The organism is Corynebacterium sp. KPL1818 (genome assembly GCF_000478135.1).
GTDB classification, from domain to species: Bacteria; Actinomycetota; Actinomycetes; order Mycobacteriales; family Mycobacteriaceae; genus Corynebacterium; species Corynebacterium accolens.
Genome location: NZ_KI515759.1, coordinates 55,974 through 240,984, shown reverse-complemented (window position 1 = coordinate 240,984; position 185,011 = coordinate 55,974). Strand labels below are relative to the sequence as shown.

Genomic DNA, 185,011 nt, shown 5'->3' with positions numbered 1-185,011 from the left:
CAAACCACGTCTATGTAGGCGACATTACGTACCTGCCGTGTAAGGGCGGCAAGAACATGTACCTGGCCACGGTCATCGACGTCTACTCGCGCAAACTTGTCGGACATGCACTCGCCGATCACATGCGGGTATCACTGGTTATCGAAGCTTTGTCCCATGCCAGGAAAGTCCGCGGAAGCCTTAAAGGGGCAATTTTCCATTCTGATCACGGCAGCGTGTACACCTCACAAGCCTTTAGGAACTATTGCTCGTCGTTGGGTGTGCGCCAGTCTATGGGAGCGGTAGGAACGAGTGCTGATAACGCCCTAGCAGAATCGTTTAACGCCACGCTCAAGCGGGAAATCTTGCGTGACAGGAAAGTCTTTGACAATCCGATCTCCTGCCGCCAAGAAGTCTTCCGGTGGTGCATGCGCTACAACACACGCCGACGGCACTCCTGGTGCAATCTTTCAGCTCCTGACGTCTTTGAAGCCGAGAATTCAGCTACACTGACTAGAGCAGCATAGCTAACCCCCGACGTGTCCACTTTCCGGGGGTCAGGCCCGGTGGCTTAAGGTAAGTAAACAACCAATTGTTGCGCGATAGGTGCAGCAGTGAGTTGTAGGCTTTGCGTATTCGCAGATGAGTCCATTCCCACTGGTTATTGAGTGTTCGGCGTTCTTTTGGCACGGGTGTTTTCTCGTTGAGGAATGTTTTGAATACCTGACCGAAGTCGTGCAGACGTAGCGTCCACTCCCGTGCCTGTTCGAGTGTGGTGACACGGGTTAGTTTCAGCGCCAGTGCGTAGATGGTTTTGCCGGCGTCGGTGCGCGGCCGTGAGGTGGTGTAGCGGCGGATGACGCGTTGTGCATGGACGAGACAACGCTGAATCATCGCGTTTGGCCAGCAGGCTTTAATCGCGGTGAGTGCGCCCTGTCCGCCGTCGAGGACGACGCAGAGTGGTTCGGCGATTTTGCGAAGAAGCTGCGTGTATGCGTGGACAGTTTCGTGTTTGGTCCAGTGCCAAGCAATGACGTGGTCGCGGCTGGCTGCCACAAGTAGGCAGCCAGCCGCGGTGTAGGTGCCGTCGATGAAGATCTGCTCGTAGACGCGCTGCGGGGCACCGTCGTTGGGGACGTCGATGAGCCAAAACGGTTCAATCGGCGATCAAGTGTCCAACGACTCACCCTTTGTTGCCCGGCGAGTTCAGACAACGTCGCTGTGGAGGTGACATAGGAGATGAAGGCTTTAAAGTCGCAGGCCTGCGTGAGATCGGTGCGAGTTCGTGTCGTGGAGCTGCCGCAGTTCGGGTCTTTGCACCGCCACCTGGTTGTGCCTTTGGATGTGGTTCCGTTTTTCTTCATTTGCCCAGCACATACCGGGCATCGTGGCCTGTTTTTACTCACCCGGAAAGCACACCAGAGAGTGTCTGATGGTTTGTGTGTGGGTACCTAACCCGCATAAGGAGATGGACCAGAATGACTACTGTGGCGAGACGAGATCCGGCTAATAAGGCCAAGATTGATGCGATTGAAAAGAAGCTGCTTGCTAACCCTGACATCGCGAAACTGATTGATGACCTAGGCACGTCCACAACGGATGCCAACGACCTAGTTCGCGGCATGTTACAAGCCTCGATTACCAGGGGACTCAACGCTGAAATGGATGCCCACCTGGGCTACGAGTCTGGCGACAGGAGCGCTAAAGCTGCAGCTAGAACAGACAATTACCGCAACGGGTCGTATCCAAAGACCGTGGATTCTAACTACGGGCCAGTCACCGTTGATGTCCCTCGGGATCGGGCTGGAACATTCTTGCCGACTATGGTCCCTAAAGGTTCTAGGCGCTTGACTGATGTCGATGACATGATCGTCAGCTTGTACGCCGGTGGGATGACAATTAGGGACATCCAGCACCATATGGCAACGTCGATGCGTGTCGATATTTCCCATGAGACGATTTCTGCGGTTACTGACGCCGTGCTCGATGAGGTCATGGTCTGGCAAAACCGCCAGCTAGACGAGTTCTACCCCGTGGTTTTCCTGGACGCGTTGCGCATTAAAGTCCGCGACGACGGCCGAGTAGTCAACAAATCTGCGTACATGGCAATCGGCGTGGATCTCGACGGTATTAAGCACATTTTAGGATTGTGGATTGCCAAGGAAGAAGGCGCTTCATTCTGGGCGCAGGTATGCGCCAACCTTTCTAACCGTGGGGTCAAGGACGTCTTTATCGTCTGCTGTGACGGGCTGAAAGGCCTGCCAGAGGCTTCTAGAGGCAACCTGGGCGAATTCAATGGTGCACACCTGTATCGTGCACTTAATTCGTGCCGCGAATCGGTGGGTAGCCTACGGGGATCGCCGGGGCGTATCAGCCGCGTTGAAAAAGATTTACACTGCCACGGACGAGCCCACAGCACAGGTTGCTTTAGACGAATTTGAAGCCTCCGAGCTGGGTGAGAAATATCCCCGCTCAGTCAAGGTCTGGCGTGATGCGTGGGCGCGTTTCGTACCGTTTCTGCAGTTCCCACCAGCAGCCAGAAAGGTAATCTATACGACGAACTCCATTGAGTCGTTTAACAACCAGCTGCGTAAAGCTACCCGCAACAGGGTGCAGTTCACCAACGATGAATCAGCGATAAAGACGCTGTGGTTGATGATCTGCAACATCGAAGACAAACGAGCCGCAAAGAGGGCAAAGCAAGGCAAACGAGTCTCAGCGACAGCCGGCAGACTCATGGAAGGAGCCCGAGTTTCCGGCTGGAAACAAGCCATTAACCAAATGGCCGTTGCCTACCCCGACCGCTTCGACAAATACCTATAAACCTAGCCCCACACACAAACAACTTGACACCCTCCGAACAAGCAAGCATTGATAGATGCAGGTCTGCACTACATTTTGTCGGTGAAACCCCACCGTGCCTGAGGTGATTGAAACCTGGCGGCGGGAAATCCCTGGTGAAGCCTACGCCCACGGCCAGATCTGGACACAAGCCTCGGCAAGCGATGCGCGCAAACACACAACCCCGAATACGGTGACCCACTTCCAGTACTCCTATGATCGGGCCAGACGCGGCCTGCGCGGAATCAAAGAGCAAGTCGCAAAAGCCAAACGCGCTGTTGACGGCGAAATCGCCATTAAGCGCAACCGCTATTTCGATCTTTCCACCCCGAACAAGAAGGTCAACTACGCTCTCGCTGCCAAACACCGAGCCCTAGCCGGAATTAAAGGCTATGAAACCGACCTGACCGCTCTTCCCGCCCAGGAGGTTATCGGGCATTACCGCAGGCTATTCCACATTGAAAATGTCGTATCGGATGTCGAAATCAGACCTGAAAGCACGCCTAATCTATGCGAGGAAACAAAACTCGATCACAGCACATCTCAATATTGTGATGGCAGCACTAGCCGTGACCCACCTGATGGAGACCCGCAGTGGTCACTTCATCAAACGCCTCGTGAGAACACTCAAGAAATACCGCAGCTTTCAACTCGTCGTTGGCGGCGAAACCATTCACGCCGCCGTACCATTCCCGCCCGACCTCACTGCCACCATCCAAGTAATCACCGGCCGCGAACTTCCGCACAAAATTGGCCTAAGTCAGGTTAGAAGGGAATCAGCACACCGTCTCGTGGGATTCGTGCTCTGGGTGCTCAATCTGGATGGTGGAGTGCTCGATACCGTGTTCGCGCAGGGCCTGCTGGGCGGCATCCAACAGCGGGCCGGTGCCGACGGTGCCGTCGCGCACGATATGCACGGTCGTGAGCACGTTCACGCCGTCCAGGCTCCACAGGTGCAGGTCGTGGATGTCAGCAACGCCCTCGACCTGCCGCAGCGCGGGCTCGATCGCACTGGCGTCGAAGTCCGCCGGGACTTGCTCGAGCAGCACGCTCGTCGAAAGCCGTATGAGCTGCCAGGCGCGCGGCAGCACCATCGCCGCGATCGCTAGGGAGGCGATCACGTCCGCCGCCACAAACCCCGTGGTCAGTACCACGATGCCGGCCACGATTACTGCGACAGAGCCGAGCATATCCACTAACACGTGCAAGAACGCGCCCTCCACGTTGATCGAGGATTTGCGGTGCCGGTGCAGAACCCACGCCGATAGCGCATTCGCCACCAGGCCGATCACCGCGATGATCAGCATCGTTTTTCCCTGCACTTCGGCCGGGCTCTGCAGGCGGCGCACCGCCTCGACGACAATCCACACCGAGATCGCCAGCACCATCACTGCGTTCGCCAGTGCAGCAAGCACCTCCACTCGTCGGTAGCCGTACGTGGCCTGAGCCGATGCTTGTCGGCGCCCAACCAACACCGCTAACACCGCGATGATCAACCCCGCAGCGTCGGAAAGCATGTGCATCGCATCCGCCATCAGCGCCATCGAACCCGCCAACCAGCCGCCGATCAGCTCCGCGAAGAAGACGGTGCCGGTAATGCCTAGCGCAATCAAGAGTGCGCGCAGCGGCGTGCTGGAGTGATCGTGGTCGTGGTGCTCGTGTGCCATGCACTCAGCCTATCCCCGTCGACGCTTATTGACAATTAAGTGAAAATGGATGGCGGTAAGCGCAGCCACTGAGGCCAAGTCGGCCTGCTTTAGGTCATTGTGCAGTTGTCCTTTGAATGTGTAGAGAAGCTGAAACATGAACAACCAAAAAGTAGGGTTAAGTAGCAGAATGTGTGTCCGTTCGGCGTGTTGCGGGGCGGGTACACGGTTAGTTACTTCATGGGGTCTTTTCTGATTCCTATCGAGTGTTCGTACTCGGTTGGGATAGCGTTGTCGTAGAAGGCTGGTCGGCCTGTTTGGACCTGACCCCCATTTGGTGGACACCTGATATCCAGCCCAGTCGAGCTGGGAAGAAAGGTAATCTACCACCATGTCCAGGTACTCCGAACAGTTCAAACGCGATGCCGTGGCCCTCTATGAGAACAACGAGGACCTCTCGCTAAACTCAGCATCAGCCGAGCTCGGCATCAACCGCGCCTCGCTACATTCTTGGGTCAAAAAGTACGGCACCGGCAAACGTGCCCGCATAAAAGCCGTGCACGATCAAGCCCAAGCGGCGAATGATTCTGCGCGAATCCGACAACTAGAAAAAGAAAACGCGAAGCTGCGCGAAGAACGCGACATCCTGCGTAAGGCCGCGAAATATTTTGCTTCAAGCAAACTCACGGGAGTTCTGCTTCCAGTTTGTCTATGACCACCGAACCGAGTACTCGGTCAAGCGGATGTGCCATGTGTTAAAGCTGAATCGTTCCTCGTTTTATAAATGGGCCAGCACCCGTAATAAGCGCAGTTTAAAGATGTATTCTGACGGTCTTATTGGTGCAAGAATCAAGACCATCTTCGATGATGAGCACGGGCTTTATGGTGCTAAACGCATCGCCGCAAGCCTCAAGGAAGACCCGGTGTATACCCCGGTCAATCACAAGAAAGTTGCACGCATCATGAAAACCATGGGACTAAAAGGCTTTAGCAAACGGCGTCGATGCATCACCACCCGGCGCAAGCCTGGTCACCGTGTCATGCCAGATTTAGTAGGCCGCAAGTTCACAGCTGACGAGCCAAATCGTGTGTATGTCGGCGACATTACCTACCTGCCGTGTAAGGGCGGCAAGAACATGTATTTGGCCACAGTCATTGACACTTACTCACGGAAACTTGCAGGTTATGCACTCGCAGACCACATGCGGGTCTCACTGGTCATCGATGCCCTAGCCCACGCACACGGTGTGCGTGGCAGTCTTGACGGGGCTATTTTCCATTCTGATCACGGCAGTGTGTACACCTCACAAACCTTTAGGAACTACTGCTCGTCGTTAGGTGTCCGCCAGTCCATGGGCGCGGTGGGAACGAGTGCCGATAATGCCCTGGCAGAGTCATTTAACGCCACCTTAAAACGTGAAGTGCTGCGTGATCGGAAAGTCTTTGACAACCCAATTACCTGTCGCCAAGAGGTCTTCCGGTGGTGCATGCGCTATAACACGCGCTGAAGTGTCCCAGGTTTTGTTCCGTTTGAGTAGATGGGAAAATCTGGAACATGCCAAGAAAATTTGACCAGGATGCAAAGGACCGTGTGGTCCGTCTCGTGGAAGATCGCATCTTGGCGGAAAATATGTCGATGCAAGCTGCGTGCCAGGCAGTAGCTCCAAAGCTGGGGGTTTCATGGCACACGGCTCGTCAATGGACTTAAGCCTGCCCGCCGTGCAGGAAACACCCCGGAACCTGTGCCTGAAGATTTGGCTGCCGAAAACGCGAGGCTACGTCGTGAAAATCAAGAGCTACGCGATACTAATGAGTTGTTGAAGGCCGCGTCGGCTTTTTTCGCGTCGGAACTCGACCCGAAACGTTAAGAAATGATCCGGTTCATCGATAAATACCGGAATTATTTCTCTGTCGAGTTCATCTGTAAGACGTTGAAAAATAACCGGGCTGGTGGGTTTATCACCTCGCGTGGTTATCGCCAGTCCAAAGCCCGTGGGTTAAGTGCTCGTCGACTTCGTGACGGCGTGCTGGTTGAACGCATTAGTGCTGTTCATAGAGATAATTATGGTGTCTACGGTGTGCGGAAAATGTGGCATGCGCTTCGCCGTGAAGGAATCGATATCGGTCGTGAACAAACCGCTCGGTTGATGCGCCTAGCTGGTGTTTCTGGCAAAGGCACAGGCGGATCACCAATTACAACCCGAAAAGCTCACGTGCCTGATTTGCGCCCGGATTTGGTCGAGCGTGAATTTAAAGCCCGGGGCCCGAATAAGCTGTGGGTGGCCGACATTACCTACGTGCGCACGAAGAAAGGCTTTGTGTATGCCGCGTTTGTCACCGACGTTTACTCCCGACGGATCGTTGGGTGGGCGTTATCAGACTCGATGCGCACCGAAGCACTGCCGCTGCAAGCTCTCAACCAGGCAATCGTGTGTGCTGAGGAAACAACAGGTCTCATTCATCATTCGGATCACGGGTCGCAGTATGTCAGCGTGGTCTACAACGAGCGACTTGCCCAGCACGGCATTGCCGCTTCCACCGGCACTGTTGGTGATTCCTATGACAATGCTCTGGCTGAAAACGTTAATGGTTCCTACAAGAACGAGCTAGTCCATACCCGCAGGTGGGATGACGTTGTCGAGGTAGAAATCGCGACGTTCGAGTGGGTGTCATGGTGGAACGAGGTAAGGCTCCACCAAAGCCTGGGATACCGAACCCCAGCCGAGGTGGAATCCGAATTTTGGAAGAAGACCCCGCAACAGGCAATAATGGAAAACAAGGCAAATGCCTAGGAACAAAACCCGGGGCACTTCATTTATAACTGTAACTTGTTCGACCCCAGTTGGAGGAGCAGACTACATCCCACCCAGCCCCGCGCTGAGCGGGATTTTTCGCATGCGTCACACAACTTGAGTTTAGGCCAGGTTCCGAAAGTCGCAGCGGTTTAACCGGCACTGCGGACAGGAAAAGGGGCCTAGCCAATCAAGGCTAGGCCCCTTCCTATTGCACTCTATGCGCTCGCTGCAGGCTCAGGGAGCGCTGAGCGAGCCTCAACGAGTAATTAGTCGTTGATGTAGAGGTACTGCTTGTTCACGAACTCGTCCAGCGCGAAGACGGAGAGCTCGCGGCCGAAGCCGGAGTTCTTGACGCCACCGAATGGCAGTACTGGGGAGAAGTACTGGCCCAGGTTGACGTGAATCATGCCGGTCTCGATCTGGTCAGCAACCTTGGTGGCACGCTCGGGGTCATCGGAGAAGACGGCACCGCCCAGGCCGTAGTTGGAGTTGTTGGCCAGCTCTACGGCTTCCTTCTCGGAGGAAACCTTGTAGATCTCTGCTACTGGGCCGAAGAACTCTTCGTAGTAGGAGTCGGAACCAACGGGGACATCGGTAAGCACGGTCGGCTCGTAGTACGCGGCGGTCTCATGCAGGTTGCCGCCGGTGCGGACCTTAGCGCCGTTGTCCACAGCGTTCTTGACCTGCTTGTCCAAGTTCTCTGCTGCTTCGCGGGAGGACATTGGGTAGTACTGGTTCTCACCAGGCTGGGTTGGGTCAGCCTGCTTCATGCCCTCTGCAATGCGGACCATTTCATCGACAAACTCATCGTAGATGTCTTCCATGACGATGATGCGCTTGTTGGAGGTGCAAGCCTGGCCAACGTTCTCGATGCGCTTGACCCAAGCTTCCTCGGCAGCCTTGGTGACATCGGCTGCATCCAGGATGATGTAGGGGTCGGTGCTGCCAAGCTCCAGCACAACCTTCTTCAGGTTGCGGCCGGCGATCTCAGCCACAGCGGCACCGGCGCGCTCGGAACCGGTCAGGGATACGCCCTGGACGCGCTTGTCCCCGATGATCTCTTCAATCTGCTTGTGGTCGGCGTATACGTTGATGTACACGCCCTCTGGCAGGCCAGCCTCGCGGAAGATCTCCTCGATGACTGCAGCGGACTTCGGGGTAATTTCGGCGTGCTTCAAGATGATGCAGTTGCCGTTCATCAGGTTCGGTCCGGCGAAGCGGGCGACCTGGTAGAAGGGGTAGTTCCACGGCATGATGCCCAGCAGGGTACCAATGGGCAGACGGCGGAGGGTGGCCTTGCCGCCTGGCACGTCAACCGGCTGGTCCTTGTTGTGCTCTGGGGCGTTGTCTGCGTAGAACTGCAGGATATCGCCGGAGAAGTTAATTTCCCACTCGCCTTCTGGGGTGGACTTACCCATCTCCTGTGCGGCAATCTTGGCCAGCTCGCCCTTGCGCTCCTTGAGCAGCTCCGCTGCGCGGGACACAATCTTGGCGCGCTCCTCAATTGGGGTCTCGCGCCAGGTCTGGAAAGCCTCGTTGGACTTAGCCAGAACCTCTTGAATCTGCTCATCGCTAAAGGTGTCGAATTTCTCTACTACTTCATTGGTAGCGGGGTTAGTTACCGCAAAATCCTTGGACATTATTGGTTCCCTTTCTAAGTGGATTCTTGGAACTAATGTGGCGGCGAACACAATCTGTGTGCGCCTGCCACAAGAGTACTTAAAGTTCTAGTGACGTGTCACCCATGAATGTGGGTAATTTGGTTTAGGAGGCCGCGACGACCGAGCCATCTTTCATCTTGATGCCCTCATCCTGCTTCATATAGGTGGCATCGCGAGTGAGCATCTGGCGCACCGCCTCCTCGTTCTTCTGGATTTCCGCCTCGAGCGCCTCCGAGTCTTGGCGGAGGAGGTCAAAGCGCTCCTGCACCAGCGGTGCCTCCATTTGCAGGATGGGGCGCATGACGGAGTCGGCCACGCCGCAGGCATCGGCGATCTCATCGCCGTGAATGATGCGCACGTGCGCGGCGGTCCAGTCCGCTAGGGTGTCATCGGGCATGCCCGTGAGCTCCTTGGCGTTGACGACGAAGCCGTCCATGAGGGCATCGACAAGCTTGCGGGCCGATTCGTTGATCTCACCGTCGACGGTGTGGATGGCGTCCATGGTCTCCTGGGAGGCCTCTACCCCATCTTCGCCTTCGAAAAGGTCCGCGGAAATGCCCAGCATGCGCCCGGCAATCTTCCACAGGTAGAACGCGTCTTTTTCTTCTTCCGCGGTGAGCTTCCAGCCCATATTGCGCAGGCCAGAGTACGGAATGTAGGTGAAATCGAACCAGGTGCGCAGCATGTCGAACTCGCTGATCGGCGCGCCGTAGTGGGAGTAGTCCAGCTCCTTGCGGGTGTGCACGCGCCGCACGTGGGCGTGGATGGCGCGCACCATGCCGGTGTGAATGAAGCCCTCGCCGCCGGGCTGCAGCGCATCCGGCAGGTAGAGCGAATAGGTCCAGTTGGTGGTGTAGGCAAGGCGCTTGACGGCGCCATCGGTAAGCTCACCGGTGTTGACCAGCAGGTCCGCGATCGCCGGGGTGGAATAGGTGTGGACCAGCGAACCTGGGCCCAGCGCTAGGCCGTGGCTGAGCGGCGGGATGGACAGGTAGACGCGGCGGCCGCGCTCCAGCTTTTCGGCGTCGATGCCGTCAAGTGCCTTGGTCATGTCCTCAATAAGGGCGGCAACCTCGGGGAAGGTGTCCTCGTTGGCGGTGCCGCGGGCAAGGGCATCGCGCAGGTTAGGCATGATTTCCTTGACCGTGTGGCCGCTGGTAAATAGCGCATCGGCCACCGGGTCCATCTTCCAGAAAGCCTCGTGGTAGCGGTCCGCGCGCTCTTGGCCAAAGGTGGCGATGAATTCATCCTTATCGCCGCGGCCTGCAGGCCACTCGCCGACGGTGCCTAGGGACATAGTGTTAGTCATGGTGTTCTCCTCTGAGAATGTTATGGGGGATGGGGGTTAGCTGCGAGCTTCTTTAGAGTCATCGTGCAGCGTGTAATCGGACTTGGTCTCGGGCTCGTTTTTCGCGATGTGTGCCTTGATCACCGCGGTGACATCGGACCATGGCGGCTTATTCTTATTGGCGCGCTTAATCTTTGCCTTTTGCGCACCCGGCAGCTTGTCCCGCAGGCGGGCAACCTTGGCTTCTGCGCGCGCGGCACCCCGATACAGGACGGCCCACGGCTTGTAGTTCACCTTTTCCCAGCGCGTGCCCTTAACCATGAATTTCGTATCTTCCACGCCGCAAATGGTGGTCAGCGCACCAAGCGCCATCTTGGGGACCAAAGGGTGGATGGTTTCTAGAATGCTCATCAAGGCGGTGGCCACGCGCTCGTGGTAGGTGGAGGAATACCCGCCATTGGCGTAGATGAAATCCGTCATCTTGCGCATTTCATCGCCAGTCTTGGGGATGAGGCGCTCTTCAGCACCCATCATATACAGGATATATCCCCAGTACTGGGCCACATCGTCCCAGTCCTGACCGGAGTGGGGGCGGCCAAAGCGCTCGTCGATGGCCAGTGGCATCATCCCGAACCAGCCCTCACCGGAGACCAGGAAGCTGGAGCCAATTGGCCGGCCGAATTCGTTGTAGTGCTCCTTGCCCCACATCTTCTCCAAGCCGCGATTAGCTTGGGAATGCAGCAGGCGCACGCGCACGGCGGCCTTGCGGCCTTCACCGAAGCGGTCGAAGACGTCCTTCTTGCCCAAATCCGTGAAGAATTGCGCCGTTTCAATGGAGCGCTGCATGGCCTTGAACTCGAACATGCCGGTCTCGCCCGTGGCCGCCGATGTGCGGTCCTCCATCGTGGTGGCCCAGTATGCAAAGGCGATGGCCAGAACCTCTGAGGTGCGCGTGACGTTGTAGTAGGCCACGCGGCCGCGCTCTGCGGCCTCAAGATCCAGCCACTCCGGAATGCGGTCTACCTCTTTAAAAAAGTCCACCAGCTCCGGCGCAGGGTCCTCTACCGTTTCGATGCCGTGGTTGAGCGCCTGCTCAAACTTGGCGCGCGATTCCTTGGCACCGTCGCGGCGGAAGGCCTCAGCCAGCTTTTCACCGGTCTCATCGGTCTGCCACATGTGGTCATCAAGAAGCTTGGTCTGCAGGCTATCGTAACCTGCCCACTCATCTTCGACGGTGTGCCAGGAATCGAAGATATTGTGTCGCAGCTCGGACCAGCCTGGGGCCGCAGTGCGGCGCTTCGGCGCCGGGCGCAGGTCCATGCCATCGCGGTAGAAGTAGCGGAAATCCTCATAGGGATTATCGGACATGGGCAGAACCTTTGGTTCCACCTGCGACGTGTTGGCAGCCTCAGACGTATCTGTGGGAGCAGTCATTATTTCATTCCCTTCCTTATTATTAGGCCTTGATAACTAGCTGTGGGCGCAGCGGCTAGTTCCGGCGGGCTTCCTTGGAGTCATCGTGCAGGGTCCACTCGGCCTTGACGTCTGGCTCATGGTTGTTGATGTGCTCTTGCACTTCCTCCAAGGCATTGATCCACAGCGGGCGACCTTGCGCGGCGTTGTGCTTTTTGTATTCCTCCGCGCCCGGCTTTTCATCGGCTTCGCGGGCTTCCTCTGCCTCTGCGCGCGCCTTGGCTTCAAAGTCTTTGGCTGCCTGAGAAAAGTCCATATCGGCCCAGCGGGTTCCTTCCACCATAAACTTGGTGTCTTCTTCTCCCACTAGCGTGGCCAGCGAACCCAACATTTCCAGCGGAAGGTCCGGGTTCATCTGTTCCACGATGGACATCAGGGCCGTAGCTACCCGCTGGTGGTACGAGGAAGAACGCCCGCCGTTTGCGTAAATGAAATCGGTCATCTTGCGCATTTCATCGCCGGTCTTGGGGATGATGCGTTCTTCGCCGCCCATCATGTACAGCACATATGCCCAGTATTGGGCGACATCGTCCCAGTCCTGGCCAGAGTGCGGGCGCCCGAAAAGCTCGTCGATGGCCAGTGGCATGAGCGCGAACCAACCCTCACCGGAGACCAAGAAGCTGGAGCCAATCGGCCGACCGAATTCGTTGTAGTGCTCCTTGCCCCAAAGCTTTTCCAGCCCGCGGTTGGCCTGGGCGTGCAGCAAGCGGACGTGGACTGCGGCCTTGCGGCCTTCGCCAAAGCGGTCAAAGACGTCTTGTTTGCCCAGGTCCACAAAGAACTTGGAGGTCTCCAGCGCGCGCTGCATGGCCTTGAACTCAAACATGCCCGTCTCACCGGTGGCCGCAGAGGTGCGGTCTTCCATGGTGGTGGCCCAGTAGCCAAAGTTGAAGGTGAGAAGATCCGCGCTCGGGGTGGCGTTGTAGTAGGCAACGCGCCCGCGCTCGGCGGCTTCAAGGTCGATCCAGTCTGGGATGTTATCGACCTGCTCGAAGAAGGCAACCAATTCAGGCGATGGATCCTCGACGGTCTCGATTCCTTCATTCAGCGCCTGCTCGAACTTTGCGCGCGATTCCTTCGCGCCATCGCGGCGGAAGGATTCTGCCAACGCGGCACCCAGTTCATCGGTTTGCCACATGTGATCATCGAGCAAACGAGTCTGCTGGGTGTCGTAGCCTTCCCACTCGTCATGAACGGTGTGCCAGTGGTCAAAAATATTGTGGCGCAGGGTGGACCAGCCGGGTTTGTCCACGCGGCGCTTCGGCGCCGGGCGCAGGTCCATGCCATCGCGGTAGAAATAGCGGAAATCCTCATAGGGATTATCGGACATGGGCAGAACCTTCGGTTCCGTCCGAGTATCAGTAGGAGCAGTCATGGGGAGTAAACAACCTTTCCAATCTTGGTGCCGCACCACACACATTTTCTGTTTATGTGGTGTAGTTCACCATTTAGCTGTGCCCGTAAGCCTATAGAGACCTTGCTCGCAACTGCAATGAATTTTGAATCCAATTTTCTGGAAAATTTCTGGTCCCCAACGTCGCCACTACGCCCACCTTCACAGCACCTATCCCCTCCTGCGCAAATAGCAAAAATGACCATCTTGGCAGATTTTGCAAGCCTTCCACCTACTCACCCCATATAGGTGTACTAGGCGCACACCTGTCCGCTATGCGAACGCATATGTAACGTGTATCTCGCTACAGGCTGTACCATGACGTGCATTACATACAGTGGATTGGCACTGAACTACAGTCACGAAAGTGAGGTCTATTCACCCCTATGCCAAGTTCTCCTTCTCAACCCGCGCCCCAGCTTGCCGATGCCCCCTCCACCACCGCCACGGTGCACAATATCACCGCTGTAGCGGAAGACCTTGCGGTCATCGAGTTTTCACTGGACGGTGATGCGCAGCTCACGGATTACTCCCCCGGCTGCCACGTCGATATCACCCTCCCGGGAGCTAACGGTGAGATGCTTACCCGCCAGTACTCGGTTTTTGAGATGGCCGGTGCCTCTTCCCCTGCTGCTGGCCAACAGGAACGGCCAACGTATGGAGTCGCGGTAAAGCGGGAGAAAAACTCCACGGGTGGCTCGATTGCGATGCTCAAACTGCGCCGCGGGGATAGCTTTAAGATTTCGCAGGCATTCAATAACTTCGAGCTCGTGGCAGACGCCGGCTACTACGTCCTAGTTGGGGCCGGAGTGGGCATTACCCCCATGCTCTCTATGGCCCAATCCCTCGAGCGCGAGAACAAGCCGTATCTCGTGCTCTTTTTCGCGCGCGATAGGCACCACGCGGTACTGCTCGAGCAATTGCGCGAGACCTGCGGCGATAAGCTCATTGAGGTCTTCGGCCGCCCGCGCGACAAACAGGCGGATATCTACCGGCACCTGCTGGGCCAGGCGCCAAAGGAGACGGCCTTTTATGTCTGCGGCCCGCAAGGATTTATGGATTCCGCCAAAGAAATCGCGCTCGACTACCTGCCCGAGCATGCCTTTCACTGGGAGAACTTCCACCCCGATCTCCAAGCGCTATCCGGTGAGAAAAACGCCGGGGCCGGCGACGGTCCGTTCGAGGTGGAATTTTGCGGCGAGACGGTAGAAATCCCAGAAAATAAGACGGTCCTAGAGGTCCTCGAGGATCTCGATCTGCCCGTAAAATCGCGCTGCCTGGAAGGCACGTGCAGCACCTGCCTGATGCGCGTGGTCGAGGGCGAACCAGATCACCGCGATTCCGTCTATGACGCGCAAATGTATGCCGAGGGCGCCTTCGCGCCATGCGTCTCCCGCGCACTAAGCCCCAAGCTCACCTTAGAGCGCTGGCGGCAATAACCCTTCGCTCCCCCACCCTGGCCGGGAGTGGGAGCGAAGAGGGAAAGAAGGGGGCATCGGCAAGCGCGGCACAGCCCTATAGGGCGCGCACCATAATCACACCGATGATGACCAAGACCAAGCCGATGATGCGGTGGACCGGCGGCAGGCCGCGCTTGGCATTGCCCCAGCCCAGCGATTCAATGACCTGGCCACAAATGATTGAGCCCACCAGCGAGCCGATGACCGTCGTGCCGGTGCCGATCATGGGCGACAGCGTCGCGCCGCCCACCACAAAGAGCGCGCCCAGCACACCGCCGAGCCACATCCACCAGGGACCTGGGGCGATGCCGCTCAAAAGGGCGCGGCGGGGCGCCTTCCAGCCTACGGTGAGCAGGGCCAACAGGATCACGCCGACGCCCAGGGAAATGACGCTGGCGGGCATAGGGCTGTGCAACGCGCCTCCCAGGTAGCCGTTGACGGCGGTTTGGGTAGCAGAGCCCATGCCAATGAGCACGCCGAAAACCCGCCACAGCCACAGCGAAAGCCCGGTGGCTTGCGCGCGCGTGGTGGCAGCGCCCCGGCCGATTTCTAGCACCAAGGCGATGCCGCCCACCACGATGAGGGCGCCGAGGATGCGCAGGGGGCCGACGGGGACCAAGGGGGATTCAAAGAGGCCGGTCAGATCATAAATAAGACCCATCGTCACCTGTCCCAGGATGGGCAGGATGACGGTTTCTACGCTGCCGATGCGCGGGAAGAGCAGGATATTTCCCACGATGAAGGCCACGCCCATAAAGCCGCCGAGCCACACCCACCACGGTTGGGCGGCCGCCAGCGCCAGGTCCGGTATCGCGTCACCGGTGACTATCAGCGCGAGGATGGCGGAGACGGCAAAGCCGATAATGAAGGAGAAGAACCCGGCGGCGATGGGCGAGCCCATGGACTCGCGCAGACGAGTATTAATGGCCGTTTGCGCCGGCACGATGGCGCCGACCAGCATGGCGGCAATAACCAACATTGTTTTTCCTTCCCCACACGTATGGGACTAAGCAAAGCCTGGAACCAGGCGTGACATAGAGATGTAATTGTAGAGGCTTAAAATGCAAAAGAGTGCAGGCCGGCACAAAGCGGAACCTGCACTCTCTCGTTAGAAGGAGCCGGGTTTAGTCATCCGTAGGGATGGAATCGGTGCCTTCCAGCAGCTTGGCAACATAACCAGTGTTGAACTCGCCGCTGCGGAACTTCTCGCTATCAAGCAGCATGGCTTGGAATGGCGCCGTGGTGACAACGCCTTCTACCTGCAGCTCGTCGATGGCGCGCAGCATGCGGGTAATGGCCTCATCGCGGTCTTCTGCCCATACGATGAGCTTGCCCACCATGGAGTCATAGAACGGCGGGATGGTATAGCCCGTTTCGATGTGGGTATCCATGCGCACACCGAAGCCACCTGGCACGCGGTAGTGCTCAATCTTGCCTGGCCGCGGCGCGAAGTTCTGGTTCGGATCCTCGGCGTTGATGCGGCACTCGATGGCGTGGCCACGAATCTCGACATCATCCTGGGTAATAGATAGCTTCTGCCCGGAGGCGATACGCAGCTGCTCCTTGATGAGGTCCACGCCGGTGATCATCTCCGTAACCGGGTGCTCCACCTGGATGCGGGTGTTCATCTCGATGAAGTAGAACTTATCTTCGGTGTTATCGAAGACGAACTCGATGGTTCCGGCGTTCTTGTACTTCACCTCTTTACACAGGTTAATCGCGGCTTCCTGCATTTCCTGGCGCAGCTCATCGGTCAGCACCGGCGAAGGGCCTTCCTCAATGAGCTTCTGGTTGCGGCGCTGCGAGGTGCAGTCGCGCTCTCCCAGGGCGACGGCGTTTTCGCCATCGGCCAGCACCTGGATCTCAATGTGGCGGATATCCGTCAAGAAGCGCTCGATGTAGACCGACGGGTCATTGAACGCGGACTCTGCCTCGTTCATGATCTCGTTGAGATCCTTTTCCAGCGTGTCCTCGGATTCCACGACGCGCATACCGCGACCACCACCACCGGCGGCAGCCTTAATCAGCAGCGGGAAGCCGGTGTTATGGGCAACCTCCAGGGCCTCGTCGAACTCGGTGACCACGCCGTCGGAGCCCGGCACGGTGGGAACACCGGCGGACTTAGCGATGCGCTTGGCCGCGATCTTGTCCCCCATCAAGCCAATGTGCTCGGCCGAAGGGCCAACAAAGCCGATCTCTTCTTCTTCCACCATGCGGACAAAGTCCGGCTTTTCGGACAAGAAGCCGTAGCCCGGGTGAATGGCATCCGCCTTGTACGCCATGGCTGCGGAGATGACCAGCTCGGGGCTGTTGTAGCTCTTGGAAACATTCGCCGGGCCGATGCATACTGCTTGATCGGCGAGCTTTACCGGCAAGGAGTCCTTATCGCCTTCGGAATAAGTAAGGATGGACTTGATGCCCAATTCCTTGCAGGCGCGAATGATGCGAAGCGCAATCTCACCGCGGTTAGCAATGAGCACGCTACCTAATAGATCTGACATATTTTCCTCCAGATCGATTACTTCGGCTGGATGACCATGATGGGTTGGCCGTGCTCCACGGCGTCCTCATTATCAACGAGGATTTCCTTCACGGTGCCGGCAACCTTGGACTCGATGTTGTTCATCAGCTTCATAACCTCAACGATGCACAGCACCTGGCCAACCTCAACCTCGTCACCAACCTTGACGAAGGGATCTGCGCCCGGCTTCGGAGCAGCGTAGAAGGTACCGACCATGGGAGCCTTAACGGTCTCGCCCTCTGCGGACGGCTCACCGGAACCGGAGGTCTTTGGTTCTTCCTTCGGTGCTTTCTCCTGCGCCGGAGCAGGCTTGGACTCAGGCTCAGCGGCCGGAGCGGAAGCCGGTGCAGCCTCCTGTGCTGGTGCGGTAGCTGGAGCTGCGGCCGGAGCGGCTTCCGGAGCCGGTGCCGGGCGGTTCAGGCCACCTGGGGTGCGGGACATCGCGAGCTCGACGTCACCGTACTTAATCTGCAGCTCTTGAATGTCATCAGAAAGGTTGGCCCACTTCAGCAGGGACTTCAGGTCGTGCAAGTTGGTGGAATCAGTCATGGTTACTTTTCTCCTTTGGTGAGGTTGATTTCCAAATCGGAAGTCTTGAGGTGGAAGTCGGTGGTATCGGAAGAGTCGTAGATTTGCTGTACCAGGGAGGTAAGGACGCCACCCTTGACGCCTTCGCCCTCGCCGCCGCGGCCTTCGGCCACAAAGCGCTTCATCTCATCGACCTGGCTGCCAGCGAACATCACGCGCAGCAACAGGGTGTCGATATCCTCGTCCGGGTGAGCCTTCTTCAGGTCCGGCAGAACCGGCTTGAGCTCTGGGATTTCCTCCGTGATTTCAGAGGAACCGTTGGCCATGATCTTCTCCAGCACGTCTGGGTCCAGCGGGGCGAGTGGCTCGCCGTAGTAGCCCAAGGCGTACTTCTTAATCTCGTTCGGGACCACGGAGTAACGGTCACCGGTCATCACGTTCATGACGGCCTGGGTGCCCACGAACTGGGCGAACGGCGTAATCATGATGGGGTATGCGAGCTCTTCGCGCACGCGTGCGACCTCGTACAGCAGCTCTTCGAAGCGGTCACCCAACCCAGCGGTTTCCAGCTGGGATTCGAAGTTGGTAAGCATGCCGCCGGGTAGTTGGTGCATGTAGTGCAGGCCATCGAATGCGCGCGGAACGCCTACTGGCTTATCTTCCGTATCGGCGATTTCCTGAATGCGCTCGCTGGCGGAATCGATGCGCTCATCGTCAACGTCCACCGTGTAGCCCAGTGCGCGAAGATCGCGCACCACGGCCTGGGTGGCTGGCTGTCCCGGGCCATTGGCCAGCGGAGCGATGGAGGTGTGGATAGAATCCACGCCCAATTCCGCTGCGTAGAGATAGGTCAGCGGGGACAGTCCGGTCAGCGAGTGGGTGTGTACCTCGAGCGGGACGTCACCGATGGAGCTGCGGATCGCCGGGATGAGGGTCTTCAAACGGTCCGGAGTAAGCAGTCCGCCGGCGTCTTTTAGCATGATGCGGTCCACATCGGTGCGCTCGAGCAGCTCCGTAGCCTTCCGCTTGTACAGGTCATCGGTGTGTACCGGACTCAAGCAGTAGGACAATGCGCCGAAGGTTTCGGCACCGAGTTCCTTAGCCAGCTTGAGGCCCTGGTCGATGTTGTCGATGTCATTCAAGCCATCGAAGGAGCCGATCACACGGAAGCCATTGGCGTAGAGGCGCTCGGTCCAGTTCAAGATGGCATCATCCGGCAGGAAGTCGAAGGAGGCCAGGTTCTTGGAACGAATCAGGGCGCGGAACTTGGTGCCCGGCGCGGCATTCTCGTGCACGAGACGAACGCGCTCCCACGGGTCTTCCTTGAGGTAGCGCACGGACACGTCGAACTGGATGGGCGCTACCAAGTCCACGTGCTCGAAGCCAGCGTTGGTGATGTCATCCAACAGCGAAAGAATGTGGCTCGTGGTCATGCGGGTGGCCCAGATGCTCTGGTGCGCATCACGCAGGGTGGTATCGATGATGTTGATCTTGCGCTCGCTATCGGCCGGGCGTCCGCCCGCGGCCATGATTTCGGCGAGGCCTTCTGTGCTTAGTTCCTCGGGACTAAGAGCAGTCATAAATCCCTCCTTAGGGTGTGGCTCCGGAAAGACTCGGTTGGTTCACAGTGATGGTTCACTTTGGTGGTTCAAGACTCTTCGAAAACCTTCCGTGTCGTGTCTCACACGCTACACCACACCAAAATTTTCAGCGCCGGAATTCCGGCCAGAAATGACCCTTTCCTGCGAATTCCAAGCTCGTTACGGCAAAGAATTTATACAAATACCCCTATACGGGGTCACAGTGCGCACCATCGTTCACCTAGCGAACGGCGAATTTTTATGGACATCTCCCCCGAAAAGTGGTGGACGACATGCAGTTTCTAGCCAGTAACCAAATCTGCCCCGGCAGCGCTGCGCTTTTCGTGGCCCACATCGCGGCCTAAGCGAAGTGTGATGTGCGTAATATCTTCCTCAATATTTCGGACCCACACCTAGGAGGAACAATGACTTCTACCGCCCCGCCGAGCCCCACGCCCACTAAGTCATCGGGCGCGACAAAAACCGACCGCAAATCCCTTGCAGCCAGCCTGACCGGCCAGGTCCTGGAATGGTACGAATGGAGCTCCTATGCAGTCTTCGCCCCGTTCATCGCCGCGGCGATGTTTGACAAGGGCGATACCGCCTCCGCACTGCTTGCCACCTTCGGTGTCTTCGCCGTCGGCTTCTTGGTCCGCCCGCTGGGCGGCATCATCTTTGGCCGCATCGCCGACCAGCGCGGCCGCAAGACCGTCTTGATGACCACCATCATCATGGTGGCTAGTGCCTCGGTCCTCATCGGCTTGCTGCCCACCTACGAATCCATTGGTATCTGGGCTTCTGTCGGCCTGCTCTTCATCCGCGTGCTGCAGGGCTTTGCACACGGTGGTGAATCCGCAGCCGCCAATAGCTACATCCCTGAGATCGCCCCGAATGCCCACCGCGGCCGCTGGGGTTCCATGGTCTATGTTTCCATCTTCGGCGGCTCGGTCATCGCCTACGTCTTAGGCGGCGGCATTTCGCTGGTCCTGACGGACGAGCAGATTGGCGCGTGGGGCTGGCGCATCCCGTTCCTCTTGGGTGCCGCCGCAGCGTTGGTCGCGCTGTACCTGCGCCGCCACATGAAGGAATCCGATCACTTCCAGGAGATCGATAGCGCCGAGCCCACCGTTGAGGCCCCGAAGCGCACCAAGAAGTCCGTAAATTCTCAAAAGCCGGCCTCGGTTGTTCGCCCGGCATGGCAGAATATCTTGCTCGTCGTGGGTATGGTCTCCGGCGTTACGGCCGCGCACTACACGTGGACCTCCTATGTTTCCACCTACGCCATTAGCCACGAGGGGATGTCCACTCAGGGTGCTTATTGGGTCACCGTGGCCGCACAGACTGCGGGTCTCATCGCCCTCCCGCTGTGGGGCAGCCTGTCCGATAAGATCGGCCGCAAACCCGTCATTTATATCTGCGCCATCGGCCTAGCCATCCTGCAGATCCCGCTGATGAACTTCATCGATGATCGCCCATGGACCCTGCTGGTGGCCTCCACCGTCGGCGTAGTCATCGTCGCCGCCGGAGGTGCGCTGCTGTCCTCCATCATGTCCGAGGTCTTCCCCACCGCTCAGCGCACCCGCAGCATCGGCTTGGCCTACTCGCTGTCTGTCGCCGTCTTCGGCGGTACCGCACCGTATATCTACCAGTGGTTCGTGGCCCACGGCCTTACTTGGGCTTCTGGCTTCTACGTCGTCGCACTGTGCATCCTCACGCTTGTCAGCATGTACATCCTGCCTGAAACCAAGGGCGTGGACCTGCGCGATGTCTAATCCACCCGCCAAACACTAAATCGCCGCTTCCCAGGCTTTCCCGGGAAGCGGCGATTTTTCACGTCCATAACTAATTAGTCGAGCGCTACCTTAAAGGGTGCGTCCGTGACCTCGCGGATGGACTCCTCGGTTTCACCCTCGGCGACCTCGATAAGCGTCAGGCCCTCCAGCTCGTCCACGGTAAATACGGCGCGATCAGTAATAATCAGATCCACACACCGCGCGCCGGTCAGCGGCAGCTGGCACTCCGCCAGAATCTTGGAATCGCCATGCTTGGACACGTGCTGCATCATCACCACGATGCGCTTGGCACCGTGCACCAGGTCCATCGCACCGCCCATGCCCTTGACCATCTTGCCGGGGATCATCCAGTTGGCTAGGTCGCCGAATTGGGATACCTCCATGGCACCGAGCACCGCGACGTCGATGGCGCGGGAGCGGATCATGGCAAAAGACTCGGACGAGGAGAAGAAGGATGCACCTGGGGCTTCAGTAATGGTTTCTTTACCGGCGTTGATGAGCTCCGGATCCACCTTGTCCTCTTCAGGGTAGGCACCGACGCCCAGGATTCCGTTCTCAGAGTGCAGGACCACCTCGCGGCCCTCTGGCAGGTAGCCCGGGATGAGCGTCGGCATGCCGATGCCCAGGTTGACGTAGTCACCATTGTCCAGTTCTTGTGCGGCGCGTGCCGCCATTTCTTCGCGTGACCAGGTCATTACTTGCTCACCGTCCTGAATTCGATTCCGGTTTCTTGTTTGCCCACTTCCACTACGCGGTCCACGTAGATTCCGGGCACATCCACCTCTGCTGGCGGAACGGCTTCTACCAACTGTTCTGCTTGCACGATGGTGATATCGGCGGATTTGGCTGCATCGGGGTTGAAGTTCTGGGCGGTTTTATTAAAGGCAAGGTTGCCAAAGCGATCCGCGCGGGCGGCATGGACGAAGGCGAAGTCCGGGGTAAGAGCTTCTTCCATGACGTAGAGCTCGCCGTTGAACTCGCGGGTTTCCTTCGGTGCGGAGGTCTCCGCGATGGTGCCGTCGGGGTTGTAGCGGGTGGGGATATCGCCATCGGCAAGCGGCGTGCCCACGCCAGCCTTGGTGTAGAAGGCTGGAATGCCCGCGCCACCGGCGCGCATGCGCTCTGCCAGGGTGCCCTGCGGGGTAAATTCGACGGTAAGCTCGCCCTCGAGGTACTGGCGCGCGTATTCCTTATTGGTTCCCAGGTAGGAACCAATGGAGCGGGCAATGCGGTGATCCTTGAGCAGCAGGCCAAGGCCGAAATCATCCGTACCGAGGTTATTGGAAATGATGGTGAGCTCGCTCGCACCCTGGGAGCGCAGCGCGGCAATGAGTTGCGCTGGAATACCCACAAGGCCGAATCCGCCCACCGCGATGGAGGAACCGTCCGGGATATCCGCGACGGCCTCCTCTACTGAGGCTATGACTTTATTCAACATGGGCCTTAGACTACGTGCGGTTCACAGACAGCACAAGGGTTCAGAATGCGAACACGATCGGGTACACTGAAGAGACCTGGGCCACTTAACCCTAAAAATAGCTTGGAGGACACACCGTGGCAGATACCCCCGTAGTGCAATCATTAGCCCGCGGACTCAACGTCATTCACTCGTTTAATGGCGAACGCCCACGGCAAACACTGGCCCAGGTTGCCGAGGTCACAGGCCTAGCCCGCGCCACCGCACGCCGTTTTCTACACACGCTTGTCGCGGAAGGTTACGCCCGCACCGATGGCTCGGATTTTTGGCTCACCCCGCGCGTTTTGGAACTGGGCTATTCATACCTATCTAGCTTGGGACTGCCGGATATTGCCCAGCCCCATTTGAGGGAGTTATCTACGAAACTCGATGAGTCCTGCTCCGTGAGCGTGCTCGACCGCGACACCGTGGTCTATATCGCTCGTGCCGCAGCACACCGCATCATGTCCACCAATATCACCATCGGCACGCGCTTCCCGGCGCACGCCACGTCCATGGGCCAAGTACTGCTCGCTGATTTAACGCCGGCAGAGCTGGATGAGTATTTCGCCACCACCGCTCCGCTCGAGCAGGTCACCCCGCACACCTTGGTATCCCAGGACGCGCTGCGAGCCCGCCTCGGCGAGGTCCGGCGGCGCGGCTGGGTCATCGTGGATCAAGAGCTAGAAATCGGCCTGCGCTCCATCGCCGTTCCCATCCGGGATCGCACCGGGCGCGCGGTGGCGGCCATCAATATTTCCACCCAGACCTCCGTGTATTCCACCCAAGATCTCACCGCGCAGATCCTCCCGGAGCTCCTCACCACGTGCGCGGCCATTTCCCACGATCTCACTACCACCGAAATTTCCTAAGGAGAATCCATGCATACTCAAGACGTCGTCCTGTGCTACCCCAAGCGCACCCCAGTCGGCCGCTACGGCGGCGCGCTCAAGTCCGTCCCCGTCCAGGATCTGGCCAGCCTGGTGGTGTCCACCATCGTGGAAGAATCCGGCATCGATCCAAACGTCATCGATGACATCATCCTCGGCCAGGCCTCCCCGAACGGCGCTGCGCCTGCCTTGGGTCGCGTGGCCGCACTCGATGCCGGCCTGCCCGTCTCCGTGACCGGTATGCAGCTCGACCGCCGCTGCGGCTCCGGCCTGCAAGCCATCGTCACCGCCGCCGCACACGTCGCCACCGGTGCGGCCGAGGTGGTCATCGCAGGCGGCGCCGAATCCATGTCGCGCACCGAGTACACCGTGGATAGCGATATTCGCTGGGGTGCGAAGGGCGGAAACATGGTCTTTCGCGATCGCCTCCAGGAGGCCCGCGAAACCGCCGGTGGTAAAAACCACCCTATCCCCAGCGGCATGATCGAAACCGCCGAGAACCTTCGCCGTGAGCGTTCCCTGTCGCGCGAGGACCAAGACGAGCTCGCGGTGCGCTCCCACCACAACGCTGCCCGCGCGCAGGAACAGGCGCTTTTCGATGCCGAAATCGTCCCCGTCTCCGTTCCCCAACGCAAGGGTGAGCCCATCATCGTGGACAAGGATGAACACGTACGCGCCGATTCCAGTGTGGAAAAGCTGTCCAAGCTACGCCCCGTGATGGGAAAGCAGGATGACGAGGCCACGGTGACCGCAGGTAATGCCTCCGGCCAGAACGACGGCGCCGCCGCCGTGCTCGTGACCACCCGTGAGAAGGCCGACGAACTCGGCCTCGAACCGATGGTGGTCTTGAAGGGCTGGGCGCTTGCCGGCGTGGAACCAGAGCGCATGGGCATCGCGCCGGTTGAGGCAACCCGCAAGGTCATGGACCGCCTAGATCTCACCTTCGACGATCTCGATCTCATCGAGCTCAATGAGGCCTTCGCCGCCCAAGCCCTCGCCGTACTAGATCAGTGGGGCATCTCCCCCGAGGATCCCCGCTTCAATCCCAACGGATCCGGCATCTCACTGGGCCACCCGGTGGGCGCGACCGGTGCCCGCATCGTGGTTACCGCCGCGCACCATCTGCGCCGCACCGGCGGCAAGCGCGCGCTGGTTACCATGTGCATCGGCGGCGGCCAAGGCCTTGCCGCCATCGTTGAGGCGGTCTAGCCTCCACAAGCGCTATTCGCTGCTGCCGTAATCCCCCACCGGGCGCTGCACCAAGGCGCCATCCGCGTTGGGCTCGCCCGCCGCGATGCTGGCAGTAACCAGCGCGGCTAGGGCCACGGCCGAAGCCGCAGCTGAGGCCATCGCCGAGTCCCTACCTGCCCGCATGGAATACTTCATTTCCTTAACGTAGCGCGAATGAAGGTTAGGGGAAAGGAAAAAGAGAATAAGGGGTAGATGAGGGGTGCGGTGGATAACCCGACAACGACACCGCACTTCGCTGTAAGCTGGAGTGGAACTTTGCTCGCATGATTTTAAGGGGACTTAGTCAATAATGATCCAATTCGTCTTTGGCGCCGCCGCAGGGTACGTATTTGGCACCAAGGCGGGCCGCAAGCGCTACCACCAGATGAAAAGCGCCTACCAAAAGACCGTCAACTCCCCCGCCACCAAGTCCGCGGTACGCTCCGCGCGCAAAATGGTAGCCAACCGCCTGGATCCAGAGCCACGCATGCGCGAAATCCACGACCTTTCTGAAAAGCGCCGTGGAAAAGGAAAAATTCGGGGCGACCAAACTCCGCAAGCAGATCGCATCTATGAGCCGGATGAGGATTAAAGCCCTTCCGCGCTAACTCCCCTCCCCGCGCAGCACCTGAACTAGCCTCCGAGTGCCTGCCCGGGGATTTTATATGCCCGGGGTGCCGCGAAAGGCGCGGTCATTGAGCTCGCGGCGGGCCTGTTCCAAGGCAATCAGGTCCGCGAACAGGGAGTTATAGCCGGCCTCATCATCGGTAGGCCGCATCCGGCCCAATTGGGCTTTCAGCTGCGCAATCTGATCGCCCACGACGGTTTCCTGCAGCCGCGAGAGCACGGAATCCGCATATTTTTCTGCGCCCACGTCCGTGGGCAGAATGGCCTCGACTGCCAGCTCGGAAACGAAATTCCTTCCCGTCAGGTCCTGCATTTCCCCGGCAACGGCGGCAATCCAGTCCACCCCGGACATGGTGGCACCTTTTTCTGCACCGCCCACGGCGGAAATCGCTTGGCGCACGATGCGATAGGCGTCGTTGGTATAGGCATCGGCAGTAATGCCATCAAAGTACGAGCCAACGACCTCCGGCATCTGCAAGGCCAATTTCAGCGCCTCCCGCTGCGGCCACAGATGGGTCTCCTTCGGGCTCGGCGGATGGATCATCGGCACGTCTTGCTGCGCCGGCTGTGGCTGGGCATTTTCAAAGCGGCGAATCGTCGGGGTGTCTGCCTTCTTCGGCTTCTTTGCCTCCGCGCGCACTTGGCGCAGCACTTCTTCCGGATCGTTCCAGCCCACCCAGCCGGCGAGCCGGCGGGCGTATTCGCGCTGCAGGGGCTGGTCACGGATTTGCGCGACGATGGGCACCGCCCGCCGCAAGGCCTGCAAGCGTCCCTCGGCAGTATCGATCCGGAAATCAGCAATGACTGACTGGATAACGAACTCAAACATGGGGATGCGGTCCGCCACCAGGTCGCGCACCGCGGCATCGCCTTTTTCAAGGCGTAGATCGCACGGGTCCATTCCGTCTGGCGCCACGGAGACGAAGGATTGGCCGGTAAATTTCTGCTCGCCGTCAAAGGCACGCATCGCGGCCTTCTGTCCCGCCTCATCACCATCGAAGGTGTAGATGAGCTCGCCGTGGAAATAGGAATCATCCAACATGAGCCGGCGCAGCACCTGCAGGTGCTCCCCGCCAAAGGCCGTACCGCACGAAGCCACGGCAGTCTTAATGCCTGCCGCATACATGGCCATCACATCCGTATAGCCTTCCACCACCACGGCTTGGTGGCCTTCTGCGATATTGCGCTTGGCCAAATCCAGCCCGAAGAGCACCTTAGACTTGTGATAAAGCATGGTCTCGGGCGTATTCATGTATTTGCCCAGCTTGTCATCATCAAAGAGCTTGCGCGCACCAAAGCCAATGACGTTGCCGGAAAGATCCTTAATCGGCCACAGCAAACGGCGGTGAAAACGGTCAATGGGTCCGCGCTTGCCCATCTTGGAAATGCCGGCTGCCTCTAGCTCTTCAAAGGAAAAGCCCATGCGCAACAGGTGCTTGGTGGCGGTGTCCCAACCTTCCGGAGCGTACCCGCACTCGAAATCATAAATAACCTCGCGGCTAAACCCGCGGTCCAGCAAAAAATTGCGCGCCGTTGCCGCCTCCGGGGTTTCCAGCTGCTTCCGGTAGAACTCGTGCACCGCTTTATTCGCAGCGATGAGCCGCTGCCTAGTACCCGGCTTCTCATTGCGGGCACCGGTCGAGCCGCCCTGATAGTTGATGTGGTAGCCGATCTTCTGCGCCACGGCTTCCACGGCCTCTGGAAAAGAGACCTGTTCCATTTCCATTAGGAAGCTGAATACATCGCCACCCTTACCTGTGGAAAAGCAGTGATAATAACCGCGCTGCGGGCGGACGTGGAAGGACGGCGTCTTTTCATCCTTGAAAGGGCTCAAGCCCTTCAAAGAATCGTGCCCAGCAGGTTTGAGCTGCACATATTCGCCCACGATTTCTTCTAAAGGCGCGCGTTCACGGATAGCTTGGATATCACTGTCCGGAATTCTGCCCTTTGCCATGGCTACAGATTACCCCGCCCATATATCGGATGCTTAACTGCCAAAGCCAGGATGGTCGCATTGGACCGCGCCGGTTAGCAAGTACACAGAATCACCGTGTTTTACCCACATGTGGGGCGGCCTCTCCCCGGGTATTCCCACCCCGGGACGGGGCAATTTTGGATATCGGTCTTGACGCGGTGGACGTTTATGTTTTCGAGATAGTTCCTGTAACAATAGGGAGCATGTCCAAGTCCAAAGCGTCTAAGAAATCGCTTCCAGTGGCCCTTGGTGGACTCGCCATCGTTGCAGGCGCTAGCTACTTCGGCTTCGACCTCGGCGGTGATGAGGATGCAACGTCGACGGATGAGACCTGCGCTATTTCTTCCCTTCCTAGCGAAGCCGAAGAAACCGCGGACGATATTCTCGCCGGCGGTCCCTATGACTACCCTGACAATGACAATTCCCATTTTGGCAATTATGAAGGCATCCTCCCCCAGCAGGCGCAGGACTACTACCGCGAGTACACGGTAGAAACCCCTGGCAGCAATCATCGCGGTTCGAGGCGCATCGTCACAGGCGGCGGCACCGAAACCGACCCCGATGTGTGGTATTACACCGACGACCATTACCAAACATTCTGTTCTATCCCGGACGCAGAGGATTAATAGTGCACCGCATTTTAATTACGGAACCCATCCGTACCCGTACGGATTTCTTCAATGCCTTAGGCCGCACCCACGGTTGCGTGGATTGTGGCCCGCGCAGCCTAGAGGATCTAGCTAAATTCCTGCGCGAGAATGAAGTATCCACCATCGTGGCTGCCAACATGGAAATGGAATTGGATGACTTCGCGGCCATCGCGGCCATCGCCCAATACGAAGGCGTTAGGCTCGCTCGCTAATAGCTAGTCCGCGGATGCTGTGGCTCAGCGAATACTGGCGCCCCGCAGATGCGGACATTCCGCAGTTGCTATAGGTCCACTGCAATAACTGAGCATTGCGCGCCCTCAGATATCACTTTTCCGCCTCAAAAATAGCAGCGGAGGCTGCACTTTTAGAGAAATACCGCGGCCAAGCCCCTCAAAAAGGGCAACCAAGCCTGCATAGCTACTAGTCCAAGAACCCCGAAAGGTCAGCGCTCCGGCGGGCAAGCCGCTCGAGGCGGGATTCGGTCATAGAGGCGATTTGATCGATGATGGCGCGGTCGCGAGCGGCATCGGTATCGGCCTGCTCCCACCACAGGCGGAAGGTGGCGTCGAGCGAACCGGGCGCACCGGCAACGAGGTAGTCGTAGACGCGGTAGATACGCTCGCGCTGGCGGTCCTGGCGCGCTAGGTGCGCTGGTTCATCCATTACGTAAAGCACAGCGATCGTCTTTAAGAGCTTGACCTCTGCCTGCGCCAAGGGCGGAACGCTCAGGTCACCGTGCATGCGGCCGAGCCGATTGGCAGTGATGAGCTCAGCATTCGCCTCCGAGGTTGCGCCAATAGTGGCACCCACATAGCGCCCCACCAGCTCAGAGGTCATCTTTTTCAGCTTGGCATAATCGCGCAGGGTGTAGTCGAAATTGCCAAGGGCGTTGATGACATCGAGGTTGCGCAGGCTATCGGCGGCTTCCAAGAGTTCATCGGCAGTTCCGCCAAAGGCCTCGGCGCCCTTTTCTGCAAGATGGGCTAGTTCCACCAAATCCCACAACACGTTCAAGGAAATGCGCTGGGAGATGATGCCGTCTTCCACGTCGTGCACGGAATAGGCAATATCATCGGACCAGTCCATGACCTGGGCTTCGATGCACTTTCGCTTATCGCTATGGCCTTCGCGCAGCCACGCTAGAAGGTCAGCGTCCTCATCATAAGCGCCGTATTTGCGGTTGATGGTGCCATCCGGATTGGTCTTGGTCCAAGGGTATTTGCAGGCCCCATCGAGCGCGGCGCGGGTGAGGTTGAGACCGAAGCTGCGAGCGGTGCCATCGGGATCCTCGACGAGGACCTTGGGCTCGAGGCGGGTCAGGATGCGCAGCGTTTGCGCATTTCCCTCGAAACCGCCTTGCGCAACCTCATTAAGCGCATTTTCGCCGTTGTGGCCATAGGGCGGGTGGCCAATATCGTGGGTAAGCCCAGCCATGTCACAGAGATCCGGATCGAGGCCGAGGCCGGCGCCGATGCCGCGGGCAATCTGGCCAACTTCGAGCGAGTGGGTAAGCCGGGTGCGCGGGGTATCGCCATCACGTGGGCCTACGACCTGGGTTTTATCCGCCAATCGCCGCAGCGCAGCCGAGTGCAAGACGCGGGCACGGTCGCGGGAGAAAACCCCGCGGTGTTCTTCGATATCGCTAATCGTGGATCCCTTGGGCCGTTCTTCGGCCAGCCGGGCAAAATCAGCTGCAGCATAAGAGTAAGACACGGCGTTTTAGTCTATTCCCCCTGCGTGCGGTCTGCGTCTTTATTTTGCATCATTTCGTGCCGCAGCTTCTGATTCGGCCGCAGCATCAGCTCAATGCGGTACAGGCGCCTTTTCCAGGCACGCGCGCACCGGGAAGAGACGATGCTGGCGAGCCCAATATAAAACAGTCCGCCGCATTCGTGTGCGAGATAGCGCCACCAAGGCTTGGAAAAGCGCCGGGCGGGATAATAGGGCGTGCCCGAAACCGAGGCATTGAGCCCTTCCTGCTTGGCGATGACCCACGTGCGCAACCTGTGCAAGGGATCGGTGACGATGATGGCATCGGCAATGCCGTGGGCATCGATAACCGCAGCTAAGGACTCACGCGTATCGAGGCCTTCCTCCACGGCGGATACCTGCAGCCCAGGGAAGTGCTCGCGCAGGTAATCGCGCGCGACCCCGGCCTCGGTAAACCGGTCTCCGGGCAGCTGGCCGCCCACGGTTATGACGGGCAGGCCGTGGGAGGTGGCAAGCTCCCCGGCATGGCGCAGGCGCCCGGCCAGGATGCGGGAGGGGCGGCCATCGTATTGCGCGGTGCCTAAAACAACGACGTATTTCACAATGCTTCCCACCCTACTGCCTGCAGAGGAGGTTCTCCGGATTGAGCGTTCGGGCAGGTATGGTTGTGGGCATGAATCTTAGTGCACGAATCGGCCGCGCTACCATCGCGGCATTTTTGCTCGGCTGCACCTCCATTGGCGCAGGCCAGGCCCTAGCTGCGGAGACCACTACCATCGCCCAAGCCCCGGATACGGCGGCGGTGACAGACAGGGTAAATGATGAGGCAGGGGTCTTAAGCACCGAGGAAATTAGGGAGATCAATGAGAAGATCACCCAGCTACAAAAAGACCAGTCGCTCATCATCTTCGTTGTCTTCGCAAACGATCTTGGCACTGATCCAGAAAGCTATGCGCGCAACATCGTCAACGAGAAGGGCCCGAATTCCGCGGCCTATGTCGTTGGTGTGAACGAGCGCCAGGTGGGCGTGCAGACCGGCGATCAATGGCCGGAAGGCCGCCTGGATCAGATGCACGATGCCGCCTATAGCAAGCTCTCCGCCGAGGAATACGGCGCTTCTGCGATCGCGCTTGCCGATGCCGCCCTTGGCTCCTCCAGCTCCTCCGATTCTTCCGGCATGGCCTGGCTGGGCGGTGGCGCCGCCGCCATCGTCGCTGCCGGCGGTGGCATTTGGTACTACTCGCGCCGCAGCACAAAGAAGAGTCAGGCGAAGACCTTAGAGTCCGCCCGCGGGATTGCGCCAGAAGATACCGATCAATTAAACCGGCTGCCGCTAGATACCCTGGATAAGTTGGCCCAGGAGGAACTGGTCTCCACGGATGAATCCATCCGCCGCGGCAAGGAAGAGCTCAATATCGCCCTATCTGAATTCGGGCCGGAGCGCACCCGCCCGTTTACCAAGGCGATGAATCACTCCACCTCTACCCTGCAAAAGGCGTTCAAGATTCGCCAGCGCCTCGATGATGCGGTACCGGAGTCCCAGGCCGAGCGCCGGCAGATGCTGGTAGAAATCGTCTCTACCTGCGGCCAGGCCGATGACGCACTGGATAGCCAGGCAGAAGAGTTTGCCCGGATGCGCGACCTGCTGCTGCAAAGCGACTCCAAGTTGGACGAGCTCACCCAGCGCATCGTCGGGCTGCGGACCCGCCTGCCGGGCGCCGAAGGTACCCTCACAAAGCTCCAAGAGGACTACTCCGCAGAGGTCTTATCCTCCATTGCGGATAACCCAGAATTGGCCAGCGCTTCCCTCGATGAGGCGGAAAAGCTCCTGGACCAAGCCCGCGAGGTGCAGGGCCAACCCGCCGGCAAACAGGGCTCGCTCGTGGGGCTTATCCGCGATATCGAGCACGCCACGGAGGTTACCGATAGGCTCCTGACCGGTGTGGAGCACGCCGAGGAGAATATTTCCTCCGCGCGCCGCAATCTGGGTGCGCTTATCACCGAGGTCGAGGGCGAAATCGAGGAAGCCCGCGAACTGGAGCGCCAAGGCAAATCTCAGGGAACCCAGGCGGATTGGGAGGCCCTCGAGGAGCTGCTTGAGCGCGCTTCTGCCGCGGTCACTGACGCCAAGCAACAGGGCGATACGGATCCCTTGGGCCAGCACACCGCCCTTATGAGCATCGATACCGAGCTTGATGAGCGCCTCGACCGCGTGCGGGAAAAGACCTCCACCCATGCGCGCCAGCTCGAGCTTTTCCACCAGCAAATGTCGGTGGCAGAATCCAATATTCAGGCCGCCGAGGATCTCATTTCCTCGCGCGGGCGCATCGTTGGTTCCGGCGCCCGCACCGCGCTTGCCGATGCCAAGCGTCTCCACGCCCAAGCCCTGCATACCCAGCGCAGCGATATCCGCGGCGCGCTGCAATCCTCCCGCGAAGCCGTTGCCGCAGCACAGACCGCCCTGCAGCGGGCCAAGGATGATTCCGATGAGTACCGCCGCCAGCAACAACGCCAGCAGACGAGTTCCACGGCCGGCAATATCATCACCGGTATGGTCCTAGGCCAAATCTTGGGCGGCGGTGGCCGCGGCTTCGGCGGTGGTTTCAGCGGAGGCGGCGGCAGCTTCGGTGGCGGCGGCGGAGGATTCTCCGGCGGCGGTGGCGGAGGCGGTTTCCGCGGCGGCTCCTTCTAAGCCCGGCTCAGAAGGCCTGCTTTGTTGGCGCTTAGCCGCGTACGATGCGCGGTGTGGCATCAACAAGCAGGCAGCTATAGCTCAGCACTACCGCGTCTAAGTCCGGAAGGCCATTGTTATCAGCGGCCGCTACTTCTAGGCCATTGCCCCGCGGGGTAAGGCGCGCAACTTCGGTGCCCTCCGCGCTACCATCTTCGGCAAGGGCCACGATGCGGCGCTGCTTGCCAAAAATGGCGGAGCGCTCCAAAAGGTAGTGGGCATCTCCGCAGGTCGCGCGCAGGCGTGTGACGGTCAATCCCTCCTGCGAGACTTCACAATGCTTCGCGGCGCCGGAGTCCGCGCTGCGGCTGGCACGCGGCCGGGCCCGCAGGAAAAAGCGCGGGGAGACGGTTGCACCGTCTAGCGAGGTCTCCACGTCAAAAAGCACATCCGGCTGTGCGGGATCCCCAGAGAGCGCGCTGGCAATGGTCAGTACCCCGTCTCGCACCCAGGCGATGTCGGTTCCACGCGCATCGCGCAGCGTAGTACCGTTCCACTGCCACGGCATCGTTCCTGCCATTAGAAGATGAACACCGCCAGCAGGGCGACGATGGAGGCCAATACCAGCGTGATGATCCATACCCACGCGGAGTTTTTGGTGTTCTTTTCCAAAATCGCGCGGGTAAACCAGCTGAGACCGGCGATTTCTGCGGTGCTCAAGCCTTCCGCATCGTCCTCGAATTCCAAGATGGCCTTGCGCACACCGGAGTTCTTAGCGGAAAACTGCGCCACCTTATTGTCATCGACGTCATCGATGATCCAATCGCCGCTATTTTCATTGACGTAATGAAAGGTGCGGCCATTGAGCGATGCCTCCAGGCGCTTGTCGCGGCCGAGGCGGCCGGCAAGGCGGTAGACGGAGCCATCGTCAAGCGTGGCCGAAGCACCCAGATCGCTGACCTCGACGCGCCAAAAGTTGCCGTCTACCTCGGCGGAATGCTCCGCAAAGACGCCTAGGCGCTCCGGCCCTTCCTCAACGAGGAGGACGGGCTTTTCGCGGTCGGAGCGATCCCAGCTGGTGTAGTGCATCTGCTTAGCATCCGATCAGGCGCGCGGCGAGGTAGGACTCAAGATCCTCAATCTTTACGCGCTCTTGCTCCATGGTGTCGCGCTCACGCACGGTCACGGCGTTATCCTCGAGCGAATCGAAGTCGAAGGTGACGCAGAATGGCGTACCGACCTCGTCCTGGCGGCGGTAGCGGCGGCCGATGGCACCGGAGACGTCAAAGTCCACGTTCCAGTAAGCGCGCAGCTTATCCGCGAGTTCGCGGGCCGGGGTGGAGAGCTCCTCTTTCTTGGACAATGGGAGGACGGCGACCTTGATGGGGGCCAAGCGGCGGTCCAAGCGCAGAACCACGCGCTTGTCGGTGCCGCCCTTAGCGTTCGGGGCCTCTTCCTCGTCGTAGGCATCTACAAGGAAGGCCATCATGGAACGGCCAAGGCCGGCGGCCGGCTCGATGACGTACGGGATCCAGCGCTCATCATTGGCCTGGTCATAGTAGGACAGGTCCTCGCCAGAGCCCTTATCGTGGACGGACAGGTCATAATCGGTGCGGTTGGCCACACCTTCCAGCTCGCCCCACTTGGAGCCCTTGAAGCCGAAGGCGTACTCCACGTCTACGGTGCGCTTGGAGTAGTGCGAGAGCTTTTCCTTGGGGTGCTCGTACAGGCGCAGGTTTTCTTCCTTGATGCCCAGGTCGGTGTACCACTTGTAGCGGTCATCGATCCAGTACTGGTGCCACTCTTCGTCCTCGCCCGGTTTGACGAAGAACTCCATCTCCATCTGCTCGAACTCGCGGGTGCGGAAGATGAAGTTACCCGGGGTGATCTCGTTGCGGAAGGACTTACCAATATTGGCAATGCCGAAGGGCGGCTTCATACGCGAGGAGGTCATCACGTTCTTGAAGTTGATGAAGATGCCCTGTGCGGTCTCCGGGCGCAGGTAGTGCAGACCTTGCTCGTCATCGACTGGCCCCAGGAAGGTCTTCAGCAGGCCAGAAAAGGCCTTCGGCTCGGTCCAGTCACCTGGCTGGCCGGTTTCCGGATCGTTGATTTCTGCCAGGCCGTTTTCTGGCTCGTGGCCGTGCTTTTCTTCGTAGGCTTCGATCAGGTGGTCGGCGCGGTAGCGCTTACCGGTGTGGCGCGATTCCACAAGTGGATCAGTAAAGACCTCCACGTGGCCGGAGGAGACCCACACCTGGCGCGGCTGGATGACGGAGGTATCCACGCCCACGACGTCGGGGCGGGATTGGACCATGTGGCGCCACCACTGACGCTTGATGTTTTCCTTCAACTCCACACCAAGAGGACCATAGTCCCATGCGGAGCGGGAACCGCCGTAAATCTCACCCGCCTGGTAGACCAAGCCGCGGCGTTTACACAGATTAACAACGGTATCGATAAGGGATGCCATGGTTGTAAAGGACTCCTCTGGTAGGGGACAGTCGTGACAATCTCATTCAGTTTAACCCTTATCCCCCATCAGTAGTGGGATCAGGGGGTGGATTTAATTCGGTTAATGTACAGGTAATGACCAACTTGAGGTAATATAGTAGTGGTCGACAGATAATAGATACCGTATTGAAGGTGCCCACTCCCTATGACGACCGTTCAATTAGCATTTAATAACTCTGCGGCCGCAAGCGTTATCGCGGCCCTCGATTCCCCGCTGCGCATTTCCATTATTACCCGGCTGGCGGAACGCGACCATTACGTGCACGAGCTAGTAAAAGCCACCGGCAAGTCCCAGCCGCTGATTAGCCAGCACCTGCGGGTGCTTAAGCAGGCAGGGATTGCCAGCTCCGAGCGCAATGGGCGCGAGGTGACCTACTCTCTGGTAGCACCGGAGGTTTTAACCCTTTTGGAAGACGCCGCGAAAATCGCCTCTTAATCACGAGTCTGCATATAAAGACGATTTATTATAGCGCTTGTTGAAAAAGAGTTGATAATATGGATGGCATGTCCATTCATGAGAGTATCCCCAAGCTCGGCTCGCGCAATACTAAACAGCGCACCGCGGTGGTCGAGGTCCTGCGGGACATCGACAAGTTCGCCTCCGCCAAGGAGATTTATCACCAGCTCCAAGAGCGGCAAGAAAAGGTCGGTCTCACCACCGTCTACCGCACCCTACAGTCTCTTTCCGATATTGATGCCGTAGATGCGCTACACATGCCCAATGGCGAGACCCTGTACCGCCATTGCGAAACCGACGCGCACCACCACCACCTGGTATGCACCAAATGCGGCCGCACCGAAGAAATCGATGGCGGCCCCATTGAAAAGTGGGCTTCGGCCGTAGCCGCCGAATACAACTTCGAACTTACCGGCCACGACGCGGAGATCTTCGGCGTGTGCTCGCAGTGCGCCGCCGCGCAGTAATCACGCGCGCTGTTTTAATCCCCCTATTTCCCTACTTCACAGCACCGAAGCGGCGATCGCGGCGGGCATATTCCTCAATGGCAGCGAAGAGATCCTCCGGGGTGAAATCAGGAAATAACTTGTCCTGATAAATCATCTCGGCGTAGGCAGATTGCCACAGCAGAAAGTTCGAGGTGCGCTTCTCGCCGGAAGGCCGCAAGAATAGGTCCACGTCCGGCATGCCGGGATCATAGAGATTCTCTGCGATGGTGCTTTCTCTAATATCGCGCGGACGGATTTCACCAGCGGCGACCTTTTCCGCGATCTGGCGCACGCCATCGACCATTTCTGCCCGGCCACCGTAATTGACGCACATAGCCAGCGTCATTTTTGTATTATTTTTGGTCAATTCCTCGGCGGCCTCGAGCTCCTTAATCACTGAGCGCCACAGGCGCGGGCGACGCCCCACCCACACCACGCGCACACCGCGTTCGTGGAGCCACTCGCGCTGCCGGCGCAGCACATCACGGTTAAAGCCCATCAAAAAGCGCACCTCTTCTGGGCTGCGCCGCCAATTTTCAGTAGAAAACGCATAGGCCGAAAGGTACGGGACACCGGCGGCGAGGCAGGCATCGACGACATCGAGAAGCACCGCCTCTCCCCTGCGGTGGCCTTCCGTGCGTTTCATGCCCTTTTCCTGAGCCCAGCGGCCATTGCCATCCATCACCAACGCAATATGGCGCGGCAGCAGCTCATCCGGGATATTCGGCGGGGTCAGGCGACGAGAAGGATCTGGGGTAATCACGGACTACAGTTTACTGTTCCATCACCTGTAATGCGGACACATTTCGCTCCATGTGCCACTGCAGGTGCGCCCGCGCTAGCCGATGCCCCTCCTGCCGCTGCGCATTCGTCGGGTCCGTCGGGTAGCCATGTGCCAAAAGCCACAAGTGGTGCAGGGTTTCCGGATCCACCTCTGCAGCACCTGGTGGCCGGCATTCGTGGCAGGCGGCGCCGCCGACGGCCGGGTGAAAGGCGTGGTGCGGGCCGGGGCGCTGGCACTGGGCGCAATCAAAAAGGCTCGGTGCCCACCCGGCATGCGCCATGGCCTGCAATAAGAACGCATCGAGCGTTTGCGTCGGCTCCTCGGTTTGCAGATGCTCTAGCGTCGCCACCACCGCGTTGTAGAGATACGGGTCGCCGTCGCCATCCGCGTAGATGAGCCGCTCGGCCGACTCCAAGACCGCGCACGCGGCCGTATAGCGTTCGTAGTCTTCGATGAGGCGCGCGCCAAAATAATTCACCGTATCCGCCTGGGAAATCGTGGCCAAATTCTTTCCCACATACAGTTGGACGTCAAGGTTGACGAAGAGCTGCAGCCGCGATCCAAAGCGCGATTTTGCCCGGCGCACGCCCTTGGCCACCGCACGCACCAACCCATGGTTTTGGGTGAGAAGTACGATTACGCGGTCGGCTTCCCCAAAATCATAGGAGCGAATGACCACGGCGCGGTCGCGGTAATTTTCGCGCATGGCCTTTTAGAACCCGAGCCTGCCCAACGACTTGGCATCCGATTGCCAGTTCTTCAGCACCTTGATGCGCAGGTCCAGGTACACGTTCTGGCCCAGTAGCTCCATGATTTCCTTGCGGGCATTGCCCACAATCCGGCGGAAACGCAGGCCATCTTTACCCTCGATGATGCGCTTTTGCCCTTGACGCTCCAAGTACATGATGGCGTGAATATCCAGCACTCCCTCACGCGTGCGCGAGGGCAGCATTTCATCGATTTGCACCGCAACTGAGTGCGGCAGCTCCGCCTTCAAGCCAGATAGCGCGGCCTCACGGATGAGTTCTTCAATGCGCTTTTCTTGCCCTTCATCAGTGATGTGATCATCCGGATAGAACTTCGGGCCCTCCGGCAAGTGATCCACGATGACCTGCACCAAGTCATCCAGCTGCACGCCCTTTTTACTAGAAACCGGAATCACCACTGCCTCTGGATCTTCTTGCGCCAAGAGCTCGTGCAAGGCCAAAAGCTGCGCGCCCACTTGGTCCTTGGAGGCTTTATCCAGCTTAGTCACGATGCCGATGATGGGGGTCTTCGGTGCAATCGAGCGCACATTGTCCAAGATCCACCGGTCACCCGGGCCGATCTTTTCATCCGCTGGAATGGTCAAGCCGATGACATCCACATCCGCATACGTTTCTTTGACCACTTCATTCAGCCGCTCGCCCAACAAGGTGCGGGGGCGGTGCAGACCCGGCGTATCCACCACGACCACCTGTGCATCCTCGCGGTGAACCAAACCGCGGATGGTGTGGCGAGTCGTTTCAGGCTGGTCCGCGGTAATGGCAATCTTTTGACCTACCAGCGCATTAGTCAGCGTGGATTTACCCGTATTCGGGCGGCCCACAAAGGAAACGAATCCAGAGCGGAATCCTTCTGGGGTATCCGTGTATTGCGAATAATCTAGCGGAGCGGCCTTCTCCCCGGCGACTTCCGGAGCAGCATCATCGGGGCCATCTGGCAGGCCCTCGAATGCCGCATCAAACTGTGCATCAATATCAGAACTCATTACCTGCAATGATAGCCCACCGCACCAAAATCTCCGATTGTTTCACGCCACAACAAATCTGCAGGCTAAGCTAAGACAGTTCTCTCCTCCAAGGTATATCTCTCACCGCTTTCTGAAAGGCACTCCGCCATGCCAACCAAGTCTCCCCTACTGCTCCTGGGCGCTCTTCTCACCTTTTCCATTAGTGCCTGTTCATCCCCTGATGCTGACCCTTCGCCTTCCGAAGAGGAATCCACCAGTACTTCTACTAGTTCATCATCCAGCTCACCCAGTGCCTCCTCTTCGAGCAGCGTTGCACAAGCCACCACGCAAGAGCCCACCTCCGAAACCCCAGCAGAACCAGAAACTCAAGTAACAACTGAAGAGTTAGGCACACAACCGCAGGCAGCCACCCCTGAGCCAGAGCTGCTGTACTGCGAAATGGGCCTTGGCGCAGTCGGGAGATTTTCTGATGGCTCTTCGCACCAAACCGAACTGTGCAATACCCCTGCACTCCAGCGTTCCGTGCGCGCGGAAGCGGTATGCGGTGGTATTAATGGGCACTTGCTTTATCCAGACGAGTGGTCCGAACTCTGCAATGGCGGCGCTCCATATTCGGGACCACCGCAGGGTGGAGCCTCACCAGAATTCTATGACGAAGGTTCTTTTGCAGAGACACCCTCGCAGGCACAAGGAGAAGGACTCTAGAGCGGTGCCTCGAAGCTGTATCCCGCCTACCTTTTCGCAGATGTTATAGGTCCACTGCAACAACTGAGCAAATTCGCGCCTGAGATATTGCAAATCGCGTTCAGATATACCCGAAGACGTTGACCTTTTGCGCTTTCGATCGGTTCAACAACAGCCCGAAGGCCCCGCTCCCTCAAAATGTACGAGGGGCGGGGCCTTCAATAGCTAAGAGATTTAGCCAGGCGCCTATTTCTTGAATTCATCCGGAAGCGGGCCTAGCTGCGGTCCGTCCGGGTAGTACTTCCAGCCGTCCTTGATGCGGACATCATCGGACCACGGTAGTTTGTACTCGCCCTTGGCCAGATCTTCTACCCAGGTGAGGTAGTTTTCGGTCTTTCCGCCTGGGTAGCCAACGTAGCCGCGATTGCCCAGGTTGAAGATGTTGTTTTCGAGGCCCCAGTTGATGCGCGCCTTATCAGCCAGCGCTGGGAATACCTCTGCAGTGACGATTTCGCCCGGGTTGCGGTGACCCTCAGAAATCATGTGGCCGTCGTAGTTGCAAACATTGCCTTCACCGAAGTAGTAGAAGACTTGGTCATAGCCCGCCAAGTTCACCGATGCCGTGTACATGAGGTTCTGGAAGGCGTTGGTCTTGTTGGTCATCACCCACTGGTCTTGGGTCTGGGTGGAATAGCCCGAGATACGGATATAAACATTGGCTCCCTTATACGCTGCTTCGCGGGCGAGCTCGGGGAACATGCCATCGTGGCAGATATTGACTGCAAGCTTGGAGCCCTTGGGGCCATCGCATACCGGCATGCCCAAGTCACCTGGGTACCACGGCTCGATGGGGGTCCATGGCTGCAGCTTGCGGTAGTGCAGCGCAATCTCGCCGTCGGAGTTGATGATAATCGCCGTGTTGAACGGGGGCTTTCCTTCCTCATGGTTGGGTTCCATGATGGAGAATACGCCCCAGAGGTCGTTATCCTTACAAGCCTGCTTGTACTGGTCCACCTTGGGATCATCGAGCCCGATGAGGAATTCATCGTAGGACCAGATCTTGGTATTCAACCCCGAAGAGGAGTATTCCGGAAAGACGATGAGATCCAGGTCTGGGTAGCCAGCCTTGGTCGAGGCAACCATGCGGCAGATTTCATCGACGTTTGCCTGAACGTCTTCTGGGGTATTGACTACGGGAACTGGGTATTGGATAAGGGCCATCAACAGGCCGTCGGGGGATGCGCTGATGCTTCCGGTGCTGGACAAGACGGGACTCCAATCACGTCGTCGATTAAGTTACACCTATCACTTTATATGGCGAACATCACGTATCCACTAGAAAAACGACGCTCTTGTCTCAGATTGCAGACGCATCCCCTCTGGGAGACAGCTTTAGAGCTCCTCGGCCTGGAATTGCATGCTCGGGTGGGCGAAAGCGTCTTGGGCCTGAATGAGCTGTAGCTCGGTGGATTCGGCTTCATACGTGGTGCGCAGAAGCTTGTAGACGGAAGATGCGGTGCGGCGCAGCGCTTCTTTAACGTCATGGGTTTCAACGTAGTGGCCGGTAAACAGCGCGGCGGTCACGTCGCCGGAGCCGTTGCGCTTAAACGGCAACAGCGGGGTCGAGAGCAAGAAAGCGCGCTCACCGTCGACGGCGAGCATCTCAATCTGATCCGCAGGGGTTTCCGGGCGCTTTACGGAGGTAACCAGTACCGTCTTCGGCCCCATTTCCTGCGCCTTCTTCACCGCCGCCAAGGTCTGGTCCAAGGTGCTGACCTCGGTATCGGTCAGATAGCCCAGCTCAAATTGGTTAGGAGTGATGATATCGGCAACCGGCACCACGCGGTCGCGCAGCAGCGGCGGAATGTCATCGGAAACGAAGCAGCCCGACTTCGCATTACCCATCACGGGGTCGCAGGCGTAGAGAGCCTCGGGGTTGACGGCCTTTATGCGGCGGACGGTGTCCACGATGGCATCGGCAATGTCGGCACCACCCTGGTATCCGGAAAGGATGGCGTCGATGCCTTCAAAAGCACCGCGCTTTTCGATGCCATCGATGATCGACGTGACATCACTGGCCGGAATCATCGGCCCGCCCCAGTCACCGTATCCGGTGTGGTTGGAAAAATTCACCGTGTGCACGGGCCACACCTCGTGGCCGGCGCGCTGGAGGGGAAAGACGGCCGCGGAATTTCCCACATGGCCGTAGGTGACATGAGACTGGATGGAAAGGATAGTCATAACTATCCATTGTGCTACTGACTGTGCACAGAGACAAAGAAATGGGCGAAATTATTCTTGGGGTTCCTCGTCGCGTGGTTCCCCGATGGCAGGAATTCCGCCACCAGGCACCTGCTCATCAAGGCGTGCGCGCTCGGCAGCATCCGGAAAGGCCTTCGGGCCCGAGGGCTTTGGCTGGTAGCTCTTCCCGCGTGCGGCGAGGTCATCGTACCAATCCGCCAGCAGCTCATTCTGCCGGGCAAACATTTCCTTTTCTTCCGCTGCGGTGGCGTGATCGTAGCCCAGCAAGTGCAGGCAGCCGTGCACCGTCAATAGCGCGAGCTCGTGCCCGAGCGAATGCCCGGCGGCATCGGCCTGGCGCAGGGCAAACTCGGGGCACAATACGATATCGCCAAGCATGGCAGGGCCCGGATCGGCGGCATCGGGGCGCCCACCACCAGAAGTGGCGCCGGGGGTAAGTTCATCCATGGGAAAACTCATCACATCGGTAGGGCCCTCTAGATCCATCCAGCGGATGTGCAGATCCTCGATGGATTTCAGGTCCACGCAGGTAATGGTGCATTCCGCAGCGGGATTGATGTCCATGGCGCCGAAGGTATAAGAGGCGACATCGATAAGCATCTCCTCGTTGACGCCATCAAAACCCGACTCATTGAGAAATTCGATACTCACTTATTCCCCCTCGTTTTCCGCGGCGTTTTTATTATCAAAGGAATCATAAGCATCCACGATGCGGCCCACCAGCTGGTGGCGCACCACGTCTTTGGCGCTGAGATCCGCAAAGTGGATATCGTCCACGTTATTGAGAATCCGCCGCACAATACGCAGGCCGGATACCTGCCCGCGTGGCAGATCCACCTGGGAAATATCGCCGGTGACCACAATGGTGGAGCCAAAGCCCAGGCGGGTCAAAAACATCTTCATCTGCGCCGGCGTGGTGTTTTGCGCCTCATCGAGGATGACGAAAGCATCATTGAGCGTGCGCCCGCGCATATACGCCAGCGGGGCGACCTCGATGATGCCGGCATCCATGAGCTTGGGGATCATCTCTGGATCGAGCATGTCCCGCAGCGCGTCATAGAGCGGGCGCAGGTACGGGTCGATCTTGTCATTGAGCGTGCCCGGCAAAAAGCCCAGGTTTTCGCCCGCCTCGACCGCCGGACGGGTAAGGATGATGCGGGAGACCTGCTTATTTTGCAGGGCCTGCACGGCCTTCGCCACCGCCAGATAGGTCTTGCCGGAACCAGCCGGGCCAATGCCAAAGACCACCGTATTATTATCGATGGCCTGCACATATTCGGATTGCCCCACGGTTTTGGGGCGGATGGACTTGCCGCGGCGCTTGACGATGTCCGCCGCCATCGCCGCTGCCACCGACTGCGGCGCCTCTACGGCGACCATGTCCATGGTGTGCTTGACCGTATCGGTAGATACGGCATGGCCGCGCCTAGCGATGGCCTCGAGCTCATCGAGGATCTTCGCCGCGCGGGCTACCTCGTAATCGGGGCCGGTAACGGTGACAATATTGCCGCGGGCAAAAAGGTCCGCATCGAGGCGGTCATTGAGCACGCGGAGGTTATCGTCCGCGCTGCCCAATACGCTGCTGACATACGCGGAATCGATCTCACATTTCTTGGTGATGATAGGCACGTCTAATAGGCTACCAGCGCTCAGTCCGCATGCCGATAGCCGCCAAGGCCACCATCGCCGCGCTGGCGGTGCGCAAAACCTCCGGGCCCAATTTGATGGGAACGGCCCCGGCCTCGCGCAGCGTTGCCAGCTCTTCTTCCCCGATTCCGCCTTCGGGGCCAACCAAGAGGAAAACCTCGCCGCGCAAATCCACATCGCGGATGGATTCGGTGGCCTCTTCATGCAAGACCAGCACGCTCGCGGACTCTGCGCGCTCTGTTAGCTCCACAACCAATTGGCGGGTAGTCAGCGGGCCACGGATCTGCGGGATGCGCTCTCGCCGGGATTGCTTTGCGGCCGCTTCGGCCGCGGCCTGCCATTTGGCGACGGCCTTCGGTGCCTTCTTCCCGTCCCACTTGGCCACGCAGCGATCCGCCTGCCAGGCGATGATCTCATCCGCCCCGGCCTGTGTAGCCAGGTCAACGGCTAGCTCGGCGCGCTCGGATTTGGGGATCGCCTGCACCACGGTTACCCGCGGATTCGGTTCCGGAAGCTGGGTAACGGACTCGACGGTGCCGGTCAAGTGGTCCTTGCCCGAGGTCTCGGTGACGGTGAGGGTAAGGCGGATTCCGGTGCCATCGATAAGCGCCAGCTTCTCCCCCTGCTGCATCCGCTTGACCGTCACGGCGTGGCGCGCCTCAGGCCCAGACAGCGTGATGGCGTCTCCGGCCTGGGCGGCGGAGAGATCCGGGTGGATGAAGACGGGCAGCGACATTAGCGGCGGAACTTATCGCGCAGGCGGGTAAAGAAGGAGTCTTCCTGCCCGTCGCTGGCGGTGCGCACGCGGGCGCCCTCATCGCGGGTATTGCGGATCTTTTCCAGCGCCTCGCGGCTCTTGCGGTCCAGATCCTTGGGAACAACCACGTCCACGTGGGCAAACAGGCTGCCGTAACCATCGGTGCGCAAGCGTGGCATGCCCGCGCCTTCGACCTTGATGGACTCGCCCGGCTGGGTGCCCGGCTCGATATCGATGGTGAGCTCTTCGCCGTTGAGCTGGTCGATGGTGAAATTGGTGCCCAGGGCAGCATCGATCATCGGCACGTGCACGGTAACGTTCAGGTCATCCGCATTGCGCTGGAAGACCTCGTGTTCCTGGGTGTGCACCTCCACGTAGAGGTCACCTGCAGGGCCACCGCCGTGGCCGACCTCACCCTGGGAGGCCATGCGGATGCGCATGCCATCGTTGATGCCGGCGGGGATGGACACCGTAAGATCGCGGCGCTTTTTCACGCGTCCGTCGCCGGCGCACTGGTTGCAGGGATCCTCAATGATCTCGCCAAAGCCCTGGCACTTCGGGCACGGGCGGGTGGTCATCACATTGCCCAAGAAGCTGCGCTGCATCTCCTGGATCTCACCCATGCCGTTGCAGTTATCGCAGGTGACGGGCTTAGACTTGGAGTTCGAGCCGGTGCCGCCGCAGGAGTCACACAGCACCGCGGTATCAACGGTAACCTTCTTCTTCAGGCCGGTATAAGCCTCTTCCAGGGTAATCCGGGTACGCAGGAGGGCATCGTTGCCGGGCTGCACGCGCGACTTAGGTCCGCGGGATCCGCCGCCGGCGCCACCGCCGAAGAACTCGGCGAAGATATCGCCCAAGCCACCGCCGCCGAAGCCGCTAAATCCGCCGGCACCGGCACCAGCGCCACCGCCGCCTTGCTCCATGGGATCGCCGCCCATATCGACGATCTGGCGCTTTTGCGGATCCAGCAAAACTTCTTGGGCAACCGAGGCCTCGCGAAATTTCTCCGCCGCTGCCTCATCATCCGGGTTCACATCCGGGTGATACTTGCGGGCCAGTTTGCGGTACGCCTTCTTAATTTCCTGGTCCGTTGCGTCCTTATCAACACCGAGGATGCCGTAATAGTCACGAGCCACTGTTAGAGATATTCCTTACTCGATCGTCTTGTTGGTATTACCTTGCAAAAATTTATGTAGCGACCGGCTAGTCTACTCGCACTACTCGCCGGCCAAAATTTCACTCACGTATTGTGCAACAGCAGAGACCTTAGAGATTGTTCCCGAATAGTCCATAAAGGTCGGCCCCACCACGCCAAGGCCGCCAAGCGTAGCCGCCTGTCCCCCAGTTCCAAAACCATACCCGGCGGCAACGACGGAGGCATCGCGCAGTTGATCCTCTTCGTTTTCGTCCCCAATCACCACGGATACATTGCCCAGGTCCGGCACGCGTGCCAGCAGTTTCAACACGACGACCTGTTCTTCCAAGGCCTCGATAATTTTAGGCAGGCCTTCCGGGAATTCGCGCGCGACGCGGGTGAGGTTAGAGGTGCCCGCCATAATCAGGCGATCAGATGGCTGTTCCACCAAGGTTTCAATGAGCGTGGTCGCCACCTTGAGCACGTGGTGGCGAATATCCAGCGGGGCGTCATCGACGAGGTGGGCGAGCTCCACGGAGGCATCAGTAAGCGTCTTGCCCACCAGTGCATTATTGACGATGTCCCGCAGGCGATACGTCTGGTCTTGGTCAATGACCTCATCCAGTTCCACGTTGCGCTGATCCACGCGGCCATTATCCGTAATCAACACCAGCAGCACCCGCACCGGAGATAGCGTGACCACCTCACAGTGCTTAACGCGCGAGACCTTCAAATTGGGCAACTGCACCACGGCCGCCTGCTCAGTGACCTGAGCCAAAAGCTGCACGGAGCGGCGCAGCACATCTTCGAGGTCTACCCCGCCTTCCAGGAAGTTCAGCATCGCCTTGCGCTCAGGGGTAGAAAGCGGCTTAACCTCGTGGAGAGAATCAACGAACTGCCGGTAGCCCTGCTGCGTGGGAACGCGCCCAGAACTAGCATGCTGCTGCGAAATCAGCCCCTGCGATTCCAGCACGGCCATGTCATTGCGGATGGTCGCGGAAGAAACGCCCAGCCGGTAGCGCTCTACCAGCGTTTTGGAACCGACAGGCTCCTGGGAGGCAATGTAATCCGCAACGATGGCCCGCAGGACCTCCTTGCGGCGGGCATCAGTTGAGGTGGACACTTCGAGTGCTCCTATTCTCTACGGGTTAGTTTCCGTCGATGTGCCGGCGTCTCTCTATAAATACAGCGTAAATCCAGTGCCGATCTTAAAAGTCTAACAAGAATAAGCCCGAATAAGGGGTTTTGGTGGTTCAGAGGGGAATATAAGAACTTTCTGACGGCGGCTAGGACTCTTCGGCGATGAGGAGGTCGGAGACGATGCCATCGGCAAGCAGGCGCCCAGGCTTGGTCACTCGCACGCGCTGGCCGGCGCGCTCGAGCAGGCCGCGGTCGATGAAGCCCTCCAATGCCGGGGCAGCGTGGGCATCGAGCCAGGATTCTGGGATGCCCTCGCGCAGGCGCAGGCCGAGCATCACCTTCTCCATGTGACGATCGGCACCCGTTAGGGTTTCACTGTCTTTGATGGGCAGCTCGCCGTTTCCTAGCGTTTGGATATAGCGATTGGGGTGCTTGACGTTATAAAAGCGCTCGTCACCTAGGTGGGAGTGCGCACCAGGTCCTGCGCCCCACCAGTTGCCGTCCACCCAGTAGATGCGGTTGTGCTCGCATTCGCCGCCGGGCAGCGACCAATTGGAGACCTCGTACCACTCAAAGCCGGCGTCTTCGAGGGTGGAAGAAATCATTTCGTAGCGCCGGGCCAGCACGTCTTCATCCGGGGCGGGCAGCAATCCCTTATTCACCTTGCGGGCCATGCGCGTGCCGTCTTCCACGATGAGCGAGTACGCGCTGACGTGGTCGACGCCGGTCTTTAGCACGCGGTCCAAGGTCTCGCGGACGTTATCGTCGGTTTCGGTGGGCGTGCCATAGATCATGTCGAGGTTGACGTGCTGGAAGCCTGCCTCCCGGGCCTCGCGCGCGGCGGCGAAGGCGCGTCCGGGGGTGTGGGCCCGCTCGAGCACCTGGAGCACGCTGTGCGAGGCGGACTGCATGCCGAGGCTGATGCGGTTAAAGCCGGCATCGGCAAGCGCGGCAAAGTACTCCGGCGAGGTGGACTCCGGGTTGGACTCGGTGGTGACCTCGGCACCTGGGCTAAGCCCAAAGGTAGAGCGCACCGTATCCAGGATGCGGCTCAGGCCCTGCCCGCCCAGGAGCGAGGGCGTGCCGCCACCGATGAAGACCGTATCCGCGGTGCGCCCCACGCGGCCAGCCGCCATCTCCAGCTCCTTGTCCAAGGCATCGAGGTAAGGGCCGGTGAGATCGCGCGGGCTGCCCAACTCGCCGGGGGTATAGGTATTGAAATCGCAATAGCCGCAACGGGTGGCGCAAAAGGGAACGTGGATATACAGCCCGAATGGTTCAGTCATGAATCAAACCCTAATAGGAGGGGAACAAAATGGCCGAAATGGGTGTTAAACATGTAGTATATTGCCAACTTCCCGCGTATAGAAAGGTACCTTCAGTGGAGCCTCCCAGTCGATGTCCCCGCCACCTTATAGGCGGTGGGGAGTAACTCATGTTATCGGCTATTGTGATGATCCTGGCAGGCTTTGTCGTCATCGGCATCATCATCGTCGCGAACGCTTATTTCGTGGCGCAAGAGTTTTCATTCATGTCTGTGGACCGCACCCAATTGCGGTCCATGGCCGCTGAAGGTGATAAATCCGCCCAGCGCGCGCTCGATATCACCAAGCAGACCTCTTTCATGCTTTCCGGTGCGCAGCTCGGCATTACCATTACCGGCCTGCTCATTGGTTATGTGGCAGAGCCCCTGGTGGGTCAGGGCTTGGGCGTGCTGCTTGGCGGCGTGGGCATTCCCACCGGCGTATCCGTGGCTATCGGCACCATCGCCGCGCTGTTTATTTCCACCATCGCCACGATGCTTTTCGCGGAGCTTTTCCCCAAGAACTACACCATCGCCGCGCCCATGAAAACGGCGTTGCGCCTGGCCGCGTCCACGCAATGGTACCTGCGCATTTTCGGCTGGCTCATCCGCTTTTTTGAGTACTCCTCCAACGCAATTTTGAAGCTATTTCGCATCGAGCCGGTAGAAGACGTCGATTCTTCCGCAACTGCCGATGACCTCGAATCCATCGTCGATTCCTCGCACGAAACAGGCGTCTTGGATGAGGACACGTACATGGTCTTGGACCGTTTGCTCGACTTTCCCGAGCACGATGTCGAGCACGCCATGATTCCTCGCTCCCGCGTGGACGTCATTGACCCCGGCACCACCCTGGGCGAGGTGCGCGAATTGATGTCTGAGAACCACACGCGCTACCCCGTCATCGATGATGAGCACAATCCCATCGGCGTGGTGCATCTTTTCGATGTCCTGGGCTCCGATCTCCCCGCCGCCACCAGCGCCACCGCCATCATGCGCGAGCCCCTGGTGGTTCCGGAGCTCATGCCGCTTCCCGATGTCGTCGATGAGCTGCGCGGCGAAGAACAAAAGCTGGCTTGCGTCATCGACGAGTACGGCGGATTCGTCGGCATCGTCACCATGGAAGACCTGGCCGAGGAGATCTTGGGCGATGTCACCGATGAGCACGATTTCGAGGAAACCGAAGAAATCACCGAGCAGGACGAATCCCACTGGCTGGTCGATGGCGATACGCCGCTGGATGAAATCGAGCGCGCCATTGGCCACGATCTTCCAGAGGGCGATTTTGAAACCATCGCCGGCCTGCTCATCGCGCACGCCGGTGCCCTGCCGGAGGTAGGCGAGGTCCACACCATCGCCTTGGAGGCAGAGCCGGATGACTGGGTGGATCAGGATGAAGCACCCACCCGCTCCATCCGCATGCGCGTGGATGACGTGGACCGCCACGTGCCATCCTCCCTGGCCATCGAACTTATTGAGGACTACGTTCATGATAGCGACGACGAAGAGGAGGAGGCATAATGACCGATACGTGGTGGTTCAACCTCATCGTCACGCTACTCATCATCGCCGCATCCGGCTTCTTCGTGGTCATCGAGTTTTCCCTCATGGGTTCGCGCCGCAACCGGCTGGAAGAAAACGCGGAATCCTCGCGCACCGCCCGCGCCGGCCTGCGCTCGCTTAATGAGCTGACCATTATGTTGGCGGGTGCGCAATTGGGCATTACCGCCGCCACCTTCGTGCTCGGTGCCGTGACAAAACCGTGGGTCCATCACCTCCTGATGACCCCGCTAGAGGCCGTTGGCCTGCCGCTGGGCATTGCCGATGTCGCCAGCTTCATCCTCGCCCTATTTATCGTCACCTTCCTGCACCTGGTACTGGGTGAAATGGCGCCCAAGTCCTGGGCCATCGCGCACCCAGAATCCGCCCTGCAGGTCATTGCCATCCCCGCCCGCGGGTTCGTGTGGGTCTTCCGTCCGCTGCTGAAGTGGATTAACACGATGGCCAATAAATTGGTGGCCATGACGGGTGAGGAACCGGTCGACCGCGCCGGCGCCGCCGGCTACGACGCCGAGACGCTGCGCACCCTGGTCGAGCACTCCCGCGAGACCGGCGCGCTCGACGATAATTCCGCCAACCAAATTTCCGATGTCATCGAGCTCGAGAACTCCACGGTGGGCGCCATGGCGCGCGCCCACGGCTCCGAGGTAGTGCCGCTTCCTTCCGATGCCACGGTGGAACAACTCCAAGAGCTCGTCCTGCGCAAAAACATCATGCGCGTGCTCGTCTTCCCCAAGGATTCCCGCGTCCCCCGCGTGGTGCACGTACGCGATACCCTCATGGCGGATCCCGATACCCCAGTCCTCGAATTCTCCCGCGCCCCGATCTCCGTCTCTTCTGCCACCACCGTGCAAAAGACGCTGGACCACATGCGCTCGCGCAATGAGCAGCTCGTCGTCGTGGGCAAGGCGGATAAGGACAAGGCCGTGTGGATCCTTACCTGGGATGACATCATGGGCCAGCTGTGGCCGCAGATTACCGAGCAGCTGGACAAGGTCACCCCTCCCCCAGCGGTTTAACTGCCTCGCCGAACCAACCAACCCGTTGGTTTCGATGCCTAATAGTTTTATAAACAAAATTCAAAAGATAAACAAGCATACACAAGCGCGGTGTTTACACTTGGACTATGACCAACCGGAAGAACCCGTTTACCGCCACGCTTGGGGCCACGCCTCCCTACCTGGCTGGCCGTAAAGACTCCATCGAGGAGTTTGCTTATGCCTTGGACGATGGACCCGGATCCCATGAACGCATTTCCCTCGTCGTGGGTCCGCGCGGTATCGGCAAGACGGTATTGCTCAATGCCTTCAAAAACACCGCGTCAGATCGCGGGTGGCGCATCCTTAATGACACGGCATCTGCCGGTTTTGCGGAACGGCTCCGTGCTGAAATTATTAATACCCTTCACCTCAACGGGACAGCGCTAAAAGGTTTCAACCTGCACCTTTTCCAATTGGGCATCGGCATGGAATGGGATCCAAGGACATTATCCGCGGAAACCTACCCCTTAAGAAGGGCCTTGAAAGACCTCCTCCATGCGCAGCGGGAACTAGACCGGATTTCCCACAGCGAGCCCACTGGGGTGCTCATTACTTTGGATGAAATGCACCACCAGCGCAGTGATGAAGTCATCGACTTTGGAGCTACCATCCAGCACCTCGTGCGAGAAGGGGAAAATATTGCTGTAGTCATGGCAGGAATCCCATCCTCGATTAAACCGCTTTTGGCTAGCCAAGATGACTCTAATCCTGTTACTTTTCTTCGCCGTGCGAACCGCATTGAATTGGACCGAGTGCCGGATACGGACGTGCGGAAAGCACTCAAGGCTCCTGTAGAAGAAACAGAGGTTAATTGGGACTCTGACGCGCTGAATTCTGCCGTAACCGCTTGCCAGGGATATCCCTTTATGATTCAGCTCGTCGGGCTATGGGCTTTCCGCCACCGAACAAACAATACGATTTCGGTGGAAGCTGCGCAGGAAGGCATTTCCAAAGCGCGACGAAAGCTAGGGCAGCTCGTCCATGAGCCCGCCCTAGCGGAGCTTTCCCCCATCGATCGGACATTCCTGCTCCACATGGCTCAAGACAATGGCCCCTCATCCATGAGTGATATCACGGCCCGCCTAGGAAAAAGTTCGCAATATGCATCCAATTACCGGCGCCGCTTGCTTGACTCGGAACTAATCGAAATACCAGCCAGTGGCCAAGTAGACTTTGCCCTGCCCTACCTTCGGGACTACTTGCGCGAGCATGCCGCTAGCTTGGTCATCGATTCGTACTAATCGAGTTCAGTCACGCAACCCATCCTCAGCGCAGGTGTGGATAACTCAAGCTCGTGGCGCCACTGGGGCATCACGATTCACACTTAGTGAAGATTCAACGAGAACTTCACAGCCTCGCGCGCATTCGGGTAGCGGGCATCGTGCTCCTCGTATGTGCTCGAGGGCATGAACCAAGCACTAACTAATATTCCGTCCATCCGGCACAATCATCCCACCTTCTGGCACGACCTCGATAACGGCACTTACCTCAAACTCGCACCCCGCATCGCGGTGCACCGCGATCATTACCACAGTCTGAACCTGTCTTCTCAGCTGCGCCTGCGCGCCATTGCCGCCGCCCGCAGCGCCTATACCGCGGTGCTCATTTCCAAATCCGCCGCCCGCCTCCACGGGCTATGGGTGCTTGCCTCCGCCGAAGAAAAGGTGGAAATGGCCCTTCCCCATAACTCTTTGCCTCATAAGGACCGGCGCCATCCAGAACGCATGTACCGCAAAACGAAATTACCCGAGCCATTGCTGGTACACGGCGCCCGCACCGTTTCTCCGGCCCGGGCGGTGATCGATATTGCCCGGTTCCACGGTTTTCGCGAAGGTCTCATTGCTGCTGACTCCGCCCTGCGCGCAGGAATTACAAAGAAAGCTCTTAGGCAGGAATTCGCCCAGATGGGCAGGGTGCGCAATAGCGCCATCGTGCGAGAAGTTATCCACCACAGCTGCGCCGCCTCCCCTTCCCCCTATGCTTCCTTTGCCCGTGCCCTCCTCATCCAGGCGGATTTTCCCTGGCCGATGTTTTTCGAGGTCCACTACACCGCCCTGCCCGGCATCACCGCGCAGCTGTGCATCAATAAGACCTACGTCATCGACATCACCGAACCGGGCAATGACACTACCACCTCCATACAGCCGCTTGCCGATGCCCCATCCACCGCGGCACCAACGAAGCCGCGGGACCACGCTGAGCGGTCCCGCGACAAGCGCCTGCGCGATGCCGGCTTTACCGTCATACGGTGCTGCCCGCCGCAGTTAGTTCAGCACCCGGAGCGCTTTATTTCTGAGGTCACGGCCACTATCTCCGCGCGCCAGAACGCTATACGCTCCCAGCAGTCCCACAACTGAGCCATCCAACGCTAAAGATGAACCCACGCAAGGTTCTAGTCCACGCAGGGTGGCCATCTAAAAATGCGACGGCCACCGAGAGAGGGAATCTCGGTGGCCGCTAAAATTCCCTTGCTTTAAGCAAGGAAGTCTAAAGGATCTATGCAGTTGTGGCCCGGCGGGCTGCCTCGCGCTTGGCGCGGACTTTTTCTACGACCGCGGCAATGCGGGCGCGTTCTTCTAGGAATTGCGGCGGATTATGGCCGCGCATGGAGCGCACGTACGCCGGGTGCGTATCGAGCACGGTGTGCTTCCACGCCTGCACGGCGATGAGCGCGGATTCCCCTGTGCACTTATACAGGTGCGGCAGGGAGACCATGTCGAGGTTGCGGGCGACGGCATCGGTTTGCGCCAGCACGTAGTCCACGACTTCACGCAGGTAATCTGCTACCGCCTGCGTGCGTTGGCGCAGTGCTTCTGCCAATTCATGCACGACGATGGGCTTGGCAATGGGATAGCGCTCATCTAACAGGCGCGGGGTGAGCTGCTCCGGCTCCTCCGCATCATTTGCTCCAGAAGGAGCGGCAGAAATGGTTCCCGAACGCACGCCGGATACTAGCGCTTGGCGAAGCCCAATTAGCTCACCCACGCAGCGCCCCGAGTCCACGCGGGCATCGTCGACGATATCGCCGAGTTCTGCCAGGCAATCCATGGACAGTTCCTCATCCCAATCCTCGATTGCTTCGATGAGGTGCTCGAGGTATTCCGCGACTTCGTCGCCGATATTGTAAATCTCCTGGGTGAGCTCGCGGTGACGCAGCTCGGCGGCGATCTTCTGCATAGGCTTCGAGCCACTCCTTCCGCGGTTTTCATTTTCTAACCTCTAGTAGAGGTTGAGGTTTTCGGCGACGACTCATGACTCTATGCCAGATCGTCTACCGCGAGAGTGCGACACTCCGAAGCGTTTCACAGGTTTATGGCAGGTTCGCGCTTGCGCCATTGTGACCTGCAAGAAACTAAACACCCGAGGAATAAAATCCCCGGGTGTACCCGTTTCGCCGTTTTCTAGCGCTTGTAGATGTGCTCGATGGCGCTGGCATAGCGCTGCGCCACCACGTTGCGCTTGACCTTCATCGTTGGCGTGAGCTCATTTTCATCCTCGGTGAGGTCGCTTTCTAGGATGTAGAACTTCTTAATGCCCTCCGCGTGGGACACCGTGGAGTTGACCTTGTTGACGGCGTCTTGCACCTCGGCGCGCAAGGTGGCATCGGTAGCGATATCGTCCATGGAGCGGTTTTCTGGGATATTGTGGTCCAGCTTCCACCGCTTGAGGATGTCCGGGTCCAGGGTGATAAGCGCTCCCACGAACGGCTTGCCATCGCCTACGACCATGGCCTGCGAAATCAGCGGGTGGCCGCGCAGGATGTCCTCCATCGGGCCTGGCGAGACATTCTTGCCACCCGCGGTAACAATCAGGTCCTTCTTGCGGCCGGTGATCGTGAGCTTGCCATCATCGTCGATTTCGCCCAAGTCACCGGTGTTGTACCAGCCGTCTTCAAAGGCTTCCTCCGTGGCCTCGGGGTCATTCCAGTACCCTTCGAAGACCATGCCTCCCTTGATGCAGACTTCGCCGTCATCGTTGATGCGCAGGGTAACCCCGCCAAGAGGCGGGCCGACGGTACCAATAGATTGGTCCACGTAGTCCACGGCAGCGGCCGCGGCGGTCTCAGTCAGGCCGTAGCCTTCATAGATGGGCACGCCGATGCCGCGGAACCAGTGCAACAGATCGTGGCCCATCGCGGAGCCGCCGGTAATGCAGTACCGAACATTGCCGCCCACGCCCTGGCGAATGGTGGAATACACCAGCTTGTCAAAGAGCTTGTGCTTAATTTTCAGCAGGCGGTCTGGGCCTTCCGGCGTATCGAGTGCCTTGGAGTATTCGATGGCGATCTTTTCGGATTGCTCAAAAAGGAAGCTCTTAATGCCAGAATCCGCAGCCTTCGAGGCCGCAGAGTTGCGGACCTTTTCAAATACGCGCGGCACGCCCAAAATCACGTTGGGGCGAGAGCGGGCGAACTCGATGGAGATGGTGGAAAAATCGGACCAGTGGTTCTGCGAGGCACCGCGAATGGCCACGGCAATCGATACGGCGCGGGAAAAGACGTGGGCCAAGGGCAAAAATGTCAGCGTATGGCTGCCCGGCACGGCGAAGACGCCGATGGGGTTGGTGGTCAGAGCCCTAGCTTCCGAGAGCCAGTTCCGGTGCGTCAGGATGCAGCCCTTCGGGCGGCCGGTGGTGCCGGAGGTATAAACCAAGGAGGCCAGGTCATCGGTATTGGTGGCGGCGATGCGGGCAGACACCTCGTCGGTGCCAACGCTGCGGCCTTCGAATTTCAAGGTATCGATGGCGGAGGAATTAATCTCTAATACGCGCCGCAGCTGCGATGGCGAGCCCTTCAAATTCGGTTCCCCATCGTCTTGTAGGACCAGGTTTTCAACTAATTCGGAGTGCTCGCGGGTTTCGGTAATCGCCAGCACCGCTCCGGAATCCTCGATAATCCAGCGCACCTGGGAGGCGGACGAGGAAGGATATACCGGAACCGATGCCGCACCGGCGGCCCAGATGGCGTAGTCCAGCAGAGACCATTCGTAGCGGGTAGCAGAAATCAGGGCGATGCGATCGCCCTGCTCGACGCCTAGCGCGATTAAGCCTTGGGCTACTTCAAAGACCTCATCGATAAATTCTTTACCGGTGACATTGACCCACTCGTAATTAGCTGGGCGGGTAAACATGACGCCGTGCGGACGCTTCTTCGCGGTATCCATCAGGGCGGTGAGGCAGGTCTCCCCCGGCTCAATGGTAAATTCCGCCGGGGTGTGCACTTGTTGCAGGGTCACGCGATATCCTTTCGCACAGCTAATAATAATCTCTGCCTACTGTACCAACCGGATGGCGTATCAACGCGTTTTACCCACGATCGAAGTTGTAATTATTCAGGGTTTATAGCACCAGAATGACCCATTTATTGGTGTAGCCCACCGCCTAAGACTAGGGCCACAGGCTGCCGATGAGCGCAACGATGAGAACTAGCGCAATCATGGACCACAGCGTGAGCGAGACCCGAGATTTGGGCAGGGCGCGCTTGCGGCGAATGGGCTGAGAGGAGCCGGCAACCGGCGTAGTTGCAGCGCGCTCATCCTTTTTGCGCTCTGGATCCCACAGGCCTTCGCGGGGATCGACCGGCTGGATCCTATCCGAGCTGGCGCCAGGCACGTCGCCGCTCGCTGCGTTATCGCCCGCGCCCTCCGAATGTTGTTCAGCCATGGTCTTTTACTGTAGTGCCGCGATTGCGAAACTGGGAAATTAGGACGGCGCTGCGGTCCACGGCCCACATCAGGCACCAGGCCAGGCCAATCATGATGGGAACCACGATGATGACCACGATGATCATCTGTACCCACACGGGCGCCTGCACCAGGAACTGCGAAAATGCGCTGCTCACGTCAGTCAACCACTCCATGGGTCCTTATATTACTGCCCCACGGTAATCTGGCAGGTATGTCGAGCGCACAGATACCCGTTACCATTGCCACCCCATCTGGACGCATCACCGGCTTTAGCCGCGATGGCCTCTCCTACTTTCATTCGCTGCGCTTTTGCGAAATCCCTAGCCGCTTTTCCCCGGCGCGGCCGCTGGATGAGCCCCTCGACCAAGATGCGCGCACACCGCAGCCGGATGAGGTAGCGCTCAGCATCACTGCCCCGGAAAACGCGGCGGATTGCCCCGTGGTGGTCTATATCCATGGTGGAAGCTTTGAAGGCGGCTCGCATGAGGACGAGCGGGTGCCAGGCACGGTAACGGCCCGCAAGGGCATCATCCAGGTGCGGGTGGGCTACCGCGTGGGCCTGGCCGGGTTCGCCCGCTTTGCCGACGATGAAGCGGACCGCTACCGCGGCATCGATGACTGCGTGCTGGCTTTGGAGTGGTTGCAGGACAATATCGAGTCCTTTGGCGGGGATAAAACGAATATCACCCTGGTGGGCCAATCCGCCGGTGCGGCGATAAGCCTGTGGCTTGCCCGGCGCGATCACTACCGCGGCGCTTTCCGGCGCGTCCTCGCCCTCTCGCCCGCCTATCCGCGCGATACCTTTGAGCACCGCGTGGCGGGATTGCACAGGTACCTCTCGGTACCCATTGAGCGCAGCGCCCTGGAATCGCTCTCGCCCGAGGCATTGGAAAAGGGCTACAAAAAGTTCCGCAAGAAACACCGCTATGACTTGGCCCTAGGCCCGGCGCCGATGCAGGCATCAGAATTGGCGGATATCCCCATCGTGGTGAGCTCTACCCGGGATGAGTTTTACGATCTTCCGGCCGGCAAGCGCATCGATAATATGGCCCTGGGCAAGTTTATTTGTAACTACCTGTCCCAGCGCTTCGGTTTCCCACACGGGCGCTACACGCAATGGCGCCAGCTCGCGCAGTACGTGGACCCGGACCGCCTCATGGGCCGGATGATCGGCGATTCCCTCGTTCGCCGCTGGACGGCACAGGTAGCCTCCGGCGCACCGGGGCCGACCTGGATGATGGAATTTACGAGGAAGCTTAAGCCGGCGCTGCACTGCGATGAGCTCTACCCGCTCTTCGGCACCGACTGCGAGCTGAACGAGTGGCTCTGCCACTTCGCCACCACCGGCGAGCCGGGCTTCCCCAACTATGGCAGCGACCACCGCGTGCTCGAATTTGATTTGGATACCGGGGATCGGCGCATTGCATACGCCACCTTGGATTACGTGGCGGCGGCGTTTTATGAGGAGGACTAACTGCTACTGCGCCAAAGATTGAAGCGCCGCGCGCAATTCGGCTTCCGCCAGTTCCTCGCACATCCATGGGCTAAATACCGCCGGTACGGCATCGGCCGCGGCGATAAGCCGGGCGGGATCGACCCATTCCCAGGAGTCGACCTCGTCCGGGTTCGGCTGCCACTGCGCCTGGGAGTCGAGCTCTACGCAGTAGACGGGGCAGATTTCGTTTTCCACCAAGCCGGAAGAATCCACCGCACGGTAGGAAAAGTTCGGCAGCACCACGCGCAAGTTGGATAACGCATCCGCGGGAATGCCTAGCTCGAATTCGGCGCGGCGCATAACGGCATCGGCAGTCGCCTCCCCCGGACCAGGATGCCCGCAGAAGGAATTGGTCCACACGCCGGGCCAGGTTTGCTTGCCCAGCGCCCGGCGGGTGATGAGCACCTTTCCGTGGCAGGTGACCCACGCGGAAAAGGCGAAGTGCAAGGCGGTGTCGGTGGTATGCACCTCGGATTTGAGGGCAGTACCAATGGCCTTTCCATCGGCACCCGCCAGGACTACCCGCTCCGTCATAGGTTCAGATCCCCCACCCAGGTGACGTTTCCAATGTGCAGGCGGGCGTTCCAGAGGTTGCCCGGCGCGACATCGTAGCGGTATTGCAGGTTAACCGAGGCGCCCGCACCCAGCGGGTGATCCAGCCCCGGTGGTTCTACGCCGGGCGCGGAGTTTTCGTCATAGGGCAGGGCTTGCACCTTAGACCAGCCGCCATTGCCGTCGGCGCGCTCGAGGACGGGGTCGTCGAAGGCATCGGTAGGCAGGGCCATTTCGTTTTCATTCTTGAGCAAGATGGTCACCACGGAGCCGCCGGAATTATTATCCGTATACACTCCCTGCAGCTCCCAGCTAACACCGAGGCCGGCATCCTTGACAGGGCTCGCCAGGTTGGAAGTAACTTCCTTATCGTCGGTGTCTTCGGCCTGATAAGGCTTTTCTTCCGAGCTGGAGACGGTGATATTGTCCCCCAAACCGGTCTCTTCCGGCTGGAGAATGCTGCATCCGGCCAGGGTCACGGCGAGAAGGCTGACCACGCCTGCGCCTAAAGTGTGAGAAATTTTCACCGTGGATGGATCCTTTGCACGCGAAGATAACTTTATTTCTGCACAGATACCTTAGCCGAAAGCCCGCCCAAGGTATGCATCTGGGCTGCGCGCCGTGGCGTGTGGCATACTGGACTGTCTCTTTTAGGTACTCTCCCTCCACGCGTCTTTGAATTGAGCATCCCTCTATGAAATCCCTCGTACGCATTACCCGCAGCGCTTCTGCCCTGTGGCCCTATTATCTCGGCGTGTTGCTCGCAGCGACGGTCACCGCCGTCCTTGCGTTGATTTCACCCTTTTTCACCAGGGAAGCCACCGACATCATCGTTGAGGCCCTACAAACAAGCGAGCCGCTTGGCGATGCCCTGCGTGCCGTCCTTTTCCTAGCCCTCGCCCTCTTCCTTGCCGATGCCGCCAATGCCTTATTCCGCAATGTCGGCAGCTACATCGGCGATGTCATGGTCTCGCGCCTGCGCCAGATTTTATCCAACCGCTACTTTGCCAAGCTCTTGGCGCTGCCGCAGGGCTATTACGATAATCAGGTCACCGGCACGATCATTGCCCGGCTGGATCGCTCCATCGCGAATATCACGCAGTTTATCCAGTCCTTTGCCAATAACTTTTTCACGATGATCATCCAGACCATCGCGGTATTAGCCATTACCGCTTGGTATTACTGGCCGCTGACCATTTTATTGGCGCTGCTTTTCCCTATTTATATGTGGCTGACCGCGCTGACCTCGAAGCGCTGGCAAAAATTTGAGACCATTAAAAACGAAAACATCGACCAAGCCAATGGCCGCTTCGCCGAGGTCATAGGCCAGGTCAAGGTCACCAAGTCCTTCGTCGCCGAATCCCGCGAGCTGGACCATTTTGCCCAGCGCTATGGCACCGTGGTCGATACCACGCGTCCACAGTCGCGCTGGTGGCACATGATGGATACCTTCCGCGGCATCGCCATGGCCGTAATCTTTTTAGGGATCTATGCGGTCATCTTCTGGCGCACCCTCGAAGGCCACTTTTCCATCGGCGATATGGTCATGCTCTTGCAGATGGTCACCATGGCCAAGCAACCCGTCTTCATGATGAGCTGGATGATCGATACGGCCCAGCGCGCTATCGCCGGCTCACGCGACTACTTCAAGGTCATGGAAGAAGACTTGGAGCCCACCGCCCCACGCGAGCTGGTCGCCGCCATCACGGATTCCGGCACCCCCGAGCTCAACCTCACCCCTATTACCCCATTGGAGCCCACGCCCGGCGCGCCGGTCTTTGCCTTTGATGATGTCTCCTTTGCCTATGAAGAAGGAAAGCCCGTCGTTACAAACATCTCCTTTAGCGCGCACGAGGGCCAGAAGGTCGCGCTCGTGGGTGAATCGGGCGGCGGTAAATCCACCCTGGTCAACCTGCTGCTGGGCCTGTATCACCCCTCGGCTGGTCACCTCGATGTGTTAGGCCACCGCGTCGATGACCTCACCGCGTCTCGCTTGCGCGCGTCTGTGGGCGTGGTCTTCCAAGAGTCCTACCTCTTTTCGGGCACCATTCGCGACAATATTGCCTATGGCAAGCCTGGGGCCACGGAGGAAGAAATCGTGGATGTGGCCAAGCGCGCCAATGCCCATGACTTCATTGAGGCCTTCCCGGATGGCTATGACACGGTCATCGGCGAGCGCGGGCTGAAGCTTTCCGGCGGTCAGAAGCAGCGCGTATCCGTCGCGCGCGCCATGCTGAAGGACGCACCCATCTTGGTGCTCGATGAGGCCACCTCCGCGCTGGATACCAAGGCCGAGCGCGCCGTCCAAGCCGGCCTGGATGAGCTGATGAAGGACCGGACCACGCTGATTATCGCGCACCGCCTATCCACCATCGCGGATGTCGATACCATCATCACCCTCGAGGCAGGGCGGATCGATGAAATGGGCTCGCCTGCCGAACTCGCGCAATCCGGTGGTATCTATGCCGAGCTGCTCAAGCTCACCCAATCCAGCTCCGCCGCGGACCGCCGTCGGCTGAAAAAGTACGGCTTTGTCACCGGCACCAACTCCCACAGCCAGCACGGCGAAGAAAGTGAATAAATCCACTGGGACTGCTGCGCTTAAAGCGTTAAGCTTGTGTGCATGCAGTTTCCTAGCCTAGAAGAGTTGCAAGCCCGCGGTACCCGCAAGTGGACAGTCTTTGATGAGGACATCCTCCCGCTGTGGATCGCGGAGTCCGATTTCCCCACCGCCCCCGCCGTCAAAAAGGCGCTGCAGGAGATGGTGGATAATGAAACCTTCGGCTATACCCCCTCCCCCAAGGCCTCGGGGCTGCGCGAGGCAGTCGCCGATTTCTATGCGGAGCGCTACGACTGGCGCCCCAATGCCGATCACATCTTCTGGATAGGCGATGTCGTCCGCGGCCTCTTGCTCGGCGTGCAGTACTTTACCCGCGATGATTCCCCCGTCATCGTGCCCGTACCCTCCTACCCACCGCTGCTCGAACTCCCCCGCACGGCGGGGCGCGAGAAGATCGAAACCAGCCTCGAGCTAGATGAAATCGAGCAAGCCTTCAAAGACGGCGCCGGTTCGATTCTCTTGGCCAACCCCTATAATCCGCACGGCCACGTCTTGTCGGAGGACTACCTCCGCGGGTTGGTGGAGTTGGCGGAGAAATACGATGGCCGCATCTTGGCCGATGAGATCCATGCCCCGCTGGTTTATGAAGGAAAGCATATCCCGGTGGCATCGCTAAGCGAGGAAGCAGCGCAGCGCACCATCACCGTCACCGCCACCTCCAAGGCCTTTAATACCGCGGGCCTCAAATGCGCACAGATCATCTTTTCCAATGCCGCCGATGCCCAAAAGTGGAACGGGCTGACCGGTGTGGCCAAAGACGGTACCGGCACCTTGGGCGTGCTTGCCGCCGAGGCCGCCTACCGCCACGGCGGGGCCTTCTTGGACGAGGAAATCGAGTACCTGCGCGAGACCCGCGACTGGTTGGTGAAAGAACTCCCGCAGCGCATCCCTGGACTAAAGACCTCGCAGCCGCAGGCCACCTACCTGTTATGGCTAGACTTTTCCGATACCGCCATCGCCGGCAATCCCCAGCCCGCCAAGTGGCTGCGCGAAAACGCCCGCGTGGCTCTTAACGAGGGCGATACCTTCGGCACCGGCGGCCCCGGCCACGCGCGGTTGAACTTCGCTACCTCCCGCGAAATCTTGGGCGAGGCACTCGACCGCATGGAAAAGGCCTTCGCCGAGCTCGACTAGTTCTTACCTTTCTCCCCCGCCCCATCGCACCCGCGATGGGGCTTTTATTGCATTTTCACCATGCTTTGATTTCTCAACAGGTGGGCAGTAATATCTCATTACACGAATAGTCCCTATAGGGCTACAGAATTCGCTTTCTCGTTCGCGTCGCCTGCCACCATGGCTCTCGGCGCGGCTGATGGTTTTAGTACGCAATGTTAAGGAGCCAGGATGGCTACCACCACTGCCTCAGGCACACCCAAGAGCAAGGCCACCGTTGTCATTGCCTCGCTCATGCTCTTTTCGATGTTCTTCGGCGCCGGCAACCTCATTTTCCCACCGATGGTGGGCGTTTCCGCCGGTACCAACTTCTGGCCCGCCGTGCTGGGCTTCCTCGCCGCCGGCGTACTCTTGCCCGTCCTGGCCATCATCGCGGTCGCCATTTCCGGCCGCTCCGTGCGCGACTTGGGCGCGAATGGCGGCGCTATCTTCGGCGTGGTCTTTTCCGCCATGGCCTACCTGTCCATCGGTGCTTTCTACGCGCTCCCGCGCACCGGCGCGGTCTCCATGGAAACGGCGATCACTCCCCTTTTGGGTTGGGAAGGCACCCTGGCCAGCGGTTTATTCAATACCGTCTTCTTCCTCATCGCGTTAGGCCTGGCGTGGAAGCCCAATTCCATCATCGATACGCTGGGCAAATTCCTCACCCCGGCCCTGGTTGCGCTGCTGGTCATCCTCATTACCTTGGCCGCGCTGAATCACCCGCGCGATCCCCAGATGCCCACCGAGGATTACACCTCTTCCCCCATGGTCACCGGCCTTTTCGAGGGCTACAACACCATGGACGCGATTGCCGGCCTGGCCTTTTCCATCGTCATCGTGGGTTCCCTGCGCTCTAAGGGCTTTAAGACCCAAAAATCCTTGGTGAAGGGCACCATCACCGCGGCGCTTGTCGCCGGTGCCCTGCTTGCCGCCATCTACTTGGGGTTGGCCTGGGTGGGCCAGACCTTGCCCGATGGCCAGTCCTATGATTCAGGTGCGCCGCTGCTTGCCGAGGCCGCCAATCTCACCATGGGTACCTTCGGCCAGGCCCTCTTCTCCGCCATCGTCGTCCTCGCCTGCCTGACCACCGCGGTGGGCCTTATCACCGCGACCTCCGCGTTCTTCGAGATGCTGGTGCCTAAGACGACCTACCACCTGTGGGCCTGCATCTTTACCGCGATGTCCATCCTCTTCGCCTTCCAGGGCCTCGACACCGTGTTGTCCATTGCGGTGCCGTTTATTACCTTCCTGTACCCACCGGCCATCTCCCTTATCCTGCTCACGCTTATCCAGCCGGCGGTAAAGAAGTCCGTCGTGTTCTACTGGACCTACCGCCTGGCACTGTGGGTATCGGTCATCTGGTCCGCCCTGACTGTCATTTCCGCGCAGGGTTGGGGCACTGCCGCCTTGGATCCCATCTTGTCGCTGGCGCCGGGCCAAGCGGTGGATCTTGGCTGGATCGTGCCGACTGTCATCGCGGCAGTTATTGGCCTGATTGTCGATATCTCCACCAGGGCCGGCGAGAAGCACTCTAACTCTGTGACCGCGGCGGCCGATGCCGATGCCGTCGTTGACTCGCCGCTCGATGCAGCGGCATCGCCAAGGAGCTAAGTTCTCTCCTTCCACTCCCCGCCGTGGGCCCGCATTCCTCGGGTTCCGCGGCGGGTTTCTGTCTGCGGTTCAACTCAGCTTGGGTCGCCGGGATGCGCATGGTCGCGTGAAAAAGGACGGAATAGCCCCGCCCCGCGTACCGTTGCACTATAGGTACTATCCCCGCGAGAAAAAGGATTATTTTCCATGACTGATCACGCGCCACTTTCCGTATTGGACTTTTGCACCATCTATGACGGTGAAACCCCTGCCCAATCCATTAACCGGTCAGTGGAATTGGCCCAAGAAGCCGAAAAACTGGGGTATTCCCGCATGTGGTACACCGAGCACCACAACATGAAGTCCATTATGTCCTCCGCGCCCGCCGTCCTCATCGCACATATCGGCGCTAAGACGGAGCGCATCCGGTTGGGCTCTGGCGGCGTGATGCTGCCCAACCACTCGCCGTACGTCATCGCCGAGCAATTCGGCACCCTAGAGGAGATGTACCCGGAGCGCATCGACTTGGGCGTCGGCCGCGCCCCCGGCACGGACATGAATACCTTGGGCCGTGCGCTGCGCCGCGATGGTCAATCCGCCGAGCGTTTTCCAGAAGACGTCAAAGAGCTCAACGCTTATCTGGAGGGCAAGGCCTATATTCCTGGGGTCAGCGCGGTTCCCGGTGCCAATACGAACGTTCCTATCTATATTCTGGGCTCGTCCATGTTCGGCGCTTCGCTCGCGGCAAAGCTCGGCCTGCCCTACGCCTTTGCCTCCCACTTCGCCCCGCAGCACCTCGAGGAAGCAACGACCTACTACCGGGAGAACTTCCAGCCTTCCGAGCGGTTTAGCAAGCCCTACGTCATCGCCGGTGTCAACGTCACCGCCGCCGATACTATGCAAGAGGCAGAAGCTGAGTACGAGCGCGTGTGCTTTAACCGCGTGAAGTCTTTCGCCGGCCGCGGCAAGTACTTGACCGACCAGCAGGTAGAGCAGATCATCGAGTCCTACCAAGGCCAGCAAATCCTGGACATGCTGCGCTACTCCGCGGTTGGCACCACCAAGGAAGTCACCGAATACCTGGAGAAGTTCCAAGAGCACGCCAAGGCCGATGAGCTCATGATTTCCCTGCAGTCCAGCTCGCACGAGAACGTCATCAAGAACATGCACGTATTGGCCGAGGGCTGGCAGCTCGATCCCGCCAACGTGGCGGGCACCCCGCGCTAAACCCCGCCTCGCTGCGCTACACAGCGTCGCGTTGGGCTGCCCTCGGTCTCAACGCTGGCCGCGCGGTGCCACCGAATCCGCCGCACAACAACCCGCTGGGATTGCCCTAATTAATGGCAATATATGCCTCCCCCCGAATGGTTTTAGGGAGTTTATGTGTTGCATAACGCACACGTTATTCTTCATCCATGAAAGTATTACGTGCGCGCTCAGCGCTTGGCTGTCTCGCGATGGTGACAGCGCTGGGTACAGTAACAGCTTGTTCAGCGGGCCATACGGCGGTGGTAGATACCTCCGGAAACGACGCCGCCCTAACGGTGGCATCTAGTTCGGGGGCCACCTCGCTCGATTTCACCACTACCAGTGGGGCCGCCGCTCCCTCGGTGCTTATGGATAACGTCTATGAGACCTTGGTACGCATCGATGAAGATGGCTCCATCACCCCAGGCTTAGCCAAGGACTGGGACATCAGTGAAGATTCGAAGACCTATACTTTCCACCTGCGCGATGACGTAACTTTTTCCAACGGCGATCCCTTCACCGCGCAGACCGCCGCCTTTTCCATTAATTACGTAAAAAATGACTGGGCCAACGGCATTTCCTCCGCGATGGACCCGGTCGATAGCGCCACCGCGGTAGATGACCACACCCTCAAGGTGCGCCTGGCTAAGCCCTCCAACGGCTGGCTGTGGTCCATGGGCACCACCATCGGTGCGATGATGTCACCTAAGGGTATGGACGACCTCGCAGCCCAACCTATCGGCACCGGCCCCTACGAGGTGGCCGGATTTTCCCCTTCAGAGTTCGTCTCCTTGCACAAGCGCGATGACTACTGGGGCACGCCGTCTGAACACGATGTCACGGTGCGCTACTTCCCCGATGCCATTTCCTCGGTCACCGCGCTGCGTTCTGGCGGTGTGGACGTCGTCTGGGGCGTGGGCAACCCGGAAATCCTCGATTCCCTGGATGATTCCATCGATACCAACGTAGGCACCACCAACGGTGAGGTCCTGCTATCGATGAATAATGACCGCGCCCCCTTCGACGATCCGCGGGTGCGCCAGGCCGTTTCTTACGCCGTCGACCGTCAAGCGGCCAATGACATCGTGTGGTCCGGCATGGCCACCGATACCGGCGGCGCGCCCATGGCGCCCACCGATCCTTGGTTCGAGGGCAAGAACTATTACGACTTCAACCCGGATAAGGCCCGCTCGCTGCTTGCCGATGCCGGCGCTGAGGGTACCCCACTCACCATCACCGTGCCCACGCTTTATTACGCGCAGGCCATCTCTGAGTTGCTGTACTCGCAGCTTTCCGATGTCGGCTTCGACGTCACCCTCGAAAGCGCCGAGTTCCCCGCCGTGTGGCTGGGCCAGGTCCACGGCGCTAAGGACTACCAGATGTCGATTATCTCCCACGTGGAGGCCCGCGATATCCCGGCGCTTTTTGGCAACCCGGATTATTACCTGAATTACGATTCCGCCCGCACGCGCGAGCTGCTCGAAAAGGCAGATACCGCGAAGCCTGAAGACTATCCCCGCCGCATGACGCAGGTCGTGGACCAAATCATGGCCGATGCCGGCGCGCTGACCGTGGTGAATATGCCGAATGTCGTTCTAACGCGCCACGGCATCGGCGGCTTGCACACCGATCAGGTCACCGACGCCATCGTGTTGCGCGATCTCACCGACGATAAGGAGGACCAATGAGTACCTCTCGGGCACAGGCCATAATCCGGCCGCTGCTACGCTTCGTTCTCACGCTTTTTATCGCCTCCCTCATCATCTTCGCGCTCATGCGCGCCGTGCCCGGCAACCCGGCGCGCGTCGCGTTGGGCGTTAATGCCACTGAGGACGCCATCGCCGAGCTCAGCGCGGAACTCGGCCTCGACCGGCCGCTCATCGCGCAATACGGCGAGTGGATGAAGGGCCTTGCCACCGGTGATTTTGGCAAGTCGCTGTCCTCGCAGCAGGACATCACCCCGCTCGTCCTTGACCGCCTGCAGGTCACGCTCATCCTCATCGGCCTGGCCATGGCCTTGGCGCTGGCCTGCGCGATTCCCATCGGCATGTGGCTGGCGCATAACCGCAATTCGCGGGTTGCCGGCCTGGTCTCCGCGGGAACGCAGTTGGGCATCGCCGTGCCAAGCTTCTTGGTCGGCATCATCTTGGTGGCCATCTTCGCGGTCCACCTGGGCTGGCTGCCGGCCAATGGTTGGGTGCCGCCCAACCGCGGCGTGGGCGATTTCCTGCGCCACCTCATCCTGCCGGTCATCGCGCTGGCCCTGGTCCAGGGCGCCATGCTTACGCGCTATATGCGCTCCTCGGTGCTCGACGTTATGGACCAGGACTATATCCGCACCGCCCGCGCCCTGGGCGATTCCCCGCGGGAGGCCCTGCACCGCCACGGGCTGCGCAATGCCGCCCTGCCGGTGCTGACGGTCTCTGGCCTGCAATTGACCTCGATGGTGGTAGGCGCCGTGGTCATTGAATCCGTCTTCGTCATCCCCGGCGTGGGCTCCATGCTGCTCGATGCGGTCTCCGTGCGCGATCTGACCACGGTGCAGACCCTCGTCATGCTGCTGGTCACCTTCGCGCTGGCAGTCAACATGCTTACCGATGTCGCCTACCGCCTCATCGACCCCCGAATCAAGGCAGGTGACGCGCGATGAAAATGCGTTTTTCTGGTTGGCTAGGCGCCGTACTCGTCGGCGCGGTCGTGGTAATCGCCCTCGTATCGCTGGTGTGGACGCCGTACGATCCCACCCTCGCCCAGCCGGGCAGCCGCTTGTCCGGCCCCACCGCGGATCACGTCCTGGGCACGGACCGTTTCGGGCGCGATACCGCCTCGCGCATCATGGCGGGCGCGAAAATCACGGTCTTCGTGGGGCTTATCGCCGTCGGCATCGCAGGGCTTATCGGCATCCCGCTGGGGATTCTCGCGGGCATGCGCCGCGGCACCTGGGTAGAAGCGGTGGTCATGCGCGGCGCGGACGTGGTGATCGCCTTCCCGGCGCTCTTGCTCGCCATCATCGCCGGCGCGGTCTGGGGCCCATCGACGTTGACTGCCATGATTGCCATCGGTATTTCCGGCATTCCGTCCTTTGCCCGCGTGGCGCGCTCTGGCACGCTGCAGGTGGTCACGCAGGACTATATCGCCTCCGCCCGCATCTCCGCCGTGTCGGGCTGGAAGGTTGCGGTGCGCCACGTGCTGCCGAATATCGCGGGCCTTATCATCGTCCAGGCTTCGGTGTATTTTGCCCTCGCCATCCTCGCGGAGGCGGGCCTGTCTTACCTCGGTTTGGGCACCCCTCCCCCGGCCGCCTCGTGGGGCCGCATGCTGCAGGATGCCCAGTCGCTGCTGAGCACCGATCCCCTCCAGGCCCTCTGGCCAGGCCTTGCCATCGCCGCCACGGTCTTGGGCTTTAACCTGCTTGGCGATGCCCTCCGTGACGCCCTCGACCCCCGCATGAAAGGAGCCACGCGATGAGCCTTTTAAGCGTGCGCGATCTCAGCCTCAGCGCCTCCGAATCCTCCCTCGTCGGCCCGCTTAGCTTCGATCTCGAGGCAGGCGAAAAGCTCGGCATCATCGGCGAATCCGGCTCCGGTAAATCACTGACCGCGCTGTCCATCATGGGCCTGCTGCCCACGGGCATTTCCGCCACCGGCGAGGTCACCGTAGCCGATCACCAGATCATCGGCGCGCGGGATTCCGCCATCCGCCCGCTGCGCGGCAAGACCATGGCCATGGTCTTTCAAGAGCCTATGAGCGCGCTGGATCCCTTGATGCGCATTAGCGCCCAGCTCACCCACGCCGGTGCGCGCGATATCGCCGCGGCCCTAGAAGAAGTCGACCTCGACGCCGATCTCGCCTCGCGTTTTCCCCACCAGCTCTCCGGCGGGCAGCGCCAGCGCGTGCTCTTAGCCATGGCCATGGCGGGCAGCCCCGACGTGCTCATCTGCGACGAACCCACCACCGCCCTCGATGCCACCACGCAAGACGGGGTCCTCCGCGTCATCGAGCGCGTGACCGAACAACGCGGCACCGCCCTGCTTTTTATCACCCACGATCTCAACGTCATCCAGCGCATGTGCCCGCGGGTGCTGGTCATGCGCGATGGCTACATCGTGGAGGAAGGCCGCACCGAGCGCGTGCTCACTCAGCCGCGCCACGCCTATACCCAAGAGCTGGTCTCGGCCTCGCAGCCGGCGGACTTCGCCCTCACCCCGGCGGGTGAGGGGAAGGATGTGGTGGTGCTGGAGGGCATCGGCAAGCAGCATGGCTCCCAAGCCGCACTGGCGGGGATCGATCTCCGCGTGCGCCGCGGCGAGCGGCTCGGTATCGTCGGCGGTTCCGGCTCCGGCAAAACCAGCCTGCTGAAGATTGTGGCGGAGCTGGATGCCCCGACCTCTGGAACCAGCACCGTGGACGGGCGCGTGCAGATGGTCTTCCAAGACCCGCAAGGTTCGCTGAACCCGCGGCTGAAGATATGGAAATCCATAGCGGAGGCCATGCCCGGGCACCTGTCTAAAACCGAGCAGCGCGAGCGCGCCGCCGCCGCGCTGGAAGAGGTGGGCATGTCCGGCAAGGCGCTCGACCGCTTCCCCCACGAATTTTCCGGCGGGCAGCGCCAACGCATCTCCATCGCCCGCGCGCTGTGCGGCGAGCCGGATATCCTGCTTGCCGATGAAGCCGTCTCCGCCCTCGACATGTCCGTGCAGGCCCAGGTGCTGGAATTGCTCGCCCACCTCATCGAGGACCGCGGGCTGACCCTGCTGTTTGTCACCCACGATCTCTCCGTGGTGCGCGGGCTCTGCGATAGGGTCGCCGTGCTCAACCGCGGCGAGCTCGTCGAACACGGGCCCACCGAGCGCGTGTGGTCGAAGCCCCAAAGCGACTACACCCGCCGGCTCATCGCCGCCGCTGGGCAATAAACTCGCGCGGCGTAGGGTGGTTGCGGTAAACGTCTCTAGCGAAAGGAGTCCCGCAGGCTCGTGAGCACCGACCACCCTATCCCGCAACGCCCCAGCACCACCCAGTTGCTGACCGCCTTTAATACCGCCTCCGTGCGTTGGCCCGGTGCCCTACGCGCGGCCTTGGCGCTGCTGCTTCCCGGCGCCTTCGCCCTGCTCACCGGCCACGACTACGCCATCCTGCTGCTGGCCACCGGCGCCTTCGCCGTGATTTTCGGCGAGGGCCACCCCTTTCGCACCCGCCCCCGCGTCATCCTTACCGCCGGCCTGGCCCTGACCACCGTCGCGACCGTGGGCGTGCTGGTCGGCCACCTGATTTTCGTCCCCGGGCACGGGCACTGGTGGCTGCTGCTCGCCGGTCTCTATTCCCTCCTGCTCGCCGCGCTGTGCGGCTTTACCCAGAACGCGCTGCGCCTGCCACCGCCGGGCGCTTTCTTTCTCGTCTTGGTCGGCGGCGGCTCGGTGATGCTGGCGCGGACGGATACGAGCGTCGGCCAGCTATTCTTCTGGTCCCTGACCGGCGTGCTGGCCAGCCTGATTCTGGGTATGGCGCCCGCGCTCATTGATGTGCACGGCCCCGAGCGCCGCGCCGTCGCCGCCCTGGAAAAAGCCACCGCTGCGTTTGTCTCCGGCGAGGATGATTCCCTCGCGCGCCACCACCAGGCCCAAACGGCGCTCTCAACGGCCTGGCAAGCGCTTGCCGATGCCGGCATTATCCGCGGCGGCCGCATCATCAACTCCGCCGCCGCAGGCCTGGTGGATCGCACCTTGCAGGCCCAAAGGCGCATCGTCGCGCATAACCGCGCGCTGGACTTGGGTTCTTCCTCCGATCTGCTGACTGATTACGCCACCGATGTGGATCCGCACCGCACCGCCATCCCGCACACCCGCCCCACCGGCCGCTACCGCATCTACCGCGCCGCGGTGCGGGATTCGCATGCCATGGTGACCACACAAAAGATCGTGGTCTCCGCCGCTATTACCACGGTGGTCAGCCTGTCATTAGGTTTTGACCGCCCGGACTGGGGCGTGGTCTCCGCCTTCCTCATGCTGCAGTGGGGGCCAGACCACGTCGCCGGCACCGTCCGCGGCATCCACCGCATGCTCGGTTCCATCGTCGGCGTCATGCTGTTTTCTATCTTCCACTACTTCGGCGTGTCCGGGTGGAGCCTGCTGCTAGCCCTCGCCGCCTGCCAATTCTGCGCAGAAATTTTCGTGGCCAAGAACTACGCCATCTGCGTCATCTTCTCCACCCCGCTCGCGCTCCTGATGGGCAATTCCGCGCAGCGCCCCCTCTGGCCCACCATCCAGGCGCGCATCAGCGAGGTCCTCATCTCCATCATCGTGGCCACCATCGTGCTGTGGTTCTGGCAGCGCTCCGCGCCCGTCCGCAACCAGCACCGCCTGCAAACCCGCGCCATGGAATCCATGTCCACCCTGCTCGGGCTGCTGTTTATCAATACCCCCGAAGAGGTCCTCGCCAGCCGCCGCGACCTGCAATACGAGTTGTTATCCGAGCGCCGCGCCATCCAATCCCTCGCCGCCGATAACCCCGCCACCGCCCGCGAATTGTGGCAGCGGCACATCGCCATCCAGCACGCGGGGTATTTCTTGCTCGACTATTGCTCCACGCACCCGTTTAGGATGGCAAGCAGGGAGGAGCTAGATGGCATCGTCAAGCAGATTCACGCCGCGCATTCCCAAACGCGCTAGCTTGTGGAATGCGTCGCGGTACTGAACAATTGAAGCCACTACCCCTCGCCGAGCTAAGGACACCGTGACTTCTTCCTCCCGCGCCTACAAGCGCTCCCTCGAACCGCACGATAAGGGCAGCGCCGTCGGGCTCTACCCGCACAATATGCACCCCGGGCTGGTGCCCGGCATCAGCGTTGAGGACCAACGCAACCGCTTCGGCCTGGATAAATCGCTATTTTCCATCACCGCCGTACTCATCGTGGCCTTCATTATGTGGGGCATTACCATGCCCGATAACCTGGCCGCCGCCTCCTCCACTGCCTTTAACTGGGCCATTACCAATACCGGATGGCTGCTGAATATCACCATGCTGCTAGCCACCGTGGCTATGGCCTATATCGGGTTCTCTCGCCTCGGCCGCATCAAGCTCGGCACGGATACGGAAACGCCCGAATTCAGCTACTTCAGCTGGGTAGCGATGGTGTTTGGCGCCGGCATCGGCGTCGGCATCTTCTTCTACGGGCCCTCCGAGCCGCTATCGCACTACCTCAGCCCTCCCCCGCACACCGTGGATAACGGCAGCTCCGTCGAGGCACTGCACCAAGCCATGGCCCAATCGCACTTCCACTGGGGCATTTCCCCGTGGGCAGCCTATGCTTTGGTTGGCGCCGCGATTGCCTATTCCTCCTACCGGCGCGGGCGCGTTCCCCTCATCTCTTCCATCTTCCAGCCGCTGTTCGGCTCCCGCGCCACGGACGGCCCGCTGGGCAAGCTTATCGATGTCATGGCGCTTATCGCCACCCTCTTCGGCACCGCCGCTACCTTGGGGCTTTCCGCTATTCAAATCGGCCAGGGCGTCAGCATCATTCGCGGCGCAGACCCCATGACCAATTCCGCGCTCATCATCGTCATCGCCGTGTTGGGCTGCGCATTTATTATCTCCGCGGTCTCCGGAGTCGCGCGTGGCGTGCGCTACCTGTCCAATATCAATATCACCTTGACCTTGGGGCTTATTGCCTTCGTTTTCTTGGTCGGGCCCACCCTATTGCTGCTGAACCTGATTCCTTCGGGCATCGTGACCTATATCGATCAATTCCTGCCCATGATGGCCAAGGGTTTGTCCTGGGGCGATGAGACCATTGAATTCCAGTCTTACTGGACGGCGTTCTACTGGGCCTGGTGGATTGCGTGGACGCCGTTTGTGGGCATGTTCGTCGCCCGCATCTCCCGCGGCCGCACGATTCGCGAATTCGCCGCGGTGACCATCTTCGCCCCCACCGCCATCTTGGCGCTGGCCTTTACCATCTTTGGCGGTACCGCCATCACCTTTAACCAGGACGGCGTCGAGAGCTTCGACGGTGAATCCTCCAATGAGCAGGTGCTCTTTTCGATGTTCCAAGACCTCCCCCTTGGCAGCATCACCCCATTTATACTTTTGGTCATCCTCTCGGTATTCTTTGTCACCTCGGCCGACTCCGCCTCCGTGGTCATGGGCACCATGTCCTCCAAGGGTGACCCAACCCCGAATAAGCTCATCGTCATCTTTTGGGGCCTGTGCATGATGGGCATCGCCATCGTCATGCTGCTGACCGGCGGCGAAGACGTGCTCACTGGCCTACAAAACCTCACCATCCTGGCCGCCCTGCCCTTCTGCCTCGTGCTGCTGACCATGATGGTGGCATTCATCAAGGATCTGCGCTCTGATCCGATGTTCATCCGCCGCACCTATGCCCGTTCGGCGATGGACAATGCGGTCATGCGCGGCATCGCAGAGCATGGCGATGAATTCGAGTTCACCGTCCAGCACGCCGAGGACGGACGCGGGGCCGGGCATGACTTCGATTCCGCCGCGGACCGCTATACCGAGTGGTACCAACGCACCGACGAAGAAGGCCGAAACGTCGACTATGACTTCGAAACCGGTAAATGGTCCGATGGATACGACCCAGAGGATAAGGAGAAATAATGGGCCTTCCCAGCGATGTCGTCCTCAATGGCTACACCCTCATCGAGCAACACGAGATTGACCACGAATTCTTATTGCGCGGCTCGCCACTTAGCACGAACACTCCCCTGCTCTTCGCTGCCACCATCGCCGGCATCGCGCTCGTGGCCGCCAGCTTATTTCTCCGCGGGCGCGGGCGGGTCATCGCCGGTGTGCTGGGCGCGGTGCTCGCAGTCAGCAAGCTGTGGTGGATGCCCTTCGCCTTGGCACGGCACTTCGATGACGGCCAGGTCTTTGGCTATACGCTCAAGTACTTCCCGCAGTACTGGCCGGTAGCCTCCATCATTGTCGGCGCCATCGCGCTCATCGGCCTCGGCTCTGCCGTTATCCGCCGGCATTAACATTATTTCTGCACGCCGGCGGCCTCGCGCATGGCCTTAGTCTGCGCGGAAGGGTGCTCGTTTTCGGTGGCCAGGCGCTCGAAAGCCACGGCGGCGAGCGCCGCCGCTTGCATGCCGAGCACGGAGTCATCAAAACGCATCATCGGCGAGTGATTCCACTCGCGCTGGTTCTCGGGCGTCGAAGGATTGGCCGTGCCCATCCACATAAACGTGCCCGGCACTTGGGAAAGAACATAGCCGAAGTCCTCAGAGGCCATCATCGGGGCCTCGAAAGGCTGCATGTTTTCCGCGCCAAACATCTGCCCCCACAGCGTGGCAGCGAATTGATTCTCCCGCGGGTTCGTCTTGGTCGTGGGATACAGCACCTCGAAATCCACCTGCGCGGTGCACCGGTGCGAGGCAGCCACCGAGCTAGAGACCTCGGTGATCATTTGGCGGACGGTGTCGATCTTTTCGTCGCGAAGCACGCGCACCGTCGCCCCCAGCGCCGCGCGATCCGGAATGGCGTTATACGCACCATTGCCCGCCCATAGGTTGGTCACGGTGATCACGATGGGCTCCAGCGCGTCGAAGCGGCGCGTCAGCGCGGTCTGCAGTGCCATCTGGATTTCCGCCAGCGCCGCGACGGGGTCGATGGCATCGTGCGGGCGGGACCCGTGCCCGCCCTTGCCCAGCACCGTAATGGTCAGGTTGGACGAGCTCGCCATCATCGGCCCGGGAACATAGTGGAACGTGCCCCGGTCCTGCGGGCCCACGTGCAGGCCGTAGGCGGCGATTGGGCGTCGGCCAGCGGCATCGAGCACGCCTTCCTCAATCATCGGCTGCGCACCGCCCGGGCCTTCCTCGCCGGGCTGGAACATAAAGGTGACATCGCCATGCAGCTCCTCGCGGTGCTCACACAGCATGCGCGCGGCCCCAATCAGCCCCGCCGTATGCAGGTCGTGGCCGCAGGCGTGCATGTATTCATTAATCGACGCAAAGGGGCTGCCGGTCTGCTCATGCACCTCCAGCGCGTCCATGTCCGCGCGCAACAGCACCGAAACCGGCCGCTCGCCGCGCTTGCCGCCGCGCAGCACCGCCACCACGGAGCTGAGATCCTGCCCCACATGAATCTCCAGAGGCAGGCCCTCGAGTGCTTCAAGGACCTTTTTCTGGGTGCGCGGCAGGTGCAGCCCAATTTCCGGGTGGCGGTGCAAATCGCGGCGAATTTCTTGCAGGTCCTCCACCATGTTTTCGCCCATGTCCTGGAAAATCTCCGTCGCCGGTTGTTTGCCGATGCGCGCCCTTGTCACCGGCAGCGGCGGCAACTCCTGCGCTTGGCGCGGGACGGACTTACGGCCGGGGTGGTTGGGGCGGACAATTTTCGTGGGATCAGTCATGTGGGCTCCTTTACTCGCTGTCGTATTCGACAATACCGCAGGTTATCCACAGGGTGAATGGACGGCGAGGCGTCAGGTGTGACGCGTGGGGCGAGTTATCCACAGGCGGGGCGTCGCGGGCTTTCGTGCGGGTGGACGGTGGCTTAACCTCGCAGGCATGACCCGCTTGCAGGACTACGCCCGCCAATTAACCTCGCCGATGGAGCTTCTCGGCGAGGTCTTCGGCCTTGCCGAGGCGGACCTGCGGCGGCTTGGCATTTCCCGGCAGGAATCGCGCGAATTGCTGCTGCTTGCCGATGCCTACTTCGGCCCCACCTCCTTTACCCGCCGCCAGCGCACGTGCCGGGCGACGAAGCACTGCTTAACCACGCTCAAGTTGATTGAAAAATACGTCTCCCGCACTAAGACGAAGCGGGATGCGTGGGCGCTGCGGGCAGAGTTGTGTGGGGCTTCGGGGGACATCGACAAGCTGGCGCGCACCCGGCTCAAGGAAATGTATCCTCCCCGCCAGCCCCAGCGCGGGGTGCGCATGACCCGGCGCAAGGGCGGGCCCTCCACGCTGTCTATTACCGGCGATTCCGATTTCATCGCCGACCTGCTCTCCACCATTGGGGAGGATTCCCCGCTCGAGGCCGTCGACCGCATCTTCTTCCGCGGTGGTGCCACGCGCCCGGTGGCTAGCACCAATATCGTCATCCACCTCGATGAGCTGGATGAGATATTAAATGGTGGCGGCGAAGAGGTCACGCTGCAGATGACCAATGGTGCCGAAATTTCCGGGGCCAAGTTGGTGGAGAAAAAGCTTGCCGAGGTTGGACTTGTCACCCTCATCCATCCCTTCGAGGGCCCGGTCAACCTCTATAGGACCTCGCGGTTCGCCTCTGAAAAGCAGCGGCTGATGGCCGCTGCCGAAAACCCCTCCTGCCCGTGGGCGGAGTGCAATTATCCGGCCGATAAATGCCAAGTCCACCATCTCCAGGCGTGGAAGCACGGCGGCGAGACGAATATGGACAACCTGACCATTGCTTGCCCCTATCACAACGGCGTCAACGACGATGACCCGCACGCCCCGCCGGTGCGCGGCCGCCTGCATCGACACCGCGGCCGCATCGAATGGCTTCCGCCCTGGGCCTCGCCACCCAGCTAGGTGCCGCCTTTACTTGATTCGATTGAGCCGGGCCCGAGCAGTTCTGCGGTTCCTAAGTAAGTGGCACCTTTTCCTACCGTTGCTCTTCTCATTGCCGCCGATAGCAACCGCTGGTTTAGCGGTTGCCGGTTTGGCATGCCATAAGCCTTCTACCCTGTGGCCCGTATGCTGTGAGACCCGTGCGCCGTAAGGCTTGTGCACCGTGGGAACCGAATGCCAAGAGACTCGGCCACCATGGGATCTAGGGGCCCTGGGATCTTTGTGCCGGGAGAACGGTGCACCGGGAGACCCTGTGCCGACGGTGCGTTGTGGTGTGCCTCCATCGCTGGGTGCTAAGTCAGGGCCTTGGCGTGGTGGTAGATGTTCGCGAGCGACCAGTGGTTAGCTGGGTAGGAGGTTTTAGGCTTCGAGGAGGCTGCGGCCGAAATAATCGGATTCATTGGTGATGCCGGGAAGCGCATAGAAGTAGCCGCCGCCGTAGGGGCGGATATAATCAGCCAGCGGTTCGCCTTCGAGGCGTTTTTGCACCGTAATGAATTGTCGTTCCAGGTCCTGCTGGAAGGAGATGAAGACCAGCCCCACGTCGAGCGTGCCGTTATCGCGCACGCCGTTGTCGTAATTATAAGCGCGGCGCAGCATCAACTGGTCAGCGGTTTCTGGGGTGCGGGGGTTGGCTAGGCGGATGTGGGCATCGGTGGGAATGACATCACCGGTGGCATCATCGAGGTAATCTGGTTCGGCGTGCTCATCGCCGCCCGACAACGGGCCGCCAGTAGTGCGGTCGCGACCGAAGATTTGCTCCTGCTCGGCAATGGAAATGCGATCCCAAAACTCGGTGTACATCGCGATAAGCCGCACCGCCATATAGCTGCCGCCCGCGGCCCAGTCGGGCTCATCCGAACCTGCCCACACGAGCGAATCATAATCATCGGGCCCAGGATTGACGATGCCATCCTTAAACCCCAAATGATTGCGCTGCGTACCCGATGGCCGCGGGGAATTCATATAACCATTCTGCCGCCAACGCACTGCCACATCGCCGCGAGTATGGCGCAACATATCGCGCAGCGCATGCAGAACGGTATCGCGCTCATCGGCGCAAATCTGTAAGGCGAGGTCGCCGTGGCATTCTTCTTCTTGCAGGGTGTCATCGGCAAATGCTTCCATCGCGCTCAAGTGAACGGGCTTGTGGGCGGCGAGGCCGAAGCGGTCATCAAAAAGCGAATCGCCCACCGCGAGGGTGATAGATAAGTGATCTGCCGGAAGCTCGGGCCCCAGCTCGCCCGAATCCATCGCCGGGAAAGCAATGCCATCGGGCGCGGGCGTGCCACCAGCGGTTAAGATGCGCGCCCTTTCACTTAGCGTGCGCAGGATCTTGTCCAAGCGGGCTTTTGTCTTGACCTGCACGTCCAGCGCCACTATTTCCGAGTACTTCTGCGGAGAATTGATGATGCCTTGCTGGTGTTCGCCGTGGAAATCCAGCGCGCCCGGCCGATCCAGAGAGTCGGTGGATTCCAGCGGAAGCGAGGTGGGCTCGGCTCCTGCTCTCGGGGCTGCGCCGACGGCCGCGGAGGCGGCGAGGCCAGACAAAAAGGAGCGGCGGGAAAAGTTAAACGGGCACGGCACTAGTTCATCCTCCGGATAACGGTCATGGTGGCAACCGGGGCGAGCAGCTCATTCGCCTTGGCGACGCCCGCCTGCAAGCGCAAGCGGTCCTCCTGCGGCCAGTCCGCAAAAGCGACGCTAGACGCACCACCGTATTTATCGTCGAATTCCTCAGCAAGGGCGTCCAAGTCCGCGAGCTGATCGTAGATGGGAGCGGTGTCTAAACCGCGATCCTCGACCAAGGAGCGCACGGGATCCAACGTCACCCGCGTCGATGTAATAACCCCGCGCAGGGCGGCAGGCAGGGCATGGGCGCCGAAATCGCGCTCGCCGCGCAAATCAAAACGTTCGAACTCCTCCATCACCTCATGCGCGCGCAGCCCATAATCCGGGGCGGGGATGGCGAAATGGGCGGTATCGAGGGCGTGGGCGGTTTTATCGGTGGCATCGGCAAGCGCGGTGGCGGGCAGGGCGGCATCGCTAGGCGGGCGATTGGACCACAGGATGCGCTCGATGTCTTCGTAACCCTCCAAATCCGGGCCCGGCCACTCCGCGCTGGAATCGTCGAAGGAACGGTAATACTCCAGGTAGTCGAGGTAGGCGGCTTTGGCGGCGGAGCGGGAGGAGGAGGTGGCATCGGCAAGCGCATGCGCGCGCTTTTGCAGCTCCGGCACGCGCTCTTTCTGGTTTTCTGCCTGCTTGATGGACACCGCGGCAACCTCGTGATCCGTAATGGGAACCATCTTGGGCGCGTTGCTCACCGTGGACCCCGTTACCGTGAAGGCGTCCGACTCCACGGCGGAGTCGTTGTGAAATACGCAGGTCAGGTGGTAGGTTCCGTCCTCCAGCTGCGGGTTCCACTCGCGGACAGCGGGGGTGCCGACGCGCTCGAGAACCTGGTAGGCATTGCCCTTTTCATCGGAAACGTAGACCGTGAGGGCAAGCCCGGTGGTGTTATTGATCTTCCATTTCGCCTCGCCCTGCACGTCCTCAGGCGCCGGGCAGGAATACACGTCGCGCACGGCGAGCTCGCGCGTGGGTTGCTCGTCGCTGTGCCCGGCGAGCCTCGCCTGGGCAGCCGTTTGCGGGATGGAAAGCCCAACGGCGAGCGCGAATGCGGTGGCGAAACGGGAAATCTTCATAAATTAGAATGGCAGGTTCTTCAAATCAAGGCCGGGGTGGCCGCTCATGAACCAGCCGATGATGCCGGCGGCGATGCCCAGTGCGGCGAGGATGCCGATGATGCCTGCCTTGGAGGAACCGGATGCGGCGTGGTTGGTGTCCGGCTGCTGGGCCTTATCCAGCGTGGTCACGGCAGGAACGCCCTGCTCGGTAACCTTGGTGTCATTCATGCCATCGACAACCGGCTTCAGGTTGGTGCCAGCGCGCGAGGTGTCATCCACGCGCTCGACGGAGTCATAATCCTCCGCCACCGTGCCATCGGTTTCGTTGAGGAAGAGCTTCGGGGCCTTCTCCGCGGCGGCGAAGTCGAACATGCCGGTGAGCTCACCCGCGCGATCATCGAAGGAATCGCCGCCCAAGCGGCCCAGGCCCCAGTTGTCCTGGATGAACTTGGTCACCGAGGTCTGCTCGGTATAGGTGGAATCGATGTGGTTGGTCTTGGCGTAGGGAGATACAACCAGCAGCGGCTGGCGGGTGCCGGGTCCGCACTGGCCGTTCTTATCGCCCTTGATGCCTACCTTTGCGGCAGCGGCGGTGCAGATTTCCTTATCCTGGTGCGGGTCGGCGGAACCATTAAGGATTTCCGGCGCCTTGTGGTCGTACCAGCCATCGGAATCGTCGTAAGCGATGACGACTGCGGTGGAATCCCACTCCGGGGAGTTCTGCAGCTCGTTGATGTAGTGGGTGATAAACGCCTGCTCATCCAGCGGGTTGGAGTAGCCGGCGTGGCCATCCTGATAGTTGGCGGCCTTGAGGAAGGACACGGAGGGCAGGTTGCCCTGCTCGATGGCGGTATCGAAGTCCGCGAGATCGTACTGGTGGTTTGCCTGGTCGGTCTTGCCAATCATGTCATCGCTGGACGGGGCCAGGTGGTGCGGGTTGGCGGTAGACGCGTAGTACTGGAACGGCTCGTGGTGAGGGTTGTAATCCGTCTGGTTCTGACCGGTCAGCGTGGTGTGCGAAGAACCGCAGCGGGCGCGGGAGTCCTTCGTCGCCTCATCGGTGGGGCGGAATCCGCCTTGGAACCAGCCCCAGGTGACGTCCTTATCGTTGAGCTGGTCACCGATGTTCTTGGAGTGCATCGCGGTGACTTGGTTGGTACCGGCGGAGGACTTATTGGAGCAGTCATCGAAAAGCGGGTCCGGGTCGCCCACCACGGTGGCGGTGCTGCCGTCCTCGGATACGCCGGCTAGGGCGTGGTTCTTGCCATCCTCGATTTTCTGCTGGTCGCCCGTGGCTGGGTCGTGCATGGTGGCATCCGCAACGGTGCCGGAAACCAGGTTCAGCGCTCCCGGGGTGGAGGGGCCGAAGATGGTGGAAAAGCTGTTGTCATTTAGCGCGAAGTTCTGCGCGTAGTTCCACATGCCGGTCACGGTATTGCCGTCGTAGTATCCCATGGTCATGCCGGGGGTGGCGTACGAGCCTTCGCCATACTTATCGATGTCCGTGGACACCGTCTCCGGGAACTTGTCCATCTTGCCGCCGTTGTAGGCTTCCTGCTCATCGGCGTAATGGTGGTTCTGGTCCGTGGTTACGGCGTGTTCGGGAGCGATGCGGAAGGGCTTGATGGAGTTGGGGTTCTTCTCCCCCAGCAGGTCAGTATTTTCGAGGTTTTCTGCCCGCGGGGTGTCGTCCTTGGCGGTGAATTTGGGGGCGGGCTTCTCGCTGCCCTGGAGTTTCTCGTCGTCGTTATTTGCGGCGTGTGGGTAGGTGCCAAAGTAGTGGTCGAAGGAAATGTTTTCGGAGTAAATGACCACGACGTGATCGATGGGGGTCTTGGTTTCGGCCTGCGCGATGCCGGGAACCAGAGAGGTTGTAGCAGCAGCTGCAGCGCACACTGCCACAGCGCGAGAGCGAAGCTTCATCTTATTTTCCGCCTTAAGTCGAGTGAAACAAAGAGGGAGAAAGTGGCTGTGGCTCGCCGAAGAGTCATCGGTCGCTTTCGAATCGAAATTAAACGCCGCCCACCTATAAACCGCAAATACTCAAAAAGGGCATTCCTAGTCTCAGGAATGCCCTATAGGTGCAGCTCAACGTCGCTTTTAGGCGGCGGCCACCGCGGAGATTGTTAACTGAAAGTTAAGGTACTATTACGCTGCGCTTTCCAGTGCTTAGTCGTCCCCGTCGGTCGACAGCGCCGCCACGAAGGCCTCCTGCGGCACCGACACGGAGCCCAAGGTCTTCATGCGCTTTTTACCCGCCTTCTGCTTTTCCAGCAGCTTGCGCTTACGCGAGATATCGCCGCCGTAGCACTTGGCCAGCACGTCCTTGCGCATGGCGCGGATGTTTTCGCGGGCGATAACCTTGGTACCAATGGCCGCCTGGACGGGGACCTCGAATTGCTGGCGTGGAATCAATTCCTTTAGCTTCTTGGTCATCTTATTGCCGTACCACTGGGCGGAATCGCGGTGGATAATGGCGGAGAAGGCATCGACCGGGTCACCGTTGAGGAGGATATCCACTTTGACTAGGTCCGATTGTTGCTCGCCGGCCTCCTCGTAGTTGAGCGAGGCGTAACCCTTGGTGCGGGATTTCAACATGTCGAAGAAGTCGAAGATGATCTCACCCAAGGGCATGGTGTAGCGCAGCTCCACGCGGTCTTCGGACAGGTAATCCATCCCACCCATCTGGCCGCGCTTGGATTGGCATAGCTCCATGGTCGGGCCGACGAACTGCTCGGGCACGATGACGGTCATGGAAACAATGGGCTCGTAGACCTCATTGAGCTTGCCTTCCGGCCAGTCCGAAGGGTTGTGAACCCAGCTTTCCTCGCCGTCTTCTGCCACCACGCGGTAGGTCACGGACGGGGCGGTAGAAATCAGGTCGAGGCCGAACTCGCGTTCCAGACGGTCGCGGGTGATCTCCATGTGCAGCAGGCCCAAGAAACCGCAGCGGAAGCCGAAGCCCAGGGCGACGGAGGTCTCGGGCTCGAACGTCAAGGAGGCATCGTTAAGCTGCAGCTTTTCCAGCGCATCGCGCAGGTCGGGAAAATCGGCCTGGGAGATGGGGAAAAGCCCGGAATAGACCATCGGCTCAGGGTCCTTATAGCCCTTGAGCGGGGTTTCGGCGCCGCCGTGGGACCAGGTGACGGTATCGCCCACCTTGGTCTCGCGCACGTCCTTCACGCCGGTAATGAGGTAGCCCACCTCGCCAGGGCCTAGGCCCTCGCACTTTTGCATCGTGGGCGAGACGATGCCGATTTCCAGCAGCTCGTGGTTGACGTTGGTGGACATCATCGTCACCTTCTGGCGCGGGGTGAGCTTGCCATCCACCATGCGGATATAGGTCACCACGCCGCGGTAAGTGTCATAGACGGAGTCAAAAATCATCGCGCGCGCGGGCGCATCGGGCTCGTACTCCGAGGACGGCGGCGGCACCAACTCGCAGACCTTATCGAGCAGCTCAACCACGCCTTCACCGGTCTTGCCCGATACCTTCAGCACTTCCTCGGGCTCGCAGCCGATGATATTGGCGATTTCCAGCGCGTACTTATCTGGGTCCGCCGCGGGAAGGTCGATCTTATTGAGCACCGGGATGATTTCCAGGTCATTTTCCATCGCCAAGTACAGGTTGGCGAGGGTTTGGGCTTCGATGCCTTGGGCGGCATCGACAAGCAGGATGGCGCCCTCACACGCCTCGAGCGCGCGGGAGACCTCATAGGTAAAGTCCACGTGGCCGGGGGTGTCGATCATCTGCATGACGATTTGCTCGCCTGCCGATGCCCCCGATTGCGGCACCCACGGCAGGCGCACGTTCTGCGCCTTAATAGTAATGCCGCGTTCACGCTCGATATCCATATTATCGAGGAACTGGTCACGCATATCGCGCTCCGCAACCACCTTAGATAGCTGCAGGATGCGGTCTGCCAGCGTCGACTTTCCGTGGTCGATGTGAGCAATAATGCAGAAGTTACGGATCCGGGAGGGATCCGTAAACGTCGTGGCCGCAAAGTTTTCAGACATACGTCTACAATAGTCGACATGAATTCCGGCATGCTCACCCGTCTGCGCGAGGCGCTCGGAATCAGCGAGCGCGAGCCCGTGGACTCCGGCCTCAACCGCATCAACTCCCAGTTAGGGCTGGACAGGTCCACCCAGAGCCACGAGCCGCGCAAGGCCGCCTCCATCCAGGTCGAGGCCACCGCGGCGCACCCCCGTTCCATCTTCTTCTCCCCCGATATGGATGGCCAGGCCGATTCCGGCGAGGTGGTGTGGGTGTGGACGCCTTCGGAAGGCAAGCAGTCCCCTCCCCGCGAGCGCGCCATCTTGGTGGTCGGGCGCACCCGCACCACCGTGACGGGCCTGCTCATTTCCGCCAATCCGGAGCATGCGCTTGACGATGCCTGGCTCGAAATCGGTTGCGGCGAATGGGACGCCTCTGGGCGCAATTGCTGGGTGCGCTTGGACCGTTTATTGGAGGTTTCCGAGGAGCAGGTGCGCCGCCAGGGCATCCTTTTTCCAGAACGCAGGTTCGAACGGATTGCCAACCGCTTGCGCTCGCGCTATCACTGGGCGTAGTTCAGCGGCGCGGCGCCCGCAGACTTGGCTGGTGCGCGGTTGCGCTGCTACTATGTGCAAGTTACTTACTTTCCGGGCGCGTTGGTCGGGGCGGGCAGGACCTTGGGTTCGCTCTTCGAATACCAGCGCCGAGCGCTCTCCTCGTTCTTAGCGAGGGGCTTCGCGGGACACGTCCGGCGGGTTTGTTTCTGAATCAATCATCTTCGATTATCAAGAGGTATTTTCATGGCTAATATCAAGTCCAAGCAGAAGCGCGTTCTGACCAACGAGAAGTCTCGTCAGCGCAACAAGAGCGTGCGTTCTGCGGTTCGCACCGAGATCCGCAAGTTCCGTGCGGCCGTAGAGGCTGGCGACAAGGCTGCAGCAGAAAAGCAGCTGCGCGTTGCTTCCCGTGCACTGGATAAGTCCGTTTCCAAGGGCGTCTTCCACCGCAACGCTGCTGCTAACAAGAAGTCCGGTTTGGCCACCGCCTTCAACAAGATGGACTAGTAACTAGCCTTCTTGTCTCCCCCCGAGCAAAGCGCTGCCTGTGTGCAGCGGCTTGTTCGGGGGATTTTTATTGCGCCGGTTTTGTTGCGTCGGATGGACCTAGGCTAGGTCATCGTCGAAGTAAGCCTCGAAGATCTTGCCCGCATCCGCGTAGGCCACCGACAAGGATGTACGGCCATGGGTTTCCACGAAAGTCTGGATGGCGGTTTGAAACTGCGTGTGGATGATATTGACCGTCGGAATGAGCCTAGGATCCGAGGCCTTCCACCCTTCGCGCGCTTGCAATGCCCGGCGGATGTGCATCATGACGCGTTCGTTTCGCCGCCAATACATGGACAATAACTTCCCGTCTTGGGAAAGCGCCTGGGCGGTCAATTGGGAAATCTCCGGAAAGTGATCGTTGCCCACGGCGTGATCAAATTCCGCATTCGCCATGATCGCAGAATCCTCCCGCAGGCTACCCGTGGGCAGGCCAGCGGCGAAGTTCTGCAATTGCTGGTCGAACTTTTCCGAAACCTCCGGGCCCAGAACCGCCGATTCCTTATCCTTGACGTAGTTAAAAAGGGTGCGCCGCGATATCCCTACGTCTTGTGCAAGCGTTTCCATGGTGAACCCGTCATACCCGTGGTCAATGACGAGCCGCAGTGCTGCGACGCGGATTTCTGAAATGCGCGGCATACTCTCTCCCCTCTTTCCCACGACCCCGTGGGAAACCCAACTATTCAATCCCCTTAAACATGAGATTTTTCTTCACCTTATAGTCTTTCTCCCCGCCAAGAAAAACCGACCCTTGCTAGGCTTCCCTAACCACCACAAAGCGCTGAGGTTCCCGCATGTCAACGCGGAATTCTCGGCCCGTAGACAGTCAACCGCAGGGATATTTTGCGCCGAAGCGCCGGCACATGTGAGCACGCAGGACGCGCGGCACAGGAAGGCAGGGGCGCTGGGCTTCTCCCGCGAGCGGGTGCTAGCGCCGGAAGCAGGGCCCAGGCAGCTCTCCCCATGCAGGCCGATACCCTTCAGCACGCCGAAGTACACCTTTATGGGCTAATATGTTCGAAAGGGTGATGGTGTTCGTGTCTGCGGGGGCGGCTAAGATAAGTCACCAATGAACAACGTCAAGCCTCTGGTGAAATGGGCCGGCGGGAAACGCCAGCTCTTGCCGCATATTCACGCCGCCCTGCCCGCTGGGACGCCGCGGCGTTATTATGAACCCTTCATCGGCGGCGGCGCGGTTTTATTTTCGCTCACCCCGGCCTCAGCGCGGGTCAATGACCTCAACTCGGAGCTGATTAATTTATATGAGGTAGTGCGCGAGGGCGTCGACGAGCTCATCAGCCTGGTTTCGACCTATCCGAATGACGCGGACTTTTTCTACCAGCTGCGCGCGGTGGACCGGGATACGGAACGGTTCGCGGCGCTTTCTGCCACCGAGCGCGCCGCGCGGACGCTGTATCTGAATAAGACCTGCTATAACGGCCTGTACCGGGTAAATTCCGCGGGGCAATTCAATGCGCCTTTTGGCCGTTATAAGAACCCTACAATTTGTGATGCGGATACGCTGCGCGGGGTCCATCAGTATTTTCGGGACAATGACATTACCTTCACGCAAGGCGATTTCGCCGCGGCGGTGGCAGGTGCTGGTGAGGGAGACTTTGTCTATTTCGATCCGCCTTATGACCCAGTCAACGTCACCAGCTCCTTTACCGGTTATCAAAAGGGCGGTTTTGACCGCGAAGAGCAAGAGCGCCTCAAGGCGGTATGCGATGATCTCGATGCCCGCGGCGTGAAATTCCTCCTGTCCAATTCCGCCACGGAGTTCATCCGCGACCTCTACGCGGATTTTTCCATCGATACCGTTTCGGCCACCCGCGCCATCAATTCCGTGGGATCGCGCCGCGGCAAGGTAGATGAAGTGCTCGTGCGCAACTACGAGGTGGGCCATGAGTAAAGCACCGAGCACCCAGGAGCAGCGGGAGCTTCGCGCACTGTTCGATGTCCCAGAGGGCGAAAAGCTTGGCCTCGATGATTGGGGATGGCTGCGCATCATGGCCGCAGGGTGTGGCGAGCAGCTGGAAGAAAAAGGATACTTCTACCTCACGGCCAAGGAGCTAAAAGAGCTTTCCGGCCGGGAACCGCGGCTGATGGCCAAGCACGATTTTTCTACCTCGCGCCCGTGGATTTTCAAGGAATTGGGGCTTGGGATCCTCCCGGTCAGCCGCAGCGAATACTTCGTTGGGCCGTTGGACCTGTACGAACGGTTCCCGGAGCCCACCCACGCCGGGGCGGGTTCTGTGCGCACATTAGACATGCCCGCGGGCCTTGACACCCTCGATATCGAAAGCGTGAACTCGGAATCGATGGCGTTAAATGTGGCATCGGCAAGCGGCATGCTCGAGCACTTCTTGGAATGCGAACCATTGCAGGCCACCGTCGCCGGGCGCATGTCGTCGCTGGACATGGCGATTCCGGTGCCAGAGCTGGGGCTGGAAGTTAAGGTCGACCGCGCGCAGATGGAAATCGACGGCGGCTTCGAATCGCTCGAGCATTTGGTGCTGGTGGAGGCGAAAAATCACATCTCCGAAGATTTCAATATCCGGCAATTGTATTTTCCGTACCGGCGCTTCCAGCAGTGGCTATCTAAAGCCGTGGTGCCCGTGTTTTTGGTCTACTCGAATGGGATTTTCCACCTGTATCGGTACGATTTCAGTGATCCCGCGGATTTTCGCAGCATCGCGCTGGTAGATCACGCCCGCTACGCGCTTAGCGCTTCGCACCTCAGCGTGGAGGATGCGCTGGGCATCATTGGCTCCGTCGATGCCGAGCCGGAGCCGGCGGGGATTCCCTTCCCGCAGGCCAATAGTTTTGAGCGCGTGGTCAACCTGGTGGAGCTCATCGCGCAGCAGCCGATGAGCAAGGAGGAAATTGCGGAGCAGTACGACTTCCATCTGCGCCAGGCAGACTATTACGCCAATGCGGCCTGCTACCTCGGGTTGCTGGCGCTTGCCGATGGTCACTATCAGCTCACCCCTCGCGGCGAAAAGGCCATCGCACAGCCGCGACGCGATGGGCGCAACGCTGCCCTGCTGCGCGCGTTGGCGGCGCGGCAAGTATTCCGGCAGGCGCTGGAAATGAGCCTGCAGCGCGGGACGGTGGCCGAGACGCACGAAATTGCGGCGGCGATAGAAGGGCTCGGCCTGGGCGCTGCCACGGCGAGGCGGCGGGCCTCGACGGTGGCGCGATGGATACAGTGGGCACTGGATGTGGTGGCAGAGGGCGATCCGGAAACCCTGCCGGGGCTTTAAGCCACGAGTTGCTGGACGCCGGCGACCACGAGCGCGAGGCCGGCAACGATGAAGAACAGGCCCGATCCGATATCGATCCACGGGCCCGCGGCGATGAGCTTGCGGCGCACCGCATTCGTGGAAATCACCGTGGCCACCACCAGGAAGAAGGCGAAAGCCGATAATGCCAACGCCAGGGTCAGCGCGATGGCCAGCCACAACGGTGGAGATGCCGGCAGCTGCGGGGCAATCATAGCGGCGAGGAAAAGCACGATCTTCGGGTTAGACAGGTTCGTTGCCAGCCCCATTTTGAACGAGTGGCGCAGCCGGCCTAGCTTGGCCTCGGCGTCCTCCAGATCAACGGGTGGGTTGGTGCGCTGTTCGAGGCCACTGCGCAGCGCCCGCCACCCCATGAAAACGAGGAAGCTGCCGCCGATGGCCTGGACCGCGCCTAAGATTCCGGGGAAGGCGGTCAGGAGGGCGGCTGCGCCAAAGACCGTAGCACCGCACCAAAACAACACGCCGATTTGAATGCCCGCGGCCGCAGCGATGGCATGGCGGCGCGACTTGGTGGCGTAGCGAGTGACCAGAATGATATCTGGGCCTGGGGAGGCTACGCCCACCAGGTTCATCAGAAGGATAGTGAAAAAAGAAGTCCAGCTCACTGCGCGGACTCGCCTTCCAAGCGCCCGAGGAGATCCTCGCGGCCAAACATGCGGGCTGAATCGATGGCGGTTGGTTGCCCGGCGGTAGCGGAGGCGCCGGCGTTTAGGAGGGCATCAATAATCGCGTCTTCTTTTTTGAAGATCGCACCTGCCAGGGGCGATTGGCCGCGATCATTGAGCAAGTTTACGTCGGCACCGGCCTCTGCTAGCGCGGCAACGAGATCTGCGTGGCCGTGGTAGGCGGCAAGCATGAGAAAAGACTGGCCGTCTTGGTTGACCAGATTGATATTGACGCCTTGATTAATATAGTCCAGCAGATCCGGGTTTCCCTCCCGCGCCATGTCAAAGAGCCGACCGGCGAATTCTTGCACTTGTTCCTCAGACATGGACTCTAGCTTAACGTGCCAATTCCGCGACTCGTTTTACGGCCGCCTCAACGGCGAATTCGGGCTCACCACCTTGGCCTTTAACGGCGGCGTCCAGTTCGGAGACGAGGATGACGGCGGCGGTGATGGCATCAGCTGTCCAGCGCCTAGCCACCGGCTGGGTCATTTTCACCACATACGGGGCAAGCCCTGTTTGGCTGGAAAGTGTGTACTGGTCCCCGCGGGCGGAATACAGGCGCGCGACGGCCCCGACCTTATTGGCCAAAGCCGCAGCGATGGCCACGGGGCTGGCTCCGAGCTGGAGGGCGCGTCGGCAGGTGGAAACGGCAGCCTCGACGCGGCCGGCGACGGCGGCATCGGCAATGTCCCAGTTGGCTACCTCGGCCACGCCGACATAATAATTGCGCACCGCTTCCTGCGTGACATTGCCACCCGTATCGGCCACGAGCTGGGAAATGGCGGAGGCAAGTTCGCGGAGGTCGGAGCCGACGCCGTCGAGAACAGCGTGCACGACGTCCGGAGTGGGGCGAACACCGTGGGAAGCAAACTCGCGGGTGGCCCATTGGCCCAACTCATTGGGGTAGAGCGAAAAGACCTCGTGCACCTCCGCAATCTTGCGGAGTTTCGCCACCAGCTCCGGCGCCTTCTTCTTTTTCTTCAGAGTCTTTGCGGCCACGGAATAGACCACCACCATGGTCATGCCCGGCGCGGGATTGGCGCAGGCGCGCAAGATGATATCGACCACCTCTTTCCCGGCGCGTTCACAGTCCGTGATGACGATGACGCGGTTATCGCCAAACAGCGACGGGCTGGTGGCCTCTAAGATTTCGCCCTCGGATACCTCGGAAGCCTTGAGAGTCATCAATTCGGGGCGATTGCCTTCGCCTTCGGTCGCGGCCTTGTGGATAGTGTGGCGGGCGCGTTCGGTGAGGAATTCATCGTCGCCGAGAATGAGGTGTACGGGAGGCATGCCCATCATTTTAGCGCTAGGCGGCAAACACACCCAGACAAGCGATAACCCCCGCCAAGGTCAGCCATGGCCGGTGATAGAGCAGCCCGGCGATGACCCATCCATATGCGAGAAGCGTAAATAGCGGGTGGGCGGTGATGGTGACCACGGGCAGGCTGGCCACGCCGTGGGCGATGGTATTGATCCACCACGCTGCGGGTTCGATGAGTTTTAATAATCCCGCGGCGATAATGCTCAAGGGGCCTAGCTGCGCGGCGATGGCCGCGAGCAGCCCTACCACGGTAATGGGTGCGGTGGCGGGCGCTACTAGGACATTGGCGAGGACCGAGACGACGGATACCTCGCCGGACATGAGGGCGATAAGCGGCAGAGTGAGGATATCGGCGGCAATCGCCACCGCGATAGCGCGCAGAAAGATGGCGGGCCAGCCGGTGACCGCTAGATGGGAATAAATAAGCGGGCTTAGCATGACGATGCCGAAGGTCGCCGCGCACGATAGCGCGAAGCCAAAATGCACCGCGAGGTCCGAATCCACGAAAAGGAGGGTGAGGATGCCGAGGCTGAGCGCGTGGATGGGTTCCATGGTGGAAGAGTGCAGCACCGCGAGCAGGCCTACTACCCCGGCGACGGCTGCGCGCTGCACCGACGGTTCAAGTCCCACCAAGATGACATAGGTGGCTAGCGCGGCCAAGGACACCGCCACCCTAGTGCGCGGTCCGGCGGCACACGCGGCGCAAACGATGGCGGCGAAGGAACAGACGATGGCCACATTGGCACCAGACACTGCGCTGAGGTGCGATAGCCCGGTATCGATGTAGAGTTCGCGCTCGGCGGGGCTTTGCAGGGAGGTATCGCCAAGCACCATGCCTGGGATGAGCCCCTGGCTACTCGGGCCTACCGCCTCTAGTACGACCGCGCGGAAGTTATCAGCCACCTGGGCGGCCCAGCCGGCCAAGCCCGAAGGGGGCGCGTCGATACGCAGATGGGAGGCGTTGGCTATCACGGTTCCCACTCCGGGTTGGTCGGACTCGGAAAGCTGTACCGCGGCCGTGACCTGCGTTCCTGCGGGTGCGCTAAGCGGCTCGGGGCTAAAGACCGGAAGCTGCGCGGGGTAGCCTGGGACATCGAGCCGGATGAACCAACCGCCGGTGCTCGTTTGGGTCGGCGCGGTGACCACGCGGCCGGTAATCTCGCGGCCGAAATCGAAGGCGGCCGCTCGCGCCTGCCGCACGGCGGCTACGAAGGCGGCGGCGCTGGCGAGCACGCCGCAAAAAATAGCTTGGCCCCAGTGCCGAGCGAGCAGGCATATTCCTACGACACTGCCGATGCACGCCACGGCCCACCCCTGCCCGAAAACCAGCACCGCGATGACCGCCACCCATGCGGTCAGGGCGCCGGGCAGCAGACGGAGTTCTTTCATCGCGGCGTGGCCTCTTCTGCCTACAGCTGCACGTCATCTTTGAGCTTGGCAAACTTGGCAGGCCCAATCCCGCTGACCTCGAGGAGTTCCTCGACGTCCTTAAATCCCCCGCGCTCTTCGCGGAAGGAGACGATGGCTTCCGCGGTGACCTCCCCTACCCCGCTGAGATCCGTGAGTTCGGCGGCCGTGGCGGAATTCAGGCTGACTTTATCGCCGCCGGAGGGTGCTGCGCTGGGGGCATCGGCAAGCGCGGGGTCGGGCGGGGCGCCTTGGGGCAGGACGTGGAGCTGCTGGCCATCGGCAAGCCGCTGCGCTTGGTTGAGCGTCATGGTCTCCGCCTCCGGCAGGGGTGTGGCTGCGGCGAGGGCATCGGCGACGCGGGCGCCGGGCTCGAGGGTCTTCAGGCCGGGCGCTGCGACCTCGCCGACGACGGATACGACGATTTCGCTAGCCTCCGCGCTGGGCTCGGCGGTGGTACTGCCCATCGCTGCGGGCTCGGGCATGCCGGACTCATCCGAATTACGGGAGCTCAGGCCCAGCCAAATAATGACGCCCACCACCACCATGATGGCTACCGCGCACGCCTGCCAGCGGCTGATGCGCACGCGCGGGCGCGGGTAATCGACGCGGAGGAGTTCTTCCTCGCCGGTGGGTTGGGTAAATTCGCGGAGTCGTTCGCTGATTTTGGGAGACGCCATAGCTCACAGGCTAGGAAGCCCCCGCGTGCGGTGCGGGGATGTGGGCGGAGGTGCTGTGGATAAGTCGTTGCGGGACGCAACCAAACGGGCTGAGGCGGGGCGGTTATCCACAATCAGGGGCCCACAGGCCGGCCAGCTTCGCGCGTGCGTGCGAGGGCCTAGGAGCTAAATACGGCAGATACCCCAATGGCGGAGGGGCCGGCGTGCACAGCGAGCACCTCAGTTAGGGGCGTGGTGATAAAGGACGTGCCTTCTGGCAGGGCATCGCGCAAGAGGCCCTGCAGCTTGTCCGCCGCCTCGCCAGCCTGGTTGTACTGAATGGCGATGAAGGCGGGCTCCCCGGTAGCGCGGGCGGCGATGATCTCTACCACCTTGGTGAAAGCCTTGGTTTGCGTGCGGGTTTTTCCCACCAGCTCCAGCTTGCCGTCCACGATGGACATAATCGGCTTGGTGGCTAAAAGCGCGGTGGACAGCATGGCGGTGGCCGCGGACATGCGGCCCGAGCGACGCATGTCCTCCGTGGAATGCAGGTACACCCAGGTAGCCGCGCGCTCGATGCTATCTAGCGCCGCCGCGTGGCATTCTTCCAGCGCTGCGCCGTGTGCCGCCTTGGTGGCAGCCGCCATCGCCGCCGCACCCATGACCATGCCGGCCGAGCCGGAATCGATAACGCGCACCGTATCAGGAAAAACCCCTGCCGCAGCCACCGCCGCCGACCACGTAGATGAAAGCTCCTTGGACAGGTGGATGGCGATCACGCCATCATCCTGTGCCTTTTCCATTTCCCGGCCGTAGGCCGCGGCCAATTCGAGGGAGGACAGACCCGAGGTGGTGCGCAGTTTTCCGCCCTTGTCCTCGCTATCCATCACGTGCAGGTCAATGACGGTGATATCGAGTTCTGCAGCAATCTCTGGGGGCAGGCTGGCCGCGGAGTCAGTAATGACGCGAACGGTCACTAGGTATCTGCCCCTCCATCACCGGTGACCTCGCCCCCCATATTCCACCCGTCGAAGTACCACTGCGCGCTCGCCACCGTCTCTGGCGTGAATTCCAGGGAGGTCACGGGGGTTTCCGGGTTGAAATCCGGGCGGGCGGTCAGCTGCGACCAGTGGGTATTTTTCAGGCCGGATAAAATGCCGTACTGGCCGTGATCCAAGCCCAACAGGTGGCACGTGAGCGCGGAGATTGCACCACCGTGGGCGACGATGAGCACGGCGCCGTCATCCCAGCCGGAAAATTCCTGCATGAGCTCGTCGATGACCGGACGAGCCCGCCGCGCCACATCTACGCGGGACTCGCCCTCCGGCGGGGCCCAAGTGGGATCGTGGCGCCAGATGGCGCGGGCGCCGGGAAATTCCGCATCCACTTCGGCCGAGCTCTTGCCCTGCCACTGCCCCAGATTGGTCTCGCGCAGGCGAGGGTCCGTAGAAAAGTCTAAGCCGAGCGATTCTGCCACCACCCGCGCGGTTTCTCGCGCGCGCTGCAAATCGGAGGCGACGATTTTTACCACGCCCTGATCCCGGAGCAGGCGCGCGGCGGCGCGGGCCTGTTCATAGCCGACATCGGAAAGCTCAGTATCCAAGTGGCCCTGCATGCGGCCGGAGGCATTGTAGGTGGTTTGTCCGTGGCGGATCAGAATCAGGCGGCGGCTCATGGTGGGGTTAAAGCTCCTCGTCCTCGCCAGGGGCCTTTTGCGCCAATGGCAGCTCATCAATGGAATCCACGGTGCGCGGATTGACGCCATTGGTCCAATCGCCGGGGCGCTCGGGAGGCTCAATGCCCTCGATCTCCACCAAGGGGCAATCGTGGTAGAGGCGGTCGAGCCCATAGTGCTCGCGCTGGTCCGTGCGCTGCACGTGGATGACGATATTGCCATAATCCAGAAGCACCCAGCGGTTTTCGCGGTTGCCCTCGCGGCGCTGCGGCTCGAAGCCCTGGGCCGTCATCTGGTCCTCCACCTCATCCACGATGGAGCCGACCTGGCGCTCATTATCGGCAGAAGCCAGCACGAAAACCTCGGTGATGGCAAGGACATCGGAGACATCAATTGCCGCGATATTGCTTGCTAGCTTGTCCTGTGCGGCGTGCGCCGCGGTTGCCGCCATGCGGCGGGCGAGATCAGAAATAGACAATGTATAAAAATTCCCTTTTCGCGTCTGGTGAGGAAGTGTCTTTTAGCTGTCTATTCTTGCACGTTCGGCGCGATTGTGCCCAAACTTGAACTATAAAGGTTTATCCGGCTGCGCAGAGTACAGGTTATTTTTGGTGATGTATTGCACCACCCCATCCGGAACCAGGTACCACACCGGGCGGTTTTGGGCGGCGCGCTCGCGGCAATCCGTAGAAGAAATGGCCATAGCAGGGATATCGATGAGGTTGATATCTTCCCGCGAGCCGGCCGGCAGCATATCCGTGCTCAGCTCGTAGCCCGGGCGTGTAACGCCCACGAAGTGCGCCATGTCCAGCATCTCTTCCCAGTTATGCCAGCTCATGATGGATTGTAGGGAATCCGCACCGGTGATGAAGTAGAACTCGGCGCCCGGGAAAAGCTCGCGCAGATCGCGCAGGGTATCGATGGTATAGGTAGGGCCCTTGCGGTCGATGTCCACGCGGGAGACGGTAAAGCGCGGGTTGGAGGCCGTTGCCACCATGGTCATCAAATACCGGTGCTCCGCGGCGGTGACCTCGCGGGAGGATTTCTGCCACGGCTGGCCGGTGGGAACGAAGACTACGGTATCGAGGGCAAAGCGGTGCGCCGCCTCGCTAGCGGCGACCAGGTGGCCATTGTGGATTGGATCAAAGGTGCCGCCCATGATCCCAATGCGCTGGGAATTGGTCATGGCTGGAGAGTATAGCCGCTACCCTGCTAGGGAGTTAAGCCAGCCAGCCACGGTATCGGCCACGCGGGCATTGTCCTGTTCCACTGCCGCATCGCCCTTGCTATCGCGGAAATACGAAGCGTGGTGGGCGGCCTTGGTGGCCAAGGCATCTTTGGCATTGCGCAGGCTGAGATCGCAGACGAAGTCGCCGGCAAGGCAATAATCGATGCGACGATCGGCCGGCAGTGCGGCACTATGAGGAATGAGATATCGCGGAATCGGCCCGGCCATGCCGCCGGGACGCCGCAAGGGATTGCCCAGGTAGATCGCCCCGGCGAGCTTGTCCTGGGAGGCGAGGTAACGCTCCGCGCTGGTGGCGATAATCGCTCCCTGCGAATACCCGGCGGTGATATAGCGCGGGCTGCAGCCCGTTTCCTGTTCGTACTGCTCCACCACGCGCGGCGCGTTACTCATGCCGCTGCGCAGGCTCTGCACAAAGCCGACGGTGACCTGATAGACCAGCTCATGCAAGGGGTGTTCCAGCAGCACCCCACCAAGGCGGCGCATCAGCTGCAGCGGGCGGAGGTTTTCACCCTCTTGGGCCAGCGGTGGCAGGTTCATCGAGGCGGGATAAGCATCCGCATCCAGCGCCAGCACGTAGGCATTATCCATGGTGCCGGGGTGGCGTTGTTCTACCAAGTGGAAGAGCGCGGCAAGGTTGGGGCCTTCATAGCCATTGGATTCCGCGCCCTGTTCCGAGTAGCGCTGCGGGCCGAAGTACTCGCCGTGCTCTTCGTTTTGGTCCGAGCCGCGCGCGGCAAGGAAGACGTAATCGGGGCAGGTTTCGGCCTGTGGGTGGGGCTGCCCCGCCGCCGCGACAGGGGCGAGCATAGACGCGCCAAGCGCCGCCGTGGCGGCGATAGTTACGAAACCAGCGGCGGCGCGAGAGCGAGAGAAAAGACGCATATTCTTATGGGCGCACGTGACCGGTGCCTTGGAGGACCCACTTGGAAGAGGTCAGCTCCGGCAGGGCCATTGGGCCGCGGGCATGCAGCTTCTGGGTGGAAATGCCGATCTCTGCACCCATGCCGTAAACCTCGCCATCGGTAAACGCGGTGGAGGCGTTCAGCATGACAGCCGCGGCATCGACCTCGTTGCCGAACTTGACCAAGACGTCGGCATCCTGGGCCGCAATGCCCTCGGTGTGGCCAGTGGTAAATTCCGCGATGTGCGCGATGGCACCGTCGACGCCGTCGACTACCTTGGCGCAGATATCCATGGACAGCGACTCTTCACGCCAGTCCTCCTCGGTGGCCTGGACGACGTCCTTGGCGCCGAAGCCCTCGAGCTCGTCCACGTCGCCGTGGACGGTGACGTCTGCGTCTTGGAGGGCGCGGACGATGCGCAGCTTGGTGGCATCATCAAGCGCGGCATCGATAAGCACGCACTCCGTAGAGTTGCAGACCGAGGTGCGGCGGGTCTTGCCGTTGATGACCATGTCGATGGCCTTATCCATGTCGGCCGAAGCGTCGATGTAGAAGTGGCAGTTGCCGGTACCGGTCTCAATAGCCGGAACGGTAGCACCGGTAACCACGGCCTCGATGAGCTTGGCGCCGCCGCGGGGGATAACCAGATCCACCAGGCCACGGGCGGTAATCAAGTCCTGGACGGAATCGTGGGTCTCGCACGGCAGGAGCTGGACTACCTCGCGCGGCAAGTCGAACTCCGCGAGGGTATCCTGCAGGAGCTCCACCAGCTTGGTATTGGAGTTGCGCGCGGACTTGGAACCGCGCAGCAGCGGCACATTGCCGGACTTCAGCGCCAGGCCAAAGGCATCGACGGTGACGTTCGGGCGGGCCTCGTAGACCATGCCCATCACGCCGAGCGGGACGCGCACCTGCTTCATCTGGATGCCGTTATCCATGGTGCGGCCCTGCAGGATCTCGCCTACCGGGTCCTGCAGGCCAGCGACCTGGCGCAGGCCATCGGCAATGCCCTCAACGCGGGCGGCGTCCAAGGTCAGGCGGTCAATCAGGGAATCGGACATGCCGCGCTCGCGGCCGGCCTCAATATCCTGCTGGTTAGCAGCAAGGATGTCATCGGTGTGGGCAATGAGATTTTCGGCTGCGCGCTGCAAGATTTCATTCTTGCGCGGCGTGGACAGCTGCGCCACGACGGGCGCAACGTCCTTTGCAGCACGGGCTTTGGACAGAACTTCTTCGCGTTCAGTGTTGCTCATGTCATACCAGAGTAACGTACCCGCCCGAGTTTTTCAGCCGCCCGCCGTATACCTCACGCTTTGCCTAAATTAGGCAGGCCACGCAGAGAAAACCACCCCCTCTACCCGCACCCGAGAGTGCGGTAAAGCTCACAACTGCAAATCCAATTGTTCAATTCCTTGAAATAGTTACTTGGGTATGTTTATTCTTTGCTTGATAGGTTTCACTGCACAAAAGGAGCACTCATGAAAAAGAACGTGGCCAAGCTGGGCCTGATGCTGACCCTGAGCGGGGTCGCCCTCGCCGCCTGCAGCACGAACGACGGCGGCAACGGTTCCGACGCGGGCTCCGGTTCGGGCGACGATCAGACCATCAAGGCCGTTGCCACCACCACGCAGATCTGCGATTACCTCACCCAGATTGCCCAGGGTGGCATGACGCTCCACAAGGTGGATTCCAGCGGCAAGGAAACCACCGAGGGCGATGGCGATACCACCCTCGATCTCACCTGCCTGTTGGCGCCGAATGCCAGCGCGCACGAGCACGAGATGACCCCGCAGCAGATGAGTGCCATGGCGGATGCGGACTTCCTCTTTAAAAACGGCGTCGATCTCGAGCACTTCCTCGATAACGCCGTGGAGTCTTCCGGCTTTGACGGCGAGACCATCGTCACCGCCGGCGATGACAGCTCCAAGCACAAGGTAGACCTGCGCGAGTGGCCGTTCCCCGGCGAGGACGGCGAGGAACCAGAATTCACCCACGACCCGCACGTATGGACCTCCCCCAAGAACGCCAAGATCCAGGTAGAAAACATCGTGGATGCCTTGGCCGATAAGGAGCCATCCGTGAAGGAGGTCGGCGAAAAGTACACCAAGCAGCTCGACGAGCTGGATAAGTGGGTCACCGAGTCCCTGGAGACCGTCCCTGAGCAGGATCGCGTGCTGTTTACCTCGCACGACGCCTTTGGCTACTTCTCCAACGACTATGACGTGAAGTTCATCGGCTCCGCACTCACGGACTTCAATAACCAGCAGGACGCCACCTCCTCGCACATCGAGGATGCCGCCAAGGAGGTCCGCGATTCCGGCGCCAAGGCCATCTTCGCGGAAAACTCCAATAACTCTAAGTCCATCGAGGCCATCGCCCGCGCCGCAGGCGTCAAGGCCATTATGGATGATGACGCCCTGTACGGCGACTCCTTGGGCGTGCCGAATAGCGACGGCGCCACCTACATCGGCTCCATCATCCACAACGTCACCACCCTGGTAGAAGCCTGGGACGGTGAAGCAGCCGATCTGCCAGAAGGCCTGGATAACGCACGATGAGTACACCGCTTTTAGAGCTTTCCCATGCCTCCTGCGGCTATGGCACCACCACCATCGTGGACGATGTCTCCTTGACCATCCACGAAGGTGAGGCCATCGCGCTGCTGGGGGCTAATGGTGCTGGTAAATCCACTCTCTTAAAGGCCATCGCCGGCCTTGCTACGCTGCGCGGCGAGCATCAGCGCACGGCGACGCTGGGCTATGTTCCCCAGCACCACACCTGCGATCCCACCTTTCCCGTCACCGCCGGCCGGGTCGTGGAAATGGGCCTGCTCAATAAGGCCTCGTGGTGGGAGCGCATGGGCAGCATGCGCCGCCTGCGCCCGCAGATTACACAGGCGCTCGAGCTCGTCGGCATGGCGGATAAGGCGAAGACCCGCTGGGATAAGCTCTCGGGCGGGCAGCGCCAACGCATTTTTATCGCCCGCGCGCTGGCCGCCCACCCGGACCTGGTGCTCATGGACGAGCCCTTCAATGGCCTGGACCAAGATAGCAGGCAGGTGCTTTTAGGGATCATCGCCAAGCTCAAGGAAAGCGGGGTTGCCCTGCTCATTTCCACCCACGATCCCATTTTGGCGCAGCGCGCCTGCGATGCCGGAATGCTCATCGTGGACGGCCACAGCGAAGTCCTTGATACCGAGGATGCAGTCGAGCGCTACCTGGAGGCCACGTCGGTATTGCAGGGGGACATGTGACGCTTCTGCTTACTGCTCCCTATATGCAGCGCGCCGCCCTGTTCTTGTTGTGCGTGGCCTTGACCGGCGCAGTGGTCAGCGTGATGGTTAACCTGCGCCGCATGGAATTTAGCGTCGAGGCGCTGGTCCACTCGGTATTCCCGGGCATCGTCATCGGCCTGGCCGTGGCGGGCTTTCCCGGCATCTTGCCCGGTGCCGCCGTCGCCGCGGGTGTCGCCGTGCTCATTTTGGCGCGCCTGAATTCCGGCAGCGATGGCCACGATCATGAATCCGGTACCGCGGTGGTACTGACCTTGATGTATGGCATCGGCGTGGTCATCAGCCTCGCCGTGGGGGATCGCTCCGGCCAGCTGGAGGCCCTTATGTTTGGCCGCTTGCTCGATATCACCACTGACCGCATGATCCCCTCGATCATCTTGTGCGTGGTTGCCGCCCTGCTCATTCTGGCCACCTGGCGCTCGCAAGTAGCCGTCGCCTTTGACCGCGAATCCGCGCGCGCCACCGGCATCCGCGTGGGGCTAATCGATGTCACTGCCAACGTAGCGGTGGGCCTTATCGTCGTCGCCGCGAGCTCCGCCATCGGCGTATTGCTCGTTTTGGGTTTCGTGGTGGTCCCGGGCCTGGTCGGGCGCGTCCTGGCTAGCACCCCACTGCAGATGCTCCTGTGGGCGCTGGTGGGCGCGGTAGTCGCCGTATGCGTGGGCCTGTGGCTCATGCTTTCGGTGACCTCCCACCAGATTTCCCCGCAAGCCATCGTCGCGCTGTCGCTGTCCCTGACCGTTCCGCTCGCACTTTTAGGCAGGCGCATATGGGTGTCTTAACTTTGCCATTCTTCGAAGCCATCGCGGTAGGCTGCCTCTCCGGGCTGGTAGGTACGCTCATGGTGTTGGGCAATCGCGTCTTTTTTGCTGAGAGCCTCTCCCACGGCACCTTTCCCGGCGCGGTCCTCGGCGTCGTCGTGGCCAATGCGCTGGGTGCCAACTTGAGCGATGGGCTCATGCTCGGCTCCGTGGCGGTCTGCATTCCGCTGGCGATTTTCATGCATTACCTGGGCAAGGTGCACGGCGTCTCCTCCACCGCTGCGGCGGGCACCACGCTCACTCTGGGGTTTGCGATGGGTATCTTGTTGCTGCGCTGGTTCCAGCCGCTGCCGCTGCACGTCGATAGCTTCCTGGTGGGCTCGCTTACCACGGTCAACCACCGCGATGTCGCCGTCGCAGCCGGCCTGGTCATTATCTGCCTACTGGCGGTACTAGCCTGCCGGCGCCGCCTCTTCCAGGCGTATTTCGACCCCACCACGTCCCCGCATAGCGGGCTTTACGATGCCCTGACGCTCGGCCTTATCTGCTTGACGATGGCCGCCGTCATCCCCGCCGTCGGCACCATCTTGTCCATCGCCTTGCTCGTGGCTCCAGCCGCGGGCCTGCGCCCGTGGGTATCGCGCCCGGAGGCGCTGCTTATCGGGGCGGGCATCATCGGCATCACCATCGCGGTGGCCGGGCTTTTTATCGCTGCGCACTTGAGCCTTTCGGCCGGCGGCACCATCGCCATTGTGGCCGGCGTGTTCTACCTCGCCAGCATGACGGCCTATAAGGCGATTTCCTAGCGCGCGGCGCGGGATGGCGCCGCGCGTTATTTAGTCGAGGCCAGGCGGACTGTGATCTCGCGGGCGGCCACCTCCGCCAGCGACATCTCGCCGCCTTCGGTCTGCACCGTCAATAACCCGGCCACGCTATCGCTTACGCGCAGCTCGTTGCCCAGCTCCACCCCAAAGCGGTCAAGGTAGCGCAGCAAGCCTGGATCCTCATCGCAGACGCGCTCTACGGTCACGGGCGCATCAAGCGGGGCGCTGGCGAGCGTGAGCGTGCCAAGATCCTCGATCCCGCCGCCAATATCGGGAATGGGATCGCCGTGCGGATCGCGGTCGGGGGATCCCAGCAGCGCATCGATGCGGCCGATAAAGCGATCGGAGCAGGCGTGCTCGAGGCGGTCAGCGTCCTCGTGCACCTCGTCCCAGGAATAGTCCAGGGTCTCTACCAAAAAGGTTTCTAATAGGCGGTGGCGGCGCACCATCTGCATCGCCAGTTCACGGCCTGCAGGGCTCAATGAGACGCCCTGATAGCGCTCGTGCTCCACCAGTCCTTGGGCGGCGAGCCTCTTAATCGCCTCGGAGGCGGTGGGCACCTTTTGTTCCAGGCGCGCCGCCACATCCTTCAGCGCTACCGGGGCGCCACCGGAGTGCTCCGATAAATCCCACAGAACCTTAAGATAATCCTGGCTGCGGGTAGGCAGTTCTTCTAGGTGCATATCCACCATCTTCATAATCGTGCTTGCGTCGTCCTTGGATAAGTGTTAGTTTAGCAGTAGTTCAACGAGTTGAACTTTTATTTTCACTTGCCACGGGCAGTGGGCGGTACGTCCTTTCTTCGGTACACACACGACGCACCCAGCCATCGCTGTCCGTGGCTTTTGATCTTTCTAGTATCCCGCCTCCGGGTCCACCTGGGTGGGCATGGGCTCGCCCTTCTCCCACGCGGCGGCATTGGCATTGAAAATATCGCCCATGTGATACTGCGCCACGTGCTTTGTCGCCCCGATGTGCGGGGTCATGGTGCAATTGGGCAGGGAGAGCAGCGGGTGGTCATCGGGAAGCGGCTCTGGGTCCACGACTTCCAAGCCCGCACCTGCAATCTCGCCCTCGCGCAGGGCATCCACCAAGTCATCCGTGACCACGGTGCTGCCGCGGCCGACGTTGATAAACAGCGCGGACGGCTTCATGGCGCGGAACTTTCCGGCATCGATTAGCCCCTCCGTTTCCGCCGTTGCGGGCAGGATGCAGAAAATGACATCGGCCTCGCCCCACACGTGCGCTGCATCAGCCATGGCCACCACCTCATCGGCGCCCTCCACTGGGCGGCCGGAGCGATTCACGGCGGTAATGTGCACCCCAAAGGGCTTAAGCAAGGCAATAAGCTGCTTGCCGATGCCCCCAGCGCCCAAAATCGCCACCTTCTTCGGCCCCTGCTGGTCATAAATCCACTCCTGCGCCTCATCCAGCTCCTTGGCCACCGACCACGTGCCGGCCTGTGTAAAGGCCTTGTGCTGGTGTGCCTGGGAGAGCAGCAGGCCCAGTGCGCATTCGGCCACAGGCTTGGCAAAGGCGCCGGCGGAATTGCACCACGGCAATCCCTCGGGGGTAATCAATCCGGCATCGATAAGTTGGTTGACGCCAGTAAAACAATGCTGCACCCAGCCGATATTGTCCGGCATCTCTGGGATGCGGCGCGGGCTGGGTGTGGTATTGACATAGACCTCTGCGTCTGCGAGGTTCTCTACGCGCTCGTGGCCGGCAGCGTTCAAGTCATCGACCGTCGGCTGCCAGGTTTCTGGTCCCATAAAATACTTCATGGGAACCAGCGTACGGCACGCGGCTAGATGCGCGAGGCGAAGTTAGACAGGTAATCCGCGTGCACGACCGAGCGGCGCTTATCTTCTGGCAGCTCGCTCATCTGCATGCCTTTGATCGCATTCAATTCCTCGGAATCGAAGCGGACCTCGCCGCGGCCAATAACCTCGCCCTTCGGGCCCAAGATATCGATGATTTCGCCCTTGTTAAATTCACCACGGACATCCGTAATACCCACGGCGAGCAAGGAGGTACCGCCCTTGGTCACGGCTTCCTTGGCGCCCTCATCCAGGCGGACGGCTCCGCCGGTATCGGCGCAGTAGAGCGCCCAGAACTTCCAGGCCGAAAGCTGGCGTTCCTCGCGGGTGTGGAAGACGGTGCCCACGGAGGCATCGGAAAGCGCGGGCCCAATATTATCGGTAGAGGTCAACAGCACTGGAATGCCGCCGCGGGTGGCCAGGCGGGCGGCGGAGACCTTCGTGGCCATGCCGCCGGTGCCGACCTTGCCGCCATCGCCGGCAACAACGCCCTTGAGATCCTTACCGGTGCGCACCTCATCGATGAACTTCGCATCCGGCTCGGCCGGGTTCTTGTCATAGAGGCCATCGACGTCAGAGAAGAGGAAGAGCGCGTCCGCGCCCACCAAGTTGGCGACCAAGGCCGACAGGCGGTCGTTATCGCCAAAGTGCATCTCCGAGGTAGCCACGGCGTCGTTTTCGTTCACGATGGGGATGGTGCGCAGCTGGCGCAGGCGATCAATGGTGCGCTGCGCGTTGCGGGCGCGGTCGCGATGACCGGCATCGGACGCCGTAAGCAGCACCTGACCGATGGTGCGCTGGTAGCGCGCGAAGGAACGGCCCCACTCATAGGCAAGGTGCACCTGGCCCACAGACGCCGAGGCCTGCTTCGTAGCCAAGTCGGTGGGGCGCTGGTGCAGGCCGAGCGGACCCATGCCGGCGGCAACCGCACCGGAGGAAACGATGATGACATCGGAGCGCCCCATGCGCGCGTGGACGGCATCCACGATGTGATCGATCTTTTCCTGCGAGACGCGGAAGTTATCATCCGTCAGCGACGAGGAACCAATCTTGACAACGACGCGCTTGGCCTCAGCGATGGAGTTGCGCAATTCGGATTCAAACCCGGAGGCTATCGGGTTTTCATCAAGGGCTTCAGGGAACGGGGTATCAGCGGTAGGGCCATCAAAAGGCTCTACGGGGAGCGGAAGAATGGGCTCTTTCTGTTGATCAGAAGACATAACTCAATAGTGTACAAAGCTTCCAGCACGAGTCCCCTTCATTGGGGCGTATTTCCCCCATGTGCGCAGCACATTATGCCCGGGGTGGGGGCACTCGCCCCAGCGGAGGAGGCCCCACTTCCCCACTCGCGCGGTGGCTAACCCTGCCAGCGGTCGCGGTTGGCGCCCTCGCGGGTGATCTCTTCCTCGTCGCCGTAGTCGAATTCATCGACCAAGCCACGCCGGGCCTGGGAGGCGCGCTTGCGCTCTGCCGCGGAGACGCGGTTGGTGCCCTTCAGGCGGGCATCCTCGCCGCGGCTGGCCATAGTGGGATCGCCACCGGTCATCGGCTCCCACTCGAAGGTAATCCCGCCGATGGTCACGGGGCAGCCTTCCACCGCGCCCTGCTTGTGCAGCTCGTCTTCCACGCCGGCCTTGGCCAGGCGGTCTGCCAAGTAGCCCACGGCTTCATCGTTTTCAAAGTCGGTCTGGGTAATCCAGCGCTCGATCTTTTCGCCTTCCACGATGAATCCGCCCTGCACCTCTGGATCCGGTCGCACGCTAAAGTCCGCGAAGCTGCCGGTGTTTTTCTTATGCGCCTGGGCCTTGGGGTGGATAACAGTATGGGAAGCATCCCGCTTCGGCTTGGGCTGTGCCTTGTGGTGCTCGGTGACCATCTCCATGAGCTTGAATTTCAGCGGGTCCAAGCCCTTGCGCGCCGCCGCAGAGATAATAAATACCGGCCAGCCAAACTTTTCCTTCAGGTCATCCTTGACGAACTCCGCCAGTTCTTCCGCCTCCGGGACATCCGCCTTATTCAGGATGATGACGCGCGGGCGCTCGCGCAGGTCGCCCAAGCCGGTATCGCTTTCTAGCGCCTCCTGGTACTTGGCCAGCTCATTTTCCAACGCCTCAATATCGGATTCCGGATCGCGGCCCGGCTCGATGGACGCGGTATCAACGACGTGGGCCAGCACGGCCGTGCGCTCGATGTGGCGCAGGAAGTCCAGCCCCAAGCCCTTGCCATCGGCGGCGCCAGGGATAAGGCCGGGAACATCAGCGATGGTAAAGGAGCTATCGCCCATATCCACCACGCCCAAGTTAGGCTGCAAGGTGGTAAACGGGTAGTCCCCGATCTTCGGCTTGGCTGCAGAGAGCACCGAAATCAACGAGGACTTGCCCGCCGAAGGAAAGCCCACGAGCCCCACATCCGCCATGGATTTAAGCTCGAGCACCAGATCGTGGGCCTGACCCGGCTCGCCCTGCAGCGCAAAGCCCGGCGCCTTGCGGTTCTTGGACGCCAGCGCCGCGTTGCCCAGGCCACCGAAACCGCCCTCAGCCGCGACGAAGCGCGTGCCCGGCACGGTAAGATCCGCTAGGGTCTCGCCCTTTTCCGTGCGCACGACCGTACCCGCGGGAACCTCCAAAATCAGGTCCTCACCGCGCGCGCCATTGCGCATATCGCCGGCGCCGTTGCCGCCACGCTCGGCCTTAATATGCGGCCGGTAGTGGAAATCCATCAAGGTATGGATCTGCTCCGAGACCTCCAAGATGATGTCGCCACCGTGGCCGCCATTGCCGCCATCCGGTCCACCCAGAGGCTTGAATTTCTCACGGTGGACAGACACGCAGCCATGCCCACCGTCGCCAGCCTGCAAGTGCAAGACGACGCGGTCAATAAAACGTGCCATGAACAGCCTCTCTTCGCTATCAATTAGATACTAAAGTCTATCAGCTCCACCCCACTATCCACGATGCGCGGAATTTTAGAGTTCGCCTTCGGCAGATGCTTGTTGAGCTTCCTGCTGCTTTTTCTTCTTGCGCCGCCGGTAGTTCTTCCACAGGATGATCAGCAAGGTGAGCAAGATGATCGCGATGACCAGAATCATCCACCACGACCAGCCGAATCCAGCGGTATCAGGTTCTGGGTTCCCTGGCTCCAGCGGTACGCGTTCCGCGTGAACAAGCAACCTATCGGTATTAAGGCCATAGGGAGTACACGTAATCAGGGTGAGCTTATCGTGGCCGGGCTCATACGTCACCGCGTCATAAGCTTCAGGCTTGACCACTTCCCTGCCGGTCATTTTGTACCGGAGGCGCTCCCCCATAACCTCGATGAAAATCTCATCGCCTTCTTGCAAACGCGGAAGCTCATCAAACATCGCCGCATTGACCATGCCCGTGTGGGCAGAGATCACCGCATTCGTTCCATCACCGCCAACCGGAAGCGTGGAGCCATACATGTGGCCGGCGCCATCGTAAAGCACCTTCGGCGCAGTGGTGTGGAAGACGGGCAAATCCACATTGATGCGCGGAATGCGAATGCGGGCAATCATGTCGGTAGGACCGTCCACATTCAATTGGGACATATAGTCTTCCATGCCTGGATCGCTATCCACCGGCGGACGAGCGTGCGGGCCTTCAGCCAGCAGACGCTCGTTATATTCGCGTGCGCGGGCAAGTTGGCGGTCTTTTTCCTCTTGACTTAGATCTTCGACCTTGCCGCTATAAGCTTCGGTCTGCCGCATCAGCTTATTGTGGTTGGCCAAAGTAGACACTACCGGATACAGCAGCAAGAGTGCGCCGAGAATGAGCGCAATAATGGACACCACGTTGCTCTTCTTTTTCTTCTTATTCTCAGCGGGCAACGGCTTTTCAACGGTCGTGGTCACGAGTTGCCTCCCTCTGGTCCAACGTGCTGATTCGAATCATCGTCATCTTTTCGCCGCCGCGCAAGCACGATGAGGCCTCCAATAATGAGCACTACTCCTAGTGCAACGATGCCAATCACTGAGGCACCGGTAGAAGCCAAACTACCTAGAATTTTGCCATGCTTGCCATCTTCTTGGGAAGCAGCTGGATCGCCTTCCGCGGCAGATAAGGCTCCCTGGTGCCCATCTTCCGATGGAGGAGGCGGGAAACCATTCGCTTCAGGTTCACCGGATCCAGCATCCGACGAGGAACCTGGGGCCGAAGAAGGAAGCGACTGCCCACCAGATGGGACCGCAGGCGTCGTCGAATCCGTACCTTTCATGCACTCCGAATATGCCACTACGGGCAGACTCGCGGCATCGGATACCTCAACCGGGCGCCGTTCCGCGTCCATGCCGTCCGTAAGAATCGTTGTAGTGGAGCTAAGCTCGCTCGCTGCAGAAGCCTCCGCACGAACGGCAACGCTTGCTTTCACCACAGTAGAAGGATCTAGGCTACGAAGATCTGCCAATTGTTGTAGCGCGGAATCCTTAAAAACCAGCTTCACCGTATTCCCGGTGTTTTCTACGCGGTACTGATCCGCAGATAACTCGAGCTGCTTGCCGGCGCCCACGATTCGCACCGAGTCCACCGCAAGACTTTCTGCTTTATGGCCTACCGACACTGTGGTAGTCACTTCATAGCGCTTAATATCTCCTTCAGCGCTGACATTCGGCGCGGACCCAGAAATCTCGTAGACAATCCGGCCGCCAGCTGCGACCGCAAAACGACCTCCGGCGACGCTACACGATGTCCGCGGTTGTATTTCTGCGTTAAGAACTTGCGCCTTGAGTTCAATATTATGCGCCTTGCCGTCACCGGATACCGCGATGACGAATGGCGCATACGATACCCGGGAGTCTTTAGTGCCCTGGTTATCCGCCACGTTGAGGAGATACACCCCAGGTTCTACGCCCTTGAAAGTCGCTTCCCCCTCAGAGGTGGTTTTCTTCGCCATCGAGATAAAACGATCCGGATTATCGCGCAATAACTGCGGCACGTTGAGCTGCGGCAAGTCATTAATGCGTACATCTTTAATCAATAGCAGCTCAAGTTCACGGTCCCCAATATCCTGGAACCATTCTTCACCCACGGATTCCTTGAGATCGATATGAAGGTCACTGCTCCGCGATGCCGCATGTGCGACCGCCGAAATGCCGGATCCTCCCGGCATTTCCGGTACCGGCTGCGGCTGAAACGAGAGGCCACTAATAAGCCCCATCGTTATCACCGCGGCACCAATCTGCCGCACTCGCCGCACGCGCAATTCAACAACCTTCCACTACGCAGAGTCCACTGCTAAGTGGGAGAACGAAGTTCTACGTTTCGCCTCCCACCATTCGCCCAATCCGCGCGCCCCTGCCCTTGCAGGCGAGGCATGCAGGTATGAGCTACTAGCCTGTCTTAGGCGTTACGGCGCTTCAGCTGGTAGTAGGCACCGCCGATGAACAAGAGCGCGCCGAGACCCAGAATGATCAGCATCGTCCGCATACCAGTAGCGGGCAGCTTGCCCCAAATATTGTCCTTCACGTCATCAATAGTCGCGGTATAAATCACGCGAGTATTTTCACCCTCGCCACGCGTTTGGTCAGTTTCGGAAAGGTGGTGCGGATCTGGGTTGATGAGATAGCCCTGAGGAGCTTTCGTCTCAACGGCACAATAGTCCTTATTCCGATCGAATTGCAGGAAGTAACCATCGGCCTTTGCTGCCTCGCCCTGTACTGGGTCAGCCGCTGTCAGCGTTGCAGAAGCTACAGCCGTACCTTCTGCGTTGGCACCCTTAATAGGAGCAGCTTGGTCAGATACCTTCCACTTGTCACCGTCAGCGGTGCACTCAAAAACCTGGAATTCTGCGCCAGCACCGGTGGCTTCATCCTCAGTAGACTGACCGTTCAACGTCTTCATAATCGACACGTCGTTGTAGTGCGTCGTCGTCGCGCCTTCATTGTTGCCTGAGTTGTCCCCGCCAGGCGTGGTGGGGATGCCGGGATCTTGATCGTTGCCGTTCAAGTCCAAGTGAGCGAGGTTTTCAATTTTACCGTTGGCGGGGATGCTCTGGACCGTGGCGTTGAACTTTACCTGCACAGAGAGGTCAGGTTTGTTGGCTCGGGCATCGGCAAGCTTTTTCCGCCCGTCCTCGGTGAAGTTCACCGAGAGGTTTTTATTACCGTCTCCGGTAATTGCGACCGTATAGTCACCTTGATCTCCGCGGGTAAGGTTTTCGACTCCCTCAGCGCTCACGGTTACGCCCTCTGCACCGTTCGCGAAAGCAAGGTGCTCATTGAGATTATCCGTAATCTCGAAATGCGGGATATTGCGGTTGCCTTGGCGGTCAACATCACCCGCAGGTACCGGAGCTTCAATCGTATAAGAAATGTTATCGCCAACATTAGCGTTTCCATTTTCGGCGCTCTTCTTTGGCTGAATCAGCTGGTTCTTCGGGGAAACTTTAGGGTCATAGTTCACCGCACCGTCATCACCGATTAAAGGAACGGTGACCAAGAACGGAGCGCCGATTGTGTAGTTAGTGTTGGTTTCGCTAGGAAGCTCAGTCACTTTGTACATGCCGACGGCCAAGCCCGTAAACTCAGCCTGACCGGATCCATCAGTAGTTTTTTCCTGCGCCGTAAATCCCGAGTCAAGTGGTGCGTTCTCAGCTCCGGCTTCAACCAATTTTTTCGCCTCAGACCAGCCGGCGGCGGTATCCAGCTTATTGGTCATCTGGACCTTTTCGACCTTGAACTTCATCCCCTTAAGAGCGGTGTCCGCGCCTGGATTGCCATCTCCAACGGGATCGCCCGAGTGCTTATCAATGGTGATAGAACCCGTTTTGCTTGCATCAATAGAAGCGCGGGCATTTTCGCCCTGTGCCAGCACCGATGCACCATCACCGGGAGCAGCGAATGCAACTGGGGTGGCTGCGGCCAATCCTGCCGCAAGAGCGACCGCTAAGGTCTTAGAGGCAATATGAGACATTAGTAAGGGGTCCTCTCATAGAGAATTACTGAGCCGAAGTTCAAGGGAGCCGGTCAGCGCGAAAATGAAACCAGTGTAAAAGTATATGCCGGTGACAGCTCACTACACAATTGGAGAAGCAAACTTTTCACCTGCTAAAAGATAGTTATTGAATAAGGAATATATACAAAGGTTAGCGGTCAAGGTGAATGCTTCACTTTGACCGCTATGCCTTAATTAGCAAGGACCCACCACCCTGCTGGGTGCCAAAGATTAGTCCTGCTAGGACTCTTCTGGGGAATCGTCCTCATCGTCAGATTGACGCAGGTAACGCCACAGTCCAAATCCAAGAAGCGCAAGCCCCAGGATGAGGATCCATACGAGGGTCTGCATACCCGTTTCGGGCAGTAGGCCTGCGATAAGCCCAGATGGGCGCAGTGCCCCTTGCGTATCGGAACCAGAAGCAGAATGAACGCCGTCTTGTCCTTGTACCTGCGCAGTCACAGTCACGGTGGAGTCTCCCGTATCTGGGTACCGATAAGTTTCATCATCACCCACCGGTATCTGTGCCTCGAAACTGCAACTAAATTCGTCACCCACCTTGAGTGCTTCCGGCGGGGAGCAAATCTCCTGCGGGATAACGCCGTCTTGCGGAACCTCCACGGACTTGCCGTCCTTTAGAAGGTGCAATCCCGCCAAGGATTGGTCTTTGACCTGCAGACCTTCCAGATCGAATACACCATCATTGGTGACCTTATAAGTCATGGGCATGGTCTTCGCATCTGCCGGAAGCAGCGTGGTATCGAATACATCACCCGTGAGCTTGCCCAAGGGCGTACCCTCAATAGACTTTTCCACATTCAATCCGGCAAATTCATTCTTTGCCACTACTGACCACCGCTCACCGGAACGGCTCGTGTCAGCGCCGTCTTGGACCGGCTGGACGTTAAAGGCAATCGACCTCATTGCTTCGCCGTTGTTCGGCTCAGCGGCATCGGCAGGCGCTCCGCCTGGGAGAGAACCGCCCGAGGCGCTTGGCAACGCAGTGATTCGATCGCCCGTATCACCAAGACTGAAAATGGAATCGTTGCCTTCTATCCCATCATCGATCTCGCTGATCTGACAATCAGAATCCACTGGAACGTTCTTAATGGTGTGCTCACCACCCGACTTCAACGTAAATTCCCCATTGGACGCGTCTGGGTCATTGGGATCGCTACAAGAATGGCGGAATGTAAACTCTGCGTCTTGTGCAGGGCCACCAATGGCGTTCTTAGTGAATTGGACATCGTAATGCGCGCGCGGATGGTAAATATCTGCACCGATTACCATGGGTTCACTGGTGGATGAACGCTCTGCCGCGGTTTTAAACGTGTACTCACGTTTCTTATCGTCTTTTTTGACGTCCTTAGCAGCAATATTCGACAACGAGCTATATGGAATTTCTCGTTGGTCAGCGGCCCATCGAGCGTATTGGGTCAATGGCGTGCGGCTGCCCGCCGTGGCTTCCAGCTGGCCGCGTTCCGCAAATGCATCGCCACCTAGTTGCAGTGTGCAGTCCACGCCAACAGGAAGTTGCAGGGGACGACCGCCCGTAGGAGCCTCATATGTTCGAGGCAACTCCGTCGCACTGGTATCGGCTAATGGGAAATTCTCAGTGATTGTCGTTGCCGCCGGATCCTTGCAAACCACAGTTGCGGTATATCCCGAAGGATTAGCTCCCTCAAGATATCCAGAGTTCCGGACAATCAGATTCACAGGTGCAGTGCGCCGCTCCACCCTATTGATGAAGTGAAGATCCGTTGCTTTATCCGCACCAGGATTAGGGGCATTCTTTTCGATGTCCTTTTCTTCCGGGGTGATCTCCAATTCCACCGGAGTATTGGAGGCATCTTGCTCCGTTACTCGGCACGTTGCCCCTGCGGGAACTAGGGCCTCGTCAGAGTTGAAGGAAAGGACGCTATTTTCCCCTTGCGTACCAGCATCGTGGAATTGCTTCTTGGTGATAGAAGACGGGATTACAGATGCAGATTTAGGCCGCAGGTGTTGCGAAAGGAATGAAAGATCACCGATTGTACTGGTCCTATAGCCCACAGCCTCGCACTGCATAGTGAAGTTCATTTCATAGTTGTTTGGAATTTCCTTCAGGTTGCCCTCGCGGCCTACGAGATCCTTGCTGAGCTTCACCTTGGCGGTCTCGTACTCGTAGTGATTTACAAGGCGGACTTGGTTTTCGTCTTCTTCACCCGAGATGTTGAAAGACGGCGAGGTCGACTTTTCATCTTTCAGTTCCTTGTCTTCAACCGCATTTCCGGCTTGTTGCTGGGTAGTCCATTCCACATGGGATGGCCGGACAAACGCTTTATTATCGTGTTCCCCGTCGTTGATGTCCAAGTCCAGTTGACCGAATCGATCACCGGTTATACGGCAATCGGCGCCCACAGGAACCTCGGTGAACGCGGTATCTCCCTCACCCTTAACTGTTACCGTTTGGCTAAACAGGGGGTCACCACCGCCGGCAGCACCGGCTTCTTGGCACACCAAATTGTAGTTGTGCTCATTAAAGATATCTGCAACATTCTTACCGGCAGCCGAATACTGATCGCGGATGCTCTGGTTTGGCAACCACGCTTTGGTATTCAACTTAAGGTCCGAAGTTTGACGCTTATAGGTATTGATAAAAGTGACCTTTACGTCGTCCGAATTGTTAAACGCGTATTCCCTAGAACCGTCCGCACTAATATCCCCATTGAGAATAATGCTCTGCTCTAGGGAGACACCAACCTCCGGATCGATTTTCGGCTCGGAGATTGTGCAGTGCGAACCCACGTTAATATTTGCTGATTCGCTCTTGCCTACCTTGATTGTCGAGGTCACGTGCACGCCAGGCGTACCATCCGGGTTGGTGCATCTTAGCTCGACAGGAAAATCCTGCGCCACCTTAGCGTCACGACTAGCTTGCGAGATCAGGTTATTGGGATCATCAAAATTAACTTCTTTAGCATTCGAAACCGTAGCTTGCAAGAAATGATAATCGTGGTGAATTTTAAAGGTGGACTTTTCACCGATGGTGAACTTTTCCCCATTGCCTATTTCTTTAGGCTCGCCTTCATCGGCGGCGTAACGATAGTCCGAATCGATACCGATGGGATAGGTTTCCCCAGTATCGGACGTACGCTCCGCAGAGTCTTTTTCTTCAACTAATTCGCATCCCGTTCCCAAAGGAACGTCATTTGCCGCAATGTTTGCGCTCTTTCCTGGGGCTAAATCAAGCTTAGCGGAGTAGCCGTTATCGCAACGCAGATCGTAATTCCACGATGTTGGGGCCAATGACTCACGCCCGGTAGAACGCAGGGAAATATTTAGGCCTTGGCCGGCAGGTGTGAATTTGTTAGTTGCAGTCGCAGTATTGTCTTCAGCATCAACGGAAACCTTTACTGGATCGGTATCGGTCTCGAAGTTGATGCCACCGCTGATATTGGGCGTCTCTTCGACAAAGCTACACTCGTTGCCATAGGGCACGCCCAGCTTGCCATTCTTATCATTCAGCCGCGGATCGTCCGAGACCAACGTTGCCTCCCCGTTAGCAGGTACAGTGACTTTACCTTCGAGGTTGACGGTCCGGATTTGCGCATCATCGCCGTTGCCTTCATAGAAGTTCCGCGGTCCGCAGCGATATGTAAAGGTATAGGAATCTGGAAGGTCCGCGTTGTTTACCGTGGATTCAACGTTTTTACGCAGGGTCACCGCCCCGAGCTTTGAGTCGAATTTATTCGTCACGGTGACCACGTTCCGGCTATCGCCTGATACTTGGCGCATAGTCACAATGGCAGCATTTTGTGCTTCCGCGTTGCTCAGCTTTTTTACAATACCGCTGGCATCTGTAGCGCTGATCATTGCGCCTTTGAAGTCGGCCGTTGTAGTTCCAGTTGGCTCATCTTCCCAGACGTAGCAATCGGCGTTTGCCCTGATTCCATCGATGGATACTTCATCGCCGTTGTGAAGGAGATTAACTTTTCCTTCCTTAACCGTCTTTCCACCTACCTCACAGCGGTAATTAACCTGGAAATCAAGGGCTTTCACGTCTTCATTGCCAGCCGCTAATCCGGAAACCTGCTTTTGGATGACCAAAGGGAAGGTTTTGTACCCGAACTCCGTCTCTTCGCGGAGCTCCTTCGTTTTTCCCTTCGCCTCTAACCAGAAGTGATAGTAGTTGTTTTCATCCGTCTCAATGGGTTGCCCATTCAAAGTGGCACTTTGTTTATCAACGGAGATCGTCTGGTCCTGCTCCTCAGAAAACTCAGGCGAGAATTCTAGAATGCACTCCCTTCCGACAGGCAGGTCCGAGATGACCGCGGAGTTTTCCGGCTTAGCCTTGCTGAGATCCAGCGTTCCATTCCGCTGACCCATATTCGTGCCTTCACAACGCACGCTATATTTAAAGGCACCGCCAACCTCGCCATCATTTACTGGCTCACCGGTGATACGCTTACTGAGCTTTAGTGAAGCTTTTTGATAATCGTAGGTGTTTACTGCGTCAGCCTTCCCGGAGGCAGGCCGGCTGGGATTATTCCTATCCGGCTTAAGCTCCACCTTGACCGCAGAATTCGGATCACCCGTAGCTTTTTGACCATTCCATGCGAGGCTAAAGTCCGTTCCCGGAGGGGCCTCTTCGCCCTCGGCAAATTTTTCGCTCACGGTACAGGACGCACCCTCCGGCAAGGACCTAACTACTTCAGAGGTTCCGCTCTCTAATTCAACGTCATCTTCCAGCTTCACTTCCGGATAGGCGTTTTCAAACCCGGACGGAGCTTTACACGAGTAGTGCAAGGTAAACTTACGGGACTGAATATCGCTAAAGTTTGCCGCGGAACCATTTACCTTTTTGCTTAGGGTTAACGCAGCTGGCGAAAACTTGGGCTGCCAGGAAACCGAGCAATTGGGTACACGATTGTCGTTTGCTGGCAGTAGTAATGTCGATTGCCCGGATGCGGTGTCTTTATTTAAGTCATAACCACTCGGCACATTTCCGGCCTTGATATCAAAGGTTTGGACACCGCCATCAGAATTGCTCAACGTACAACGCCAGACGGGATAATAACGGTCGAACGCCTTGTCCGTCGGATTAAGTTGGGAACGGAATCCTATCCGGCCCGTGGCGTTCCCATGAGTGTCAAGCCGACGCATCACCGTACCGGATCCACCTGCGTTGACCGGGATATCAGTTTCACCGGTGTTATCGCTAAGAAAAGCATGGTAGTCGGCATTCCGGGATACCTGAGTCGCCGCTTCTTCGTAAGAAGAATCGATCTTTGCTAGATCTTGTTTCGCGTTAAAACTAAGCCGATTGAGGGACACCCCGATAGCGACAGCCTGCTTACCCGGCGTGCGAGAACCCATGCTGATTTGCATAGTCTTTGGATTATCTACCCCGACCACCCAAGACGAGTGCGCACCACCGACTCTGGAGTGACACACGAATCCTCTTTGACGATCATCATCAGCGATGGGTCGCCACTGCCCCGGCGTCGGCTCTTTGCCCACGCCGAATTGTCTTTCACAGGCCTTATGCTCATTATTCCGGCGTAGCTCCACCGGTTCAGTGACTTTACTGCCGGCACCACCGTCCACACTGATCATCTCACCAATGCCAGGTCCACCCGTAGATTCAGCATCCGCGACGGCAAAGCGGTAGTTGGACAACGATTCTTTGACACCAGCGCGCTCGACCTTAATATTGCTCAATGTAAAACGGGTAAACGGGTCCTTTCCCCCCTCCATCTGCAGCACATCTTGGGTGATATTCCCAGTTGCTTTCTGGAAAAAGCCAGGTTTCCCGAAAATAGCTTCGGACCACGTCGGGTTAGGCTGCGACGTAATTGATGTATTTGGATCTTTCGACGAAATCGACAAGTCAAACGTAATGGTGTAGTCCCCAACATGTTGGGTGACGCGCCCCGGCCTCGTCATATCACTGACATCAAGCCAGCAAATCTGATTCGCCCATTGTTCAACATCGCCTGTGCCTGTACGAAAGGAACAATCACCAAAGTTGGTGCCATCCGAGCTATTCCTATTAGAGTCTTCGGCTGCCGCTGCGTGCGGTGTTGTCAGTTGGGGTATTACCAAAAAAGAAGCCCCAATGACAATACTAAGTACGAATGCCACAATGCGTACGAGTACTGAAGATAGGGACCGAAGCAGAGACGAGGCAGAATGAGCCATCGACGTGTCCTTCCGATTACGGTTCCGCCCACCACAGTGCACAATCCACTACGGTTCGGCGCAATTCTTTAGGCATGGCACTCGGAATAACGTGTCGATTCCAGCCGCTAAACATGCCTCGGGTGGGCCATAGCTCAAGGCAACCACCAACATGTACATCATAGCCCAGAGCTTCCCATATCGTTATATTGAAGTGCCTCAGGTTTTGTTCCGTTTGAGTAGTTGGGAAAGTCTGGGGCGCTTCAAGCTTGAGTTATGAACAACATTACACGACCGATTAACCATTATCCTCTTTTGGTGACTGCACAAAATTACTACTAATGGCAGCCAAACCGATAACCGCTACTAAGAATAGGATGAGACCAAGAGGAAGAGAGGGAAAGTGAATTACCAATCTATGTGCAATTTGAGAATCCATATACGTACTTAGGAACCCGGCTACTCCCAGCGAAAGCAACACCGCGAAGGCAGACGGCACGCAATTGGCCAGTTTTCTAGTGCGATACGCTTCAGTGACTGGTACTCCCTGTTCCCAAATTGTTCGCGCATCCCGAATAAGCCTCCCCTGCTGAGCTAACGCCAACCCGAAAATAAGGACTGCCACACCAACAATCACGTAGGCAAATAGTGGTATAAACTCGCTAGTGCCCGTACCGTTCGGGCCATAAAGTAACTGCTCAGGAAGTTTTTCTGCCCACTGATTGGCACTCGCAATTGATATATTCTCAGTAACTCCGAGGTCAGGAGGGTTCGAAAATACTGCAACTGAATACGTATCTTCCTCATCGCTTTGCCAAGCAGGTTCTGACTGAGAATTGAAGGTTTGATCCCATGGTCGCATCCAAGTCTGGTCAAATGGGGAACGAGGCTCTTGACCTACTACGCCCTTGTCTTTTAACAAAGAATCAATGGTTCCATCTCGATCCTCCACTAGGGTGTAAACGGCCCCTTCTTCCAGGCTGGAAGGTTCAAGCTGTCCCGAGTCTTCAATAGCCGGCGCCCACCTTAGCACGCCTAAACAATCCTGCGAATAATCTCGACAAGCTTTTCTTACCTCCGCAACGCCATCTGTTCCTTCACCGACCGGAGCTGCCACAAATACATCTTCAACATTATCGGCTAATGCCTGTCGGGCGGAGAAAAGGGCCGAGTCGTTAGAAACAAATAATATGACTGGAAGTAAGACAAAAATGCAAACCATCCGCAAAACTGTGGCGGGAATGAAGGAACGCAAAAGTCGAATAGCTAGCACGAATGAGGTCCAACCACGTCGGCGTAACAAAAAACGCTCAATCACGTAAAGAATAAGCGCATAAATAAATACCGAAGCAGCGCTAACCAAAAAAGGCGTGGCATAAATGAACAACAACGGCCAGCGGCTTCCTGGAGGAGCCTGCGGTATCAAAAGAAAAATGGCGACTCCCAGCACACAAGCAACAATCCCTAACGGATAATGAAACAACTCTGAAGCTTGCGGACTACTGGGCTCTGCATCTACGCCAACAGGTTTCTCCCTTAGCTCAGCTAGAGAACTCGTTTCTTGCCGTAGGGGAAAAATACTAAGCAGGGTCGTAACCAAGCACGTAAGGAAAGCCACGAGGAATGGGGACGGGAAACCAGAAGGCGAAGTAATTCTAACCCCAGAATATATAAACGAAAAAAGCGGCTGAATAACCATTGGTACAAGAAAAGCATTGACCAAGGAAAAGCACGCGATCACTACTACAGCTTCACACACCAACCCATAGCGAATCTTTGACAATGGGAATCCAAACAAACGAAGGGCTCTATAATGTGCTCTTCTCCCCATTATGACGTGCCTAATACAATACTTAAGAGCCAAGCTGAAAGGTACTAGAGAAACGACAGCAGAATACATCAGCCCCATCGATAACGACTCAGTGACTTCCTTCGCCCCTACAGTCGAGATCAATATGCCGATGAAAAAAGTAAGGACAAAACAAGTTGAAAGAAATGGGACACTTTCAACGATTGTGTCCCTCCGAATCTTCGATGCCAACGAGCGATAATTCACAGAGGGCCCCCAATTGCAAGACTGTGATCAGCAAACTCCGCGACGCGTTCATCGTGGGAAACTATCAAAGCAATTGCTTGGCAGGATTGGGCATATTGCGAAAGGTAATTCAGGACAATATATGCATTTTCCTCGTCGAGTGCACTGGTAGGTTCGTCTGCAAGAATAAGTCGCGGCTGTTTACAAAGCGCTGTTGCAACAGCTGCACGCTGGCGCTGGCCTCCGGAAAGTTCACCGGGAAGACAATCAGATAGCTCAATAATCCCGAAATTCGTGAGCAGAGAACTGCTGTCTGTCGAAAGTGATGAGTCACTAGAAAGGCTGCACGCAAAAGCTAGATTCTCGCCTACAGTTAGACAAGGGATCAACCCTGAATCTTGGAACACCACGCCCATAGATTGAGCCCTCAGCATATCACGCTGACGTCTCGAAATTGACCAAAGACTTTTTCCGCATAATTTTACCTCTCCTGATGAAGGTGGTTGAAGTCCGGCGATTGTCTTTAGGAGGGTGGTTTTACCTGCCCCCGATTTGCCTCGAACCCAATGGACACTTCCTTCCGAAAAGCGTTTGTCTATGCAAGCAAGTATCTTGCCTCGTTTCGACGATATTTCTAAGTTACATAGCTCAAGCATTCTTTCCTCCTAGTTCAGGAAAAGGGATCCAATCCCCTGGTCGACAAGCTTTCTTGGTAAGTGCGTAAAGCACTCCAGCCGTGCCAAAGGCGAAGTCAAGAGTAAACCTTTCATTGCGGTCTCCAAGGCAATAGACTGCCCCATCCATCTCCATGCATTGCTTTTTCAAAAGTATTTCTTGACTTCGAACCATTTGTCCTCCGACTTGAGAGCCAAAAACCTCATTAGCTCGCTTCAACGCCCAATAACAGCCTGCACGACCGTAAAACAATCCCGCTGTAGCGAAGTACTTTGACGAACACGCTTCTATTAAGCCTAAAAGTTGCTCGTCGGTGGCAATGATTCTATGCTTTTTCGCAAACTCAGTTATTGCCCACAAGACACCAGCGCTTCCTTCTGCTAGGTACGGGAGCAGCCTATCCCCATCATCGATCATCAAGCTTCCATTTTTGGACTTCTTACAACCAAGAAGGTCCTCGGTACACATAGTTTCAGCGACATCTAAAACACTCTCGGCCCTCGAGCTTTGTTCGAATTCCCACCACTGGAGGAGTGCCATAGCAGCTCCACTCCAGCCGCTTAAAAGGCCACCGGAGGCTTCGATCTTTCTATCCCCAAAGGAGCTAAGGAGCAGATCAGACAAATTCAGTCCAAGCTCTTCAAGCAAAAGGCTTGTCTCATTTCGGAGTAATGATCCGGAACCTCTAACGCGAGAAAGTATAACTAGATCTCGAATCATTTTTTCAAGCGTGAATTCATGCTCAATCTTCGAACTGTATTCTCGCTCCAAGGATTGAACATACTCATTTATCGAGTCTGGTGTAGGTTTTAGCACCATACGGAGCTCAGTCAAATGTACAGCATTCCTGTTATAAAGATCAGAATCTATTTCCGCTTTCCTCAATAATTCACTCTTAAATCTGTAGTCTTCGTACTGGTTTTGACTTTGCGTGTACACTAAATCCCGCAGCCCTTCGGGAGAAAATATCGTACCGCTACCTAAGCTACCGGCTCCAACTGGTATAGTCTCGCTGACTTGCAAATGCTCTTCGAACCTGCCCCACGACTCGACAATGCCACCTGCAAGATCAAACTCATTGACTCGACCAAAAGCGTACCGCGGTACAGGGAGCTCGATAAACTCCTCCAACCATTCACGAGCCGCTTTACCGTAGAAATCTTGAATCTCATCTAGAATCACGCTCCGCTCTTCTAATGAGAAGTCCACCTGGGACGCAGACGGGTAAAAAAGTGACAGCGCGATTTTTCCCAGCCCGTAAAGGTCGTTCTCCTCGAGACGAAAATCTTTTTCTTGATTTGAACACCGGATCCTCGGATCCGCCATAGAAAATCCCGGTGTCCAGTATTTGGGGACCCCTGTTCCTGTAGGGGCCGCCGCCTCCCAATCTACAATCATGACCTCTCCGTTTAGAGAAACCAAAATGTTGTCAGGTGAAATGTCACCGTGACACCAGCCGATATCATGCACCCTAGTAAGTACGGCTCTAGCCTTTTCCATGCAAGATTTCGCCCAAAAGACGTATGAATCCGTTTTTTCCTCGGTCCCCAAGACGAGCGGACAAGTTTCCGTGACATACGCCCTAAGTGATTTCCCGTTGAAATAATCGGTAATCAAAAAGCTAGACTTCTCACCATTTATCATTTCACACTTACTTGGAACTCCGTCTAATCCCTTTAGTTCCTCCAGCACTTTACTTTCCTGCTTCAGGCTGGAGACTCCGTCCGAACTCCTTGTAGTGAAACCCGAAAGCACTCTAACTTCCTTTACAAAGACCTCACGACCTTGATAGTAGGCTTTCATCGAGAGACCTCTACTGCTGTAGCGAAGAACCTGGTCTACCTCGAAGGGGACTCTGACTGCGTTTCTATCACGCTTAGCTAAGGCAGCATTGATAGATCCACTCCGAGGTGCCCATCGGGGAATCTCTAAACACCCAGATCGACTCGGCCAAAAAACCTCTCCCGAGGGGGACTCAAGTGCTTCAAGCCAACGTTGTTTTTCTTCGCACCACTTCTCCATCAGTAAGAATGATCCATACCTAAAATGTACTGGGGAGTTGCCTATCTGGGCATCGGATAATATTTCGGGTGCACGAAAACCCTGGAGTGCATGATAAAGTTCGGAGACCAGTGCATCAAACTTCTCAAGCGTCACCGGATATGCCGTCAAAAGTTTGCCAAATTCGTCTACCGACGCTGTCTTCAAGAGCTTTTTAAAATAAACTGATGGATCGGCCGCGACCTTAAAGTAAACTCCTGCGTCTACAAGAATTGGAATCGCCGTGCCAAGAATTTCTTCAGCTTGTGAAGGAATCGCACTCAGGTGGATTTTCCATCCACATTGAGGAAGGTCGTTCGGCTTGGGGCCGACGAAGCGCCATGGAGAAGCAATATCACGACTTAAAAAGCTCCAGCGTTCAGAAATTTTCCACCTTTCACTTTCTCTTTTAGGCTCGTCATATACCAAAGGGTGTGAACTCACAGCAAATGTTTTGAGCTTCAATTTCCATCCTTCATTGCTATTATTTTTGTGTTTCTTATCTGACATGGAATGTGGTGACTAGCGTGTACGACAATCCTGGAGCGTTGTGAATTTAATAGCTTTGCTAAACGTACACAGTTGTGTTCATCAAGTCCTGAGAATGGCTCATCCAAAAGCAGTATAGGTTTAGTGGACGCTAAAAGCCTTCCTAGGGCCAGCCGACGCTTTTGTCCTCCAGAAAGTTCCCCTACCGTAAGAGCCGTCGAACTTCCAGCTAAAGTATCTGATATGTCGGAAAGGAAGTCGTCTAAACCCGTATCTAAACCTAGAATATCCGCCAGAATTCCTGATACTTCTTCAGTTTCAAGGCCCGGTTCTTGAGGACAATAGCCAATTAAATCTCGGTACCTATTGCTTGGTTTTTCAACCTGCTGCCCATTCCAAATTTCAACAAATCCGTATTCAGGAGCTTTTAAGCCAGCTAATACGCGCAAGAGTGTCGTTTTTCCGCAGCCGGACGCTCCGGAAATCATTACAAGATCTGACCGTTTAAAACTATCTGAATAACTACCCTCTGCCTGAAACTCGTCGCACGTAATTCCCGCAAAATTCAAGCACAATGAGCTTTCGATAATTGGTAAATCAGCAGTCTCCGATATTAAAGACTCTTTTCTCTTTAAAGTTGGAATTCTTTTTTTTCGCAGCTTCCGACTTTTTAAAGCTTTCCAAGCTTTCAGTCACAGCTTGAACCGGGGAAACTACCATCCCAGCAACTGTAAAAACGGTAATCACTTCACCGACAGACAAATTTCCTCTAGGAACGAGAAAAATCATTGCTAAGGCGACACACACTGTAGGAACCAAAGCAAAAATAAGAGAGGGAACCGTCAAATAAATGAACTTGGTAAGTACCACTCCGCGCAAAGCTGAAGTCATTTTACTTACCGTATCATCGATTTCAAGTTTTCCCTCACCAAAAGCGTCAAAAACTCTAATTTCTTCATAACTCCTCACAAAGGAAGCCGTTTCGTCTACAAGCTGAGCATTCATATCGAGCGCTTTTGCATTTGAGTACTCCAGTTTCCGCAGACCTTCTTTTGTCAGGAGGATTCCGACTATCAATGAGATCGCAATAAAGAGCAGAAAAGCTTTATTAACCCGAAGAACTAAAATCACAGCTACGACTACACTTGTAAGCGAAGAAGAAATCGAGCAGACGATACTCACAACTCCGGAAACATATTCTCTGGAATCAGTAAGAATATTTGAGGCTAGATTGTCGTTATAGGCTGGAATCCCCTTTTCCTTCACCTCAATCCTTGACCGCTCCAATAGGGCGGTCCTGACTGCTCCTATCCCGTTAACTTCAGCAATTCCTTTGAGGAACTCGGCTCCTTTGCTTACCAAAGCCCAAAAAATAGTTACGCTTACTAGAACCACCCACGCTGGGAACCTTAGAATTGTTCGACCATCAACCAACTGTCCAAGCAACCATGGTTGCACCATCCACAACGCGGAGGTAACAGCCGAAGCGATTGCGGCCACCCAAAGGGAACGCACCGGAAACATTCTCTCACTCATAAAATGCAGTGAGGGCTCTCTTCAGAGCCCTCACTCCAAACAAATTTTAGTTACCACACCAAGCAATGCTTGCTCGGCTTTCCCGTGCAGCTGCGCAGTCAGTCACGCTCACATGGCTATCTGCACGATTAACCTGATCGCCGAGCCCCTTAGCGGCTTCACGAATTTCATAAATACTGGTCATTAATATTCGCCTCCTTACCTTCTCGGGAATCCAAGTTATCAAGACCTCATGATAAATGTTAGAAAAATATAGCTTTCTTATACTTTTGTATAGTATCCCCATCAGAATGATTGATTTGAAGTAAGTTATAGATCAAAATAATGATAACGGTGTTTACTACCCAATCAACCCGATGAAAATGGAGATACTGGAGTGCCTTTGGTTCTAGGTCCAGGTGACTTTAGTGTTGTCCACTGATGCCCTGCCTGTGGGTGGAGAGAAAGGATGAATGGTGAAGAAGTTCGGTACACACACTCCCGAACAGTTTGTTCGCAAGCTCGATGCGGCTCAAGAATTCAGAGAATCAGCATCGAACATGGCTCAGATCTGGATCGAGCTCGGTATCAGTGAATCCATCCTGAATCGGTGGCAGTCAACCTACGCGGCGATGACCAAGAGCGAAGCCAAAGAACTCCAACGACTGTGCGAGGAAAACACGCGCCTCAAACGCCTGCTTGGTCATGCAGAGCTCTACAAAGAGGCATTGAGAGAATTATCGGAGGGAAACTTCTAAGCCCAGCTCGCAGCCATGATGCCGTCTGGTACCTGGTCGAGCTGGGCTACTCTCAGAGATACGCTTGTCAGATCTTCGGACTCTCTCGCAACACTTATCAGCGTGTTAGGAACTGGGCCAGTGAGCCTGATAAATACGCGCAACTGCGCGAGTGGATGCATAAATTCGCGCGTGATCACCGCCGGTGGGGCCACCGGCGCGCCAGGATAAGCGCCTTCGCTGAGGGCTATGGGATGTGCCGAGAAACCTTCCGTCGCCTCTGGCGTGAAGAAGGCCTCCGCGTACTACCGCGCAGGAAACGAAAATGCGCCACTGGCCACGGCCTGCGAGATGCTCCTGCCGGGCAATACCCGCGCGGTGTGTGGCTTGGGATTTCCAGTTTGATTCGACTTGGCTTGCTAAGACGATCGAGATCTGCAGCATCATCGATGAATACACTCGCGAACACGTCGCTTTCGCGGTCAACAAGAAAATCGATGCGAGATCCGTAATCGAACTCCTCGCCCCCGCAAGCCTTGACCATGGCGGGCGTCCGCCGATGCTCCGGATGGACAACGACCCTGAATTCATCGAACATGCGCTGCAAGATTCGGCGGCCGAGGATAAAACAATCCAAGCGTTCTTCCCGCCAGATCAGCCGTGGCATAACGGGCAGGTCGAGTTTTTCCACAACTGGATGCGAGACGAACTGTTAGTAGACAACAACATCGAGAATCTCGAGCACTTCCGCTTGCTCGTGGCCCAGTGGTCACGGCGCTACAATAACTTCCATCCGCATTCTTCACTGGGCTACCTCAGTCCACGAAAGTATTCACAACAATGGAGATAAGAAAACACGGTCAACACTTAAACAGACTGGGCCTAATTGTTAGGCAACTTCAATGCTATACCTGCTTTACCGCTTAAACTTACGGAGGCCTTAAATGAGGGTATTGATTCTAAGCGACGCCGATACCAACGCACCTGACGACCTAGTTCCTCCGTTTTCTTTAATTCAGAGTATTCTAAAGGATGTTTCAGTCTCAAGAGGTGGAACGCATGCCATTGAACTTTTAAAGCACCAGCATTTCGACATCGTTTTTATCGACGCAACAACATCATTACAAAACTGTTTACCTGTACTAGGTTTCATTCAAAATAACAGTGCATCGGTACGCACCTATTCCATCGCATTAACGATCTCAGAATCAGATAACATATTTTTAACGTTACTGGCCGCCGGCGTGTCAGCGATTATCCGCCCTCCAAAAACGATTTCAGAGGTTCAAAAGGCGGTAGAAGTTGTTCGAAGGGGCGGATGCTACTTATCCAATCAGGACACTGCTCGACTAGTCAAACTTACTCTTCACAATTATTCGGATTTTACCCACAACAGGCGTAGCGCTCTTTCCAAAACCGATCGTAAGATCCTCCACCTCGTGCGCCAAGGGAAAACTACTTTTCAAATCTCAGAATTGTTAGATTTTTCCGAGATCTCTATAAAAAAGCATATTTCTAATCTCTTTAAACAATACGAAGCCGTCTCCAGAGCTGAGTTAATATATAAGAGTTTTTATGATGTCGATTTGTAATCTATTTATACTAAAACTCCGAGGTGAGGTATGCCAGGTTTGTTGTGTTTGAGTAGATGGGAAAATCTGGAATATGCCAAGAAAATTTGACCGGGATGCAAAGGACCGTGTGGTTCGCCTTGTTGAGGACCGCATCTTGGCGGAAAACATGTCCATGCAGCAAGCGTGCAAGATCGTGCGTGGCATGCTGCCCGGCAATGGGCGCAGGCAGCCCGCCGTGCTGGGAGCTTCCCAGAACCAAGGCCTGAAGATGTGGCCGCCGAACATGCGAGGATACGCCGTGAAAATCACCAGCTACGCGATACTAATGAGCTGTTGAAGGCTGCCTCAGCTTTTTCGCGTCGGAACTCGACCCAAAACGTTAAGAAATGAAGCGTCCTGGGTTTAGTTCCTACCTCAGCTAAGGAAGGATTGAACTATGCCTAGAAAGTATTCCGTCGAGTTCAAGGAGAAGGCGGTCCATCAGATCATCGAAATGGTCCGCCTGGAGTCTTGCTCACTGCAACGCGCCTACACAGAGGTCGGTGAGCTGCTTGGAGTATCTCACCACACGTTGCGGGCTTGGTACCGTGACAGCGCTTCAGTACGTGATGACTCTAACGCTTCAGGCGACGAAACAATGGAAGAAGAGCTTGGGGCGTCTGCGCCGCGAAAGCCGCGAACTGAAACGAGCAAACGGGATTCTTAAGACTGCTTCGGCTTTTTCGCAGCGGAACTCGACCGACCCTAAGACCAAATGATCTCCTACATCGACACGTATAAAGATCAGTTTGGGGCCCGGGTCCATCTGCAGAGTCCTAAAACAAGCAGATCGTGGATTCATTACTTCACGCGGCTACCGCAAAGCCACCACACGTGTTCCCAGCGCAAGAGCCTTAAGCGATAGCCTTATCATCCCAGAGATACAGCGTGTGCATGCGCAGAATTTGTCGGTCTACGGCATCCGCAAAATGTGGCACGCGATGAACCGCGAAGGCTTTCATATCGGCCGCGACAAGACCGCACGACTGATGAAACTCGCAGGTGTTTCCGGCCGCAGACGTGGACGAACCCCTATGACAACGATTAGCCCGAAGACACCGGATCATCGCCCAGACCTTGTACAGCGAGACTTCCATGCGCAGGCGCCAGGCAGGTTGTGGGTTGCCGACATTACCTACGTTCGCACCCTGTCAGGATTCCCCTATACCGCGTTTGTCGTAGATGTCTTCAGCCGAAAAATTGTTGGTGTTGCTACACGCTCGACGATGCGTACCGATGCGCTGCCCATGGAGGCATTGGAACATGCGTTAACGACTGCAGGGCGAATTCATGTAAACCAGTTAATTCACCATAGCGATCGGGGCAGCCAGTACGTGTCGTGGAAGTATTCCACCGCGCTAGCTGAGTCAGGAATCCGCCCGAGTGTGGGAACAGTCGGCGATTCTTACGACAATGCGCTAGCCGAAACAGTCAACGGTCTCTACAAGGCTGAACTGATTCATGCCCAAGGCCCGTGGACGTCGGTCGGAGAAGTCGAACTGGCCACCTTGCGGTGGGTGCATTGGTGGAACACCAAGCGGCTTCATGAAGCTTTGGACTACGCCACCCCACAGGAAGTAGAAACCGAGTACTATCTCACCCAGCCCATCAACACAGGGCCGTAAAAGAAGCGGAACCAAACCCAGGACACTTCAGTCCAAGGCTCGCGGGTTAAGTGCTCGTCGCCTTCGTGATACTGTTCTGGTTGAACGCATTAGTGCTGTTCATCGGGATAATTACGGTGTCTACGGTGTGCGGAAAATGTGGCATGCACTTCGCCGTGACGGAATCGATATCGGTCGCGAACAAACCGCCCGACTGATGCGCCTAGCTGGCGTTTCTGGCAAAGGCAAAGGCGGATCACCGATTACAACCCGAAAAGCTCACGTGCCTGATTTGCGCCCGGACTTGGTTGAGCGTGAATTCAAAGCCCGGGGCCCGAACAAGCTGTGGGTGGCCGACATTACCTATGTACGGACACGAAAAGGATTCGTCTACACCGCGTTTGTCACCGACGTCTACTCCCGGCGGATCGTCGGATGGGCGCTGTCAGATTCGATGCGGACCGAAGCTTTGCCGCTGCAAGCTCTTAACCAGGCGATCGTATGTGCTGAGGAAACAACAGGTCTCATTCACCATTCGGATCACGGATCGCAGTACGTCAGCGTTGTCTACAACGAGCGACTTACCCAGCACGGCATTACAGCTTCCACCGGAAGTGTTGGTGACTCCTATGACAATGCTCTGGCTGAAAACGTTAACGGCTCCTACAAGAACGAACTTATCCATACTCGCAGGTGGAATGATGTTGTCGAGGTAGAAATTGCGACGTTCGAGTGGGTGTCATGGTGGAACGAGGTAAGGCTCCACCAAAGCCTGGGATACCGAACCCCAGCCGAGGTGGAAACCGAATTTTGGAAGAAGACCCCGCAACAGGCAATAATGGAAAACAAGGCAAATGCCTAGGAACAAAACCCGGGGCACTTCAGGTTCCGCAGTGATTTATAGGCTTGGCGAACGCGTAAATGGGTCCACTCCCACGTGCGGTTGGACCTGCGGCGATGTGTAGGTGCCAGGGTTTTCTCGCAAAGGAAGTGCTTATAGACCTGGCCAAAGTCATGCAGGTTCTTCGTCCATTCCCGTGCTTGGTCTAGAGTGCTGATTTTGGTTAATTGCAGCGCTAGGCCATAGATGGCTTTGCCGGCATCGGTACGTGGCCGGCTGGTGGTGTATCGGCGGATTACGCGTTGGGCATGGACTAGTCAGCGCTGGATTGGTGTGTGTAGCCAGCATGGTGCGATGGCTGATTGGGCGCCGAGTCCGCCATCAAGTACGACGCATAAAGGTAGCGCTATGTTTTTAAGTAATTGAATATAGGCGTCGGTGGATTCCCTTTTAGCCCAGTGCCAGGAGGTGACGTGGTCATGGCTTGCTGCGACAAGCAGACAGCCTGCCGCGGTGTAGGTGCCGTCGATGAAGATTTGGTCGTAGATTCGGTGAGGATCCGGGGTATTAGGAATATCGATAAGCCATAAGGGCTCACACCGGCGGTTGAGAGTCCACCGGCTTATTCCTTGCTGCTGAGCGAGCTGCGTCAAAGACGTTGTAGATACCGCGTAGCGGTAGAAGGCGCGGAAGTCTCGGGCCTGGGTGTGGTCAGTTCGTTGGCGCGTTAAGGAGCTTCCGCAGTTGGGGTCTTTGCATCGCCATCTGGTTTTCCCTTTGGATGTTGTGCCATTTTTCTTCATCTGCCCTGCACAAATAGGGCATCGTGGTCGGTTAGTAGTCACCGGAAAATTCAACCAGCTCACCACATACCACATGCAGGTGCCATTCCGGCGGATTGAACAAAAGCAGGGCCGAATAAGCCCCAACAGCTTATTCAGCCCCTATTTAAACAAGCTAACCAGCGTTTACTCTGAGACCGAGACACGCTTCCTGCTTGAGTTCAGAGGGTCGTTGCAACACTTTCCCTTAGGAGGGTGTTGTTGTGCCTGGAGTTGTGGGCCCGTTTCATTCGTTGTCTGAGTCGGATCGTCGTGGCTTGGTGGCCATGGTTGGCAGTGGGCGTAGCGTTCGCTCGGCTGCTGGTGAGCTTGGCTGTCATTACGTGCATGCTTTGAATTTTTGCCATGCTCACGGAGTGCCAGTCATACATAAAGCCAAACGAGTTGATCGCCGCGGTAGCCAGGCTTTACAGCTTGTAGAACTAGTTCAAGGCGGACTCTCAGTACACCAAGCCGCCAAAACGTGTGGAATGCATCCCACCGCTGCGTATGCCGTTGCTACAGAAGCTGGGTGCCATATCCGGCTAACGAGGTATGCCCGGAAAGTCCGCCAAACACAGTTAAGGGTGGAATACTTACGCCTTCGGTTGGCGAGCTTGCCTGTTGGTGATGCTGGGGCTGGGATAGGAATTGATCGTCGATTGTCTTTAGACTTCGAAAAAGGACTCATCAAATCCGGAGGGCCACGTAAAGAGTTCATACCTGTCGGCGAGGATGCCACCACGTATAAAAGACTCATGAAAGCGCTGCGCCAACGCCATGACGTCATCGAATCTGGACGGCTTTGTGCCCCTGCCTTGCCTGGCGGTGTGGATCCGTATAAACGCATCAGTGATCGCTATATTTGCTTTGAAGAACGCGTAATTATCGCCGACCTTCTTCGTGAGCATGTGCCGCTGCGGGAAATCGGGCGCCGTTTAGGGCGAAGTGCCTCGTCAATTCAGCGTGAAGTACGCAGAAACCACAGCGCTGAAGGCCCGTATCGTGCAGAAACCGCCCAGTTAAAGGCTTGTGCGCGGAGATTGCGACCGAAAATACCGAAACTGCTGGCCAACAAAAGGTTATGGGACTATGTATGCGCACAATTGCGGGCACAATGGTCACCGGAGGAGATTTCCAATCGCCTGCCCATCGACTACCCCACGGATAAGGACATGCGCATTAGTCACGAAACGATTTATGACGCCTTTTATCTACAGTCCAAAGGACGACTCAAAGACCTTGGCCTGGACTTGCCTACCGGCAGAAAGAAACGCAAGAAACGCCACACACGCACCACCACACCGGCCCAGCAACGCTTCGTTGACGACATGATCCTCATCGACGACCGGCCAGAAGAGGTTACTGAACGTATTTTGCCAGGCCACTGGGAAGGCGACCTCATCCTTGGTAAAAATAACCAATCCGCGGTGATCACGTTAGTAGAACGCGTCAGCCGATTTGTTGTCCTTGGCCACCTGCCAGGCAGGCACACCAGCAAAGAAGTATTCACAGCCCTGCACAAGGCTGTCGCTGGAATCGATAAAGCACTCTGGTCATCAATTACCTGGGACCAAGGAAGTGAAATGGCTGGCCATAAAGCCTTTACCATGGCCACTGACATTCCCATCTACTTCTGCCATCCAGGATCACCGTGGGAGAGAGGCAGCAACGAAAACACCAACGGCAGGCTCAGGAGAAACCTTCCCAAAAACAGCGACCTGTCCATCTACAGCGCCGAGGACCTGGAGATGATCGCCAACATTCACAACCACAAACCACGCAAAGCACTCAACTGGCGCACCCCAGCCGAAGTAATGACCAACGCCCTGACACAAACCGGTAGTATCACACCAAAGTAACCATCATCGTTGCAACGACCCCTAGAATCCAAGCTGCTACTTAACCCGCAAAAATCCCGAGTCCTGCGGGGCTTGATTTCCCATGGACTCGGGATTTAAGTGATACAGGTTAAGCAGTAGCTTCTGCAGCAACCTCTTCAGCCGGGATGATGTTGACCATCCGGCGACCGCGCTTGATGCCAAACTTTACGGAGCCAGCAGCAAGTGCGAACAAGGTGTCGTCGCCGCCGCGACCAACGTTCTCACCTGGGTGGAACTTGGTGCCGCGCTGACGCACGATGATCTCGCCGGCGTTAACCTGCTGACCACCGAAGCGCTTGACGCCGAGGCGCTTGGACTCGGAATCGCGACCGTTGCTGGAGCTGGAAGCACCCTTCTTGTGTGCCATGTCGTTTCCCTCCTTCGGGGATGATTTGCAGCCCGGTTAAGGCTTACTTGATACCGGTGATCTTCAAGGTGGTCAGAGGCTGGCGGTGGCCCAGACGCCTCTTGTAACCAGTTTTGTTCTTGTACTTCAGGATATCAATCTTTGGACCTTTACCCTGTTCAACGATTTCCGCAGCGACGGAAACCTTCTCCAAGTCGGAAGCCTTGGACTTCACAGCGGCGCCATCGACGAGCAGAACCGGGGTGAGAGCCACGGCAGAGCCTGGCTCACCCTCGATCTTCTCGACCTTGACGAGGTCACCTTCAGCAACCTTGTACTGCTTGCCGCCGGTCTTGACGATCGCGTACATAGAGGGTTACCCCTTATCTAAACTCGCTCGGACACGGCACCCAGGCCGTCATCCGAATGGACACTTACATATTGCGTTCAGACCTCGCGCGAACATGTCCGCAATCACCGAGCGGCAATTGTGGGCTGATCCAGCGCCGAGAGTTCTAAACAGCGACTGTCAAAGACTACCCCGCCGCGGGTACAAAATACAAACCACGCACTTCGTACCCGCGTGGCGGTGCGCTAGGACGTAGCCCGCCGTGCTACGCGGCGCCGCCGCCGGCCCGCATCCTTAGCGCCAGTCTGCGGGGTCTCCGGCGTGTTAGTGGACGCCTTTTCCCCAGCACGTTCCTGCTGCGTGGCCGCTGCCGGCGCCCCGGTCTTTTTCACCGCGCGCTTCTTTCCGCGGCGAATAACCTTGGTCTCGGCCTGCGGGGCGCTAGCCTTCTGGGTATCCTTCTCCCCTTGAACAGGTGTAGCCGTAGGCGCACCCGCGTTGTGCGAGGTGGCCTTATCCCTCGGGTTAGTGCGCACCACGCGGCGCTTGCCGCGACGGCCTCCCTGCGCCGGGGAGTTCTTTTTCCCGCCACTGATATTCTCGTGGCGTTGCTCCGCCGTCCGAGAGGTGTCCCCGCGCTGGTTATCCTGCTTTACATCTTGCGCGTTAGCCCGGTGCGAGGCCTGCACATTTGCACGGCGGGAGTTCGGCTGGGTGCGCACGCTGCGGCGCCGACCACGCCCGCGTGCCTTGGCACGGGACTGCTGCTGCTCGCCTTCCTGCTGGGCCGCATCGCCACGCCGTGCCTCATCCGAAGAACCCTCGGATTCCGCCTGTTGCGGCTGGGCAAAATCCTCTGGGCGCGGGCGATTATCGGAACGCGAATTCCCGCGTGTGCGGCGCTTGCGGCGCGGAGAGGCCTCAAACTCGGCTACTGCCTCCTCGTAGGTCTTCTCCGGCGCATCGGCAACTTCTGCCTTCTTTTCCTCAGCCTTTCCTTCAGCGGCCTGCTGGCGCTTGTTCGGCTGCTCCTGCGCGCGACGAGACGCGGGCGAGGTCCGCGTTGCCCGGCGCGGCTTCTTACCCCGCTGGGTGCGCTTCTTCTCCTTCGCCGGTGATTCTTGGCCATCGGGCACATAGGAATTAAATTCCTGTACCTCATCGCTTTCGGCGGCGTTGTCCGCCGCGGCATAGGCGATGGCCTCGATTTCAGAGACCTCAGACTTCTTCTGCACCCGGCGGCGCTTCTTCTGCTTGCCCTCGCCGCGGCCTCGGTCGTCACGGCGTCCGCGGGCGTTATCGGCGCGCTTCTTAGGTTCCATTGGCTCGGAGTCGCCGGTCTCATCGTCTACGACGACATTTGCCACCAGCTCCTCCAGGGACGGTGACTGCTCATCCTCGTTGCCGTAGAGCGGTGCGTCCGTCTTCTGGTATTTCTGCGGCTGGGACGTGGCATTCCTGCGGCCCTTGCGTCCCTTCTGCCCCTTCTTCTCCGCGCGCTCGTCCTCGTCGTCGTGCTCGTGCATGGCCACGGCAGCCGGGTGCTGCTGGGGATCGTGCTCAGGCTTCTTGTGAGCCTTAGAGGAACCGTGCGAGTGGTGGCCGGAGTGGTTGTCTTCTGCTTCATCAACCGGGTACTCGTGGATGATGATGCCGCGGCCATGGCAGTGCTCGCATTCGGTGGAAAAGGTCTCTACCAGGCCGGTGCCTAAACGCTTGCGCGTCATTTGCACCAAGCCCAGGGAAGTAACCTCGGATACCTGGTGGCGCGTGCGGTCGCGTCCCAAGGCCTCCTTCAGGCGGCGCAACACCAAGTCCTGGTTTTCCGGCAGCACCATGTCAATAAAGTCCACCACAATCATGCCGCCCAAATCGCGCAGGCGCATTTGGCGCACGATTTCCTCGGCCGCCTCCAGGTTATTGCGGGTCACGGTCTCTTCCAGGTTGCCGCCGGAACCGGTGAACTTGCCGGTGTTGACGTCAATCACGGTCATGGCCTCGGTGCGGTCAATAACCAAGGTGCCGCCAGATGGCAGCCACACCTTGTGCGAGAGTGCCTTATGCAGCTGCTCATCAATGCGGTAGGCGGCAAAGGCGTCCTGGCCGCCGTGGTCCTTCGGCTTATAGCGCACCACGCGGTCCGCAAGATCTGGGGCCATGGATTCCACGTAGGCATTGACCGTATTAAAGGACCGCTTCCCATCCACGATCAGGCGGTGGAAGTCTTCGTTGAAGAGATCGCGGACGACCTTGATGAGCATATTCGGCTCTTCATAAAGCGTGACTGGCTTAGCACCCTTGGAGGATTTTTCCTTCTTGGCCTGGGCGGAAATATCTTCCCACCGGTTATGCAGGCGCTGCACATCGGTTGCGATGGCCTCTTCGGGAACGTTTTCGGCAGCGGTGCGGATGATGGCGCCGCCATCGCCTGGCACCACGCGGCCCAAGATGTCTTTCAGGCGCTTGCGCTCCGGTGCCGGCAGCTTGCGTGAGATTCCGGCGCTGCGCCCGCCTGGAACGTAGACGAGGTAGCGCCCGGCCAAGGAAATCCGGGTGGTCAGTCGCGCACCCTTGTGGCCAATCGGATCCTTTGCCACCTGCACCAAAATCTGGTCGCCGGATTTCAGGGTATTTTCTACCTTCCGGGAGCGCCCGTGCAATTTGGTCTTGCGCCAGTCAATCTCGCCGGCGTAGAGCACGCCATTGCGGCCCTGGCCGATGTCCACGAACGCCGCCTCCATGGACGGCAAGACGTTTTGCACGCGGCCCAAGTAAATATTGCCGATGAGGGAAGCTTGGGCCTCGGTGGTAACGAAGTGCTCGACCAAGAGGTCATCTTCAAGCACGCCCACCTGCGTGACGATGCCCGCGCCGTCCTCGCGCTGCTTATCGCGCACCACCATGGTGCGTTCCACGGCCTCGCGCCGCGCCAAAAATTCCGCCTGGGACACGATGTGCTGGCGCTCGCGGCCCTTCTCGCGCAATTCTGCGCGGCGGCGCTTCTGCGCCTCGATGCGGGTGGAGCCGCGGATGGCCTTGGGCTCATCGATAAGCTCAGGCTCCTTGTCCGCCGCATCCTTCTTGGAATTCTCGTTCCCGCCGCGCCCGCGGGAGGTACCGCGGCGACCGCGTCGGCGCTTGTCGGAACCCCCGCGCGCCGCCTTATTGCCTGCCTCGGCCTCGTCGGCCTCGGCATCTTCGGCAGGATCCGCCGCATCTGCGGCTTCAGCGATAGCTGCCATGTCCGCAGCCTCGTCCTCACCAAGCTCCTCGGTTTCCTGCTGCTGCGGCGGCATAAACAGCGGCGCGAAGTCATACGCGGCGGAATCGTCGTCGGTCTCCGCGCGCGGGACTATGCGCGGTGCATAGTAATCATCGTCGAAGTCTTCGCCGGCCTCTGCCAACACCTCATGCAGCTTCGCTGGATCCACGGTCCCGGTCGCTTCGCTCGCACCAGCAGCATCAGCGTCGGCAGGGGCATCATCTTCAGCGCGCGCGGGCGCGTTCGCCGGCTCAGGATCCGGCAGACGGTCCGGCGCCTGCTTTACATCCGGCAATGCACTTTTTACCAGCGATGCATCGACTTTTTCCTCAATCTGGGAGATTTCATTATCCACGTTCTTGCGCACGCGGTAGCGCAGATTCTTTTCCTCTTCCGCATCGGCTGCGGTGGTTTCAGCCGGGGCGCTATCTGCCTCCGCGGCATCGGCCCGCGCCGGTTTTTCCTTTGCCGCGGGCGCGGCCTTCTTCGTGGCCTTGCGGGTGCGACGAGCACGCTTGGTGGTCTTGGCCTTGCCCTCGGGCTTTGCTTCTGCTGGGTTCTCGTCCGCGATTGCAGGCTGCTCCGCATCCGAGCCCCCTTCATGGCGGGCTAGAGCAGCAAAAAGGTCGCCTGCTTCCGCGCGGGTAATGGAGCTCTGCGCGGTCTTGTTCAGGCCCATGTCCTTAAGCTGGGCCACCAGCTGGCGCGAGGATAGGCCGAGCTTTTTGGCCAAGGCATACACGCGGGTTTTATCTTTGAGCTCGCTCGGGTCTATGCGCTGGGCCAAAGCCGCGGCTGCCTGGAGGTTTTCAGTTGTTTCTTGAGAGTTCTGTGCCGCCATTAGTTGGGCTTACTCCTGTACTTCGATTGTATGGTGCGTCGGCCACTCGGGCGCAGGCACAGCCCCAAAAAGGACCGCGCCGCTGCCGCACGAATAGCCACGATAAACGCACTGCGTTAAAGCTTGTAGGATTATGAAATTATGCGCACGCTGCGCGTGAGTTCCATTGTGTCACAGAATCTTGGCGGGGCGAGCAGGCTGTGGGCGATGATACGTTTGAACTTATGGCAGAACTGGCACCACGTCCCGCCCGAACATTATCGCAGTACCGGAAACGCAATGAAATTACGCCGAAAGAGGCGTGCTTATGCGGCGTTCCGGCCGGCTTTGCCCTCGGTTTTGCTCAAACGGGGGCCAGCTACATGCTGATAGGCGCCGCCGTTTTTGCGGTCTTTGCGGTCATCGGACTAGTGCCCCTCATCCGCCACTATCCCCGCTCCACTGGGGCTAGCCAGGATGTCTACCTCGAGGGCGATTACCCCGCCATTGCTTATTGGGCGCCAGTAATTCCAATTGCTCTACCGCTGGCCATGGCCCCGCTATCCGCGGCTGGCTGGTTGCCGGACATTTCCCTGGCCCCACCCGTGGAAGGTATCTTAACCGGCGCGGTGTCGGCGTTCGCATTTCCACTGGGTTTGTGGGCCATGGATTCCCAGTCCTTCCGCATTGGCCGCCGCCGCATGCAGCGCATCGTGGCTGAAGATCCCTTAGAAGGGGTCACAGATCATGCCATGCAGCTTGCCGATGCCCACCTCGATATCCTCACCGCCCTCGTCACCGCCGGGGCCGTCCAGGGCAATACGACCACCACCAATGCCTTGTCCCGCCTGATGCAGGTGGAGCTAGATCCCCTGTCCGATGCGCTCCAGGAACTAAAAAAGCATGGGCTAGTAAAGGTAGAAAATATTGGGCTGCGATCAAAAGTAGAAAGCTGGCGCATCAGCCTCACCCCTACTGGCGTGCGCTGCCTCTATCAAATTGGCAAACGCTAACTTGGCAAACTTTGGTCTCCAGGAAACAACTTTGGGCCAATCCAGAGCATGACGTATACCAGGCCAACCAAAACCGGAATTTCCACGAGGGGTCCGATAGTACCGGCTAACGCTTGAGCAGAGGTGGCACCAAAGGTACCGATGGACACCGCGATGGCTAACTCAAAATTATTTCCCGCTGCGGTAAAGGCCACTGAGGCAGACTGTGCATAATTCATTCCGGCAGCTTTAGCTACGCCCAAAGCCAGAAAGAACATCCCGACAAAGTACAGCATCAGAGGCACCGCTACCCTAACCACCGCTATCGGCTGCTCCACGAGCTGTTCTCCCTGCAGGGAGAACAGTAAGACGATTGTGTACAGCAAACCGATCATTGCTAAAGGAGACACAGCGGGAAGGTAACGGTTTTCAAACCACTCACGGCCCTTAGTTTTCTCGGCCCATACTCGGGAGATAACCCCGAGCAAAAGCGGAATTCCTAAGAATACGAGCACCGAAGTAACAATGGACCAGAAAGAAAATTCGACAGAGGTGGTATCAAGGCCCAGCCATCCCGGCAGTATCTGCAGGTAGAACCACCCCAGGACACCGAACATCGCAACTTGGAAAACGGAGTTGATTGCTACTAATACTGCCGTGGCTTCTCGGTCACCGCAGGATAGGTCTGACCACACCAAGACCATGGCGATGCAGCGGGCGAGGCCGACAATAATAAGACCCGTGCGCAACTCGGGTTGATCCGCCAAGAATAGCCAGGCCAGTGCGAACATGAATGCTGGCCCCACAAGCCAATTCAAGACGATCGACACGGTCATCAGCCGTCTGTCAGTGGCAATCTCCCGGGTCTTTTCATAGCGCACTTTAGCAAGCGGTGGATACATCATCACCAGCAGCCCTAAAGCGATTGGAAGGGAAATACCTCCAATTTCCAAAGCTGAGAGCGCTCTTCCAATTCCCGGAAGAAAATGACCTATAAGCAGGCCAAGAACCATAGCTATGATGATCCACACGGGAAGAAAGCGATCGAGAAAAGCCAAACGCGGCTGCTGTGATGTAGCCATAACCGTCTCCTCTATTGACCCAAGTAGCACTGTATTCTGCACTACTGTAACCGTTCATATCGATGCTCGTCAATATGAATAGATGAGGCAAACGCCCATATACTAAAGGCATGGTTTCTTCGCACGGCACGACCAAAAATCCCCACATCAACGAATGTTGTTCACTCAGCAACGGCCCCCTAGACCAGGCCGATTCCGTGCATCTTGCCCAGCAATTCAAGGTACTTGCAGATCCCGCCCGACTTCGTCTTTTATCCATCTTGTGCGATGAAGGCTGCGGCCCGATGAGCGTTTCCGAACTGACCACATTATCCGGTCTCAGCCAGCCGACGGTGTCTCACCATCTTGCAAAATTGCGGGATGCTGGCCTCTTAGCCAAACGGCAAACTGGCCGCACCGTCACCCATGAAGTGCAAAAACAAGCTTTCACCGCACTGTGCAAGTTACTCTCCTTCGATTAAAGAGCCACTAACTATAAAACTTTGAGCTAATATGCCCGCAATTCTGTGAGCCAATCAACGTTTTTAGACCCTTAATAAATCCCTTTATAAAGGAAAAGGCCCGAGCTTAACGCTCGGGCTTCCTTGAAATCTAGCTAGCTTCAGTACTTAGAGATTCGGGAACCAAATTCCAATCTCGCGCTCTGCGGACTCTGGGGAGTCGGAGCCGTGCACGATGTTCTCGCCCACGCTGAGTGCGAAGTCACCGCGGATGGAACCCGGTGCGGCCTTGGAGACTGGGTCGGTGCCACCGGCCAGCTGGCGCCATGCCTCGATGGCGCGCTCGCCTTCAACAACGCCGGCAATCAGCGGTGCGGAGGTGATGAAGTCCACCAGCTCGCCGAAGAATGGCTTGTCCTTGTGCTCTTCGTAGTGCTTTTCTGCGGTCTCGCGGTCAGCCACGCGCAGGTCCAACTCGGCCAGCTTGAGGCCCTTGCGCTCGATGCGGGCGATGATCTCGCCCACGTGGCCGTTCTTTACGCCGTCCGGCTTAATGAGGATCAATGTACGTTCAGTCATGCCCCATACTGTACCGAATACCCACAACTCGTCCACGACCGAGGGCTATAAGTGGGGGCAGCGTAGTGGTCGGCATTTAATAAGCATTAAGTAAGCTGCTGGACTATCTCCGTCGCGCCCTCGTGGGAGGTACCCCGAAACCACAGGCGCACTTGGTTGACGGCCGTGCCGAACTGGCCGTTGCCCAGCAAACGTTTAATCTCTGCGCGCTGCTCTTTATCCAAATCATCAATGGTGGCTTCTTCTGCCCGCTGAAAATTAGCGCGCAGGGCAAGGGCCAAAAATACGGCGGCAATGATGAGTGCTACCAGCGGCAGCCACGGCGCGCCCGTGGCCGCGCGGGCAGCGACCGCGGCAATGCAGGCAAGGGCGGCGAGGACGAGATAGACGGTGCGCATGGCCACTACTTCTGGTTGAGGTGCTGGGTAGTTAAGTAACCGCGCTTCATGCGGGCAATTAAGTTACTGCGCAAATACGCCGCAAGCAGCCACTCCATGCCAAAGATGATGAAGATCGCGGCGATGGACCAGTGCGCCATAAAACCCAGGATAAGGCCCAATAGCTGCGCCCACACAATGACGGTCAGCGCCCACTTCTTATTCATAAACGCGATCATGCCCACGTGGAAAATCAGGGCTCCTATGACCAGGCCGTAGTTAAACGGCGTCCACAGCGTGCCGTCATACAGCTTGTATAACAGCGGCAGGGCCAAGACGAGGGTGATCGACTCCATGATGAGCGAGCTGGCGATGACCATGCCGTTAAAGCTCTTGAGCGGATCCTTGACGGGGTCCTGCCCCAAGCCCAATGGGCCGATTTCATTCTCCGCGATGTCGTCGCCACGGCGCGGCGGACGAGGCGGACGAGGCGGACGATCCGGGCGGGACCTAGGATTGGGGCTGGTCATGCGGGCTCCTTTCCAAACATCGCGCGGGCTTCACCGGCGGTGACCACCGAACCGGTAATCACAATACCGGAGCCGGATTGCACCTCGGATTCCTCGGCCAGCTCCACGGCTTGCGCGTAGGCACCGGGCAGATCATCGGCCACATAGACGCGCTCTTCGCCATAAATATCGCGGGCCACTTCCGCCAGCTCATAGGCATCGATCGCGCGCGGCGAGGAGTTTTGGGTGATGACCACCTCGCTCAAGTACGGCTCCAGCGCAGTGAGGATGCCCTGGGCGTCCTTATCGCCAAAGATGGAGACCACACCGATAAGCCGGGCGAAATCGAAGTCGCGGTCGAGCGCAGCGCCGAGCGCCTTGGCGCCGTGGGGATTGTGGGCTGCATCGATAAACGTCGTGGGTGAGGTGCGTACGCGCTCGAGGCGGCCAGGCGAAATCGTCTTGGCAAAACCCGTGCGCACCGAGGCAATATCCAGAGGATGCCCGGAAGAGGCGCCGAAGAAGGCTTCCACCGCTGCAAGGGCAACGGCCGCGTTCTTGGCCTGGTGCTCGCCGTGCAGCGGTAAGAAAATATCCTCATACATGCCGCCGAGGCCCTGAATATTGACCTGCTGGCCACCGACCGCGATGCGGGATTCTAAGGCCGCGAACTCCGCGCCGGAGCGCGCCACTCCGGCATCCATATCCACAGCGCGCTGCAGGATGACCTGCATGGACTCGGGGTCTTGCTCGGCGATGATGGCGATGTTTTCGTTCGGAGTCAGCGGGTCTTCGGCATCGGCGCGGCGCTTGATGATGCCCGCTTTCTCCCCCGCGATCTCCCGAATATCGCTGCCCAGGTAATCCGTGTGGTCAAGGCCCACCGGGGTAATCACGGAGACGTCTGCATTGACCACGTTCGTGGCATCCCACAGCCCGCCGAGGCCGACCTCGACGACGGCGACGTCAACGGGGGCATCGGCAAACGCTGCATAGGACAGGCCCACCAGGACCTCGAATTTGGACATGGGGACCTCGGAGCGCGCATCTACCATCTCCACATACGGCTTGATTTCATGCCAGAGGCGCACGTAGTCGCGCGGGTGGATGGGCCGGCCATCGATGCCGATGCGCTCGGTGACCCGCTGCAGGTGCGGGCTGGTGACTAGGCCCACGCGGCGGTGGAAGGAACGCAGCAGCGAATCGACCATGCGCGCGGTAGAAGACTTGCCGTTGGTGCCCGCTATGTGGATGACATCAAAGGATTGCTCGGGATGTCCCAGCAAATCCATGAGCATCTCGATGCGCTCCAGGGTGGGCTCAATCTTGGTCTCCGGCCAGCGCTGATTGAGCTCGTCTTCCACCTCACCGAGCGCCTGCAGCTCCTCCGGGGATACCTCTTGGGGCGCGGCGTCATTATATTCTTCGTCCTCGCCCATGCCCAGGTTGAGGGTCAGCCCCGATTCCGTGATCTCCACCGGGGTGCCATCGGTGCCTTCTTTGAGGGCATCGACGATTTCAAAATCGTCCTCTCCCCCGGTGGCCTCGCCATTGCCGTTGGCGTCGTGATTGAAGCGCTGATCTGTCACTACTTAAGGCCCTCCAAACGGCTGGTAATGCGCTCAACTTCCTCGCGCGCGATGTCTTGGCGCGCCCGAATCTTATTGACCACGTCTTCCGGCGCCTTGGCCAGGAAGTTCTCATTGCCCAGCTTTTTGCCTGTCTGTTCCAGTTCCTTATTGGCCTTGGCCAGATCCTTTTCCAGGCGCTTGCGCTCGGCTTCAACGTCGACCGCACCGTGGGTATCCAGCGTGACCTCCACGGTGGCCTGGGACAGGCGCACCTCGATGGAGGCCGAGGGGTTAAAGTCCTTGCCCGGCGCGGTGGTATTGGCCAGGTTGCGCACCAATTCCTCCTGGCCCTGCAGGTCTGCCGCGGCGAAGTCGAGACGTCCCGGCACCTTTTGCGAAGGCTTGACGCCCTGATCGGAGCGGAAGCGGCGCAGCTCGGTGATGAGCTTATCGGCATCGTCGATGCGGCGGGCGGCCACCGCATCCTTGGTGGCGCCACCGTTGGTATCGGCCACCGTGGGCCATGGGGCGATGACGATGGATTCCCCGCCTGTCAATGCCTTCCACAGCACCTCGGTCACATACGGCATGGTGGGGTGCAAAAGGCGCAGCACGACGTCGATGACGCGGCCCAAAACGATCTGGGTATTGCGGCCTTCTACCGTTTCGCCATCGCGCGGGATCTGCGTCTTGGCAATCTCCAGGTACCAGTCACAGAGCTCATCCCAGGTGAAGTGGTAAAGCAGCTCGTTGGCCTTGGCAAATTGATAATCGTCCAAGTAGGCATCGACCTGGGTGCGCACCTCTTCGGCGCGGTCGAGGATCCAGCGGTCGGCATCGGAAAGCTCCGTGCGTTTTGGCAGCGGTGCCACGCCGGCGCCGTTCATCAGCGCGAACTTGGTGGCATTAAAGAGCTTGGTAGCGAAATTGCGCGATGCCGCGGCGGCGTCAGAGCCCAGCGGCAAATCCACGCCCGGGTTAGCGCCGCGGGCCAGGGTAAAGCGCAGCGCATCGGCGCCGTAATCGCGCACCCAGTCCATCGGGTCAATGCCATTGCCCAGGGACTTGGACATCTTGCGGCCCTGCTCATCGCGCACAAGGCCGTGCAGGTAGAGGTCCTTGAAAGGAATCTGCGGGCGGCCATCGGTGCCCTTACCCAAAAGCTCTGGGGTCTTGGTGCCGGCAAAGGTGCCGAACATCATCATGCGCGCGACCCAGAAGAACAAGATGTCATAGGCCGTGACCAGCACGTTGGTGGGATAGAACTTCTCCAGATCCGGGGTCTTATCGGGCCAGCCCAGGGTGGAAAATGGCCACAGCGCCGAAGAGAACCAGGTATCGAGGACATCCGGATCCTGCTCGTAGCCTGCCGGCGGCTCCTCATCGGGGCCGACGCACACGATGTCACGCTCGATCTCACCGGACTCGTTCGTGCGCTCCGGGCCGTACCAAATGGGGATGCGGTGGCCCCACCACAGCTGGCGGGAGATGCACCAATCGTGCATGTCATCGACCCATTCAAAATAGCGCGGCTCCAGCGACTGCGGGTGCAAGACGGTATCGCCCTCGCGCACGGCATCGCCAGAGGCCTTCGCCATCTGCGCTACATCGACGAACCACTGCAGCGACAGGCGCGGCTCGATGGGCTCGCCGGAACGCTCCGAGTGGCCCACGGAGTGGACATAAGGGCGGATTTCTTTGACGATGCGCCCCTGCTCCCGCAGCGCCTCGCGGATTTCCACGCGCGCTTCTTCGCGCGTCATGCCATCAAAACGGGTGCCAGTATGCGCGATGTGGCCGGTGGTATCCATGACCGTCGGCATATCCAAGTTATGGCGGGTACCCATGGCGTAGTCATTGGGATCGTGGGCCGGGGTGATCTTTACTGCACCGGTACCAAACTCCATGTCCACATAATCATCGGCGATGATCTTCAGCTTCAGGTCATCGCGGAAGGGGTGATCCAATTCTTGGCCCACGAGGTGGGCGTAGCGCTCATCGTCGGGGTGGACGGCAATGGCGACATCGCCAAGCATGGTTTCCACACGCGTGGTGGCAACAATGAGGTGCGGCTCATCGTCATTGAGCGAGCCATAACGGATGGAGACCAGCTCGCCCTCGACGTCCTTGTAGACGACCTCGATATCAGAAACGGCGGTCTCTAGCACCGGTGACCAGTTGACCAGGCGGTTGGCCCGGTAAATCATGCCCTCATCGTAGAGGTTCTTAAAGATGGTCTGTACCGCACGCGACAGGCCCTCATCCAGGGTAAAGCGCTCGCGGGTCCAGTCCACGGAGTCACCGATGGCGCGCATCTGGTTCTGGATGGTGCCACCGAATTCTTCCTTCCATTCCCAGACCTTGTTGATGAATTCCTCGCGCTCATAGTCCCAGCGCTTTTTGCCCTCGGTCTCCTTGAGCTTGGCCTCTACCTTGGTCTGGGTGGCAATGCCTGCGTGGTCAGCGCCCGGCAGCCACAGGGTGGCATAGCCCTGCATGCGCTTACGGCGAATGATGGAGTCGATCAGAGTGTGGTCCAAGGCGTGGCCCATGTGCAGCTGGCCGGTGACGTTCGGCGGCGGCAGCACGATGGAATAGGGCTCCGCCTCCGAGGATGCATCCGGGGTGAAGTAACCGGCGCTTACCCAGCCTTCGTAGAGGTCTTTTTCTACTGCCTGCGGCTCCCAGGACTTGGGAAGCTGGTCCGCGCGGTTGGTGCCAACGAGTTGCTCTTTATTCTGATCAGTCACTTGGCCAACTCTACCCTGTGCGTCAACTGGCACCACCGGCCTGTCTAGAGTAAGGGCATGTCTCACAACCCTGGCCACCGCGCCCGCCTCCGCACCCGTTACTTCACCCAAGCCAAAGACAACTCTCAGGCCTTCGCGTGCCTGACGAGCTACGACTGCTTGACCGCCGAAATCTTCGATGAAGCCGGGGTCGATCTCCTGCTCGTCGGCGATTCCCTGGCCAACGTGGTGCTGGGCCGCGAAACCACGCTCTCGCTCACCCTCGATGAGATGATCCCGCTGGCCCGCGCGGTGGTTGCTTCGACCTCCCGCGCCTTCGTGGTGGTGGACCTTCCCTTCGGCTCCTATGAGGACGGCCCCTCCCAGGCGCTGGAGACCGCGGTGCGCGTCATGAAGGAAACCGGCGCGCAGGCCGTGAAGCTGGAGGGCGGTGCGGAGCGCGCTCCCATTGTTGCCGCGCTTGTCGCCGCCGGCATCCCGGTCTGCGCCCACATTGGCTTTACACCCCAGCAGGTCCACGCCTTGGGCGGCTTCGTGGTCCAAGGCCGGGGTGCCGGTGCGGAGAAGCTTCACGACGACGCCCGCGCCCTCGCCGAGGCCGGCGCCTTCGCGGTGGTGCTGGAGATGGTCCCGGCAGCCCTTGCTGAGCAGGTGACCAAGGAGCTGCCCATCCCCACCATCGGCATCGGCGCCGGCGCGCAGACCGACGGTCAGATTCTGGTGTGGACCGATGCCTTCGGCCTGGGAGGTCCCAAGGCGCCGCGTTTTGTGCGCCGCTACGCGAATCTGCGCGGCGCGCTGCTGGAAGGAGCGAAGGACTATGTCGCAGATGTGGGTGAACGTTCCTTCCCCAACGCCGAGGAGTCTTTCGAGGACTAAGGTCTTAAGCCATGCAGATCCTCACAACTAAATCCGAACTCCGTGCCTTCCGCGCGGCAGCGTCCGGTTCCGTGGGTTTGGTGCCCACGATGGGCGCGCTTCACGACGGCCACGCTTCCCTCATTCGCCGCGCCCGCGAAGACAACGACACCGTGGTGTGCTCGGTCTTTGTCAATCCCCTCCAGTTCACGGACCTGGGCGACTGCGAAGACTACCGCGCCTACCCGCGCACCCTCGACGCGGATGCCGCACTGCTGGACTCGTTGGGAGTCGATGCGGTCTTCGCCCCCAGCGTGGAGGAAATGTACCCGGGTGGCACCCCGCGGGTGTGGGTGCGCACGGGTGAGATGGGCTCGGTCTTGGAAGGTGCCTCGCGCCCCGGCCACTTTGACGGCGTGGCCACCGTGGTGAGCAAGCTGTTTCACCTTGTCACACCAGACCGCGCTTATTTTGGGCAAAAGGATGCGCAGCAAGTAGCGATCATCCGCCGCCTGGTGGCGGACCTCGACCTGCCGCTGGACATCATCAGCGTGCCCATCGTGCGCGCAACGGACGGCGTGGCCGAGTCCAGCCGCAATGCGCGCCTCAGTGCCGCCGAGCGTGAGCAGGCGGTCGCCTTATCCCAGGCACTCTTCGCGCTGCAGGATGGCGCCTCACGTGAAGAAGCTGAGGCCCAGCTCGCTTCCTCCCCCGGCGTGACGGTGGATTACCTCACCGTGGTGGACCCGGCCACGCTCGAGCCCGTAGATGCACAACACCGGCCCGCCTTGGCGCTGGTAGCAGCGCATGTGGGGCCGGTGCGGCTCATCGATAACTTGGTGCTGGAGGCTTAACCTTTCAGCAGGTGGGCTACGGCCTCGCGCTCCTCACGCAGCTCCTGCACGGAGGCCTCGATGCGCTCCTTCTGGAAATCGCTGAGCTCCAGGCCTTGGACGATTTCCCACTTGCCGTCGCGGCAGATGGTGGGAAAGCCGCAGATGAGGCCCTCATCGACACCGTAGGAGCCATCCGAAGGCACGGCGGCGGTGCGCCAATCCTCGGTGCCGTGGACCCAATCGTGCATGTGGTCCACTGCCGCAGATGCCGCCGACGCTGCAGACGAGCTGCCGCGCACCTCGATGATCTCCGCGCCGCGCTTGGCCACCTTGGGGATCATCTCCTCGCGGTACCACTGCTCATCTACCTCCGCGTTGGAGAACGCGATATCCGGGAACTGGGTGGCGGAGTGGTTGCCCCAGACCGCAATCTTGGAAAAGTCCTTGGTGGCCTTGCCCGTCTTGGCCGCCAGCTGGCCCAAGGTGCGGTTATGGTCCAGGCGCATGAGCGCGTTGAACTGGGAGTTATCCAAATCCGGCGCGCTATGCGCGGCAATCAGCGCGTTAGTATTGGCGGGATTGCCCACCACCAGCACGCGAACATCGCGCGCCGCGTAGTCATTGATGGCCTTGCCCTGCTCAGTAAAGATGGCGCCGTTGGCCTCGAGCAGGTCCGCGCGCTCCATGCCCTTGCTGCGCGGGCGGGAGCCGACGAGGAATGCGGCGGAGGCATCCTCGAAGGCGACCTTGAGGTCATCAGTCACCGTAATCGAATTCACCAGCGGCAGGGCGGAATCGCGCAGCTCCATGGCCACGCCCTCGGCCTTTTCTACTACCGCGGGGATTTCCAAGAGGGCAAGGTCTACCGGGGTGTCCTTGCCAAATACGTCGCCTGCGGCAATCCGCCACAGCAGGGAGTAGGCGATATTTCCGGCGGCGCCGGTAACGGTTACTTTTACTGGCTGGGTCATGCTCATTCCTCCTCATATGTCGTGGAGTTGTAAGCGTCCCTCATGCACGCCACCCTCCACGGGATGTATCCACCCCCGAGCTTAGCGCTATACGGAGGTAGCGTGTTGTGAAATAAATCCCCCTCTTTCGGAGGGAAAACGCCGCCAAATTTCCGGATATTACCCCCGTTTACCTCCAAATTAACGCCCCCAATGGGCACATACCTCCCGCGGGGTGGGGCTAATCGGGCATGATGGAAGCGGCACAGACCCCACTGGGGAGCGCGCTTGCAGGGATGCATTCACTGCCTGTGGGCGGCTGCACGGTGGCCAACCACTGCCGCATCAAACCAGCATGAGGCCGGCCGTGCAGTTCCCGAGACACTACCCACCATCGCCACATCGGCGCCGCGAAGCAGAGATAGGACACATGCTATGAGCACTGAGCACACCGAACCGCTGCACGCTGCGGAGCAGGCGGAGGACTCCGACACTCACGCTGCGGATTCCATCAGCACCGATGCCGTGGTGGATATCGCCATTTCCCAGTTTTCCGCGTGGGGTTTTTCTGAAACCAAGCTGGATACCATCGCCGCGGAATCCGGCATGTCCAAGCGCATGATTCACTACCACTTTGGCGATAAGCAGGGCCTGTATTTAAGCGCTCTAAGCACCGCCGCCGAGCGCCTCCGCCCTGACGAAGAAGACCTGGAACTCGATTCCGCGGTCCCAGTCGAGGGCGTGCGCAAGCTGGTGGACTGGATCTTTTGGCAGTACGTCAACCACCCCGAGGCCATCCGCATGATGACCTGGGAAACCGCCCAGTCCATCGTGGGCTCTTCCACCAATCCCGTGACGGATTTTAGCGGCGTCGCCCTTCACCTCGATCGCCTGCTCATGCTGGGCCAGGACGCCGGCGCCTTCCGCCCGGGCATTTCCACCAACGATATTTTCACCATCATCGCCTCGCTCACCTCGTACCGCGTGACCAACCGGGCGATGATGGACAACCTGTTGGGCGTGGATATGTCCAGCCAGGCAAATACCGACGGCATGCACCGGCTTACCGTCGATGCCGTGCTGGCATTCCTCACCGCCAATATCCCCGATTCCGGCCACGAGTCTTATTTGGTGCCTTCTGATGCCGACGAGGGCGATGAAGCCTCCCCGCAAGATATCTACGGCGAGGCATAAAAGTAGGGGCACCGGCTGCTTGCCGGTGCCCCCTTCTCACTAAGCCGATTCCTTCGCCTCATCCTTGTAGGTGAATTCGGGCTCTGCGCCCTGGGTGACGCAGTCTGCGGTGATGTGCACGGCGGAAATATCTTCTCTGTCTGGCAGCTCAAACATCACTGGAACAAGCAGCTCTTCCAGGATCGCGCGCAGGCCGCGCGCGCCGGTTTTGCGCTCGAGGGCGAGCTCAGCGATAGCATCCAGCGCCCCGTCATCCATGTGCAGCTCGCAGTCATCCATCTCAAATAGGCGGCTGTACTGCTTGAGCAGCGAGTTCTTGGGCTCAGTGAGCACCTTGACCAGGGCCTCGCGGTCCAAGTTATCCACCGTCGCCACCACGGGCAGGCGGCCGATAAATTCTGGGATCAAGCCGAACTTCACGAGGTCTTCCGGGCGCACCTGGGAAAACAGGTCCACCTTTTCCCGCTCGTCTTCGGTGCCCAGCTTCGCGCCAAAGCCAACGCCCTTCTTGCCCACGCGATCCGCGATCACCTGGTCGAGGCCTGCAAACGCGCCGGCGACGATGAAGAGGATATTGGAGGTATCTAGCTGGATAAATTCCTGGTTGGGGTGCTTGCGCCCGCCCTGCGGCGGGATGGCGGCCACGGTTCCCTCCAGGATCTTCAGCAGCGCCTGCTGCACGCCCTCGCCGGAGACATCGCGGGTAATGGAGGGGTTTTCGGATTTGCGGGAAATCTTATCCACCTCGTCGACGTAGATGATGCCGCGCTGGGCACGCTCCACGTCAAAGTCCGCTGCCTGCAGCAACTTCAAGAGGATGTTTTCTACGTCCTCGCCCACATAACCGGCCTCCGTCAGGCTGGTGGCATCCGCGATGGCGAAAGGCACATCCAGCAGGCGCGCCAAGGTCTGCGCTAGGTAGGTCTTACCAGAACCGGTGGGCCCCAGCATCAAAATATTGGACTTGGAGATCTCTACCTCTTCGCCCTCGGCCTTCTTCCGGCGCGCATCCAACGCGGCGGATTCTTCGGCCTTAATGCGCTTGTAGTGGTTATACACCGCTACCGACAGCACGCGCTTGGCCTTGTCCTGGCCAATGACGTACTTATCCAAAAAGGAAGAAATCTGCGAAGGCTTGGGCAGGCGCACCTCCGCCTCGGAAGACTCCTCGGCCTGCTCGTGGCCGAGCTCTTCTTCAATAATCTCATTGCAGAGCTCGATGCACTCATCGCAGATGTAGACCCCGCCACCGGCGATGAGCTTTTTCACCTGCTTTTGGCTCTTTCCGCAGAAGGAACACTTCAGGAGATCAGCGCTTTCTTGCATACGTGCCATTCAGTACTTTCACACTCGCTCTTGTTTACCGCTTTTAAAGGTGGGTAGGAAGGCTCGCTCACTTCCGTCCCCGCGGTTGGTTGTTCAAAAATCTACCTTAGTAAATCAACCCGACACGGCTCCTATTCATTCCCTCCGCGTGGCGAAATTCGCAGATCTTTATCCGCCCACACCACTAAACTTGAGATTGGATCCTCTACTTCCTCCACCACCGCCGAAGGAGCCATTTCATGTTTGACCTCACCAACCGTACCGCGATTGTCACGGGCGGGGCTGCGGGCATCGGCAAGGGCATCGTTGCCTCCCTGCGCGAAGCCGGCGCCAGCGTCGTCATTGCCGATATTGATACCGATAAGGCCGAAGCCACCGCCGCGGAGCTCGGTGCGACCGCCTACCCCGTCGATGTCACCGATAGGGCCTCCATTAAAGAACTGTTTGCCAAGGTCCACGCCGCGCACGGGGCAATCGACATCGTCTGTTCCAATGCCGGGGTCTTTCCCAACTGCCCGCTGGAAGAGATGACCGATAAACAGTGGGAGACCATGTTTGACATCAATACCCACGGCACGTTCAAGGTCGTGCAAGAAGCCCTGCCGTATATGAAGGAGCGCGGCTACGGGCGCATCGTCATCACTACCTCCATTACTGGCTCGCACACCGGCTTTCCCGGCTGGGCACATTACGGCGCCTCCAAGGCGGCCCAACAGGGCTTTATCCGCTCCGCAGCCCTAGAAATCGCCCGCGATGGCATCACCATCAATGGCGTTTTGCCCGGAAATATCCTTACCGAGGGCCTCGAAGCGCAGGGCCAGGACTACCTCGATGAAATGACGCGCTCCATCCCGCTGCACCGGCTTGGCAGCCCCCGCGATATTGGCAATGCCGCGGCCTTCCTCGCCTCCACCGAGGCCGGATATATCACCGGCCAAACGCTCATTATTGATGGCGGCCAGCTCCTGCCCGAAACCCCGGAGGCCATCCTGCCGCCGCGCTAGCGCTTGCCGATGCCCAGCCCTATAACGCAGATAACCCCGCCGACACCGAGGATGGTGCCTGGCGGGGTTATCTAGTGCGGCTTTTATTGCAGCCAGCCGAATTCGAGCAAGAATGCCTCGACATCGAGCATTTCCAACTCATCTGGCGCGTGGCCGGCAACGAATGCGAAGGACTCAGCGACGTCCTTGGTCGTCGCGGGGGTCAGCCCCGCGTCAACGAGATTTTCCGCTACGCGGGCAGAAACCGGCGTCTGCGACACCGTATCCAAACCCGTACCCGTGGTGGAGTCCTTGAACATATCGCTAATGCCACCAAAGAAGGTCCGCATCGTGTTCATCTCTCTCACCTCTCAATGTTGCACTGTTGATAGGGTTGAATATACTTGGTACTTACCCACTAAGCAACCCCTAAGCCACTTAAAGTTAACCTTTTGTTAACTTTAAGTGGCTGTGAGGCGTATTACATGGTCACGGGCTCGTTCCCTCGGCCCGCGGGTGACTCTTAAAGGTCGCCGAACGGGGCGAAGCCGAAGTAATGGTTCAGGGTATCGCGCGCAATCCACGCGATTGCCACCACAATGATGGCACCTAGTACGGCATAAACGGTCCAACCCAGCACCTTCATTTGCCGGCTCGCGGGAGTATCTCCTACCACCACGCCGTTATCATCCCGAATGGGATCGCCCGTCATGGAACGCATGCCCAGGGCGAAGAGCAAGGGAATGCCGGCGCCGAAGACGAGGGCCAATCCAGCGACGCGAAGAATAGATTCGAAGATTTCTGCAGCAGTCATGTTCTAGCGCTCCTCGTTCGGAGTAGATGAGGTGGGGTTCGTGCTCCCGTCGACGGCCGCTACCGGGGTCATGCCCCCTGCGGCTGCGACGGACTCTTTCGCGCCAACGCGTGGCTCCAAGGAGGAATCCACGGACTCAGCGTTGTCATCCCAGTCATTATTGACGTTGGAGGCATCGACCGGGTTCATGCGGGAGCGGATGACGATGAGCGCGGTCATGGCCAGGAGCAGGACGAAGTCCACGATGGCACCGGTAGCTACCGTCGTGACAGAGGAAACGCCGTGCGCCAGCCACCACGATGCGAAGCCAACGAAAGCAGCACAGGGCAGTGTAATGAGCCAAGCAGCCACCATGCGCATCGCCACGCCCCAGCGAACTTCCGCGCCGCGGCGGCCCAAACCGGTACCAAGGATGGAACCGGTGGATACGTGGGTCGTAGAAAGCGCCATGCCGCCGGTGGCGGAAGTCAAGATGATGGCCGCAGACGTTGCCTCGGCTGCCATACCTTGCGGGGATTCGATCTCCACGAGCCCCTTGCCCAAGGTGCGGATAACGCGCCAGCCGCCGGACAGCGTACCGGCCGCAATGGCAATCGCACAGGCAACAATGACCCAGGTGGGAATGCGGGCATCGGCAACCGCATGGCCCGAGGCCACGAGGGCGAGGAAGATAACGCCCATGGTCTTCTGGGCGTCGCCGGCACCGTGTGCCAGCGATACCAAGCAGGCGGTCACAATCTGGCCGTGGCGGAAGTGCTCGTTCTTTTCCTTATTAGGAATGGTGTTGGTTACCCAATACACGAGGAAGGTGGCGCAGGCAGATACCAAGGCAGCGATAATCGGGGAGGCCACCGCCGGGATGATGATCTTGGCCATGATGGAGGTCCACTCCACTCCCCCAGTGCCCATGGCGGCGAAACCGGCGCCGATAAGGCCACCGAAAAGGGCATGGGAAGAGCTGGACGGCAGTCCGAGCAACCAGGTGAACAGGTTCCAGAGAATACCGCCGATAAGGCCGGTAAAGACCACCATCAGCAGAGCCTGACCATCGGAATCAGCGGCTGCACCCGACAGGTCATAAGAATCGAGGTTGACAATACCCTTGGCCACCGTTGCCGCGACATTCACGGACAGGAATGCGCCGACGAGGTTGAGCGCGGCAGAAATCGCCACCGCGGTAAATGGCTTCAGCGCGCCGGTGGCAATGGAGGTTGCCATCGCATTGGCAGTGTCGTGAAAACCATTGGTGAAGTCGAAGGCTAGGGCGGTAACCACCACAATGCCCAAGATAATCAAAGTCGCTGTCACAGCATTGGCCCCTTGTAAGCAATCAACAAATGACGAGAAAGTGCATTTGCGACGCCGTTATTCGTCGCGCACCAAGAGCAGCGTACCCCGCAATAATAAGGCGAGCCAATAGCGTTTCTAAGAAGTAAACTGCACTTTGCCTAGTGTTAACCTTCCGCGCGCGGCTTGGTACCAGTCCTATACCGAAAATCCGCGTTCTACCAGTATTTTTTCAAAATTCTAATCTATTTTCAGCCTTTAATACCGTGGTATAAAACACTAAGAGAGGTGCGCCGGCTGAACGCCAACGCACCTCTCAAAATATAGGGTGTTTACTTCCCGTTTTAACGGAAGGTAGCGAACTTCTTGACCACCCAGCGGCTCAGCACGAGCAGGACGATGCCCAGCGCGATGGAAGCGACACCCAGGGAAATGAAGAAGGTGTTTTCCGCAGCCGCATCCTCTGGGTTGTAGAAGCTAGCCAGCGAGCCGGCAAGCGCGGTACCCATGGCCACGGCCATCATCCACACGGCCATCATGCGCGATGGGAATGCCTCTGGAGCCACCTTGGTGGCCAGGGAGTTGCCCACCGGGGACAGCATGAGCTCACCCATGGTGAACAGGAAGAGGATCCAGATAATGACATACATTGGCGTGGAGTTTGCGCCCGAACCGGAGAACGGCAGGAAGAAGAAGAGCGAGACACCGATGATGATATTGGCCACGCCGAACTTCACCGGAGTGGACCACTGACGGTCACCGAGCTTCGTCCACATCGCTGCGAAGATTGCGGAGAAGATAACGATGAAGATCGGGTTAATGGACTGCACCAGTGACGGCGGGATCTCGAGGCCGAAGATGTGGCGATCCAAGCGCACATCGGCGTAAATGGTCATCACGGTAAATTGCTGCTGGAAGATACCGAAGAACAGCACACCTGAGATGAACATCGGAATAAAGCCCAAGAGGCGGTTCTTTTCTTTCCGGGTCACCAAATCAGAGGTGTACATCTGAATCCAGAAGTACACGGCGGCGATAAGGGCAACGGCGGTAACGATATTGGACAGCCACTCCACCTTGATGATTCCAGTACCCAGGCCAATGACCATGACGAGGATGACGACGACGATCGCACCAAGGCCCATCATGCGCTGCTTGGAGTCCGCCGGGTTCGGGATTTCGTGGCCGGCATCCTTAATGGTGGTCTTACGCATGATGGTGTACTGGATAAGGCCCAAGGCCATACCGACGGCAGCGATACCGAAGCCCCAGTGGAAGCCCTTCCAGCCCCACATTGCGGTGGTAAGAAGCGGACCAAAAAGGGCACCGATATTAACACCCATGTAGAAGATGGAGAAGCCGCCGTCACGGCGAGGATCGTCGCGGCTATACAGCGAGCCCAGCACCACCGACGCGGTGGTCTTCACGCCACCGGAACCAACGGCGATGAGGATCAGTCCGATGGCAAGACCCGTCACGGCGGGGATGAAAGCCAAGACGAGGTGTCCGGCCATCACCATGATCGCGGAGTAGAACAGGGTGCGCTCCGCACCGAGGATGCGGTCTGCTACCAAGGATGCCAACAGGCAGGCCATGTACACCAAGCCGCCGTACGCGCCGACGATCGATGTTGCATCGCCGCGGTCGAGGCCGAGGCCGCCATCGGTCGTGGCGTAGTACATGTACAGCAGCACGATGGACTGCATGCCGTAGAAGCTGAATCGCTCCCACATCTCCACGCCGAACAGGTTAGCCAGCCCCCACGGGTGACCGAAGAATGTGCGCTCCCCGCTCGAAGCAGCGGGTGCGGAGGTCTGCTCCTCCGCCTCTGGATCCTTATTTGTCATAGCATAATACGACCACTCAGAGGTCTAATTCACAAATCGGGCATTATACGTGAAACATCGCACTGAAAAATCTGCCTAACGACCTGCAGATATTTCTCTGAAAGATTCACCCCATTTGGGGTAGCCGCTCGCGTACTACCACTCCCCTGCTACGCCCCTCATAGGCATATATCGAGCGCACTCATATGCACATAATAAAACCCTGCGAGGGCTCCTCTCGAAGCGGCCTCGCAGGGTGTTAGCTGATGGAGTTAGCCCACCAGCACCGTATTAAGAATTGAACTTGCGGTACTCAAAGACGGTATCGATGATTCCGTATTCCACGGCGTCTTCCGCGGTGAGGATCTTATCGCGGTCGGTGTCGATGCGGATTTGCTCGGCAGTACGGCCGGTGTGCTCCGCCAGGGTATTTTCCATCAAGGTGCGCATACGCTCGATCTCTGCGGCCTGGATCTCCAAGTCCGAGACCTGGCCCTGGGTGCCCTGGGTTGCAGGCTGGTGGATCAATACGCGGGAGTTCGGCAACGCCGCGCGCTTGCCCGGAGCACCAGCGGCCAAAAGCACTGCGGCAGCGGACGCCGCCTGGCCCAGGCACACGGTCTGCACATCGGGGCGCACATAGCGCATGGTGTCATAAATTGCCATCAGGGCAGTAAAGGAGCCACCGGGCGAGTTGATATACATGGTGATGTCACGGTCCGGATCCTGGCTTTCAAGAACCAGCAGCTGGGCCATGATGTCATTGGCAGAGGTGTCATCGACCTGGGTGCCCAAGAAGATGATGCGCTCTTCAAAGAGCTTAGAGTACGGGTTGGTTTCCTTCGTCCCCTGAGCGGACTGCTCAATAAAAGAAGGCAGTACGTAACGGGAACTTGGCATCTGCGACTTATTCATAGTGATTTTCTCCTTATTCCCTAGTTGCTCAGTGGGCCGTTCACGGACTCGATAACGTGGTCAACAATGCCGTATTCCTTGGCTTGCTGCGCCGTCATCCAGCGGTCGCGGTCAGAGTCCTTGGTGATCTGCTCGAAGGTTTGGCCGGTGTGCTCTGCAATGAGCTCGGCCATCTCGCGCTTCGTCTGGGCGAATTGCTCCGCCTGGATGGCGATGTCTGCAGCGGTACCGCCCACACCAGCGGAAGGCTGGTGCATCATGATGCGAGCGTGCGGCAGCGCATAGCGCTTGCCCTTCGTACCGCCAGAGAGCAGGAACTGGCCCATGGAAGCGGCCAAGCCCATGCCGTAGGTGGAGATATCGCACGGCGAGTACTTCATCGTGTCATAAATGGCCATACCCGCGGTCACGGAGCCACCCGGGGAGTTGATGTAGAGCGAAATATCGCGCGTGGGATCCTCTGCGGAAAGCAGCAGGATCTGTGCGCACAGCTTATTGGCAATTTCATCGTCTACCTGGGTGCCCAAAAAGATAATGCGCTCGTGCAACAGGCGCTCATAGACGCTGTCACCCAAGTTCAGGCCGGAGCCTGCTGGGGTGGTCATCTGAAGCTGGTCAGATTTCTTAGACATTCGAAAAGTCTCCTTGAGGACGGTTAATCTCTAATGCCACCACACTACTTAATGTGGCGATAATTGTGGGGTCTGTTCGCTATCAGCGTTTGCACCGATCTTTGTCTGCTTTTTCGACCCGGCGATGAGAAAAGCCCAGCCAGACTTCCTCGCTGGTGCGAGGGGCCAAGCTGGGCTTTTAAGGAGAAGATTTACTCCGCGTCGGTAGCTTCGTTCTCGTCTTCTTCTACTTCACCGAAGTACTGCTCAACGTCAACGTCGTTGCCTTCTTCGTCCTTTACGGTGGTACGGCAAATGGCGGCAGCCAGTGCCTTGCCGCGGCGTACGTCAGAGAACAGGTTGGCAATCTGGCCGTTGGACTGCAGCTGCTGGATGAACTGGTTCGGGTCCATGCCGTAGGACTGCGCGGTGAACAGGATGTGGTCCGAGAGCTCCTGCTGGGAAACTTCCGGCTCTTCCTTTTCTGCCACGGCATCCAAGAAGATCTGCGTGCGCACGGACTCTTCGGCCTGCTCGCGGGTCTGCTGATCAAACTCTTCGCGGGAGGTGCCCTGAGCCTCGAGCAACTGTGCCAGCGCCTTCTCATCGTGTGCCAGCTGACCCAGGATCTGGTGCAGCTGGGCGTGAGCCTGCTCGTCGACGACGGACTGGGGCAGTTCAAAGTCGACATCGGCAAGCGCAGCCTTCAGAACCTCATCGCGGATCTGGCCGGCCTGCTCAGCCTTCTTGGACTCCTCGACCTCGGTCTTGGTGGCTTCGCGCAGCTCCTCGATGGTGTCGTACTCGGAGGCCATCTGGGCAAACTCATCATCCATGTCCGGCAGCTTGCGCTCCTTGGTCTGCTGCACGTGGACCTTAAAGGTAGCCTCTTCGTCCTTGTGCTCGCCAGACTGGATGGTGGAGGTGAACTCGTTATCCTCGCCGGTCTTCATGCCGCGCAGTGCGGTGTCCAGACCCTTGATGAGGTTGTCATCACCAATGGAGTAAGACAGGCCCTCGGTGGAAGCCTCCTCGATCTTCTCGCCGTCCACCTCTGCGGTGATGTCAATGATGGCGTAGTCACCGGTCTTCATCTTGCGCTTGGTGTCCTTCAGTTCACCGAAGCGTTCTGCAAGATCCTCGAGGGCCTTGTCCACGTCTTCTTCGCCGGCCTTGATGGCTGGGACGGTGACGGAGATTTCGGAGAAGTTCGGAACCTCGAACTCAGGGCGAACGTCAACTTCGGCGGTGAACTCGACGAAGTCCTTGTCCTCGATCTTGGAAATGTCTACGTCCGGCTGGCCGATGACCTTCAGGTCCTCGGACTGAACGGCCTGCTCGTAGCGGGAAGGCAGCATGTCATTGACTACCTGCTCCAGAATCGGGCCGCGGCCGAAGCGAGCGTCGATCAGCTGGCGCGGGGCCTTGCCCTTACGGAAACCTGGAATAGAAACCTGCTGCGCGATTGCCGCGTAAGCTTGATCGATTTCCTGGTCTAGCTCCGCAAACGGAACGTTGACGGTGAGCTTAACGCGGGTATCGCTCAGCTTGTCTACGGTGGTCTTCACGAGTGGATCTCCCTGGCTTCATTGTTTTTCTACGTACATAAAAATTAAAGGGGGTCTGAAAAACCTTATTAGGGCATTTTCAGACCCCCATACGTCGGGGCGACAGGATTTGAACCTGCGACCCCCTGCTCCCAAAGCAGGTGCGCTACCAAACTGCGCCACGCCCCGTATGTAGGCCACCAAGTTGCCTTGGCTGCGTTGCATACCTGAGACAGTTTAGCGTGTTGGATTTAAATCTCCTAAATCAACCCCCTGTTAAGGGCGTAGACGCAGGTTAGCGGCATAATTTCCGGCCGCTTGACTTAGAAATCAAAATCAAACATGCCGTCAAAGAATCCGCCGCCATCACCATCAGATAATCCGTCGAAGAAGCCGCCACCGTCACCGGCGTCTCCCCCTCCGGCATCGCCGCCCACATCGCCGGCGTCCCCGGCGTCTCCGGCATCTCCGCCGCCGTCGGCTCCGTCCATTCCTTCGCCACCCTCGGCGCCGCCCCAGTCGCCGTTTTCTGCGGCGGCTGCGGAATAGCCCACGCCGGACATGCCGGCAAACATGGCGTTAAACATCATGGAATAACCCATCATCCACACGCCCGTTTGCAGGGCATCTGCCCACCACGGGCGGGAGTACCAACCGGCCGGAACGGGGCGGCCGGCTACGGTTCCGCCTGGGTAATAGTTCGGGGTTTCCTCAGAGGCGTATGGGGACGCAGTCAGCTGCTCGCCATTCGCATCCACCGTGCGCTTCTCGGTGACCTTGCCCGCGGCGCGCTGGCCTTCCAGCGGCGGCAATTCCGGCCCCGGATTCATATCCATAATCTCGCGGGCAGCATTGACGTAATGCATGCCCTCAAGCGCCGATTCGCGGGCCAAGTTGGCCTGCTTGACCGTAGTGGCCCGCGAAATAGCGGAGTTGGCCGCGGTAAAGCGCTCCGATGCGTCTGCCATCGCCTGCTGCGAGGCGGTATCCGTACCGGAAATCTGCATAACCTGGCCGCCCAGGCGCTCAATCCACCGACGCGCATCCGCCTGGGCATCCGCTAACTGCTGCGCCTCTCGCTCCTCCCGGCTCTTTTTTGAGCTGCGCGAGGATAGGTACCACGCGCCGCCACCGAGTACGACTACAAGAAGTAGGAGTTCCACAACAATCATCGCTTTCTTTACTGGAATTGGTCCTACCTATTTTAACGGCCTACCCACTGCGCGTGTTCCCTATTTTCGTTTTGGGGCGCTCATGCGCTAAAGTAGCCGACAGCGTTCAAGGTAACGCTGCGGGAATGTCGTATAGTGGCTAATACCTCAGCCTTCCAAGCTGAAGACGCGGGTTCGATTCCCGTCATTCCCTCCATGTTTGTACTGCAATAATTGACTATCATAGCTGGTTATTGGCAGTAAGTGGAACCATTGGTAGAACCATCTTGGTTGGCATGTTTAAACCCTCACGGATTGTATAGTCTGTGGGGGTTTGAATAGTTTTAGCTTTGGTTAGAGTTTCTTCCAGAGTGCGGCCACGGCGGGCGCCCCGCATCCGGCTTGTGTGGTGCGGGGTTGGGCTGTTTTTGGGAAATATTCTTAAAATGTTCGTTCTTCCAGTTTTCCAATAACGCATTAATGTGTTATACTAGTAAATGTAAGGCTTCAAGGCACTTACAAAACTGAAGAGGTGATGGAGATCGCGGCGCTAATTATTTCACTGTGTAGCCTAGCTATTCAGATAAAACAGCACCGCAACGACCACCCGCCAAAATCGGGTAGGCATCGCAAATAGCCTCTAGGGGCGCTGGATACTAGCACTATCCAGCCCCCTAGGGGTACACCTCCCAATATACCGAAAGGACACATTACAGTGACATTGAAACAAGCCTCCGCCGTCTCAGGCATCGTAGTCGCCGCCGCGTACTCGATAATTGCCGATTCGCCCATCTGGCTTATTGTCATAGCCTTAGCGGCACTATCCGGCTACAACCTAGCTACAGCCACTACCCAAGGGAGGAAAAACCGTGCAGCCTAAAATCATCGATGTTGATACCGGCGATGAATTGTGGACTGGCTCGGATTGCGCCGCCCATATCGGCGTGAGCTACGCGACCTGGCGCAATTACTCAGCTAATCACCGCACCCCTGAGCATGTGGCCACGATTTTGGGCCGCACGCGACTGTGGCTTGCTGAGGATATTAAGCGCTGGCATGCGGCCCGGCCGGGGTCACCGGCGCAGCTCCGCCGTTAGGCTTCGCCGGTTTCTTAGCTTAAACGAGGCCCCTGCTTGCCGATGCCCCTTCCACCCCACTGCCCATCTCCCGCCAAGCGCGGCTATAAATACATCACATTGGGGCGGTGGCCAGAAAAGCGTAATCTGGTGTCCATGACCGTACCTAATATTACTTTGAACGATGGCAATACAATCCCCCAGCTGGGCTTTGGCGTCTTCCAGATGGACCCGGAAAAGACCGAGGAATACGTAGCCGAAGCGCTGCGCGTGGGCTACCGCCACATCGATACCGCAGCCATCTACGGCAATGAAGAAGGCGTGGGCAAGGCCATCGCCAACTCCGGCATCCCGCGCGAGGAGCTTTTCATTACCACCAAGCTGTGGAATGACCGCCACACCGATGCCGCTGCGGCGCTAGATGAATCCCTACAGAAGCTGGGCCTTGACTACGTAGACCTGTACCTCATCCACTGGCCTACCCCGGCCAAGGGCACGTACGTGGAGGCTTGGAAGCAACTCATTGAGCTGCGCAAAGAGGGCAAGGCGAAGTCCATTGGCGTATCCAACTTTGAGCCGGAGCACTTAGATCAGCTTGAGGCACACACGGACGTCGTCCCCGCAATTAACCAGGTGGAGCTGCACCCTTACCTCCAGCGCTGGCGCGAACTGGACGCTGGCCGCGCCCACGGCATCTCCATCGAGGCATGGGGCCCGCTGGGCCAGGGCAAGAGCGATATCTTGGAGGCACCAGAGGTTACTGAAGCCGCCGAGGCGCACGGTGTTTCTCCAGCCCAGGCCATTATTCGCTGGCACCTGCAAAATGGGGTCATCCTCTTCCCTAAGTCTTCGACGCCATCGCGCATTGCAGAAAACTTCGATGTCTTCGGCTTCGAGCTCACGGATGCGGAAATGGCTGCCATTACCTCTTTGGAGGAAGGCGAAGACGGCCGCGGTGGGCATCACCCCAATGACATGAACGACGCCTAATGCGTTTGGTGTAACCACCACATAGAAACGCCGCGTGGCCCAAAGGCCCGCGGCGTTCATTTATGTCTATTCAAGGAACCTGGCGGTTTTAGCGCGGGTCCTTAGGCAGCTCGGGTGGGATATTGGTGCGCTCGTATTCTGCGAGGATATCGATGCGACGCTGGTGGCGCTCGGCGCGGGACCATTCTTGATCCAAGAAGGCATCCACGATTTCTAGGGCCTCTTCTTGCGAGTGCATGCGCCCGCCGATGCCGATGAGCTGCGCATTATTGTGCTCGCGGGCCAGGCGCGCGGTTTCTGGCGACCATGCCAGCGCGCAACGTGCGCCCTTGACCTTATTGGCGGCAATCTGCTCGCCATTTCCGGATCCGCCCAGCACGATTCCCAGGGAACCTGGATCGTTGACGGTGCACAGGGCCGCTTCAATGCAGAATGCGGGGTAGTCATCCTCGGCGTCATAGGTATGAGCGCCGCAGTCGATAACATCATGGCCTTGTTTGGTGAGGTGTTCAGAAATCAGGTTTTTAGTCTCAAAACCTGCGTGGTCAGCTCCAAGATATACGCGCATAACCCCTACAGTACCGGCACCGCCGCCTTCTAGGCACCACTTTGCACATCCTATTTCGCTCATAGCCCAGCACTGTTAAGCTAAAGCGCAGACTACGTGCTGCAACGAAAGGCGATAAAAATGAGCCCTCGCGTCCTTGCACTCTACGGCAGCATCCTTGCTATCGCGGTGCTATTATTTGCGGCGAATATTTTCTTAACCAATAAGAACTACCTCGTGCCGCTTATTCATACCGTACTGTTCACTGTCGCCCACCTCGTTCTTGGGCTGTGGTGGCTGAATCAGCGGGTTCTAAAGAAAAATCGCCTCGGCGGTTTGGCCGCGGTGATTGGACTCTTATCCCTGCTCACCGCGGCCTCATGGGCTACGTGGGTGGCCGCCGCTTGGTCAGAATTCCAGGCTCAAACGGCTCTGCCCATCATCAATATCGCCGGGGTGCCAGCATTTTTACTCACGCCGGTAATCGCTGGCTGCTGCCTGGCCGCCGCGGTATGCCGCACGCACGACCAGCAGCGCTCATAACTAGTCCTCTTCTACCTGCGGCATCTCCGTGCGGGAGCGCTTGAGCTCGAAGAAGTAAGGGAACTGGGCTAGGCGCACGGAGGCATCGAAAAGCTCGCCGGCTTCCTCACCCTTGGGAACGCGGGTAATAACCGGGCCAAAGAAGGCGGTATCGCCCAGCTTAATAACCGGGGTGCCTACCTCATCGCCCACGGAAGAAATGCCGTTGTGGTGGTACTCGCGCAGCTTCTCGTCGTACTCCTCGGTGTGGGCCACCTCCGCAAAGTCTGCGGGGAGGCCAACCTGCTCTAATGCCTGGGCGATGATCTCGTCATAGCCGCCATCGCCCTTCTTGCCGCCGTTGCCCTTGGCGTGGATCAAGGTGCCCATGGCGGTATAAAGCTCATCTACCTTCTCTGGCTGCTCGGTCTTGACCTTGGCGAATACGCGGGCAGGGCCCCAGTTGGCCTCCATCATTTCCATGTATTCGGGATCAAGATCGCGGCCATCATTAAGCACCGACAGGGACATCGGCTCGAACTCCACCGTAATATCGCGGACCTTTTCTACCTCTTTGATCCAGCGGGACGTTGCCCATGCGAACGGGCAGGAAGCGTCGAACCAAAACTTAACTGGGGTAGTCATTATTCCTCCTTGAAATAAGTGCAGTTTGCCCCACCACTGTAAACGCGCTGCTAACCTTGATGCATCACTATTTTCGTTAGCAAAGGAGAATCTAGGCAATGACCTCTGTAAACCTCACGTGGGAGGAAGCAAAAAATCGCTCCCAGATGCTCAACGTTGACCATTACGATGTCACTTTAGACCTTAAGCATTCCGATACCCACTTCCTGTCCACCACTACGGTGCGTTTTAGCACCCAGGAGGCCGGTTCTACCTTCATCGATCTGCGCGCGGACAAGCTGCACGAGGTACGCCTGAACGGAAACCCGCTGCCCACGCAGTCCTATGACCCCACCTACGGCATTCCACTCTCCGGGCTGCAGGTAGCGGACTACACGCTCGAGGTCACCGCTGAGATCCCCTTCTCCCGCACCGGCGAGGGCCTGCACCGCTTCGTGGACCCTGCCGATAACGAGGTCTACCTCTACACCCAGTTTGAAACCGCCGATGCCAAGCGCGTGTTTGCCTGCTTCGACCAGCCGGATCTGAAGGCCACCTACTCCCTGCACTTTAAGGCCCCAGAGGAGTGGACCATTATCACCAATGGCCCGGTCACCCGCGAGGGCGATACCTCCCATTCTAAGATCGACTACCCGCTGTCGACCTACCTGGTCGCCCTGTGCGCAGGCCCCTACCACGAGGTCACCGATACCTGGCGCGGCGAGCTGACCGAGCACCCCGAGGGCAAGCCGGCGCAACAGCTCGAGGTCCCGCTCGGTATCTATTGCCGCGCCTCGCTGGCAGATTCCCTCGATGCCGAGCGCCTTTTTACTGAGACCAAGCAGGGCTTCGACTTCTACCACCGCAACTTCGGCTTCCCCTACCCCTTTGGCAAGTACGACCAGATTTTCGTCCCCGAGTTCAACGCCGGTGCGATGGAAAACGCCGGTTGCGTAACCCTCCGCGATGAATACGTCTTTACCTCGCAGGCCACGCACTACAAGTACGAGCGCCGCGCCGATACCGTCCTGCACGAGCTTGCCCACATGTGGTTCGGTGACCTCGTGACCATGCAGTGGTGGAATGACTTGTGGCTCAACGAGTCCTTTGCCACCTGGTCCGCAGCAATCTCGCAGGCGGAAGAAACCGAATACGATACCGCCTGGGTCACCTTCGCCAACGTGGAAAAGTCCTGGGCCTACCAGCAGGATCAGCTACCTACCACCCACCCCATTTCCACCGATGCCAGCGATATCGAAACCGTGGAGCAAAACTTCGACGGTATTACCTACGCCAAGGGCGCCTCGGTGCTCAAGCAGCTGCAGGCCTACGTTGGCCGCGAGAACTTCCTCGCTGGCGTGCGCCGCCACTTCGCCGCCCACGCGTGGGGCAATGCCACCTTCGATGATCTTCTCCGCCACCTCGAAGAGGCATCCGGGCGCGATCTCTCCTTCTGGGCGCAGCAATGGCTGAAGACCACCGGCATCAACACCCTGGCGGTTGCCACGGCGGCCGACGATGACGGCACCATCACCCAGGCGCACCTTACCCAACGCGGCGATACCCTGCGCACCCACCGCGTGGCGGTCGGCCTTTACAGTACGCAGGACGGCAAGGTCGTGCGCACCGAGCGCCTTGAGATGGACGTGGAGGGCAAATCCACCGAGATCCTAGAGCTGGTCGGCCGCGACCTCAATGACATCGACTTCATCCTGCCCAACGATGACGATCTGACCTACTGCCTCATCGATTTGGACGCAGGTTCCCTGCAATTCCTGCTGGATAATATCGAGAAATTCGACGACCCCATGGCGCGCACCCTCTGCTGGTCCACCGCCTGGGAGATGACCCGCGCCGGCACCATGCGCGCCCGCGACTTCATCCGCTTGGTGGCCCGCGGCATGAAGGCGGAGACCGAGCTAGCCGTCCTCGAGCGCATCGTCTCGCAGGCTTCTACCGCGCTGAAGAACTACGCCGATCCGGCGTGGGCGAAAGACAGCACGGTTTTGGCGCAGGCGCTTGTCGATGGCGCCCGGAGCACCGATGCGCAGCGTTCCATCATCTGCACGCAGGCCCTGTCTCGGATTCGGCTGCACGAGCCGGCCCGGGACTACCTGCACGATCTCCTCGCGGATTCTGATGATGCCGGACTGCGCTGGTCCGCCGTCGCAGCGCTTGCTGCCGCGGGCGCGCTTGCCGATGCCGAGGCCGCCATCGCCGCCCAGCTCAAGCGCGATAATTCCGCTACCGGCTACTACTCTTCCCTGCGCGCCCGCGCCGCGATTGCTACTGCGGACAATAAGCGCGCGGTATGGGAAGAAATCGTCGCCGGGGATCTCACCAACCGCGAGCTCACCTCCAAGCTGGAGGGCTTAAATTACCCGCACTCCGATGATCTCTTGCCCACCGCGGAATTCTTCGAGGTGGCCGAAAAGATCTGGGATTCCCAGTCCTCCGAGGTGGGCCTGACCACCGTCACCGGGCTATTCCCGTCCTGGGATATCACCCAAGACGGCCTCGATCGCGCCGATGCCTTCCTGCAGAAGGATCTGGCAGGCGGCCTGCGCCGCGCGATCACCGAGCAGCGCGACCGCGTAGCCCGCGCCCTGCGCAACCGAGAGGTCGACGCCAACTAAGTGCCTAGTTCTTGCGGAGATTCAGTTCGATGCGCGGGCGCACCTGGATCTCCGTGAGCTGGGTAGTAGGCCCTGCCTCCACAACGGTGCGGATGGCGCGCGCCACCTCAACGGGCGCAATAACCTCGTTCGGGTTATAGTCCTGCAGGCCCTCCAGCATCGGGGTATCGGTGGGGCCTGGCGCCACGGTGGAGACGCGGATACCGGGCTCGGAGATACGCAGGGCATCGGCAAGCGCATACAGCGCGTGCTTCGTTGCTGCATAGACCACGTTATCGCCGTAACTTTTGCGCCCCGCCCCAGAGTTGATGAAGACGACGGTGCCCTCTGCCTTGCGCAGCTGCGGCAAGAGCGCGCGGGTGACCTCTGCTGGCGCGTGGACGTTTAAGTCCATGTGGGCGCGCCAATCTTTCGGGGTGGCCTCTTCCACCGAGAACTTCGTGGCGCGCGCCGCGCCGTGCACGAGGACATCGACCCGCTCTAGCTCGGGCAGCTGCATGCCCTCGTCCAAGCCGGCGACCAAGTCGCTGGCAACCGGCGTGATATTCGCGGCCTCTGGCAGCTCTTCGGCGCTGCGACCCAGCGCATACACGTGGTGATCGCGGGCGAGATCCTTGATAATCTCGCGCCCCATGCCACCGGTGGCACCGGTAACGACGGCGATTTTCTCTGGCACATTCGTGGTATCAGTCATGCCACCCCATCATAGGGAAAATGGGTGCTAGCGGTGCGCGGCGTCCGTCCCCGTTCCGCGATGTGGAACGATAGGGGTTATGGCTACTCCTGCAATCGCGATCGTCGGCATGGGCCCGCGCGGCATTTCCATCTTGGAACGCCTCACCGCCCGCATGGATGATTCCAGCTCCCCCGTTACCATTCACCTCATCGATGAGGCCCAGCACGGCGCCGGCCGGGTCTGGGAAACCGACCAAACCAAAACCCTGTGCATGAATACGCGCGCGGGGGCTGTCACGCTTTTTACCGAGCCCGGCGCGACGGTGGATGCCCCGGTGCTCGAGGGACCGACGCAATACGAGTGGATCCAGCTGCTGCGCGGCGAGGGCGATAAGGTAGCTCCTGCCAAGCGCAATCTTTTTGCCCAGCATCCTCCTGCCGCACACATTGCCACCGATTACCGCGCAGAGCTGGCCGCCACCCGCCCAGAGTCCAACCCTACGCGGGCGTTATACGGCGAGTACCTGCGCTGGGTCTATGATGTGGTGCTGGCTCGCCTGCCGGAGAGCATTTCTACGGTCAGCCATCACCACCGCGTGGAGACCATTACCGCGGACGGCGCGGCCGATATCCTGCACTTGGACGACGGCTCGCAGGTGCGCGCCGATGCCACGGTCCTAGCCTATGGCTGGATGGCGCCGCGCTTTAATGATGAGGAGCAGCGCTTGGCGGAATCCGGGCTGCGCTGGATCGCACCGGGTAACCCCGTGGAACAAGACTACGAAGCCATTCCCGCCAGCGAAGACGTGCTGGTGCGCGGGCTTGGCATGGGCTTTTATGACATCATGGCGCTAACCACCATCGAGCGCGGTGGCAAGTTCGTCGAGGATGCCACCACCCGCTCCGGCCTGCGCTACGAGGCGAGCGGGAAGGAACCACATTTCATCGTCTCATCCGGCCGCGGTTATCCCTTCCATCCCAAGTCCGAGTACAACGAGCTGCCGCCCACGATGCCGCGGCGGCGGTTGCATGAGGTCATCGACAAGCTCCAGGGCACTGAGGACATCGACTTTGACACCCAGGTTTGGCCCGCCATCGCCCGCGATAGCTACGAGGCGTATATCACCACGCTGGAACGGGTGAATCCGGCGGCGCTGCTCCGCCCGCGCGAAGAGATCCTCGCGGTCATCGATTCCACCGCGCCGGATGATCTCGGCACCGCCCTCGCTCCCTTGGTCACCCTGCCGTGGGATATGACCGAGCTGATGTACCAGGTCGCCGGTTTTACCGGCGATATTTCGGCGTTGACCGCCCACATTGCGGATAGCCTGGCGAGCGATATTCAGGAGGCTGCCGCCGGCCACGATTCGCCCATGAAGGCCGCGCTGTGGTCGCTGTCCCAGTCGCGCAAGCCCGCCTCCATCCTCGGCGCGGAAGGCCGCTATACCCGCGAGTCCCGCACGGGCCGCTACGCGCAGTTCATGTCCTTTGGGCAGATGGTGGGCTCGGGACCTCCGCTTTTCCGCGTGCGCCAATTGCTCGCGCTTGTCGATGCCCACCTAGTCCACTTCCTCGGCGATCACCCCACCCTCGCGATCGAGTCAGACCATTACACCCTGACTTCTGGCCCGCGCTCGGCATCGGCGCCCACGCTTGTCGATGCCTTTATGCACAAGCCCGATATCCGCGTCGCCGGCGACCCGCTCACCCGCGGATTGGTCGAAGGTGGCCGGGTGCGCCCGTTTGCCGATCACAGGCAGGACACCGGCTCCCCCGAAACCGATGGTGCCACGCGGCGCACCGTCCATCCGGACGGCAGCCTGGATCAGCGCCTGCATATCGTCGGCATTCCTACCTATGCGCAGTGGCCGGATACGACGATTTCCCCCATGCCGGGCACGGATCCGCTCATGCTGCAGGAAACTGATAAGACCGCCGGCTCCCTGCTCAAGGTTGCCGGCGGCCACTAAGTACGCGTTTTAGAGCGCGTTTTAAAGGGCGTCGAGCGCCTGCTGTAGATCCGCCAGCAGGTCATCGATGTCCTCGATGCCGATGGAGATGCGCACCATGTCCTCCGGCGGCACCAATTCGGAGCCTTCGGCCGATACGTGGGTCATGTTCTGCGGGTGCTCGATGAGCGATTCCACCCCACCCAGCGATTCTGCCAGGCAGATAAGGCGCGTATTCAAACAAATCTGCTTGGCGTGCTCTGGGTCGTGGAAGCGCACAGACATCATGCCGCCGAACCCACGCATCTGCTGCGCCGCCAGCTCGTGACCTGGGTGCTCTGCCAATCCCGGGTAGCGCACCTGTTTGACCTCTGGGCGGGCCTGTAAAAATTCGGCCACCTTTTGCGCATTGGCGCAGTGGCGGTCCATACGCACGCCGAGGGTTTTAATGCCACGCGCAGTCAGGTAGGCATCGAAGGGAGAGGCGACCGCGCCCACGTTGCCCTGGAAGTACAGCAGCTGCTCATCCACCTCGGGGTCATTGGTAACTACGGCGCCACCGAGGACATCGGAATGCCCGCCCAAGTACTTCGTGGTGGAGTGCAGGACGTGGTCTGCGCCGAGCGCGAGCGGGTTCTGGAGGTACGGCGTGGCGAAGGTATTATCCACCAACACCTGCGCATTGCCCTTAACCTTGGCCACCGCCGCAATATCGGTGATATTCAGCGCCGGGTTGGTCGGGGTTTCTAGCCAGATGAGCTTGGTATTGTCCTTTACCGCGGCGGCGACGGCATCGACATCGCAGGTATTGATAATGGACATCTCCACACCCCATTCCGTGAAATCATTAAGCAGGCGGTAGGAACCGCCGTAGGAGTCATTGCCCAAAATGACGTGGTCGCCGGGGCGCACCAAAATGCGCACCATCGTATCGGCGGCGGCCATACCGGTGGCAAAGACACGGGCGTAATCCGCGCCCTCCAGCGCGGCCAAGGTCTTTTCAAGCGAGCGAACCGTCGGGTTGGCCACGCGCCCGTATTCAAAGCCGCCGCGCAGTTGCGCGAGGCCATCCTGGGCGAACGTAGTCGAGGCGTAGATCGGCACGTTGATGGATCCCATGTGCGGATCCGGGTGATATCCAGCGTGAATGGAACGGGATGAAAATCCTTTTGCCAAGTTATGCGCGCTGTGTTCAGTCATGCCTCCCAATCGTAGACTAAGCGGTTCATCCACACCGGCCATTCGGCAATTTATATTCTGCCCTCTCCACGCATTGCCGATTCGGCGCCGTCAGTGAGATTTCAGGATTCTCCTCTAGAATGGGTGCGGTTAGTTTGTGTCCACGATCAAGAAAGAATGATGAGTACGAACCTATTTACCATGGCTCAGGGCGCTGCAGAGAAAAAAGACGATGCAGTAGAGTCCGTATCCAGCTTCTGGAACGACGAGAACGTTCAACTTTGGCTTATCGAGCGGCCCATCCGCATCGGCCTCATTATCATTTTGGCCTTCATTGCGCACTGGGCGCTGCGCCACCTCATCAACCGGCTGGCGAAAAACAGCATTAAGGCCTCCACCCTCAAAAAGCCCAGCCGCACCCGCAGCAGGTCTGGGGAGGACGGCCAACCGGATGACACCCTGCGAGAAACCAGAGAGGCGCGCCGCGCCTCGCGCATCAAGACCCTCGCCGGCGTGGGGCGATCGGCGGTTGCCATCGTGGTCTGGGTTTCGGCTGGCATTGCCATCCTGGATGAATTGGAAGTCAACGTTGCCCCGCTGATCGCTTCTGCCGGTGTTATCGGTGTTGCCCTCGGCTTCGGTGCACAAGAACTGGTCCGAGACTTCCTCTCCGGTATCTTCATGCTCATTGAGGATCAATACGGCATTGGCGATGTCATTGACCTGGGCAACGGCGTCTTTGGCGACGTCGAGTCCATTTCCCTGCGCATTACCACCGTCCGCGATATCGACGGTGCCCTGTGGTACGTCCGCAACGGCGAAATCCTGCAGGTGGCTAACCACTCCGATGAGTACTCCGTTGCCCGCATCCAAATCCCCGTCGGGCTATCCAACGACCCAGAGGTTGCCGGGGAGGTCATCGACAAGGCCGTCAAGGATGCCGTCAAGGACGAAAAGATCCGCAAGATGGTGCTCAGCACCCCGCGCATCGACGGCATGTCCAAGTTCGAGCCGGACTACGTCTCCTTCCGCGTGTCCACCAAGACGCTGCCGGGCCGCCAGTGGGATGTCCAGCGCTTTGTCCAGTCCCGCGTCCTCAACGTCATGCACGCAGAGGGCATCAGCACCCCTTACCCACACGGCATCGGCATTGCCAATCCGCATAAGGGAGACGATGCCTAAATGAATTCCGTTTATGAAGCCATCGGTGGGACCCCTACCTTTGAGCGTCTCGTGCATGGCTTTTATGACCAGGTCAAAGAAGATGACGTGATTGGCCCCATGTACCCGGATCAGGATTGGGAAGGCGCGGAACAGCGCCTTACCTGGTTCCTGATTCAGTACTGGGGCGGTCCCCAACACTTCTCCGAAAACCGCGGCCACCCGCGCCTGCGCATGCGGCATGCAACCTTTCCCATTGATATGGAAGCTCACGACCGCTGGCTCGAGCTGATGGGAAAATCCCTCGATAGTATCGAGGAAGACACCATCCCGCCGGCGTATCGCACCATGATTTGGGACCACATGCAGCGCGTCGCCGCCATGCTCATCAATAGAGCGCCTTAAGTTTCACCTGCTTGTAGCGCTGCCTGTGCAAGGCGTTACAGGCTGTACAAAGAGGCCCGCGCACTTCTACATTAGGTAAGTGCGCGAGCCTCTTTTACTGTGCGCTAGCGCCAAGTTAGCGCTGCCGGATGCTTAGTCTTTCCAGTCGAAAGCCTGGCGTACCGGCTCAGATATCAGCTTGCCGCCGCGGGTCATCACGCCGGAGCGCAAGCCTGGGAAGCGCTCGATCGCGGCATCCAGGTTGTCGTTGGCCACCGCGCGGATATACGGCAGCGTCGCCGAGGCCAAGGCGCGGGCCGAGGTATTGGCCACCGCACCGGGCATATTGGCCACGCAGTAGAAGAGGGTGTCGTGCACCTTGAAGGTCGGCTCGTCGTGGGAGGTCTTGCGCGAGTTCTCGAAGCAGCCGCCTTGGTCGATGGCGACATCGACAAGCACCGCGCCCTCCTTCATCTTCTTCACGGTTTCCTCGCGCACCAGCTTCGGTGCCGCAGCGCCTGGAATCAGGACGGCGCCAATGACGAGATCGGCCTCCTCCAGCTCCTTATCCAGCGTGGATGGGTCAGAAATCAGGGTCCGCACGCCGCCGGCGTACTGGTCATCAAAGCGCTGCAAAACGTGTGGATCCACGTCCAAGACCGTAACCTCCGCGCGCAGGCCGTGCGCCATAGCCACGGCGGACGCGCCTACCTGGCCGCCGCCGATGACCACCACGCGCGCAGGCTGGGTGCCCGGGATGCCAGAAACCAGGAGGCCGCGGCCGCCCTGAGTGGACAGCAGGTGGTGCGAGCCCTCGATGACAGCCAAGCGCCCGGCGACCTGGGACATGGGGGTCAAAAGCGGCAGAGTGCCGCGGCGGTCCGTCACGGTTTCATAGGCAATGGAGGTTGTCTTCGCTTCCGTCAGCGCCTCCGTCAACGGGCGATCCGCCGCCAAGTGGAGGTAGGTAAAGACGGTGAGATCAGAGCGCAGGTACTGGTACTCGGACTCGAGCGGCTCCTTTACCTTCAGCAGAAGCTCGGCCTTGGCCCACGTCTCGTCCGCAGAATCAACGATGGTAGCGCCAGCCTCTACGTATTCCTCATCGGGAAAGGACGCGCCTACGCCCGCGCCCGATTCGATGAATAGCTCGTGCCCATCAGTAACCAAGGTCCGCACCTCGGTTGGGGTGAGGGCGACGCGGCTTTCATTATTCATGATTTCTTTGGGTACAGAAATGCGCACGGAGGTTCTCCTTCATGTGTTGGTTACAGAGGCGAAAATTTACTTCTCGCTGTCAGGTTAACGCAGAATACGAAGGAGGATATTAGTTTGTGCGTATTTCACGAACGGGGGTGACTACAATAATCACGATTTCCTCGATACTGCAGTGTATAGGGTTAGAAATGCATACCCAGAAAATATCCACCACCCCCGACTATTGGGTTATAGATATTGTTCGCTGTCCGTTTTGGGCGGCGAAATACCAGATTCGGGGAGTTTTACAGCACGGATAACCGCGTGGAACGGTAGATGCTGCCAAACGGTGCATCAAGGCGCACCCACCGGCCAAGACTCGACACTCGCAGGTGCCGCGGAATATCCATGGAGGCAGAGAACCCCGGAATTAGCCCCAAGTTGGTGCAGGCAAAGATCATCCGCATCGGGATTTCCACCGTCTGCCCATTGCCCTCAACCGTGACCACGGTCTGATTAAGCAGGCTGGGTGGCGGGCCCATGGGGCCAGAAAACTCCCGGGTCAGCTTCTGGCCTTGGTCCGAAAGCTCGCGCACCACCGTCACGGGCAGGGTATCCACCACGCTAAAGCCGGTGGCCGGCGGCAATGCGCCCGGCCAAGATGCATCGCGGGACGGGCCGAGTTCCATAACGCCGGTGCCATCGTGTTCCGCGAGCTGTTGCTCCAGCGTCGACGCGGACACCACTGCCCCATCGCGGGAAACTTTCCCCTGCACCCGCCGGGAGGCTACGACCTCGAAGGGGGTGGTGACGAAGGCGTCGACGACGTCATCGGCAAGCTGGCGCAGGCGCACCGACGCAGTCGCGTCTACCCCAACTGCGCGCGCAAGAAGGGCCCGCAAGCCAGGTCCTCCGCTGCGAACTTCAAGCGACTCGGTGACCATGGCTTGCGGGCCCTACCTTTCTATGTGTGCACAGTGCGCCGTTTAGGAGGCGCTCATCTGCAGAATATCCTTTTCCTCATCCGTCAGCGGGCGCGGGGTGTGCTTCTTCTTGTCAATGACTACCTGCACACAATTCACCGTGGCCGCTACCTCCCCTGCAGCGGTCTTGACCTGCTGGGAAGTGGTAAAGGACGACGAGCCGATGTGGGAAACGGTGGTTTCCACGATGACGTGGGCATTGCCCTCAAAGGGAATGGGGCGCATATAGTCCACGTCGAGATGGCGCACCAAGGCCATGAAATCGATGCCCTTGGCATAGATATTCTCCTTGGCAAAAGCCAAGCGTGCCTCCTGGGCAACCTCGATATAGTTGGCGTTCATCATGTGGCCGTACATATCGAAATCGCCCCAACGGGTGGGCACTTGGTGGGTATGTGCGTTATCGGTCGCCATCATTCTCCTCAGGATTATCGGGTGAGCTTGCGGTGAGTGACGCGAGAAGGACGGGCGGCGTCTTCTCCCAGACGCTCCACCTTGTTCTTCTCATAGTCACCAAAGTTACCCTCAAACCAGAACCATTGCCCCTCGGCAACGTTGCCTTCCCACGCCAGAATGTGGGTACAGGTACGGTCCAAGAACCAGCGGTCGTGGGAAATAACAACGGCGCAGCCAGGGAATTTCTCCAAGGCGTTTTCTAGCGAACCCAGGGTTTCGACGTCCAAGTCGTTGGTTGGCTCATCAAGAAGGATAAGGTTGCCGCCCTCTTTCAAGGTCAGTGCCAAGTTCAAGCGGTTGCGCTCACCACCGGAGAGCACCTTCGACGGCTTTTGCTGATCTGGGCCCTTGAAGCCGAACGCGGACAGGTATGCGCGCGATGGCATCTCATTTTGGCCAACGTGAATATAATCCAGTCCGCCGGAGACGACCTCCCACACCGTAGCCTCCGGGTCGATATTCTCGCGGTTCTGGTCCACGTAGGACAGCTTGACGGTCTCGCCGACCTCAACCGAGCCATCATCCGGCTCTTCCAAGCCGACGATGGTCTTAAACAGCGTCGTCTTACCCACACCGTTCGGGCCGATGACACCGACGATGCCGTTGCGCGGCAGGGTGAAGGACAAGTCCTTAATCAGGGTGCGATCATCGAAGCCCTTGACTAGGTTCTTAGCCTCGACGACCTTATTGCCCAAGCGCGGCGGCGTAGGAATCTGGATTTCCTCGAAGTCCAGCTTCTTGTACTTCTCCGCCTCTGCAGCCATCTCTTCGTAGCGCTCCAAACGCGCCTTGTTTTTGGCCTGGCGAGCCTTGGCACCGGAGCGTACCCACTCCAGCTCGTCCTTCAAGCGCTTGCGCAGCTTGGCATCCTTCTTTCCTGCAACCTGGAGGCGCTCTTGCTTCTTATCCAGGTAGGTGGAGTAGTTGCCCTCGTACGGGTACAGCTTGCCGCGGTCCACCTCACAGATCCAGCCGGCCACGTGATCCAAGAAGTAACGGTCGTGGGTGACGGCCAGGACAGCACCTGGGTAATCCGCCAAGTGCTTTTCCAGCCACTCCACGGACTCGGCGTCCAAGTGGTTAGTGGGCTCGTCCAGAAGCAACAGGTCTGGCTCCGTCAACAGGAGCTTAGCCAGGGCCACGCGGCGGCGCTCACCACCGGAGAGGTTGGTCACCGGGGCATCGGAAGGCGGGCAGCGCAATGCTTCCATTGCCTGCTCGATCTTGGAATCAACCTCCCATGCATCGGCGGCATCCAAGTCCTCTTGCAGCTTGCCCATTTCCGCCATGAGCTCATCGCTGTAATTGGTCGCCATTTCTTCGGCGATTTCCTCGAAGCGCTGCTTCTTTTCAAAGATATCGCCGAGGCCCTCCTCGACGTTGCCGCGCACGGTCTTTTCTTCATTCAGCGGCGGCTCCTGCTGCAGGATGCCCACGGTAGCGCCCGGATCGAGGAATGCCTCACCGTTGGAAGGCTGATCCAAGCCGGCCATGATCTTCAGAATGGAGGACTTACCGGCACCGTTGGGGCCGACCACACCAATCTTGGCGCCCGGGTAGAACGCCATCGTGACATCATCAAGGATGACCTTATCGCCAATTGCCTTGCGCACGTTTTTCATCGTGTAGATGAATTCGCCCACTTTTTACCCCTTTGCAAAAATTTGGGAGACGTATTTATCTACACAAACACTACATCAGAATGCGCGCCTAGGCGCCTCGGGTCGGGCGAACCCGAGGCGAATGGCTGGCGCTATGCATGCACGGTTTCGGCGGCCTCCTCCTCTTGCGTTGCTACTTCCTCGCCGTCCTGGGCTGCCGCACTATTTCCCGCTTGGATGCGGTCTGCAGCGGTATCGGCGACGGTATCGCCCGGCGCGGAGTTATCCACGTCGGGCACAACTTCGTTTTCGCCAAGCTCTGGGATGGCGATGTTTTCCTGGTTGTATTGCGGCGCCAAGCGCTTTGCGCCGATGACGTGGCGGTTTAGGTCCAGGCCCACATACTGCGCCTTGATAAAGGTGCGGTAGTGGTCCTTGCCCTCATCATCGCGCCACTGGTCGGAGACGATCGAACCGCAGACGAGCAGCGGCATGCCCTTGGCCAGGGATTTTTTGACGTTGATGGCAAATTGGTTCCACATTTCCACGTCAATAAAGAGGTGGTCTACATCGCGCCACTGCTGCTGGCCGCGTTGGTTATCGGCGTCGGTACCGGTATCGGCGGGGCGATCAGGCACGCGCCGCGAGGATGCGATACGCAGCTTGGTTTTATATGCGCCGGTCGAGGTCTTGGTCAAGATCGGATCTTGGGTAAGGCGGCCGGTTAACATCACTGGGTATTGAGACATGGTGCTGAGATTCCTTTACTAGGTTGTGAGTTCGCGAGTGGTATGTCCCTCGCTCGCTTTCACATCCTGCTGCCGCGACGCAACCAGCACCATGCCGTACCACCCAGCGCTGTGGATAACTTGTTGTCCCCTTCAACAAAGTGGTGCCAGGATGGTCACTTTCGGGTGGGTTATCCACAGGTGGGCAATAAATTAGTGCCCGCGGAACCCGCTTTCATCGCCGTGGCTCATATCCTCCAGCATCGCGTTATAGCGGGCGAGTTCAGCGTCATCGTCCGCCTCCGCCTGCACATCGTGGCGCCGTGCGGTCGCGCGGTCATCGCGCAGCCAATCCAAAAAGAGCTTGCCAAAGACAATGACCAAGGGGAATTGGCCAAAGCCCCAGGCAATGCCCCCGCCCACGCGCTGGTCCTGCAGCAAGTCTTGATCCCAGGGCAGCTCGAGGTACTGGTAAAAGTCGAGGCCAAGCACCGTCTGCAGCTGCATCAGGTACACGCCAGCGAAGAGGTGGAAGGGCATCGACAAGAAAAGCATGCCAAGCCGGAAAGGCGTGGAATGGCGCTTGGGCAAGGGATCTGGGCCGATGACCTCCCAGAAGTAGAAGTAGCCGGAAATGAGGAACACGTAGTTCATGATGAGGTGGCCGGCGTGCTCCGAAATGGCGAATTCGTACAGGCTCGGGAAAAGATAGAGCACGTAGAGGAAAAAGAGGTACTGCGCCAAGTTCACGAAGGGATTGGTAATGACCCGCACGAACTTAGATTGGGTCAGCGCCAAGGCATAATCGTGCGGGCTGGGCTGGCCCTTCGGTCCCGGCTCGTAGGCCTCCATGATCAAGGTGACGGGCGCTCCTAGGACCATGAGCAGCGGAATGGTCATGGACAAAATCATGTGCACCAGCATGTGGATGGAATACATTGCTGGCATGTACAGGCCGAGGCCGGTGGACATGACGAGCGTAAGGCCCAGCGAGCCGACCATAAACCACGCGGTGCGCCCCTTCTCCCAGCTCAACCCGCGCTTATGCACGCGGTAAACGCAATAGCCGTATGCCGCGGCCAAGAGCAGGCCAATCGTGCCAAACATGATGTCAAAGCGGAACATCGTCCAGATATTGAATACCGTGGGCGCCTCATGCAGGTTATAGCCCATAAGGATCTGCATGGAGCTCAAGTTCGGATCCCGCGGTGGCGGCGGCACGGTGCGCCCCAAGGTGATGGCTACGCCAATCGTGCCCGCCATGACCGCGAGCTCCACGATGGCGATGCGAATAAAGAGCCGCGGGTTTTTATCCAGCTGCGGAATGGTGAGCTCGCGGTGGATAAGACCCATAATGCCCAGCAGGATGGTGAGGACGAACTTGGTAATCAAGATGATGCCGTAGGGCGATTGCGGCAGGTCCGAAATATCCATCCGGATAAGCGTATTGACCAGGCCAGACACGGCCAGCACAACAATGGCCATGAATGCGATGGCGGAATAGCGCTTGACAGCGAAGGCGAGGTTCGGGCCCAGGCGCCGTCCGTGCGCGATAAGCGCCATGAGGCCTCCCACCCACAGCATCACAAATACCAGGTGCCACAGCAGCGAGTTCGTGCCGTAGTCGTGGTCACCGCCGGTTGCGGAGTGGCCCTCAAGTCCGATGGGAACCACCTGCAGGATGGATAGCAAAAGCAGGACCGGCTGCATGGCCCAGGTGCGGCTGAAGCTGCCAATAATTCCCACGGTAAGGGCGATAAGCACCGCGATTCCCCACACGATGGTGGAGGAAATCTCCGTAAAGGCCATTTTCAAAATGGTCAGGTTGAAGACCTTAAAAAACGGCGTGCCGGTCAGGTCCGACATGATCATCGGGATTTCTACCAGCCCCACGGCCGCAACACCGAAGGCCGACCACGTGCCGGTGCGGGCGGCAATATGGCCGTCCACCGATAAAGGCGCCTCGATGAGGGAATCGTTCTCCCCGCGCGGGGCGATGAGAAACGACGAGGCCAAAAAGGACCCCACGGATAGCGCCATCAGCAGCCACGCCAGACCGCGGAAAAGCGGCAGGCCGAAGGTGGTAATCCGCCCTGGGTCCGGAATGCCCAAGGCGGCCAAGGAATCCGCCAATAAGAATAGGGAAATGAACCCGGCGACCAAGCCAGCAAAAAGCATTGCTGCAATAAAAATTCCCCAGGAAGGGCGGGGTTTTTGCGTTCCAGACGGCGTGCTTTTGACCAGCTTATTGACCATAGCTCGCATTCTATAGGGCCACCCTAATCCAAAGCGAACGCATATTTTGCCCCTGGATGTGCCATGATAGAGCCTATGGACACCCGTCAACTTCTTTATTTCCGTGCCGTTGTAGACAATGGGTCCTTCACCCATGCCGCCGCAGCCCTTGAAATGACCCAGCCTTCCCTGAGCCTTTCCATCCGCAAATTGGAAAAGGAGCTCAATACCCAGCTGCTCTCCCGCGGACGCTCCGGCGTAACCACCACGGAGGCGGGTGATTATGTCTATGACACCGCTCTCAAGGTCGATGCCCTGCTTGCCGATGCCCAGCGCCACATCAGCGAAATCACGGGCGATAACGCCAATACCGTCTCCCTGACGTCGTGCCCCATCTTAAACTGGGAATTTACCCCTTCCATCCTCTCCGAACTCACCGAAATCCACCCCTCAGCCCGCATCAGCCTGGATGATTCCACCGCCGCCACTGCTATCAAGCGGCTCTTGGAAGGCCAGGTGGACCTCGCGCTCTTGCCGACGTCCGACCCCAAAGCCTTCATCCGCCGCTACTCTCCCGAGCTCACCATCCACGACGTCGCCGAATTCGACTACTCCCTCGCGGTGCCAGAGGCCATGGCAGACCTTCCTTCCCCTGTCTCCTTGCAGGACTTGCGCGAGGAAACCTGGCTGGTGCCTCCCCACTGCCGCGAGCTTCCAGGCATGGCGGAGCTTTACGATGACCTGTGGGAGAACCACCCCTCCTACAAGCCGGATCACATTCAAGACGTCGCATCGCTGCATGCCGCCATCCCGATGATTTCCAGTGGCTTTGGCATCAGCTTCATGCCCCGGTGCGCCCCCGCGCTGCATCCGCAGGGCATCGCTAAACTAACGGTCAAAGAGGATCTTCCGCGCTTCCATGCCATCTTGGCCTATCGCTCCGACCGCGAACTTACCCCGGCCGCCCAAGAATTGGTCGACATTTTGCGCTCGCACGATTCCGCCCGCCCCCTGGCTTAGGAATCGCCGTGGCTGTGGGCTAATATGAGTGTGCTGTCCAGCCCCCATAGCTCAGCGGATTAGAGCAGTGGGTTTCTACCCCATGTGTCGCGGGTTCGAGTCCTGCTGGGGGCACCGTCTGAAGTCTCGAGGCATAGCTTTTTAAAGCTACGATGCCTCGAGACTTTTTCGCAGCGTGCCAGCTTTTTGTCTACGCTGGGTTCTTTAGAACCTAGCCACCCTTCGAAAGGCTCGACATGTCACTTCCGGCACCATCTCGTACCTCCTTTGCCCTGGTTACGGGCGCTAGTCAAGGCATCGGCAAGGCGATGGCCCACGATTTCGCGGCGATGGGCTATAACGTCATCCTCGTTGCCCGGCGCGGCGAAATCCTGAAAGACATAGCCGCAGAACTTGAGCGCCGCCACCACATTGAGGCCAGTGCCCTGCCCGCGGATTTGGCCACCGATGAAGGGGTCGAGGTAGTCATTGACGCCATCTCCTCCAAGGAAGTCTCCATCCTGGTCAATTCCGCCGGCATCGCCAGCTTCGGGCCCTTCATGGACCAGGACTGGGGCTACGAGTCCTCCCAATTCGCCTTAAATGGCACCGCCGTGCACCGCCTGACCCGCGCCGCGCTGGAACATATGCTCCCGCGGCGTGCGGGTGCCATCTGCAATGTGGGCTCAACGGCCGGCAATATCCCCATCCCCAATAATGCGACCTACGTCTTTACCAAGGCCGGGGTGAATGCGTTTACGGAGGCGCTGCACTATGAGCTCAAGGGCTCTGGCATCAGCTGTACCCTGCTAGCTCCTGGGCCGGTGCGCGAGGCGACCATCGCCGAAGAGGACCAGACCATCGTGGATAAGGTCGTGCCCGATGCGCTGTGGACCACGTATGAGTCCTGCTCCAAAGAGACCATCGCGGCCATGCAAAAAGGCCAGCGACGCGTGGTCCCTGGCCCCTTGTCAAAGGCGATGAACGTGGTCAGCAAGGTGCTACCGACCCCAGTCATCGCGCCGCTCATTGGGCGGTTTTATTCCCAGATGGGCTAGCTTTCCGCATTCTCGCCGGCGGCTTGCTTGCTGGCGGCTTGTGCCGCCGCGCGGGCGTTTTTGCGGTCCACCCAGAAATCGGCGTTCTTGATGCCCACCGCTTCTGGGTCGAATTCCGGATCCTTGCCCGCCTTCTTTTGCTTCTCGTAGTCCTTCAGGACCTTGAGCGCCGGCACCTGCAGGAAGAGGATGGCGATGATATTTAGCCATGCGGTGGTGCCCACGCCGATATCGCCCAGCGCCCAGGCCGAGCCCGGAGTCGTGGTAGCGCCCACGATGACCGAGACGATAATCAGGATGCGCAGCGCCCACACCAGGCCGCGGCGAATCGGGCGAGACTTGACCCAACGGTTGAAGTAGGTCAAGTTAACCTCGGACATGTAGTAGTACGCCAGCACGGTGGTAAAGGCGAAGAAAGCAATGGACACGGCGATAAACGTCGGGCCCCAGCCGGCAAAGACGCTATCGAGGCCGGATTGGACGAAGCCGGGGCCTACCGCGACGTCATCGGGAAGCGAGCCTTGGTAGACAACCTCGCCGTCCTCGGATTCGCCGCGGAAGACGGTGTACATATCCGTGGAGATGATCATGAACGCCGTTGCGGAGCACACGAAGAGGGTGTCGATGTACACGGCGAAGGACTGCACGAAGCCCTGCTTAGCCGGGTGGGAGACCTCCGCGGCGGCAGCGGACTGCGGGCCGGTACCCTGGCCAGCCTCGTTGGAGTAAATACCGCGCTTGACGCCCCACATGATGGCCACACCCAGCATGCCGGAGAACCCGGCCTCGAGGTTGAAGGCAGACTTAAAGATAAGGCCAAAGACCTCTGGGATCTGCGAGTAGTTGATGAGCATCACGACGATGGAGATGCCGATGTAGATCACGGCCATAAACGGCACGACCAGGGTGGCGAAGTTAGCGATGCGCTTGACACCACCGATAATGATGATGGCCAAAATGCCGGCCAGGACCACCGCGGCCCAGGTGGAGTTAATACCCCACGCGGTATCGGCCGCTGCGGCCACAGCATTGGCCTGAATGCCCGGCAGGAAGTAGCTGGTGGCCAAAATCATGGCGATGGCAAAGAGGATGCCATAGACCATCATGAACGGCGCGGCCTTGGTGTGCTTATACGCTTTTTCGATGTAGTAAGCTGGGCCACCGCGGTACTCGCCGGTGTCCTGGTCCTTTTCTTTATAAATCTGCGCCAGGGTGCACTCAATGAAAGAGGTAGACGAGCCCAAAAGCGCCACCGCCCACATCCAGAACACCGCACCCGGGCCACCGAAAGCGATGGCCGTGGACACGCCGGCGATATTACCCACGCCCACACGGCCAGATAGCGAGACCATCAGCGATTGGAACGAAGAAACACCGTCATCGGATTTTTCGCCCTTAGAAATTTGCCGCAGCATATCCGGCAGGCAGCGGACCTGCAGGCCCCGCGTTACCACGGTGAAATAAACACCCGCACCCAAGCACAAAAACACGAGGGCGGGCGACCAAATTATGGAATTGAGGGCATCGAGAAAGTTTGCCATCGAGAAACTCCTTAGTCATTCGCACCTCCCTTGTGAAGCACGATATAGAAAGTATGCCGTAAATCACTTCCCAGTGTCGGTAAAACGATAGGTAAATTTTTCTTTTTGCTTTGCGGGGTGCGGATCGGGGCGCGCGGAGGGCCCTGCTGGCCGGGGTTAGAATGGAACGCATGTCTTCTCCCGAAATCGCCGCAAAATATGATCGCCTCGTGTGGATCGACCTGGAAATGACGGGCCTCGACCCAGAGCGCCACGTCATCGTCGAGGTGGCCGCCGTCATCACGGACGGCAACCTCAATATCGTTGGCAAGGGCATCGATCTCGTCGTCCACGCCACCGAAGAGGAACTATCCCAGATGGATTCCTTCGTCACCGAGATGCACGCGAACTCCGGCCTCGACAAGGAAATCCGCCAGTCCACCACCACCATCCGCGAGGCCGAGGACGCGGTCCTGGCGCTCATCAACGAGCACTGCGAGCACCCCGCTCCCCTGGCCGGCAATTCCATCGCCACCGATCGCACCTTCATCCGCGCCTACATGCCGCGGCTGGATGAGGCGCTGCACTACCGCATGATCGACGTCTCCACCATCAAGGAGCTCGCCCGGCGCTGGCACCCGCGGGCCTACTACAACCAGCCCGATAAGGGCATGGCCCACCGCGCACTGCAGGACATCATCGAGTCCATCCGCGAGCTCGATTTCTATCGCCGCAGCGTCTTTCGCACCGATGAGGGCCCAACTTCTACCGAAGCCGAGGACCTCAAGGCCGAAACCACCGCCGATTACCAGGCGTTTTTGTAATTTACGCGGCGTGAGTTAACCTATATCTCGTTGCTTTCGCGCAACAATGGTGGTTGTAGTTCAGCTGGTAGAGCACCAGGTTGTGATCCTGGTTGTCGCGGGTTCGAGTCCCGTCAGCCACCCCAAACTCCCGAGCCCCGCGCTCGGGATTTTTTATATCTCCACCACCATTTCCTCCGAGCGGGACCTCCCGGCAAGATCCGGCATGTCTCCGGTAATCAGGAACTCATCGACGCCCAGTTGCTTGCCGATGCCCCTTAGTTCCTCCCCAACTTCCCCCACCTTCCCCCAAATATCGTGACTCAGAGACTCGTCGATGCGGCGCTGCTGTTGGCTCGTCAAGCCCTCTAGATCCAATTCGCGGGCCGGGCGCAGCGGCGCGAATTCCCCGGTGGACTGGGCCATGACCTTTGCATAGGACTCCGGCAGCAAAAGGTCGCGCGCTTGGTCCGCGGTATCGGCGACGGCGATATTGAGGGAGGAAATGATAGGTGGGGCATCGGCAAGCGCATGCTCGCGGTAGAGCCGTGCCGCCTTTTCCTGCATCTCAACAGGCCCACCCAGGATGACGCCCAATCCCAGCCGCGCCGCCACCGCAACTGACCGGAATCCGGCGAGGATATAGAGGGGCGTGCGCGAGTACTCGGGCCTCACCGTGACCGCCTCCTCGCCGCGCAGGTACCCCAATAGGGCCTCCACCTCGTTCTCGAACTGCTGCTTGAGCTCCAGCGGATCGCCCTGACGCAGGGCCTTGCGCACCGGCGCCGTAAAGCCCACCGAGGAGCCCAGTCCGATATCGATCCTGCCCGGATACAACGCCTCCAGAAGGTTGATTTGTTCCGCGACAAGAAACGGCGGGTGGTTGAGCAGCATGATGCCTGCGGTCCCCACGCGAATGCGCTGCGTGCGCGCCGCTACGTGCGCGGCCAACATGCCCGGCTGGCCCGCTGGGATGCCCGGCACGCCGTGGTGCTCGGCCAGGAAAAACCTGCGAAACCCCAGCCGCTCCACATGCTGCGCATGCTCGGCTATCCCATCGAGCGTGCCCGCCGCCCCGCGGTCCAAAATAGAAAAGCGCATGGCCACCACTGTAGCCATGCGCCTAAAGGTTGTGCGGATTATTGATTAGCGTCCGCGTTGCCCTTGGACCATTCCTCCCAGGACATGTTCCAGTCGCCCAAGCCATCCATGGGATTGAGCGTCTCGCCGTAAGTATTGAATACTCGGACGATATCGCCGCGCTTGACGGTGTTCTGGAACCACTGCGCAGCCTCTGGCGTGACGTTGATGCAGCCGTGGGAGGTATTGGAGTTACCCTGCGCCCACACGGACCACGGCGCAGAGTGCACGTAGATGCCGGAATAAGACATCTGGGTAGCCCAGTCCACCTCGGTGCTGTACCCGCCCGCATCGTGCGGCAACCCGAAGGTCTCAGAATCCATCAAGAGCGACTGGTGTTGATCGCCAATGACATAGCGCCCGTTCGGGGTGTCGTATTGGTAATCGCGGCCCAGCGATACCGGAATGGTGCGCAGGAGCTCCTTATTCTTGTAGACCTTCATGGTCTTGGTGGCGTTATCCACCAGCGCGACGGTGCGATCCCCGATGGTGAAATCCGTCCCAGTATTTTCCCCGCCGTAGATTCCGCCACCGAGATCCTTGCCGTACTGATCGACCTTGACCTCAACCTTGGTGCCAGGCTCCCAATACTCCTTGGGGCGCCAGCGCACCTCCTGGTTATTCACCCAGTAGAACGCGCCTTCCACCTCTGGGTTGGTCTTGACCGTAATCGTGTCCTCTGCCGCCTTGCGGTCGGTGATATAGGTACCGAAATTGACGCCGATGACCTGGCCCACGCCCACCTCGGAGCCTGGGATAGGCGTCATCGCCACCTTGGCGACGCCCGCGGCCTGCGAGGTGGAAAAGCTCAGGTTCTTCTTATTGCCGTCCTTGTCGGAGGCGACGATGGAATAGGTGTGGTTATAGCCAAGATCCTCGGCCGTAGTCCACTTCTTACCGTCCTCAGAGAGCTTTTCTTCTACTTCCACGCCCAGCTCATTGGTCATGGTCACACTCTTGAGCTCGGTGGTAGATTCCACGGTGACAGGCTTGGATGGATCGACGTCTTCTGCCCCATCCTTCACGGAAGCCGAAAGCTTCGACTTTTCTTTCTGCTCAGATTTCTCTGCTGAGCTCGAGGTAGTTTCCTGCTCCTCCGGGCGGTTTTCGGCGGCGGAATCAACGGAGCACGAGGCTACTACCAGGGAAATGCACGCAATGCTCGCAGCAGCAATGCGGCGGGAATTAGAGAGGGAGTTAATCACTAAGTAGACCTTAGAAACACAGTAGTTCTTTCAAGACCAATCCAGATTATCGCCTTGCCACCCCAAATACCAGAAACAAGCGCACCATTGTCCAAACTGTTATACTGCCCCGAAAACACGCTATGAACAGGCGATTTTACAGTTTTTCAACCGGGGTGCTAAAGTTTCTACTCGTTGCACAGAGAGCCGCACGGCAGGACGTCAACACTGCGCCATTAGCTCAATTGGCAGAGCAACTGACTCTTAATCAGTGGGTTCGGGGTTCGATTCCCTGATGGCGCACAACAGCGAAATCGCGAGGTATATGCCTCGCGATTTTTTCGCTTTCAAAGCTAGCAAAAAGGCCGAGCATCTCGCTCGGCCTTTGCTTGTTTTACTGCTTATTCACGCGCTGGGGCGCGACGACGGGAACACCGCGGTGCTCCACGATGTCTGCCTCTACCCCATAGACGCTTTCTACCAGCTCGCACGTGAGCACGTCTCCAGGCGCGCCCTGGGCGCGAATATGGCCCGATTTCAGCACCACCAGCTGGTCACACATGCGCGCGGCCAGGTTGATGTCGTGAATGGCCACCAGCCCCAGGCTGCCTTCCCGCCTAGCCTTCTCGCGCACCTCCTCGAGGACGAAGAACTGGCGATGCAGGTCGAGCGCGGACGTCGGCTCGTCCAAGAGCATCAGGCCCGGGTTGCCCACCAGCATCTGCGCCACGGCCACGAGCTGGCGCTGGCCGCCAGATAGCTCGTTGAGGTAGCGCGAGGCAATGGCATCCAGCCCCATCGCGTGCAGCACCTCGGCGCTGCGGGTGATGGGATCCTCGCATGCTTCCCGACGCGCCGCGATAAGCACCGTCTCAAACGCCCGCAGCGCCGCGGTGCTGGGCAGGTCCTGCGGGACGTAGCCGATGAGTTGGCGGCGGCGCTTGCCCCGCGGGCTTTCGCCATCCACCAGAAAATCCACCTCGCCCTTGTACCCGCGGTGCACGCCGGCAAGGGACTTGATCAGCGTGGTCTTGCCGGACGCGTTGGGACCTAAGAGGCCAACCAACTGGCCGCCTTCCAGCGTATCCACGTCGACCGCTTCGAGCACGGTGTGCTTGCCGTAGGCCGCGCTTATACCGCGCAGGGTAAGTTCTACGTCCACAGCGCCCTCCTTCGAGTCATCACGATGGCGATAAAGAACGGCACGCCCAAAAGCGAGGTCACAATGCCGATCGGGATGGCCAGACCAGGCTTAATCATCAGGCTCGCCGCGTGAGCCGCGCACATCACGGCCGCACCTGCGGCCATGGAGGCGGGCACGAAATAGCGCTGGTCCTCGCCCACCAGCATGCGGGCGATGTGCGGACCTACCAGACCGATGAAGCCGATGATGCCGGCGAAGGCCACCGTCGTTGCCGCCACGAGGGAGACCACGATGAGCACCACCACGCGCAGCCGGGCGGTATTAATGCCCATGGCGGCGGCGCGGGCATCGCCAAGCCGCAAGGCCGTAAGCCGCCACGACAGCGCCCACAAAATGGGCAGGGCAACCAGCAGGACGCCCGCGAGCACGCCGTTGGCGACCCAGTTGGCGCGCGTGAGCGAACCCATGGACCAAAAGACGATCTGCTGCAGCGCCTCGGCCGAAGACTGGTATTGGATAAGCGCGAGCATGGCCTGGAAGAAGAAGACCAAACCAATGCCGAGCAGCACCATCGTCTCCGCCTTCGCGCCGCGTATAATGGCCGCCACGACGATGATCGCCGTCGCCACCGCCGCCGACAGCCACGCCACCAACGCCAGGTTGAACTGCGGCTGGGTCAGCAGCTGCCACTTCAGCACGATGGAACTTGCGCCACCGAAAGCCGCTGCGGCGGAAATGCCGAGCGTAAACGGCTCCGCCAGCGGGTTATTCAAGATGGTCTGCATCTCCGCGCCGGCCAGCGAGAGGCTGACGCCGATGAGCAGGGCCATGACGGCCATCGGCAAGCGCAGCTTCCACAGCACCGTATGCGTCTGGTCATCCAGGCTCGAGGGATTCACGATGCCCCTGATGACCTCGCCGGGGCTGATGTCGATGGCGCCGACGAAGTTGCTGACCACAAACGCCACCGCCGCGATGAGGCACAGGCCCGCGACGATGCTAATGCGCTGCCAGGTGAGCTTTTTGTGTTGCTGCGTAAGGGCAGCTACCTCCGCGCTTACCATTAATTCGTGCTAAAGAAGGTTCCCTCGCCAGCAACCGGCGAGTACTTTTCTTGCGCTTGCATCCACTCCTTGTCGACGTCCATATCCTCATACGCCTCCGGGTTGATCCACTTCGCAATCTGCAGCAGCGCTAGGTAGTTGAACGGCGAGTTGTAGAACTGGTGCCACATGCCATGCAGCTTGTGCTCCTTGACCGCACGCAGGTTCTCGAATCCTGGCTGGTTGCTCGGCAGCTTGGCGATGCTCGCCTCTGCCTCATCTTCGCCGATGCCATAGCCCACCGCGGCGTAGCCGACGGGGTTGCCCTCATCGTCCTTCTTCTCGGACCAGTCGCCGCCGGTCGCAATCACCATGTCTGGGTCCGCCTCGAGGACCTTTTCTGGGGTCACGGCACCGACCTCGCCCGGGATGATGCCATCGGCAACGTTTTCACCGCCGGCCTCGTTGACCAGCTGCGCGATATTGGAGTTATTCCACGAGCCACAGCAGTCCATGACTCCGGCCGCGCGCCAGACGAAGGTCTTGGGCTTGTCCTTTACCTTGTCCGCGCGCTCCTTGACCAGGTCCACGGTCTTTTGCCACTCTTTGTTGAATTCCTCGGCGCGCTCTTCTTTGCCGAAGATCTCGCCGAAGATTTCCATGGACTTGGTGGTGTTTTCCAGCGGCTTGGCGCGGAAATCGGTCACGGCGTACTTAAGGCCCGCCTGGTCCATCTTTTCGGTCAGGCCCGCCTCTTGCGAGGCGTCATACTGGTCCTTGGACAGCACGATGAGGTCCGGGTCCAGGCTCACCAGGTTTTCCACGGTGACATCGCCCTTGGAGATAGCACCAACTTCCGGCAGTTCAGTGACCTTGGGCAGCTTTTCTTCCAAGACGTTGTAGTAGTCCGGCACGTTTTTCTTCAGATCGGATCCGATGCCCACGACTTTATCCAGCGGGTCTTCAGTGTTGAGAATGCCGGTGGCGAAGATGGAGCGGCCCTCGCCCAATAGCACGCGCTCGGGGGCCTTGTCGAGTTCTACGTCGCGGCCCGCGAGGTCGGTGAAGGACAGGGCGGCATCGTCGCTGCCGCTGCTGTTGTTGGTGTTGTTGGTTTCTTCGGCGGCGCTGCAGCCTGCCAGTGCGGTGGCGGAGGCCGCTACCACGGCCAATACCTTGGGGAATC

General features: G+C 58.9%; 161 protein-coding genes, 5 tRNA genes and 7 pseudogenes. 69 read left to right on the top strand and 104 right to left on the bottom strand.

Going from position 1 to position 185,011, the window contains the following annotated elements; all coding sequences use genetic code 11:
* Positions 1-506 (top strand): IS3 family transposase (locus HMPREF1261_RS12485; protein WP_023030429.1); only part of this gene is annotated, 506 nt, incomplete at its 5' end.
* A gap of 16 nt (positions 507-522) precedes the next feature.
* Here the strand turns inward: HMPREF1261_RS12485 and HMPREF1261_RS06925 are convergent.
* Positions 523-1,343 (bottom strand): annotated as a pseudogene (locus HMPREF1261_RS06925) (IS1249 family transposase); the annotation flags it as partial.
* A 114-nt stretch (positions 1,344-1,457) separates the two neighbouring features.
* Here HMPREF1261_RS06925 and HMPREF1261_RS06920 point away from each other — a divergent pair.
* A pseudogene (locus tag HMPREF1261_RS06920) lies at positions 1,458-2,802 on the top strand (IS256 family transposase).
* A 94-nt stretch (positions 2,803-2,896) separates the two neighbouring features.
* Positions 2,897-3,589: a hypothetical protein gene (locus HMPREF1261_RS12890; RefSeq protein ID WP_005328805.1), complete on the top strand. Its 693-nt coding sequence runs from the start codon at positions 2,897-2,899 to the stop codon at positions 3,587-3,589.
* Between the two features lie 7 nt (positions 3,590-3,596).
* Here the strand turns inward: HMPREF1261_RS12890 and HMPREF1261_RS06910 are convergent, their stop codons facing one another.
* Complete coding sequence (locus HMPREF1261_RS06910) at positions 3,597-4,487, bottom strand: cation diffusion facilitator family transporter (RefSeq protein WP_023030426.1); 891 nt, start codon at positions 4,485-4,487, stop codon at positions 3,597-3,599.
* Positions 4,488-4,857: 370 nt separating this feature from the next.
* Here HMPREF1261_RS06910 and HMPREF1261_RS06900 point away from each other — a divergent pair.
* The 3 genes and pseudogenes from HMPREF1261_RS06900 to HMPREF1261_RS06890 all read left to right on the top strand — a co-directional run.
* Positions 4,858-5,965 (top strand): annotated as a pseudogene (locus tag HMPREF1261_RS06900) (IS3 family transposase); the annotation flags it as partial.
* 10 nt (positions 5,966-5,975) lie between these two features.
* Positions 5,976-6,174, top strand: a pseudogene (locus HMPREF1261_RS13040) (hypothetical protein).
* Between the two features lie 163 nt (positions 6,175-6,337).
* Positions 6,338-7,258 carry an IS3 family transposase gene (locus HMPREF1261_RS06890; RefSeq protein ID WP_034658152.1) on the top strand — a complete coding sequence of 307 codons (921 nt, stop codon included), beginning with the start codon at positions 6,338-6,340 and terminating at the stop codon, positions 7,256-7,258.
* Between the two features lie 269 nt (positions 7,259-7,527).
* Here HMPREF1261_RS06890 and HMPREF1261_RS06885 read toward each other — a convergent pair whose 3' ends face one another.
* The 4 genes from HMPREF1261_RS06885 to HMPREF1261_RS06870 all read right to left on the bottom strand — a co-directional run bounded on the left by HMPREF1261_RS06885 (position 7,528) and on the right by HMPREF1261_RS06870 (position 13,058).
* Positions 7,528-8,901 carry an NAD-dependent succinate-semialdehyde dehydrogenase gene (locus HMPREF1261_RS06885; protein WP_023030422.1) on the bottom strand — a complete coding sequence of 458 codons (1,374 nt, stop codon included), beginning with the start codon at positions 8,899-8,901 and terminating at the stop codon, positions 7,528-7,530.
* A gap of 124 nt (positions 8,902-9,025) precedes the next feature.
* Positions 9,026-10,231 carry an oxygenase MpaB family protein gene (locus HMPREF1261_RS06880; RefSeq protein WP_023030421.1) on the bottom strand — a complete coding sequence of 402 codons (1,206 nt, stop codon included), beginning with the start codon at positions 10,229-10,231 and terminating at the stop codon, positions 9,026-9,028.
* Between the two features lie 36 nt (positions 10,232-10,267).
* Positions 10,268-11,644, bottom strand: a complete 1,377-nt coding sequence (locus HMPREF1261_RS06875) for an oxygenase MpaB family protein (protein ID WP_023030420.1) — start codon at positions 11,642-11,644, stop codon at positions 10,268-10,270.
* Between the two features lie 55 nt (positions 11,645-11,699).
* Entirely contained in the window at positions 11,700-13,058 is a 1,359-nt protein-coding gene (locus HMPREF1261_RS06870) for an oxygenase MpaB family protein (RefSeq protein WP_023030419.1), read from the bottom strand.
* Positions 13,059-13,462: 404 nt separating this feature from the next.
* Between HMPREF1261_RS06870 and HMPREF1261_RS06865 the strand changes: the two genes are divergently transcribed.
* A complete protein-coding gene (locus HMPREF1261_RS06865) occupies positions 13,463-14,515 on the top strand; it encodes a PDR/VanB family oxidoreductase (protein ID WP_023017155.1) in 1,053 nt (350 codons plus the stop codon).
* Between the two features lie 76 nt (positions 14,516-14,591).
* Here the strand turns inward: HMPREF1261_RS06865 and HMPREF1261_RS06860 are convergent, their stop codons facing one another.
* The 4 genes from HMPREF1261_RS06860 to HMPREF1261_RS06845 form a co-directional block, all read right to left on the bottom strand.
* On the bottom strand, positions 14,592-15,515 hold the full coding sequence (locus tag HMPREF1261_RS06860; protein ID WP_023030418.1) for a DMT family transporter: 924 nt from the start codon (positions 15,513-15,515) through the stop codon (positions 14,592-14,594).
* 145 nt (positions 15,516-15,660) lie between these two features.
* Positions 15,661-17,037, bottom strand: a complete 1,377-nt coding sequence (gene accC, locus HMPREF1261_RS06855; protein ID WP_005284133.1) for an acetyl-CoA carboxylase biotin carboxylase subunit — start codon at positions 17,035-17,037, stop codon at positions 15,661-15,663.
* Positions 17,038-17,054: 17 nt separating this feature from the next.
* Entirely contained in the window at positions 17,055-17,606 is a 552-nt protein-coding gene (gene accB, locus HMPREF1261_RS06850) for an acetyl-CoA carboxylase biotin carboxyl carrier protein (RefSeq protein WP_023030417.1), read from the bottom strand.
* Between the two features lie 2 nt (positions 17,607-17,608).
* Positions 17,609-19,165, bottom strand: coding sequence for a pyruvate carboxylase (locus tag HMPREF1261_RS06845; RefSeq protein ID WP_005278129.1), 1,557 nt, complete (start codon positions 19,163-19,165; stop codon positions 17,609-17,611).
* 425 nt (positions 19,166-19,590) lie between these two features.
* Here HMPREF1261_RS06845 and HMPREF1261_RS06840 point away from each other — a divergent pair, with 425 nt between their 5' ends.
* Positions 19,591-20,937, top strand: coding sequence for an MFS transporter (locus HMPREF1261_RS06840; RefSeq protein ID WP_023030416.1), 1,347 nt, complete (start codon positions 19,591-19,593; stop codon positions 20,935-20,937).
* A gap of 74 nt (positions 20,938-21,011) precedes the next feature.
* Here HMPREF1261_RS06840 and HMPREF1261_RS06835 read toward each other — a convergent pair whose 3' ends face one another.
* A complete protein-coding gene (locus tag HMPREF1261_RS06835; RefSeq protein WP_005278126.1) occupies positions 21,012-21,653 on the bottom strand; it encodes a 3-oxoacid CoA-transferase subunit B in 642 nt (213 codons plus the stop codon).
* A complete protein-coding gene (locus HMPREF1261_RS06830; protein ID WP_005278125.1) occupies positions 21,653-22,396 on the bottom strand; it encodes a CoA transferase subunit A in 744 nt (247 codons plus the stop codon). The genes HMPREF1261_RS06835 and HMPREF1261_RS06830 overlap by 1 nt, the downstream gene beginning before the upstream one ends.
* A 116-nt stretch (positions 22,397-22,512) precedes the next feature.
* Between HMPREF1261_RS06830 and HMPREF1261_RS06825 the strand changes: the two genes are divergently transcribed.
* Positions 22,513-23,286 (top strand): IclR family transcriptional regulator C-terminal domain-containing protein, encoded by a 774-nt coding sequence (locus HMPREF1261_RS06825; RefSeq protein WP_023017150.1) that lies wholly within the window; start codon positions 22,513-22,515, stop codon positions 23,284-23,286.
* Between the two features lie 9 nt (positions 23,287-23,295).
* On the top strand, positions 23,296-24,513 hold the full coding sequence (locus HMPREF1261_RS06820) for an acetyl-CoA C-acetyltransferase (RefSeq protein WP_023030415.1): 1,218 nt from the start codon (positions 23,296-23,298) through the stop codon (positions 24,511-24,513).
* A gap of 12 nt (positions 24,514-24,525) precedes the next feature.
* Here the strand turns inward: HMPREF1261_RS06820 and HMPREF1261_RS12885 are convergent, their stop codons facing one another.
* Positions 24,526-24,690, bottom strand: a complete 165-nt coding sequence (locus tag HMPREF1261_RS12885) for a hypothetical protein (RefSeq protein WP_005278122.1) — start codon at positions 24,688-24,690, stop codon at positions 24,526-24,528.
* Positions 24,691-24,844: 154 nt separating this feature from the next.
* Between HMPREF1261_RS12885 and HMPREF1261_RS06815 the strand changes: the two genes are divergently transcribed.
* Complete coding sequence (locus HMPREF1261_RS06815) at positions 24,845-25,126, top strand: hypothetical protein (protein WP_023017147.1); 282 nt, start codon at positions 24,845-24,847, stop codon at positions 25,124-25,126.
* Between the two features lie 69 nt (positions 25,127-25,195).
* Here the strand turns inward: HMPREF1261_RS06815 and dnaG are convergent, their stop codons facing one another.
* Positions 25,196-27,115 carry a DNA primase gene (gene dnaG, locus HMPREF1261_RS06810; protein ID WP_023030414.1) on the bottom strand — a complete coding sequence of 640 codons (1,920 nt, stop codon included), beginning with the start codon at positions 27,113-27,115 and terminating at the stop codon, positions 25,196-25,198.
* A 224-nt stretch (positions 27,116-27,339) separates the two neighbouring features.
* On the opposite strand from dnaG, the gene HMPREF1261_RS06805 reads away from it, so the two are divergent.
* Both HMPREF1261_RS06805 and HMPREF1261_RS06800 read left to right on the top strand, forming a co-directional pair.
* Positions 27,340-27,762: a ribonuclease domain-containing protein gene (locus tag HMPREF1261_RS06805; protein ID WP_023030413.1), complete on the top strand. Its 423-nt coding sequence runs from the start codon at positions 27,340-27,342 to the stop codon at positions 27,760-27,762.
* A 2-nt stretch (positions 27,763-27,764) separates the two neighbouring features.
* Positions 27,765-27,998 (top strand): hypothetical protein, encoded by a 234-nt coding sequence (locus HMPREF1261_RS06800; RefSeq protein WP_023030412.1) that lies wholly within the window; start codon positions 27,765-27,767, stop codon positions 27,996-27,998.
* A 208-nt stretch (positions 27,999-28,206) separates the two neighbouring features.
* Here the strand turns inward: HMPREF1261_RS06800 and HMPREF1261_RS06795 are convergent, their stop codons facing one another.
* A complete protein-coding gene (locus tag HMPREF1261_RS06795; RefSeq protein ID WP_023030411.1) occupies positions 28,207-29,499 on the bottom strand; it encodes a deoxyguanosinetriphosphate triphosphohydrolase in 1,293 nt (430 codons plus the stop codon).
* A gap of 11 nt (positions 29,500-29,510) precedes the next feature.
* A complete protein-coding gene (locus HMPREF1261_RS06790) occupies positions 29,511-30,098 on the bottom strand; it encodes a YdcF family protein (protein ID WP_023030410.1) in 588 nt (195 codons plus the stop codon).
* Between the two features lie 71 nt (positions 30,099-30,169).
* Between HMPREF1261_RS06790 and HMPREF1261_RS06785 the strand changes: the two genes are divergently transcribed.
* A complete protein-coding gene (locus tag HMPREF1261_RS06785) occupies positions 30,170-32,188 on the top strand; it encodes a TPM domain-containing protein (protein ID WP_034658245.1) in 2,019 nt (672 codons plus the stop codon).
* A gap of 31 nt (positions 32,189-32,219) precedes the next feature.
* On the opposite strand, the gene HMPREF1261_RS06780 is transcribed toward HMPREF1261_RS06785, so the two are convergent.
* From HMPREF1261_RS06780 to HMPREF1261_RS06770, 3 genes are read right to left on the bottom strand one after another with little or no spacing between them, the layout of a single operon-like run.
* Entirely contained in the window at positions 32,220-32,747 is a 528-nt protein-coding gene (locus HMPREF1261_RS06780) for a hypothetical protein (RefSeq protein WP_023030408.1), read from the bottom strand.
* Entirely contained in the window at positions 32,747-33,256 is a 510-nt protein-coding gene (locus HMPREF1261_RS06775; protein WP_023030407.1) for a hypothetical protein, read from the bottom strand. Before HMPREF1261_RS06775 ends, HMPREF1261_RS06780 begins: the two co-directional genes overlap by 1 nt.
* A 4-nt stretch (positions 33,257-33,260) precedes the next feature.
* On the bottom strand, positions 33,261-34,640 hold the full coding sequence (locus HMPREF1261_RS06770; RefSeq protein WP_023030406.1) for a glycine--tRNA ligase: 1,380 nt from the start codon (positions 34,638-34,640) through the stop codon (positions 33,261-33,263).
* 186 nt (positions 34,641-34,826) lie between these two features.
* Here HMPREF1261_RS06770 and HMPREF1261_RS06765 point away from each other — a divergent pair, with 186 nt between their 5' ends.
* Positions 34,827-35,117, top strand: a complete 291-nt coding sequence (locus HMPREF1261_RS06765) for a helix-turn-helix transcriptional regulator (protein WP_023030405.1) — start codon at positions 34,827-34,829, stop codon at positions 35,115-35,117.
* A gap of 68 nt (positions 35,118-35,185) precedes the next feature.
* Positions 35,186-35,605, top strand: a complete 420-nt coding sequence (locus HMPREF1261_RS06760; RefSeq protein ID WP_034658244.1) for a Fur family transcriptional regulator — start codon at positions 35,186-35,188, stop codon at positions 35,603-35,605.
* A gap of 31 nt (positions 35,606-35,636) precedes the next feature.
* Here HMPREF1261_RS06760 and HMPREF1261_RS06755 read toward each other — a convergent pair whose 3' ends face one another.
* From HMPREF1261_RS06755 to hemW, 11 genes are all read right to left on the bottom strand, one after another.
* The gene (locus HMPREF1261_RS06755; protein WP_005284186.1) at positions 35,637-36,389 is read right to left on the bottom strand and encodes an isoprenyl transferase; all 753 of its coding nucleotides are present in this window, start codon (positions 36,387-36,389) and stop codon (positions 35,637-35,639) included.
* 10 nt (positions 36,390-36,399) lie between these two features.
* A complete protein-coding gene (gene recO, locus HMPREF1261_RS06750) occupies positions 36,400-37,116 on the bottom strand; it encodes a DNA repair protein RecO (protein ID WP_005278101.1) in 717 nt (238 codons plus the stop codon).
* A gap of 6 nt (positions 37,117-37,122) precedes the next feature.
* On the bottom strand, positions 37,123-38,160 hold the full coding sequence (era, locus tag HMPREF1261_RS06745) for a GTPase Era (protein WP_023030404.1): 1,038 nt from the start codon (positions 38,158-38,160) through the stop codon (positions 37,123-37,125).
* 912 nt (positions 38,161-39,072) lie between these two features.
* Positions 39,073-40,092: a formamidase gene (locus HMPREF1261_RS06740; RefSeq protein WP_023030402.1), complete on the bottom strand. Its 1,020-nt coding sequence runs from the start codon at positions 40,090-40,092 to the stop codon at positions 39,073-39,075.
* Between the two features lie 126 nt (positions 40,093-40,218).
* Positions 40,219-41,067: a pyridoxal kinase PdxY gene (pdxY, locus tag HMPREF1261_RS06735; protein WP_023030401.1), complete on the bottom strand. Its 849-nt coding sequence runs from the start codon at positions 41,065-41,067 to the stop codon at positions 40,219-40,221.
* A gap of 51 nt (positions 41,068-41,118) precedes the next feature.
* Complete coding sequence (gene ybeY, locus HMPREF1261_RS06730) at positions 41,119-41,739, bottom strand: rRNA maturation RNase YbeY (RefSeq protein WP_005278097.1); 621 nt, start codon at positions 41,737-41,739, stop codon at positions 41,119-41,121.
* Positions 41,740-42,717, bottom strand: coding sequence for a PhoH family protein (locus HMPREF1261_RS06725; protein WP_023030400.1), 978 nt, complete (start codon positions 42,715-42,717; stop codon positions 41,740-41,742).
* Between the two features lie 10 nt (positions 42,718-42,727).
* Positions 42,728-43,471 carry a 16S rRNA (uracil(1498)-N(3))-methyltransferase gene (locus tag HMPREF1261_RS06720; RefSeq protein ID WP_023030399.1) on the bottom strand — a complete coding sequence of 248 codons (744 nt, stop codon included), beginning with the start codon at positions 43,469-43,471 and terminating at the stop codon, positions 42,728-42,730.
* Entirely contained in the window at positions 43,471-44,631 is a 1,161-nt protein-coding gene (gene dnaJ / locus HMPREF1261_RS06715; protein ID WP_023023431.1) for a molecular chaperone DnaJ, read from the bottom strand. The genes HMPREF1261_RS06720 and dnaJ overlap by 1 nt, the downstream gene beginning before the upstream one ends.
* An 81-nt stretch (positions 44,632-44,712) precedes the next feature.
* Positions 44,713-45,753 (bottom strand): heat-inducible transcriptional repressor HrcA, encoded by a 1,041-nt coding sequence (hrcA, locus tag HMPREF1261_RS06710; RefSeq protein WP_023023433.1) that lies wholly within the window; start codon positions 45,751-45,753, stop codon positions 44,713-44,715.
* Positions 45,754-45,916: 163 nt separating this feature from the next.
* Positions 45,917-47,056 (bottom strand): radical SAM family heme chaperone HemW, encoded by a 1,140-nt coding sequence (gene hemW, locus HMPREF1261_RS06705; protein ID WP_023030398.1) that lies wholly within the window; start codon positions 47,054-47,056, stop codon positions 45,917-45,919.
* Between the two features lie 149 nt (positions 47,057-47,205).
* Here hemW and HMPREF1261_RS06700 point away from each other — a divergent pair, with 149 nt between their 5' ends.
* The 4 genes from HMPREF1261_RS06700 to HMPREF1261_RS06685 all read left to right on the top strand — a co-directional run bounded on the left by HMPREF1261_RS06700 (position 47,206) and on the right by HMPREF1261_RS06685 (position 52,030).
* Positions 47,206-48,594: a hemolysin family protein gene (locus HMPREF1261_RS06700; RefSeq protein WP_023030397.1), complete on the top strand. Its 1,389-nt coding sequence runs from the start codon at positions 47,206-47,208 to the stop codon at positions 48,592-48,594.
* The gene (locus HMPREF1261_RS06695; RefSeq protein WP_023030396.1) at positions 48,594-49,652 is read left to right on the top strand and encodes a CNNM domain-containing protein; all 1,059 of its coding nucleotides are present in this window, start codon (positions 48,594-48,596) and stop codon (positions 49,650-49,652) included. The genes HMPREF1261_RS06700 and HMPREF1261_RS06695 overlap by 1 nt, the downstream gene beginning before the upstream one ends.
* Before the next feature lie 107 nt (positions 49,653-49,759).
* Positions 49,760-50,914: an ATP-binding protein gene (locus HMPREF1261_RS06690; RefSeq protein ID WP_023030395.1), complete on the top strand. Its 1,155-nt coding sequence runs from the start codon at positions 49,760-49,762 to the stop codon at positions 50,912-50,914.
* Positions 50,915-51,079: 165 nt separating this feature from the next.
* Positions 51,080-52,030, top strand: coding sequence for a hypothetical protein (locus HMPREF1261_RS06685; protein ID WP_023030394.1), 951 nt, complete (start codon positions 51,080-51,082; stop codon positions 52,028-52,030).
* Positions 52,031-52,169: 139 nt separating this feature from the next.
* Here the strand turns inward: HMPREF1261_RS06685 and HMPREF1261_RS06680 are convergent, their stop codons facing one another.
* From HMPREF1261_RS06680 to HMPREF1261_RS06665, 4 genes are all read right to left on the bottom strand, one after another.
* A complete protein-coding gene (locus HMPREF1261_RS06680; protein WP_005278077.1) occupies positions 52,170-52,850 on the bottom strand; it encodes a hypothetical protein in 681 nt (226 codons plus the stop codon).
* A gap of 224 nt (positions 52,851-53,074) precedes the next feature.
* Positions 53,075-54,907 (bottom strand): long-chain fatty acid--CoA ligase, encoded by a 1,833-nt coding sequence (locus HMPREF1261_RS06675; RefSeq protein WP_023030393.1) that lies wholly within the window; start codon positions 54,905-54,907, stop codon positions 53,075-53,077.
* Positions 54,908-55,058: 151 nt separating this feature from the next.
* A complete protein-coding gene (locus tag HMPREF1261_RS06670; protein WP_023030392.1) occupies positions 55,059-55,334 on the bottom strand; it encodes a hypothetical protein in 276 nt (91 codons plus the stop codon).
* The gene (locus HMPREF1261_RS06665; protein ID WP_005278067.1) at positions 55,327-55,530 is read right to left on the bottom strand and encodes a hypothetical protein; all 204 of its coding nucleotides are present in this window, start codon (positions 55,528-55,530) and stop codon (positions 55,327-55,329) included. The genes HMPREF1261_RS06670 and HMPREF1261_RS06665 overlap by 8 nt, the downstream gene beginning before the upstream one ends.
* A gap of 38 nt (positions 55,531-55,568) precedes the next feature.
* Between HMPREF1261_RS06665 and HMPREF1261_RS06660 the strand changes: the two genes are divergently transcribed.
* Positions 55,569-56,831, top strand: coding sequence for a carboxylesterase family protein (locus HMPREF1261_RS06660; RefSeq protein WP_023030391.1), 1,263 nt, complete (start codon positions 55,569-55,571; stop codon positions 56,829-56,831).
* Between the two features lie 3 nt (positions 56,832-56,834).
* On the opposite strand, the gene idi is transcribed toward HMPREF1261_RS06660, so the two are convergent.
* Positions 56,835-57,386 (bottom strand): isopentenyl-diphosphate Delta-isomerase, encoded by a 552-nt coding sequence (idi, locus tag HMPREF1261_RS06655; protein WP_023030390.1) that lies wholly within the window; start codon positions 57,384-57,386, stop codon positions 56,835-56,837.
* Positions 57,383-57,931 (bottom strand): hypothetical protein, encoded by a 549-nt coding sequence (locus tag HMPREF1261_RS06650; protein WP_023030389.1) that lies wholly within the window; start codon positions 57,929-57,931, stop codon positions 57,383-57,385. The genes idi and HMPREF1261_RS06650 overlap by 4 nt, the downstream gene beginning before the upstream one ends.
* A 167-nt stretch (positions 57,932-58,098) precedes the next feature.
* On the opposite strand from HMPREF1261_RS06650, the gene HMPREF1261_RS06645 reads away from it, so the two are divergent.
* The 11 genes from HMPREF1261_RS06645 (at position 58,099) to HMPREF1261_RS06595 (ending at position 73,010) form a co-directional block, all read left to right on the top strand.
* The gene (locus HMPREF1261_RS06645) at positions 58,099-59,985 is read left to right on the top strand and encodes an ABC transporter ATP-binding protein (RefSeq protein ID WP_023030388.1); all 1,887 of its coding nucleotides are present in this window, start codon (positions 58,099-58,101) and stop codon (positions 59,983-59,985) included.
* 42 nt (positions 59,986-60,027) lie between these two features.
* Positions 60,028-61,158, top strand: coding sequence for a MalY/PatB family protein (locus HMPREF1261_RS06640; RefSeq protein ID WP_023030387.1), 1,131 nt, complete (start codon positions 60,028-60,030; stop codon positions 61,156-61,158).
* Positions 61,159-61,368: 210 nt separating this feature from the next.
* A complete protein-coding gene (brnQ, locus tag HMPREF1261_RS06635; RefSeq protein WP_023030386.1) occupies positions 61,369-62,790 on the top strand; it encodes a branched-chain amino acid transport system II carrier protein in 1,422 nt (473 codons plus the stop codon).
* A gap of 186 nt (positions 62,791-62,976) precedes the next feature.
* Positions 62,977-63,996: an LLM class flavin-dependent oxidoreductase gene (locus tag HMPREF1261_RS06630; RefSeq protein WP_005278049.1), complete on the top strand. Its 1,020-nt coding sequence runs from the start codon at positions 62,977-62,979 to the stop codon at positions 63,994-63,996.
* A gap of 188 nt (positions 63,997-64,184) precedes the next feature.
* Positions 64,185-65,705 carry an ABC transporter substrate-binding protein gene (locus HMPREF1261_RS06625; RefSeq protein WP_034658146.1) on the top strand — a complete coding sequence of 507 codons (1,521 nt, stop codon included), beginning with the start codon at positions 64,185-64,187 and terminating at the stop codon, positions 65,703-65,705.
* Entirely contained in the window at positions 65,702-66,667 is a 966-nt protein-coding gene (locus HMPREF1261_RS06620; protein WP_023030384.1) for an ABC transporter permease, read from the top strand. The genes HMPREF1261_RS06625 and HMPREF1261_RS06620 overlap by 4 nt, the downstream gene beginning before the upstream one ends.
* On the top strand, positions 66,664-67,485 hold the full coding sequence (locus HMPREF1261_RS06615) for an ABC transporter permease (protein WP_023030383.1): 822 nt from the start codon (positions 66,664-66,666) through the stop codon (positions 67,483-67,485). The genes HMPREF1261_RS06620 and HMPREF1261_RS06615 overlap by 4 nt, the downstream gene beginning before the upstream one ends.
* Positions 67,482-68,930: an ABC transporter ATP-binding protein gene (locus HMPREF1261_RS06610; protein ID WP_023030382.1), complete on the top strand. Its 1,449-nt coding sequence runs from the start codon at positions 67,482-67,484 to the stop codon at positions 68,928-68,930. Before HMPREF1261_RS06615 ends, HMPREF1261_RS06610 begins: the two co-directional genes overlap by 4 nt.
* A gap of 60 nt (positions 68,931-68,990) precedes the next feature.
* Positions 68,991-70,682, top strand: coding sequence for an FUSC family protein (locus tag HMPREF1261_RS06605; RefSeq protein ID WP_023030381.1), 1,692 nt, complete (start codon positions 68,991-68,993; stop codon positions 70,680-70,682).
* 145 nt (positions 70,683-70,827) lie between these two features.
* Positions 70,828-72,630, top strand: coding sequence for a BCCT family transporter (locus tag HMPREF1261_RS06600; RefSeq protein ID WP_034658239.1), 1,803 nt, complete (start codon positions 70,828-70,830; stop codon positions 72,628-72,630).
* Positions 72,630-73,010, top strand: a complete 381-nt coding sequence (locus tag HMPREF1261_RS06595; RefSeq protein WP_023030379.1) for a hypothetical protein — start codon at positions 72,630-72,632, stop codon at positions 73,008-73,010. The genes HMPREF1261_RS06600 and HMPREF1261_RS06595 overlap by 1 nt, the downstream gene beginning before the upstream one ends.
* Before the next feature lie 2 nt (positions 73,011-73,012).
* On the opposite strand, the gene HMPREF1261_RS06590 is transcribed toward HMPREF1261_RS06595, so the two are convergent.
* Positions 73,013-74,389, bottom strand: coding sequence for a M20 family metallopeptidase (locus tag HMPREF1261_RS06590; RefSeq protein WP_023030378.1), 1,377 nt, complete (start codon positions 74,387-74,389; stop codon positions 73,013-73,015).
* 157 nt (positions 74,390-74,546) lie between these two features.
* On the opposite strand from HMPREF1261_RS06590, the gene HMPREF1261_RS06585 reads away from it, so the two are divergent.
* Positions 74,547-75,536 (top strand): HNH endonuclease signature motif containing protein, encoded by a 990-nt coding sequence (locus HMPREF1261_RS06585; RefSeq protein ID WP_023030377.1) that lies wholly within the window; start codon positions 74,547-74,549, stop codon positions 75,534-75,536.
* Positions 75,537-75,935: 399 nt separating this feature from the next.
* Here the strand turns inward: HMPREF1261_RS06585 and efeB are convergent, their stop codons facing one another.
* The 4 genes from efeB to lepA form a co-directional block, all read right to left on the bottom strand.
* A complete protein-coding gene (gene efeB, locus HMPREF1261_RS06580; RefSeq protein ID WP_023030376.1) occupies positions 75,936-77,162 on the bottom strand; it encodes an iron uptake transporter deferrochelatase/peroxidase subunit in 1,227 nt (408 codons plus the stop codon).
* Positions 77,162-78,283: an EfeM/EfeO family lipoprotein gene (locus tag HMPREF1261_RS06575; protein WP_023030375.1), complete on the bottom strand. Its 1,122-nt coding sequence runs from the start codon at positions 78,281-78,283 to the stop codon at positions 77,162-77,164. The genes efeB and HMPREF1261_RS06575 overlap by 1 nt, the downstream gene beginning before the upstream one ends.
* A 3-nt stretch (positions 78,284-78,286) precedes the next feature.
* Positions 78,287-80,188: a phospholipase C gene (locus tag HMPREF1261_RS06570; protein ID WP_023030374.1), complete on the bottom strand. Its 1,902-nt coding sequence runs from the start codon at positions 80,186-80,188 to the stop codon at positions 78,287-78,289.
* Positions 80,189-80,434: 246 nt separating this feature from the next.
* The gene (lepA, locus tag HMPREF1261_RS06565) at positions 80,435-82,285 is read right to left on the bottom strand and encodes a translation elongation factor 4 (protein WP_023030373.1); all 1,851 of its coding nucleotides are present in this window, start codon (positions 82,283-82,285) and stop codon (positions 80,435-80,437) included.
* An 18-nt stretch (positions 82,286-82,303) separates the two neighbouring features.
* On the opposite strand from lepA, the gene HMPREF1261_RS06560 reads away from it, so the two are divergent.
* Both HMPREF1261_RS06560 and rpsT read left to right on the top strand, forming a co-directional pair.
* On the top strand, positions 82,304-82,840 hold the full coding sequence (locus tag HMPREF1261_RS06560; protein ID WP_023017102.1) for a type II toxin-antitoxin system PemK/MazF family toxin: 537 nt from the start codon (positions 82,304-82,306) through the stop codon (positions 82,838-82,840).
* A gap of 225 nt (positions 82,841-83,065) precedes the next feature.
* On the top strand, positions 83,066-83,329 hold the full coding sequence (rpsT, locus tag HMPREF1261_RS06555) for a 30S ribosomal protein S20 (protein WP_005278016.1): 264 nt from the start codon (positions 83,066-83,068) through the stop codon (positions 83,327-83,329).
* Between the two features lie 99 nt (positions 83,330-83,428).
* On the opposite strand, the gene HMPREF1261_RS06550 is transcribed toward rpsT, so the two are convergent.
* Complete coding sequence (locus tag HMPREF1261_RS06550; RefSeq protein WP_005278014.1) at positions 83,429-84,007, bottom strand: TetR/AcrR family transcriptional regulator; 579 nt, start codon at positions 84,005-84,007, stop codon at positions 83,429-83,431.
* 430 nt (positions 84,008-84,437) lie between these two features.
* On the opposite strand from HMPREF1261_RS06550, the gene HMPREF1261_RS06545 reads away from it, so the two are divergent.
* Entirely contained in the window at positions 84,438-85,280 is an 843-nt protein-coding gene (locus HMPREF1261_RS06545; RefSeq protein WP_023030372.1) for a DNA adenine methylase, read from the top strand.
* Positions 85,273-86,634, top strand: a complete 1,362-nt coding sequence (locus HMPREF1261_RS06540) for a hypothetical protein (RefSeq protein WP_023030371.1) — start codon at positions 85,273-85,275, stop codon at positions 86,632-86,634. The genes HMPREF1261_RS06545 and HMPREF1261_RS06540 overlap by 8 nt, the downstream gene beginning before the upstream one ends.
* Here the strand turns inward: HMPREF1261_RS06540 and HMPREF1261_RS06535 are convergent.
* The 11 genes from HMPREF1261_RS06535 to HMPREF1261_RS06485 form a co-directional block, all read right to left on the bottom strand.
* Positions 86,631-87,278, bottom strand: a complete 648-nt coding sequence (locus tag HMPREF1261_RS06535) for a LysE family translocator (protein ID WP_005278005.1) — start codon at positions 87,276-87,278, stop codon at positions 86,631-86,633. The genes HMPREF1261_RS06540 and HMPREF1261_RS06535 overlap by 4 nt on opposite strands.
* Entirely contained in the window at positions 87,275-87,664 is a 390-nt protein-coding gene (locus HMPREF1261_RS06530) for an ankyrin repeat domain-containing protein (protein ID WP_034658145.1), read from the bottom strand. Before HMPREF1261_RS06530 ends, HMPREF1261_RS06535 begins: the two co-directional genes overlap by 4 nt.
* A 10-nt stretch (positions 87,665-87,674) precedes the next feature.
* Positions 87,675-88,643: a DNA polymerase III subunit delta gene (gene holA / locus HMPREF1261_RS06525; protein ID WP_023030369.1), complete on the bottom strand. Its 969-nt coding sequence runs from the start codon at positions 88,641-88,643 to the stop codon at positions 87,675-87,677.
* Between the two features lie 7 nt (positions 88,644-88,650).
* Positions 88,651-90,054, bottom strand: a complete 1,404-nt coding sequence (locus HMPREF1261_RS06520) for a ComEC/Rec2 family competence protein (protein WP_023030368.1) — start codon at positions 90,052-90,054, stop codon at positions 88,651-88,653.
* A gap of 20 nt (positions 90,055-90,074) precedes the next feature.
* A complete protein-coding gene (locus HMPREF1261_RS06515) occupies positions 90,075-90,752 on the bottom strand; it encodes a helix-hairpin-helix domain-containing protein (protein ID WP_005277997.1) in 678 nt (225 codons plus the stop codon).
* Between the two features lie 158 nt (positions 90,753-90,910).
* The gene (locus HMPREF1261_RS06510; protein ID WP_005277994.1) at positions 90,911-91,708 is read right to left on the bottom strand and encodes a DegV family protein; all 798 of its coding nucleotides are present in this window, start codon (positions 91,706-91,708) and stop codon (positions 90,911-90,913) included.
* On the bottom strand, positions 91,708-92,406 hold the full coding sequence (locus tag HMPREF1261_RS06505; RefSeq protein WP_005277992.1) for a histidine phosphatase family protein: 699 nt from the start codon (positions 92,404-92,406) through the stop codon (positions 91,708-91,710). Before HMPREF1261_RS06505 ends, HMPREF1261_RS06510 begins: the two co-directional genes overlap by 1 nt.
* A 7-nt stretch (positions 92,407-92,413) precedes the next feature.
* Entirely contained in the window at positions 92,414-92,857 is a 444-nt protein-coding gene (rsfS, locus tag HMPREF1261_RS06500; protein ID WP_005277990.1) for a ribosome silencing factor, read from the bottom strand.
* A 117-nt stretch (positions 92,858-92,974) separates the two neighbouring features.
* A complete protein-coding gene (nadD, locus tag HMPREF1261_RS06495; protein WP_005284339.1) occupies positions 92,975-93,592 on the bottom strand; it encodes a nicotinate-nucleotide adenylyltransferase in 618 nt (205 codons plus the stop codon).
* 18 nt (positions 93,593-93,610) lie between these two features.
* On the bottom strand, positions 93,611-94,537 hold the full coding sequence (locus tag HMPREF1261_RS06490; protein ID WP_051142531.1) for a cutinase family protein: 927 nt from the start codon (positions 94,535-94,537) through the stop codon (positions 93,611-93,613).
* Between the two features lie 4 nt (positions 94,538-94,541).
* A complete protein-coding gene (locus HMPREF1261_RS06485) occupies positions 94,542-95,810 on the bottom strand; it encodes a glutamate-5-semialdehyde dehydrogenase (protein WP_023030366.1) in 1,269 nt (422 codons plus the stop codon).
* Positions 95,811-96,035: 225 nt separating this feature from the next.
* Between HMPREF1261_RS06485 and HMPREF1261_RS06480 the strand changes: the two genes are divergently transcribed.
* From HMPREF1261_RS06480 to HMPREF1261_RS06465, 4 genes are read left to right on the top strand one after another with little or no spacing between them, the layout of a single operon-like run.
* The gene (locus HMPREF1261_RS06480) at positions 96,036-97,115 is read left to right on the top strand and encodes a metal ABC transporter substrate-binding protein (RefSeq protein WP_023030365.1); all 1,080 of its coding nucleotides are present in this window, start codon (positions 96,036-96,038) and stop codon (positions 97,113-97,115) included.
* Positions 97,112-97,810 (top strand): metal ABC transporter ATP-binding protein, encoded by a 699-nt coding sequence (locus tag HMPREF1261_RS06475; protein ID WP_023029118.1) that lies wholly within the window; start codon positions 97,112-97,114, stop codon positions 97,808-97,810. Before HMPREF1261_RS06480 ends, HMPREF1261_RS06475 begins: the two co-directional genes overlap by 4 nt.
* On the top strand, positions 97,807-98,631 hold the full coding sequence (locus HMPREF1261_RS06470; RefSeq protein WP_023030364.1) for a metal ABC transporter permease: 825 nt from the start codon (positions 97,807-97,809) through the stop codon (positions 98,629-98,631). Before HMPREF1261_RS06475 ends, HMPREF1261_RS06470 begins: the two co-directional genes overlap by 4 nt.
* Entirely contained in the window at positions 98,619-99,416 is a 798-nt protein-coding gene (locus HMPREF1261_RS06465) for a metal ABC transporter permease (protein WP_023030363.1), read from the top strand. Before HMPREF1261_RS06470 ends, HMPREF1261_RS06465 begins: the two co-directional genes overlap by 13 nt.
* 26 nt (positions 99,417-99,442) lie before the next feature.
* On the opposite strand, the gene HMPREF1261_RS06460 is transcribed toward HMPREF1261_RS06465, so the two are convergent.
* From HMPREF1261_RS06460 to HMPREF1261_RS13035, 14 genes are all read right to left on the bottom strand, one after another.
* Positions 99,443-100,132 (bottom strand): metal-dependent transcriptional regulator, encoded by a 690-nt coding sequence (locus tag HMPREF1261_RS06460; RefSeq protein WP_023030362.1) that lies wholly within the window; start codon positions 100,130-100,132, stop codon positions 99,443-99,445.
* A 156-nt stretch (positions 100,133-100,288) separates the two neighbouring features.
* A complete protein-coding gene (locus HMPREF1261_RS06455; protein ID WP_023030361.1) occupies positions 100,289-101,218 on the bottom strand; it encodes a D-isomer specific 2-hydroxyacid dehydrogenase family protein in 930 nt (309 codons plus the stop codon).
* Positions 101,219-101,241: 23 nt separating this feature from the next.
* Complete coding sequence (gene proB, locus HMPREF1261_RS06450; protein WP_005277962.1) at positions 101,242-102,474, bottom strand: glutamate 5-kinase; 1,233 nt, start codon at positions 102,472-102,474, stop codon at positions 101,242-101,244.
* A 137-nt stretch (positions 102,475-102,611) separates the two neighbouring features.
* Positions 102,612-104,144 carry a GTPase ObgE gene (gene obgE, locus HMPREF1261_RS06445; protein WP_023029123.1) on the bottom strand — a complete coding sequence of 511 codons (1,533 nt, stop codon included), beginning with the start codon at positions 104,142-104,144 and terminating at the stop codon, positions 102,612-102,614.
* Positions 104,145-104,219: 75 nt separating this feature from the next.
* Positions 104,220-105,125, bottom strand: a complete 906-nt coding sequence (locus HMPREF1261_RS06440) for a class C sortase (protein ID WP_023030360.1) — start codon at positions 105,123-105,125, stop codon at positions 104,220-104,222.
* Entirely contained in the window at positions 105,122-106,465 is a 1,344-nt protein-coding gene (locus HMPREF1261_RS06435) for an LPXTG cell wall anchor domain-containing protein (protein ID WP_232208004.1), read from the bottom strand. The genes HMPREF1261_RS06440 and HMPREF1261_RS06435 overlap by 4 nt, the downstream gene beginning before the upstream one ends.
* Before the next feature lie 143 nt (positions 106,466-106,608).
* Complete coding sequence (locus HMPREF1261_RS06430) at positions 106,609-108,180, bottom strand: SpaH/EbpB family LPXTG-anchored major pilin (RefSeq protein WP_023030358.1); 1,572 nt, start codon at positions 108,178-108,180, stop codon at positions 106,609-106,611.
* 261 nt (positions 108,181-108,441) lie between these two features.
* Positions 108,442-114,327: a DUF5979 domain-containing protein gene (locus HMPREF1261_RS06425; protein WP_198012721.1), complete on the bottom strand. Its 5,886-nt coding sequence runs from the start codon at positions 114,325-114,327 to the stop codon at positions 108,442-108,444.
* 334 nt (positions 114,328-114,661) lie between these two features.
* Positions 114,662-116,146, bottom strand: coding sequence for an ABC transporter permease (locus HMPREF1261_RS06420; protein WP_232207997.1), 1,485 nt, complete (start codon positions 116,144-116,146; stop codon positions 114,662-114,664).
* Positions 116,147-116,415: 269 nt separating this feature from the next.
* Entirely contained in the window at positions 116,416-117,054 is a 639-nt protein-coding gene (locus HMPREF1261_RS12470; protein ID WP_023029129.1) for an ABC transporter ATP-binding protein, read from the bottom strand.
* Positions 117,047-119,623 carry a phosphotransferase gene (locus HMPREF1261_RS06415; RefSeq protein WP_084538527.1) on the bottom strand — a complete coding sequence of 859 codons (2,577 nt, stop codon included), beginning with the start codon at positions 119,621-119,623 and terminating at the stop codon, positions 117,047-117,049. The genes HMPREF1261_RS12470 and HMPREF1261_RS06415 overlap by 8 nt, the downstream gene beginning before the upstream one ends.
* Positions 119,575-120,171, bottom strand: coding sequence for an ABC transporter ATP-binding protein (locus HMPREF1261_RS12465; protein ID WP_255342623.1), 597 nt, complete (start codon positions 120,169-120,171; stop codon positions 119,575-119,577). Before HMPREF1261_RS12465 ends, HMPREF1261_RS06415 begins: the two co-directional genes overlap by 49 nt.
* A 28-nt stretch (positions 120,172-120,199) precedes the next feature.
* The gene (locus tag HMPREF1261_RS06410) at positions 120,200-121,117 is read right to left on the bottom strand and encodes an ABC transporter ATP-binding protein (protein WP_198012720.1); all 918 of its coding nucleotides are present in this window, start codon (positions 121,115-121,117) and stop codon (positions 120,200-120,202) included.
* 67 nt (positions 121,118-121,184) lie between these two features.
* Positions 121,185-121,322: a hypothetical protein gene (locus HMPREF1261_RS13035; protein WP_156906124.1), complete on the bottom strand. Its 138-nt coding sequence runs from the start codon at positions 121,320-121,322 to the stop codon at positions 121,185-121,187.
* 268 nt (positions 121,323-121,590) lie between these two features.
* On the opposite strand from HMPREF1261_RS13035, the gene HMPREF1261_RS06405 reads away from it, so the two are divergent.
* From HMPREF1261_RS06405 to HMPREF1261_RS06370, 6 genes and pseudogenes are all read left to right on the top strand, one after another.
* A complete protein-coding gene (locus tag HMPREF1261_RS06405) occupies positions 121,591-121,875 on the top strand; it encodes a transposase (RefSeq protein ID WP_084538525.1) in 285 nt (94 codons plus the stop codon).
* A gap of 361 nt (positions 121,876-122,236) precedes the next feature.
* Positions 122,237-122,704, top strand: a complete 468-nt coding sequence (locus HMPREF1261_RS12460) for an integrase core domain-containing protein (protein WP_198012719.1) — start codon at positions 122,237-122,239, stop codon at positions 122,702-122,704.
* 94 nt (positions 122,705-122,798) lie between these two features.
* Positions 122,799-123,446, top strand: a complete 648-nt coding sequence (locus tag HMPREF1261_RS06390; protein WP_023030351.1) for a LuxR C-terminal-related transcriptional regulator — start codon at positions 122,799-122,801, stop codon at positions 123,444-123,446.
* A 48-nt stretch (positions 123,447-123,494) separates the two neighbouring features.
* Positions 123,495-123,624, top strand: a pseudogene (locus tag HMPREF1261_RS13270) (transposase); the annotation flags it as partial.
* A 240-nt stretch (positions 123,625-123,864) separates the two neighbouring features.
* Positions 123,865-125,092 (top strand): annotated as a pseudogene (locus HMPREF1261_RS06375) (IS3 family transposase).
* Positions 125,061-125,933 (top strand): IS3 family transposase, encoded by an 873-nt coding sequence (locus HMPREF1261_RS06370; RefSeq protein WP_051142530.1) that lies wholly within the window; start codon positions 125,061-125,063, stop codon positions 125,931-125,933. The pseudogene HMPREF1261_RS06375 and the gene HMPREF1261_RS06370 overlap by 32 nt, the downstream one beginning before the upstream one ends.
* Before the next feature lie 5 nt (positions 125,934-125,938).
* Here the strand turns inward: HMPREF1261_RS06370 and HMPREF1261_RS12455 are convergent.
* A pseudogene (locus HMPREF1261_RS12455) lies at positions 125,939-126,715 on the bottom strand (IS1249 family transposase); the annotation flags it as partial.
* A 680-nt stretch (positions 126,716-127,395) separates the two neighbouring features.
* On the opposite strand from HMPREF1261_RS12455, the gene HMPREF1261_RS06365 reads away from it, so the two are divergent.
* Positions 127,396-128,595: an IS30 family transposase gene (locus HMPREF1261_RS06365; protein ID WP_232207963.1), complete on the top strand. Its 1,200-nt coding sequence runs from the start codon at positions 127,396-127,398 to the stop codon at positions 128,593-128,595.
* 109 nt (positions 128,596-128,704) lie between these two features.
* Here HMPREF1261_RS06365 and rpmA read toward each other — a convergent pair whose 3' ends face one another.
* The 3 genes from rpmA to HMPREF1261_RS06350 all read right to left on the bottom strand — a co-directional run bounded on the left by rpmA (position 128,705) and on the right by HMPREF1261_RS06350 (position 133,414).
* Complete coding sequence (rpmA, locus tag HMPREF1261_RS06360; RefSeq protein ID WP_005277951.1) at positions 128,705-128,983, bottom strand: 50S ribosomal protein L27; 279 nt, start codon at positions 128,981-128,983, stop codon at positions 128,705-128,707.
* A 43-nt stretch (positions 128,984-129,026) separates the two neighbouring features.
* The gene (rplU, locus tag HMPREF1261_RS06355; RefSeq protein WP_023029139.1) at positions 129,027-129,332 is read right to left on the bottom strand and encodes a 50S ribosomal protein L21; all 306 of its coding nucleotides are present in this window, start codon (positions 129,330-129,332) and stop codon (positions 129,027-129,029) included.
* Between the two features lie 224 nt (positions 129,333-129,556).
* Positions 129,557-133,414, bottom strand: coding sequence for a translation initiation factor IF-2 N-terminal domain-containing protein (locus tag HMPREF1261_RS06350; RefSeq protein ID WP_023030345.1), 3,858 nt, complete (start codon positions 133,412-133,414; stop codon positions 129,557-129,559).
* A 224-nt stretch (positions 133,415-133,638) separates the two neighbouring features.
* Between HMPREF1261_RS06350 and HMPREF1261_RS06345 the strand changes: the two genes are divergently transcribed.
* Positions 133,639-134,406, top strand: coding sequence for a hypothetical protein (locus HMPREF1261_RS06345; protein WP_034658229.1), 768 nt, complete (start codon positions 133,639-133,641; stop codon positions 134,404-134,406).
* Here HMPREF1261_RS06345 and arsB read toward each other — a convergent pair.
* On the bottom strand, positions 134,403-135,467 hold the full coding sequence (gene arsB, locus HMPREF1261_RS06340) for an ACR3 family arsenite efflux transporter (RefSeq protein ID WP_023030344.1): 1,065 nt from the start codon (positions 135,465-135,467) through the stop codon (positions 134,403-134,405). The genes HMPREF1261_RS06345 and arsB overlap by 4 nt on opposite strands.
* Before the next feature lie 110 nt (positions 135,468-135,577).
* Between arsB and HMPREF1261_RS12450 the strand changes: the two genes are divergently transcribed.
* Positions 135,578-135,928: a metalloregulator ArsR/SmtB family transcription factor gene (locus tag HMPREF1261_RS12450; protein WP_023029143.1), complete on the top strand. Its 351-nt coding sequence runs from the start codon at positions 135,578-135,580 to the stop codon at positions 135,926-135,928.
* 147 nt (positions 135,929-136,075) lie between these two features.
* Here the strand turns inward: HMPREF1261_RS12450 and ndk are convergent, their stop codons facing one another.
* The 5 genes from ndk to HMPREF1261_RS06315 form a co-directional block, all read right to left on the bottom strand.
* Entirely contained in the window at positions 136,076-136,486 is a 411-nt protein-coding gene (ndk, locus tag HMPREF1261_RS06335; protein ID WP_005277934.1) for a nucleoside-diphosphate kinase, read from the bottom strand.
* Positions 136,487-136,572: 86 nt separating this feature from the next.
* Positions 136,573-136,884, bottom strand: a complete 312-nt coding sequence (locus HMPREF1261_RS06330) for a hypothetical protein (RefSeq protein WP_005277932.1) — start codon at positions 136,882-136,884, stop codon at positions 136,573-136,575.
* Positions 136,885-136,889: 5 nt separating this feature from the next.
* Complete coding sequence (locus tag HMPREF1261_RS06325) at positions 136,890-137,393, bottom strand: DUF4233 domain-containing protein (RefSeq protein WP_023030343.1); 504 nt, start codon at positions 137,391-137,393, stop codon at positions 136,890-136,892.
* Positions 137,390-138,961 carry a folylpolyglutamate synthase/dihydrofolate synthase family protein gene (locus HMPREF1261_RS06320; RefSeq protein ID WP_023030342.1) on the bottom strand — a complete coding sequence of 524 codons (1,572 nt, stop codon included), beginning with the start codon at positions 138,959-138,961 and terminating at the stop codon, positions 137,390-137,392. The genes HMPREF1261_RS06325 and HMPREF1261_RS06320 overlap by 4 nt, the downstream gene beginning before the upstream one ends.
* Entirely contained in the window at positions 138,961-141,693 is a 2,733-nt protein-coding gene (locus HMPREF1261_RS06315) for a valine--tRNA ligase (RefSeq protein WP_023030341.1), read from the bottom strand. Before HMPREF1261_RS06315 ends, HMPREF1261_RS06320 begins: the two co-directional genes overlap by 1 nt.
* Before the next feature lie 57 nt (positions 141,694-141,750).
* Between HMPREF1261_RS06315 and panB the strand changes: the two genes are divergently transcribed.
* Complete coding sequence (gene panB / locus HMPREF1261_RS06310; RefSeq protein WP_005277923.1) at positions 141,751-142,572, top strand: 3-methyl-2-oxobutanoate hydroxymethyltransferase; 822 nt, start codon at positions 141,751-141,753, stop codon at positions 142,570-142,572.
* An 11-nt stretch (positions 142,573-142,583) separates the two neighbouring features.
* Positions 142,584-143,405, top strand: a complete 822-nt coding sequence (gene panC, locus HMPREF1261_RS06305) for a pantoate--beta-alanine ligase (protein WP_005284412.1) — start codon at positions 142,584-142,586, stop codon at positions 143,403-143,405.
* On the opposite strand, the gene HMPREF1261_RS06300 is transcribed toward panC, so the two are convergent.
* Positions 143,402-144,364 carry a malate dehydrogenase gene (locus tag HMPREF1261_RS06300; RefSeq protein ID WP_034658138.1) on the bottom strand — a complete coding sequence of 321 codons (963 nt, stop codon included), beginning with the start codon at positions 144,362-144,364 and terminating at the stop codon, positions 143,402-143,404. The genes panC and HMPREF1261_RS06300 overlap by 4 nt on opposite strands.
* Positions 144,365-144,772: 408 nt before the next feature.
* Here HMPREF1261_RS06300 and HMPREF1261_RS06295 point away from each other — a divergent pair, with 408 nt between their 5' ends.
* Complete coding sequence (locus HMPREF1261_RS06295) at positions 144,773-145,531, top strand: TetR/AcrR family transcriptional regulator (RefSeq protein WP_023030339.1); 759 nt, start codon at positions 144,773-144,775, stop codon at positions 145,529-145,531.
* Between the two features lie 39 nt (positions 145,532-145,570).
* On the opposite strand, the gene clpX is transcribed toward HMPREF1261_RS06295, so the two are convergent.
* Positions 145,571-146,866, bottom strand: a complete 1,296-nt coding sequence (gene clpX / locus HMPREF1261_RS06290) for an ATP-dependent Clp protease ATP-binding subunit ClpX (protein WP_023029150.1) — start codon at positions 146,864-146,866, stop codon at positions 145,571-145,573.
* 230 nt (positions 146,867-147,096) lie between these two features.
* Here clpX and fabG point away from each other — a divergent pair, with 230 nt between their 5' ends.
* Complete coding sequence (fabG, locus tag HMPREF1261_RS06285) at positions 147,097-147,861, top strand: 3-oxoacyl-ACP reductase FabG (protein ID WP_023029151.1); 765 nt, start codon at positions 147,097-147,099, stop codon at positions 147,859-147,861.
* A gap of 83 nt (positions 147,862-147,944) precedes the next feature.
* Here fabG and HMPREF1261_RS06280 read toward each other — a convergent pair whose 3' ends face one another.
* From HMPREF1261_RS06280 to HMPREF1261_RS06240, 9 genes are all read right to left on the bottom strand, one after another.
* Positions 147,945-148,199: a hypothetical protein gene (locus HMPREF1261_RS06280; RefSeq protein WP_005277906.1), complete on the bottom strand. Its 255-nt coding sequence runs from the start codon at positions 148,197-148,199 to the stop codon at positions 147,945-147,947.
* 164 nt (positions 148,200-148,363) lie between these two features.
* Positions 148,364-148,654: a hypothetical protein gene (locus HMPREF1261_RS06275; RefSeq protein ID WP_005277904.1), complete on the bottom strand. Its 291-nt coding sequence runs from the start codon at positions 148,652-148,654 to the stop codon at positions 148,364-148,366.
* A 3-nt stretch (positions 148,655-148,657) separates the two neighbouring features.
* Complete coding sequence (locus tag HMPREF1261_RS06270) at positions 148,658-149,962, bottom strand: inorganic phosphate transporter (protein ID WP_005277901.1); 1,305 nt, start codon at positions 149,960-149,962, stop codon at positions 148,658-148,660.
* Positions 149,963-150,285: 323 nt separating this feature from the next.
* The gene (locus tag HMPREF1261_RS06265) at positions 150,286-151,788 is read right to left on the bottom strand and encodes a peptide MFS transporter (protein WP_005277899.1); all 1,503 of its coding nucleotides are present in this window, start codon (positions 151,786-151,788) and stop codon (positions 150,286-150,288) included.
* A gap of 270 nt (positions 151,789-152,058) precedes the next feature.
* Positions 152,059-152,682: an ATP-dependent Clp protease proteolytic subunit gene (locus tag HMPREF1261_RS06260; RefSeq protein WP_023030338.1), complete on the bottom strand. Its 624-nt coding sequence runs from the start codon at positions 152,680-152,682 to the stop codon at positions 152,059-152,061.
* 20 nt (positions 152,683-152,702) lie between these two features.
* Complete coding sequence (locus tag HMPREF1261_RS06255) at positions 152,703-153,314, bottom strand: ATP-dependent Clp protease proteolytic subunit (RefSeq protein WP_005277891.1); 612 nt, start codon at positions 153,312-153,314, stop codon at positions 152,703-152,705.
* Between the two features lie 191 nt (positions 153,315-153,505).
* Entirely contained in the window at positions 153,506-154,861 is a 1,356-nt protein-coding gene (tig, locus tag HMPREF1261_RS06250) for a trigger factor (RefSeq protein ID WP_023030337.1), read from the bottom strand.
* 94 nt (positions 154,862-154,955) lie between these two features.
* Positions 154,956-155,029: transfer RNA gene (locus HMPREF1261_RS06245), tRNA-Pro, on the bottom strand.
* A 134-nt stretch (positions 155,030-155,163) separates the two neighbouring features.
* Positions 155,164-156,012: a hypothetical protein gene (locus tag HMPREF1261_RS06240; protein ID WP_023030336.1), complete on the bottom strand. Its 849-nt coding sequence runs from the start codon at positions 156,010-156,012 to the stop codon at positions 155,164-155,166.
* Positions 156,013-156,133: 121 nt separating this feature from the next.
* Here HMPREF1261_RS06240 and HMPREF1261_RS06235 point away from each other — a divergent pair.
* The 4 genes from HMPREF1261_RS06235 to HMPREF1261_RS06225 all read left to right on the top strand — a co-directional run bounded on the left by HMPREF1261_RS06235 (position 156,134) and on the right by HMPREF1261_RS06225 (position 158,057).
* A tRNA-Gly gene (locus HMPREF1261_RS06235) sits at positions 156,134-156,208 on the top strand.
* A 498-nt stretch (positions 156,209-156,706) separates the two neighbouring features.
* Positions 156,707-156,871 (top strand): hypothetical protein, encoded by a 165-nt coding sequence (locus tag HMPREF1261_RS13025; protein WP_023030335.1) that lies wholly within the window; start codon positions 156,707-156,709, stop codon positions 156,869-156,871.
* Positions 156,861-157,088, top strand: coding sequence for a hypothetical protein (locus HMPREF1261_RS06230; protein ID WP_023030334.1), 228 nt, complete (start codon positions 156,861-156,863; stop codon positions 157,086-157,088). Before HMPREF1261_RS13025 ends, HMPREF1261_RS06230 begins: the two co-directional genes overlap by 11 nt.
* A gap of 135 nt (positions 157,089-157,223) precedes the next feature.
* Entirely contained in the window at positions 157,224-158,057 is an 834-nt protein-coding gene (locus HMPREF1261_RS06225; RefSeq protein ID WP_198012718.1) for an aldo/keto reductase, read from the top strand.
* An 88-nt stretch (positions 158,058-158,145) separates the two neighbouring features.
* Here the strand turns inward: HMPREF1261_RS06225 and HMPREF1261_RS06220 are convergent, their stop codons facing one another.
* The gene (locus tag HMPREF1261_RS06220; protein ID WP_005277878.1) at positions 158,146-158,625 is read right to left on the bottom strand and encodes a ribose-5-phosphate isomerase; all 480 of its coding nucleotides are present in this window, start codon (positions 158,623-158,625) and stop codon (positions 158,146-158,148) included.
* 120 nt (positions 158,626-158,745) lie between these two features.
* Between HMPREF1261_RS06220 and HMPREF1261_RS06215 the strand changes: the two genes are divergently transcribed.
* The gene (locus HMPREF1261_RS06215) at positions 158,746-159,147 is read left to right on the top strand and encodes a hypothetical protein (protein ID WP_023030332.1); all 402 of its coding nucleotides are present in this window, start codon (positions 158,746-158,748) and stop codon (positions 159,145-159,147) included.
* Here the strand turns inward: HMPREF1261_RS06215 and HMPREF1261_RS06210 are convergent, their stop codons facing one another.
* Positions 159,148-159,771, bottom strand: a complete 624-nt coding sequence (locus HMPREF1261_RS06210; protein WP_023030331.1) for a hypothetical protein — start codon at positions 159,769-159,771, stop codon at positions 159,148-159,150.
* 98 nt (positions 159,772-159,869) lie between these two features.
* On the opposite strand from HMPREF1261_RS06210, the gene pepN reads away from it, so the two are divergent.
* Positions 159,870-162,386 carry an aminopeptidase N gene (gene pepN / locus HMPREF1261_RS06205; protein ID WP_023030330.1) on the top strand — a complete coding sequence of 839 codons (2,517 nt, stop codon included), beginning with the start codon at positions 159,870-159,872 and terminating at the stop codon, positions 162,384-162,386.
* Positions 162,387-162,390: 4 nt separating this feature from the next.
* On the opposite strand, the gene HMPREF1261_RS06200 is transcribed toward pepN, so the two are convergent.
* Positions 162,391-163,080, bottom strand: coding sequence for an SDR family oxidoreductase (locus HMPREF1261_RS06200; RefSeq protein ID WP_023030329.1), 690 nt, complete (start codon positions 163,078-163,080; stop codon positions 162,391-162,393).
* A 79-nt stretch (positions 163,081-163,159) separates the two neighbouring features.
* On the opposite strand from HMPREF1261_RS06200, the gene HMPREF1261_RS06195 reads away from it, so the two are divergent.
* Positions 163,160-165,031: an FAD/NAD(P)-binding protein gene (locus tag HMPREF1261_RS06195; protein WP_023030328.1), complete on the top strand. Its 1,872-nt coding sequence runs from the start codon at positions 163,160-163,162 to the stop codon at positions 165,029-165,031.
* 21 nt (positions 165,032-165,052) lie between these two features.
* Here the strand turns inward: HMPREF1261_RS06195 and HMPREF1261_RS06190 are convergent, their stop codons facing one another.
* The gene (locus tag HMPREF1261_RS06190; RefSeq protein WP_034658136.1) at positions 165,053-166,210 is read right to left on the bottom strand and encodes a cystathionine gamma-synthase; all 1,158 of its coding nucleotides are present in this window, start codon (positions 166,208-166,210) and stop codon (positions 165,053-165,055) included.
* Positions 166,211-166,366: 156 nt separating this feature from the next.
* Here HMPREF1261_RS06190 and HMPREF1261_RS06185 point away from each other — a divergent pair, with 156 nt between their 5' ends.
* Positions 166,367-167,371, top strand: coding sequence for a mechanosensitive ion channel family protein (locus HMPREF1261_RS06185; protein WP_005277866.1), 1,005 nt, complete (start codon positions 166,367-166,369; stop codon positions 167,369-167,371).
* Positions 167,372-167,755: a globin gene (locus tag HMPREF1261_RS06180; RefSeq protein ID WP_005277863.1), complete on the top strand. Its 384-nt coding sequence runs from the start codon at positions 167,372-167,374 to the stop codon at positions 167,753-167,755.
* A 132-nt stretch (positions 167,756-167,887) separates the two neighbouring features.
* Here the strand turns inward: HMPREF1261_RS06180 and ald are convergent, their stop codons facing one another.
* The 6 genes from ald to HMPREF1261_RS06150 form a co-directional block, all read right to left on the bottom strand.
* Positions 167,888-168,979, bottom strand: coding sequence for an alanine dehydrogenase (ald, locus tag HMPREF1261_RS06175; protein WP_023030326.1), 1,092 nt, complete (start codon positions 168,977-168,979; stop codon positions 167,888-167,890).
* A gap of 257 nt (positions 168,980-169,236) precedes the next feature.
* Complete coding sequence (locus HMPREF1261_RS06170; RefSeq protein WP_023030325.1) at positions 169,237-169,875, bottom strand: hypothetical protein; 639 nt, start codon at positions 169,873-169,875, stop codon at positions 169,237-169,239.
* Positions 169,876-169,917: 42 nt separating this feature from the next.
* Complete coding sequence (locus HMPREF1261_RS06165; protein ID WP_005277857.1) at positions 169,918-170,331, bottom strand: thioesterase family protein; 414 nt, start codon at positions 170,329-170,331, stop codon at positions 169,918-169,920.
* 11 nt (positions 170,332-170,342) lie between these two features.
* Complete coding sequence (ettA, locus tag HMPREF1261_RS06160) at positions 170,343-172,013, bottom strand: energy-dependent translational throttle protein EttA (RefSeq protein ID WP_005277855.1); 1,671 nt, start codon at positions 172,011-172,013, stop codon at positions 170,343-170,345.
* 110 nt (positions 172,014-172,123) lie between these two features.
* Positions 172,124-172,720 (bottom strand): single-stranded DNA-binding protein, encoded by a 597-nt coding sequence (locus tag HMPREF1261_RS06155; RefSeq protein ID WP_023030324.1) that lies wholly within the window; start codon positions 172,718-172,720, stop codon positions 172,124-172,126.
* 192 nt (positions 172,721-172,912) lie between these two features.
* Entirely contained in the window at positions 172,913-174,964 is a 2,052-nt protein-coding gene (locus HMPREF1261_RS06150; RefSeq protein ID WP_034658135.1) for a cytochrome c oxidase assembly protein, read from the bottom strand.
* Between the two features lie 66 nt (positions 174,965-175,030).
* Here HMPREF1261_RS06150 and HMPREF1261_RS06145 point away from each other — a divergent pair, with 66 nt between their 5' ends.
* The 3 genes from HMPREF1261_RS06145 (at position 175,031) to cmrA (ending at position 176,991) form a co-directional block, all read left to right on the top strand.
* Complete coding sequence (locus HMPREF1261_RS06145; protein ID WP_034658134.1) at positions 175,031-175,954, top strand: LysR family transcriptional regulator; 924 nt, start codon at positions 175,031-175,033, stop codon at positions 175,952-175,954.
* Between the two features lie 40 nt (positions 175,955-175,994).
* Positions 175,995-176,068, top strand: a tRNA-Arg gene (locus tag HMPREF1261_RS06140).
* A gap of 122 nt (positions 176,069-176,190) precedes the next feature.
* Positions 176,191-176,991 carry a mycolate reductase gene (cmrA, locus tag HMPREF1261_RS06135; RefSeq protein ID WP_023030321.1) on the top strand — a complete coding sequence of 267 codons (801 nt, stop codon included), beginning with the start codon at positions 176,191-176,193 and terminating at the stop codon, positions 176,989-176,991.
* Here the strand turns inward: cmrA and HMPREF1261_RS06130 are convergent.
* Complete coding sequence (locus HMPREF1261_RS06130) at positions 176,988-178,532, bottom strand: sodium:alanine symporter family protein (RefSeq protein ID WP_005277839.1); 1,545 nt, start codon at positions 178,530-178,532, stop codon at positions 176,988-176,990. The genes cmrA and HMPREF1261_RS06130 overlap by 4 nt on opposite strands.
* Before the next feature lie 161 nt (positions 178,533-178,693).
* Between HMPREF1261_RS06130 and orn the strand changes: the two genes are divergently transcribed.
* A complete protein-coding gene (orn, locus tag HMPREF1261_RS06125) occupies positions 178,694-179,335 on the top strand; it encodes an oligoribonuclease (RefSeq protein ID WP_034658133.1) in 642 nt (213 codons plus the stop codon).
* Positions 179,336-179,384: 49 nt separating this feature from the next.
* Positions 179,385-179,460 (top strand) — tRNA-His (locus HMPREF1261_RS06120).
* 28 nt (positions 179,461-179,488) lie between these two features.
* Here the strand turns inward: HMPREF1261_RS06120 and HMPREF1261_RS06115 are convergent.
* Both HMPREF1261_RS06115 and HMPREF1261_RS06110 read right to left on the bottom strand, forming a co-directional pair.
* Positions 179,489-180,433 (bottom strand): MsnO8 family LLM class oxidoreductase, encoded by a 945-nt coding sequence (locus tag HMPREF1261_RS06115; RefSeq protein ID WP_023030319.1) that lies wholly within the window; start codon positions 180,431-180,433, stop codon positions 179,489-179,491.
* A 20-nt stretch (positions 180,434-180,453) separates the two neighbouring features.
* On the bottom strand, positions 180,454-181,659 hold the full coding sequence (locus HMPREF1261_RS06110) for an Ig-like domain-containing protein (protein WP_023030318.1): 1,206 nt from the start codon (positions 181,657-181,659) through the stop codon (positions 180,454-180,456).
* Between the two features lie 209 nt (positions 181,660-181,868).
* Between HMPREF1261_RS06110 and HMPREF1261_RS06105 the strand changes: the two genes are divergently transcribed.
* Positions 181,869-181,941 (top strand) — tRNA-Lys (locus HMPREF1261_RS06105).
* Positions 181,942-182,032: 91 nt separating this feature from the next.
* Here the strand turns inward: HMPREF1261_RS06105 and HMPREF1261_RS06100 are convergent.
* The 3 genes from HMPREF1261_RS06100 to HMPREF1261_RS06090 are packed head-to-tail and all read right to left on the bottom strand — an operon-like array spanning position 182,033 to position 184,991.
* Positions 182,033-182,800 (bottom strand): ABC transporter ATP-binding protein, encoded by a 768-nt coding sequence (locus HMPREF1261_RS06100; RefSeq protein ID WP_005284479.1) that lies wholly within the window; start codon positions 182,798-182,800, stop codon positions 182,033-182,035.
* Positions 182,791-183,846 (bottom strand): iron ABC transporter permease, encoded by a 1,056-nt coding sequence (locus tag HMPREF1261_RS06095; RefSeq protein WP_005284482.1) that lies wholly within the window; start codon positions 183,844-183,846, stop codon positions 182,791-182,793. Before HMPREF1261_RS06095 ends, HMPREF1261_RS06100 begins: the two co-directional genes overlap by 10 nt.
* A complete protein-coding gene (locus HMPREF1261_RS06090) occupies positions 183,846-184,991 on the bottom strand; it encodes an ABC transporter substrate-binding protein (protein WP_023030317.1) in 1,146 nt (381 codons plus the stop codon). The genes HMPREF1261_RS06095 and HMPREF1261_RS06090 overlap by 1 nt, the downstream gene beginning before the upstream one ends.
* Positions 184,992-185,011: the final 20 nt, after the last annotated feature.

Excerpts from the sequence above, each read along its gene's own strand:
- HMPREF1261_RS06770 (WP_023030406.1), bottom strand. The coding sequence starts at position 34,640 with ATGGCATCCCTTATCGATACCGTTGTTAATCTGTGTAAACGCCGCGGC.
- HMPREF1261_RS06405 (WP_084538525.1), top strand. The coding sequence starts at position 121,591 with ATGGTGAAGAAGTTCGGTACACACACTCCCGAACAGTTTGTTCGCAAG.
- brnQ (WP_023030386.1), top strand. The coding sequence starts at position 61,369 with ATGGCTACCACCACTGCCTCAGGCACACCCAAGAGCAAGGCCACCGTT.
- HMPREF1261_RS06890 (WP_034658152.1), top strand. The coding sequence starts at position 6,338 with ATGATCCGGTTCATCGATAAATACCGGAATTATTTCTCTGTCGAGTTC.
- HMPREF1261_RS06390 (WP_023030351.1), top strand. The coding sequence starts at position 122,799 with ATGAGGGTATTGATTCTAAGCGACGCCGATACCAACGCACCTGACGAC.
- HMPREF1261_RS06840 (WP_023030416.1), top strand. The coding sequence starts at position 19,591 with ATGACTTCTACCGCCCCGCCGAGCCCCACGCCCACTAAGTCATCGGGC.
- HMPREF1261_RS06505 (WP_005277992.1), bottom strand. The coding sequence starts at position 92,406 with ATGAGCCGCCGCCTGATTCTGATCCGCCACGGACAAACCACCTACAAT.
- HMPREF1261_RS06170 (WP_023030325.1), bottom strand. The coding sequence starts at position 169,875 with ATGGTCACCGAGTCGCTTGAAGTTCGCAGCGGAGGACCTGGCTTGCGG.
- HMPREF1261_RS06260 (WP_023030338.1), bottom strand. The coding sequence starts at position 152,682 with ATGAATAAGTCGCAGATGCCAAGTTCCCGTTACGTACTGCCTTCTTTT.
- cmrA (WP_023030321.1), top strand. The coding sequence starts at position 176,191 with ATGTCACTTCCGGCACCATCTCGTACCTCCTTTGCCCTGGTTACGGGC.
- HMPREF1261_RS06835 (WP_005278126.1), bottom strand. The coding sequence starts at position 21,653 with ATGACCTGGTCACGCGAAGAAATGGCGGCACGCGCCGCACAAGAACTG.
- HMPREF1261_RS06460 (WP_023030362.1), bottom strand. The coding sequence starts at position 100,132 with ATGAAGATGGTGGATATGCACCTAGAAGAACTGCCTACCCGCAGCCAG.
- nadD (WP_005284339.1), bottom strand. The coding sequence starts at position 93,592 with ATGACCAATTCCCAGCGCATTGGGATCATGGGCGGCACCTTTGATCCA.
- HMPREF1261_RS06780 (WP_023030408.1), bottom strand. The coding sequence starts at position 32,747 with ATGGCAGGAACGATGCCGTGGCAGTGGAACGGTACTACGCTGCGCGAT.
- HMPREF1261_RS06695 (WP_023030396.1), top strand. The coding sequence starts at position 48,594 with ATGACCGATACGTGGTGGTTCAACCTCATCGTCACGCTACTCATCATC.
- HMPREF1261_RS06550 (WP_005278014.1), bottom strand. The coding sequence starts at position 84,007 with ATGCCGCGCATTTCAGAAATCCGCGTCGCAGCACTGCGGCTCGTCATT.
- HMPREF1261_RS06670 (WP_023030392.1), bottom strand. The coding sequence starts at position 55,334 with ATGGCTGAACAACATTCGGAGGGCGCGGGCGATAACGCAGCGAGCGGC.
- HMPREF1261_RS06430 (WP_023030358.1), bottom strand. The coding sequence starts at position 108,180 with ATGTCTCATATTGCCTCTAAGACCTTAGCGGTCGCTCTTGCGGCAGGA.
- HMPREF1261_RS06585 (WP_023030377.1), top strand. The coding sequence starts at position 74,547 with ATGACCCGCTTGCAGGACTACGCCCGCCAATTAACCTCGCCGATGGAG.
- recO (WP_005278101.1), bottom strand. The coding sequence starts at position 37,116 with ATGCGCGAAAATTACCGCGACCGCGCCGTGGTCATTCGCTCCTATGAT.
- HMPREF1261_RS06600 (WP_034658239.1), top strand. The coding sequence starts at position 70,828 with ATGCACCCCGGGCTGGTGCCCGGCATCAGCGTTGAGGACCAACGCAAC.
- HMPREF1261_RS06415 (WP_084538527.1), bottom strand. The coding sequence starts at position 119,623 with ATGTCAGATAAGAAACACAAAAATAATAGCAATGAAGGATGGAAATTG.
- HMPREF1261_RS06700 (WP_023030397.1), top strand. The coding sequence starts at position 47,206 with ATGTTATCGGCTATTGTGATGATCCTGGCAGGCTTTGTCGTCATCGGC.
- HMPREF1261_RS06115 (WP_023030319.1), bottom strand. The coding sequence starts at position 180,433 with ATGGCTACAGTGGTGGCCATGCGCTTTTCTATTTTGGACCGCGGGGCG.
- HMPREF1261_RS06210 (WP_023030331.1), bottom strand. The coding sequence starts at position 159,771 with ATGACTACCCCAGTTAAGTTTTGGTTCGACGCTTCCTGCCCGTTCGCA.
- HMPREF1261_RS06570 (WP_023030374.1), bottom strand. The coding sequence starts at position 80,188 with ATGAAGCTTCGCTCTCGCGCTGTGGCAGTGTGCGCTGCAGCTGCTGCT.
- HMPREF1261_RS06575 (WP_023030375.1), bottom strand. The coding sequence starts at position 78,283 with ATGAAGATTTCCCGTTTCGCCACCGCATTCGCGCTCGCCGTTGGGCTT.
- panC (WP_005284412.1), top strand. The coding sequence starts at position 142,584 with ATGCAGATCCTCACAACTAAATCCGAACTCCGTGCCTTCCGCGCGGCA.
- pdxY (WP_023030401.1), bottom strand. The coding sequence starts at position 41,067 with ATGACTATCCTTTCCATCCAGTCTCATGTCACCTACGGCCATGTGGGA.
- HMPREF1261_RS06865 (WP_023017155.1), top strand. The coding sequence starts at position 13,463 with ATGCCAAGTTCTCCTTCTCAACCCGCGCCCCAGCTTGCCGATGCCCCC.
- HMPREF1261_RS06280 (WP_005277906.1), bottom strand. The coding sequence starts at position 148,199 with ATGAACACGATGCGGACCTTCTTTGGTGGCATTAGCGATATGTTCAAG.
- HMPREF1261_RS06185 (WP_005277866.1), top strand. The coding sequence starts at position 166,367 with ATGATGAGTACGAACCTATTTACCATGGCTCAGGGCGCTGCAGAGAAA.
- HMPREF1261_RS06760 (WP_034658244.1), top strand. The coding sequence starts at position 35,186 with ATGTCCATTCATGAGAGTATCCCCAAGCTCGGCTCGCGCAATACTAAA.
- HMPREF1261_RS06465 (WP_023030363.1), top strand. The coding sequence starts at position 98,619 with ATGGGTGTCTTAACTTTGCCATTCTTCGAAGCCATCGCGGTAGGCTGC.
- HMPREF1261_RS06180 (WP_005277863.1), top strand. The coding sequence starts at position 167,372 with ATGAATTCCGTTTATGAAGCCATCGGTGGGACCCCTACCTTTGAGCGT.
- HMPREF1261_RS06875 (WP_023030420.1), bottom strand. The coding sequence starts at position 11,644 with ATGACTGCTCCCACAGATACGTCTGAGGCTGCCAACACGTCGCAGGTG.
- HMPREF1261_RS06225 (WP_198012718.1), top strand. The coding sequence starts at position 157,224 with ATGACCGTACCTAATATTACTTTGAACGATGGCAATACAATCCCCCAG.
- clpX (WP_023029150.1), bottom strand. The coding sequence starts at position 146,866 with ATGGCACGTATGCAAGAAAGCGCTGATCTCCTGAAGTGTTCCTTCTGC.
- HMPREF1261_RS06830 (WP_005278125.1), bottom strand. The coding sequence starts at position 22,396 with ATGTTGAATAAAGTCATAGCCTCAGTAGAGGAGGCCGTCGCGGATATC.
- HMPREF1261_RS06910 (WP_023030426.1), bottom strand. The coding sequence starts at position 4,487 with ATGGCACACGAGCACCACGACCACGATCACTCCAGCACGCCGCTGCGC.
- rpsT (WP_005278016.1), top strand. The coding sequence starts at position 83,066 with ATGGCTAATATCAAGTCCAAGCAGAAGCGCGTTCTGACCAACGAGAAG.
- HMPREF1261_RS06615 (WP_023030383.1), top strand. The coding sequence starts at position 66,664 with ATGAAAATGCGTTTTTCTGGTTGGCTAGGCGCCGTACTCGTCGGCGCG.
- HMPREF1261_RS06155 (WP_023030324.1), bottom strand. The coding sequence starts at position 172,720 with ATGTCTCAATACCCAGTGATGTTAACCGGCCGCCTTACCCAAGATCCG.
- HMPREF1261_RS06165 (WP_005277857.1), bottom strand. The coding sequence starts at position 170,331 with ATGATGGCGACCGATAACGCACATACCCACCAAGTGCCCACCCGTTGG.
- HMPREF1261_RS06145 (WP_034658134.1), top strand. The coding sequence starts at position 175,031 with ATGGACACCCGTCAACTTCTTTATTTCCGTGCCGTTGTAGACAATGGG.
- HMPREF1261_RS06200 (WP_023030329.1), bottom strand. The coding sequence starts at position 163,080 with ATGACTGATACCACGAATGTGCCAGAGAAAATCGCCGTCGTTACCGGT.
- HMPREF1261_RS06815 (WP_023017147.1), top strand. The coding sequence starts at position 24,845 with ATGATCCAATTCGTCTTTGGCGCCGCCGCAGGGTACGTATTTGGCACC.
- HMPREF1261_RS06530 (WP_034658145.1), bottom strand. The coding sequence starts at position 87,664 with ATGTCTGAGGAACAAGTGCAAGAATTCGCCGGTCGGCTCTTTGACATG.
- HMPREF1261_RS06860 (WP_023030418.1), bottom strand. The coding sequence starts at position 15,515 with ATGTTGGTTATTGCCGCCATGCTGGTCGGCGCCATCGTGCCGGCGCAA.
- HMPREF1261_RS06490 (WP_051142531.1), bottom strand. The coding sequence starts at position 94,537 with ATGCGTCTTTTCTCTCGCTCTCGCGCCGCCGCTGGTTTCGTAACTATC.
- HMPREF1261_RS06640 (WP_023030387.1), top strand. The coding sequence starts at position 60,028 with ATGCAGTTTCCTAGCCTAGAAGAGTTGCAAGCCCGCGGTACCCGCAAG.
- HMPREF1261_RS06610 (WP_023030382.1), top strand. The coding sequence starts at position 67,482 with ATGAGCCTTTTAAGCGTGCGCGATCTCAGCCTCAGCGCCTCCGAATCC.
- HMPREF1261_RS06350 (WP_023030345.1), bottom strand. The coding sequence starts at position 133,414 with ATGGCGGCACAGAACTCTCAAGAAACAACTGAAAACCTCCAGGCAGCC.
- HMPREF1261_RS12450 (WP_023029143.1), top strand. The coding sequence starts at position 135,578 with ATGGTTTCTTCGCACGGCACGACCAAAAATCCCCACATCAACGAATGT.
- HMPREF1261_RS06330 (WP_005277932.1), bottom strand. The coding sequence starts at position 136,884 with ATGCGCACCGTCTATCTCGTCCTCGCCGCCCTTGCCTGCATTGCCGCG.
- HMPREF1261_RS06480 (WP_023030365.1), top strand. The coding sequence starts at position 96,036 with ATGAAAAAGAACGTGGCCAAGCTGGGCCTGATGCTGACCCTGAGCGGG.
- HMPREF1261_RS06560 (WP_023017102.1), top strand. The coding sequence starts at position 82,304 with ATGAATTCCGGCATGCTCACCCGTCTGCGCGAGGCGCTCGGAATCAGC.
- HMPREF1261_RS06275 (WP_005277904.1), bottom strand. The coding sequence starts at position 148,654 with ATGACTGCTGCAGAAATCTTCGAATCTATTCTTCGCGTCGCTGGATTG.
- lepA (WP_023030373.1), bottom strand. The coding sequence starts at position 82,285 with ATGTCTGAAAACTTTGCGGCCACGACGTTTACGGATCCCTCCCGGATC.
- HMPREF1261_RS06645 (WP_023030388.1), top strand. The coding sequence starts at position 58,099 with ATGAAATCCCTCGTACGCATTACCCGCAGCGCTTCTGCCCTGTGGCCC.
- rplU (WP_023029139.1), bottom strand. The coding sequence starts at position 129,332 with ATGTACGCGATCGTCAAGACCGGCGGCAAGCAGTACAAGGTTGCTGAA.
- HMPREF1261_RS06240 (WP_023030336.1), bottom strand. The coding sequence starts at position 156,012 with ATGATTGTTGTGGAACTCCTACTTCTTGTAGTCGTACTCGGTGGCGGC.
- orn (WP_034658133.1), top strand. The coding sequence starts at position 178,694 with ATGGAACGCATGTCTTCTCCCGAAATCGCCGCAAAATATGATCGCCTC.
- HMPREF1261_RS06095 (WP_005284482.1), bottom strand. The coding sequence starts at position 183,846 with ATGGTAAGCGCGGAGGTAGCTGCCCTTACGCAGCAACACAAAAAGCTC.
- HMPREF1261_RS06720 (WP_023030399.1), bottom strand. The coding sequence starts at position 43,471 with ATGTCGCTGCCCGTCTTCATCCACCCGGATCTCTCCGCCGCCCAGGCC.
- HMPREF1261_RS06590 (WP_023030378.1), bottom strand. The coding sequence starts at position 74,389 with ATGACTGATCCCACGAAAATTGTCCGCCCCAACCACCCCGGCCGTAAG.
- HMPREF1261_RS06690 (WP_023030395.1), top strand. The coding sequence starts at position 49,760 with ATGACCAACCGGAAGAACCCGTTTACCGCCACGCTTGGGGCCACGCCT.
- HMPREF1261_RS06595 (WP_023030379.1), top strand. The coding sequence starts at position 72,630 with ATGGGCCTTCCCAGCGATGTCGTCCTCAATGGCTACACCCTCATCGAG.
- HMPREF1261_RS06265 (WP_005277899.1), bottom strand. The coding sequence starts at position 151,788 with ATGACAAATAAGGATCCAGAGGCGGAGGAGCAGACCTCCGCACCCGCT.
- HMPREF1261_RS06805 (WP_023030413.1), top strand. The coding sequence starts at position 27,340 with ATGTCCAAGTCCAAAGCGTCTAAGAAATCGCTTCCAGTGGCCCTTGGT.
- accB (WP_023030417.1), bottom strand. The coding sequence starts at position 17,606 with ATGACTGATTCCACCAACTTGCACGACCTGAAGTCCCTGCTGAAGTGG.
- HMPREF1261_RS06455 (WP_023030361.1), bottom strand. The coding sequence starts at position 101,218 with ATGAAGTATTTTATGGGACCAGAAACCTGGCAGCCGACGGTCGATGAC.
- HMPREF1261_RS06485 (WP_023030366.1), bottom strand. The coding sequence starts at position 95,810 with ATGAGCAACACTGAACGCGAAGAAGTTCTGTCCAAAGCCCGTGCTGCA.
- HMPREF1261_RS06775 (WP_023030407.1), bottom strand. The coding sequence starts at position 33,256 with ATGCACTACACCAGCTGGGATCGCTCCGACCGCGAAAAGCCCGTCCTC.
- HMPREF1261_RS06845 (WP_005278129.1), bottom strand. The coding sequence starts at position 19,165 with ATGACTGCTCTTAGTCCCGAGGAACTAAGCACAGAAGGCCTCGCCGAA.
- rpmA (WP_005277951.1), bottom strand. The coding sequence starts at position 128,983 with ATGGCACACAAGAAGGGTGCTTCCAGCTCCAGCAACGGTCGCGATTCC.
- HMPREF1261_RS06515 (WP_005277997.1), bottom strand. The coding sequence starts at position 90,752 with ATGGCGTCTCCCAAAATCAGCGAACGACTCCGCGAATTTACCCAACCC.
- obgE (WP_023029123.1), bottom strand. The coding sequence starts at position 104,144 with ATGGCACGTTTTATTGACCGCGTCGTCTTGCACTTGCAGGCTGGCGAC.
- ndk (WP_005277934.1), bottom strand. The coding sequence starts at position 136,486 with ATGACTGAACGTACATTGATCCTCATTAAGCCGGACGGCGTAAAGAAC.
- accC (WP_005284133.1), bottom strand. The coding sequence starts at position 17,037 with ATGTCAGATCTATTAGGTAGCGTGCTCATTGCTAACCGCGGTGAGATT.
- pepN (WP_023030330.1), top strand. The coding sequence starts at position 159,870 with ATGACCTCTGTAAACCTCACGTGGGAGGAAGCAAAAAATCGCTCCCAG.
- HMPREF1261_RS06325 (WP_023030343.1), bottom strand. The coding sequence starts at position 137,393 with ATGACCAGCCCCAATCCTAGGTCCCGCCCGGATCGTCCGCCTCGTCCG.
- HMPREF1261_RS06190 (WP_034658136.1), bottom strand. The coding sequence starts at position 166,210 with ATGACTGAACACAGCGCGCATAACTTGGCAAAAGGATTTTCATCCCGT.
- HMPREF1261_RS06765 (WP_023030405.1), top strand. The coding sequence starts at position 34,827 with ATGACGACCGTTCAATTAGCATTTAATAACTCTGCGGCCGCAAGCGTT.
- HMPREF1261_RS06150 (WP_034658135.1), bottom strand. The coding sequence starts at position 174,964 with ATGCGAGCTATGGTCAATAAGCTGGTCAAAAGCACGCCGTCTGGAACG.
- HMPREF1261_RS06130 (WP_005277839.1), bottom strand. The coding sequence starts at position 178,532 with ATGGCAAACTTTCTCGATGCCCTCAATTCCATAATTTGGTCGCCCGCC.
- panB (WP_005277923.1), top strand. The coding sequence starts at position 141,751 with ATGTCTCACAACCCTGGCCACCGCGCCCGCCTCCGCACCCGTTACTTC.
- HMPREF1261_RS06820 (WP_023030415.1), top strand. The coding sequence starts at position 23,296 with ATGCATACTCAAGACGTCGTCCTGTGCTACCCCAAGCGCACCCCAGTC.
- HMPREF1261_RS06545 (WP_023030372.1), top strand. The coding sequence starts at position 84,438 with ATGAACAACGTCAAGCCTCTGGTGAAATGGGCCGGCGGGAAACGCCAG.
- HMPREF1261_RS06300 (WP_034658138.1), bottom strand. The coding sequence starts at position 144,364 with ATGAGCATGACCCAGCCAGTAAAAGTAACCGTTACCGGCGCCGCCGGA.
- idi (WP_023030390.1), bottom strand. The coding sequence starts at position 57,386 with ATGACGGAGCGGGTAGTCCTGGCGGGTGCCGATGGAAAGGCCATTGGT.
- HMPREF1261_RS13035 (WP_156906124.1), bottom strand. The coding sequence starts at position 121,322 with ATGACCAGTATTTATGAAATTCGTGAAGCCGCTAAGGGGCTCGGCGAT.
- HMPREF1261_RS06620 (WP_023030384.1), top strand. The coding sequence starts at position 65,702 with ATGAGTACCTCTCGGGCACAGGCCATAATCCGGCCGCTGCTACGCTTC.
- hemW (WP_023030398.1), bottom strand. The coding sequence starts at position 47,056 with ATGACTGAACCATTCGGGCTGTATATCCACGTTCCCTTTTGCGCCACC.
- arsB (WP_023030344.1), bottom strand. The coding sequence starts at position 135,467 with ATGGCTACATCACAGCAGCCGCGTTTGGCTTTTCTCGATCGCTTTCTT.
- era (WP_023030404.1), bottom strand. The coding sequence starts at position 38,160 with ATGAGTTCTGATATTGATGCACAGTTTGATGCGGCATTCGAGGGCCTG.
- HMPREF1261_RS12885 (WP_005278122.1), bottom strand. The coding sequence starts at position 24,690 with ATGAAGTATTCCATGCGGGCAGGTAGGGACTCGGCGATGGCCTCAGCT.
- HMPREF1261_RS06220 (WP_005277878.1), bottom strand. The coding sequence starts at position 158,625 with ATGCGCGTATATCTTGGAGCTGACCACGCAGGTTTTGAGACTAAAAAC.
- HMPREF1261_RS06680 (WP_005278077.1), bottom strand. The coding sequence starts at position 52,850 with ATGCAGAAGATCGCCGCCGAGCTGCGTCACCGCGAGCTCACCCAGGAG.
- HMPREF1261_RS06880 (WP_023030421.1), bottom strand. The coding sequence starts at position 10,231 with ATGACTAACACTATGTCCCTAGGCACCGTCGGCGAGTGGCCTGCAGGC.
- HMPREF1261_RS06475 (WP_023029118.1), top strand. The coding sequence starts at position 97,112 with ATGAGTACACCGCTTTTAGAGCTTTCCCATGCCTCCTGCGGCTATGGC.
- HMPREF1261_RS06295 (WP_023030339.1), top strand. The coding sequence starts at position 144,773 with ATGAGCACTGAGCACACCGAACCGCTGCACGCTGCGGAGCAGGCGGAG.
- proB (WP_005277962.1), bottom strand. The coding sequence starts at position 102,474 with ATGTCTTCTGATCAACAGAAAGAGCCCATTCTTCCGCTCCCCGTAGAG.
- HMPREF1261_RS12470 (WP_023029129.1), bottom strand. The coding sequence starts at position 117,054 with ATGCTTGAGCTATGTAACTTAGAAATATCGTCGAAACGAGGCAAGATA.
- HMPREF1261_RS06345 (WP_034658229.1), top strand. The coding sequence starts at position 133,639 with ATGGCAGAACTGGCACCACGTCCCGCCCGAACATTATCGCAGTACCGG.
- HMPREF1261_RS06255 (WP_005277891.1), bottom strand. The coding sequence starts at position 153,314 with ATGTCTAAGAAATCTGACCAGCTTCAGATGACCACCCCAGCAGGCTCC.
- fabG (WP_023029151.1), top strand. The coding sequence starts at position 147,097 with ATGTTTGACCTCACCAACCGTACCGCGATTGTCACGGGCGGGGCTGCG.
- holA (WP_023030369.1), bottom strand. The coding sequence starts at position 88,643 with ATGATGGGCATGCCTCCCGTACACCTCATTCTCGGCGACGATGAATTC.
- HMPREF1261_RS06870 (WP_023030419.1), bottom strand. The coding sequence starts at position 13,058 with ATGACTGCTCCTACTGATACTCGGACGGAACCGAAGGTTCTGCCCATG.
- HMPREF1261_RS06885 (WP_023030422.1), bottom strand. The coding sequence starts at position 8,901 with ATGTCCAAGGATTTTGCGGTAACTAACCCCGCTACCAATGAAGTAGTA.
- HMPREF1261_RS06625 (WP_034658146.1), top strand. The coding sequence starts at position 64,185 with ATGAAAGTATTACGTGCGCGCTCAGCGCTTGGCTGTCTCGCGATGGTG.
- HMPREF1261_RS06520 (WP_023030368.1), bottom strand. The coding sequence starts at position 90,054 with ATGAAAGAACTCCGTCTGCTGCCCGGCGCCCTGACCGCATGGGTGGCG.
- HMPREF1261_RS06540 (WP_023030371.1), top strand. The coding sequence starts at position 85,273 with ATGAGTAAAGCACCGAGCACCCAGGAGCAGCGGGAGCTTCGCGCACTG.
- HMPREF1261_RS06215 (WP_023030332.1), top strand. The coding sequence starts at position 158,746 with ATGAGCCCTCGCGTCCTTGCACTCTACGGCAGCATCCTTGCTATCGCG.
- HMPREF1261_RS06665 (WP_005278067.1), bottom strand. The coding sequence starts at position 55,530 with ATGGAGTGGTTGACTGACGTGAGCAGCGCATTTTCGCAGTTCCTGGTG.
- rsfS (WP_005277990.1), bottom strand. The coding sequence starts at position 92,857 with ATGGCGGCAACCGCGGCGCACGCCGCACAGGACAAGCTAGCAAGCAAT.
- HMPREF1261_RS06660 (WP_023030391.1), top strand. The coding sequence starts at position 55,569 with ATGTCGAGCGCACAGATACCCGTTACCATTGCCACCCCATCTGGACGC.
- HMPREF1261_RS06630 (WP_005278049.1), top strand. The coding sequence starts at position 62,977 with ATGACTGATCACGCGCCACTTTCCGTATTGGACTTTTGCACCATCTAT.
- dnaG (WP_023030414.1), bottom strand. The coding sequence starts at position 27,115 with ATGGCAAAGGGCAGAATTCCGGACAGTGATATCCAAGCTATCCGTGAA.
- HMPREF1261_RS06785 (WP_034658245.1), top strand. The coding sequence starts at position 30,170 with ATGAATCTTAGTGCACGAATCGGCCGCGCTACCATCGCGGCATTTTTG.
- HMPREF1261_RS06195 (WP_023030328.1), top strand. The coding sequence starts at position 163,160 with ATGGCTACTCCTGCAATCGCGATCGTCGGCATGGGCCCGCGCGGCATT.
- HMPREF1261_RS06685 (WP_023030394.1), top strand. The coding sequence starts at position 51,080 with ATGAACCAAGCACTAACTAATATTCCGTCCATCCGGCACAATCATCCC.